Origin of the sequence: Streptomyces sp. NPDC006012, assembly GCF_042871185.1 — a bacterium.
In the GTDB taxonomy this organism is placed as follows: Bacteria; Actinomycetota; Actinomycetes; order Streptomycetales; family Streptomycetaceae; genus Streptomyces.
Window position 1 is genome coordinate 255,836 of sequence record NZ_JBIAIE010000002.1, and the last position, 228,789, is coordinate 484,624.

Sequence of the window (228,789 nt, forward strand, 5' to 3'; positions counted from 1 at the left end):
TGCTGGCGACCGCCCTGTTCCTGCTGATGGCCGTCGCCCTCTACTCGGGCCGCCTCTTCGACCCGGGCCACCGCTACTTCCCCGACTCCCTCCAGGACCAGAACCAGTGGGAGTGGTTCTTCGCGGTGACGGCCCACAACGTCGCCCATCTGCACAACCCGTTCTTCACCGACCTCCAGGGCTTCCCCGACGGCGTCAACCTGATGGCCAACACGGTCATGCTGGGCCTGTCGGTGCCCTTCACCCCGCTGACGCTGCTGGCCGGCCCGGCCCTCGCGCTGAGCGTCTGCATGGCGCTGGGCCTGGCCGCCACCGCGGCCGCCTGGTACTGGCTGATCGTGAAACGGGTGGTGCGGCACCGGGCCGCCGCCTTCCTCGGCGCGTCCCTGGCCGCCTTCGCCCCGCCGATGGTCAGCCACGCCAACGCACACCCCAACTTCGTGGTCCTGTTCATGATCCCGCTGATCATCGACCGGCTGCTGCGGCTGTGCGCGGGCGCCCGGGTGGTGCGGGACGGGATCGTGCTGGGCCTGATGGTGGCGTACCAGATCTTCCTCGGCGAGGAGCCGCTGCTGCTCGCCTCGCTCGGCCTGCTGCTGTTCGCCGCCGGCTACGCGGTCGTACGCCGGGACGTGGCACGGCGGGCCTGGCGACCCCTGGGCAAGGGCGTGCTGATCGGCGCCGCGGTCTGCCTGCCGCTGATCGCCTTCCCGCTGTACTGGCAGTTCGCCGGCCCGCAGAGCTACAAGAGCGTGCTGCACGGTGACAACGCGGGCAACAGCCCGCTGTCCCTGATCGCCTTCGCCGAGCGCTCGCTGATCGCCGGGAACGCGCAGACCGCGAACTCCCTCTCGCTCAATCCCACGGAACAGAACGCCTTCTACGGCTGGCCCCTGGTCGCCCTCGCCCTCGCGATCGTCGTACGGCTGTGGGAACGGGCTCTGGTCAAGGCGCTGGCGTTCACGGCGGTGGCCGCCGCGGTGCTGTCGCTCGGCCCGAAGATCCGCATCCCGCTCACCGGCACGGTCTTCTCCGGTCCGTGGTCATGGCTCGGCCGGCAGCCTCTGTTCGAGTCGGTCATCGAGGGCCGGGTGGCGATGATCTGCGCGCCCGCGCTGGGCGTGCTGCTCGCCGTCGCCGTGGCACGGCTGGCCATCGCGCTCCGCGCCCCCGAGACCCGGTACGCCGGGTACGCCGGAGTGCTCGGTGTCGCCCTCGCACTGCTGCCGCTGGTCCCGGCACCGCTGAAGTCCGTGGAGCGGGCACCGGTGCCGACGTTCATCGCGGACGGGATGTGGAAACCGTACGTCCGCCCGGGCGAATCACTGGTCCCGGTGCCGCTGCCGGACCCGGCAGCCGCGGAGCCGCTGCACTGGCAGACCGCGGCCGGCCTCGGCTTCAAGCTGCCCGGCGGCTATTTCAACGGCCCCTACGGCGCGGACCGCATCGGCATCTACGGCGCCGTCCCGCGCTACACCTCCGACATGCTGCGCGACGTGCGCTACACGGGTGTCGTCCCGCAGCTCGGCAAGGACTGGCAGGCGCAGGCCCGGCGGGACTTCGCGTACTGGAAGGCGGGCGCACTGGTGCTCGCCCCGCAGCCCAACGACGGTCCGCTGCGCGAGGCCCTGACGAAGCTGACCGGCGAACCGGGGAAGTGGGCCGGCGGCGTATGGGTATGGGACCTGCACGAGGGGAGCTGACTGCGCGCCGCAGCGACTACCCTTCCCTGACCACCTGCTGTGACCACCAGCTGTGCGGGCAAGCGTGCCGCGCAACGATGCGAGGAGCCCTCTTTGGCCTGTGACCTGTGGCTGGTACCGCTCGTCGACGTGTTGTGCCACACCCCCGACAACCCGTTCGCCGAGGAACTCGCGCTCTACAACACAGTGCTCGCCGAGGCCGGTCTGCCGCCGGTGCCGGTGTACCAGTACATGCCGGGCCTGTCCGGCGACGTGGCCCCGGTGGCCGGTTTCGACTACGACGCGCTGCATTTCCTGCGCCGGGCCCATCTGCTCCAGGTGTGCGGGCTGCCGGTGACCCCGGTGGACGATCTGGGGGGTGACTACGAGCAGCTGTTGGAGATGTTCGAGTCGACGGCCCAGCAGTCGCACCTGGTCTGGCACTACGACCACGCGGGCGCCTATGTCCCGGTCGACTTCCCTCAGCCGCTGTCCAACGACGAACTCCTCGCGGGCAACGGCCCGTTGGGCTCCTCGCACGGGCTGCTGCGGGAGCTGGAGCAGGTGGCTGGGGCGATCGGCATCGACCCGGCGAACCCGCCGGCCGCCCCCGCGGCGCCCAGCGCACCCACGACGCTGGAGGAACCGGCCTCGCCCGCGCCGTACGACCCGAGCCCGTTCGCCCGGGAACGGCACGTCTGGCTCGGCCTGCACGCCGCGGCCACCCGGAGCCTGGCCCAGGGCTCGATGATCGTCTTCAGCTGACGGATCGGCGGTGCCTTCGGCCGACGGTCCGGATCCCCTTCGGCCGACGGCCCGCGCTGTCCGCGGCCGGGCGTCCGCGCTGTCCTTCGCCGGGCGTTCGCATCCCCTTCGGCCGGGGGCCCGGATCACCCTCGGCCGGGGGTCCGCATCCCCTTCGGCCGACGTCGTGAGCGTGCACGGCTGCAAGGCCGACCAGGCGGGCGCCCCCGCGACCCGCCCCGAGGCGGTGGTGATCGGGGGCCGCAACACCGTCCTGCGTCAGTACCTCGACGAGGAGCTGAGCGCGGTGGGCGTCCAGACGATCGCCGTGGCCGCCGACGACGACATCGCCGGCGTCTCCCCGGACAACATCTGCAACCGGACCCAGCTCGGCATGGGCGCCCAGCTGGAACTGACGACGGAGCTGCGCGCGTCCATGTTGAGTTCACGGACGCGGTACGGGCGGCGGTGGCCCGCATGGAGGCGGATCCGTCCCAGGCCGTCCTCTGACGGAGCCCGGTGGGGGTGGCCCTCAGCCGACGGCCACTCCCACCGGCCCGGTCCGGGACGCCCCGCGCACGGCGCGAGGACGCCCGGACCCGGATGTCAGAGGAAGGAGTTGATCTCGATCGTCTCGTCCCGGCCCGGACCGACCCCGATCGCGGAGATCGGCGCCCCGGACATCTCCTCCAGCGCCTTCACGTAGTCCTGCGCGTTCTTGGGCAGGTCGGCGAAGGACTTGGCCTTGGTGATGTCCTCGGACCAGCCGGGCAGCGTCTCGTAGACGGGCTTGGCGTGGTGGAAGTCCGTCTGCGAGTACGGCAGCTCCTCGACCCGCCGGCCGTCGATCTCGTAGGCGACACAGACCGGGATCCGCTCCCAGCCGGTGAGCACGTCCAGCTTGGTGAGGAAGAAGTCGGTCAGGCCGTTGACCCGGGTCGCGTAGCGCGCGATCACCGCGTCGAACCAGCCGCAGCGCCGGTCGCGCCCCGTGGTGACGCCCCGCTCGCCGCCGATGCGGCGCAGCGCCTCGCCGTCCTCGTCGAACAGCTCGGTCGGGAACGGTCCGGCGCCCACCCGGGTCGTGTACGCCTTGAGGATGCCGATGACCCGGCTGATCTTCGTCGGCCCGACGCCGGAGCCGGTGCAGGCACCGCCCGCCGTGGGGTTGCTGGAGGTGACGAACGGATAGGTGCCGTGGTCGATGTCCAGCAGCGTGCCCTGCCCGCCCTCGAAGAGGACGACCTTGTCCTGCTCCAGCGCCTGGTTGAGGACCAGTACCGTGTCGGCGACGTACGGCTTGAGCTGCGCGGCGTAGCCCACCAGCTCCTCGACCACCTGCTCGGCGGCGATGGCGCGGCGGTTGTAGAGCTTGGTCAGCATCTGGTTCTTGACGTCGAGCGCCGCCTCGACCTTCTGCAGGAGGATCGACTCGTCGTACAGGTCCTGGACCCGGATGCCGACGCGGTTGATCTTGTCGGCGTAGGTGGGGCCGATACCGCGCCCGGTCGTACCGATCTTCCGCTTGCCGAGGAAGCGTTCCGTCACCTTGTCGACGGTGACGTTGTACGGAGTGATGATGTGCGCGTTGCCACTGATCAGGAGCTTGGAGGTGTCGACGCCGCGCTCGTTCAGACCGCTCAGCTCGGAGAGCAGGACCGACGGGTCGACGACGACCCCGTTGCCGATGACCGGAGTACAACCGGGCGAGAGGATTCCGGAAGGCAGGAGGTGGAGTGCATACTTCTGGTCACCGACGACGACCGTGTGGCCAGCGTTGTTGCCGCCCTGGTACCGGACGACGTAATCCACTGAGCCACCGAGCAGGTCGGTGGCCTTCCCCTTGCCCTCGTCACCCCACTGAGCACCGAGCAGCACAAGTGCGGGCACGCGCGTACACCCCTTCCGGGCGGGGCATGTCCAAGGTCAGGGGCGTACGCGCAGGGTTCACCGCCACGCACCACCGCGACCGCCGTCGGCCGCACACAACCGTCGGACCGGATGCCCCGGAATAGACGAAGCCCCTGGCGCAATATCGCAAGGGGCTCTTGCACAAAGATGCTACCCGAGGAAGCGAGGCAGGACCGAGGTGGCGACTTTCGCGACGTCCGATCAGCTGCTGGTGATCATCGACCCGATTGCCCGGCGGACGGACGGCGAATCCGTACGCATCGCGAAAGACGTGCTGAGTGCGGGTGCCACCGCGAAGCTGTGCCTGCCCGACGGTCCCGAGGAGTTCGCCCGGGCGCTGGCGCGCAGGGGCTCGCGGCGACCGGTGGTGGTGGGCGACGACCGGGCGCTGGTACGGGCCGTGTCCCTGCTGCACCGGCAGCGGGAACTGACCGGATGCGTGCTCTCCATGGTGCCGGTGGGGAGCGTGCTGACGCTCGCGGAGGCCCTCGGGCTGCCGACGGGGGCGGTGGCCGCCGCCCGGGCGGTGCTCGACGGGGTCGGCCGCCCCATGGATCTCCTGGTGGACGACAGCGACGGGGTGGTCCTGGGCGGCCTGCGGATACCGCCCGTCGTGCCGCGCGAGGACCGGCCGGCGGAGCCGGTGGGCGCCACCGCCGTCGTCGGCCGTCCGTGGTGGCTGCGCTCGACCTACCGGTCGCTGGTCCGGACCCTGGCGTCGTCCAAACCGTCCCGGCTCGCCCCGGCCCCGCCGGGCCCTGCCCGGCTGCGGGTGGAGGTCGACGGGGTGACGCTCGTCGACCTGGACCAGCCGGTGGAGGCGGTGTCGGTGGCACCGGGCGCCGGCGGGATCGTCGAGGTCGAGGCGCGGCCGGTGTCGGTGGGGGCGGAAGCCTCGCCCCTGCGGGCGGCCGGCCACGCGGTGACGGTGACCGGGTCGTCCTTCCGTTACCAGGCGGACGCGACGGTGACCCTGCCGGTACGGACCCGGACGTGGCGGATCGTGGAGGGAGCTTGGCGGCTCACGGTGCCGAGGGAAACGTGAGTCAGTCCTCGTGCGGGCCCTCGGGGTCGTCGTCGGGGGTCTGGAAGCCGTCGGTGTCGAGCACGCAGTCGAAGGGCTCGGGGATATGGAGCTTCTCGCCGAACGGCTGGGTGAGGCGTCCCTGGTATCCCTTTTCCGACGGTGACCAGTAGACCGTTGCCACCTCCTGCTGCATGTCCAGCAGGAGGTACACGGGTACACCCGCCCGGCCGTAGGTCTCGACCTTGTCGGTCAGGTCCGCGTCCCGGGTGGACGGGGAGGTCAGCTCAGCGACGAATGACAGGGCTTCCCCGTCGAGGCGATTGCTGTTACTCCGACGAACACGCTGGTGAGCCGCGTGGATGTCAGGGCCGTAGGCACATTCGATGCCCGGGAAGACATAGAGCAGCGGGCCCCAGGTGATGCGGTGGTCCTCGGGCAGATGAGGACGCAGTTGTTCGCAGACGAGGTCCATGACGTCCGCGTAATACCCCTTCGACCACGGCGACACGACGATGTTCCCCCTGACGATCTCGGCCTTGTAGCCGTCGGGCACGTTCAGCTCGTCGAGGAGGTCAAGAAGCTCCTCGAAGCTGCCACGGGGTTCGGCGTCGTTCATCACAGGTCGCTCTGCCATCAACGTCATGATGCTCCCTCCCTCGACGGCAGACCAGTCACCACCCAGAGTAATCGACCGCACACGCGCCTTCAGGGCGATCTCCGAAGTCCGCCGCCCCGCCGCCCTCGTCCGCACCTCCGGACGGGTCACCCGCCGAAGGTCTTCTCCCGATGCACGCGCCAGCGCTCCACCAGCATTTCGAACTCGCTCTCGATGAACTCGAAGAACGCGAGCGTCTCGGCGAGGCGGCGGCCGGCCGGTGTGTCGGCTCCCAGGGTGGCGACGCCCTCCCGCAGGGCTTCCTCCCAGTGCTTGATGACCGACTCGCGGTTCGCCAGCGCCTCGTACCACTGGTCGCTGCGCACCCGGTACAGCTCACGGCGCGAGCCGGGCTCACGCTGCCGGGAGACCATGTGCACGTGGGCCAGGTACCGCACCGCGCCGGAGACCCCGGCCGGTGAGACCTTCAAACGTTCGCCCAGCTCGGCCGAGGTGAGAGAGCCGGAGTCGGAGGCCAGCAGCGCCACGAAGACCCGGGCCGCCATCCGTGGCATCCCGGCCTCGACAAGCTGTGCCGCGAAGTGCTCCACGAACCGCGAGACGACTTCCGGATCCCGCGCGCCCCCGGCTGTTTCCGTCATGCGTCGATCATCTCCCCTACTAGGACCCGCCCCGCCATCCTACCGGTGGTTCATACGCTTCCTTAACTTCACAAATTTCTGAAAGAAGCGTACGTTCTGAAGCCATGACGAAGGCAATCACGGTCTCGGGACTGCACAAGTCCTTCGGCCGCACCCACGCGCTGGACGGCCTCGACCTGGAGGTCGAGGCCGGCGAGGTGCACGGCTTCCTCGGCCCCAACGGCGCCGGCAAGTCCAGCACCATCAGAGTCCTGCTCGGTCTGCTGCGGGCCGACTCCGGCGCCGCGCAGGTCCTGGGCCGCGACCCGTGGGCGGACGCGGTCGAGGTGCACCGGCGGATCGCCTACGTGCCCGGAGACGTGACCCTGTGGCGCAACCTCTCCGGCGGCGAGGTCATCGACCTCTACGGCCGGCTGCGCGGCGGCCTCGACCAGCGGCGCCGCGCCGACCTGATCGAGCGCTTCGAACTGGACCCCACCAAGAAGGGCCGCACCTACTCCAAGGGCAACCGGCAGAAGGTCGCCCTGGTCGCCGCCTTCGCCTCCGACATCGACCTGCTGATCCTGGACGAGCCGACGTCCGGCCTCGATCCGCTGATGGAAGAGGTCTTCCAGAAGTGCGTCGAGGAGGAACGCGACCGGGGCCGTACGGTGCTGCTCTCCTCGCACATCCTCAGCGAGGTGGAGGAGCTGTGCGACCGGGTGAGCATCATCCGCAAGGGCCGCACGGTCGAGAGCGGTTCGCTGGCCGACCTGCGCCACCTCACCCGGACCAGCGTGAGCGCGGAACTCGCGGCGCCGCCGAACGGCCTGACGCGCCTGTCCGGCGTCCACGACCTCGACGTCCGGGGCCGCCGCGTCCGCCTCCAGGTCGACACGGACAAACTGAACGATGTCCTGCGCTCACTGAGCGAGGCGGGCGTGCGCTCCCTGACGTCGACGCCGCCGACGCTGGAGGAGCTGTTCCTGCGGCACTATCAGGACGGCGAGACCGACCAGGCCGACGCCGGGGCCGCGCACGAGGCCGGCGAGGTGACGCGGTGACCGCCACGACCGCCCTCGCCCCCGAGGGCAAAAGCGCCCGGACCGCCCGCACCGGCGGCTCCCGCAACCTGGCCGGCACCGGCGTCCTGCTGCGCTTCGCGCTGCGCCGCGACCGGGTGATGATCCCGGTGTGGGTCGCGGTGAACGCGGTCATGGTCCTGTCCATGCCGAAGTCGCTGACCGGCCTGTACGGCACCCGGGCCGCGCGCGCCGACCTGCTCGGCCAGATGGACACCAACGCCTCGCTGCGCGCCCTCATCGGCCCGGTCTTCGACGACTCGCTGGGCGCCCTCACGGCCTGGCGCGTCGGCGTCTACGCGGGTGCGCTCGCCGCGGTGACCAGCCTGCTCGTCGTCGTCCGGCACACCCGGGACGAGGAGGAGAGCGGCCGGCAGGAACTCGTCTCGTCCGGCATGGTCGGCCGCCGGGCCCCGCTGACGGCGGGCCTGCTGGCCGCGGTGGTGGCCAACGCCGTACTGGCGTTGCTCGTCACCGCCGGACTGGCCGGGCAGGGCGGCCCGGGGGCGCTCGCCCTCGGCCTGGGCATCGCCGGTGTCGGCCTGGTCTTCGCCACGGCTGCGGCGATCGTGGCCCAGCTGACCGAGAGCGCGCGGCTGGCCCGCGGCCTGACCGCGGCCGTACTGGGCGCCGCCTTCGTGCTGCGCGCGGCCGGCGACTCGGCGTCCGCCGACGGCTCCTCGGTCCTGACCTGGCTGTCGCCGCTCGGCTGGCTGGAGAACCTGCGGGCGTTCGCCGGTGAACGCTGGTGGGTGCTGCTGCTCCTCGCCGCCGCCGTCGTCGCACAGGCGGCGGTCGCCTACGTGCTCGCCGGGCGGCGCGACACCGGCATGAGCTTCCTGCCCACCCTGCCGGGCCCGGCCCGGGGACGGCTGGGAACGGCGGGCGCGCTGGCCCGGCGGCTCCAGCGGGGCGGCGTCCTCGGCTGGGCGATCGGCTTCTTCCTGGCCGGGGTGGTCTACGGCGGGATGACCGACGGCGCGGCGAGGCTGGTCGGCGACAACCAGAAGGCCCGGGATCTCTTCGAGCGCCTGGGCGGCCAGTCCGGGATCACCGACGCGTTCCTCGCCTCGATGGTCGCGATCATGGGCCTGGTCGCCGCCCTGTACGTCGTCTCGTCCGTGCTGCGACTGCACGGTGAGGAGACCTCGGGCCGGGCGGAACCGGTCCTGGCCGGGGCGGTGGGACGGCTGCGCTGGGCCGCGGGCCATCTGACGGTCGCCTTCGGCGGCGTGGTGCTGCTCATGCTCCTGACCGGCCTCGGCTTCGCCGTCGGCTACGGCAAAGAGGTCGGCCCGATCCTCGGGGCGTGCCTGGTGCAGGTGCCCGCGGTGTGGGTCGTCGGCGGCCTCGCGGTCCTCCTGTACGGGGTGCTGCCGCGCGGTGCGACGGCGGCCTGGGGCGTCGCCGGGGCGGTACTGCTGATCGGCTGGGTCGGCCCCGCGCTGGACGTTCCGCAGGCGGTGCTGGACCTGTCCCCCTTCGGCCATCTGCCCAAGCTGCCGGGCGGCCCGATGGAGTGGGGCCCGGTGCTCGTCCTGCTGGCGCTGGCCGCGGCGCTGACCGGCGCGGGCCTCGCCGCCCTGCGCCGACGGGACCTGACCACCTGACGGGGTGGGAGCCGGGAACCTCCGGCGGCCCGTACGCGTCCCTCCCGGGCATGGGACAGCGTATGCAGGCCGCCGGAGGGTGCCTGATCGCGGCCGTCGGCGCGGGCGCCGGGCTCGGGCTGTGGACGGTGGACTTCCAGGGCCGGTTCTACCGTTTCGAGCAGAGCCCCGACTGGAGGGTCCTGTACGCCGAACTCCCGCTGGCGGTCCTCGGCGGCATCGCCGCCGCACTCGGCCTGTGGGCGCTGTGGACCGTCGTACGCCGTCGCAGGACGTGACGCTCGGCTCAGAGCGTGACGCTCAGCCGCTCCAGGCCGCGGATCACGAAGTTCGGCTTCCGCTCGGGCTCGGCCGCCAGGGCGAGCGTCGGGGCCTTCTCCAGCAGCGCGGTCATCGAGGCCGCCAGCTCGATCCGGGCCAGCGGGGCGCCGATGCAGTAGTGGACACCGGCGCTGAAGGAGATGTGCGGGTTGTCCTTGCGGCCGAGGTCCAGCCGGCCCGGGGCCTCGAAGACGGCCGGGTCGTGGTTGGCGGAACCGAACAGCAGGGCGATCTCCGCTCCCCGCGGGATCGTCGTGCCGTCGATCTCGATCTCGTCCAGCACCCAGCGCTCGAACAGCTGGAGCGGGGTGTCGTAGCGCATCAGCTCCTCCACGGCGGACGGGACGAGCGAGCGGTCGGCGCGCAGCGCGGCCAGCTGGTCCGGGTTGCGAAACAGCGCCCACCACCCGTTGACCGTGGCGTTGACCGTCGCCTCGTGGCCCGCGTTCAGCAGCAGGACCGCCGTCGAGACCATCTCCTGCTCGGTCAGCCGGTCGCCCTCGTCATGGGCCGCGATCAGCCCCGAGATCAGATCCTCGCCCGGCTCCCTGCGCCGGGCGGCGATCAGCCCCAGCAGATACTCGGAGAACTCGACCGACGCCCGGACCGCCCTCGCCGCGGCCTCCTCGGACGGGTTCAGCTCGTACATCCCGCAGATGTCCGCCGACCAGGGCCTGAGCTGCGCACGGTCCGCCTGAGGGATACCCAGCATCTCGGCGATCACCGCGACCGGCAGCGGCTCCGCCACCTCCGCCAGCAGATCGCCGCCGCCCGCCGCCACCAGCGCCGACACCAGTTCGTCCGCCAGCCCGTGGACGTACGGCTTCAGCCGCTGAACCGTCCGCGGCGTGAACGCCTTCGACACCAGGCGCCGGATCCGGGTGTGGTCCGGCGGCTCCAGATCGAGCATCCCGTGGTCGTTGAGCGTGTGGAACGGCTCGTGCTCCGGCGGCGGAGCCGTACGTCCGAAGTCCTCGTGGGTGAAGCGGTGCTGGTAGGTCCGGCCCAGCCGGCGGTCGCGCAGCAGCGCCGAGACGTCCGCGTGGTGCGGGACCAGCCACTGGTCGGTCGGTCCGTAGTGCAGCACCCGCCCCCGGGCCCGCAGCTCGGCATAGGCGGGGTACGGGTCGGCGAGGAATGCCGGGTCCCACGGGTCGAAATCAGCCATACCGGGGACGCTAACCCGGCGCCTACCTCTCTGACCAGGGGGGTTCCTTCAGGTGGTCGATGAGGGCGGTGAAAGAGGCGATGGGGAAGGAGAGGGTGGCGCGGGCAGGGGCCTTGGAATCGCGGACGGCTATGCGGGTGGGGAGGGGGGCGATCTCGACGCAGGTGTTGCCATTGCCGCCGTCGGAATAGGTGGACTTTCGCCAGTTCATCAGAATTCCTTGATCAAACGATGGATGAAGTGCTGGGAGCCCTGGTCCGCCTGGGCCAGGGAGAGCCGCGCACCAGGGACGCTAACCCGGCATCTGGCCCTCTGACCAAGGCTGTTCCTTCAGGTGGTCGACGAGGGCCGTGAAGGAGGCGGCGGGAAAGGACAGTATTGCCCGAGCGGGGGCTTTGGAGTCGCGGACGGCTATGCGAGTGGGGAGGGGGGCGATCTCGACGCAGGTGTCGCCTTGGCCTCCACCGGAGTAAGTCGACTTCCGCCAGTTCATTACGTCTCCTTCGCCAGTCGGTGTATGAAGTCCCGCGACGCAATGGGGTCCAGCGACGCTGCCTGCATCCTAAGGAACAGCGTTCGAAGCTGCTTCAACTGAGCTTCCGCATCGATGAATGCGACGCCGGTGGGAGCATCCCTCAGACCGGTGTCCAACTTCGGAACCGGACCGCACACGTACATCATCGAGATCCCGGCACCCCCGAAGTCGTCCTGCTCAAAGGGGATGACGCGCACCGTTACATGCTCCTGTTCGATCCGATCGAGGATCTGCCGGAGCTGAGCCCGCCAGACGCTGCGGTCCGACACTCGTACGCGCAGAGCGCACTCGTGGATGAGTGTCTCGTACGACGTAGGGCTGTCGCCCTCGATCACGGCTCGTCGCCTCATCCGGTGTTCTACCCAAGGGGTCAACTCGCTCTCGGGTAGTTCGGGCTGTGCGTAGGCATAGACCGCACGGGCGTAGTCAGCAGTCTGCAACAGCCCTGGAACGTAGGTGATCACGACCTCGCGGAGGGAAGTCGCATGATGCTCGGTCTCGGCAGTGTCCAGGAATACTGGGTGAAGGACTCCCCTGTACTCCTCCCACCAACCACGTGTGCGGTCGGTCGCCATCTCCACGAGCGCGTCGATCAACGCCTCGTCCGTACAGGCGTAATAGGCAGCCAGGCGACGAACGCGCTCCGCGCTGACAGCAGCGATGCCCAGCTCTACATGACTCATCTGCCCCGAAGTCGAGTTGAGGAACGCGGCCGCGTCCCGGGCCTTCAAGCCGGCCGCCTCGCGCAACCTGCGCAGTTCGGTTCCCAAGCGCACCTGACGCGCAGTGGGATTGCTTCTCGGCGGCATAGACCCTCCCGCTTCCAACGCCTCTGCCGAGGCACCACGTTCGGGTGTCAGGTTACGCCAGCCGATTGCGCTGGCACGAATTTGTGCCATACCGTCGGTGACGCGACGCACACGCTGCGAAACCCCGGGACACCGGAAGCGCACCGCTCCGTCCTGCCACGACGGCTGCGGCACTGCCACCGCCCGCCACCGCCGCGCAACTCCGCTTCCTCACCTCGACCTGGAGTTCACGCATGCCCGACCCCTGGGAATACTCCCTCCACATCCCCAACGACCCCCGCGCCGTCACCGTCTGCCGCCGCACCCTCCGGCTGATCCTCACCCTGCACGGCCTGATCACCCTGGTCGACACGGCCGAACTCCTCGCCGCGGAGCTGGTGTCCAACGCCGTACTGCATACGAAGGGCCCGGCCGCCCTACGGGTGCGCTGGTCGCCGCCGGGGACGCTGCGACTCGGCGCGTGGGACACGGACCCCGAGCCGCCGGAACCCCCGCGACCGTTGGACCACCTCACCGATGCCGAGAACGGCCGCGGCCTCACCCTGATCCGCGCCTGTGCAGACGCGTGGGGCTGGCAGCCGCAGTCAAGTAACGGCAACCGCGGCAAGTACGTCTGGTGCGAGTGCACCTTGGCGAGTCTGAACTGAGCTGCCTCCCGTTCCGGAGGCGAGGCACTTTCCGTCAGCCCGGAGTGACCAACCGCGCCTCATACGCGAACACCGCCGCCTGGGTGCGGTCGCGCAGGCCCAGTTTCACCAGGATGCGGCTCACATGGGTCTTGATCGTCGACTCGGCCAGCACCAGACGCTCGGCCATCTCCGAGTTGGACAGGCCGTGGGCGATGAGAACGAGCACTTCCGTCTCCCGCTCGGTCAGATCACCGTACGCGGCCTGTGCGGTCGGGGTCAGGCGCGGGGCGTCGGACAGCTTGGAGAACTCCGTGATCAGGCGCTTGGTGACGGAGGGCGCGAGCAGGGCCTCGCCCGCCGCCACCACCCGGACGCCCTCCGCCAGTTGCCGGGCGGAGGCGTCCTTGAGCAGGAAGCCGGAGGCCCCCGCGCGCAGCGCCTCGTACACGTACTCGTCCAGGTCGAACGTGGTCAGGACCAGCACCTTCGCCGTACCGTCCGCGGCGACGATCTCCCGTGTCGCCTCGATGCCGTTCAGCTCGGGCATCCGGATGTCCATCAGCACGATGTCGGGGGTGAGTTCCCGCACCCGCTCGACCGCCTCACGGCCGTTGACGGCCTCGCCTACGACCTCGATGTCCGGCATCGCGTTGAGCAGCACCGAGAAGCCCTCGCGCACCATCATCTGGTCGTCCGCGATCAGTACGCGGATCGTCATGCCTCACCCTCGCCCACCATGGCGACCGGAAGGAACACCGCCACCTCGTAGCCTCCGTCGACCGAGCCCGCCGTCATGTCGCCGCCCAGCATGGAGACGCGCTCCCGCATCCCGGTGATGCCGTGCCCGGCACCGGGCGAGGGCTTCACCGTACTGGTCACGGGCACCGGGCCGTTGACTATGCGCAGGCCCAGTCCGCCGAGGACGTAGCCGATCTCGACCCGCGCGCTCGCGCCCGGCGCGTGCCGCAGCGTGTTGCTCAGCGCCTCCTGGACGATCCGGTACGCGGACAGCTCCACACCTTGTGGGAGTTCGCGCACCGCGCCGGTCACCACCTTCTCCACGTCGAGCCCTGCCTCCCGGACGTTCGCCAGCAGCGCGTCCAGGTCGGCGAGCGCGGGCTGCGGGGCATCGGGCGCCTCGTAGTGCTCCGCGCGGACGACCCCGAGGACCCGGCGCAGCTCGGCCAGCGCCGCGACCGCGTTCTCCCGGATGGTGACGAATGCCTTCTCCAGCTCCGGCGGCGGGTTCTGCACCCGGAAGGGGGCGGCCTCCGCCTGGATGGCGACCACCGACATGTGGTGGGCGACCACGTCGTGCAGCTCGCGGGCGATGGTGGTGCGCTCCTCCAGCAGGGTGCGGCGGGAACGCTCGTGCGCGGTCACCGTCTGCTGCGCGGTCACCTCCTGCTCGGCGTCACGGCGTATGTGCCAGATGGTGACGGCGAGCAGGAGCAGCGCGGCGAAGATCAGCATGGGGCCGGTGTTCGGGCTGTAGTAGCCATCGCTGAGGACGGAGCCGGCCACGACGCCGTAGCCCGCCGTCACCAGCCACATCCAGGCCGCCGTGCGCGGGCGGGTGCGGATCGCGACCACCGTGAGCACCGTCAGGTGGGCGACGAAACTGCCCGGCAGCCACGGCCAGTCGCCCCCCTTCGAGCTCAGGAAGGCGACGACCGTCGCCGCCGGGAACGACAGCCAGAACGCGGCTATCGGACGGACCAGGGTCAGCAGGACCGGGCCCAGGGTGAACAGACCGCACAGCAGGCCCAGCACACCGAAACCGGTGTATCCCCAGGTGACCAGCGTCGCCACCCCGCCGATCGCGGCCACCGTGGCGTGCGGGGCCCAGGACGCGTACTCCCGCTTGCGGCTGGAGAGCCGACGGGTGAGGGGTCCTTCGGCGCCCGTGCGGGCCAGCGGGCGGTAGGCGAAGGCGCCGTCGAACAGCTCCTTCCGCAGCCCCCGAAGGGCCTCCATCGCCGCCCGGATCTCCGGGCTGCGCGGCGTGTACGCGTCGTACCGGCTGTCCGGTCGCGTGGTCTGCGTGTGCGTCGTCTCGGTCACGTACAAAACGTTAGGCCGGGGCAGGGGGAGCGGTCGTCACCTCTGAGAGGGGTCCTTACCGGTCCGTCTCAAGTACTACGGAGAGGAGCAGGGGCTGCCTGACGGAGCCCGCCGCACCCCGGCATTCCGTGCCCCGCACCCTGCGCCCCGTCCCCCCGTCACCACGCCAACTGCCCGATCTCCTCCGCCACCACCGCGCACGCGTCCGCCGCCGGATCGATGAGCGGGAAGTGACCCACGTCCTCCAGCAGGGTCAGACCCACCACCTCGCCCGCCTTCGCCGCGGCATCCGCGTACGACTCGGCGACCGCCTGCGGAACCACCACGTCCGCACGGCCCTGGACGATCGTGGTCGCGATGCCGGTCGGCAGCAGCAGGGCCGGGTCCACGTACGGCCGACGCGCGTTGAACTCGTCCTGTCCGCCGAGCAGTTGAAGCGCCGCGTTGCCGCAGACATTGAGCTTCTCCGCGACCGCGAAGTCCGCGATGGGGGCGAGGGCGACCACCCCGCGCAGCGGAGCGGGCCGGTCCGTGCGCCAGGGCGAATCCGCGGGCAGCACGTGCCGGGCCGCCGCCCACAGGGCCAGCTGACCGCCCGCCGAGTGGCCGGTGATCACCGTGCGGCGCGGGTCGGCCTGCGGAAGTGCCTCGCGGACCAGCTCGGGCAGCGCGTCCAGCGCGGCGGCGACGTCGTCGAAGGTGTCCGGCCAGCGGCCCGCGACCGGGGTTTCGCCGCTCCCGGCCGGTTCCGAACTGCCGCGCCGGTACTCGACGTTGGCCACGGCGAAGCCGCGCCGCGCCAGGAAATCCGCGAACGGGGTGAGGTGCCGACGGTCGTACCGCGCCCGCCAGGCACCCCCGTGCAAGGCGACGACCAGCGGGCTGGGGACGGCCGGTGACGAGGACGCCGTGTCGCGCGGGGCATAGAAGTCGATGACCTGGTCGGGGTGATCGCCGTACGCGGCCGTGACATCGGGATCGACGGGCGGGTGCGAGAAGGCCGACTCCTCTTCGGCGGCGGCACGGGCTGCGGCGTCGTCGTCCGGCATGCTCCAACCTCTCAGCGACAATGGAGTACCTCCCAGGCTTTCGGCGCTGGGGGAGGTGTGGCGGACCAGAGTTGATGGCAGCCGTTGGCGGGGACGCTATCAGGCCGGTGACGTGCGGGGACACGCGGATGTCACGCTCGGTGAGGGGCAAAACGGTGCTGTGTCACGTGAGCCGGGCAACCGGCACAGACCGGCACCACCGGGCGACCGCACGACGGCGATCCTCAGGCCCCCAAGCCCCCAAGCCCGCAGGCCCAGGGGCCGGGGGCCGGGGGGCCAGAGGTCCGGGGCCCACGGCACTAGCCCGCCGTCACCTCCACCAGCACCTCCCCGAGCACCCGCGCCGCCCGTTCCACATCCGCGAAGCCCACGTACAGCGGGGTGAAGCCGAAACGGAGGACGTCGGGTCGGCGGAAGTCACCCACCACTCCGCGCGCGATCAGCCGCTTCATCACGTCCCCGGCGGCGGGGCAGCGCAGGGCGACCTGGCTGCCCCGTTCCTCGTGGGCCACCGGCGTCAGGGACTCCACCAGACCCGCGGGGACGTACGCCGTCACGCACTCCAGGAAGAAGTCGCTCAGGGCGAGGGACTTGGCCCGCACCGCCGCCACCGACACCCCGTCCCAGACCTCCAGCGCGGCTTCCAGCGCCAGCATGGACAGGATGTCGGGGGTGCCCACGCGCCCGCGCACGGCCCCCGGCGCCGCCTCGTAGTCCGGGCGCATGCCGAAGGGCTCGGCGTGGGAGTTCCAGCCGGGCAGCGGGGAGTCGAAACGGTCCTGGTGACAGCGGCGCACATACAGGTACGCCGGTGCGCCCGGGCCGCCGTTCAGGTACTTGTACGTGCAGCCGACCGCCAGGTCCACGCCGTGCTCGTCCAGCCCCACCGGCAGCGCGCCCGCGCTGTGGCACAGGTCCCAGACCGCCAGCGCGCCCGCCGCGTGCACCGCCGCCGTGAGCGACGGCAGGTCGTGCAGGCGGCCGGTGCGGTAGTCGACGTGGTTCAGCAGTACCGCCGCCGTACGGTCGCTCAGGGCCGCCGGCAGCTCGGCGGGGTTCACCGGGCGAAGGGTGCAGCCGGTCAGCCGGGCCGCCGACTCGGCGATGTAACCGTCCGTGGGGAACGTCGTCGCGTCGACCAGGATCTCGTCCCGGCCCTCCCCCACCGGCCCCGCCGGCCCCACTGGCCCCGATCGCACCAGCCGCACGGCGCCCACCAGTGCCTTGAACACGTTGACGCTCGTCGAGTCGCCCACCACGATCTGCCCCGGCGCCGCGCCGACCAGCGGAGCGATCCGGTCGCCGATCCGCTCGGGCGCCGTCCACCAGCCGCTCTCGTCCCAGGAGCGGATGCGCAGTTCGCCCCACTGCCGGCGCACCACGTCGGAGATCCGGTCGGGTACGTGCGCGGGCAGCGCGCCCAGCGAGTTGCCGTCCAGGTACACGGCGTCGTCGGCGCCGTCGGCGGCATCGGGGTCGTCCAGGACGAAACGGGACCGCAGCGGAGCGAGCAAGTCTGCCGCGTCCAACTGCTGTGCGGTGACGGCCCGTTCACCGCTCGCCGGGATGCCGACCGGTTCGGTGGTGTCAGACATGGGACCTCGCCGTCCACAGCTCGGGGAACACGTTGTTCTGGGCGCGCTTCTCCAGCCAGGCGACCCCGGCCGAGCCACCCGTGCCGGTCTTGGCGCCCATCGCGCGCCGGGTGGCGACCAGGTGGTCGTTGCGCCACCGCCACACCAGCTCGGCCACGTCCGTCAACGCCTCGCCGAGGCGCGCGAGTTCGCCGTTCTGGTCGCCGGAGTAGACCGCCGTCCAGGCCGCCTCGACGGCCGCCGAGGGCTCGTGGCGCCGGGACACGTCCCGCTCCAGGACCTCGGCCGGGATCGCGTGGCCGCGGCGCGCGAGGAGCCGTACCACCTCGTCGTACAGGCTCGGCTCGTGCAGGGCCTTCTCCAGCTCGGCGTGGACGCGCGCCGCGCCCCGGTGCGGGACCAGCATCGACGCGGACTTCTCGCCGAGCAGGAACTCCATCCGCCGGTACATCGCCGACTGGAAGCCGGAGCCCTCGCCGAGTGCGGAGCGGTACGAGTTGAACTGGGCCGGGGTGAGTGCGGCGAGCGGCTTCCAGGAGGCGTTCAGCGCCTCCAGCTCGCGTACGGACCGCTTCAGCGCGTCGATCGCGCCCGGCACCCGGTCCTCGCGCAGCGCCTGCGCCGCCGTCTCCCACTCGTGGACGACGACCGTGAACCACAGCTCCATCACCTGGGTGGTGACCAGAAAAACCATCTCTCCGGGATCGTCGGAGAGGGTGTGCTGAAGATGGGTGAGCACGTCCGCCCTGACGTAGTCCTCGTACGGCGTCGTGCCCGCGAAGTCGAGATGCGGAGTCTCGGGCTCAGCGGCCTCGGGAGGGGTGTGAGCCGGTTGGGACATCGCTGTCTCCTGTTGTACTCCGGGTAGCGGTCCGCCCCTGCCGATGCCGGCACGGGGGCCCCGGTCCCCACCGGCATCCTCCGCAATCACCCCCGCCCCGGCAAGCCCGGACCGCCCGTGAGCGCCCTCACTCGCGTGCGCCCACCACCCACCGGCCTGCACCCACCGGCCCGGCGCCCCCCCCTGCCTCCGCCCACGGCTCAACGGCAGGGCAGCGCGTTCGCCCAGCGGCAGAGCGGCCCGTTCGCCCCGGCGCCCCGGTCGGCCTGCCGCCGGTGGCACACTGCATCCATGACGACCCACACGAACCTGCTCGGCGGCCCCGACCCGACGTTCCTTCCCGAGAACACGGAGGCCGCCCGGCTGCTGGACGAGGAATCCCTGCCGCCCGCCGAGGTCGCCGCGCAGCACCCGACGTTCTCGCGGGCGTGGGCGGCGCTCGCCGAGGAGGCGTTCTCGGCGGGCCGGGTGGTCGAGTCGTACGCCTACGCCCGTACCGGCTACCACCGCGGACTGGACGCCCTGCGGCGCAACGGCTGGAAGGGCCACGGCCCGGTGCCCTTCAGCCACGGCCCCAACCAGGGTTTCCTGCGCTGCCTGGCCGCGCTCGCGCGGGCGGCCGAGGCGATCGGTGAGAAGGACGAATCGGAACGCTGCCGCCAGTTCCTGCGCGACAGCGACCCCGCGGCCTACGCGGAACTCCTGGCCTGACCTCCACGACCCACCACCTCCACCCCTCGTTCCAGCCCCGGGCCTGCGTCGGGCCCGGGGTCGGGCGGGGCGCCGGTCTCAGCGCGGGTCCCGGCCGCGCTTCCCGGTGTCCAGGGGAGGTGACGTGATGTTCCCGTGGGTACGGCACTCCGGGACGTTGCAGTCCGGGGCCGGGCGGCGGACCCAGGCGAAGGCCAGCACCGCGCCCAGCACCAGGACGCCCGCGCACCACGGCATCGCCCGCCGGAACGCCGCGTCGAAGGCGTCCGCGGAGCGGTAGGCGTCCGGGCCCATCCCGGCCAGCAGCGGCAGCGCGGCCACCGCGATCAGCCCGGCGGCGCGGGCCGCGGCGTTGTTGATGCCGCTGGCCAGACCCGCCCGCTCGGTGTCCACCGAGGCGAGCACCGTGGCGGTGAGCGGGGCGACCAGGACGACCATGCCCGCGCCCATGACCAGGAGCGCGGGCAGTACGTCCGTGAGGTAGTCGGCCTTCTTGCCCACCCGCAGTATCAGCAGCATCGCCGCCGCACAGAGCAACGGCCCGACGGTGAGCGGGATGCGCGGCCCGATGCGGTCGGCCAGCGCGCCCGAGCGGGCCGAGAACAGCAGCATCAGGACGGTGGTCGGCAGCAGCGCCGTACCGGCCTTGAGGGGCGAGTAGCCCGAGACGACCTGCAGTTGCAGCGCGGTCAGGAAGAAGAAGCCGCCGAACGCCGCGTAGACGCACATCGTGACCAGGTTGACCACGGTGAACTGGCGGGACGCGAAGATGTCGAGCGGCATCATCGGGTCCGGCCGGTGCTTCTCGACGAGCACGAAGGCGACCGCCGCCGCGACCCCCGCGACGGCGGTGACGGCGACGACGGCCGAACCCTGCCGGGCCTCGATCAGGGCGTACGTCACGAGGGCGAGCGCGAGGGCCCCGAGGGCCGCGCCCAGCACGTCGAAACCGCCGCGGGCCCCCTCCTCCTCCTCCGCCTCCGTACCCGCGCCGCCGCCCCCGGCCCCGGTGCCGGCACCAGCCTCGGCCCCAGCCCCGTGCGGCCGGAACTCGCGCCCCCCGGACTCGGGTACGTGCCGTACGGCGATGGGGGCGCACAGCAGCGCCACCGGCACGTTGATCAGGAACACCCAGCGCCAGCCGGGGCCGTCCACCAGCCAGCCGCCCAGGAACGGCCCGACGGCCGCGCCGATGCCCCCGAACCCCGACCACAGGCCGACCGCCTTGGCCCGGTCGTCGGGGTGGAAAGATGCCTGGATGAGCGCGAGGGAGCCGGGGGTGAGCAGCGCGCCGCCGATGCCCTGGAGGGCGCGTGCGGCGACGAGGACGCCGGCGTTCGGGGCGACGCCGCACAGCAGGGAGGCGGACGCGAACCAGACGACCCCGATCACGAAGATCTTGCGACGGCCGTAGCGGTCGCCCAGCGCACCGCCGAGCAGGATCAGGCCGGCCAGCGTGACCAGGTAGGCGTTGACCGTCCACTGGAGGGCGGCCAGGTCCACGTTCAGGTCGCGGCCGATGCGCGGCAGGGCCACGTTGACGACGGTCGAGTCCAGCAGGGCCATGCTGGAGCCGAGCACGGTGGTGAGCAGGATCCACTTGCCCTGGGGCGAGGAGAGCCGGACGTCGGGCATGCCCCAGGTATACCCGGATATGCCGCGAGCCCGGCCCTGAGCGGGCCGGGCTCGCTGAAATCCCTCGTACGGTGCCGCGGGCGAGGCGGAGCTACTTGATCGAAGCTGCTCGACCGGTGCTACTTGAGCTTCGTGCCGGCCGACCGCAGGTTCTGGGTCGCCTCGACGACGCGGCGGGCCATCGACGCCTCGGCCAGCTTGCCCCAGGTGCGCGGGTCGTACGTCTTCTTGGAACCGACCTCGCCGTCGACCTTCAGGACGCCGTCGTAGTTCTTGAACATGTGGTCGGCGACCGGACGGGTGAAGGCGTACTGGGTGTCCGTGTCGATGTTCATCTTGACGACGCCGTTCTCCAGCGCGGTCGCGATCTCCTGCTCGGTGGAGCCGGAGCCGCCGTGGAAGACGAAGTCGAACGGGGACGGCTTGCTGTACTTGGCGGCGACGCCGTCGTTCAGCTCCTTCAGCAGTTCGGGGCGGAGCACCACGTTGCCCGGCTTGTACACGCCGTGCACGTTGCCGAAGGAGGCGGCCAGCAGGTAGCGGCCCTTCTCGCCGAGGCCGAGCGCCTCCGCGGTGCGGATCGCGTCGTCGACCGTGGTGTACAGGGAATCGTTGATCTCGTGCGAGACGCCGTCCTCCTCGCCGCCGGTCGGGGTGATCTCCACCTCAAGGATGATCTTGGCGGCGTGGGCGCGCGCCAGCAGTTCCTGCGCGATGGCCAGGTTGTCGGCGAGGGTCTCCGCGGAGCCGTCCCACATGTGGGACTGGAACAGCGGGTTCTGCCCGGCCTTCACGCGCTCCTCGGAGATCGCGATCAGGGGACGTACGTACCCGTCGAGCTTGTCCTTCGGGCAGTGGTCGGTGTGCAGGGCGACCGTCACCGGGTACTTCTCGGCGATGATGTGCGCGTACTCGGCCAGGGCGACCGCGCCGGTCACCATGTCCTTGCTGTACTGACCGCCCAGGAACTCGGCGCCACCCGTGGAGATCTGGATGATGCCGTCGCTCTCCGCCTCGGCGAAGCCGCGCAGAGCCGCGTTCAGGGTCTGGCTGGAGGTGACGTTGATGGCCGGGTAGGCGAACTTGCCTGCCTTCGCCCGGTCGAGCATCTCGTGGTAGACCTCGGGGGTTGCGATGGGCATCTGTCCGCTCCTTGAGTGTGCGGGTCGGCAATCTGCGTACTACGGCCCTGACCTAGACCTTGGGGGCGACCTCGTCGTCGTCCCCATCTTTCCAGACATGGGCCCGTGCTCGGCTCCCCCGGCGGCACGGCGGCCGGGGTGTGGTCGGCGCCGTGCGTCAGTCGAGCCCCAACTCGTCCTTCGAATAGGCGAAGAGGTACGGGACGCCCGCACCCTCCTGGATCTTCTCGGCGGCGCCGGTCGCCCGGTCCACGATCGTCGCGACGGCGACGACCTCGGCGCCCGCCTCGCGCACCGCGGCCACCGCGGTGAGCGGGGATTCGCCCGTGGTGGAGGTGTCCTCGACGACCAGCACCCGGCGGCCCTTGATCTCCGGGCCCTCGACGCGCCGCTGCATGCCGTGCGCCTTTGCGGCCTTCCGTACGACGAACGCGTCCAGCCGGCGGCCCCGCGCGGCGGCGGCGTGCAGCAGCGCGGTGGCGACCGGGTCGGCGCCCATGGTCAGCCCGCCCACGGCGTCGAAGTCGAGGTCCGCGGTCAGGTCCAGCAGCACCTGCCCGACCAGCGGCGCGGCCTCGCCGTCGAGGGTGACGCGGCGCAGGTCGATGTAGTAGTCCGCCTCCAGGCCCGAAGAGAGCGTCACCTTGCCGTGCACCACGGCCTTGTCCTTGATCTGCTGCAGCAGCGCGCCGCGTACGTCCGTCATGCCGCCCAGCTTAGAGGCGGCGTCCAGGCCGGTCAGAGGCGGCGCCAGCGCCAGACGGCGGTGGCCTCCAGCGGCTCCAGCGGCGTGACCAGGCGGGGCGCGGTGTTGAGGCCGTTGGGCGGCCCGGTCTGCGGCTCGACGCAGACGGCGGCCTCCTGTTCGTCGTACACGACCGCCCACGGCTCGCGGCTGGTCACCGCGAGTTCCAGTTGTCCGGGCCAGGTGAGGGTGACGTCGACGCCGTCGGGCATGCCGAAGCAGTCGTCCCAGGGGCCGGGCCGGGGGTCGATCCGGTTGCCGGTGGGCAGGTGGTCGGCGCCGCGCTCCTCCTGCCAGGCGGGCGTGAAGTCGAGTCGTACGTCCTCGCCGCCCAGGTTCCGGTTGAACCACGGGTGCCAGCCGACCTGCGCCGGGAAGGACGAACCGTACGTCTCGACGGACAGGGTGAGCGTCAGGCTGTCCTCGGTCAGGGCGACGACGTGGGTGACGCGCGCCGGATAGGGCCACGGCTCGACCAGGTCGTAGGTGATGACGGCCTCGTCGGGCAGGACGCGGGCGGTGCGCCAGGCGCCGTCGCGGGCGGTGCCGTGGATGGCGTGCGGCGGGGAGTTGAGCGGCATCTGGTGCGCGGTGGCGCCGTTCAGGAAACGGCCGTCCCTGATCCGGCCGCACCAGGGAACCATCGGGAAGCAGCCGAAGCGGTCGCCCTGCCGGAGCAGCTCGGTACCGGCGATCCGGAGCCCGGCGATCCGCCCGCCGTTGTCCGGCCGCAGGTTCACTTCCGCGTCACCCGCGGTCAGCGTGATGGGTTCGTTACTCACGGGACGACCCTACTGGGGCGGTACGGGAGAGCGGCAGCACCCCCGGGGCCCTTCTGCCGGACCTCAGCGGAGGAAGGGCCCTAGCGACGTCTGCGCAGCGCCCTGCCGACGACGATCGCCGAGGCGAGTGCGAGGGCCGCCGCGGGGGCGGCCCACCGCAGCGCGGAGTTCGCGGCGACGGTCTGCGGGGCCGGCACGGGGGCGTAGCGGCCACGCGGCGGGGCGTGGTCCACCTCCTCCGCGCTCCGGCCGATCATGGTCCGTCGTGCGTGCGCCGCCTCGGCGGGCAGCCCACCGACGGGCGCGACGCCCGCCGAACCACTGCGGGCACCGTCCTTGGCGCCGTCCGCGCCCCCTTCCCCGGCCTGGTCCTCAGCCCCTTCCCCGTCCTCCGCCTCGGGAGCCAGCGAGGACGGCGGCACCTCGGTCTCGAAGACGGACGCAGGCGCGTCGTCCTCGGAGCCCGCCCCGGAATCACCGGCGTCCGCCCCGGAAACGCCGGCGTCCGCCCCACGAACCCCGGAGTCGGCCGTGGGCCCGGCGGAGTCCTCCGGTGCGGCGCCGGGAGTGTCCTCCGGTGCCGTGGCCAGGGCCTGCACGCTGCGGTTCAGCAGGCGGATCACCGCCGAACCCACCGCGTCCGCGGGCAGTTCGGCGACGCGTCCGTCCGCGGCGGCCGTGCCCTCCACGGTGACGGCGGTGCCGCCGTCGGCGTCACGGAGGCGAAGGACGAGAGCGAACGTGACCTTGCCGGTGCCACGCGCCTCGGCCGCCTCACCCGCCACCTCGTAGGAACCGTCGTCCCGCGCCGAGACGCGCAACGATCCCCGGTAGGTGATGGAGTGGCCGCCGACGCGCACCTTCAGCCGCCCCGCGACGGGTTCGGCACCGGCGTCCTGCTGGAGCCCGGGAACCGCCCGGGCGATGCACGCGGGCTCGGCGAGCGCCTGCCGCAGCCGCTCGGCCGGAACCGGAACGAAGACCTCATGCTCCATGTCGGCTGAGCCTACCCACGAGCGGCCGGTACGTACCCCCCGGTGAGCCGCGCGGTCGCCATTACCCCCGGACCACCGGCCGTCAGTACCGCGGATGCACCAGCGTGGAGGCCGGCACGCCGGTGATCCGGGTGCCGGCCGCCGCCCGGGCGTCCACGGCGAGCGACTGCGGCGTCAGGGTGCGCGGCCGCGGCCCCACCGGGCCCAGCCGCAGCGGCGGCGCGGCGGAGCCCGGCGCGGCCAGCACGAATCCCCAGTCGTGCGGGGTGCGGGAGGCTCCCACGGAGCGGTCAGGACCCGCCTTGAACCCGGGGTCGTGGCCGAGCACCCGGTAGGGAGCGGTGCCGAACCCCGCCGCGCGCATCGTCGCCTCCACCGTCCAGAAGACCCGCGGCCGGGCGGCCACCGGGCCGGCGTGCACCACGAGCCGGCCGTGCTCGGCGAGCACCCGCCGGGTCAGGCCGTAGAACTCCTCGGAGTAGAGCTTCGTACTGACCGTGATACCGGGGTCCGGCAGATCGGCGATCACGACGTCGTACGTGCCGGTGGGCGCCCCGCGCAGCCAGCCGAAGGCGTCCTCGGTGGTGACGTGGACGCGGGCGTCGCCGTAGGCATGGCCGTTGAGGGCGGACAGTCCCGGGTCGCGGCGGGCCAGCCGGAGCAGGCCCGCGTCGAGTTCGACGACGTCGATCCGGCGCACGCCCGGGTAGCGCAGCGCCTCCCGGGCGGCCAGTCCGTCCCCGCCGCCGAGGATGAGGACGCGCGCGTGCGGGCCGGTCATCGCGGGGTGGACCAGGGCCTCGTGGTAGCGGCCCTCGTCCCGGCCGCCGACCCGCAGCCGGCCGTCCAGGTACAGGTCGAGGGGGTGGCCGCGGGTGCCGCCGGTGAGGACCACCTCCTGGACCTCGGTCTGGAGGGCCACGCGTACGTCGCCGTCGTACACCGCCTGCCGGGCGAGCCGTTCGAAGTCGTCGACGAGGACGGCGGCGGCGGCGAGCAGGGCGAGGACGGCGAGGTTGGCGAGCAGCAGCACCCAGCGGGGCCGGCGGCCGAGGTCGCGGCGGAACAGGCCGAGGACCAGGGCGCCGCCCGCGACGGCGTTGACCGCGCCGGTGAGCAGCGCGCCGGTCAACTGGCCGAGGAACGGCAGGAGCAGGAAGGGAAAGGCGAGGCCGCCGACGAGCGCGCCGACGTAGTCCGCCGCGAACAGGTCGGCGACCGCGCCGCCCGGGTCCTGCCGTCTGATGCGCTGGATCAGCTCCATCAGCAGCGGCACCTCGGCGCCGATCAGCAGGCCGATGGCGAGCGAGAAGGCGACCAGCAGGCAGCGGGGGCCGCTGGCCCACAGGCCGCCCCAGTCACCGGTCCAGGCGAACAGGGCGTACAGCGCCATCGCGCTGCATCCGCCGACCAGGGCGAGGCCCGCCTCGACGGCGCCGAAGGCGGCTGCCGCGTGCCCGCGCAGCCGCTTCGCGGCGAGCGAGCCGATGCCCATCGCGAAGACCATGACGGACAGCACGACGGAAGCCTGGGTGACCGAGTCACCGATCAAGTACGAGGCGAGGGCGACCAGTTCGAGTTCGTAGACGAGTCCGCAGGCGGCGCAGACGAAGACGCCCGCGAGGACCAGGAACCGTCCGGTCCCCGGCCGGACGGACAGCCGCGCGGGTCCGCTCCGCAGCGGCGGGGCACCGGGAGGGGCGGGAGCGTGCGGTTCGATCACTCTGCGACGTTACGTCACATGACGGGCACGCTTCGTCACCCACACGTGTGGAACTGCCCCCTGATGACGCGCGGGGCGTTTATCCCGCCACAACACGGTCGCCGCCGCCCGCCCACGCCACGGGCCGAGCCGGACGACAACGCGCGCCAGCGGACAGCATCACGTTCCGACGGACAACTCGCCGTCTATCTGGACTGCACGGCGGGCACCCGCACGCCCACCCTGGTCCGCGTGGCCACCAACTGGCCGTCCTGCGGGTACGCGTGCCAGGTACGCCAGTGCACCTGGCCCTCGTGGCGCTGGGCGAGCATCGCCGTGAAGGCGTGGGGGCTGCCGGGGAAGACGCCGGCGAGACCGTGGGGATGTTCGGAGACCAGGGCCAGCAACTCCTGGGCGCGGCCCGCGAAGGAGCCCGGCGGCAGGAACTCCACGCGGGCGGCGAACTCGTATTCCCAGTCGCCGACGCGCTTGGCGACGCCCAGCGGCAACGGCGTGCTGGACCCGGGGATGCACGCCACCGTCTCCGAGCAACCGCCCCGCTCCTCCTCCAGGAGGACCTGGTGGGATGCGCCGAGCAGTCTCAACTGGAGCTTCGCTCCGGTCAGTTCGAGATCGAGGGTGGCGAGGGCGGGGAGCGGCTCGCGTCCCAGCGCCCAGGCGAGGTCGGCCGCGCGCGTGTCGGTATAAGAGGTGTTCAGGGTCGTGAGCATGGATCGGCTCCGCTAAGCACGCAAAGATGAAGAGGGAGTGTGGTCCGGCACGCCACGGTCGACACCGGGAGATCGGCCACGTCAGCCCGGTCGGCGGCCCAGCCAGCCCAGCCAAGGAGCGGGGTGTCTGCCGGACGTCCGAGGGGCTGCTTTGGTGATTTAGAGGGAATCACGAACTGCCGTGTCGCCACAGCTTTTTTACCCAACTTCGCCGGGTTTCCATCCCTCAGAGGGCTCCAGCGCTCAACTGTTCAGCCACAACGTGCGCCAGGCGCACTCATTGCGCGGCTGGGCGCCCGCCGGAAGCCTTCGTCCGACGGGCGCCCCCTGCGCGGGCGGGAGTGAGGTGGATGGTGCCCGGTGAAGCTCAGCTGCCCCGTGTCAGCTGCCTCCGCCGCATCCGCCCCCGCCACCGCACGACGAACCCCCGCCGCAGGACGAGCCGCCGCCACAGGAGTGCCCGCCGTGCCCGCCGTGCCCGCCGTGCCCGCCATGCCCGCCATGCCCGCCGCCGGAGGACGAACCGCCCGCGTCACCCGCCCACCAGCTGCCGCCGGCGGACGAGGACGAGGACAACGACGAGGACGAGGCACGGGACGAACGGGATGCCCGCCCCCGGCCACCCATCACGTACGCGCCCTTCTTGCGCCTGCGTGCGCCCTTCGCCAGAGACCCGACGACCAGGATCACGATCACCGCCAGGATGATGCCGAAAACCATGGCGCCACCCTCCTTTCCTTCCCCCGAAGCGACCCCCCGTGGGCGCCTCACGTGGTGCGTGACTGCCGTGTGCACGGGGGATGCCCCACTCTCTGTCGGGCCAAAGCAGAGTTGAGGAACTTCTGAGGGTCAACGCATGGAAAAGGCCCCTGACCTGAACAGACGGGAAGATCGGGGGCCTTCGGGGTCACTGGGCCGACGGTGGGCCGTGATCTTCCCCCGAGGCACGCCGCAAGGCGGTGGGGTTCACTGACCGGCGCGGGTCTCGATATGGACCCTCGTCAGCATGAAAAGGATCAGGAGGTCGAGTGTCATCACGGGGATGGCCCACAACGGGTAGTACGGCACGAACATGAACTGGGTGATCAGGCTGACCGCTGCCACCGCTGCACCGGCTCCGCGACCCCAGCTCTGGTCCATCAGGACTCCCAGGCCGGCCATGACGAGCGCCACTCCGATCACCAGGTGGATCCAGCCCCAAGCCGTCAGGTCGAACCGGTAGGCGTACCGGGACGCGGCGAACAGGGAGTCGTGTGCGATTCCGGCTGCGCCCATCAGAATGCTGAGGGGGCCGCTGATCATCATCATGATCCCGGCGAACCGGGCGGCGTCGTTGATCGTTTCGCTGCCGTCCGGGCCGCCGTGTCCTCGCTGTGTCCTGTTCGGCACCGTAGCCATGGCAGCAGCCTTCCTCTGCAGCGCGGTCACCGAAGCACACGGCCCGCGCGAAGTCGGACACGCTCCTCTGACAGCATGGCCGCAATCCGTCAGCACCGCGACTCCCGGCCCGCGCCACCAGCAGGCATCCGCTACTTCCCGGGGCGGGCGAATTCACCGCGCAGTCTCGTCAGGTCTCGAAGTGGAAGTATTCATCAGACTTCCTGATGTCATCCAGCAGAGCCTTCTTCAGATACTTCTGGACCCTCTCCCGCTTATCCTTCAGATAGACGTACGCCGGGTCGAAGCTGAGAAAACTGGCGTAGACATGGCAGATGCCCTTACCGTTTTCTACGCGATAATTACGCTCCATGACCGCGTATCTCACCCAAGGCGGGTTCTGCTTGCTGTAGCGCTGGACGTTGAGGCCGTGCAGGAGCATCTGGTAGTTCCCCTTCAGGGCGCCATCCTTGACAAGCGCCCGGAAGGCGTCGTCAATCTGCTGGACCAGCTTGACGCCTTCCATGTGGTTCACCTTGAAGTACTCCAGCCCGAAGTCCTTGGACTCCTGCCCGACATCCCCAGAAACGGGATAGTCCTGATTCACGGTCGGACAGGCACCGGGAACCATCGGCTGGAAGTAACTGTTCTCATCGCTGAACCCGGGGAACATCGGGTCGGTCCACGTGTCGTGCTTGAACAGGTCATCGGTCGTGATGACCTTCCTGTTCAGCCTGTCACGCACGAGCATGCAGATGCCGTTCACGACGTCCTCGGCACCCTGACGGTAGTCCTTGTCGCTATTGGGGTCGTCACCCGGAAAGACGTTCGGGACGCCCGGTGCCGGCGCATCACCCTGGACGAGATGGTGCGCGGTGCCGGGAACGATCCCGGACAGGCAGGAGATCCGGCCCTGCTGCTTCCTGAAGAGCACTTCGGAAAGCCCCATGGTCAACCCTTCCTTGTCACGTCGGCTGCCAGGTCAGGCGGAGACCTGCTCGTAGTTGGCCGCCGAGTGCAGACGGGAGAGGTTCTCGTCCGTCACGTACTGCTTCTCGAAGTCGTCCCAGCCCGCGGTCCCGGGGATGAAGATGCCCGTTTGGGAAACGATCTCGCAGTTGAGCCTGTCCTTGCTCTCCTTCGAGTACGAGATGGTCGTGTTCTTGAGGACGACGTGTCCGCGCAGTTTCTGGTCCTCACCCTGGTCGACCAGGAGTGCCAGCGAGATCAGTGTGTACGGCTTGTCGAGGTGAGGCTTGGCCACGGCAGCCAGACTGCCGAGGATCCCCGAGGTGATCGCGGCGGCCTGACCGGCGTCCGGCGACCCGTCGGCATCCTTCAACAAGCCGGATTCCACGTACAGATAGGGGACGCTGTCCTTCTGCACCGACGAGTGGGCCTCACTCAGCGCAGGGAAATGCTTGAAGCACTCCGACCACAGCTCCGGAGAGTAGGGATGCTCGCTCTTGGCTGCCTTCAGGTCGGCTGCAATGGCGTACGCCGAAAGAGACTTCACCAGCTTCTGGTAGTCCTTGTCGCCGGAGTCGAGGCCGGACTTGTTCAGGACGAGGCACACGGCAGAGCCCGTCGGGGTGGTGGAGAAGACGGAGTCACTCATTTTCGTCGGTCCTTTCGTCGGATTGAAGCAAGGTGCGGAGAGGTCCTGGAATGACCCTCTGACCAGGGTCGGGCGGGCACTCGATTCACCCGTCAACGTCCCGTGCTGCGCGGAGTGGAGCCCCCCCCAAGTTCTGCCCACCCATCACTTCTTGTGCTTGGTCTCCCCGTCGTTGAACCAGTCGGAGTCCTTCTTGATCTGGTCGAGTTCCTGCTTGGCGATGAAATCGTCCAGCGCCTTCTTGATGTCCGGGTTCGACAGCTGGCTGTAGGCGAACTTGCTGCCGAACCGCGAGTACGTGAAGCTGACCTGCACCGACTCGTGGGAGGAGCAGTTGGTCTTGTAGACCTTGTGCGCGACGCTGGAGTTCAGCAGGTGAAGGTCGAGGTGTCCTTCGACATCGTCCTTCCCCGTAGTCATACGCACATAGCTGGCGGGGATGGTGAGGGTGAGATCCTTTTGTTCCTTGGTGCTCTCGATCCGGATGCCCTCTCCAAGGCTCTGCATGAATCCCGCGAACTCCATGGTGGCGACCAGGTCGGACCCTGCCGAGAACCCGAGAAGTGACTTGATCAGGTGGGTCGACAACTCCGTGGCGCTCGCCTCGTAGTTGAACGGTGCGTGCGCGTCGATGGTCATGCTCAGCAGCGGAAGGTGGTGGTACACCTCCGTCCACAGGGACTGGTCCTGGACCTTGGAGGTGTCCTTGGTGGCCTTCCCGCCGACAAAAGCCGTGCTGATGACACCGTACGCGTCGAGGTAGTACCGGATGTCCGCCGCCCTCGTTGCGAATTTCGGGTCGATTTCCTCGGACACCTGAAGGTTCACCATCGGGTCGTAGTCCCGCCCGGTAACGCTCTTGACGATGTCGTCCACCGGCTTCTTGTCCTCGCGCATCCGACGTCCGCGGGCCGCGAGGGCGGCTGCCTCTGCCGTGTGCTCCGGGAAGAAGAACTGCTGGGCCTTCTCGATCTCTTGGAGAGCAGTGATTTGTGTGGTCATGATCGATTCCTCCAGATTCTTTCCAGACCCGAGTGGGCAGGAAAACGGGTTCGCGCATTGCCGTTCAGGGGAGGTTGCCGCAGGAGACTGCGCTGTGGACATACCACCCAGTCGAGATTTCCCGATCCGCGGGTGGACAATGTGTTCGCAGGGACCGTTTCACCGATTCGGACCAGAGGTTTCCCTCAATCAGCCGAGCCCGGTAATTCCGAAGGAATCCTCAACCGAACGGGCTGGACGCCGCTGAAATTGCATGGGTTCGAATCCCTCCGTTTCGCGTCTTCCAGAGGTATCGGACAGGGGTGTCGGATCATCATGAGGAGCGGTGCCCGCCCTCGTGGAACGGATTCAAGTAATGGACACGTCCGCGCTGGATGACGGGATTTTCCCGCTCACCCTCTGTCCGAAGGAACGGGCACTGGTGGTCTGAACGCAGGGTCCAGGTTTCGTCCCCGGGGGCGACCCACAGCAACTTCCCCTCGTTCAGCCAGGGCGCCAGGTCGTAGTCGTTGTCACGGCTCTCGAAGGGGACGAACGCCCAGCCCTCCCAGGCGCCGTCCCGCCAGACGGGATAGTGGTCCTGGCCCCACAGGTTCTCCCGGTGGGTTTCGGCGGGGGCCGGCCCGAAGTAGGTCATGACCCAGGCGGTGTGCGGTCCGACCGGCAGTTGGGCGATCACCACCTGGACACCGGGACCGTTCAGCAGGCGGGGCACGACATAGGGCACCGCGGGGCCCGGCCGGCAGCGGAAGGGCGCGTCCGCCACCGCAGACCGGTCCAGTCCTACCGCGCCGGCCATCGCCAGCCACTGGTCGGGGACGGCCTGCGGCAGCCGTCGGACGGGTACGTCGAAATCCCAGAAGAGTCCGTCGAGATCGACCGTGTCGAGGGGCCAGCGCACCAGCTCGCCGGTCCCGGGACATCGGGAGACTGTCACCTCCGGCAGCCAGTCGCGGTACTCCGACCGCAGCCGCCGACGGCCGCCGGACTCTTCACCGGCACGGGCGTACCGGCTCAGTAGCTTCGCGCGGTCGCCCGGGGCGCCACGGGTCACTTCCCCTCCGTCTGCTGCGGCTGCGTCAGGCAGTTCGGTCCCTTCAGTTTCTCTCCAGCGAATACCAGACGCGGCGGCTGGTTGGGGATGAACCTGACCAGCTTCTCTCCCCCACCCTCGGGGGGTGCGCTGTGCTCCTTGATGATTCCTTCTTTCATGGCTTCTTCTTTTTTGTTCACCGGGACCCAGAACATGTGCGCACCATGCATTACCGCCATGTTCTTGGCTTTCATATCTTCAATCAGCTGGTCATGCTCCGGCACACTGACCCGCTTGTCATCGAGCTTGTGAATGTCGAAGACATCGTGGTCGCCCACCAACGGCTTTTCTTTGAGAAAGACAATACCGCCTTTCACCGTGTAGCCATCTTTTTCCAGATCCTTCATCTTTTCGCCGAGATCACTGTACTCGGCCCGCCTCTGTTCATAGCGCTTCTTGAGCTCACCTTCATAGCTTTTCTCGGGCGGGTTAAAGAATCCCACCTTCCCTTTGTCTCCTTCCTTCAGCTCCACATCAATCTGGAGATCCGCGTCTTTGATGGTTTTCGCTTTGACCTCCATCGGTTTCGGTTGGCCCTTTCCATTGATCAGAAATTCTACGGAATCCGGATTCGTGGGCCGCACGTCCACATATACGCGTTGCGTATGGTTGTCATGCTCAACGATGTCCTGGAACTTCGTCTGGTTCATCACCGGTATCCCCTGGTATTTCTGCAGGTTCTCCGCTGTTGTGGTATCGCCGCAGAACCCGGTCTTCGAGTCCTGAAGAGAGGTGCTTTCCGCAGTGAATACCTGCCCAGCCCCCAGAATTGCGAACGACGATGAGAGGCCAAGCGTGACGAGGAGTGCGTAATTCCGGCGGGTCGCAGTCCTGGAAGCCATGAGGAATTCCTCCGTGTTTCACCCGGCCGCGCCCGAAGAATGCTCACGGGGCATGCCGGACTTCGCCTGGGATGGGATTCTCGACAGGTCGCGCACAGGCATCGAATAGACCACATATCGCGGGTCAGCAGTGCGCCAATAACAGGTAAACAGAGTTACCCGTCACCCGCCTCCCGGGGTGAAGCAATTCACTGGAACGGACGCACGGTCCGAGGAATTCGAGCGGGATTCAACATTCTCCGCCGCGGGGGCTCCGGAGACTTCTTGACCGGTCACGGAGACACGCGTGCGTGCGACTTCAGGGGCCGAGGGCGATCGAGAAACTCGGTATGCTCTCCTGGGACGAACCGGAGCGGCGCATGTCCTCGCCGCGGCGGAGCCCGTTCCAGTTGCCGCAGACACACGAGTCTCCCTCCGGCCCGGCCGACCGGAGAAACGACGAAGTCCCGGCGCCTGCCTTGGCCAGGCGCCGGGACTCATGTGCCGGCCGGCGCCTCTGCGCCGGCCTCAGCCTCAGAACGCGCTGTTGCTGCAGCCCATGGTTGAGCCGATGTCGGTGGCCTGGGCGCCCGGGTTGCCCTCGCCGCCGAGGGCGTTGCCCAGCGCGCCGTTGAGCACGCCGACCTCGCCGAGAAGGTCGAGGTTCAGGTCGTGCGACTTACAGGTGGAGTTCTGCATGATGGCGAACCTGTCGCCCTCGTCGCCGCCCTTGCCTCCGGCGTGGGCCGTGCCACCGACGAGGCCGATGCTGCCGATTGCGGCAACCAGAACGGCGACGTTGCGAAGCTTGCGCATGTCATCTCCAGCGAAGTGAGGTGGGTGCGATCGGCAAGCGATCGACTACTCTTCGTTACGAGAGACTAGTATGAAAGGTCTCAAAACGGTCACATCCGCGCCGCTTTCGTGATCGTGTACCAGAAGCACCCGAACGCCGTATCGAATACGAACGGGCTACCAGCGGCAATTCCTCCCCGTGACGTTCGCGGACCGTCCGAGGGCGCCCGTAGGCGAAGGCCGGTTGAAGAACTCCAGGGCTTCGGCGCAGGATGGCCGACATGACCTCCACCGGACGCCCACTGCTCAACCGCCGCCTCGCCGGGTTCGGGACGACGATCTTCGCCGAGATGTCCGCCCTGGCGGTGCGGACCGGGTCGATCAACCTGGGGCAGGGCTTTCCGGACACGGACGGCCCCGAAGAGGTACGGGAGGCGGCCGTACGGGCGCTGCGCGAGGGGCGCGGCAACCAGTACCCGCCCGGCTCCGGCGTTCCCGAACTGCGCACCGCCATCGCCGGCCACCAGCGGCGTTTCCATGGCCTGAGCTTCGATCCGGACACCGAGGTCCTGGTCACCGCGGGCGCCACCGAGGCCATCGCCGCCGCGCTGCTCGCCCTGGTCGAGCCGGGCGACGAGGTCGTCGCGTTCGAGCCGTACTACGACTCGTACGCGGCGAGCATCGCGATGGCGGGCGGCACGCGGGTGCCGGTGACGCTGCGGCCGCACGAGGGCGGCTTCTGCCTGGACCTGGACGAACTGCGCGCCGCGGTGACGGACCGCACCCGGCTGCTGCTGGTCAACACCCCGCACAACCCGACAGGCACGGTGCTCACCCGCGAGGAGCTGGCCGCGATCGCCGCGCTGGCGGTGGAACGGGACCTGCTGGTGGTGACGGACGAGGTGTACGAGCACCTGGTCTTCGACGGCGCGGAGCATCTGCCGCTGGCCGCGTTCCCCGGCATGCGCGAGCGCACGGTCACCATCGGCTCCGCCGGGAAGACCTTCTCGTTCACGGGCTGGAAGGTCGGCTGGGTGACGGCCGCCCCGGATCTGGTGGCCGCGGTCCGCTCGGTCAAGCAGTTCCTGACGTACGTCGCCTCCGGGCCCTTCCAGTACGCCGTGGCCGATGCCCTGCGCCTGCCCGACGCGTACTTCGCCGAGTTCCGTGCCGGCATGCGGGCCAAGCGGGATCTGCTCGCGCACGGCCTGGAGCAGGCAGGCTTCAAGGTCTTCCGCCCGGCCGGCACGTATTTCATCACCACCGACATCCGCCCCCTCGGCGAAAGCGACGGCTTCGCCTTCTGCCGCACGCTGCCCGAGCGCTGCGGAGTGGTGGCGATTCCCAACGCGGTCTTCTACGACCACCGCGAGGCCGGCGCACCCTTCGTACGTTTCGCCTTCTGCAAGCGGAAGAATGTGTTGGAAGAGGCGGAAACCCGCCTCAAGCGGTTGGCGGTCTGACGCGGGGCGGAAGGAGCGCAGCGGAGTCGCGTGGGCGGGACCTGCTCATGAACCGCCGCCCCGAAGCGACCCACAGCTCACTCGGTGTCCTTGGGGTGCCGAGGAGAGGCGTACACGAGGATCACGGTGGAAGTCTCCGTGCTGACCAGATAGCGCACTCGACCACCGCTGGTGACCTCGTACTCCCACTGATCGAGGTCGGATCCCTTCCACGCTTTGGTTGCGTGCCTGCCCCGTAGCTGATGCTGGCGACTCCAGTTGGACCGGGACAGAGGATCGCTTCGCAGAGCGTCCAGGCAGCGATGGGCGCTCGACAGCGCAACGCGGCACAGTTCCTCCCAGCCGGTCACCGCCTCCGTGGTCCCGAAGACGACGTTCCACCCGATCATGGGCGGAACGCTGACCCGGTCCCTTTCTTCGGGCTCACCCACGCACCTCGACCGGGCCGAGGTCATCACCATCGAGCGGACGCGCCGACTCCCTGAGCTGATCGGGATCGGCATTGATGCGAGCCGTGGCACGCCAGGAGATGATCGCGCGATGCACCGCCTCTCCCGCCCCTAGTTCGGCGGCGTCCGACAGCGCTTCAAGGAGCTCGACGGTGAAGGCCCGAACCTCTTCCGCGTCCAGGTGGCGCACCCAGGGGAACACCTCAGGGAGCGCGAGAAGGAGCGACTTGGCGCCGTCGTCCTGCTTCATCAGCGCGAGGAAAAGCCGTGAGGCGGTGGTCAGGTTCTCCTCGGCATTCTCCGCCCGTACAGCCGTGGTCAACACCATGTCCGGCGCATCCCGATGTGTGACACGGAGACGGCCCAGGGCAGCCGCTCTGGCCGCGATGCCCTTGGGGTTGCGAGAGAGGTCGGTGAAGGAGACGGACTCCGTTTCTGCTTCCAGACGCACATGAGACATAATCAGAGCTTATTCAGATCCTGTTCTGATTTCTAGTGCTGCCGGGCTATCGGTATGCGTACCTTCACTTTCTGCAAGCGGGACGACGTTCTCCACGAGGCCGTCGGCCGACTGCGGAGCCTCACGCCCTGACCTCACGCCCGTGAGCCCCGGACGGGACCGCAGGGAGATCGTCACCGACGGAGGTATGCGCATTCGTCGGCAAGGCCGTCCGAGGCGACCCGGCAGGGACTGGCTGCCTCCGTCAAAAAGAGCCACACCCCTCAGAAACGGCAGTGTCCGGGTGCGACGGAAAATCCGACGGTTCCCTCACTCGTCCGGGTGAAGTCGTGTCCAGGAGATACCCAGGAGCAATCTGAACAAGTGACTCTTCCGTAAGAGCTACCGTTTTGTTTGGAGATTCCTGATATGAGCGTGTGGAATCCAGACAGCACCGGCATCAGCGACGAACCTCTGGACCTGACCGATCCGGCGCTGGTCACAGACCCCTTCAGGGCCTATGCGCCCATCCGCGAACGCGGGCAGATGGTGCGCGGGCGCGTGCCCGGCGTCGACCCGATGTGGGTGGCCACCTGCCACGACGACATCCGTACCCTCATGAGTGATTCCCGCTTCACCATCGACGCCACGGCCGTCCCCGGTGCACCGGTGGCCCACCGTACCGAGCAGACCTGGCGGGCCCGCGGCATGTACCGGGAGTACGAGAAGTACTTACGCGTCGGGATCTTCGACGCGGACGGTCCCGCCCACCGCCGCCTGCGCGGCCGGGTCAGCGCCGCCTTCTCCCCTCGCCGCGTGGCCGCGCTGCGCCCCAGGATCGAAGCCACCGCCACCCACCTGCTCGACCGTCTGCCGGACCACGCCGAAGACGGCGTGGTCGACCTCATCGAGCACTTCGCCAGGCCACTGCCCATCACCGTCATCTGCGAACTCATCGCCGTCCACGAGGCCGACCGGGACCGCTGGCGAGCCCGCAGCGCCACACTGGCCGCCGGTGTCTGCGGTGACGAACTCGGCGACGCGCTCGCGGGCATGGTCGACGACGCGATCGCCCTCGTCGGCCACCACACCGCGCACCCCGGAAACGATCTCATCTCCGACCTGCTCGCCGCCCAGCACCCCGACCGGCTGAGCACGGAGGAGCTTGTCTCCCTCATCGTCAACCTCGTCGTCGCCGGGCACATCACCACCGTCAACCTCATCGCCAACGGCACCGCAGCACTTCTCACCCACCCCGGCCAACTCGCCCTGCTGCGCGAGGACCCCACCCTCATGCCGCACGCCGTCGACGAACTCATGCGCTACTGCGGCCCCGTCGTGCGCGCGCTGCCCCGCTACGCCCTCTGCGACACCACCCTCGGCAGCACCCCGGTGAAGGCCGGGGAAGCCGTTCTCCCGATCGTGTCCGCAGCCAACCGCGACCCGGCCGCCTTCACCGACCCCGACCGCCTTGACATCAGCCGCACCCGCCACAGCCGGGAGCATCACCTCGGCTTCGGACACGGCGCCCACCGCTGCCTCGGCGCGCACCTCGCTCACGAGGAGACCGGCATCGCCCTGACCACACTGCTCAACCGTTTTCCCGGCCTGCGGCTCGCCACCGATCCCCGGCATCTCCAGCACGGCACCAACCCTGTCAACTGGCACCTGAAGGCCCTCCCCGTGCGCTGGTAGCGCCGGGAGGACGGCCCGGCCGGCTCCGGGACGGCGCGGCCGAACCTGATCCGGCCGGCCCTGAGTCATGCGCTTGGTGCGGCTGGTGCGGCCAAAGGCCGACCGGCCACCCGCCCCACCGCCCCTGTTCCTTCCCGTCGCCGACCTTCTGCGCGGGGCGTCCGGAGCCCCGGGACCCGGCTCCCGCGGCCGGGGCACCCGCCGCCCGCGGCCGTCACGTCACCACGCCGACGGCCCTCACGACGTACCCGCTCGGCCGCACACTGCTCGCGCCCCCGCGCTCGCCCCTGCAAGCTGCGAAAATGTGAGCCACGCAAGTCCCACCCTCATCCCTGCCGCTCCCGCCGTGTCCCACGAGCCCGGCCCCCAGGAGCGCGCCCGGGCCCGGCTGTCCCTGCTGACGGCGAGCGGGATCGCGCTCGGGGTGTTCGCCGTCACCCGGCTCGCCGGGTTCGCCGTGCTGGCCTTGGCCGCCTGGACCAGGGACAAGCAGCCGCTGGCCCTGCTCGGCCGGTCCTGGGACTCCGTGTGGTACCTGGGCATCGCCGCGCACGGCTACGGCCGCACCGTGGCCTTCCAGCCCGACGTCATCCACAGCGACCTGGCGTTCTTCCCGCTGTATCCGGCGCTCGTGCGGGTCGTGACCGCCGTGACGCCGTTCGGCGGGGGCGCGGCGGGGCTGCTGGTGTCCTGGGCCGCCGCCGGGGTCGCCGCCTGCGGGATCTACGCGGTGGGCGCCCGCCTGTACGGCCCCGGCGTGGGCACCGTGCTGGTGGTGCTGTGGGGGCTGCTGCCGCACTCCGTGGTGCTGTCGATGGCGTACACCGAGCCGGTGCTCACCGCGTTCGCGGCCTGGTCCCTGTACGCCGTGCTGGCCGGCAACTGGCTGTGGGCGGGCACCCTGGCCACCCTCGCCGGGCTGTCCCGGCCCAACGGCATCGCGGTCGCCGCCGCGCTGATCGCGGCGGCGGTCTGCGAGGCGTACCGGACCCGCCGGCGCGGCGACCGGTTTTCCCACAGGCTGTGGACGGGCGCCGCGCTCGCACCGCTGGGCTGGACGGCGTACGTGCTCTGGGTCGGCCGGCGCAAGGACGACCTGCTCGGCGGCTACTTCGAGGTGCAGCGGCTGTGGGGGTCACGGTTCGACCTCGGGCGCGGTTCGCTGCACTTCGTCCGCGGGCTGCTGGGACGGGGCGACCGGTTCGTCTTCTCCGTGGCGCTGCTGATCGTGGCGCTGGCCGTGCTGCTGTTCGCACTGCTGGTCGCCGACCGGGCCCCACTCCCCCTCCTCGTGTACAGCGGCGTGCTGCTGCTGATCACGCTCGGCGGCTCCGGTTTCTTCGAGTCCAAGCCGCGCTTCCTGCTGCCCGCGTTCCCGCTGCTGATCCCGCTGGCCCGGGCCCTGGTACGGACGGCGAGAGCCCGGCCCTGGCACGCGACCGTGGTGGTCTGCGCCCTGGCCGGGCTCTCCTTCGGATACGGCGCCTATCTCGTCGTGCTCGCCCGGACGCCGCTGTGACGACCGTGACCGCCGCCGTTGGGGCAGCCGCGACCGTCCGTCCGCCGCCCCAGGGCGCCCGGAACGCGCAGAACGCCCAGGGCGCCGGCGGCTCACCCGCCGCGCCGGACCGTCGTCGCGCCGCCGCGCACCGGGGTGCGGAGCGACGGTGTCACTCCTCGTCGTCGGGCTTGTCCGCCTCGTTGACCTCTTGTTCGAGGCCGAGCTGCTCCACCAGCCACTTGTCGAACTCGATCGCGGCCCGCACCCAGCTGACCGTGGAGGTGACGAAGTGGTTGAGGTCGACGCCGGTGCTGATCAGCATCTGCGCCTCACCGATGAGGCGGACGGTGCCGTCGTCGTGGGTGTGGGTGTACACCTTGGGCCACAGCGTCCTGCGGTTCCAGTCGTCGATCGTCTCCAGGAGCTGCGACTTCTCCTCGATCTGGTGCGGCCGGTCGAAGAAGGTCCGCACCGAGAAGACCGCCTGGTCGGGCTCCCCGCGGAACATGAAGTACGTACGGAACTGCTCCCACGGCGCCGCGAGGTCACCCTCTTCGTCGACGACGTACTTCAGCTCCATCTGTTCGAGGAGCTGCTTCACAAGATCCTGATCCGGGACGACGGGGCCCGCCGGTCCTTGGGGCTGCGGCTCGGGCTGGCCCCCGAAGTTCGGAATCGAGGACGGGTCGATGGTCACCGTGAATTTCCCTTCGTACGGATTCCGCCATCCTCCCTCATCCGGGGAGGGGGGTGGCAAGCCCCGACGGCGCTGTCCGCCACGGGCAGACACGATCCGGTCAAGCCTTTACCCGCGCGCCACGAAGCGCGTACCCGCACGCCACCCGGACACGACTGCCGCCCGTCTTCCCCGGCCGGTTCCGGCCGGGGAAGACGGGCAGACGGTCCGGGGAGGGGCGGTTCGACCACGCGACGCATTGGAGCCGACGACGGCCCGCCCCCAGGTCAGAGCGTCTTACCGGTGGACGGCCCGACCAGCAGCCCGTCACCGAAGGCGTCCACCCGGACCGTGTCGCCGTCCTTGACCTCCCCGGAGAGGATCTCCTTGGCGAGCCGGTCGCCGATGGCGGTCTGGACCAGACGGCGCAGCGGGCGGGCGCCGTACGCCGGGTCGTTGCCCTCGTCCGCCAGCCAGGCCAGCGCCTCGTCAGTGACGACCAGGGTGAGCCGGCGCTCGGCCAGCCGGCGGGCCAGCCGGTCGATCTGGAGCCGGGCGATCCGGGCCAGTTCGTCCTTGCTCAGGGCCGAGAAGACGACCAGGTCGTCGAGCCGGTTCAGGAACTCCGGCTTGAAGGAGACCCGGACCACTTCGAGCACCTGCTCCTTCTTCTCGTGCTCGCTGGTGGTCGGCTCGACCAGGAACTGGCTGCCCAGGTTCGAGGTGAGGACGAGGATCGCGTTGCGGAAGTCGACCGTACGGCCCTGCCCGTCGGTCAGCCGGCCGTCGTCCAGCACCTGCAGGAGGATGTCGAAGACCTCGGGGTGCGCCTTCTCCACCTCGTCCAGCAGGACCACGCTGTACGGGCGCCGCCGCACCGCCTCGGTCAACTGGCCGCCCTCCTCGTAGCCGACGTACCCGGGGGGAGCACCGACCAGCCGGGCGACGCTGTGCTTCTCGCTGTACTCCGACATGTCGATACGGACCATGGCCCGCTCGTCGTCGAAGAGGAAGTCGGCAAGGGCCTTCGCCAGTTCGGTCTTGCCGACGCCGGTCGGGCCGAGGAACAGGAAGGAACCGGTGGGCCGGTCGGGGTCGGCGATGCCGGCCCGGCTGCGGCGCACCGCGTCGGAGACCGCCCGCACGGCCTCGGTCTGGCCGATCAGCCGGCGGCCCAGCTCGTCCTCCATGCGCAGCAGCTTCTGCGTCTCGCCCTCCAGCAGCCGCCCGGCGGGGATGCCGGTCCAGGCGGCGACGACGTCGGCGATGTCGTCGGAGCCGACCTCGTCCTTGACCATGGTGTCCTTCGCGGCCTCCTCCTCGGCCTCGGAGGCGGCCTCCATCTCCTTCTCCAGCTCGGGGATCTCGCCGTACAGCAGCTTGGAGGCGGTGTCGAAGTCGCCGTCGCGCTGGGCGCGTTCGGCCTGGCCGCGCAGGTCGTCGAGGCGTTCCTTCAGCTCGCCGACCCGGTTCAGGGACTGCTTCTCCTTCTCCCAGCGCGCGTTGAGGCCGCGCAGCTCCTCCTCCTTGTCGGCGAGGTCGCGGCGCAGCTTCTCCAGGCGCTCCCGGGAGGCCGCGTCGGTCTCCTTGCCGATCGCCAGCTCCTCCATCTTCAACCGGTCGACGGCGCGCTGGAGTTCGTCGATCTCGACGGGCGAGGAGTCGATCTCCATACGCAGCCGGGAGGCGGCCTCGTCGACCAGGTCGATGGCCTTGTCGGGCAGGAAACGGGAGGTGATGTAGCGGTCGGAGAGGGTGGCGGCGGCCACCAGCGCGCTGTCCGCGATCTGCACCTTGTGGTGGGCCTCGTAGCGGCCCTTGAGACCGCGCAGGATCGCGATGGTGTCCTCCACGGTCGGCTCGGCGACCAGCACCTGCTGGAAGCGCCGCTCCAGCGCCGGGTCCTTCTCGATCCGCTCGCGGTACTCGTCGAGCGTGGTCGCGCCGACCATGCGCAGCTCGCCGCGGGCCAGCATCGGCTTGAGCATGTTGCCCGCGTCCATCGCCGAGTCGCCGCCTGCGCCGGTGCCCACCACGGTGTGCAGTTCGTCGATGAAGGTGATGATCTGCCCGTCGGAGTCCTTGATCTCGGCGAGGACGGTCTTCAGCCGCTCCTCGAACTCACCCCGGTACTTGGCGCCCGCGACCATCGCGCCGAGGTCCAGCGCCACCAGCCGCTTGTTCTTCAGCGACTCCGGTACGTCGCCCTTCACGATCCGCTGGGCGAGGCCCTCGACGACGGCGGTCTTGCCGACGCCGGGCTCGCCGATGAGCACGGGGTTGTTCTTGGTACGGCGGGACAGCACCTGGACGACCCGCCGGATCTCGTGGTCCCGCCCGATGACGGGGTCGAGCTTGCCGTCGCGGGCCGCCGCGGTGAAGTCGGTGCCGAACTTCTCCAGGGCCTTGTACTGGCCCTCCGGATCGGCGGTGGTCACGCGTCGCCCTCCCCTTGCCTTCTGGAAGGCCGTCTGCAGTTTCTTCGCGTCGGCGCCCTGCCGGGCCAGCACCTCGCCGGCCGCGCCGCCCTTCGCCGCGATGCCGATGAGCAGGTGTTCGGTGGAGAGGTAGTCGTCGCCGAGGTCCTTCGCGCGCGCGGCTGCGTCGGCGAGGACGGCGAGCAGCTCGCGGTTGGGCTGCGGGGGCGCGACGGTGGTGCCGGCCACGCTGGGCAGCCCGGCGAGCACCTGCTCGGTCCCGGACCGTACGGCGGCCTGGTCGGCGTCGACGGCCGCGAGCAGGTCGGTGATGTTCTCGTTCTCCTGCCCCTGGAGCAGGGCCAGCAGCAGGTGGGCAGGCGTAAGGTCCGGGTGTCCCTCGGTCACGGCCCGCGTGCTGGCCGCGTTGATCGCGTCCCGGCTCCTGTTGGTCAGCTCGGCGTCCACGTTCGCGTTCTCCTCCTCGGCGTCGGCTTGTCGGCCACGTCTCCCGATACTCCCAGTGCTGACTTAACCAACGTACACAAAGTTGAGTCTATTCCACTCAAGGCGGTACGGGGAGCCGGGGGAACTGGGGAAGCCGGGGGATCACCCGGCATCGACGGCCGGGGATCCCCGCCTCCGGACCTGGATCACCGGCATCGGCCGGCGAGAGGGCGGGTCCGGACCCGGGGAACCCGGGGATTCCCGGGCAGCCCCGCCTCCGCGCCGACGCGCCACCCGGCCCTGGAGTAGTTTCCGGAAGCATGACCCGACAGACCCTGGACTACGCCGTGGACCTGGACGCGCCGGACGCGTCGTACCTCGCCTTCTGGCGGGAGCGCCATCTCTGCACCCTGACGACCCTGCGCCCCGACGGCAGCCCGCACGTCGTACCCGTCTCCGTGACCTACGACCCCGAAGCCCGGCTGGCCCGGGTGATCACGAACGGGGCGAGCGCCAAGGCGGGCCATGTCGTCGCGGCCGGCGAGGCCGGTGCCCGGGTCGCCGTCTGCCAGGTGGCCGGGCGGCGCTGGGCCACGCTGGAGGGCCGGGCCTTCGTCCACACCGACCGGGAGCGCGTCGCGGAGGCGGAGCGGCGCCACGCGGAGCGGTACGAGCGGACGCCGTCGCCGAATCCTGCCCGTGTGGTGATCGAGATCCAGGTGGAGCGGGCGCTCGGGAAGGCGTGACCGCGGGGCGGCGGCCGGGGTCCGGGCCGCACCGGGGAGGGCGGCGCCGGATCCGCCCCGGGCCACCCGGAGCCGGCCGCGGGCCCGGCCGGGTCAAGGCCCGTTCCCGGTCCGGTGCACAGCCGACCACGGACAGCCACAAGCGGTTTTGAGCCAGCATGAGAACCGGGTGATGTCGCGAAATATCCCTGGAAACGACAGCGGCGTCACCGTGTTCAGGTCACGGTGACGCCGCTGCGGGGGGAAGCACCTGAGCGATCTATAACGACGGGGGAATCGCGTCAGGCACTGCGGGGGGTGGCCGAGATAGTCCTCACATCCGGGGCCTCCGGCTCTGCCAGCCGATGGTCCCGCTGATCCAGGTTCACAAAAATCATTCCGTACCGAATGGCACATCGCACGGGTTGCGGAGCCCCGCGGGGCTTCCGCAGACACCGGTACGCCCGTACGTCCTCGTCCTCGTCCCGCGTGACGACGACCGGCTCGCCGAACACGGTCACCATCAGCGAGTCACCGCTGTGGGGGATGGCGGTGACCAGGTCGATGAAGTGCCAGCCGGATCGATAGGCGGTCGCCATCTCACGGCGGAAGGATCGGTCGTCGGGTGGGGTGCTCACGTCAGCTCCCGGCTCCAATGACCGGCGGGAGCGGCCACGACGTGTTGTCCTCGCCTTGCGCGACACTCGGCCAGCTGGTGTTTGCCCGAACATCGCCCTTCGTGCCGGAGAAACCGCCCAACACACCGACGGCCACCAGGGCAGAGAAGGCGGCGACAAGCACCGAGCGAAGCATTTTCTTACCCATAGTCGGCTTCGTCCTCACTTGAAGGTCCCCTTTTCCCCCGTCAGGTACGACGATGGCTCATTCGGGCACGTCATGGCCACACAATCGGTGCATCATGTTCCTGCATGTTCAGGACCCTGGGGGGTGGAGATATGACAACGAGTCACACAAAAGCGACACATCCCCACGCTGTGACGGAGCTGTGTGAGGACGGTGGCCGCATCTATGCCACGGCTCTACGTACGGGACACGTCGCGCGCACAGCCGTGGAAGCCGCCCCTTGCCTGCTGGAGTTCGGCCTGCTCCACCCGGACCCCGACGACCCGGACCGGCTGCGCCCGGTACCGCCCTCGGTCGCCCTGGCCCAGCGGCTCGGACCGATCGAGCGCGAGATAACCGCGCGGCGGCGGCAGACGATCGAGCTGGCCGACGCCTTCGGGCCGTACATGACGCTCAGCACGCAGGACACGGCGAGCAGCGATTCGATGACCCTGCTGGAGGGCAGCGAGCGGATCAACGCCGCGCTCAACCTGGCCACCGAGCAGTGCCGCACGGAGGTGCTGACGGTCCAGCCGAGCGACCGCATCTCCGAACGCAGCGTCCTGAAGGGCCTGGAGCGCGACCGCCCGCTGATCGAACGCGGCGTGCGGATCCGCACCCTGTACCAGCACACCGCCCGCCACAACCCGGAGAAGCTCGCCTACGCCGCGCACCTTTCCGACGGCAAGGCGGAGTACCGCACCATCGACGAACTGGTGGAGCGCCTCATCATCTGCGACGAGACCGTCGCGTTCATCCCCATCCGCGACGACCAGCAGGTCGCGCTGGAACTGCGCCAGCCGGGCCTGGTCCGCTATCTGGTCAAGGTCTTCGAGTTCATGTGGAACCGCGCCGTCCCACTGGGCACGGACGGGCCCTACGAGGCCGCCCCCGACGGCATAACGGAGATCCAGCACTCCATCGCCAAGCTCCTCGTCGAGGGCCATGTCGACGAGGCCATCGCCCGCCGGCTCGGCATGAACGTCCGTACCTGCCGCGCCCACATCGCCAAGCTGGCCCAGTCCCTGGGCAGCGGCAGCCGCGCCCAGCTCGGCTATCTCATCGCACGCTCGGGGATCCTTGACCAGGAATACTGAGCGGGCCCTCGCCCGCCGCGCGCGGCGGGCCGTCCAGACCCACCTGGGCGATGCGGACGCCCAACTGGGTGCGGTTGGCGGCACCGAGAGTCTCCGACAGCCGCGCGATGTGCGCGCGGCAGGTGCGGACGCTGATCCCCAGGCGCTCGGCGATGACCGCGTCCTGGTGGCCCTCGGCCAGCAGCGCGGCGATGGACTGCTCGCGGTGCGAGATGCCCTCGATACCGGTGTCGGGCAGCGGGGCGGTCAGCGGGATCGCCAGTCGCCACAGCCGTTCGAAGACCGTCACCAGGTATTCGACCAGCGCCGGGTGCCGCAGTTCCAACGCCATCGTGCGGTCGGTGTTCGCCGGGATGAAGGCCACCGTACGGTCGAACAGGATCAGCCGGTCGATGACCTCGTCCAGCGTCCGGGCCTCGACCGCGTCGCCCATCAGCTCCAGGTAGTTGAGCAGCCCCTGCCCGTGCCGTGCCACGTGCGTGTACAGGTCGCGCATGCGCACGCCCCGGCCGCGCAGCGCCAGTGCCCGGTGCAGCCCCTCGGTCAGCTCGGCCTCCCGCCGGATGCCGCCGGGCTGCACCGTCAGCACCTCGGTGGTACAGGCCGCGGTCGCCTCGTCCATCGCCGCCTGGATCCGGGACAGCCCGTCCAGGACCCGGATCGCGGTGCCCTCGGCCGGCGCCGACGCCGGAGCCGGTAGCCGGCGGCCCAGACCCGCGTACCGCTCGAAGGCCGCCACCGCCGAACCCACCCGGCGCTGGCTCTCCTTGGCCTCGTCGTACATCACGCGCAGCAGCCGGGTCATGACCTCCTGCGGGGAGGTCGGCACCAGCCAGTCCATGTCATCCGGGTCCGGGTGCAGCAGGGCGAGTTCCAGCAGGCAGGGCACCGGCTCGGCATCCATGCGCGGCACCCGGCCGCTTCGTACGGCCCGGGAGTACACGCGGTCTCCGGCTTCGCACAGGCGGTCGGCACCGTGTGGATGCTGCCCCGTTCCACGCCCGGTCATCGCCCATTCCACCCCCGGTTGCTGCCACTTCCGCAGCGCAACTATGCGCGGCGCCGACCGGCTCCGCAACACGGCTGCCCTGGCCGCGCCGGGTGCGATCCGGCGGATTCTCCCGGTTCCTCCCCGCCGTCTTTCGGCCCTCCCGCGACCGGCCGGCGGGCCCGCCGACGCCCGCCGATGAACTCCCGCACCGCCGTGAGCAGGTGAAATCCCCTCAGCGACCGCCAGGTCACCCTGCGCGTCCGCGCCGCCCCGGACCGTACGCATACGATGCCCGCAGACCGGCCGACAAACGGATCAGGATGTTTGTGCGAGCGGGCCGGATCAGGGGGGTCTGCCGGGTCCCTGACAAGGGTGTACGGGGTCCGGGGTCGGACCCGCGGAGCAGCCGGGCCTGACCTCGCGTCACGTACGGCGGCCGCGGGCACGGGGGCGGAGTGACGGCCGGGACCCGGCGAACGGCCCTCAGGAGCCCCACAGCGGCCGACAGGCCCCACTGGGCACTCTTTCCCCACCCGCCCCTGCGCCGCCCGCACACGACCGCCTCGACGGGCACGACACGGGCACGGAACGGGCATGCGCAGGCACGACACAGGCATGCGCGGGCACGGAACGGACATACACGGGCACGGAACGGACATACGGCCGCAGCCGCCGGCACGACCGCAGCCGCCGGCCGCTGTCCGCTACCTCAGGCCGAGCGCGTCACAGTCCGCCTTGTACTGGGACGTGCAGATGTCGGAGACCTTGTAGATGCCGTCCGCGATGACCGTGCTCTTGATGTTGGACTTCGTCATCGCGCTCACCTGCACCAGCTGGGCCGGGATGCCCTTCGTGGTAGGGCTGTTCACCCGGTCCGGGGTGAGCGCGTCGAACTGGATGTCCTTGCCCTGGAGCTTGGCGAGCGCCATCTCGGCGGCCGTTTCGGCCTCGTCCGGGTAGGGCTTGTAGACGGTCATGTACTGATCGCCGGAGACGATCCGCTGCACCGCCTGCAGTTCGGCGTCCTGGCCGGTGATCGGCGGCATCTCGACGGCCCCGGCGGCATGGAGCGCCTTGACGATGCCGCCCGCCATGCCGTCGTTGGCGGAGTAGACGGCCGCGATGTCGTCCTTGCCGATGTCGCCGATCGCGCGGTCCATGTTGGCCTCGGCGTTCTCCGGCTTCCAGTCCTTGGTGTCGAAGGACGCGGCCACCGTCACCTTGCCGCTCAGCGCGGCGAGGGCGCCCTGCTTGACCTGCTTGGCGTTCGGGTCGGTCAGCGCGCCGTTCATCATGACGATCTTCGCGGACGATCCGGCGCCCGGGCCCAGCGCCTCCAGCAGCGAACGGCCCTGCAACTCGCCGACGAGTTCGTTGTCGAACGAGATGTACGCCTCGACCGGCCCCTCGGACGGCCGGTCGTAGGCGATGACCGGGATGCCCGCGTCCTTGGCCTTGCGCACCTCGCCCGCGATGCCGTGCGCGTCGACCGCGTCCAGCAGGATGACGTCGACCCTGTCGTCGATCATCTTCTGCATCTGCACGGCCTGCTTCGCCGCGTCCGCCCCGGCGTTGGCGTAGGCGACCTTGCCCTGCTGCCCGGTCAGCGAGTCGACCTTCGCCTTGATGATGGGGTAGTCGAACTTCTCGTAGCGCGTGTTGGCCGTCTCCGGCAGCAGCAGGCCCACGGTGACGTCGTTGCCCTTGGTGGGGCTGGCGCTGTCGCTCGAACCGCGCGTCGCGCTCAGAGCGCCGCAGCCGGCAAGCGGAAGGATCATCGTGGACGCAGCCACGACTATGGCCAAACGACGCATGCGAGTGCTCACCTTAGGTGCGTTCGAGACGTGAGGGCTGCATTCGGCCCACGTGACTGAAAAGCCAACGCGCCGACACCACCTGCGTCAAGCAGCAGGGCCTAACAAGTGCGCAACGCCGCGTCCAGTCTTTGCTGTGAAGGTCTGGCGGAACTCTCTTGGAGTACCAGGTACGGGGCCTCCACCCAGGGAAGTTCAGGAGAAGGCAAAGATCATTCCAACCTTGCATTCTTCACATGAGCCGACGTCAGGAACGGCCGCCGCGAACGCCCCGGCCTCCCCGGCGGTCCCATCCACCACGGCCCGCTCCGCCCCGGTCGTCCCGCTCTGCCCCGGTCATCCCGGTCATCCCGGTCCGCCCCGCTGCTCCCGGTCCCCCGCTCCTCCAGTGCCGGGTGCCCGCGGAGCCCGCGCGGACATGGCAGAGGCCCGGAGGATCACCTCCGGGCCTCTGCCGTACGTACTGCCGTGCCGCCGGTCAGCCTCGGCCTTCTTCAGGCCGTGGCCATAGTCTTTGGCCTTGGTCCTCGGCCTCAGTCCTTGGCCTTGGTGCTCGGCCTCAGTCCTTGGCCTTCTTCGGCCGCCACACCACCAGCGCGCTGGTCTGCTGGACCTCCTGGTACGGCACCAGGTCGCGGCGGTAGGAGGCGTGGACGGCGGCCTCGCGCTGCCGCATCGCCGCCGCCGCGCCGTCCAGGGCCGCCTGCAGCTCCGCGACGCGGGACTGCAGAGCGACGACCTGGTTCTCCAGTTCGATGATGCGCTTGATTCCGGCCAGGTTGATGCCCTCGTCCTGCGACAACTGCTGCACCTGGCGGAGCAGTTCGATGTCACGGGCCGAGTAGCGGCGGCCCCGGCCCGCGGTGCGGTCCGGGGAGACCAGGCCCAGCCGGTCGTACTGGCGCAGCGTCTGCGGGTGCAGGCCGGAGAGCTGGGCCGCCACCGAGATGACGTAGACCGGGGTCTCCTCGGTCAGTTCATACGGGTTACGCCGACGGCCGTCCATCTCCCTCAGGCTCCCTTCGCGGCCTCGAACAACTCCGCCCGCGGGTCCTCACCCACGGTCGCCTCGCGATACGCCTCCAGCGCGTCACGAGCCTTCCCCGTCAGGTCCTTGGGAACACTTACCTCGACGGTGACCAGCAGATCCCCATGGGTGCCGTCCTTGCGGACCGCGCCCTTGCCCCGCGCCCGCATGGTGCGGCCGTTGGACGTGCCCGGCGGCAGCTTCAGCGTGACCGGCGGGCCGCCGAGGGTCGGGACCCGGACCTCGCCGCCGAGCGCCGCCTCGGTGAACGTCACCGGGACGGTCACCGTGAGGTTGTCGCCCTTGCGGCCGAACACCGGGTGCTCGCCGACGTGGACGACGACGTACAGGTCGCCCGCCGGTCCGCCCCGCTCGCCCGGGGTGCCCTTGCCGCGCAGCCGGATCCGCTGCCCGTCCGTCACCCCCGCGGGGATGCGGACCTGCATGGTCCGGGACGACTTGGCCCGGCCGCTGCCCTTGCACTCCGGGCAGGGGTGCTCGGCGATCAGGCCACGGCCCTTGCAGTCGGGGCAGGGGTCGGTGAGCGAGAAGCCGCCGCCCGAACCCCGCGCCACCTGGCCGGTGCCGACACAGGTCGGGCACACGCGCGGCGTACCGTTCTTGTCGCCGGTGCCGGAACAGGCCTTGCAGGGCGCCTGCGAGGACATCCTGAGCGGCACCGTGGCACCCTCGATGGCCTCCGTGAAGCTCAGCGTGACCTCGGACTCGATGTCCTGGCCGCGCCGGGGCTGGGTGCGCGTGGTGCCCGCGCCGCCCCGGTTGAACAAGCCCCCGAAGACGTCACCGAGGCCACCGCCGAAGCCGCCCGCGCCCTGGCCCTGGCCCTGGGCGCCGCCTCCGAAGAGGTCGCCCAGGTCGAAGTTGAAGTTGCCGCCGCCCGCGCCCGGCCCCGGGCGGTACCCGCCGTTGCCGAAGAGGGCGCGCGCATCGTCGTACTCCTTGCGCTTCTTGGGGTCGCCGAGGATGTCGTTCGCCTCGGAGACCTCCTTGAACCGCTCCTCCGCCTTTGCGTTGCCCTTGTTGGCATCCGGGTGGAACTCGCGGGCGAGTTTCCGGTACGCCTTCTTGATCTCCGCCTCGGTGGCGTCCTTGGGGACGCCGAGGACCTTGTAGTAGTCCTTCTCGATGAAGTCCTTGGTGCTCATCCCCGACGTCCCTCCTCCCACTCGGTGCTTACGTCAGCCCTCCTCCGGGCCACCGTTCTCCTTGTCGTCGGCGCCGCCGGAACCACCCGTCCCGCTCTCGTCGCCGCCCTCGCCCTTGGCCGGCTGCGCGCCGGGCTGGGGTTCGGCGACGGCCACCCGCGCGGGGCGGATGGTGCGCTCACCGAAGCGGTACCCGGGCTGCAGAATCGCCACGCACGTCGTCTCGTCGATGTCGGGCGCGTACGAATGCATCAGGGCTTCGTGGATCGTCGGGTCGAAGGGCTCGCCCTCCTTGCCGAACTGCTGCAGCCCCATCTTCGCGGCGACGGTCTCCAGCGACTCGGCGACGGACTTGAAACCGCCGACGAGTTCGCCGTGTTCCCGGGCCCGGCCGATGTCGTCGAGCACGGGCAGGAGCTCGGTCAGGAGGTTCGCGATGGCGATCTCCTTGACCGAGACCCGGTCGCGTTCGACGCGGCGGCGGTAGTTCTGGTACTCGGCCTGCAGTCGCTGAAGGTCCAAGGTGCGCTCGTTGAGCGCGGTACGCACCTGGTCCAGCTGGGCGACCAGGCCGACGTTCTGCCTTGCGTCCCCGGCCGGGGCCGCCGCCTCCTCCGCGGAGGAGGCGGCGGCCTGCGGCTCGGCGTCTTCGGGGGTGGCGCCGGAGGGGACGTCGGGCTTCTCGTCGAAGCCCGGGGTCTCCTCCGTCACGCGGCACCGTCCTTGCGCTCGTCGTCGACGATCTCCGCGTCGACGACATCGTCGTCGGCCTTGGCCTCACCGGCACCGGCGGACGCACCGCCGGCCTCGGCCTGTCCGGCCTGGGCGTCGGCGTACATGGCCTGGCCCAGCTTCTGCGAGACGGCCGCGACCTTCTCGGTGGCGGTGCGGATCTCGGTGGTGTCCTCGCCCTTGAGCTTCTCCTTCAGCTCGGCGACGGAGGCCTCCACCTCGGTCTTGATCTCGCCGGGGACCTTGTCCTCGTTGTCCTTGAGGAACTTCTCCGTCTGGTAGACGAGCTGCTCGCCCTGGTTGCGGGTCTCGGCGGCCTCGCGGCGGCGGTGGTCCTCCTCCGCGTACTGCTCGGCCTCCTGGCGCATCCGGTCGACCTCGTCCTTCGGCAGCGAGGAGCCGCCGGTGACGGTCATCTTCTGCTCCTTGCCGGTGCCGAGGTCCTTCGCCGTGACGTGCATGATGCCGTTGGCGTCGATGTCGAAGGAGACCTCGATCTGCGGGACGCCGCGCGGCGCCGGGGGCAGACCGGTCAGCTCGAACATGCCGAGCTTCTTGTTGTACGCCGCGATCTCGCGCTCGCCCTGGTAGACCTGGATCTGGACGGACGGCTGGTTGTCCTCGGCCGTGGTGAAGATCTCCGAACGCTTCGTCGGGATCGTCGTGTTCCGCTCGATCAGCTTGGTCATGATGCCGCCCTTGGTCTCGATACCGAGGGACAGCGGGGTCACGTCGAGCAGCAGGACGTCCTTGACCTCGCCCTTGAGGACACCGGCCTGGAGCGAGGCGCCGATGGCGACGACCTCGTCCGGGTTCACACCCTTGTTGGCCTCCTTGCCGCCGGTCAGTTCCTTGACCAGTTCGGCGACGGCGGGCATACGGGTGGAGCCGCCGACGAGGACGACGTGGTCGATCTCGCCGAGCTGGATGCCGGCGTCCTTGATGACGTTGTGGAACGGCGTCTTGCAGCGGTCCAGCAGGTCCGCGGTCAGCTGCTGGAACTGAGCGCGGGTCAGCTTCTCGTCCAGGTGCAGCGGGCCCTCGGCGGACGCGGTGATGTAGGGCAGGTTGATCGAGGTCTCGGTGGACGAGGACAGCTCGATCTTGGCCTTCTCCGCGGCCTCACGCAGGCGCTGGAGGGCCATCTTGTCCTTGCCGAGGTCCACACCGTGACCCGACTGGAACTGCTTGACCAGGTAGTCGACGACGCGCTGGTCCCAGTCGTCACCGCCGAGGTGGTTGTCGCCGTTGGTGGCCTTCACCTCGACGACGCCGTCGCCGATCTCCAGCAGGGACACGTCGAACGTGCCGCCGCCGAGGTCGAAGACGAGGATGGTCTGGTCGTCCTTGTCGAGGCCGTAGGCGAGCGCCGCCGCGGTGGGCTCGTTGACGATGCGCAGGACGTTCAGACCGGCGATCTCGCCGGCCTCCTTCGTCGCCTGACGCTCGGAGTCGTTGAAGTACGCCGGGACGGTGATGACCGCGTCGGTGACCTTCTCGCCCAGGTACGCCTCGGCGTCCCGCTTCAGCTTCTGCAGGATGAAGGCGGAGATCTGCTGCGGGTTGAAGTCCTTCCCGTCCAGCTGGATCTTCCAGTCGGTGCCCATGTGGCGCTTCACGGAGCGGATGGTCCGGTCCACGTTGGTGACCGCCTGGCGCTTGGCCACCTCGCCGACGAGCACCTCGCCGTTCTTGGCGAAGGCGACGACGGACGGCGTGGTCCTGGCGCCCTCGGCGTTGGTGATGACGGTGGGCTCGCCGCCCTCCAGAACGCTGACGACGGAGTTAGTCGTGCCCAGGTCGATGCCGACCGCACGTGCCATGGTGATTTCCTCCAGCTGACTTGAGTGCAACGGACTCAAGTGTGCACGAGGTCGACCGCTGGGTCAACAGACCTGAGCCCATGACACTCAACTCTTATCCGCTCCTTACACGCAACTGAGCGCTGACCTGCGACGACGCTACGCGACGAGCGCCGTATACGGGCACACGCAAGAGCAGAAGGATGACGACCAGCGCACCGCCCGCCACCCACAGCACGCTCTCCTCGTCCGCCCAGCCGGTGTGCGCCAGCACCCCGGTGAACACTCCGGTGAACGCCGCGACGGCCGACAGCACGGTGGCCCCCTGCGGGGTGAGCCCGATCCGCCGCAGCCGGTGCCCCAGGTGGTCGGGGCTCGCCCGCAGCAGCGACCGCCGGGCCGCCAGCCGGGACACCGCCACCAGCAGCAGATCCACCGCGGCGACGGCGGTCAGCGCGAACAGCACCCCGGCGCTGGACCCGACCCCGTACCCGGCCCGGGTGAACACGCCCGCCGCGGCCAGCAGGAACCCGGTGAACAGGGAGCCGCAGGCGCCGAGCCCGATCCGCGCGGGATGCCAGTTGTGCATGAGGAAGCCGGTGAGCGCGGCGGCGAGCACACTGAGCAGCACGGCCAGCCCGTCCATCACCTCGGCGGCGGCACAGACGCCCACCCCGAAGGCGGTCACCACCCCCACGGTGCCCGCGAGCCCGTCGGCATGGTCGAGGGCCCGGAAGCCGAGCGCGACGAACACGATCCACACCACGGCCAGCGCCCCGGCGGCCACCCCGGTGTCCTCGTAGGGCACGACACCGGCCGCCGCCACCGCCGTACCCGCCACCAGCACCCGGGCGCGCAGCCGCCACACGTCGGCGACCAGCCCGAGCAGAGCGACCCCGGCGGCGGCGAGGAGCAGCCTGCCCACGCCGTCGCCGAGCGGCGCGACCCGGGTCCACTGCCCCGCGCCGGCGACCAGACAGGTGACGAGGACGACGGCCGCACCGCCGAACAGCGGCACGGGCCGCCGGCTGCGCCGGTCGACGAACCCGGCCCGCAGCGCGGGCATGCGGAGCAGCGCCGCGAGCAGGGCGGCGAGCAGGAGTGCGGCGGTGGCCGCGAGGATCCCGTAGAGCACGGCTCCAAACTAGGAGTGAAGCGGGCAATTCTGTATGAATAACACGAATAACACGATTGACTAATACGAACCCGTCACCTGACGGACGCAACGGACCCCGAAAACGGGTGGCACCGAGGGGCGGCGGGCGACGCGTCACGGCCCGTCCCGACCGCCCGCCCACGGGCCGCTGAGCGATTCAGATCACTGCACACCCCGCTACAGTGCGACAGAGGAAAGAGGTAACCTCATTCGGACTGCATAAGTTACCGCTCAGTAATTACGAGGCCGCCTCAGGAGCCCGCATGCAACTCGCCGCGATCATCGTGTCGCTGGTCCTGGCCGTGGTCGGCGTGGCGCTGTTCGCCCGAGCCATCGGCCAGATCTACCGCTTCGTCCGACTCGGACAGAACGTTCCCGCCGGCACCCGCACCAATGACCCCAAACAGCGCACCTTCACCGTGGCCAAGGAGTTCCTCGGCCACACGCGCATGAACCGCTGGGGCATCATCGGCGTCGCGCACTGGTTCGTGGCGGTGGGCTTCTTCACCCTGATCCTCACCCTGGTCAACGCCTTCGGCCAGCTGTTCCAGGCCGACTGGTCCATCCCCGTCCTCGGCGACTGGCCCCCCTACGAGGTCTTCACCGAACTCATCGGCCTGCTCACCACACTGGGCATCCTCACACTGATCGTCATCCGCCAGCTGTCCCGGCCGGACCGCCCGGGCCGCAAGTCCCGCTTCGCGGGCTCCAGCACCGGCCAGGCGTACTTCGTCGAGGCCGTCATCCTCATCATCGGCCTCGCGATCCTGACGCTGCGCGGCCTGGAGGGCGCGCTGCACCACGTCGGCGGCTACGAGGCCTCGTACCTGATCTCGTACCCGCTGGTCACGGCCTTCAAGGGGCTGAGCCTGAGCACGCTGCAGAACGTCGTCTACCTGGTCGCGATGATCAAGATCGCGACGTCCTTCATCTGGATGATCACCGTCGCGCTCAAGACGGACATGGGCATCGCCTGGCACCGCTTCCTCGCCTTCCCCAACATCTGGTTCAAGCGCGAGAGCGACGGCGGCACCGCCCTCGGCGCCCTCCAGCCGATGACCTCCGGCGGCAAGCCGATCGACTTCGCCGACCCCGGCGACGACGACGTCTTCGGTGTCTCGCAGATCGAGCAGTTCTCCTGGAAGGGCCTGCTGGACTTCTCCACCTGCACCGAGTGCGGCCGCTGCCAGAGCCAGTGCCCCGCCTGGAACACCGGCAAGCCCCTCTCCCCCAAACTCCTGATCATGTCCCTCCGGGACCACGCGCACGCCAAGGCGCCCTACCTGCTGGCCGGCGGCGGCAAGACGCCGGAGGGCGAGGAGAAGGCGTCCGCGGAGGCGCTGAAGGACGTCCCCGCCGCCGCGCTCGCCGAGGCCGAACGCCCGCTGATCGGCACCGCCGCGGCCGTCTCCGACGGCGGCTTGGCCCTAGGCGGCGTCATCGACCCGGACGTCCTGTGGTCCTGCACCACCTGCGGCGCCTGCGTCGAGCAGTGCCCCGTCGACATCGAGCACGTCGACCACATCGTCGACATGCGCCGCTACCAGGTGATGATCGAGTCCGCGTTCCCGTCCGAGGCGGGCACGATGCTCAAGAACCTGGAGAAGAAGGGCAACCCCTGGGGCCTGAACAAGAAGCAGCGCCTGGCGTGGACCAAGGAGGTCGACTTCGAGATCCCGGTCGTCGGCCAGGACATCGAGGACCTCACCGAGGTCGAGTACCTGTACTGGGTCGGCTGCGCCGGCGCCCTGGAGGACCGCGCCAAGAAGACCACCAAGGCGTTCGCGGAACTCCTGCACATCGCGGGCGTCAAGTTCGCCATCATGGGCGGCGACGAGAAGTGCACCGGCGACTCCGCCCGCCGCCTCGGCAACGAGCCCCTCTTCCAGGAGCTGGGCATGGAGAACGTCATGGCCCTGAACATGGCGTTCGGCGAGGAACTGGACGACGACGGCAAGGCGACGCCCGAGTCGCAGAAGCCGAGGACCGCGAAGAAGATCGTCGCCACCTGCCCGCACTGCCTCAACACCATCGGCAACGAGTACCCGCAGCTCGGCGGCGACTACGAGGTCGTCCACCACACCCAGCTGCTCCAGCACCTGGTGGACGAGGGCAAGCTGATCCCGGTCACCCCGGTCGAGGGCATCATCACCTACCACGACCCGTGCTACCTGGGCCGCCACAACAAGATCTACACGCCCCCGCGCGAGATCATCGGCAAGGTCCCGGGCCTGCGCAACGAGGAGATGCACCGCCACAAGGAACGCGGCTTCTGCTGCGGCGCGGGCGGCGCCCGGATGTGGATGGAGGAGCGGATCGGCAAGCGCATCAACAACGAGCGCGTCGACGAGGCCCTCTCCCTCAACCCCGACATCGTCTCGACGGCCTGCCCCTTCTGCCTGGTCATGCTCACCGACTCGGTCAACGGCAAGAAGAACGAGGGCAAGGCCAAGGAATCCATCCAGGTCGTGGACGTCGCCCAACTGCTGCTCGACTCCGTCAAGACCCCGGTCGACCCGACGGGCGCGGCGGAGCCGGAGAGCGAGCCGGAACCGGAGCCCGCGAAGTAGCCGACGGATGAGCCGGAGCCGGTAAAACAGCGCTACGGCCGACGCCCCTGTGTCCGACCGGACACAGGGGCGTCGCCATGTCCCCACCCGCCTGTCGCCGCCCCGGGGACAGGCGGCCGGCCGCACCCCCGCGAGCGCCCCTCGGCGCTGCCGCCTACTCCCCCTGCTTCGCCCCCGTGTGCTGGACCACCTCGAAGGACCACAGCGTGGAGTCGGTGGCCGCAGGCTTCGGCCGCTCCCCGCCCTCGCCGGTGCCCTGGTGGGCGGCCTTCATCGGCCCCTCCATCCACGCCTGGAACGACTCCTCGTCCCGCCAGCGCGTATAGACGAGATACGCGTCGGTGCCCGCCACCGGTCGAAGAAGCTCGAACCACTCGAACCCGTCGGAGTTCTCCACGGCGTGAGCCCGGTGGGCGAACCGCTTCTCCAGCGTCTCGCGCTGCTCGGCCGGCACGGTCAGTACGTTGATCTTGACTACGCTCATGCCACCATCCTGCCCGCACCCGCACCCGCACGCGCCCGGGGGCGCACCCCCGCGACCCGGCCCGCACCCCTAAGGGACAGCCGCCATCCCGAACGCCCTGCCCCTTAGGGGATGTCACAGGTCGGCCGCAAAGGCCCTCCCGAATGGCCGGGCCCGGCCCGTGACTCTCCGAGACCGGGTACGTTCGATGACGTGGCTGGATTCAGGATCGGACGCGGCGGCCGTAACGACCGCGCCCCGCAAGCGCGACCGCAACAACCTCCGTACGGGCAGCAGGCGCCGCAGGGCCGCCCGGCGCCCCAGGGACGGCCCGCGCCCCAGGGGCCGTCGTACGGCTATCCGCCTGCGCAGCCGCCGTACCCCGGCCGGCCGCAGCATCCGGAGTACGGCGGCGGCCAGTGGCCGCAGACGCACGGCGGCGGCCACGGCGGCCACGGCGGCCACGGCGAACCGGAGTACTTCGGCGACGGCGGCTACCCGCAGGGCGGCGGTCGCGACCCGTACGCGGCCGACAACCCGGGGCACACCCAGGCATTCTCGGTCGGCGAGGACCCCTACCAGCAGAGCGGGACCTACCAGGCGGGCGCGGCAGCCCCGGCCGGTCCGATCGGTCCGCGCCTGCACTGGAAGGACCTGCTGCGCGGCCTCGTCGTGGCACCCGACCAGACCTTCCTGCAGATGCGGGACTACACGATGTGGGGCCCGGCCCTCGTCGTGACCTTCCTGTACGGCCTCCTCGCCGTCTTCGGCTTCGACGCGGCCCGCGAGGACGCGATCAACGCGACGCTCGCCAACGCCGTCCCGATCGTCCTGACGACCGCCGTCTCGATGGTGCTGGCCGCCTTCATCCTGGGCGTGGTCACCCACACCCTCGCCCGTCAACTCGGCGGCGACGGCGCCTGGCAGCCCACGGTGGGCCTGTCCATGCTGATCATGTCGATCACGGACGCGCCCCGCCTGATCGTCGCCATGTTCTTCGGCGGCGACGCGGGCTTCGTCCAGGTCCTGGGCTGGGTGACGTGGATCGCCGGCGCCGTACTGCTGACCCGGATGGTCAGCCGCTCCCACGACCTGCCGTGGCCGCGGGCGCTGGGCGCGTCGGCGATCCAGCTGATCGCACTGCTGTCGATCGTGAAGCTGGGCACCCTCTGATCCGGACGCCCACCGCACATACGACACGGGCCCCTGACCGCCCCTCGCCGCACCGGCGACGGGGCCCGGGGGCCCTTGCCGCACTCTCTTTGTCTCGGCTCACCGGTCAGCCCGCCTCGGTGTCCTCCCGGGCACCTGCCCGGGCCGAACGACCGGAGGCCGACCCGCGCCGGTGTGACGCCGCACGACGGCCCGCGGGATCTCCCGGCAGCCGGCCGGGGACGGTCTCCGGACCGACCGGGACAGTCTCCGGGCCGGCCAGGGCAATCTCCAGGCCGGCCGGGGACGGCCGAGGGCGGCCGGCGGGGAGAGGACGATTCGCCGAAGAGACGACCGGACGAAGAACCGAGCTCGACCGCGAGGTCGCCACCCCTCGGTCCGAACCCCCGACCCGATCTAGAGCGCTTCTTTCGACGGGGTGACCGGCTCGCCCGACTTGCGTACGACGGGCAGCACGCTCCACGGGAAGTTGATCCAGTCGTCCGTGCGCTTCCAGACGTACTCGCACTTCACGAGGGACTGCGACTTCTCGTAGATCACGGCGGACCGCACCTCGGCGACCGTGTCCAGACAGAAGTCGCGCACCAGCTTGAGCGTCTTGCCGGTGTCGGCGACGTCGTCGGTGATCAGCACCTTCTTGTCGGAGAAGTCGATCAGATTGGGAACGGGCGCGAGCATCACGGGCATGTCGAGGGTGGTGCCCACACCGGTGTAGAACTCGACATTGACCAGGTGGAGGTTCTTGCAGTCGAGGGCGTAGGCGAGTCCGCCCGCGACGAAGACGCCGCCGCGCGCGATGGACAGCACGATGTCCGGCTCGTACCCGTCGTCGGCGATGCTCTGCGCCAGTTCGCGCACGGCGACGCCGAACTGCTCGTAGGTCAGGTTCTCGCGTATGTCAGGCACGCCGCTCACACCTGCGTCCGGTGGAAGTTGAGGTAGGAGCGGGAGGGGGTGGGCCCGCGCTGCCCCTGGTACCGGGATCCGTACCGCTCGCTGCCGTACGGGAACTCGGCCGGCGAGGTGAGCCGGAACATGCACAGCTGCCCGATCTTCATGCCCGGCCAGAGCTTGATCGGCAGGGTGGCGAGGTTGGACAGCTCCAGCGTGACGTGCCCGGAGAACCCGGGGTCGATGAACCCGGCGGTCGAGTGCGTGACCAGCCCGAGCCGCCCGAGGGAACTCTTGCCCTCCAGGCGCGAGGCGAGGTCGTCGGGCAACGAGATGACCTCGTACGTGCTGGCGAGCACGAACTCCCCGGGATGCAGGATGAAGGGCTCGTCGCCGTCCGGCTCGACGAGCCGGGTCAGATCGGCCTGCTCGACGGAGGGGTCGATGTGCGGGTACCGGTGATTCTCGAACACCCGGAAGAAGCGGTCCAGCCGCACGTCGATGCTCGACGGCTGCACCATGGATTCGTCATAGGGATCGATCCGCACCCGCCCGGCGTCGATCTCGGCCCGGATGTCCTTGTCTGAGAGAAGCACGTCCCGAGGATACGCACGGCGCGCGCAGCCGCGACAATCGCGACCACTCCGCGCGCCGACGAGATGACCGGGGAAGGCTCGCCGGAAACCCGGCGGCGACCACCGCCCCCGTCCCCGGCTCACCCAGGGGTGCTACGACCTCTCACTCCGGCTACGACTTCTCGCGCCCCGCACACCCACACCCCGCCCGGAACCAGCGGCCACCCGCACAACCCGGCACCCACCGCTTCCCAACGGCGTCCCGCTACTTCCCCACTGAACTGCCTACCTACTGCCTACCTACTGCTTCCCCGCTACTTCCCGGCTGCTCCCCGGCTGCTCCCCTACTGCTTCTCGACGAGCGCGACCGGCACCGCGCTGCGCAGCCGGGCGCACCGCGGACACCGGACGAGCCGGCCGGGGCCGAGCCGCTCGGCCTGCTGCATCGGGAACGAAGCGGTACTGAACACGTGCCCATCGGCACAGCGGACGACGGTGCGTTCCATCAAGTCCAAGAGTCCCTTCCCCAAGAGCTGCGTCTGGCCAACTGCCCTGACGACAAAAGCCACATTACGGGATCAAAGAGACGACTCTCCAGGCGGCACTCCGGCCCCACCCGGACCCTCTCCCAGCCCCACACCGTACGCCCCAACTCCGCCCGCCCGCACCCGGATCCCGCCCGCTGAAACGCACTCAGGCCCACGGCAACAGCGCCGGGGGCCTGCGATGAGGTAGAGTGAGCGAGCGTTCGGACACCGGATCGGATCACCCCGGTCGGCGTCTTACGCGGGTGTAGTTTAATGGTAGAACATCAGCTTCCCAAGCTGAGAGCGCGAGTTCGATTCTCGTCACCCGCTCCATGGAGAAGGCCCAGGTCAGAGACCCGGGCCTTTTTGTTGTCCATCGTGATCAGTTGTCGCGTGCCAGATTCGTGCCAGATGGTTGATCGTCGGGGGCGGCGGGGTCTTCTTCTGGCACGGGTACAGCTTCCTGCGCTTGCTCCCGCGCCTTGCGTACGGTCGCGTCGAGACCGGCTGCAACTTCCTGCTGTCGGTCGTCGTCGGAGTGCTGATAGATCAGCGCGGCCTTCTCCGAAGACTGGCCGGCGCGGACCATGGTGTCCTTGAGCGTGGCGCCGGAGCGCGTGGACAGCGTGTGCCCCGTGTGCCGGAGATCGTAGAACCGAAAGCCCTCAGGCATACCGACGATCTCCCGCGCCTTCCGCCACCTCCGCCCGAAGGTGCTACGCCGGAACGGAGCGCCTTTCTCTCCGACAAAGAGCAACCCATCCGGCCCCTGCTCGGCGTAGCTCTCCAGATGCCAGCGGACATCCCGGCGGAGGAACGCGGGAAGAATCACAGTCCGGGTTCCGGCCTCGGACTTGGTGTCGCCCTGTACGCGCCTCCCGTTCATCCGCTCCGGCTCGGCGAGGCGCACCCGGACGCGCAGGTTGTCGAGGTCGACATCCCGGCGGCGCAGGCCGGCCAGCTCTTCCGGCCGCATCGGACCGTACGCACCGAGGTAGACCATGAGCCGCCAGCGCATCCCCACGGCGTTGGCGAGTGCGTCAACCTGGGCGACGGTGGCGATGCGCCGCTCAGCAGCCTTCTCCTTACCGGCGCCCTTGATCCGGCACGGATTGCGAGTGATCAACTCGTCGTCCACGGCCGTCTCCATGATGGCCTTGAGGAGCCGGTACGCCTTGGCCGTCATCGTCTTGGCGTTGGCGGTCCGCAGCCGATCGGCCCGCCACTCACGCACGCGCGGAGCTGTGATCTCGTCCAAGTCCGACTCGGCGAAGGCGAACAGGTGCTTGTCGAGGAGGTAGCGATAGAGGTCGTGGGTCAGAGGCGCGAGCTCCCGTTCCTCGACCCACTTGTCGGCGTAGGCCCGGAAGCTCACCGCGCCCGCCTCGGGATCGCGCCACTCGCCCCGGCGGATCTCCGTCTGTTTCTCGGCAAGCCAGTCGTCCGCGTCCGCCGTCGTCTCGAAAGTAATCGGAGCCGGGCGCATCACGCCATCAGGACCCGGATAGCGGGCCTGGTACCGGCCGGAAGGAAGGCGTCTGATCGCGCCGAATCGGCGGCGCCTGCCCTTGTTGTTGGCCATCAGGCAGCCCTCCTGAAGCCGGTGCGGGGACGCCTCAGCGGCTCCACCGTGCGGGACTGGACGAACTCTTCGACGGCGCTCTCGGGGATGCGTACGTGTCGACCGACCTTCACGTACCGGATGCGCCGCTCTTCGATCAGCCGCCGGGGGAAGCGGGCGGTCGTACCGAGCAGCTCGGCAACCTGGTCGACGGACAGGTATCGGTCGGTCATGCGGTGGGCTCTCCTTCCGTTCCGGGGGCGGGTTCGAGGGATGCGGCAAGCCATGTCTCGGCGGCGCTGAGGCCGGTGCCGGCGAAGACCCAGTGGGCGAGGACGTACGTCGAGTCCGGCTGAGGGCTGGCGGATGCTGCCGCTTGGGCGCGGCGCCATTCGGCGCGGGCATCGCGGAGTGCGCCGAGGGTGGTGGAGTAGCGGCGGGACTTGGTGGAGAAGTGGCCACGGAAGCCGAGCATGTGGGCCCAGGCGCGCAGGCGGAGGTGTTCGAGGCTCTTGCGGGCGCCGAGGGTCCAGGCGGTTCGGATGAGGCGGCGGGCGTGGTCGCTCATGTCGAGTTGGGCGAGTTCGGCGGCGAACTTCAGCGGCCGGTCGAGAGCTCCCGTGGCGGTCTCGGCACCCTTGGTGGCGTACTTGGCGATGTAGGCGGCGACGGCGCGTTCGGTGAGTTCCTGGCCGTCGTTGAAGTCGGCGGATCGGATGGTGCGGACGTCGAGTTGCCGGCCGAAGGTGAAGGTGTGGGTGCGGCCGTCGAGGGTCGGACCGTCGACATGGACCTTGGCCGTGGCGGCTTGGATGGCGTCGGTGAGGAGTTCGGCGGTGGCCCACGGTGGGGGCGGAGTGTCTCCACCGTTCGGGCCGTCGAGGCGGATGACCGAGTGGAAGTGGACGGCGCCGCGCTTCTGGTACTCGGCGACCTTGGCGAAGGAGACGCGGGCATGGTCGCGTAGGCGTCGCTGCGAGAGGCCCGCGAGCTTGGCGACCTCCCGGCGGAGGTAGATCGAGAAGCGCCGCCAGAGGGCGCCTGCGTGGGCGTTCCAGAGCACGGCCGCTTCGTAGTCGTACGTGTCCGGGTCGAGCGGAGTGCCGAGGGTGTCGTCGTCCTGGTCGTGGTGGGTGCCGCAGCGGCAGGCACGGCCGTCGGTGCGGCGGTTGTGGACGGGGCCGAAGCCCGGGGCGGTGAAGGTTGCGAAGACGCGAGGATGCGCGGCGACCTGGTCCGGGGTGCCCTTGCCGCCCCGGAGTCCGGCGGTGATCAGGTGGAAGGTGTCGCGGCGGTAGACCTCGGCGCAGGCGGCGCAGCGGGTGGTGCGACGGTTGTTGCAGCGGACGAGGAGTTGGCCGGCGGGCAGGTCGGTCGAGTCGAGGTGCTGGAGAACACGGCCGATCTCGCCCGTCGTGGTGTCGACGTCGTACTCGGTGCGGTGGCCGTCGAGGCGGATCGGGTTGGTGCAGCCGCCGAGGCCGGAGAGCTGTCGGAGGACGCCCGGCAGGGTGCCGTGCTGGGCCAGCCTGGCGAGTTCCGGGAGCGGGGGCGGGGTGGTGCGGGTGAAGATGGCTGTCTCCTTCTGACTGGAACGGTCAGGAGCGATGGGCCCCGGGGCGGCCGGATGCTTGGCGGTGTCGTGGCCGCCCCAGGGGTTGGCACGGATCAGCGCCGGTTGTGTTCGCGCAGCAGGGAGCGCAGGACCACGGCGGCGATGGCCACGGAGATGGCCGACACGGCGACGGCGGCCAGGAGCGCGGTGAGGACCACGCCACCTGTGAGCACGGCGACGACGGCGCCGGTACTGACGGAGACGGCCGGGAGCGCGGAGCGCCGGACAGGGGCCGGGTCGGTCGGGGCGTGGGTGTGCGTGGGCGGCGGCGTGGGGCTGTCGGGGTATTTAGGCAGGAACACGGCCAGATTCTCCTTATCTACTCGTCTAGTCATGTGAGCCGTTTATGACGTCCACGCCGGAGCGCGTACCGGTCTCGATGGCGGGGGCCAGGAAGGTGTGGGAGAGCCAGAAGCCGAAGAGGGCGATCAGGACGACGATCCAGGTGCGGACGCCCAGGAACCTGACGGCGCCCCAGGCGAAGAAGCCGAGTACGACGACCAGCGGCAGACTGACGGTCACGGTTTTCGGGGTCCCTTCAGCGGACGGGGCAGCGGTGGGTACGGGCGGCGAGTTCGGCGGCGGCGCGGCTGTCGTAGTCGGCGGAGAAGCCGCAGCGAGGGGCGGTACAGGCGGCGGTGTGCTTCTCGCGGCCCCTGTCGTCGTAGGCGGTGCCGACCTGGACGGGGCCGATACGGATGACGCTGCGGAAACGGCGGTTGGCGGTCATGGTCAGTCCTCCTGCCGCAGGCTGGAGCCGGGGAATTCGGTCAGGATCCGGGCAGCTTCGGCAGCGTCCGACATGCGATCGGCGGCCTCTTCGGCGAGGCGCCGGGCCAACGTCGGGCGCCCGGCGTCGGCCATCTGGCGGGCCGCTTCGAGGTAGTCGGCGACCGTGTTGAAGCAGATCGGCATGGTTCCTCCTGTTCAGGTGAGTTGGGCGGCGATGGCTTCGGCCATGGGCGCCGGGACGCCGAGGCGGGCGCGGAGGGTCGGGGTGTCGATCGGAGTGCCGGTGCGGGTGTGGTGTTCGGCGGCGACCTTTCGGGCGTGGTCGACCAGGGCGGCCGGGACTGGGACGGGCGGGCGTTCCGGCAGCGCCTCGATGGTGGGTTGGACATGCGGTGCGGGGGTGGCTTCGGGCTCGTGCTCCTGGTCCTCGATAACGTCAGCGTCGATCTCGCCGGTATCCGCCTTCGGTGCCGAGTGGGCGAGAAGGGTGCCGCCGAGGAAGGCGACGGCGGGCCAACCGGCCACGAGGATCCGCAGCCATGCCGGGACGTCGTTCAGATCGAGGAGGCCGGCGGTGGCGATGTTCGCGCCGAGGGACGCGACGAGGGCGATGACGAACCAGCACCAGGCCGCCGCTTTGGCCGTCCCGGAGCGGAGTCGACGCCATGCGGCGACGAGCAGCAGGTCAACGCTGATCGGGTAGGCCCAGGCTTTCCACCCGTCCTGTCCGGCCGCCATGGCTACGTCATGGAGGTGGGCGAAGGACAGCGCGGCAGCAATGAGCGCTTGGACCAACACGGCGTCGACACGGCCGAGGTGGACGCGCACGGTCCGGCTCCTTTCGGTTTCGGGCATGGGAGGGGTAGGGACATGACGCGAGGTGGTCACGCCGACCGATGCGAGGAACGGACGACGGTCAGTCGGTCACCGGACGCGGCCGGACGACCGGGGCCGGAGTCTCGACCGGGTGTACAGGCACGTGAGGCCGGAAGGGCTTGAGCGAAGGCAGGTCGGGCACCAGGTGCGCCGCCTCCCGGCAGGTCTCGGCGGCATCGCCGAGGGAGAGGTACGGGGTGCGGATGCGGGACCAGCCGCCGGAGGTGTCGCCCGCGACGGCGAGACCGGGCATCTCAGGAGCGATGGCGCAGGCGGCGAAGACCGCTTCGGGGGCGATGTCGCCGAGCGCCATCTTGGCGGAGGCTTCGTCGTTGACGCGGTGGCATACGCGGCCGGTGAGCTGGGCCCGGAGCATGGTGGCGCCCTTGCCGAGTTCGGCGCCGAAGCGCTGCCCGCAGACCTCCAGGTAGATGCCGGCCGCGCGGCCGAGCTGGGCGAGGCGGATGAGCTGGGTGACCATCTCGTCTCGCCGTTCTTCGTCCTTGCGGGTCGCGGTGAGGAAGAGTTCGGCCACCTCGTCGACGAACAGGACAATGGGGGTGGGGCGTTCGCTCTCCGGCAGGCCCCAGATGTCGGAGGTGATCTCCTCGTCCGGGGTGCCGGGCGCGACGCCCTGCCGTTCCTTGATCAGGTCGTATCGGTTCTCCATTTCCTTGACCAGGGCAGGCAGGAGTTCGGCGGCTTCGTCCGGGTCGGTAGCGAGCGCCGAGAGCCTTGCTGCGAACGGCGCCAGTTCGACGCCCCGCTTGCAGTCGATTCCGACGAGGGCGACGGGCTGAGGTGCGAGTCCGGTGATGAGGTGCCGGAGGTACATGGACTTGCCGGACAGGGTTGCGCCGAGGGTGAGTTGGTGGGGAACGGTGCGGTAGTCGCGTACGAAGGGCATGGCATCCTCGCGCAGCGCCACCGGCACCTTGAGGAACCCACCGCCGATCTTGCGAGGCATGCGTACCCGCCGCAGGACGTCGTAGCCGACGAGCCGCAATTCCACGACACCCGGCTTCACCGTGGTGACGTAGACGGCGTGGACTCCCCAGGCGTGCCGCAACCGCTCGGCTGAGGCGGCGACGTCGGCGGGTTCCTGCCCCGGAGCGAGCCGGAGGCGAAACCGTAGCCCGGTCGAGGTGGGACGGAGGATGCCCCGGCGAGGCGGGACCGGCCGGACCTCCCGCCGCGTGGTGGCCTTTACAGCGAGGACCCGCAGCCGGGAGGGCGCGACGGTCAGGCCGCAGGCTTCCATGACGGAGCCGTACGAGCTGAGCAGGCGGACCGTGGATATCGGGCCGCCGACGGCGGACCAGTAGACCGCCGGGTGCTTGGCCCGGGCGTAGGCAGCCCCGCCGCCGAGCGCGGCGACAGGACTACCCACCTCCAGGAGCGTCGTCAGGTCGGTCATCAGGCAGTGGCCCCCATGGCGGCCGGGAACGCAGCCGGAGTGACGGCGGCGGCCCGGTAGGCGATGCCGTGACGCTGCTGCCCGTTGAACACGGACTCCCACGGCCGGGCGACGAGACCGGGGAGCGAGACCGGCGCACCGAGGTTCAGCCCCTCGGAAACGCCGCCCTCCGGCACGGTGACCTTGATCAGGGAAGACTCCCCGTCCTCGATGTAGACGACGCCGATGGTCATCAGCGCCTCACCGCTCACGGCGTCCTTGGCGATCTCGCCGGTCTGCCGGTCGCGGACCTTGGGCTCAGGAGCCTCGGTGAGGAGGATCGTGGCGGCGGAGGTCTCAACACGGATGGTGCGCACAGCACACTTCCTATCTACTCGTCTATACATGTAGCGATCTGCGAACCCGATCTCCCGGGCTCGCGACGATCACCTTGCCACACAACTTGCCCACTCGTCTATACGAGTATGCGTGTTGGGGTGTACGAGTTCGGAGAACTGTGCCCGCGCACCACCGCAAACCATGACGATCAGGTCGCCGGAAGCTGGTACGACAGGACGTAGGCGTCCGCCGCCATGACCGTGTCGCAGACTTCGACGGGCCGTCCCTCGGTGTCGAAGGCGGTACGGATCAGGTGAATGACCGGCACGCCGGAGGCCAGCCGGAGCGTTTTCACCTCGTCGGGCGAAGGCATCCGCGCACGGATCTCCTCTTCGAAGTGGTCGAGGTGGTGGCCCAGCTCTTCCAGCCGGGCGTAGATGCCACCAGGCCCGGGGTTGGGCTCGGCGATCTGCGTACCGCGGGCGATGTCGAGGGGGAGGTAGGAGGTGGCGAACTCGACTGGCCGGCCGTCGAGGAGGTACCGGCGCCGCCGGGCGAGCACGCGCCGCACAGACCCGAGCCGCGTGGAGATGTCCTGGCTGGCCTTCTCTTCCTTGACCTCAAGGCTGTCGACCTGGGGGTGACTGCCGGCCGCATCCGCCTCCACGATGAACGCGGACTTCCCCTGCTCCCGGTGCCGCCGGGCGAACCGGTCGGAGGCGAGTCGCCGTACGGGAGGCCGGGGCCGCACGAACACACCCTTCCCATGCTCGGCATGCACCAGCCCTTCCCCCTGGAGGATGGAGAAGGAGTTCCGGACCGTCATCCGGGAGACTCCGTAGTGCTCGACAAGCTCAGCCTCTGAGGGCAGTTTCTCGCCCTCGCTGAATCGCCCACGGTCGATGGCTTCGCGCAGCTGGTCGGCGATCTGCCGGAAGACCGCACGATCGCTCGTGGGGTCGAGATCTCCGAGGAGGCCCGAAGGAAGAGCAGGGCTCACTTGTACTCCTTTAGGTATCTAGACGAGTGGGCGAGTGTTGTTGCTACGGTGGAGAGCCTAGCCAGCCGAGAGGGCCGAGGAACGTGAGCACAGAACGCCCGCACTCCGTGAGCGTCGCCGGGGTCGTCATAGACGCCCGCGGCCGTGCCCTCCTGATCCAGCGCCGTGACAACGGCAAGTGGGAACCGCCGGGCGGTGTCCTCGAACGCGAGGAGACCATCCCTGAGGCCCTGCAACGCGAAGTCCTCGAAGAGACCGGCATCAAGATCGCCCTTCCGGCGACCCTGACCGGCGTCTACAAGAACATGACGGGCCTGATCGTCTCCCTGGTCTTCCGCTGCAAGGCCGCCGACGGCACGCCCACGACCGGCGACGAGACCCGCGCACTGCGCTGGGCCACCCGCGAAGAAGTCTCCGAACTCGCCGACGAGGCGTACGCCATCCGCGTCCTGGACGCGATGGACGCGGCGTCTCCACCTGCGATCCGCGCCCACGATGGCGTGAAACTCGTCTAGCCCGAACCCGCTGCACATGGCGGCCTACCAGCATGAAGGAACTTGTATGCACGAGTATACGAGTACAGCTCGGGTCTGGGGGCTCAGTTGCCCAGGTTTCCCGGAAGAGGTCAGCCGAGCCCGACGCTGGACCCGCGACATCCTGCGGGGCTCCCCTTTAGCCGACGACGCCGAGCTGATCGTGAGCGAGTTGAGCGCGAACGCGATCCTCCACACGGCCAGCGGTCAGGAGTCGGGCAGCTTCCATCTGGCCCTTGCGGTGTCAGCACAAGTGATCGCGTTGTCGGTCACGGACGACGGAGCCGCCGGCACAGCACCGAAGATCAAGCGCCAGAACCAGGAGGCCGAGCACGGCCGGGGCTTGGGCATGGTCAGCGCGATCGCTCATCGCGTCGTCGTCCACGAGAGCGACGGGGGTTACACGGTCACCGCCGAGTTGTTCGCGGGGCGACCGACCGGAGGCCAACCTTGCTGATGGACAAGCCGCAGCGCGGCTACTGGTGCGAATGCTGGACCGAGGACATCACCGACGGGGGGTGGCCGACCCTCCGGGCATCCTTCGACGCCTACTCCGCGCCCCAAGCAGACAGATGGGTCGCCATCGCACTGCGCACGATCTCACCGGCACTCGACCCCGACGCGTCTCAGGAAGCGTGGGAATGGCTGTACGACGGCCGCATAGCCACGAGGGAAGCCCTCCTGCGAGCCGAGCCCTGCACGGTGACAGTCACCCAGACCAGCACCCGCATCACATGGACGATCCGGCCTGTCGTCTTCCTGCCGCTGGCACACCGGCAAGGCAGCAAACTCCCATCCTGCACACAGGACTTCAAACCGCACACGGCACCTCAGGTGCCCCACACGCCCGACTGAGTTACAACCTTCCTTACTGGTTCAAGGCCCGCGCACGGCGCGGGCGCGCGCCGCCTCTGCGGCGCGGCCTGCCTCCTGTCTGCGCCCCGGCTGGCCGCGCCCGGCGGCGCGCTCGGCGGCTGCGGGCGTGAAGTGGGAGACACCCTCTGTGGCTGGGGCGGTCGGCTCCGCGGCTTTAGGCAGCCACTTTGGGGCGAGCCTCTAAGATCATGGCCCCAACGTCGTGCTTTAACGGGCAGGTCCACAGACTGCCCGACTCGCCGGAAGCTTACGGGGCCATGATCACTCGCCCCAAAGCAGCTCCAGCCCAAAGCCGCTCCGCCGACCTCGCGATGTTGCGCCACAGACCTACGGGGAATTTCTCCGATACCTCTGCTCTTGCGCGTGCAGCATGATCGTAGATCGAATATCGGTCAGCATCGACATTACTTCGTCGTGCAATGTGTCGAACTCGTCGGGATTAGGATAATAATCTCGACCATGAGCAATGGCATTTCGGCCATCGCAGAGTGTTCGGTCAATTAGATTATTCTTTGTGAGAAAGGTGGCTGGATCGAATCCGATGCACTCCAGGATATCCGCGAGCACTGTCGACCGCAGATTGGACTTCGTGTCGACAATGGTATCACGCGGTATGCGGGCGCGGGCATTATCCGGAGTGCGCACAGCCTCCATGAGGGCCAAGATCGCTGACTCATCACCGGAAGCGGATCGGCGATTTAGTTGGTCAAGCACGACTTTCAGGAGGCCGTCGTTCAATTCACCTACTTTCAAACGCCGCTTCGCTACGTAGTCCACATAGACTTGACAGGATTCCTTGACGTAGCCCTCCCAATGGGCGTACAGCAGAGCGATACCGCTACGCGCTAAGGCTCGGGTCAAGGGTGAGTGAGCTGAATTTCTGTAAGCGGCCCGGATTTGAGATTTCAGCGTCTGCAGTTCAATGCGACGCCAGGCCAGCGCATTGTCCAGTCGGTCCTCTAGCTCCCCGATTGTTCTGACTGCCACAGTCAGCCCGCAGAGGAGAAGTACTGACGGGCGTTGAGGATCAGCCTGGGGACCCGGCGACGTGGGCTAACGCCGGTGCCTGAATTCTCCCGAAACTCCGGCGCGACCCAAACAGAATGCACCCGCTCAGCCAGTCGGGCTGCATTATCTTCCCAGAATTCAATATTTGCTGAAACGCCCGAGGTCACGAACTCAAAGGAGGAGATAGAGAACGGTCCAAGGCTCTTCACGCCATTGAAGCGCCTGAAGGCGTCTTCGCCTAGCTGCTCGTTCAAGAGCTTGAATGTGCGCTGGAAGAGCTCAACATCAATGGGTGAATCGCCTGCACTGTACGACTGGGCAGCGTCGCGCATCCACCGCGTTAGGTACTCGCCGTACTCGAGCGGGAGTTCAGTATGCGATCCAGCGAAGGCCGCCTGGCAAAAGAATCGCAAGACGAGCTCTTGCCGGTAGGCTTGACCTTCCTTCTGGTCCGACAACGGGACGCATTCCTTGAAGTCGATGTTTTCGGAAAGCTCAGAAATCCTACTGAACATGTCCGAGTTGAGCATTACGAGGAGGCAGTTTCTTGCTTCCTGGGGAGAAAGTTGGGCTCCCGAGTTCAGGCGCTGGAAGAGGTCGTACTTTGCGTTTTCGTCTGACTCCTTGCGGATGATGCGGAACTCGAGCTTGGCGCGCTTGAAGTCCCTCCGCATGGCGTCAGTGAAGACGTTTCCGCTCTCGGTTGCGACCTCCCAGGTGTAACCCTCGAGGGCCGGAAGATATTCCGTGGGCTGGAGTACTAGAGGCTGTGCCAGTCGATCTTCATGGTCGCGATAAACGCCAACGAATTGAAAGATGGTAGACAGGCGCTGTACACCGTCGATGATGTCCCAGATGCCGTCTCCTCGTTGCGAGACGAAGATAGGCGGAATGGGGATTCCTAGGAGAATAGATTCGATGAGTCGTGACTTTTGATCGTCGTTCCACCTGAAAATCCGCTGGAATTCAGGATGGACGTCAATGTCCCCATCCTTGTAAAGAGACAGCACCTCGCCGATGGACATAGGGTACCCATCGGTGTGAATCTCTTTTGCCTTTGAGGCGATTTGCGCTTCCAGCGACATGCAACCCTCAACTCTCTGACTGTCGTTCCGACATGTTAGCGGGCTCAGTCTCTGAGCGGGCCGGAGCGGGATGCTCCGCCTCCCACCGCTTCTACCGCTACGACAGGACTGTGACGCGGTTCTGCCGCTGTCATGGTGACCGAGTTGCCCCCTCGTGAATCCTTCCTGTGGCTGTCACACAGTTGAGAAGCGGACGATCAAGGGAGGGGACGCTTCCTGTGTGAGTCGAGTGGGCGTCCGGTCGTGCCGTCGGACTGGGCGATCGAGCGATTCGGGCGGACGTCCCTGGGCCGTCCCCGGGCCGTCCGAGGCCGACCAGCGCTGACAGTCGGCACCCACAGGTGACCACCCCCACCCCGCTCCGGCCTGGGCTCCCGGTGATGATCTGCCACACTGGAAGGGTTATGCCTGCACCCGGAGATCTGGCATTTGTCAAGGCCACCGTTGGCGGTGACACCAACGCCTGACACCAACAGCAGCGAACAGCAGCGGTTAGCCAGGGACAGCAGCGAACTGCGGAACGAGGCAAGTAGCGCTTGGGCCGACCCCGAAGGCACCGCGTGATCGACCTGATGAAGCCCGACGCAACGTCTGCGACTTCGGCCCGCCGCATCGGAGGACTGGGCACCATAGCTCTATGCCACGGCGACGCTTGAACGACGACGAGTCCCCCCGCTTCTGTCGCTCGCATGAGGTGGGGGGCCACTCATTGGCCAAGGACCCGGGCTCTTGAGCGAAACCGTCGCGGTGTCTGCGGCGCAGAAGGGTGCTACTTCAAGATCGACAGACGAGGCAGAGTCCGCCAGATAAGCGGTTCGCGCGTTGAGGATGTCCTACGGGCCCACCGTGAGGTGTCGCAGCAGGCAGAGGGGCGACGAAGCGGCCCCTGGCTCAGCGGATCGTTCTACCTCGTCGCCATCTTGGCAACTACAGCCGCCACGATCAGCGCTAGTCGCCTAGCACCCCCGTGGACGGTGCCCGTCGTAATCGTCGGCTCTCTGCTCGGGGTTGGAACGGTTGGTGCACTCCAGCTTCGCCACGACGACAGGCTGAGCGAGCGACGTTTTGTGGATCTCATCAAATTGACCTTTCTGAATGTGCCTGCCCTGCTGCGGCGGTCTCCTCCCCCTGTCGATCCACCACCTAACAGCCAAGGGAACCCCACCAGCCAAGAGGCGCCGCCAGCGTAGGCGCGTGCCAGTCCCGTGCCAGGTGGGCCGGGGAACCACGGGGAACAACGGGGAACCAGTCGCCCACCCATCGGGCCCATAAGCTGTTCCACCGCAGGTCAGCCTCAGAACAAGCCCTGCATACCCTTAGCTTCCCAAGCTGAGAGCGCGAGTTCGATTCTCGTCACCCGCTCCAGCAGAAACCCCCAGGTCGTGGACCCGGGGGTTCTTTGTTGTCTAGACCAGTGGGCGGGTGCCGCACCACTAGCGCACCATTAGCCCGCTGATGACTCCTGCTGGTGGTGCGGGCCACCGTCCTTGTGGTGCTTCGCACGCTCGGAGCGCACCATGCCGTCCAGCCCGGCGGCGACTTCCCGTTGCCGCTCGTCGTCGGAGTGCTGGTAGATCATCGCGGCCTTCTGGGAGGACTGGCCGGCGCGGACCATGAGGTCCTTCAGCGGATTTCCCGTGACCTGCACCCCAGGACAAGCAAATGGTGGCGGTTCACCATGCGCGCCATGTCCACCAACTACGACCGTTCCCCGAGGAGCGGGGGCCTCGTCAGTGAGGTGTGCTCGCCGTCATCGTGGGCCGGGCCATCAGAACACGCCTTTGTACACCTGCCAACCCGAGGCGATCTTCGTGCGGGGCCCGAACGTGCCCGAGCCGTTCCCGGTGTTGCGCCACAGGTTGCCTGAGGTGTCGCGGGAGACGATGTCCGCTTTGCCGTCGCCGGTGATGTCGCCGACGCCCACGACGGCGTTGTACGACGAGCCCCAGCCGGAGGCAACTTTCACACGGGACTTGAATCCGCCGGAGCCGTTGCTGTCGTAGCGCCAGAGGGTGTTGGAACGGTCCTGGGCCAGGAGGTCACCGCGGCCATCGCCGTTGAAGTCGCCGACGCCCACGATTTTCTTGTAGCCGGACCAGTTCCCCGCGATCTTGACCCGCGCAGACAGCTTCCCCGTGCTCGTGCCCTTGTACAGGAACAGTTCTCCCGTGGACGCCTTGCGCGCGATCAGGTCAGGGCGGCCGTCGCCCGTGATGTCGCCGGGCGAGGTCAGCAGGTTGTACTGGTTCCAGCCCGTGCCCAGCGAGGTGTGCGAGGTACTCGTGAGGAAAGCCTGACCGCGCATGGTCCGGTACACCCGCAGCTCGCCGCTGCTGAATCGGACGAGGATGTCGTTGCGCCGGTCGCCGTTGAGGTCGCCGAACGGGACCAGCGTCACGGAGGAGGGCCAGCCCGAAGCGGACATGGCCTTGTCGAAGCCGCCCGTCCGGTTGCCCGGGCGGTAGCTGATGACGCCGGAGGAGCTGAGGGTCAGGGCGTCGCCGATACCGTCGGGCGCCCGGGTGGCACCGTTGGCGAAGTCGTGGCGTACGGCTGCTCCGTCGGACACGTTCACCGTCCGGGTCACCGTCAGCGTCGGCCCTGAACCGTCGGCGGGCGGGGCCGTGAGCTTGAAGGTGTACATGCCGTTGGGGACGAGTCCGCCTGCGGTGTTCCGCGTGTCCCACCGTGCGGTCAGTGTGCCGTCCACCTTCCCGCCGGTGAGCGTGCGGACCACGGCGCCAGTGGCCTTGCTGGTGAGCGTAGCCGTCCAGGAGGCGGCGGGCTTGGAGAGCAGTCCGCGCCACTGCCACCACGGGCTGGCGGCCGCGCTGCTCTCCGACGCGTTGTCGGTCGCCTCGGACTCGACGACGGAGAGTGGCTGGGTGGCGACACCGCTGGGCACCAGGTGGATCCGCTGGTCCGCGTCGACGTAGGCCGCAGGTCCGCCGAACTTGTCCACGGTCCAGGTCACCCCGCGCAGGCTGGAGTTGCCCGCCGCGAGGTCGCCGATCTTGCGGGTGGCCGCGGTGCCGTCGGCGAAGGAGGTGAGGAGGAGCGCGCCGGCCGAGGTGTCGTGCCGGACGAGGTAGCCGTCGCCCAGCACTGCTTGGCCGGACGGGACGGGAATGTTCTTCTTCGCCGTACGGTCCCAGACGCCCGCCGTCGCAGTCGGGCCGCAGGACCAGTAGACCCAGCGGCCGACCGCCTGCAGCTCCTTGGGGACGCACGGGGCGCCGGTGCTGACGGTGTCGGTGACCTTGCCGGTCTTCAGGTCCTTGGCGGTGACGACACCGGTGCCGGAACCCGGCGTCCACAGGCTGGTGCCCCAGACGGAGGCGGCCGTCACGGAGCGGGTGACGATGGGCTCCAGGCTGCTGTAGACGCCGAGGTCGCCCACGTACTGCTTGGCGGGAGAGGCGCCGTTGACGATGGCGTAGCGGCCGGTGATGTCGAGGACGGCCCCGGAGGCCGAGGGCAGGTAGAAGAAACCGGCCTGGTCGTTCTTGTCGAGGGACTGGACGAACGAGCCGACGGGGTCGGACTGCGCGGTGAACGTCACGGCACGGCCGTCGCCGGTGGTGTACGGGCCCACATCGCGGTGGTTCCACTTCCGCCAGGTCGGCGTGCCCGGCGTTCCGTCGGCGGCGATCGCCCGGGTGTAGTAGGCGCCCATGAAGCTGCTGTCGGGCTCATCGGTGGCCAGGGTGCCGTTCTGCAGCGACAACCGGCTGATCTCCGCGGCCACCGGCGGTACGGCGGTCAGCTCCGTCAGCGTCGGGGTGCCCGCCCCGGTGTCGATGACCCGGCGTACCGCCCAATGCCCGGCGTCGGTGCCGCCCACGGCCAGCAGAGTGCCGTCCGGCGCCGTGACGAGGGAACTGTTCGCGTGCCGGAGCAGGGTGACCGGGTCACCACCCGTGAGGGGTACGGCCATCAGCCGCTCGCCGGACGTGTCGGCCGCATCGTAGGAGCCCGTCGGCAGGGAACGGGCCACCACCAGCCAGCGTCCGGCGATGCCCGCGTACGGGGTGCCCTCCGTGCCGGGCAGAGTCACGGTGGTCTCGGCGGCGGAGAGGTCGGTTCGGTCCAGGACGTGTGCCACCGTGCTGTCGGACCGGTACCAGACCAGCCGGTCCGCGCTCAGCGCAACAGCCGTGGGAGCGAGGGACACGGTCACATCGCCGGTGACTCTCGCGGCGTCCAGGTCCACCAGGGCCAGGTGTCGCTCGCCGTTTCCCAGCGCGTAGCCGATGACGGCGGTGCCGCTGTCGCCGCCCAGCACGCTGAAGTTGGCCGTGATTCCGGTCGGCCATCCGGCAACGAGGGTGCCGTCGGTAGGCACGCCGTCGCCGTAGAGCCACAGCACGCGGTTGCCGTCGGCGTCCCGGGCCTGGGTGAGCACATGGGTGCCGAAGGTGGCGCCGTACGCGCCGTGCGTGATGGCGATATCCGTGGTGGCGCCGGCGGACAGGTCCCTGAGAACGACCTTCTGTGTGGGCGAGACGACATCGGTCACGACGTCGGACGACGACCCCAGGTATGCGGGGAGTTCGAGTCGGGCCAGGTCGCCCAGCTCGGTCGTCGTACCGGTGTCGTACGACGTCCACAGGTAGCCCGAACGACCCTCCTGGACGTGCAGATAGCCACTGGGGCCAGCGCTGTGGATCCGGTCCCTGCGCGGCATGTAGCGGTCCGCCTGGAAGACTTTCTCCGCCGGGAGGGCGGCGCCGACAACGTTGTCTGCGTCAGCCGTGACGGCGAACGGGCCGGGACCGGCGGTCACGGTGAGAACCGCCAACACGGCGACAACGCCACGGGCGGTGGTACGACGGGCCATCGTCGCCTCCTGGGCCTCGCAACAGAAAAGGCATGACGGGACGGCGACCGCCGATCAGGCGCGCGTCTACAGCGCTGCGGAAATGCCCAGCCCCCCGGCTGCCCCCCATGCAAAGCGGCACGAGAATAGCAGCAAGCAAGCCCAGACACCTCAGGGGTGTACCCGGGGAAAGAAAGCACGAAGTGGCTCACACGTCAGCCACCACGCGGGGGTCGGAGCTCAGTTTGCTTCCGCAGGATGGCGTGTTGGGCAACGGACGCCCACCGGCGTAATGCCGGACCCGCGGGCATCACGGAGTGGCCCACGGCGCTGCGGTGACCAAGTGCGGTGGGCGAGCGGGAGCAGAAGGAAGCCGAGCGTCGGGCAACGACCGCGGCTTCCGGACCGAACCACAAACTGGGTTTGGTGCGTCGCCCAAGCAGGCCCGGATTGCGCAAGCCCGTCCGACCCACCTCCGCCCCGAATCGTTCGTCCGCCGCTGAACCGCACTCCATGTGCTCCTGCAATCGCGGCCTTCCGGCCAGCTCTCGCTTCCAGAGGTTGCGTGCTCTTCGGCCACCCAGAAGACCGCCCCGCGCCTCCGAGTCGTCAGCGCGCCCATGGCGTGCCCATAAGGCCAGGCCATCGGGCCCCTTCTCGGCGAACCAGGCGAGATGCTGTTTCACCTCCTTGTGGAGGAACGCCGGGAGAACGACGGCACGGACGCCCGCGTCGGACTTGGTTTCGCCAGGAGCACGCTTGCCGTTGGTCCGCTCCGGCTCGGCGACGCGAACGCGGATCACAAGGTTGTCGACATCGACGTCCCGGCGGCGGAGGCCGGCCAGTTCCTCGGGCCGCATCGGACCGTACGCGCCGAGGTGGACCATGAGGCGCCGGGGAATAGGCGACGGTGGCGATACGGCGTTCGGCAGCCGACTCCTTGCCCGCGCCCTTGATCCGGCACGGATTGCGGCTGATCAAGTCGTCATCGACAGCCGTCTCAAGGATGCCCTTGAGGAGGCGGTACGCCTTGGCGACGGTCGCCTTGGCCTCGGTGGTACGAAGCCGCTCAGCGCGCCACTCACGGACGCGAGGAGCGGTGATCTCATCGAGGTCGAGCGCGCCGAAGGCGGGAAGGACGTAGAGCCGCAGGAGGTGCTTGTACAGGTCCTCAGTCCGAACGGCCAACTCCCGTTCTTCGACCATTTCTCTGCGTAGACGCGGAAGTTGACTGCCCCGGCGTCCGGAGCACGCCAGTCCCCGCGGCTGAGGTCTGCCTCCACCTGGGACAGCCAGACTCGGCACCGGGACGGAGGAGGCGCCGTTCGCGGCCGCGGGTGTGCAGTGGTGTGCGCGGGGAGCTTCCGTCCCGTCCGCCGTCGACCCAGACAGAGCCGAGCAGACATGGCCCCTGAGGTCAAAGACCCCGTACCTGGCTGGTTCGGGGCCTTTGGTGGGGTGCTCAGGGTGCTACTTGGTGATCGTCACCGTCGTCTGGGCGGTTGCGGGCGTGCGCTGGCCGTCGCCCTTGTACGTGGCGGTGTAGGTGATGTCACCCGTCTCGCGCGGGCGTTCCGTGAACGTGAACTCGCCCGTCGCCGTGGAGATGGGGAAGGTGCCGGCCGGCGTGCCGGTCGGGTGTTCCGCGTCCGTGCGGGTCACTTGCACCGTCGTGCCTGCCGGGTAGGGCTCCGCTGCTGACAGCCGGCCAGTGATGGTCAGGTCCTTGCCCTTGCGGGAGGTTTCGGGGGCCTGGAAGCTGAGGGTGGTGTCCAGCTTGCCGGCGTCCGGAAGGACGTGGAGTGTGGGGGCGCTGCCGTAGGACAGGCCCGTGATCGCGAAGAGGCGGTTCTCGTCCGGGGCCCAGGCGAGGCCGTCGCGCTGGAGGTCGTTCACGGCGTATTCGCGGAACGACGGCCAGGTGGAACCCGGGCGATAGGTTTTTACGAAGTCGCCGGTCGCGCCCGTCGCCACCGTTCCGTCTGCCGCCACGGCCACCGCGTTAGGGAACTGCCAGCTTGAGTAGGAGCCGTTCGACGACAGGTCCGACAGGCGGACGATCTGGTGGTCGTACGGGTTGTTCGCCGCTACGACGATGCTCTGGCCGTCCGCCGTCACCGCGAAGTCGTTGAGGTACGAGATCGATGGCGACGAGGTGAAGAGGCGCTCGGTGCGCTTCTGCAGGCCGCCGTTCGCCGTGTCGTAGACCGCCAGGGTGGCCGGGCTGGCGCCCTCCTCGCCCGCCACCAGGACGTTCGGGTCGGCGGGGGATGACGCCAGGGCCGGGGCGTAGTACCAGTAACGGCCGCTCGGGACGAGCGTCGCCGCCGGGGCCGGAGAGGCTACGTCGAGCGAGCCGATGCCGCCGCTGCTGCCGACCGTGTAGCCGAACCACAGCTTGCCGCCCGCCAGCGCCAGGGTCTGGGGCGAGGTGTCCGCGCCGGTCGGGTAGCGGTTGGTCTCGGTGAGGGTGGCGGTGTCGATCTCGGCGATCGCGTCGGCCGTCGACAGGGCCACGTACAGCTTGCTGGAATCCGCCGAGAGCACGAGGCCCGCGGCCCCTTCCTCGGTGGTGATCCGCTGGACAACCGCGCCCGCGTAGTCGGTGACGACGATGCTGCCGCCGGCCGGGTCGCTGACGAACACCCGGTCGTGCACTCCGTCGACGATGATGTCCCGGAACGAGGCGCTGGGCAGCGCCACGCTCGTCTCTTCGGCCGCGGCCGTCGCCGTCCCCGCCCCGATCAGGGTCAGTGAGCCGATCAGTGCCGCTGCCACCGCGACGGCCGTGCCTTTGTGGATGTGCAAGTTAACGAAACCTCCTCGGAGTTGGGGCGGCCGTTTTCGACTACCCGTTCGAAGAGCGCAGGGCGGTGGGTATGTGTCACTGGGAGGCGGTCGGGGTCCGGAGGCGGTGAGCATCGCCGCGTGCCCGACGACCAGGGCGCACCACAATCGCACCGGGTCAGGCGGGAAACAGCGGGGAATCACGGTGAAATCAGCCAAGCCCGTCCAGGCTGCGCCCCGCAGCATTCGCCCAGGTCAGCGCTCCAACCAGGCGCACATGGCCGCAGCTTCCCAAGCTGAGAGCGCGAGTTCGGTTCTCGTCACCCGGTCCAGGAGAAACCCCCAGGCCAGAGGCCCGGGGGTTCTTTTTTGTCTATCGTGATCAGTCGTCGCGTGCCAGATTCGCGCCAGAAGGCTCAGCGGTCGCCTTCCGGCCCGCGACTCGGGCCGTCCGGACGATCGCGTCGAGGCCGGCGGCGACCTCTTCCTGTCGATCGTCGTCGGAGTGCGGGCGCCCGGTTGTCCAGAGCGATGGCGTGATCGAACGCCGGCACGGGACGCTCGCCGGCATCGGCCGAGCCATGTACATGCCCCACGCATCGTTCGTGACCCGGGTGTGTGCTCTTCTCGGCGATGTCGGGCAGCACCTGCGCGGCTGTGGTCAAGTGTGTGCGGCAGGACAACGCGTGTCGGGCACAGGGGAGTTCAACGAAGCGTGCGCGAGCCGCCGTCAGCGCATTCCGGACTTTCGTCTCCGATCGAGACACGCAGGATGTGGGCCCGGATGCGCCCGGTCAGAGTGGTACTTAGGCTGGAACACGTTCACCCCCAACGACATCGATTGGGGGTACGGAGGTCCCGATGACGAAACAGTTGTCGGCGGCGGCCGGGGTGAAGCACTGAGTGCGGGTGCCCGGTGCCATGTGCGACCGACTGGCAGCCGGACGCTTCGCGGCGCAACATGGCGGTCGCGTAGTAGGCGGTGCGCTACGGACCGTGTCCGGGGTCGTTCAGGTGACGCCTCGCCCGGTGTCCGCAAAAGGGCGGGAACGCGGCGGCGGGCCGTCGGAATTCGCCGGGACTGCCGGCGCGGGCGACGCCGGCGGAAAGAGGCTGCCGGCCGGGGCCAGGACGCTCGCCAACGACGCCGGTCGGCACGGGTTCCTCGGTGCGGCACCTGCACCCGGGGAGGCCGCTCACCGTTACATGTTCGTCGTTCATGCGCTGGACACGCCCCGTCTCGACATCACCACGGAGGCGACCCCCGCATGGCCCGGATTCCGGCTCGTGACCCACGGCCTGGCACGAGCCAGGCTCACGCCGGTGTTCGGGATCCCGGCCTGATGCGGAGCAAGGCTGCGAGCGAGAAAGAAAGAAGCCGAGTTCCCCGGCGAGCCAGGTGGGGACAAGGAGGTGGAGATCGATGGCGAAAGTACTCTTCATCGTCAGTGGGGCTACCTACTGGGTACTCAAGGACGGCACCAGGTATGCGACCGGCTACTGGGCCGAGGAGTTCGCGATGCCGTACAAGGCGGTCACGGACGCCGGCCATGAGGTCGTGGTCGCGACGCCGGGCGGTGTGACTCCGAACGTCGACATGATGAGCCTGCGTCCCTCCATGGCCGGAGGAGAAAAGGGGGCTCTGGAGCTGGAGGAGATCATCCGTTCCGCGGAGGCGATGCGTCGGCCGCTCAAACTGTCGGATGTCCGCCTGGAGGACTACGACGCGGTGTACCTGCCCGGCGGTCATGGCCCGATGTCGGACCTTGCCTACGACGCCGACATCGGCCGGCTGCTGACGGCCCAGCTGGCCTCCGGTAAGCCGTTGGCGATCGTGTGCCATGCCCCCGCGTCGCTCCTGGCCACCAGGATTCACGGCGAGTCGCCCTTCAAGGGGTACCGCGTGACGGGCTTCACCAACGAGGAGGAGGAAGCTGTGGGCCTGGCGTCCAGGGCACCGTGGCTGCTGGAAGACGAGCTGAAGGACAAGGTGGGCGTCGAGTACAGCCGCGGTCCCGTCTGGGAGCCGTACCTGGTCGAGGACCGCAACCTCATCACCGGACAGAACCCTCACTCGGCGGGGGTTCTGGCGGATCGCCTACTGGACATCCTCAAGTGAGGAGACCCGGAGCCGTCGCCGCACTGGCAGCCGGCCGCCCATGAACACAGGTGAACGCCCTTGTACACGCACCCGCCTCCCACCCCCGCAGTTGGAAAGCGTGCACCTGTCATCAGCCCTGGCCAGAAGTGGTACGCGGTCGGCGCTGGCAGGTCACTGCTTGGCCATCGACGAAGCCCAGCCGTCGGTTAGGTCCCGGACGAGTCTCCGGGCCGCCCCCAGACAGGCCGGGGATGCAACCATTCCCTTCAGAGCTGGAACCCCCGGAAGCCGACCGCGCGCTGAGACGATAGCCGCAGGCACTGACAATGGGTCCTGAGGGCGATCGGCCGTCAGCGGTGCGAGTTCAGCAGGTGTCTGGTCGTGCGGGGCCCGGCAGGGTCTGCCGGACGCCGGTGCACGCCACCAGCGTGCTGCCGTCCTCGTCGAGAAACAGCATGAAAACCCATGAGCCGTCGGCAGTTCTTATCTGGCCCAGTCGAACCGGTCGGCCGTATAGGTCCAGGCGTTGCACGGCCCACGCCAAGCCGGAGGTCTCGATGTCCCTCCGGCGGGTGAGACGGAGTCGGCGACCGTAGACCTTCGCAAGCAACTCGGCCGACGACGTCCCGTCCCAGACGACGTGAGAAGCGCCGGCGCGGAGGGCAGCCAAGGCGGCCGACGACGTCTCGTCACCACCGCCCAGCAGGCGTTCCAGGTGCTCCCTCTCCATGACCTCACCCCCGGACCGGATCCTGCTGTACAGCAACGAGGTACAGCAACCCCAGCAACCGCCAGCAGCCAACACCGGCCGCCACACGCCTCCCCGTAGCCCGTATGACCTCCAATGACCGATCTCTGTAGAGCTACGGATCAGAGGGCTGCCGACTGGGCGTGCACCTGTGGGTTCTCTGGCCGGGTAGCTGCCTTTGGCCCGTGAACGGCAGAAACAGTTGGGTCGACGCAGCAGCTTCGTGTGCTTTGGGGTGGGGCCTGACGACTGTGGCGTTCCGCCTCATCGGCATGGTCATCAGCGACTCCAAGAGCTGGCCGACGTGCGCCGGGATTGCGGCCGTTGCCACCGCAACCGGGGAACTTTCGGAGCGCTGGCACCGGCGCCGCCGAAGACGGAAGTTGCAGGTGGCCAACGGCACCGAGTCCGAGGCAGGCCGCACCACAGACGCACCGGATTGATGGAGAAGGACCAGGTCAGAGACCTGGGCCTCGGTTATTGCCTAGATCAACTCGGCGCCGATATGCCCCACATGGCGGCTGTCACGCATCGGCCTCCGTGACAGGCGACGGACAGAACTTCAGGCGCCGGCCACGCATGGTCAGTGGCGTCCTGCGACATCGCCCCATCGGGGCTCGCGCCCTCGTCAGCTCACCGGACGACGGACAGGTGGGACCGGTTCGCCTTGCCGATGCGCTGTTGCCCTTCGCCCTTCTGCGTGGTGACGACGAGACCGAAGGCGAGGTCATCGGGCGCTGCGTACCGGGGCGGGACTTCACGCGAATTCAGGGGCAGGCGCCAGACGTTGGGGCGCGCGCTCCAGGCGGAAGTCGCCGGTCAGTCGGTTCGGTGTGGCGGCCCGTAAAGGTCGTCGAGGCGGAGCCGTGCGGGCGGAGGCAGGGACGGGACGCCGTCCGTGGCCCGGCAAGACTGGAGGAAGTAGGCGAGCAGGCGGCGAGAGGCGGCCAGGGACGCCTCCGGGGACTGTCGCACGACGCCGCTGTTCGCCAGGAGCAGGAGGGTGACGTCGCTGGGATCGAAGTCCTTGCGCAATCGCCCTGTGTTCTTCGCGCGTTGCACCAGCTGGGCGAGTCCTGCCTCGGCGCGGGCGCGCTCACGATGAAGGCCGGGATCGCCGGGAGACTCGCCGAGGAACGCGGCGCTGAACCCGCGGTCTTCGGCCTGCATCCTGCACACCTTGGCGAGGGCGGAGCAGAGACCGCGCCAGGGATCGTCGTCCCGTAGGGCCTCGTCCAGGGCTGCGACGCACTCGGTGAGCTGCTCGGAGAACGCCGCCGCGATCAGCGAGCCCCGGGTCGGGAAGTGCCGGTAGAGGGTGGCGGCGCCGACGCCGGCCCTGCGGGCGATGGTGCTGGAGGGTACGTCGGTGCCGTTGAGCGCGTACGCCTCGCGGGCGGCCTGGAGGAGCTGGGCACGGTTGTGCCGTGCGTCGGCTCGCTGCCCCCTGACGGGGGTCTCGGCGGTGGACGAGGACTGGTTTCGAGACGGCTGAACAGGCATGTCTCTCACTTAACCACAAATGGAAGAGGTCATCCGTTTATCGGGTTAGCGTGCTCTGGTGCCGCGGCATCGAGGTCACCGAGGACGTCTGAGCCTCGTTGTCCGGCAGCCTCTTTCCCTTTCATGCGCGACAGAACGCTACGAGGAGACATCATGCGTGCAGTAGAGATCACCGAATTCGGTGGCCCGGAGAACCTCAAGCTGGTCGAGCGGCCGGACCCGACCGCCGAGCCGGGCCATGCCGTAGTGGCGGTGGAAGCGGCCGGGGTCGGCTTTTTCGATGTTCTGCTGCGGCAGGGCGCCAAGCCCGACGTCGGCACCGGCGCCGTACCCGGTCTGGAGGTGGCGGGCACGGTGGTCGAGGTCGGTTCGCAGGACGACGCCAGGTGGGTGGGACGCCGGGTCTTCGCGACGACCGGACACGGCGGCGGCTACAGCGACCGTGCCATGGTGCCCGTCGAATCTCTCGTAGAACTGCCGGAGGACGTGTCGTCCCATGACGCGGTGGCGCTCGGGGTGAATTCCCTGGTCGCCGCGGCAAGCGTGGAAAGGGCCGGCGTCAAGGCGGGCGAGCGGGTGCTCGTTCGCGGCGCCGGTGGCGGGATCGGCGTGCTCACCACCCAGTTCGCGGCCGCTCGGGGTGCGACGGTGATCGCCTCCGTTCCCGACCGGTCCGTCGCGGAGCGACTGTACGACCTGGGGGCCGCCGAAGTCGTGGGCGTGGACGCGGTCGACCCGGGCCCGGACGGCCGCTATCACGCCGTCATCGACATCGTCGCCGGTGCTGACGTGGCCGACTTCATCCCCCTGCTCCGCCCGAACGGCAGGTACGTGATCAGTGGTGTCGTCGGGGGTGCCCCCACCCCCGATTTCGGGATGGCACTGTTCGCGAACTTCCAGCAGTCCTGGACCATCTCGGCTCTCAGTCTCTCCAGTGCACCGTCGAAGACCGCCGCCGAGACCTTCGCGCTCCTCTTCGCCGACTTGCGGGAAGGCCGGCTGAAGCCGGTGCTGCACAGCACCTTCCCGCTGGACGAAGCCGCGGTCGCGCACACTCTGCTGGAGTCCCGCGCCGTCTTCGGCAAGATCGTTCTGACCGTCTGATCCGGCCGTCGCCGTCCTTGTCGGGGTAGCAGACGACGGAGGGGAACCACGGTGAAAGCGACCGGCCCGACGGGGACGCATCGTGGCCGTTCACCCAGGTCAGCGGTTCCACCGGCCGCAAATGCCCACAGCTCCCCAATCCAGGACCGGGGTTTCCTGAGTTCGGGAAACCCCGCGCTGACGGCCGGTCAGTGTTCGTGGGGCTCGTCCCGGTGGACCGGGCCGTGCGGGTCCGCGCAGTGCCCGGTGTCGTCCAGAGGCAGCAGTCCGCGGACGCCGGGCAGGGCACCTTGCAGCACCGGGGCCTGGGCGTGGTCGACCTGGAGGGTGGTGTGGATGATGTCGTGGTCCTTGCGCAGGAGTTCCCCCAGGTCGCGGCGGACGGCGTGGCAGTCGCCGCCGGGCTCGACCAGGATGTGGGCGGAGAGAGCGGCCTGACCGGAGGTGATCTGCCAGACGTGCAGGTCGTGCACCTCGACGACGTTCGGCTCGGCTACCAGCTTGTCGCCGAGGGCGTCCGGATCGATGGTGGCCGGCGCCGCTTCCAGGAAGATGCGGCCGGACTCGCGCAGCAGCCCGTAGCCGGCCTTGAACATGAGGGCGACGACCACGAGGGTGGCGATCGCGTCGGCTCGGGTGAAGCCGGTCAGGACGACGATCAGCGCGGCGACCGCGGTGCCGACGAAGGCGAACAGGTCGTTGAGGATGTGCTGGTAGGCGCCCTCGACGTTCAGCGAGGAGCGGTTGGCCTTGGAGAGACACCAGGTCGCGGCCACGTTCACGGCGATCCCGGCGAGAGCGGTGACGAGCATCAGGCCGCCCTCGACCTCGGGCGGGTCGATCAGCCGGCGGACCGCCTCGTATGCCAACCAGGCACCGAGCAGGAGCAGGGTCAGTCCGTTGGCCTGGGCGGAGAGGATCTCGGCGCGCTTGAGGCCGTAGGTGAAACCGCCCTTGGCCGGGCGGGCCGCCAGCCGCATCGCGATCAGGGCGAGGACGATCGAGGCGGCGTCGGTGAGCATGTGTGCCGCGTCGGAGATCAGCGCCAGGGACTGGGCGACGACTCCGATGACGACCTCTACCGCCATGAACGCGGCGATGAGGGTGAGCGCGATGGCCAGCCAGCGGCGGTCGGCGTCCGCCGAGACGCCGTGGGAGTGTCCGGTGTGGCCGCCCCCGCCGTGGTCGTGTCCCGATCCGTGCCCGTGGTCGTGGTCGCTCATGCCGACGCCTTCCCCCTCGTGCCGGGTGTCCTGAAGGCAGTGAAACGCACGTCCGCACGAATCGCCAAAGGCTGCACCGGTGACCGTTGTCATGACCGTTAACACGGCGCTGACCTGCGGGAACTCGCCGCACCTGCCAGCCGCGCTCCCCGCAGCGGCGCAAGGGGAACCGGACGGGCCGCGCGAGATGCTGCTGAAGCCCCGCGACGGCGGACCGGCTGGCCGTCGCCCTGCCCGCCGCCCTCGGGCTCGCCCTGCTCGCCGGCTTCGCCTTCCATGTCACAAGGGCCCGGCGAGCACGGACCCGGCACCGCGAGGCCGTCGACCTGGTGGGCCGCCGTGCCACCCGGCTGGGTGCCACCGTCCTGCCGTACGACGTCCCCGTCGCGTACTGTCTTCCCGGCCGCCACCCACACGTCGTCGTCAGCGACGCGGCCGTACGCGAACTCACCGCCGAGCCGCTGGCCGCCGTACTGGAACACGAACGGCGCCACATCGCGGGGCGGCATCACCTGGCCCTGGCCGTCGCGGAGGCGTTCCACTCGGTGTTCCGCCGGCTGCCGCTCACCCGTCACGGCCGTCAGCAGACCGCGCTGCTGCTGGAGATGGCCGCCGACGCCACGTCCCGGCCCTGAGCCCCGCCGCTCCCCGTTATTACTAAGTTAATTAGCAAGCCAGGGCGGGCGTCCAGCCACTGCCCGCCGACCGGTTCTGCACGATGGGCACATCCACAGGAACCACTTAACATCTCCGTGATGGGAAGGCGGGCGCAGTCGGCGCGGCGCACGACCCGCGGCCAGTGGTGGACCACGCGTGCCGCGGCCCTCTGCCCTGTCCTGGCCGTCCTGCTCGCGGCGCTGGTGGTGTGCCTGGGCTCCACGGCACATGCCGGCAGCGGTGAGCATGTCTCTGCTGTGTCCGGAGTCTCCGGCACACAGATGCAGACCGGAGTCTCCGGCACACAGATGCCGACCGGCGACCCGACCGTCCACCACACCGTGTCGACCGACTGTCCTCCTGGTGGCGAGTGCTGCGCTCCCGCCGTCCACGAGGCCCGGCGGATCCTCGCCGCACCCTCGCATCCCCTGCCGGTGCTTCTCCCCCGGTCGCCGGACGTCCAGAAGCCCCCGGGCACAGCGACGTATCTCGCCCAGGCCCCGCCGACAGCGACGGCCCCCGACCTTCACGTCCTCCAGGTGCAGCGGAGCTGACCAGGCGCCTCGGCGCCGCGCGCTGACGCGAGCGCACGCACGGAACGCCATCTGCCGCCCCTGCATCCACCGCCGTACGACGGAGAGTGAGGACACCCACGTCATGAGCAAGACGAGCAAGAAGGCCACCGCCCTGTCCCGCAAGGCCCGCATCGAGGAGATGCGTCGCGCCGAACGGGCCCGCGAACGCCGCAACCGCATCATCACCATCACGCTCAGCGCGGTCGTCGTTGTCGGCCTGGCCGGCTGGGGCGCCTACGCCATCAACAGCGCCAACAAGAAGGAGGAGCAGAAGGCGTCCGGGCACGGCCGAAGATGCCGTTGGAAGGAACTGTGCCAACCATGCGCCTACTGCGGAGGAGGATGAGCAAGAACACGACCGTTGAGGTCGCCTCAACCTGACCTGCGTTCAGGCCAATTGTTCTTGTTCTGCACGGGCGGAGGAATCGTCGTCAGAGACTCCACGCTTTCTCCGCCCGCGCTGGATCGAGTGTGCCCGCAGCTCCAGTGACCGTTGATGTTCCTCCGGGCGGAGAGCAATTTCAGGCCGGTCCCGCCGGTCGCTTTTACTCCTTATGGCCCTTATGTTCAGCCGCATTCGGGAGTCTCGTGTTCAAGTGCAGCGCAGTTGCGCACGGCGACAGCGTTGACCACCGCGACTTCCTGTGCCACAGAGGCGACACAGAGACGCAGGTCATGACTCTCAAGAGACGCAGGCCAGACTCTCAAGACTGGACACTACGGGTGCGTCGTTCTGCACCGCGGAGACATTCCGCATTGAGACCCTATGAAGTGGCCGGAATCGATTCCATAGTTGTGGTCTACGCAGTAGAGGGCAGCCGGCCGATTGACCCTGGCGATTCGCTGAGATCTCCCCTGGAGACACAGCAGAAACAGGCGTGATGGTCGTTCGCAGCACCCAGAGGAGGAGCTTCCCGAAGGGTGGGCTGCACGCAGCCCCTGTTGGGACAGCTGGACCGGTGCCGAATTCCCCAGATCGAATTTGCTAATCGCCATTTCGAGTCCACAATGGGTCCCCAGAAAAACCCGCCCTCGCCGAACAGGTTCCTAGGCGTGCACGGCAGGGCGGGTCACGAACCTGCGAGAGGCTCAAGATGAGTGTGTCCCTTACCCCACGGTGCGTGTCAAACCCAGGTACCAGGCTGTGGCTCATCACGATCATCGTCGTGGTTGTACTCGTGTCGGCCCGCGTCGCTGAACTCGTCGGTGCGTACGCGGACGCAACAGCGGTGCTCACCCTGCTGATCGGGGGATGCGGTACAGCAACGAAGTACCGCAACCACGGCAACCACGGCAACCACGGCAACCGATCATGTCCGACAGTGCCCTTCCAGGACCATGACGCAACCGCCATGACCGTCAGCGACCGGTCCCTGTAGAGCTACGGATCAGAGGATGTCCTCGGCGTCAGTGATGGCGAGGACATCGCCGGCTCGGCCGCGAAGTCGGGTCAGTGGCCCGCCCATGGCGACGAGACGTGATCAGCTTGAGGCGCGGAGTCCATCGTCACCCGCTCCCTTATGAAACCCCAGGTCGGCGGCCTGGGGTTTGTTTGTTGTCGCGGGCCGCGAGGGCGGCTTGGACGCGGCTGGTGATCCTCGGCCGTCAGGAGTACTGCGGGTTACCCGTTGCGCCTGGGCAGGGTGGGCGGCCTGGGCGCCGGCGTGGCTACCAGGAGAGGGCGTCCTTGGCGTTGTCCTGCCAGTAGGTCACGGTGGCGGTGCTGTTGAAGAAGACACCGCCGTTCGGCAGGTTCAGGGTCTTCTCCTTGTTGGTCGCGTTGCCCTTCCTGTCGGTGAAGATCACGCCCAGGGTCTTCTCCTTGCCACCGCCTTCGCCGTCGGCGGTGGACGTCGTGATGCCCGCGTACGCGGACTTGCCGGGCTTGAGTGTCACCACGGCCTGCGGCGTGGTCTCCTCGGCCCACGCCACCGGGGCCTGGGCGTCGGCGCCGGCCCTCAGGAAGGGGGCGATGTAGGCGTAGCAGGGCTTGGTACCGGTGTTGGTGGCCTTGAGCAGCAGGTGGTTGATCGGGCGGGACACCTTGGTGACGGTCAGCTTGGTGTTCGCGGCGGTGCAGGTGACGATCGAGGGAGCCTTCTGAGTGGCGGCCGACGCGGTCTGCTCGGCGGCCTGGACGCCGACGAGCGCGAGGGCGGCGGCGACGACCATGGAGGAGGCGGCCGCGCGGGAGACGAAACGAGTGGCGATGCGCATGGCTGGGCTGCTTTCTCTGAATATCCGGAAGATGATCTTCTGGGTGGAGCTGGGCTGGTCGGTCGTGTCTTGGGTGGTGATGCGTGTGCTGCGTGTGCTGTGCGTGGGCGCGCGCCGGACGTGCGGGCCTTGAACGCGGAGTTGAGCGAGGACGATCGCCGGGGCCGGCGAGGCGCCTCTGCTTCGATGACCCAAGCCTGTGCCCTACGGCGTTCCATTCGCCATTCCCTTCGGGGGTTTCGGGATGCTGGAATGTTCGCACCAGCTCTGACCTGCCAAAACGCGCCCCCTCTGGGATGCCGTATGGAATGGAGGACTGCGCGGACGGCCGACGGAACCGCCGGCTCTGGCGGAGCGGGCACACACAGGGACACCACGCCTCCCGGCTCGCCGCCCGTCGGCCTCGGCGTCGACAGCGACAGCGACAGCGACAGCGACAGCCACAGCCACACGGCGACGGCTTCGGTATCGGCCTCAACTCCGATGTCAGGCCCGGCATCGACTTCGGCTTCAATTCCGACAACAACTTCGACTCAACTTCAACGTCGCCTTCGCCTTGGGCTTCGGCTTCGGGTCCGGCTTCAACTTCCGGCATCGGCATCGGCTTTGGTCTGGACGGCCAAGGGTTGGGCCCCCGTCCGGGCGGATGGCCCGTCGAGCGGCTCGGGGCACAGGAACACCGATGCGTGATATCCGCGACTCCGTTTCCGGGCGGCAGGCCCTACTCTGATCCCCGTTAGGCAGGCAGCCGCTGGGAAGGATGATCGGCGATGACGCCCCTGAGCACCGGGGACCCGGAGTCCATAGGCGGGTACACCCTTCTCGGTCGGCTCGGGGCGGGCGGCATGGGAGTCGTCTTTCTGGGAGTCTCCGCCTCGGGGCGGCAGGTCGCGGTCAAGCTCGTACACGGGCCGCATGCCCAGGAGGAGGAGTTCCGGACGCGCTTCCGGCAGGAGATCGCGGCGGCGCGCAAGGTGAGCGGTGCCTTCACCGCGCCTGTCGTGGACGCCGACCCGGACGCCGAACGACCGTGGATGGCGACGCTCTACGTGCCGGGGCTCAACCTCGCCGAAGTCGTCAAGAGGGACGGCCCGCTGAGCCAGCGGGAGCTGCGCGCGCTGGGGCTGGGGCTCACCGAGGCGCTGCGCGACATCCACCGGGCGGGCCTGGTGCACCGGGACCTCAAACCGGGCAACGTCCTGATGACCGAGGACGGTCCGCGCGTCATCGACTTCGGCATCTCGCGCGCTTCCGACAACCAGACGCTCACCACGACCGGGCGGATGATCGGCACTCCGCCCTTCATGTCGCCGGAACAACTGGCCTCTCCCCGGGACGTCACCCCGGCCTCGGACGTGTTCTCGCTGGGTTCGCTGCTGGTGTTCGCGGCCGTCGGCACGGGACCGTTCGACGCCGACAGCCCGTACATCACCGGCTACCAGGTGGCCTTCGGGACCCCGGACCTCGGCGGGGTGCCCGAAGCGCTCCTGGAGATTGTCGAACGCTGCCTGGACAAGGACCCGGCCGCACGGCCGGAACTGGCGGACGTACAACGCATGCTCCAGGCGCTGCCGGAAACCGATGCCACCGGGTCCCCGAGGACCGGGCAGTCCGCGCGGCCCCGGCGCCGCCCCGCCGGCCCCGCTTCCCGGAGCTCGGCCACCGGTTCCGCGGGTGCCGCGACCGGCACCGGCACCGGTCGTGGCCGTGGCAAGCGCCGCCGGGCCCGGATGCTGCTCACCGGCCTCGGCGCGGCGCTGGCCGTCACGGGGCTGGTTTTCGGGGTGACTGTCTTCGCGTCCCGTCCGGACACCACCACCGCCGAGAACGCCGCCTCCGCGGCCACCGCCCATGCCGCGTCACTGCCCGACGGCTGGCGGCCGTGGCAGCGGCAGATGCGGTACGCCGTGAAGGGCGTCCCCCTCGACTACAACACCACCGGATGTGTGACGGAGGGAACCGCCCTGTTCTGCGGCGGTACGGGATTCACGGCCGCCAGGATCGACGCGGCCTCCGGCCGCATCCTGTGGCGGACCGGCACCCGCCCTCAGGGGGTGCAGCCGATCGGCGTCCGTGACGGGGTGGTCTTCACGTACGAGGCACCGGACGACAGGACCAGGCGCGTCGTGGCCCTCGACGCCGGTACCGGGCACCGGCGGTGGCAGCGCGACATCAACACCGCCGAGCCGGCCATCCTGTACGACGGGGGGCTGCTGACCATGTCTCCCGACGCCTCGTCGTTCGTGGCCTACGGACCGTCCGGCAAGGAACTGTGGCGGGCGCCCTCGCTGGACGAGTACTGCACCACGGCGGTGCTGGGAGGCGCCCCTTACGCCCTGTGCTCGGTCGCCAGCGAGCCCGGCCAGGCCCCGGCCGACCTGATGAAGCTCGGCCCCGGCAGCCTGACCGAGACCGCCACCCTGCCCAAGAAGGCGGAGGCGCTCGGCGCTGTCGGCGGACAGCCCCTGTTCCTGGCCCCCCAGACCGCGAAGGACGTGTACGAAAGCGGGTACGAACGGCCGTACAACGCGCTGCTGCGGGTGTCCTCGGAAACCGGGCAGGTCAGACGGATCCCACTGGCGCATCCGCTGACCGGCGCGGCCACCCTCGTAGGCGGCGTCGTCTACTTCGTCCGGTCCGACGGGACGGTCACCGCGGTGTCGGCGGACAGCGGCAAGCAACTCTGGCAGAAGGTGACGGACATGGAGAGTCTGTCGGCGCCCGCGGTGTCAACGGCATACAAGCGGGTCTACTTCGCCAATCGCTTCGGCCGTCTGCTGGCACTGGACAGCCGCACCGGAGCGGAGGTCTGGCGCACTTCCGCACTGGACGACCCCGGGGACAAGACGGAGAGCTACCCGCCGCGGGTGCTGCTCGTCAAGGACGCGATCGTGGCGATGGCCGGCGACACGGCCTTCTCCCGGAGCCCGGACGGGACCAAATGACCGTCCGGGATGGTCTGGACGGGTCCGACTGACCCTCCGGGATGACGACAACAGGCACTCCGGGGAGTAGGTGCCATTCGCTTCCGCGTCCGCAGAACGACGCCCCCCGGGCCTCGCCATGGCGCCGGATCGGCCGGCCCCGTCGTGGGCGCCGGCGCCGGAGCGCGGTGGCCGAACCTCGCCCGTCGTGACCGGGGTGCCGAGCGCGCTGCACCGGCACCACCGCTGCCGGAAACCGTACAGCCATGCAGACTTCACCGCGTGTTTGGTATACGCAATGTTTGTCGGTCGCAAAGTGCATAGATGTTCCAATTTTGAAGATTAAAACGGTGGACAAGATTCGGAAAATGAGATTCCATCAAGCGGCCGAAGGGACGTTCGGGAAAGTCAGACAGACATCGTCAAGGCATGCACAACGCCCGAAGTTCCCGCGGCGCGGTTTTTGCCATGCCGGATGCCGAAGGCCGTCGGACGGGGGTTGGGGGGCTTATGCATGCCGTTTTTCTTCGTGCTCGAACTCGGATAATGAATTCGACCGCGGGCGTCAACAGCCGCAGAATTGCCCGGAATCCTCGAACCGCTTTTTCCCGCTGCCGTGGGCCACGGTCTCCGCATCCGTCGACCAATGATTCCGGCCGAGGGCCGGAACCGGCGATGAGGACTCAATGAAGGCAGAGAGAACCAGTCGGCCGACGCGTTCCGCGGCGTCGGGCGGTACATCGCGGAAGAAGCTCGCCGGCACCGCCGCGCTGGCCGCCGCCGCGGGCCTGCTGACCTGGAGCGTCACGAGCGGCGGGGCGCCCGCCGCCGACGGGGCGCCGGTCGGCACGCCGGTGGCCGACGAGGCCCCGGGATACGCGGTGGAGAACTTCGGCTACCCGCAGGCCGACAAGATCCTGGCCGAGCAGAACATCGTGCTCAAGCGCGGTGACGGCCACATCACCCTCGCCGAATGCACGAGCGGTACCGGGCTCCTGGAGGTCTGGGCGCGGGTCAACAAGAAGGTGTGCTTCCGGGCCACCGGCACCTCGGGCTGGCTGACCATGGAGATTCCCGCCGTGTACGCCGTCCGCGGCAACGACTACGCGACCCAGGTCGACATGACGGTCGGTGCGGAGAAGAAGTCCTTCGACATCGTCGAGAACACCTGGACCCCGGTCGGGGAATCGGTGGACGACCAGGCTCGTCAGTACATGCTCGTGGAGATCAGGACCTCCGCGTAGCCGCCAGTCGCCAGTCGGCAGCCATCAGCAGACGCCAGTCGCCGTCCGTCGACCGCCGACCGCCGTCCGCGCTCAGCTCGTCCACCCGCCAACAGGTCATGACCGGGCGTGGTGTTCGCGGTGCATCGCTGAACGCACTCCTCCGCATCGACATCGGAGCCCGCGCCAGCCAGCGCCAGCGCCAATGTCGGCTGCGGCTACGGCACACCGGCAGATACGGCTACCGCCACGACCTCACGACCTCAGGCCCATCACCTGAGCGATCGTCATGTCCCCCTGCCCATCACCCCCCCCCCAGCGCCACCCACGTCCGCTCTTGTTCTCCCTTTCTCTCCTCCCCCGGTCCCGCAGCAATCCGAGGAATGACATGTCTTCCAGATCTTCCCGATCTCCCAGATCTACCGGATCTACCGGATCTACCGGATCTACCGGATCTTCAGGTTCTTCAGGTTCTTCAGGATCCGGCCGCTCTCCCCGGTCCCGCGGAATTTCCCGCGCGGCCTTCAGTGCCGCGCTCATGACCACCGTGACGGCCGCCGGGATGCTCACCGCACCGGCCGCGGGCGCCGTCACCGGTGCCGCCGGCAACTCGTACGCGTTCACCGCGCGGTTGGACATCGGCGACGGCCAGCGCGCCTGTTCAGGCACGCTGGTGTACGCCGACTGGCTGCTGACGGCGGCCAGTTGCTTCGCCGCCGACCCGGCCGTGAGCCTGGACATCCCCGCGGGGGCCCCGGCGCTGGCGACGACCGCGACGATCGGCCGTGCCGACCTGACCGGCACGACCGGGCAGGTCCGCAACGTCGTCGAGCTGGTGCCGCACCCGGACCAGGACCTGGTGCTCGCCCGGCTCGCCACCCCCGTCACCGGTATCACCCCGGTCGCCCTCGCCACCACCGCGCCCACGAACGGCGAGGCCCTGACGGCGTCCGGCTACGGCAGGACCGCCGACGAATGGGCGCCGCTGCACCTGCACTCCGGCGCGTTCAAGGTCGACTCGGCGGACACCTCGCAGGTATCCGTAACCGGTCAGAACGGTGCGGCCATCTGCGCGGGGGACACCGGCGGCCCGCTGCTGCGCGAGGTGGGCGGAACACCTCAGCTCGTCGGCATCAACAGCCGTTCCTGGCAGGGTGGTTGCTTCGGCAGCGACAAGGCGGAGACCCGTACCGGCGCCGTCGCCACCCGGATCGACCGGCTGCGCATCTGGATCGGCGAGAACGCCGGACCGACCTGTGCGCCGCAGGGTGTCCTGTACTCGACGACCACGGCGGGCAGCCTGCTGCGGCGCAACGTCGACGATCCCACGGGCGGTTCGGCGACGGTGCCGGAGGCCAGCACGATCGACACCGGCTGGGACCAGTACGGGCGGGTCCTGGCCGGCCCCGGTGCCACCTTCTACGGCGTCAAGAGCGACGGTCTTTACCTCAGTCACCGGGTCTCCGCCACCGCGACCTGGGACATCCACCACCAGAAGATCAGCACCGATCTGGGCACGTACGCCCAGGCGGCGAACCACAACAAGATCACCGTCGACCGCAGCGAGCACATCTGGTACGTCGACTCGGGCGGTGACCTGCGTTTCCAGAAGTACAACCGGACCACGGCGACCTGGGACCCGCAGGGCAACAAGAAGATCGACTCGGGCTGGGGCGCCTACACGCACATCTTCGCCGGTGACGACGGCGTGGTGTTCGGCATCGACTCGGCCACCGGCCATCTGGTGCGCTCCCGCTACGACTTCGTCAGCCAGCGCTGGATCGAGCGCCAGGAGACGGTCAGCTGGTCCGACTGGCGGGACACCAAGGAGATCACGTCCTACGGCGGTGACACGATCATCCGGGTCAAGCCCAGCGGCGAGATCCGGTACTACCAGTACAACGAGGGCACCGGAGTGTTCGGCGCCAACTGGAACAAGCTGATCGGTTCGGGTACTCACTGGGCCGGTTACACCAGCATCAGCGGAGCGCCCGACTCCTGCCGGCTGCGCGGCGACCACACCCCCGACGCCCCGGCCGTGGACCCCGACCGCGGCAGCGGCCCGGCGGTCCTGCAGACCAGCACCGGTGAGATCGTGTACGCCACGACCGACGCCACCGGACGCCTGGTGACGGGCCGTCAGACCAACCCGGCGGACGCCTCCACCGTCCAGTGGACCACCGGCCCCGACACCGAACTCTTCGCGGGGCAGCCGCAGCTCTCCGAGCAGCCCGACGGCAGGATCGCGCTGAGTGCGCACACTTCGGGCGGTGACGCCCAGTGGCGGCGGCGCGGTGCGACCGACGGTGTCTGGGGAGGCTGGGTCGGCCTCGCGGGCGCCATGAAGGGCCACCCGGCCCTCGCGAAGACGGCGGCCGGTGTCCTGGTGGAGTTCGCCGTGGACGCCGAGGGCCACCCCTGGTACCGGGCCCAGCAGCGGGCCAACGTGGACTTCATGGGCTGGGTCCGGCTGTCCGGCGGCACCTTCGCCGGTCCGCTGACCGCGGTCGCCGTCCGGGACGGCATCCAGTTGTTCGGCACCGGCACGGACGGGCAGTTGCGCACCGCCGCGTTCAAGGACGGCCAGCTCAGTGGGTGGAGCACCGTCGGCGACCGGAAGGTGACCGGTGGCGTCTCGGCCGTCGTGTACCCCGACTACCGGGTCGGGGTGTTCGCGCGGGGCGGGGACGGCACGGTGCTGTCCGCCGTCCAGAGCGCGGAGAACGCCGCCTTCCCGGCGGCCTGGACGCCGGTGGCGGACCTCACGACGACCGGCACCCCCTCGGCCGTGATCGATGCACCGTCCGGCTACACGCAGGTGCTCGGACGTGCCGCGGACGGCACCGTCCACCGGTCCCGGGAGTCCGGTCTGAACGACTTCAGCTCCTGGCAGGCGTCGGTCCAGCTCGGCAACGAGGTCTCCGCGACCGACCCGACCGCCTTCTCCTACACGGCGGGCACCGCGTGGGGGTGGGCGTTCACGTTCCGTACCGAATCCGGCGCGATCAAGGTGACGCCCGGGTCCTGAGCGGCGGGCCGGCCCGGCGGGCCGGCTGACCAGCAGTGCCGTGGCGCGGTGGCCGACAGGCCCCGCCCCACGGCCGAGGTGACCGATTCCGAGCTCGAAGTGCGGCCGGCACGGACGGACGGCTCGTGCCGCCCGCACTGTCCATCCCCGACCTGAGGAGACAGACAGTGAGTTCCCGATGGAGAACCGGGCCCTGGTGGCGCGGTTTGACGGCCGCGCTGACCGCGCTGCTGCTGGTGCTGGGCGCCGAGTCGCGCCCGGCGACGGCGGCCTCCGAGGACGAACCGCCCTTCGACCGGGCGGACGTCGTGGAGGCGTGGAAGTACGGCGGCCCCGGCGTGAAGGAGGCCGCCGCGGTCGCCCTGCTGGGGTCCGACGACGACATCCAGAACTTCATGACCCAGGACCTGCCTGACATCTGGGAGGACGACCTGCGCGTGCAGGTCGCGCAGGTCATGTCGCTGGGCGGGCCCAGCGTGCGGGCGGCGGCCGGCACGGCGCTGAGCGGCGGCGCCACCGAACTCCAGGCGTTCCTGAACGAGAACTACGAGCCGGCCTACGAGGACGACCTGCGGGTCCAGGTCGCCACGGTGATGGCGACCGGCGGCCCGAGTGTGACGGCGGCCGGCAGTACGGCGCTGGACAGCACGTCGGACGACCAGGAGGCGTTCCTCCAGAGCGGCCAGTACGCGGCCCGCGAGGACGACAACCGGGTGCAGGTGGCCCGGCTGCTGGCCACCGGCGGTACGAACGTGAAGCTGCTGGCCGGGCAGGCGCTGGACGGCTCCGCCGACGACCTGGAGGAGTTCCTCGACGACGGCTGGCAGGTCGCGGCGGCCCGGGACCAAGAGACGCTGACGGTCTCTCAGCTGGCGGATCTGGCCGACACGGCGCGCAAGCGGGCCGCCGAGCTGACCGAGACGGCCAAGGAGGAGGCGGCCAAGGCCGAGGCGGCGACGAAGGCGGCCAAGGCGGCGGCCCTGGAGGCGGCGCAGGAGGCGCAGGCGGCGAAGGACTCCGCCGGGAAGGCCGCGGCGGCGGCGTCCCGCGCGGCGGCCGCCGCCGACCGGGCCGCGCAGTCCGCGCGTACGGCGGTGGCGGCGGCAGCGGCAGCGAACGAGACGGCACGGGTGGCGGCGACCGCCGCGGCGCAGGCGGCCTACGCCGCGAGCAAGGCCGGCGGAGCCGCCTCGACGGCCCGGTCGGCAGCCGCCGCGGCGGCGGGTGACGCGGCTCAGGCGGCGCAGGCACGGCAGGCCGCGCAGAAGGCGCGGGACGCCGCGAAGGGCGCCAAGAAGGCGGCGGACGCCGCTGACCAGGCGGGTGTCGCGGCCGACAACGCGGCGAAGGCGGCCGGGGCCGCGGCGAGCGCGGGGATGAACGCGGCGGCGGCAGCGGCAGCCGCGGCGGACGCCGACCGGTGGGCCGTGGAGGCGGGCGCGCAGGGCACGAAGGCCGCCGCGGCGGCGGCGCGGGCCAAGCGGCTGGCGGACCAGGCCTCGCGGGCGGCCAACAGCGCCCAGGCCAACGCCAACCAGGCCGCGGTCGCGGCCCGGCAGTCCCGGGACGCGGCCAACGCCGCGGCAGCCCACGCCGAGGCCGCCGCGACCGCTGCCGACAAGGCCGCCGACGAGGCGGGCCACGCGGTCGACGCCGCGGCGGCGGCCACCGCGGCGGCCAACGCGGCGACGGAGTCGGCGAACAACGCGACGACGGCGGCCGAGCAGGCGGCGGACGTGATCGACCTGGCCCGCAAGGCGGACGCGGAGCGGCTGGCCCAGCAGCAGCAGGAGGCCGTCCTCGCCGCCGAAGAGGCCAACGCGGTCTACGAGGCGAAGCAGGCCGAGAAGAAGTACGAGATCGGCAAGCTGGAGGAGTTGGACGCGCAGACCAGGACGCTGGTCACGGACGCGGCGGCGTCCTCGGACCCGGCGGTCACCGCGGCCAAGGGCCGGCAGGCGGCCCTGAACCTGATGGGCAGCGGCACCTGGGTGAGCGACGCAGCGGAGAACGCCCTGTCCGGCGACGACGCCGAGGTCGGCGAGTTCGTGCGGACCCGGCTCCCGGTGGCCGTGGAGCAGGACGACCGGGCCAGCGTCGCCCACATCGCCGCCACCACCGGGATTCCCGCGCAGCAGCAGGCCGCCCTCGCCGCGCTGGACCAGCCCGTCGAGCAGGTACGGGAGTTCCTGCACACCCGCGCCTACCCGGGCAAGGAGGACGACGACCGGGTCGCGGCGGCGAAGATCGCCTCCGAGGGCGGTCCCGGGGTGAAGGCGGCCGCGAGCAAGGCCCTCGACGGCACACCCGCGGACGTCGTCGAGTTCCTGGAGCGAGGCCAGTACGCGGCGCGGGAGGACGACGACCGGGTCACCGTCGCCCAGGCGCTGGCCACCGGCGGCCCCGAGGTGCAGGCCGCCGCGCAGGCGGCGCTGTCCGGCCCGCCGGACGGTCTGCGGACGTTCCTGGAGATCGGCCTGTACAAGGCGCGGCAGCGGGACGCCAACGCGGCCGCCCACATCGCCGAGGTCAACACGCTCCTGCAAGCGGCGTACAAGTCGGCGTCGCTGGCGCAGAAGGACGCAGCGCTGGCGCAGAAGCTGGCCGCCGAGGCCCGCAAGAACGCCCAGGAGGCCGTCTCCTGGGCGAACAAGGCGCAGCAGTCCGCCGACCAGGCGGCCGGCTACGCGCAGCAGGCCGACGCGTCGGCCGACAAGGCCGCCAAGTCCGCGGCCGAAGCGGCCGAGTCGGCCCGTACCGCCCGCGATGCGGCGGCCTCTGCGCAGAACGCCGCCCGGTCCGCGGCGCACTCCGCCGAGCGGGCCGAGCACTCCGCCGCGGTCGCCGGGGACTACGCCTACCAGGCGGGCATCTCCGCGTACCAGGCCGGGATCTCCGCGGAGGCCGCGGGCAAGGACGCCGTGGCCGCCGCGGCGGCGGCCACGGACGCCATGAAGATCGCGGCGGACAAACTGGTGGCGGAGCTGAAGGCGCAGCTCGAGGAGGAGGCCCAGCAGACCAGCAAGCCGCTGTCGGACGACGAGCTGCGCAGGTCCCTGGAGAAGCGGCTCGTGGAGTACCGCAGCCAGTACGTCATCGGCAACGAGGACTGGAAGTCCGGTGACGTCCTGCTGGTCTGCGGCGGTGACGGCGCCGGCGGCATGGGCTGCATCAGCAGCACCTACCTCGACCGTCTCATCGCCTGGTACGTGGGCGCCGACGAGATCGAGAAGTGCCTGACCGGCAAGTCCCTGACCTGCCTGGACGATCTCGCCCTCGCCGCCCTGAAGTTCAAGTTCCTCAAGCGCTCGCCCTGCGGCAAGAGCAGTTTCGTCCCGGGCACCCGGGTGCTGCTCGCCGGTGGCCGCACCAAGGCCATCGAGGACGTCCAGGTGGGCGACCGGGTGGTGGCCACCGATCCGGCGACCGGGCGTACCCGGGCCGAACCGGTCGTGAACACCATCACCAGTCGCGGGGCCAAGAACCTGGTGAAGGTGACGGTCCCCGGGGCCGGCGCGGGCAGGGGCGGCAGCGTCACCGCCACGGACAAGCACCAGTTCTGGGCGGCGGACTCCGGCGCCTGGACCGAGGCGGCGGATCTCGCCCCGGGCAAGCGGCTGCGGACGCCGCCGGGCGCGCAGGTGCCGGTCGGCGCGGTGAGCGAGCGGGCCGTCCCGGACCAGCGGGTGCACAACCTGACGGTCGCCGAACTCCACTCGTACTACGTGCTGGCGGGCCGCACGCCCGTCTTGGTGCACAACGACAGGTGCCCCAACGGCCGGCTGTCCGACAAGCTGCCGAAGGGCATGAGCAACGAGATCGCCGCGGCCTACGACCTCTACAAGGAAGGCAGGCTCGTCTCGCACGACACCTACCAGGGCATCGAGTGGCCGAAGTGGGCAGGGGCCCGGGAATACGCGGTTCCCGGCGCTGCGGACAACGAGCGGATCCTGGTGAAGACCCTGCCGAACGGGATCGAGATGATCGGCTGGACGTCGACCCACTACAAGAAGATCCAGCGGTTCACGGCCCCGCACTTCCCTGACTGGGGCTGGAAGAAGTGACTTGCACCTCGGGCTGAAGCCCGAGGATTCAGGCCTTCCGTAGCAACACGCCTCGGGCGGCGGCGAGTTGAATGCGCGTGGCGTATCGTCTGTGGTTCGGCGATACCGGTATCGTATTCGGCTCGCCCCGCCCGGGGCTTTCGCGCATGACCGGTGGCCCTTGCGGGGTTCGGAAAGGACGACGTGGAAGCCAAGGGTTCTGAGAGTTCCGGGGGTTCTGAAAACCTTCCCTTTCGACTGGTCGACCAGCAGTCGCAGACCGTTCTACTGAGGGCCGAGGACATTCTCGGTTTCTTCGTCGACCCCGATCAGACCCCTCCTGACCTGGTCACCTTCACCGGGGTGCAGCACCTGGGCACGGGCCGCGGAAAAACGGAGGAAGCCGAATTGCAGGTGGTCGACCGACACGGCGAGCGGATCGGCGCGTACTACCTCGGCCGGGTCAGGGCGGCCCGCTCCCGAACGCCCGACGTGAACGACGAGCGGAATCCGGAAGTGCCGTACGACTTCTTCGGATTCACCGAGGAGTTTCCCGAGGCCGGCCGGATCTGGAAGAGATGGGCGGGCGCGGGTCCGGTGGAGTCCGGCGAATGGGCGCGCGTTCCGGCCGGCTGGCAGGAGAGCTGGCTGCACGTCGTACAGACCTCGTGGTTCACCACCGGCCGGCGGGCGACCCGCTACCGGGGCGGCGGGACGGTGGAGCTGGACGGCTCGCTGATCACCGGCAGGGACGCCTTCTACTGCGCCCTGGGCGAGGCGGCCAACGGCCCCCGGGGGTACTTCGGCTCCAACCTGGACGCCCTCTTCGACTGCCTGCGAACGGCGCGGGCCGACGGGACGGCGCCGTTCGAGCTGGTGTGGCGGGAGCAGGCGGCGTCCCGTGCCGCGCTGGGGGCCGACTTCACCGGTCAGGTGCTCGGCCTGCTCGGCGAGTGCGGCGTGACGGTGCGCAGCGACTGAGCGCTCCGGGGTACGGGCATGGCGCTGCCGGGCCGGCACGGGCGAAGGGCGGGGGAGGGCGCGGGCGGCTCGGGCGGGCCCGGACTGCCGATGGCCGGGGCCCGGGCCGAGGACCAGGACCCCGTCGTCGTTCCGTGCGGACCGCTCGCCGCGCACCCCCTCTCCGCCGGCCGTGCCCGCACTTTGTGGAACGGGACTCCTGCGGCGTACGGGGTCAGCGGGGCGGGCAGCCGAACCAGTTCACCGTGCCCTTCTCGGACGTGTAGCCCATGCAGCTGAGGGTCTTCTTGCGCAGGGTCCCGGTCTTGCTGACCCCTCCGTTCAGGTAGTCCGTCTTGTAGTCGGGCTGTGCCAGGTTGTCGATCTCGACGACGTACCAGCGGCGCTTGTCCTTCGGCAGGTCGCAGCCGTGCGCGGTCAGGTTGCGGCTGGGTCCCTCGCTCCACAGGGGCCGCTCGGCGCGGTCGCAGTGCACGCGGACACGGCCGGCGGCGTCGGCGGTGCCGGCACCGGTGCCGAGCATGACGGTGGCGCCGGTGGCCACCGCCGCGGTCGCGCCGAGCAGGCGCTTCAGGGTGGGGTTCATCGATTGGTCCTCCTGCCAGCTGTGGTGACGGCCCGGAGTCGCCGAATCACCGGATGCATTTATCACACTTATCCGGAATATCCGGTAGCCGACAGCGCAGTCACCCGGCCCGGTGACGCAGGTGCCGCCAATGCAGCAGGCGCACCCACCCGCACGGCAGGACGAACCCGGACCGGGAGGACGGACCGGGACCGGGAACCGGGACCGATGACCGGTACGGGGCGCCGCGCAGGGGACGCGATCAGCGGGTGCGCGCAGGGGAGGCCCTCAGGGGGTGCTGCTGGGGATCACGCAGTTCTTCGGCTGGGCCCGGCCGGTGGGCCAGCCGAGGCCGACGAACTTCAGCGTGCCCTTGCCCTTCTGACTCGGATCCAGCTCGACCACCGCGACCGGTTTGTCGTACGGGTTCCCGCCGCTGGTCAGGCAGATCAGGCCGCTCGTGCCCTGCACCCGGTGCCGGGACTGGAGCTGCGACCACTCCCGGCCGACGTCCGCCAGAGCGGGCGCCGTCCCGGCGGCGCCGCTCGGCGCCTGGTGCAGTGCCGTGCCGATGGTGACCAGGCCGTCGTACACGAGCATGGTCCGGGAGTCCGTCAGGTCCGGGGCGGGGCCGAGGTCCGTGCCCGCGCGGCGGGTGGTCTCGATCAGCTTCTCCAGCCGGTCCAGGGCCGCCTTGGGCTCGGTGAGGTACTGGGGCAGCTCGCCCGCGGTGGGCTCGCGGTGGTGGGCCGCCTCCCACCGTGCCTTCCAGGCCGTCAGTTCGGTGGTCCAGGCGTCCGGGTGCGCGGGGGCGGCGTACTGCACCGTCACCTTCGCCTTGCCGTCCGCGCCGCGCAGCTGTGCCCAGTCCTTCTCCGTCATGGCCTGCTGGAGCGAGGCGGCGTCCGAACCGCTGATGATGGTGTAGTGCCGGTCGTCGCACCCCACCGCGGCGAGCTTGAGCGCGAAGATCCGCAGGTGCAGCGTGCGCCCGGCGAAGTAGACGGTGTCGGCCTGCGAGTCGCAGATGTTGTTGGCCGTCTGGGTGAACTGGTTGCCGGTCCAACCCGCCTTGTCGATCGCCGGGGACTCGAACGACATCGCGGCGGGACCGGGCGGGCCCGTCTCCTCGATCCCGCTGAACGCCTTCGTCAGCGATTCGACGTAGCTGTCCGGGCGGGTGTCGTGGACCAGCACCGTCCTGCGGTTCTCCCGGCCCCGTTCCCCGTTGAAGTTGGCCAGCGCCCGGGTCGCGTCGTAGTTGGTGGGGATGATCCGGGCCAGGCCGTTGAAGCGCCGCTTGACCATGCCGTCCGTCCCGTCCGCGTTCGCTATCCGGTCCCCGCTGATCCGGGAGGCGAGCACCGGAACCTTGTGTTCGGTCAGCCGCGCGACGGCCTCCTCCGTCGCGTCGAGGCTGAGGTTGAAGCCGGTGACGGCGCGCAGCCGGTCCTTGGGCGAGTCGGCCATGCGCAGCAAGGTGTCCACGACCGTGGACTGGTGGCTGTAGTCCTGGCCGGGGTTGGCCAGCACCAGCCGGATCTTCGGCGGTTCCCCCTCGCCCTCGTTGGCCGCCAGCTGCCCCAGGTACGCGCCCTGGAGGTCGCTGCGCATCTGCCGCCGCAGCGCGGCCTGGTCCGACTGGAGCGGCAGCATCACCGCCACCGTCACATGGGGCTGGCCCTCGACCTTCTTGTTCTGCTGAGCGATGGCCCGGGCCACGGCGGAGATCTCCGGGGTGCCGAAGTCGTAGCCTGCGCCGTCGACGCCTATGCACTCACCGCCGATCCGTTCGACCCCCTGGTGGCAGGTGTCCGGCCGGTGCAGGAAGGACCAGCCGAACCAGCCCACGGCCACGGCCACCACCGCGACCAGCATCGTGTAGAGGAACTTCTTCCACCTGGGCATCCCGTCATCTCCTTCGGCCGAGCTGATCGGTGCAGGTGCAGCGGAGCAAGGGCTGCTCGTTCTCCGCCAGTCCGCTCCACTCGGTGGCCGTCCTGCCGAGTTGACCGGCGCCGTCGAACTCCATGATCGAGAGGAGGTCCAGCAGCTTGGCCAGGGTGCGGGCCGTCTCCCGGCCGGTCGGCCTGGTCCGCTCCTCGCACAGCCAGACCGCGTGCAGCAACTGGTCGACCGTGCGGCGCAGCGCCGGTCCCTCCGCCGCCACCAGGCCCCGGGCGCGCTCCCGGCGGGTGTCCGCTCCGCCCGGATACGGCGCCTGGGCTATCTCCAGAAGCTCCGCGCACCATTCCTCGGGCCGGCCGGGCAGCGTGGCGGCCAGGTAGCGGACCACGTCGTCCACCCCGCCGGACACCAGGTGGTGGTTCATCCGGTGGGCGACGACCGAGCGGAAGGCCGCGCCGTCCGGCGCGTCCGCGTCCGCCCCGGATCCGGTGTGCGTCGCGGAACCGGCGTGCGTCGCGGAACCGGTGCCGGTCACAGGTCCGGTGCCCGCCGTGCGTCCCCCGTCCCCCGTACGTCCGCCGCCGTCCGCCGCGGGTCCCCCGCCCGTACGTCCCGCGGCCGCCACCCGTGCCGTGTAGTGGTCCCGCAGCAGGTGGTGGTCGGCGTACCAGGCGGCGCCGTCGGGGCGCAGCCCGTACAGCCGGTGCACCAGCAGCTGGCGCAGCCCGAAGTCCCCGATGAAGTGCCGCTCGCAGCTGGGCCATCCGGTGTCGGTGAGCAGCCGCGCGACATGGTGTGCGGTCAGGCGGTGCACGTGGCCGGACTGGTGGTGGCGGAGCAGGACGTCCGCGCACTCCTTGTCGTGCGCCACCGACAGATGGGTGAGCAGGTCCAGCCACTGGTCGTGGTGCTCGGCCGGCAGCCGCACCGGCAGCTGCTCCATTATCAGCTCCTGGAGCAGGACGTCCGCGACCGGCCGTTCGGGGACGCCGTCACCCGTCAGCCGCAGCGGGGCGTCCAGGATCTCCCGGTCGTTGGCGTCCGCCGGCATCCGGAAGGCGGCCGCCGCGGCGGCCAGCCGGATCACCGTGTGCGGCCGTCCGCCGCTCAGCCGGGCCACGGCGGCGTCCATACGGCGACGGTTCGCGCCGTGTTCCGGCTGAGCGGGCCGCTGGACGCGCTCGGTCTCCCGGCGGAGCTGGTCGCCGGTGAGAAAGGGCATCCGCAGCAGGAGCACCCCGCCGGCCAGCGGCGCCCGGTCCGCCTCCGCGCCGGTGCGCGGGGACCACTCGGGCGGTCCGCCGTCGGCGGGCCGGAACTCCGCCGGGGCCGGCACCTCACGCGGCGGCAGACCCCCGTACAGGAACGCGCCGCCGTCCGCCCGGCGTGCCGTGCCCACGACCACCACCCGGTCGCGCTGCCCGCCCCTGCGGTCGGTGAGCACGGCGCGCAGCAGTTGCTCCCCGAGCGGTGCCTCGGCGTGGTCCAGGAGCAGCCCCGGGCGGCCGACCCGGCGCAGCCAGCCGGACGCCGACGCGTACGCCGCCTCGATGTCCTGGCGCAGCGCCCGGAACAGGAAGCTCTCCGCCAGTTCCCGTTCGTCCCCGCCGGCCTGGAAGTCGGCGGCGAGGCCGCGCAGTCCGTGCTCCGGCTGGCCGGCGGCGCCGGGGTACGCGCCGTAGATCCGCGCCAGTTCCGCCCTGCCCCGGGGGGCCAGGCCGGCGAAGAGGGCGTCGAGCAGGGCGGTGCTCACCGAGGCCGAGTACGGGTCGAGGGTCTGCCCGGACAGGGTCGTCAGGAGGTTCCGGATGGCTCCGCGCAGCACGCCCCGCCAGAAGTCACCCGCCCCCAGGCCGCGGAAACGCTGCTTCTGCGGCAGTTCCTCGTAGCGTTCGACCTCCGCGGCGACCGCGTCCGGGGTACCCCCGGTGACACCGGTCGCGATCATCGCGAGGCCCGTGAAGAACCGCGGGAAGGCGAACGAACCGCCCGTCCCCTGCCAGGTGGACAGCCGCCGGGCGACCTCGACCAGCGCCTCGGTGGCGGCCGAACGGGCGCCCGGCTCCGGCTCCGCGCGGTCCGCGTACACCGGCGAGGCGCAGTCCAGGTGGATCACCGGCACCTTGGTGGCGAACGAGTCCCGGACCGCGCGCAGCAGCCGTCCCTTGCCCATGCCCGGCCCGCCGGTGAGGAGCACCACGGGAAGGTCGGCGCCGTACAGCGGCTCCCGGCCGCCGCCCGACGGCGACCTGCCGAGCAGACGCGCGAAGAAGCCCTCCTCACTGAGGAGTCTTTCGAACCCCAGGTCTTCACACACGGATCCCTCGTGGCTGCTCTCCCGCCCGGGAGCGGGGTGACCGATGTGGTGAAGGAGATTAGTGGACCATAAAGCCTTCTGTTCGGAAAACGACGCTTTACGGAAGGGAAGTTGGCGATAGTGGACGAGCCGGTGCGTCGCGGATCATGCGAACGGCCTGGTCGCCCCGTGTCCGCCGGCCCGCGGACGCGAGGCGGCCAGGCCGCCAGGTGGCGCTAGGAGTCAGGGCAGGTGCCCTGTCCCCCATAGCCATGGCCCTTGTCGCCGTTCTTCCCGTCCCCGTACGTGTCGTCGCCGTACGTGTCGTCGCCCGGCTTGTCGCTGCCGTACTTGTCGTCCCCGTACTTCCCGTCGCCGTGGCCCTTGTCGCCGTAGCCCTCGTCGCCGTAGTTCCCGTGCTCGCAGGGCTGTTCCTCACGGCTGTTGTCGAGCCGGGCGGTCACGGTCTCCTGGCCGGCGCTGACGACGTACGGGCCGCTGACCGGATCGGCGGGCAGGTCGTAGCCGTCCGGTACGGCGGTCTCGCGGAGGTAGTAGGTGCCGTGCTCCAGGCTGCCGAACGAGCACAGGCCCGCGGCGTTCGTGGTGCACGCGGCGCCGACCCGGGTGTCCGGGTCCGTGCCGCTCGTCTGGAGGCCCGGCACGCCGTTGGTCTCCTCCCACAGCTGGAAGGTCGCGCCGGAGAGCGTCGCACCGGTCTCGGAGTCCGTCTTCGCCACCCGCACCTGGCCGGTCGTCGGCGGCACGGTGCCGCCGCACTCCGGCAGGTCCCCGGTGAACGGATAGGCGTGGAACTCCTGGCCGCCGCCACCGGTGGCGGCGGAGGTGTGGGTGAGCGAACCGGTGGTGAAGAAGCGCCCGTTGATGCCCGGCAGGCTGACCGTCGTGCTCGACGCCTGGTTGCCGATGAGGAAGCTGCCCTGGAACTGTCCGGTGCCGATCAGGTCCACCGTGGCGGCGTCGGGGATGTTCCACAGCAGCCGCTCGCGGTAGGCGTTGAGCGGGTCGGTGGTGTCGTCGATGCCGCCGCTGTAGGTGTTGATGGTGCGGTTCGCGCCCAGGACGTTCACGAGGATCGTCGCGCCGTCCGGGATGTTCGCGAAGGCGACACCCTGCTGGCCGCCGGTCGGCCCCTGAAGGTCGAAGTCCACGTTGAAGACCTGGAGCGGCGAGGTGCCGTCGCCGGTGAACAGGGTCCGCTCGCCCTGGTTGACGGCCGTGCCGGTGGGGGTCCGCGACGCTCCGTCCACCCGCGCGTAGCAGTCGCTCGCGTCGGTGAGGTCGTCGCGCAGGTCCGCGTACGGGGCGGTGGCGTCCAGGACGACGACGCGGCCCTCGGCCTCGGCCGCGGCGCCCCGGACCCGGAAGTCGTCGCCGACGAAGATGTCGATCGTTCGTCCCGGCCGGCGATCGGGCCGTTGCCCACTCCGGGGAAGGGGTCGGGGCAGCTTCCGGGAACGCACGGGCCGAGCCCTCCCGGGAGCGGTGCGGCGAACGCCGGGACGGTGCCGGGGCCGAGGAGCAGGACCGGCACGGCCAGGACCGCCACGGCCCCGGCCAGCCGCACGGATCTCGCGCGGCGCCGAAGGCTCTCGACAGTACGGTTGGTGCGTTTTCTCATGCCCGCAGTCTCGATTTGCGGCGTACCGCCCACCCTCGCGCCATCCGGCATTGGGTCGGTCAGGGGCCTCCTGTCACCGGCAGGCGTGAACTGTGCCCGCCATCGGGAGCACCGGGCGCGCGCGGAGCAGGGGCAGCTATACGGCGCGGCCCCGCCCGGTCGGGTGCCGGGCGGGGCCGGGCCGCCCGGTTACGGGGCGGGTCGGTAGGTCACGGTGGTGCCGGGGCAGGCCTCCGCCTGCTGGGCGAGCGCGTCGGCCTCGACGGTGTCGACGGTCAGGCCCCAGCGGAGCTTGGTCGCGACCCACTCCGAGGTGTAGCGGCACGTGGCGTCGACGGACGGCGGCAGCCACTGGGCCGGGTCCTGGTCGGCCTTGCTGCGGTTCGAGGCCGCCGAGACGGCGACGAGGGAGGTCTGCACGCCGAGGTCGTTGGCGTACGCCTCGCGCCGCTGTGCCGTCCACTGCGAGGCCCCGGAGTCCCATGCCTCGGCGAGCGGCACCATGTGGTCGATGTCGAGGGCCGAGGCCGAGGTGATCCACTTGGCGTCGTAGTACGACCACCAGCGCCCGCCCGAGAGCTTGCAGCCGGGCAGCACCGTGGGCGCCTCGACCGCCTCGGCGATGAGCACCTCCGCCCGGGTGTTGCAGCCGTCGGTGGGGTTCGCGCCCGCGTTCCAGTGCTTGAAGCTCGTGCGCTGGTAGCCGTCGCGCGACTCCGCGGCCAGCGGGAGGATCTGCACCGCGGCCGCCATCGGGAGGGTCTGCGGCTCGGCGGACCGTTCGTGCGCCTGGGCGGTGGCGGGTACCGCGAGGGACAGGAGAAGGAGGACGGCCGTGAGGGCGGCACGCCTGAGAAGAGTGATCACGCATCGCAGAATTGACCGCGTATAACTCGTTCGAGCGCATCGACTCGAACGAGTGAGCCAGATGGATGCCTGAGTTCACCTGACGGGCGGGCCGGCTGCCGCCTTTCGGGGCCCCGGCCGCCGTCCGTGGCCGGGGTCCTGGCGGCGGGTCAGCGGACCGCGACGACGACGCAGCTGTCGCCGTACTGCCAGACGGCGCCCGCCCGCCGGAAGCCAGCCCCGCGCAGCAGGCGGACGTGGTCGGACAGGGAGAGGCGGGCCGCGCTGTCGGTGCCGGTGGCCGGCTGCCGGCCGTTGCGTTCGGCGAGCAGACCGACGAGTTCGGGCTCCTCGGCGGCGGCCGTCCACCAGGCCGCCCAGTCCTCGTGGGCGAAGGCCCGCTGCCGCTCGGCCCGGCGCCGCCCCACGCAGGCCGCCAGCTCGGCGAGCTGCGAGTCGTGCTGCGGGAGGTGGTCGCCGTTGACGAGGACGCCGCCGGGCCGCAGCAGCGCGGCGACGTCGCGGTAGACGCGGCGCAGGGCGCCCGGGCCCAGGTAGTGCAGGGCGGTCGTGGAGACGGCCGCGTCCAGCGGGCGGTCGAGGGCCAGCGCCCGCGTCCAGCCGTCCTCGCCGATCACCGTGTCGACGTAGCGGGCCGCGTCGGGGTGGTGGGTGCGGGCCAGTTCGAGCAGCAGGGGGTCGCGGTCCACGGCCACGATCTCCGCGTACGGCAGCCGGTCCGCCAGCCGGGCCGCCAGCGAGCCGGGGCCGCAGCCGAGGTCGACGACCACGGGCCGGTCCGTGCGGCCCACGGTGACGTGCTCGACGACGTCGGCGATCACCGTGAAGCGGTCCTCACGGTCGACGGCGTACCGCCGCTGCTGGAGCTCCCAGCGTTCCACCCATTTCCCGGCCGTCGTCAGGCTCAGTCCCATCGGCTCGTGCCACCTTGCCGTTCTGTGCTGCTCAGTGCCGCTTCACGCCGTTCTCGGGTGAGCGCTCCTGCCACTCCGGCATCCTACAGATGGAAACGGTTTCCATTACATGCATCGCTGACGTCCTGTCACCCGAGAGCGCCAAGGACCGACAGCAGCCGCTCGATCTCCTCGACGGTGTTGTGGACGTGCAGGCTCACCCGCACCGACTCGCTCCGCTCCCCCGCACTGCCCTGGCAGTGGTGGTCGCAGCGGACCATGAAGCCGTGGCTGAAGAGGATGAACCCCAGGTCGCCGGAGCGGATGTCGCGGTGCCGGAAGGTGACGATGCCCCGGCGCCGCTGGACCGGTGAGTCGGCGGCCAGGCTGGTCCGGCAGCCGACGACCTCGTACGCGTCGAGGTCGCGCAGCCCGTCCGTGAGCCGGGCCGCCAGCGCGACCGTCCACCGTTCGATCCGGTCCGTGCCCGCGGCCCGCAGCCAGTCCAGCGCGGCGGCCAGCGAGACGATGCCGACGGTGTTGGGCGTCCCGGACCAGCCGCCCGGGACGAACGCCGGGCCGCGCGCCTGCCGGGCCCAGACCGCTCCCGTGCCGGGCAGGGCCAGCGCCTTGTGCCCGGAGAAGGCGACGAAGTCGACGTCCAGGCCGGCCACGGACACCGGCAGGTGCCCGACGCTCTGGGCGGCGTCCAGGCAGATCACCGCGTCCGGGCCGACCGCCCCCCGGATGCGGTGCACGTTCATGTCGCCGCCGTAGACGTGGTGGACGTGGGTGACGGCGACGAACCGGGTCCGCGGCCCGGCCAGCCGGGCGAGCGCGGTGTGGTCGTAGTCGCCGGACGCCTGCTGGTAGGGCATCGCCACGACCCGGACGTGCACGCCCTGCCGGGCCAGCAGCCGCTGGGTCTCCGTCCAGGGGTCGATGTTGGCCCGGTGGTCGGCGACCGGTACGACGATCTCGTCGCCGTCGGCCAGGAAGTTGGGCAGCCAGTCGCGGGCGACGGTCCGCAGCCCCTCGGTGGTGCCGCTGGTGAAGTGCACGGCCGACCGTTCGGGCGCCGGATCGTCCAGGAACTCCCGCACGAGGTCGCGGGTCTGCTCGACCAGGGCCGTGGTGCGGTTGGCCCACGGATAGGTGCCGCGGCCCGCGTTGGCGTTGCTGGTGGTGAGGTAGGTCTGCACGGCGTCGAGGACCGGCCGGGGCTTCTGGGCGGTGGCCGCGCTGTCCAGGTACGCCAGGTCCGGGTGGGCGGTGACGATGGGAAACTGGGCGCGCAGGGCGCGCTGCCACTCGTCCAACTCTTTGACGTCCGAAGGGAGTTCGGGGCTGTTGGTCATCGGCGCTCAGTCCCGGACCAGGGGGGCGCCCGCGTCCCGCCAGGCGATGATGCCGCCCGCCAGGCTGCGCACGTCCGGGTGGCCCATCCGCGTCAGCAGCGCGGCGTAGCGGGCCGACTGCTCGCCGACCGGGCAGGCCAGCAGCACCGGCCGGCTGCGGCTGAAGGGCAGGCCACCGCGTACGAGTTCCGCGAAGACCTCGTCGACGATGTTGACCGAGCCGTCGATGTGCAGGGCGGCGAAGGCGTAGGGGCTGCGCAGGTCGACCACCAGGGGGGCGCCGGAGGCGATCCACGCCCGGGCGTCGGTGACGCCGACGGCGGGCGCCGCCTGTATCTCCGCCTCGGTGAGATCGGCTGGGGAGTTGGCCCGGCGGGGCCGTCCGAACAGGTCGGGGCGCCGCTGCCGTACGTAGCTCAGATAGCTCTCGACGCGGTCGCAGACGATGAAGACGGCGGTCCGCCGCTCGGCCGACTCGGTGTCGGCGGCCCGCAGCCGGCGTACGGCACCGAAGTAGGCGGCGCCCGAGGTGGGTCCGGCCAGGATGCCGCAGCGGCGGTTCAGGGTGAGCATCCCCTCGATCGCCTCGTCCGAGTTCACCGGCTCGATCGAGTCGTAGGTGCCGGGGTCGAACAGGCCCACCTGATGCGCCTCGTCGATGGTGCGGATGCCGGGGATGAAGTCGGACTTGGCCGCGACCAGGCCGACCACCCGTACGGCGGGATCGTGTTCGCGCAGGGCCCGGGCGACCCCGGTGGAGGAACCGGCGGTGCCGACGCAGGCGATGAAGAAGTCCGGGGCGCGGCCGTCCAGATCCTTGACGATCTCCGGGCCGGTGCCGGTGAGATGGGCCTCGACGTTGCGCGGGTTGAAGTACTGGTCGGTGTGCAGATAGGTGCTGCCGGGCTCCGTCAGGGTCCGGTGGAAGAGGGTCAGCGGGTCGTCGGTGGCGGTGGGGTCCAGGCACTCGCTCTGGCCGGGCAGTTCCTCGATCTCGGCGCCGAGCAGCAGGAGCAGGTCCTTGATCTCCGGGACCCGCATCCGGTTGGTGACGCTCTTGAAGGTCAGGCCGTGCATCCCGGCGAGGACGGCCAGCGCCTTGGCGGTGTTGCCGCTGGACAGCTCCACGACCTGGCTGCCGCGCTCCGCCGCCGCGGCCAGCCGCGGGCCCGCCATGTTCCAGGCGGCCCGGTCCTTGACCGACCCGAACGGGTTGAACAGCTCCAGCTTGGCGTACAGGTCGATGTGGTGCAGGCCGTGCACGGCCGGGTCGATGCGCACCAGCGGCGTGTTGCCGATGGCCTCGGTGATGCTGTCGTACCTCACTGCACTCCCCCCATGTCGTACCCGGCCGCGCCCAGGGATGTCGTCGGCCAGTACTGGTCGTCCAGGCACCAGCGCCATCCGCCGCCCTCCTGCCAGGCGGCGACCTTGCGCGCGACCGGCTGCCGCTGGGCGTGCGTGGCGTGGAAGTCCATGCAGTAACCGGCGGTGTTGGCGAAGGCCAGCAGGTCGCCCGGCGCGGGCCGGACCGGCAGGAAGACCGTCCGGCGGGTGATCAGGTCGGTCTCCAGGCACAGCGTGCCGAAGAGATGGACGGCGACCGGTTCGGCGGCCGGGGCGGCGAAATCACCGTCCAGGGCTTGGCGTGCCCCCGCCGGGTCCTCATGGGCGGCGGCCGGATCCATGGCCGCCCGTGCCCGGTCCAGGTTCCGGTTCCGGTTCCGGGGGACGACGACGGGATCCATCAGTACCCCGTGCTCCTCAAGCCCCACGTCGTCGGCCTTCGCCGCGAGCCGTACGAGGAGTTCGCCGCCGGGGCCCTCCGGCTCGCGTACCTCCAGGACCCGGGCCAGGGTCAGCCCGCACTGGTCCAGCAGGGCGCGGCCCGGCTCGACGTGCAGGTCGTAGAGGTGCTCAAGGAGGAGCGCGGCGAGGGGCCGGCCGCCGAAGGACGCGGCCGGCTGGGTGAGCAGTTCGTCGAGGTAGCGCGGCCCGGCGACCGGACGGTGGGCGGGGTAGAGGCCGAGCGACCCGCGGATCGTGCCGGCCTCGTTGCGCAGCCCGTAGCCGTGCCCGCCCCAGGTCAGCGGCGGGCGGGTGCCCAGGACGGCGTCGGTGAGCGCGGTCGTGTACCGCTCCCACTGCTCGCCGTCGGCGAGGTAGTCGGCGCCGAAGCCGCCGCCGATGTCCACGACCGACGGCCGCATGCCCCTGCCGCGGCACTCCTCCAGCACCCGCAGACAGCCTTCGAGGGCCGTCGCCTTCTCGGTGAGGCTCGTGGTGTCCAGGTGGTAGGCCACGCCCGTCAACTCCACGGCGTCGGCGTGCCGTTCGACGGCCGTCAGCAGCTCCTTCCGCTCCTGCACGGGTGTTCCGAACCGGCTGCGCCGGCTCAGCGTGCGCACGCCGGACGACTCGAATCCCGACAGCCGCAGCAGGACCCGCGTCCGCGGCAGCGCGTGCGCGCGTACCAGCGCGGCCAGTTGCTCCAGTTCGGCGCGGCCGTCGACGGCGACGGTGACCGAGGTGCGCGCGGCCAGCCACAGGAACTCCGGGTTCTTCGGGCCGGTGGCCGTGATCCGGTCCGGGGTGAAGCCGGCGCCGAGCGCGTGCTGCAACTCCCCCAGTGAGGCGACGTCCACACCGGCGCCGGTGGCCGCGAGCCGCCGCAGCAGGGCGCTGGACCGATTGGCCTTGTGGGCGAACAGCACCTGGCCGGACAGATGATGCCGACCGTACACCGACCGGAACTGTTCCAGATTGGCGGAGAGTTGATCGGGCACGACCACGTTCAGCGGGGAGCCGAGGGCGTCCACGAGGGTGTGCAGCAGTCCGGGCGAGTCCAGCAGCGAGGACAGCCGTTCGCCCAACCGCGGTGCGAGATACAAGGGCTGCCCGCCCATACCCGGCCCTCCCCCAGCATGTCGGGCCCGGCGTCCCCGGGCTCGGCCGCTCATTCCCCGCGGTGCGCCGTGTAGCCCCCTTCCCGCCGCTCGATCGGATTACTCCGGGAAACCCCGAAAGCGGGCGGAAAGTGAACGGTACTTGTCAGATCTGGGCGGGGTGTGGGGGATCCGACGCCTCGCAACCGGGCCGCCCTCTCGCCCCGCCCACCCCAGTCAAAAGCCCGCCCCCTGCCGCCTCCTACCGCCCGTTCCCACCCCCGCGCAGGCCCTGTTCGGCCAGTTCCAGCTGGCTGACGGCCTGGCGCAGGCCGTCGGTGTTGCCCACGTCCCGGCAGCGGGCGATGGCCCGCCGGTTGGCCGGTACGGCCTCCGGGTAGCGCCCGGCGTCCACCAGGGTGCCGGCCAGCAGGACCAGGCCCCAGCTCTCCCGCAGTCCGTCCCCGCTCTCCCGGAAGACCTCGTAGAGCCGCCGGAACACCGGGAGGGACTCCTCGGACCGGCCCATGGTGGCCAGTTCGCCGCCGAGTGCGGCGAGCGCCTGCTGTTCGCTGTCGGACCTGCCCGCCATCCGGTACGCGGCGGCGGACCGCAGCGCCGCGGTGGCGGCCTGCTCGTAACGGCCCGTCTGCACCAGCGCCTTGCCGAGGTGGAACAGTGCCTCGCCCTGGGCGTCGCGGCTGCCGGTGTCGCCGTATGCGGCGGCGGCCTGCGTGTAGGCCGTGGCGGCGTTCCCGGCCCGGCCCGCCTTCAGCAGCGTGTGGCCGAGGGCGAGACACGCCTTGGCCACGCCCGCCCGGTCGCCGAGGGCGTCGTAGAGCGTGGCCGCCCGGGCCAGGGCGGGGACGGCCTCCTGGAACCGGTCCAGACCCTGGTGGCAGCGGGCGAGATTGAGGAGCGCGGAGGCCTCGAAGACCGGGAGGTTCGCCCCGCGCAGGATGTCGGCGGTCCGTCGGCAGGCGGTGGCGGCCTCCTCGTAGCGCTCCTCTTCCAGCAGGATCTCGCCGAGGGCGTAGCGGGCGATGGCTTCGCCCCGCTCGTCGCCCGCCTCCTGGTAGCGGGCGACGGACTGCTGCCAGGCGGTGACGGACTCGCCGGTCCGTCCCAGTTCCTTCAGGGCTCCGCCCAGGGTCCGCAGGGCCTCGGCCTCGCCCTGCGGGTCGCCGATCTCCCGGTAGACCGCCGCGGCCCGCGAGGCCCAGGTGACGGCCGGCGCGGACTGCCCGTCGCTCTGCAACCCGAGGCCCACACTGCGCAGCGCCAGCGCCTCCTGGCCGCGGTCACCGAGCTGCCGGAACAGCTCGGCGGCCCGCTTGCTGGCCACGACGGATTCCGCGAACCGGTCCAGCACCCCCAGTGTCTGGCCGAGTTCGGCCGAGGTGTTGGCCTCCCCGCGGACGTCGCCCGCGGCCCGCAGCGCCGCGGCGGCCCGGCGGCGCACCCCGACGGCCTCCTCGAAGCGTTCCAGGCGCACCAGCGCGACCGCGAGGCACTCCCCGGCCGATCCCTCACCCTTGCGGTCACCGGCCTCCCGGCTGACCCCGACGGCCCGTTCGCAGACCGTCACGGCCTGCTCGTACCGCTCCAGGTACACCAGGGCGAGGCCCATGCTGAGCAGCGCAGTGCCCTCGTCCGCGCGATCCCCGGTCTCCCGGCAGACGGTGCTCGCCCGTTCGTACGCGGCAAGGGCCTCCTCGTAGCGCCGTGCCGAGAAGAGGTTGACACCGAGGCGTTGCAGCAGGGCGTGCTCCCGCGCCCGGTTGCCCACCGCGCGGTAGAGGCGGGCGGCCTGCTCGCAGACGGCGACGGCCTCCTCGTACCGTTGCGCCTCCGTCAGGGCCTCGCCGCGGTTGGCCAGCGCGTCCGCCTCCCGGCCCCGATCGCCCGTCTCCCGGTAGAGGGCGGCGGCCTTCCCGCACGCGGCGGCGGCCTCGGCGAACCGGCCCGTGTGCGCGCAGGAGCCGCCCAGGTTGATCAGTGCCGCGGCCTCCCCGGCCCGGTCGCCCGTCTCACGCAGCAGGGCGACGGCCCGCTGGGAGACGGTGACGGACTCCTCGAACCGCTCCACGCGGATCAGGACGCCGCCGAGCCGGCCGAGCACCTGGCCCTCCCGTTTCCGGGCGCCCAACTCGTGCAGGAGGGCAGCCGACCGCTCGCAGGCCGCGACCGATTCCTGCCACCGGTCCAGGTTGTACAGCACGTAGCCCAGGGTGCTCAGGGAGTCGGCCTCACCGCTGGGGTTGCCCTTCTCCCGGTAGACGGCCGCGGCCTGCTCCAGCGGCGCGACGGACTCCTCGAACCGCCCCAGGCTCTTCAGGGCGTTGCCGAGGTTGTACAGCGGCGGACCCTTCGAGCCGCCCGCGCTGTTCTCCGCGAAGACGGCGAGGGCACGCCGGCAGACGTCGACGACCTCCTCGTGCCGCTCCGCCGCCGTCAGCGCGTGCGCCTGATTGGTCAGCGCGGCGGCTTCGAGGTGCCGCTCGCCGGTCTCCCGGTAGACGGCCGCCGCCCGCCCGGAGGCGTCGGCGGCCTCGTCGGCCCGCTTCAGCTGGGCCAGCAGCCGGCTGAGGTTGGTGAGCGCCATGGCCTCCAGGTCGCGCCGGCCGATCCCGCGGAAGAGGCCGGCGGCCCGCTCGCTCGCCGTGGCCGCCTCCTCGCGCCGCCCCATCTCCTCCAGGGCGTTGCCGAAGTCGTTCAGCAGGCTCGCCGCGCCGTCCTGGTCGCCGGTGTCGAGGCGGACGGTGACGGCCCGCTCGTAGGCGGCGACGGCGTCGTCGAACCGGCCGAGCGCGGTGAGGGTCCCCGCGACGCCGGACAGTTCGGACGCCAGCGGGGCGAGGTCGGTGTCCGGGCCTGCCTCGGCCAGCCGGCGGTACAGGCCGGCCGCCTCCCGGGTGGCCGCCAAGACCTTCTCCGCGTGTCCGGGCGGGGCGAAGGACAGCCGGGTCAGCTCCTCCGCGCTCCGGGGAAGGTGGATGGCGGGGTGCGCCACGATCAGCTGCCGGTACAGGTCGGCGGCCTCCTGGAGGACGTCCTGCGCCCGCTCCTTACGGTCCAGGTTCCACAGCCGGATGCCGAGGCTCTCCAGCGACCTGGCCAGACCGAGGTGGTGGGCCGCGAAGTCGGTCTCGGTCAGCTGCCGCTGGATCGCCACGGCCTCCTCGACCGCGGCCAGCGCCTCCTTCGGGCGGTCCGCTGCGGCGAGGAACGCGCCGAGGTTGAGCAGCGCCGTCGCCAGGTCGGGCTGGTGCGCGGTGGGGTTGGCGGCGGTCAGGTCGCGGAAGAGGCCGACCGCCTCCCGGGTGACGGCCAGTCCCTCCCCGGTGCGGTCCGCGCCGAGCAGCGCGCGCCCGAGGTTGGTCAGGGCCACCGCCAGGTTGGGGGACTCGGCGGCCGGGTTGACGGCGGCCAGTTCCCGGTAGAGGGCGGTGGTCTCCTCCATGGCGGCCAGCGCCTCCTGCGCGCGGCCCGCTTCGAGCAGCCGCAGGCTGAGGTTGCCCAGTTGGCGCGCGAGATCGCCCCGGTGCTCGGCGGGGCCGTCCGCGGCCAGTTCCCGGTACAGGTCGGCCGCCTCCTGGGTGGCGGCCAGCGCCTCCTCCTGGCGGCCGAGGCCGGACAACTGGTTGCCGAGATGGGTCAGCGACGGCAGCAGGGCGGGCCGGTACGCGGAGTCGGCGGCGGCCAGGCGGCGGCGGATCGCCACCGACTCCTCGCACAGGAAGAGGGCTTCCTCCGGGCGGCCCACGTCGGACAGCCGGGTGGCGAGGCTCTCCAGCGACTGGGCCAGGTGGCTGAGCCGGCCGAGGCGTTCGGGGTCGTCGGGCCGTTCGGGGGCGGCCTCGACGAGTCGCCGGTGCAGCCGGACGGCCTCCTCGGCCGGGGGCAGCGCCTCCTCCCGGCGGCCGGCGTTGGCCCGGCGCCAGGCCAGGGTGGCGTGCAGGTACGCCTGCTCGGCGAGGTCGGTCGTGGCGGGCAGCCGGTGGGCGGTGAGCACTTCCGTCACCGCGAGGATGCCGATGTCCAGGTCGACGTCGCGGCCCTTGGGCAGCCGGGTCTCGACGGCCTCCAGTACGGCGAGCAGGGCGGCGTCCACGGTGTCGTCCGGACCGCTCGGGTCGGCGAGGGCGGCGAGCGTGGTCAGGGCGGAACTGCCGGCCGCGACCGCCAGCCCGGGGTCCCGGCGCAGCAGCGGATACAGGACGTCCGTGCCGACGTGCGCCCAGCGGGCCGCCGCCGACGCCAGGAAGGTCACCGCGCGCGGGGCGACGACCGGCCGGATGGCCTGCCCGTCCGGTTCCCCGGCGGACTCGGCGGTCAGCGTCGCGGGCGCGTCGCCCGCCCAGGGGTCGGGCTCGTAGGAGCTGATGTCGTGCCCGGGGACGAGCAGGCCGAGGAAGTCCTCCGCGAGCCGGTCGGGATACAGGGGTTCCAGGACCGTGCCGCGGTCGACGGGCGGGTAGCAGAACCGGTGGTCGTCCAGGAGGTGGTCGTGCGGCTCGGGCAGCTCAAGCCTGCGCAGCGACCGTTTCCCGGTCTGCTGGCCGACCGGCCCGGTGAGTACGGCGGTGAACACGGTCTTGGCCATGACCGACTGCCCGGTCCGGTAGTCCTGCCCGCGGATACCCGCGTCGACGAGCCGCTGCCAGGCCAGGCGTTCCCGGTCCAGCAGGTACGCCGACAGCTGGTGCGGCTCCGAGAGGGAGTGCGGCGTGCCCCGTTTGTGGGCGTCCACGGCGACCAGGGCGGCCATGTGCAGGGTGAGGGGCAGGCCGAAGTCACGGTGGTCGAGGACGGTGGGCGGCTCGATGCCGCCGCTGTCCGCGAGGCCGTACAGGTCGCCGGCCGCGTACCGGTCGCGGGCAGCGGTGAACATCCGCAGCCTGTCCTCGGCCAGCGCCGGAAGCGGCAGGTCCGCGGCGGCGGCACGGCGGTCGCCCAGTTCCGCGCGGAGCGCGGCGAACCAGCGGACGGTACGGCCGATCAGCAGGATGCGGGTGGGCAGTTGCCGGTGCAGAACGGAGTAGAGCAGCAGGCTCTCCAGCTCGCTGTGCGCCCAGCGGTCCGCGTAGTCGACGACGAGGAGCACGCCGGCCGCGTCGCCGGGCGGCACGATGCCGTGCAGCGGGCGGGACTGACCGGGGACGGCGCCTTGGAGTCCGGCGTGCAGGACGTGCCACCGGCCCGCGCCGCGCGCCGCCCGGGTCTGTTCGGCGAACTCCGCGGCGAGCCGGGTCTTGCCCTGCCCGCCGGGCGCGTGCAGCAGCAGCACCGACAGCCGGGGCCCGGCGGCGTCCCGCCACTGCCGCAGCCGCTCCAGCTCGGCTTCCCGGCCGACGAAGGGCACGACCTGGCTGCGCGCGTCCAGCAGCCGGCTGGGCTGCGCCATCAGCCAGTCGGCGTCCAGGGCGGCGGCCGGGGCGGGGAACTCCTCGATCGCCGGGAGGCGGGTGCCGTAGATGTTGTTGACGGTGGCCGTCGCGCCCGGGCCCTGCGAGACCGCGCTGCCGGGCGCCGTGTGGGCCTCGAAGTAGTAACGGGAGGTCTCGTCACCGGGGCTCTGGGGGCTTGCGGGGCCCTCGGTCATCGTCCGCCTCCGTAGGTGTTGTTGACGGTCGCGTTGGCACCCGGGCCCTGCGCGCCCGCACCACCGGACGCCACGTGCAGCGTGTAGACGTCGCCTCCTGGACGTCCTCGGGACGGAGTCTCGGCAGGGGGGCTCTCGGCGGGGATGCTGTCGCTCGGGGTGCTCTCAGCCGGAGTGCTGTCGCCGGGGCCGGTCGCCGCCGGGGCCGTCGGCTCCGCCGCGCCGGGCACCGGGCCCGGTGTCACCGCTTCCGATGTCACCGCTTCCGGTGTCGCCGGTTCCTGCGTCGTCGGTTCCGGTCGCCGTACCCCGGCCCCCGGAACCCAGATCCACGCCTCTCCCCGGTACTCCTTCTCCGCGACGGCCGCGCACCGGAACTCGTCCTCCCGGACGGTGGTGTGCGCCGCCTTCACCACGTCGCGGAAGACGACCGCCGAGAGCCCCACGGCGAGGCAGGCGTCCGGCGCCTCGTCCAGGGCGCGGCGCAGCGCCGCGCAGTCGAGGATGCGGCCGGCCTCGACCGGCGCGGCACCGACGAAACCGTTCGCGCCCGGGGCGGCCGGGCCGAAGTGGACGGCCGCCCGGAGCCGGAGCCGGGCCGACCGCTCGCGATGGCGGTTGAAGGCGCGCAGACCGGCGTCCAGGTTGCGCATGAAGGTGTCGACCAGGTCGGGTTCGTAGACGCCCTCGGGCAGGACCGCGAACAGCGAGTCCCCGCCCTCCTGGGTCAGCCACCGGTCGCGGTCCAGCCGGGCGGCGGCGGCTGCTTCGTCCAGCAGCCGCACGATCGCCTCCTGGAAATGGCGCTGCGTCACCGTGTCGACGCCGCCGTAGCCCTTCGCGTCGACCGCCAGCAGCGGCCTGCGCCCGAACGCCCGGCGGGCGCCCGGCCCGTCCACCCCGTTCTCCGCCATGACACCTCTCGGTACACGCACTGCCGGGGCACGAGTGTCGCTTCACTCGAATCCCCCGGAAATCAACGGAATTACCACACATACGACGGACCCGCGCCGCGCGGTGCAGCGCCTGCCCCGACCGTCGCGGTGCCGGCGCCCGCTCCCCCGCTGCGGGCGCCGACACAGCAGTCGTACACCCGCACGCCGGCGTGAACCCCGTGGAACTACGGATTGCGCAGATCCGTGACCGGGCACGGAACGCCTGCCGGCAAGAACCCGCAGAAATGACTGGTCCGGGTGCCGCCGTCCCTCCTTACTGGAGGGGAGCAGGCCCTCGTCCAGCGCAGGAGGCTCCCCCCATGGCACCGACCGGGCAGGCCGCCGACGGCCACGCCGCACAGGTCATGTTCACCGCACTGCAGACCACCCACCAGCACGCGGACGCGAAGGCCGGCATTCTGGCGGCGGTGCAGGCGGGGCTGGCCGGCACGGCGGGCGCGTGGACCCGCCAGGCCGTGCGGATCTGCGAACACGGCGGCGCCGCCGGGGTGTTCGCCGGGACGCTGCTGGCGCTGTTCGTCTGCGGTCTGCTCGGCGGCGCGGTGACCCTGGCCGCGACGCTGCTGCCCCGGCTGCTGCGGGGCCGGGCGGCCAACCGCTACAGCTTTCTGCATCTGGCGGACGGGCCGGACATCCTGCCCGCCGACGGCACCGTTCCCGACGAGGCCGCGGACCGCCGGGAGCTGTCGCAGACCGTACGGTTCCTCGCGCACGTCGCCGTGCGCAAGTACCGCTGGCTGGCGCGCGCGGTGGTGTGCACGGCCGTCATGGGGGTGAGCGCGGGGCTGGGCGTGACCCTGCTGCCGGCGCTGACGTGATGTGAGTGATGTGACGGGACTTAACTGACGTGCGGTGACCGGCACTCGCCCCTACGGTGGGCCCATGACGTCGGTCAAGAAGTTCCAGGTCACCTTCGACTGTGCAGAGCCTGAGCGTCTCGCTCGTTTCTGGTGCGAGGTGTTGGGGTACGTCGTACCGCCGCCGCCGGAGGGATTTGGCACTTGGGACGACTTCCAGCGCTCGCAGCCGGCTGTGCAGCGGGATTCGTGGTTCGCCTGCGTCGATCCCTCAGGTGAGGGCCCGCGGCTGTACTTCCAGCGCGTCCCCGAGGGGAAGGCGGCCAAGAACCGGGTGCATCTCGATGTGCGGGTCGGCACCGGACTCGTGGGGCCGGAGCGCCTCGCCGCGCTTGAGGCGGAATGCGCGCGGCTGGTCCCGCTCGGCGCGGTACACGTGCGAACGCTGTACGACGGCAATGACGCATGCATCCCGATGCTGGACATCGAGGGCAACGAGTTCTGCCTCGACTGAGGGACCGCGAGCCTGTCCTCCTCGTGTTCCCGTCGGGTCCTCGTACGGGAGGACGGGCGAGGCGCGCGGACAGCCCCGAGGTGCGTTGCGTCAGGGTGCCAGGTCCGCGAGGCGCTGGAGTTCCCGCAGGTCGCGGATGGTGGTGGCCCGGTAGCCGGTCTCCAGCAGCCCTTCCTCGCGCAGTTCCCGCAGCACCTTGTGGACGGTCGTCTCGGCGGCGCCGACCAGGGTGGCGAGTTCCGGCTGGGTGAGCCGGCTGCCGATCACCACTTTGCCGGCCCGGGGAACCCCGTAGGACTCGGCGAGTTCCACCAGCACCCGGGCCAGCCGCACCTTCGCCGGATAGCCACGGAAGTCCAGCCGTCTCCGGTTGGCCCAGCGCAGCCGGTCGGCGACGAGGGCGGTCAGCGCGACGGAGACCTCGGAGCGGCGTGCCATCAGTTCCCGCAGGGCGCCGTCCCGCACCGACCGGGCGGTCACCGGGCTGCAGGCGGTCACCGTCGCCGAACGCGCGGCGCCGTCCATGGCCGCCATCTCGCCCACCGTGTCACCGCCGGCCCGGACGGCGAGCAGCGAGGTCTCACCGTTCTCGACGGTCGCGGTGACCTTGACGAACCCGGACAGCAGGAGCAGTACGTGCCGGTCGTCCATGCCCTCGCGCAGCAGCACGTCACCGGCGTCGAACCGGACCTCGGTCCCGAGGCCCAGCAGGTCCCGCCGTGCCGGGGCCGTGAGCCGGCCCAGCAGGCTGCGCGCGGGCCACTCCTCGGACCCGTCCGGCACGTCCACGTGCGTCCCCCTGTCTGCCGCCCCGGCACCGGACATCCCACAGCAGGGGCATCTCGTTGCGCAGGAACTCCCGCCGCAGCCGGAACTCCCGCCGCGCAGGGACATCCCCCTGCACAGGACACCATCGTGCCGGTGTCCGCGGCGGCCGTTCCACTCAAGCGTGCCGCTTCTCACCCGTCCTTCGCATCCGGCCCGCGCGTCGCCGCTCACGCGCGGAGGTAGGTGAGGACGGCGAGGACCCGGCGGTGGCCCTCGCCGTCGATGTGGAGTTCGGGTTTCTGCAGGATGTTGCCGATGTGGCCCGGCAGGCCCGGACGTCGGTGGGTTCGCGGTCGCGGGGCGCCGGCATGAGCCGGGTGACCGCGGCCCTGGTGGCGCACGGCCCTGCGGCTGCTGCCGCAGGCCCTTCCGGTAGGTCGACGCGGACGCTCCCACCGCTACCAAGATCCCGCGCGACGGCCTTGAAGCCTGGCTGCGTGACCTGAGGACGGCCGCGCAGGCCGGTACCCACGACGGCCGGAACTGACGGGCCGACAGCACCCCACCGGGCAAACCGGCTCATCCGGCGGTTGTAGCGTGGCCGGATGAGGAGCGACGGATATCGGGACGTGGCCGAGGCCGCGTGGTCGTGGGTGCTGGACCACGTGCGCGAGGACGAGGGTCCGTGGCTCGTGGAGACGGTGGTGGAGGGCGCCCCGGAAGCCCCGTCACCGGCACAGGACCGCGACTCGCTGTACGCGGGAATCGCCGGCCTGGCCCCGGTGCTGGCCGAAATCGCGCAGTACCGGGCACTGAGCGCGACGGAAGTGGCACTGGCGACCGGCATCGTGACCAGGCTGTCGGCACAGGCCGGGCGGCGGACGGAGCCCTCGCTGTACGACGGCCTCGCAGGCGACGCGACGGCGCTCAGACTGCTCGCCCCGGGCGAGGAAGCCGTGGCGCTGCGGCGGCTGGCCGTCCTGGCCACCGGCGACGGATGGAAGACCACGCTCGATTTCGAGCCGGGCTCCGACGCGCCCCTGACCGACGTCATCATGGGGACCGCGGGCGTGGTGATGACGGCGGTCTGGGCGAAGAGCGAGTTCACCGAGGTGATCGCGACGACGGGAGGTGAGGCCCTGCTGCGGGCGGCGGACCGTACGGAAGCGGGCCTCGACTGGGGCATGACGCCGGGGAGACCGTCGAGGGCGCCGAACTACTCGCACGGAACGTCCGGGGTCGCGGCCGCACTGGCAGTCGCGGGCGCCGCCCTGGACCGCGAGGACTTCGTCGAGGCCGCGGTGGAAGGCGCCCGGCACGTCCTCTCGGTGGGGTCGTTGAAGGACGCGGGCTTCGTCGTCCCGCACACGATCCCGCCGTCGCGCCGGGAGGTGGAACCGGTGACGTACACGTGGTGCCACGGCCCGGCGGGTACCTCGCACCTGTTCACCGCGCTGGCGCACGCAGGGGTCAACGAGGTGGCGGGCCACCACGTCGACGAACTGCGGCAGCGCTGTCTGACCTCGATCCTCACCTCGGGTCTGCCGGAACGCCTCCGTCCCGGTTTCTGGGACAACGACGGCCGCTGCTGCGGAACGGCAGGCGTCGGAGACATCCTGCTGGACGCCGCCCAGGACTGCCGGGCGCCGGAGAGGAGGCAGACCCTGCTGCGGGCCGCGCACCGCATGGGCGATGCGCTGGTCGACCGGGTCGTCAGGGACGGCGCGGGCGCCCGTTGGCGCTTTCTGGAACACCGCGAGGACCCGCCGCTGCTGCCGCCCCGTACGACGTGGATGCAGGGCGCGGCAGGCATCGCGGCCTACCTGCTGCGCCTCGCCCGGTACGGCGAGACCGGCCCCGACGCCCCGGTCGTGGACCGCCCGGACCAGTGGTGGGCGGTACCGGCACACCTGCGCAGTACCCGGACGGAATCATGAGCGAGTGACCTCATTCGAGACAAGTAATCCATAACGATCTCAGCAAAGCTGACCACGACCACGCACGAGGGCCCGCGGCGACCCACTGGCGCTTCGCGATCTTTCATGCGAGATGATCTCGATATGCGTGGTGGGGATGGACTGTTCGAGGTCGAGCCGGTTGAGAACAAACGCCGTCATGGTCGGCTGATCAGCGGGGCCGGCCCCGTCACGGTCCGACCAGGCCGCACACCTGACGGGCAGAGCCCCCATCCCGGCCTCACAGACGGCGACCGGGCGACCGCGACTGATCCCACCGCTCACGGCCACTCGGCCAGCTGCCTGTTACTGACCCATGCTCCTAGTGCCCGGTCTTCTCGGGCAGGGCGGGCGTCCCCGGCACGACGGTGTCACAACCGTGACCACCGGCCGGAATCGTCGGCACGGTCGGAACCCCGCCATCCGGAATCGCGGGCACGGTCGGAACCCCCTCCACCGGAACAGCCGGCACGGTCGGAACCGAAGGCAGGGTCACGCCCACCGGAACGCCCGGCACGGACGGAATCGGAATGCCGGGCACGCACGTGTCGTCGTCCGCGGGCCTGCCGTGCTTGGCGGCACGCACCACCGAGCCGGCGTGCGTGGCGGAGTCCTTGGCGGTGGACGTCGTGGCGGCCGTGGCGGTGGCCACGCTCCCCAGTGACAACACACCGGCCGCGACAGCGAGTGCGACAACCCGACGCGTCCTGACGGTGGAACGGAAACCAGCCACAACCATCACCTTTTTCCTGGGAGTTCGAGTCCGGCAGACCGTCGCGGCCTGCTGATGCATTCACCGTGGCACACCGATGCTGAGGCCCCGCTGAAGCCGCTCGCCCCCGTACCGAAGGCCGCTGCAAAGGCTGGTCCTACGACCGCTCCCACCAGCCCCGTTCTGCACCAACACCCGTCCACAGAAGGCGACATGGGGATCTCGCCTGGCGGCCACCAAGCCCCGGAATAACTGCCTCCGATTTTCAGCTGGGACTCAGGTCGTGCGTGCCATACTCCCCGTGTGCGCATCCTCGTGGTGGAAGACGACGCCCGGCTCCGCGAACTCCTCCAAGAAGGTCTGGAGCAGGAGGGATTCACCGTCGAGACGGCGAGCGACGGACCGAGCGGCCTGGCCCTGGCCCAGCACTCCGCGTACGCGGCCGTCCTGCTGGACGTCATGCTCCCGGGACTGTCCGGCTACCGGGTCTGCACCCGGCTGCGAGAGGCCGGCGTCTGGACGCCGATCCTGATGCTGACCGCCAAGGACGGCGAGTACGACGAGGCCGACGGTCTCGACTGCGGCGCCGACGACTATCTGACCAAGCCGTTCTCCTACGTCGTACTGATCGCCCGGCTACGGGCCCTGGTACGGCGCGGTGGCCTGGAGCGGCCGGAGGTGCTCGAACTGGGTGACCTGCGGCTGGAGCCGGCGGCCCTGAGCTGCAGCCGGGGAGGCGAGAAGATCACGCTGACGGTCAAGGAATTCGCCGTACTGGAGTGCCTGGCACGCCGCGCCGGACAGGTGGTCTCCAAGACCGAGATCGTGCACACGGTGTGGGACACCGCCTACGACGGCGGCGCCAATCTCATCGAGGTCTACATCAGGGCCCTGCGCCGGAAGATCGACGTGCCCTACGGACGACAGGCGATCCGCACGATACGAGGCGCGGGATATCTGCTGGCCCGCAGCGGGGGGTGAACACGGCATGAGGATGCCGACCGGAACGAGGACGCTGACCGGAATGAGCGTCCGCGCCAAGGCCACGGCAGCCGCCACCGGGACCGTCGCCCTCGCGATCGCCCTGTGCATGCTGGCCCTGGTACTGGTCCTGCAGCAGAACCTGCGCGAGAGCGCGAGGGCGGACGCCGCGCAGGCCGCCGTCAGCATCGAGGGCCAACTGGCGCGGTACAGGCCGGCCGAGGGCAAATCGGTGATCATCGCACCGTCGTCGGTGCACATCACGGACTCGGTGGGGCAGCCGGTCCCCACGCTCCCGGCCGAACAGCCGGTCGACAGCACACGTGCCCTCCCCTCCGCGGAGGGGAGCACGCCGTACGACGTGGAGGTCGCCCCGTCGACCACCGCCCTCGACCGCGCCACCCGGCTCCTGTTGCACCAGGTCGCCCCCGGGGCCGCCGGACTCGTGCTGTTCGTGGCCGCTCTCACCTGGCTGCTGGTCGGGCGCGCGCTGCGCCCCGTGGCCGCCATCCGCAAGGAGTTCACCGAGATCACCGCGCGCGACCTGCACCGCCGCGTCCCCGTCCCCAAAGCGCGCGACGAGATCCACCGGCTGGCCCGGACGATGAACGCCACCCTGGACAAGCTGCACGGGGCCATGGCCCGGCAGCGCCAGTTCGTCGCGGACGCCTCCCATGAACTGCGCAGCCCCATCGCGGCCGTACGCGCCCAGCTCGAACTGACCCTGGCCCACCCCTCCCGGACCCACTGGGCGACCGGCGTGCGCAAAGCCCTCCAGGACACCGAACGCCTCCAGGCCATCGCCTCCGACCTGCTCCTGCTCGCCCGGCTCGACGCGCAGGAGGCACCTCCCCGCACGCCCGTGGACCTCGCGGCACTGGCCGCCGACGAGGTGCGACGCCACCCCGGCACGGTGGTGACGTCCGACGCCGACACCGGCTCGGCCGGGGACGGCCCGCCGGCCGTGGTCCACGGCAGCCGCGTACAACTCTCCCGGCTGCTCACCAACCTCACCGACAACGCCCGCAGACACACGCGCACCGACGTGTCGATCAGCCTTGGGGTGAGCGACGGCATGGTCGAACTGTCCGTGGACGACGACGGTCCCGGCATCCCGGAACCCGATCGTGAACGCGTCTTCGAACGCTTCACCCGGCTCGACGACGCCCGCACCCGGGACGGCGGCGGAACCGGCCTCGGCCTCGCCATCGCCAGGGACATCGCCCGCGCCCACGGCGGAACCCTCACCCTCCACACCAGCCCACGGGGCGGCGCCCGCGTGCTGCTGCGGCTGCCGGGGCAGGAACCGGGGCAGGGCGCGGGCGCACAACGGGAAGCCCCGTCCGTCCGCCGGGGAGGGGAGCGACGGACGGGACGGTCAGGATGCGGTCAGCCGTAGCGGGCCGACCACTGCCCGCGCGTGAAGTGACAGACGCCATCAGGTGTGATGTGCACGCGACTGCCGTAGATCGGCAGCCCGCCCTCGGTATTCAGCCGGTGCCGGATGCGTTCCAAAGCTGTCCACAACCGCCTGGGACCGCTCTGATGGACTGTGGGCGGATCGATCCAGGTCGCCGAGGCGCGTGCCCATGAGCCGTCGGTGTGGACCAGCCACGCCGTACGCTGCTCACCGCGTTCTTCGTAGTGCGTCTCGACACCGGGCACGGCGAGTTCGAGCATGGCGCGGACGTCCCACGCCTCTGCCACGTTCAGCACCGGATAGCGGCCCTCGGTCACCTGCTCGCCCTCGTGGTCGCGTACGGCCCCGAACAACTCGCCTTCCCCCGGCGGGTAGTCGACCCCGGTCCGGGTACTCATGAACCCGGCGCGGTCCCACTCGACGACCCCCCGCGCGCCGCCGTCCGCCTCCTTGTCGGCCGGCCCGTCCCGCAGCGCCCACACTCCACCGCCCGCCGGTTCCCACCATCGAGGCACGAAGACATGCCGCGGGGTGGTGGCGACCGCCGCCCGCCATCGTGAGACGGACGGGGTCACCTCGGCCGCGAGCCGTTGCGCGTAGGGCTTCCAGTCCATGAGCCGCCTCACTCGCTGTACTTCGGGTCGCACGCTTCCTGTTCCGCGGGCGAACAGTCGCCGCCGTCGGACGCGGGCTTGCAGTCAGGGTCACACGGGTTGCCGTCGGCCCGGGCCGGCCCGCAGTTTGCGCGGCTCATTCTGACGTCCCCGGCGCCAGAGGAAGCCCGTTCAAGAGCTTCACCGCTGAACCGACCGGAAGGGCCCCGATCTCCACGTATGCCCGTCCCTTGCCGGTGACCAGGGCGCGCACCCACACGGTCTCGTGCTCGGGGATTCCGGCGCGTCGCAGGGCCGCCCGCAGCAAGGCCGCTGTGTGCTCAGCCTCAGCACGCGCGCTCTTGTACTCGACCATGGGGATCACCGCCCCGCCTCCTTCAGGGCACAAACCATGTGCCAATAGGCCACGACCGGAGACGAATCCCGCCCGGCGAGCAGTCCCCGGCGGCAGCTCTCCAGGCTCTTGACCGGCTTCCCGCACGCCGGGCAGATCTCTCCAGCGGGGGCGTACGTCGTGTACTCCCACCGGCGCGCGTCGGTGTCGGCCGTACTCACCGCACCGCCCCTGATCCCGTATCCGCCCGCTGGCGCAGTCCGAGGAGTCCGTTTGCAGTTTTGGGCAATGTCCTCAACCCCTTGTCGGTTGGTGGCCGCGCCCCCGGACGTTCGCACCGTCGCGGGGTACTCGCTGCCCGGCACGGATGCGTACCGTCTCCAGAGCTTCGAGCAGGCACGTCACCGGGGGAAGTACGAACGGGGAACCCCACGACCCTCCTTGGGGATCCCCGTTGCCGCGAATTCGGGGAACCCCGCCGCGCGGCCCGGACTACTCTGAAGAGATCACTGCCGTCCCTGTTCAGGTGGCCCATGGACGAACACGAGACCCGGCGCAGCAGCTATCCGCTGACAATCCCCGACGCGCTTCTCCGAAGTGAGGCCATGCAACAGGCATGCGCCGCGCAGAACTTTCAGGAGATCTTCCGGCTTGTCAATCGCCGTACTGGATCAAGTCATGCTGTCATGGCGGCGGCCATCGGCAAGATGACCAGCTCTCGGGTCAGCGACATCATCCGGGGTGTCCGGGGCATCCGGGGACGGGAAGTCATCGAGCGCGTTGCAGACGGATTCGGCATCCCGGGCGAAATGCTCGGATTACCGGCGCGCTCATGGGAACGTCACAGCAACCCGGCACAGCCGGACGCTGAGATTGGCCGCGTCCCTGAAGAGTCGGCCCCACCACGGGTGGATTCAGTAGGCGTCGACCGACGCGTTTTCGTCCCCGCTTCTACCACCCTGTCCGTTGCTGCAACACAGATCAGCCGGGGGCAGCGTGTCATTCAAGCTCTCAAAGTAATGAGCAATGATAGTGCGAGCATGCTTCCGGTTGTTCTCGGTGAGCTCATCGATCACTACACCCTGACGATTTGCTCTATGCCACCAACAGAAGTTTATGACGAACTGCTCACCGTCAGGAACTGCGCAAGCAATTTTCTCGAAACCACCATGCCGGGTGGACGGAGAAATGAAATCACACTATCTGTCGGGTGGCTTTCGTGTCTCCTTGGAATTGCCGCATGTGATATGGGTGCGCACGCAGCAGCGCAAATCTGGTGCAATGACGCCGAACGGCGGAGCCGAGAGGTCGGCCACCCAGAATTGTCGGGATGGGCCGTTCTCACGAAGTCTCTGATTGCCTTCTATCAGGGGCGACCTCACCAGTCCGTGGCGCTGGCTTCCCAAGGACAGAGTGTCACCGCGTCGGGGACTCTGGTTCATGCGAAGTTAGCCACACAAGAAATGCGGGCCGCAGCGATGACGGGCGACGCAGACCGCACGGAGACAGCAAGGCGCTATGCATCCAAGGAGATGACGAAATTGCCTGACGGTGTGAAGGTTACGGGTGCCTTCTCCATTTCCCCTGGGGAAGATCCTCCGTACACCGCCACATCGTTGATGCTGCTGGGACGACACGAGGAGGCAGTGACCGCCACCAACCGCGTACTGCAAACGCTCTATCGACCCGAGGCGCGGCAGCGCGGTGAACACCCGTCCAGTTACGCCCGTGCTCTGCTCATCCTGGGGCTTGCCCAAGCAGGAGCCGGAAACCTAGATGAAGCCGTATCCGCTGGCCATGACGCGCTCGCAGGAAGCCGTCCGGCATGGCCGACCGTAACTCTTGCTGGAAAACTCGGCAGTATTCTTGAACGTGACTTCGCTAATTCCGGTCAGGTGGATGAGTACCAAGCTCGATACCTGGAAGTGACTAGCCTACTAACCGGAACCACCATCTAGTCATTCACTCACCCGGAGGGGCGTAATGATCGGTGCTGATCTCAGCGCAGAACAGATTCGTGGAATCACAAGTTTCGTAGACATTGAGGCGCCACCGCCACAGGATGAGCCAACCGCCCACTTCCTGTTCGGGACGAACCAAACTCAGCCGGTCGAGATCGCGGCACAGCGGTATCACAAAGGACTTGCGCCTCTGATCATCGCAACCGGAGGAATCAACCGGCACACAGGAATTGTGGAAGCCCACATGTTCCGTGAGCTACTTATTGAGCATGGAGTCCCTGACAGTGCCATTCGGTGCGAAGATCAGGCAGCCAATACATGGCAGAACGTAGAGCTGTCCCTCCCCTACCTTCGGGAAGCCCTGGAATCGGGATTGAAGGTCACCGCAGTTAGTAAGTGGTACCACCGTCGAGCCCTTCATTGCCTAGCAACACTAGTCCCTGATATTGGACCCTTCTACGGAATTTCTTGGGAACCAATTTACGCAGGCGAGAAAATCAGTCGCACCGATTGGCTTGGGATTCCCGACGGTAAGCGCCGAGTAATCCGCGAATGGAAAGAAGTCCCCCGACGTGTTTCGGAGGGAAGTTTCAGGGGCGTGACTATTATTAGTGGTGCCTGGCAAGGCTGACTTCACCTGACGCCCTATCAGAAACATGAAAAGCCCTGTACCGGCCACCGGGGAAGGCAGCAGGTACGGGACTTCGGTGTCGGCGGCGCTGATCGCTGCGCTTCGGGACAGGGCCCGGGATGATGTCACCTACCGTTGACCCGATGTGTCTCCCTCGGTGGTGGCCGCCGACTCGTCCGCCGGTCCGTCCCGCCAATCTCCCGCTGGCCTACATCCGGCAACGCAAGCTTGATGAAACTGTTGCTGCGATCTATGCCGCGATTGACATCGTGGAGCGTCACCGAGGCGGCGGCGGCTTGACCCTTGTTTTCCAGGCAGGGTGTGAGCTGAGTCCGTGGAGGGATGTTCCGGTCGTGCATGACGTACACGATCGGCTGATGAATCTCATGACAGCCTGATGCGGCAGCAAAGGAGCATCGCGTGAACAATGCAAGGATCCAGCAGGCCAAACAAGCACTCCGTGAAAGAGTGTGGAACCTCTTGGAACGAGAGCATGCAGCGCCACCAGGGGTAGCAGGCCATATCCCGGATTTTGTTGGTGCGGACCTCGCAGCTACCCGACTCACCCAACATCCGGCTTGGCAAGCTGCGCGCATCATCAAATCAGTTCCCGATCTGGCTCAGTTTCCCGTCCGTGTCCGGGCGCTTGAAGAAGGTAAACGGCTCTACATGGCCTCCCCGAAGCTTGCCACGGAGAATCCGTTCTACTATCTGAATCCTGCTGAGCTTACCGTTCCTCCGCGCGAGGCCGCCGCCCACCGTGCAGTGGCGAATTTTGCGCAGCCGGTGGACCTGGATGAAATGCTGCCCGTTGATCTGGTTGTGTGTGGGAGCGTTGCCGTCAACCGCGATGGGGCCCGCCTCGGAAAAGGTGCCGGATATTCCGATATCGAAGTAGCCTTGCTTCACGAGGCCGGCCTCTTGGGTCCGCGTACTCTTATTGCGACGACAGTTCATCCCTCGCAGGTTCTCAATGACAAAATACCGGAGACCGAGCACGATTTTCGCGTGGATCTGATCATCACGCCGGACGAGATCTTTGAATGTAGGCCGAGTCGACGTCGCCCAGGGATTATCTGGGGTTATCTGACACCGGAAGCGATTTCCGCCATCCCTGCCTTGGCGAGTCGCAGGCAAAATTCCAGAGACACGTAAAGGGGCTCGCTCCGCCCTTCACAGGCTCACGCGAGCACAGGTGTTCTCCAGGAGCTTCAAAGTAGGGGGAGCATGGGATCAGGGGTGGGCCGCCTGTACTTGGCGCGCTTGTTGGAGCGCCGGCGCGGTTCATGGGCGGCGCCCGGTGCCCGCCGTCCGTCCCGAGGCCCGCCCGTCGACCGCCGCCCCGGCATCACCACCGATCCGGGTGTGACCTCTGACGACAACGCCTCCTCGTTACCCTGCACAGGTGAGCACCGACCTGGCCCTGCTGTCCCGCGTCGCCCACCGCGGGCGGGAGATCACCGCGCCCCGGCTGCGCGGACTGCTCGCGCTGCTCGCACGGGATCTGCGGACCGGGTGCAGCACCGGCCGGCTGGTGGACGGGCTGTGGCCGGATGAGCTGCCGGAGCGGCCCGGCAAGGCGGTGCAGGTCCTGGTGTCGCGGCTGCGGGCGCAAGTGGGTGCCGAACTGATCGTGAGCACACCCACCGGCTACCGGCTCGCACTGGAGGAGGCACAGGTCGACGCCTGCGCGCTGCTGCTGTACGAAGCGGCGAGCGCCGAGCGGGCCCGGGCCGGCGACTACTCGGACGCCCTGGCGCAGGCCGAGGCGGGGCTCGCGCTGTGGGACGGGAACACCGGCGCCGGGGCGGGCGAGGACCTGCACGACCCGGTGACCGCGCTGCGCGTCGACCACGTCCCGGCGCTGCGGGCACTGGTCCGCTCCCGGGCGCTGGCGCTCGCCCGGCTGGGGCAGGCCGCCGAGGCGACGGCGCCGCTCGCCAAGCTGGCCGCGGAACTTCCACGGGACGAGGAAGTACTCGCGGAACTGCTGGGCTGCGAGGCCCGCACCGTGGGCCGGGCCGCGGCCCTGGCCCGGTACGACAACTACCGCCGCCGGCTGCGCGAAGACCTGGGCACCGATCCGGGCCCGGGACTGCGGTCGGTGCACCAGCGGCTGCTGCACGCGGACACCGCGCCGGTCCGGCACGGTGTGCCGCACGACCCCAACCCGCTGCTGGGCCGGGACGCCGACGTCACCGCCGTGGCCGGGCTGCTGCGCCGGGTCCGGGTGGTCACCGTCACCGGGCCCGGCGGACTCGGCAAGACCCGGCTGTCCCACGCGGTGAGCTGGGCGGCCGAGCAGCCCGTGGTGCACTTCGTCACGCTGGCCGGTGTCACCTCCGACGACGAGGTGACCGCCGAGGTCGCCTCGGCGGTCGGCGCCGGGGAGGGCCTGCAGTTCGGCGCCGGCAAGGACCGGGTGAGCGGCATCGCCGCCGCGCTGGGTCCCGGGCCCGCGCTGCTGGTGCTGGACAACTGCGAGCACGTGGTGCGCGGCGCCGCCGGCCTGGTGCAGGCGCTCGTGTCGCGCTCCCGTCAGCTGCGGATCCTGGCCACCAGCCGGGCCCCGCTGGGCCTGACCTCAGAGTCCGTGTACGCGCTGCCGGAACTGTCCCTGACGGACTCGGTGGACCTCTTCGGGCAGCGGGCGAGGGCGGCCAGGCCCGGTGTGGAGCTGCCCGCCGACCGGGTCACCGAGATCTGCCGTCATCTGGACGGGCTGCCGCTGGCCGTGGAACTCGCCGCGGCCCGGGTGAGGGTCCTGTCCGTGACCGACATCGCGCACCGGCTGAAGGACCGGTTCGCCCTGCTGCGCGGCGGAGCCCGCGACGCGCCCGAGCGGCACCGCACGCTGCACGCGGTGGTCGAGTGGAGCTGGAACCTGCTGGAGAGCGACAGCCGGGCGGCGCTGCGGGCGCTGTCCATGTTCCCCGGGGGGTTCACCGCGGACGCGGCGCAGAGCGTGCTCGACGGGACCGGTGACGCCGTCGCCCTGCTGGAGCAGCTGGCCGGCCAGTCCCTGATCGAAGTGGGCGACAGCGCCACCGGGGTGCGCTTTCGCATGCTGGAGACGCTGCGCGAGTTCGGGGCCGCGCGCCGCGCCGAGGCGGGCGAGGAGGAGGCGGTCACCGGGCGGTTCCTCGGCTGGGCCCGCGACTTCGGCCGGGCCCACCACGACGTGCTGTTCAGCAGCGATCCGCTGCCTTCCTGGCACCGTATCCGGGCCGAGCAGGACAACCTGGTCCTGGCGTTGCGGTACGCGCTGGCCCGGTCCGACGGGCCCGCCACCGCGGGTCTCACCGCCGTGCTGGCCTCGCTGTGGGTCACCGACTCCCACTTCGCCCGGCTCGCCGCGCTGGCCACCGAGACCGGCGAACCACTGTCCCGTTTCCGGCCCGGATCCGCGAACGCCCAGAACCCTGCCGACCCCGAGAGCCCCGGGGACGCCGTGGACGTCGAGGCGGCCCGCAGTGCGGCGGCCGTGTGCACGGCCGGCCTCTTCATGGGGCACGGTCCGCACGCCGTACGCCACCTGGCCACCCTGCGCCGGCTGCCGCCCGCCCCGCCCGACACGGTGCTGCGTGCACTGTCCACCGTCCTGTGCGCCCTGCCGGACGCGCACCCGACCCGGTACGAGCGGCTCCAGGAGCTCTGTGACGCCGACGAACTGCTGCTGGCGGGCGTCGCGGCAGGCGTCGCCAGCTATGTCTGGGAGTTCGAGTACGACACCGAGCGCGCACTCGACTGCGCCCGCCGGATGGTCGAGGCGCTTCAGCCGCTGGGCAATCCGGCGCTGAACCTGCTCGGTCACGGGCGGACCGGTGAGCTGTGCCTCCAGTCCGAGCGGGGCGAGGAGGCACACCGCCACCTGCGCGCCGCGCTGAAGTCGCTCGACCACTTCGGCGAGTGGCTGGACCCGGTCGGCGTCCGCTGGGGGCTGGTGCTGGCCTGTCTCCAACGCGGTGAGGTCGACGAGGCGGAGTACTGGCTGGGGCTCGCCGCCCTGGACGAGCAGTCGCAGCCCACGGCCGTCTTCACCCCCGACCTGCCGGCCCGGGCCGAGATCGCGCTGGCCCGGGGCCGTACCGAGACGGGGCTCGGGCTGTGGCGGCAGGCGATGGAGCGGACCGGGGAGGACGGCGTGCGGCAGGCCGACGACCCGTTCGTGGATCCGTGGTCGCTCCAGGTCAGGTCGGCGGCGCTGGCCGCGCACGCGCAGCACGGCCGGCTCGATCCGGTGGCCGGGCTGGCCGAGCAGCTTCGGCAGCGGCTGCTGACCATGCTGTCCGGCCCCGGGGACAGGTCGACCCCCCTGGAACTCCCGGTCTACGGCACGACCCTGCTGGCGCTCGGGTTCGCCGGGCTCGCGACGGGGCGTACGACGGCGGTCCGTCTGCTGGCCCTGGCGGACCGGATGCCGGCGGTACGGGAGTTCCCCACGCTGTCGGCGACGCGTTCCCGGCAGACCGCCGAGCGCGCCGACAGGGCGGCGTACACCGAGGCGAGATCGGCGTACGCCGCCCTGGGGCGGGACGAACTGCGGGCTGCGGCGCTGCGCGAACTCAACGACGTGGCTCCCGGGTGAACCGCGCCTTGGACCACAAGTAGCCGAGCAGCACCAGACCCAGGCTCCAGGCGACGGCCAGGACGGCGTTCCCGGTGCCGGTCCCGCCGCCCAGCAGCAGTCCGCGCAAGGTCTCGATGGCGGGCGAGAACGGCTGGTACTCGGCGAACCAGCGGAACCAGCCCGGCATGGCGTCGACCGGCACGAACGCGCTGGACAGCAGCGGCAGCATCATCAGCGGCAGCCCGATGTTGCTGGCGCCCTCCGGGTTGGGGGAGGACAGGCCGATGCCGACCGCGAGCCAGGTCAGCGCGAGCGAGACCAGCGCCAGCAGCCCGACCGCGGCGAGCCACTCCACCGGCCCCGCGCCGGGCCGGAAGCCGACGGCGATCCCGACGGCCAGCACCAGGGCCAGCGCCAGCAGCGTCTGGATCACACCGGCGACTACATGGCCGATCAGCACAGACGCGCGGGAGATCGCCATGGTGCGGAACCGGTCGATGATGCCCTCGGTCATGTCGGTGGCGACCGACACCGCGGTACCGAGCGCGGTACCGCCGACGGTCATCAGGAGGATGCCGGGCACGAGGTAGGCGACATAGTCGGAACGGTCCGCGTGGCCGCCGTTGATGCCGGCGCTCATCACGTCGCCGAAGACGTACACGAACAGCAGCAGCAGGACGACCGGGGTGAGGACGACGTTCAGGGTGAGGGCGGGGTAGCGGCGGGCGTGCAGCAGGTTGCGTCGCAGCATGGTCAGGTTGTCGCGGAACGGGTGGGCCCGCAGCGGTTGGGAAGCGGCGCTCATCGGACGGTCTCCTCTTCGGCGGACGTGCCGGGGGCGGCGGCGGACATGTGGGGGACGGTGGGGGCGGCGCCGCCGGTCAGGGCGAAGAACACGTCGTCCAGGTCCGGGGTGTGCACGGACAGTTCGTCGGCCTCGATGCCGGTGGCGTCCAGCCAGTCGAGGACGGCGCGCAGCTCGCGCTGACTGCCGTCGCTGGGGACTTGGAGGGTGAGCGCGGTGTCGTCCCGGGTGCTCCCGCGCAGTGCGGTCGCCGCCCGCTCGTACGCCCGCGGGTCGGAGAAGCGCAGCCGGACGTGGCCGCCGGGGACGAGCCGCTTGAGTTCCTCGGCGCTGCCCTGGGCGACCAGCCTGCCGCCGTCGAGCACCGCGATGCGGTCGGCGAGCTGGTCGGCCTCCTCCAGGTACTGGGTGGTGAGGAAGACGGTGGTGCCGCCGGAGACCAGCTCACGGATGATCTGCCACATGGTGTGCCGGGACCGCGGGTCGAGACCGGTGGTCGGCTCGTCGAGGAAGATGATCCGCGGGTCGCCGACCAGGGTCATGGCGATGTCGAGGCGGCGCTTCATACCGCCGGAGTACGTGGAGGCGGGCTTCCGCGCGGCCTCCACCAGGTCGAACCGCTCCAGCAGTCCGGCGACCACCCGGCGGCCCTCGGCGCGCGGCAGATGGTGCAGGTCGGCCATCAGGAGCATGTTCTCCTCGCCGGTGATCAGCCCGTCCACGGCGGAGAACTGACCGGTGACCCCGATGGCGGCCCGTACCGCCTGGGCCTCGGTGGTGAGGTCGTGTCCGGCGATCCGCGCCTCTCCCGCGTCGGCGGAGATCAGCGTGGAGAGGATGGTGACGGCGGTGGTCTTGCCCGCGCCGTTCGGTCCGAGCAGCGAGAAGACGGTGCCGGCGGGCACCTGGAAGTCGATGCCGTCGAGGACGGTCTTGTCCCCGTAGGACTTCCGCAGTCCGCTCGCGTGGATCGCGAGGTGGTCGTTGGTGGTGGTCATGCGGCAGAGCCTGCGGCCGGCCGGGTTCAGAACGGCTTCAACCCGGTTTCAGCCCGCCCGGCACCGGTGCACGGCGGACTCCGTCCGGTGAAACCGGATCACGGCCACGGACTCCGACTGTGACAGTGCTTCTGCCTGTGGTTGATGGCAGGACCTCACCAGCGGACGAACGGAAGCGATCTCGCGCGCCGCGTAGACCTGCGTCTGCGACTCGACGTAGGCGACCACGGACCGGTCGGTCAGCGTCGGCAGGTTGACTCGTCCGCCGGTCTGCGGAGTTCGCAGAGTTCGCTGAGTGCGCGGAGTTCGTCGGGCGGCAGGTCGGGGCGGGCTTGCAGCGCCGTGATGACGAGTGCGGCCTTCTCCGTCGCCCCGTGCTCGTCCAGCCAGGCGAAGGCGAGGGTGATGGCCCGCCGGGCGTCCGCGGTGGGCAGGTCGGCGCGGGAGAGCAGGGGGCCGAGCACGAACCGGGCGCGGGCCGCGGCGGCGTGTTCGCCGAGCCAGGTGAAGGCGGCCAGGACCGTGCGGGCGGCGTCCTCGGGGGTGAGGCCGTCGTCGGACAGGAGCGGTCTGAGGACGATCGGTGCGCCGGCCGCGGTGGGGTGGCCGTCCAGCCAGGCCAGGGCCAGCGGGCGGACCGACCGGGTGTGCTCGGTGGCGAGGTCGCGGCGGGCGAGCAGCGGGCCGAGCACGAACCGGGCCCGGGGGGCGGCCGCGTGGTGGCCGAGCCAGCGGAGTGCGAGGGCGGCCGACCGCTGGGCCTCGGGATGGGTGAGGTCGGTGCGTTCCAGCAGCGGTCGCAGGACATGCGCGACGCTCGCTGCGGCGCCGTAGCGGTCGAGCCAGGTCAGGGTGGTGGAGACGGTCTGCCGGACGGCGTCGGCGGGCAGGTCGCGGCGGGCCAGCAGCGGGTCGAGGACGTGTCCGGCGCCGAAGGAGGTGCCGTGCCCCGAAAGCCAGGCGAGGGCCATGCCGACCGACCGGCCGCGCGGTTCATCGCCGGGTTCACCGGTCGGTTCACTGCCCGGCTCACCGCCCGGTTCACCGGTCGGTTCACCGGTCGGCTCGGGGCGGGCGAGCAGCGCGGCGAGCACGAACCGGGCCTCCGCCATGGACGGGTTCGCGTCGAGCCAGGCGAAGGCGTGGGCCAGCGCGCGCCGGGCGTGCCCGTCGGTGAGGTCGGTGCGGGCGAGCAGCCGCCCGAGCACGTAGGCGGCATCAATGGTGCGGGCGTGGTGGTCGAGCCAGGTGAGCGCGGCGGCGGCGGACCGCTCGGCGTGCTCGGCGGTCAGGTCGGACCGGGCCAGCAGCGGTTTGAGGACGTATCCGGCGCCGAGGGCGCAGACCCGCTCATCGAGCCAGGCGAGGGCGGCGCGGGCCGACCGCCGGGCGTCCGCGGACCGCAGGTCGTTCCGGCTGAGCAGCGCCTTGAGGACGAACTGCCCCTTCGGTGCGGTGGCATGGTGATCGAGCCAGGTGAGGGCCGCCGCGACCGCCCGCGCCGCCGCCGTCGCCGACAGGTCGCCGCGGGCCAGCAGCGGATCGAGGACGTAGCCGGCGCCGGGTGTGACGAGATGGCCGTCCAGCCAGGCGAGGGCCGCCTCGGCGGTCTGCCGGGCGGTCTGGGGAGTGAGGTCGGTGCGGGCGAGCAGCGGGTCCAGGACGAAGCGGGCCTCCGCGGTGGCCGCGTGCGCGTCGAGCCAGACCGTGGTGTGGACGAGGGCCCGCCCGACGTCGGCGGCGGCGAGGTCGGTCCGGGCGAGCAGCGCGTTCAGGACGAACTGGGCGCTGGGGGCGGCGGCGTGCAGGTCGAGCCAGGCGAGGCCCGCCGCGACCGACCGCGCCGCCGCCCCGGCCGGCAGGTCGCCACGGGCCAGCAGCGGATCGAGGACGAAACCGGCGGCGGCCGTGGCGAGATGGTGGTCGAGCCAGGTCAGCGCCGCGGTGGCGGCCCGTTGTGCCTGGTCGGCGGTGAGGTCGCTCCGGGTGAGCAGGGTGTTGAGGACGTACTGCGCCTTCGCGGTGGTGGCATGGGATTCGAGCCAGGTCAGGAAGGTCGAGGCGAACCGCCGGGTGTCGTCGGCGCCCAGATCGGTGCGGGAGGCCAGGGCGTCGAGGACGAGCCGGGCCTCGGGTCCGGTGGCGTGCTCGCCGAGCCAGGCGAGGGCGGCGGGCAGCAGCCGCTGGGCGTCGGCGGGCGGACAGTCGGGGTGGGCGAGCAGCCGCCCGAAGACGTATCCGGCGTCGGCCGTGGCGGCGTGCCGGTCCAGCCAGGTGCGGGCCGCCGCGAGTGACCGCCGGGACTGGCCGGGGGTCAGGTCGTCGCGGCCGAGCAGGCCGTTGAGGACGTATCCGGCGCCGGACGTGGTCTCGTACCGGCCGAGCCAGGCCACCGCGGCGCGGATCGCCTGCTGGGCGTCGGCCGCCGTCAGGTCGGGGCGGGACAACAGCGGTTTGAGGACGTATCCGGCGTCGCTGTCGTCGTGGCGGCCGAGCCACACCAGGGCGGCCGAGACCGCCCGTTGTGCCTCGTCCGGGGTGAGGTCGGTGCGGGCGAGCAGGGGTCTGAGGACGTATCCGGCGTCGTCGGCGCCGTGCTGGGCGAGCCAGCCGAGGGCGGCGGCGGCCAGCCGCCGTACCTCGGTCTCGGCCGGTTCGGACAGCGCGAGCAGCCGGCCGAGGGCGAACTTGGCCCGTTCGGCGCCGGTGTGCCGGTCGAGCCAGATGAGGGCGGCGCGGCTGACCCGGCGGGCGTCGGCGGGGGCCAGGTCGGTCCGCAGGACCAGCCGGGAGAGGACGAACTCGGCGTCGACGTCGGTGGCGTGCAGGTCGAGCCAGCCGAGGGCCGCGCCGAGCACCCGCCGGGTGTCGTCGGGGGCCAGGCCGGGGTGCTGGAGCAGCCGGGAGAGGACCGTCTCGGCCTCCATGCCACCGGCGTGCAGGTCGAGCCAGCCGAGGGCCGCGCCGAGCACCCGCCGGGCGTCGTCGGCGCCGAGGTCGGTGCGGGCGAACAGCGGGCCGAGGACGAAGCGGGCCTCCGCGGTGGTGGCGTGCAGGTCGAGCCAGCCGAGGGCCGCGGCGAGCGCCCGCCGGTTGCCGTCGGGGTCCGGGTCGGTGCGGGCGAGCAGCGGGCCGAGGACGAACGGGGCCTTGACGGTGGCTCCGTGCAGGTCGAGGAAGGCGAGCGCGGCACCGACGGCGCGGCCGGCCTCGGCGGGTCCCAGGTCGGACCGGGACAGCAGGGGCCGGAGTATGTAGCCGGCGTCGAGGGCCGTCGCGTGGTGGTCGAGCCAGCCGACGGCGACGGACACCACCCGTACGGCGTCCGCGGCGGACAGGTCGGACCGGGGCAGCAGGGTGCTGAGGACGTATCCGGCGCTGTGCGTGGCGGCGTAGCGGTCGAGCCAGACGAGCGCGGCGGCCAGCACCCGCCGGGCGTCGTCGACGGGCAGGTCGGTGCGGGCGAGCAGCGGCCTGATGACGTAGCCGGCGCCGGGGTGCCTGGTGTGCTGGTCGAGCCAGGCCAGGGTGGAGGCGACGACCTGCCGCACGGCCTCGTCCGGTACGTCCGTGCGGGACAGCAGTGGGCCGGTGACGTAACCGGCCTCGCTGGTCAGCCCGTGGGTGTCGAGCCAGGCGAGCGCGGTGGGCACGAGCAGCAGGGCCCCGTCGCCGGGCAGGTGGCGCAGCCCGCGGTGGAGTACGTGCCGGGCGTCGCGGCCGGCGCCGTGGTCCCCGAGCCAGGGGCTGACGACCTGGTCCCAGTTGTGCACGGCGGAGGCGGACCAGGGTGGTCCTGAGCAGATCGCGCCGAGCGCGTAACCGCCGACGTCCGAGTCGTGCCGCATGAGCCGGCCGATGGCCGCGGCGTGCTCGGTGAACCAGCCGTCGAGCACCGCGGTGCTCTCGGCGGCCCGGTCCGCGAGGCCCAGGTCGCCCACGATCCGGCCGACGGTGGCGGCGTACCGGCCCACCGTGCGGGCGCTGGTGAGGCAGCCGGCGAGCAGGGCGTGGGTGCCGGTGACGTCCGGGCTGGCGGCGGTCTCCGGGATCAGCACCGACTCGACGAGCTGGTCGGCGACGATGTCGTGGGCGACGGACAGCACACCGTCGCGGGTCTCCAGCCAGCCCAGCGACACCAGGGTCGCCACGATGTCGTCGGCCGTGGGCGTCCCGTCCGGGGCCTCGGCGATCGCCGCCCGGGCGGCGGCCACCACCTCGGCGTGTTCCTGCGGGCAGGCCGCCGCGGCGGCGGCCGCGGCCACCAGGTCGTGCGAGGCGCGGGCGGGTGTGTACATGCCCGGGCGGCGGGCCACGGTGAGCCCGTCCTCGCGCAGCCGTCCCCGCAGCCAGACGGGGAGTTCACCGCCGGTCCGCAGGCCCGCCGTCTCGGGCATGGAGGTCAGGCCCGCCTTGACCCGGCGTTCGATCTCGCGGGCGATCAGCAGGGCGACGATGGGGCGGTGGCCGCTGACCGCGAGCATCCGGTCCCGGCCCAGTTGCCGTACGGCCGTGGGTGCCAGCACCTGGAGGACGTTGTCGGTGATCTGCCGCTGGAACGCCTCGTCCTGACGCAGCTGCACCTCGTCGAACAGTTCGTAGACCAGGGCGCGGTCGGCCTTCAGCAGCCAGCCGGGCCGCGCGGAGGCGAGCAGCGCCAGGGTGACGCCCCGGCGGCGGGCCTCGGGGAGCAGGTGGTGGCGCAGCGCCAGCAGGTCGAGGCTGGTCTCGTTGAGGTCGATCACCACCAGGACGTCGCCGACGTCGGCGAAGACCTGGTCGGCTATCTGCTCGGTGATCGTCTCGCTCTGGTTGTGGGGCAGGACGTGCAGCACCCGCCAGCCCTGTTCCAGCGCGAGCCGGCCGACCTCCAGGCCGGTGCGGCTCTTTCCGGTGCCCGCGGCGCCCAGGAGCAGCACCCCGCGGTCCTCGGACATCACCAGCCGGGTGAGCAGTTTGCGCGGGGAGGCGGCGTCGTCGCTGCCCGGTGAGACGAACGGCAGCCGTTCGGGGGTGAGGTTCTTCTCGAAGTCGCTGAAGCCCTCGACGCGTTCGGCCTGGGAGATGACGGCCCACAGCCGCGGGCGCACGGGTTCGCGGGCGGGCGGGTCCAGCGGCACGGCGCGGGCCGGTACGAAGTCCTCGGCGAGCACGGCGGCGAACTCCGGGTCGCGCAGCGCCTGGGCGAGGGGTTCGGCCTCCGCGCTGCCCGTGCCGGCGGCGGGCAGCCGGTGGGCCTGCACGCCGACCAGATAGCGGTCGTGGGCGAACAGGGCCGTGCCGGACACGCCCTGCCAGGCGTCCTGGCCGTCGGGTCCCCGCTCACGCGGCAGGTGCGTGGTGATGGTGAGGCCGAGCAGCCCCGACTTCAGGTTGGAGCCGAGCCGGATGTTCCCCTCGAAGTCGCAGCTCTCGCGCCGGTCGAGGCCCTCGAACCGGTCCGAGGCGGCGTGCTGCGCGAACGCCGGGAAGCCGATGCCGGTGAACGGCACGCTGCCCACCGCGTCCGGCAGGCTGCCGAAGTCGACGCGCGGTACGGAGCCGAGGCCCGCGGGCACCTCGTCGAGGCGCAGCAGGGCCAGGTCCTGCCGCTTGCTCCGCCACGCGACGGTGACGGGCAGCGGGTCCCTGTCCCGGCCGAGGAAGACCGTGCAGGCCGGGTCGGCTTCCTGGCCGAGCAGATGCTTCACCGTGAGGATCAGCCGGGTGCTGATCCGGTAGCCCGAGCCGTACTTGTGCCCGCCGTCCCGTGCGACGAGTACCTGCGCGACCCTGTGTTTGTCGATCGGGGCCATGCAGTGCTCAGCCCGCGGGGAAGAGGTTCGACACGTCGTCGTCCGTGAGGACGGGCCCGCCGTCGTGGGTCTCGGCGGCCAGGCTGAGCTTCACCGTGTGGGTCTGCGCGGTCCTGCCGCCGCCCCTGCCGCCCAGTGACACCACCCAGAACTTCACCCCGGCGTTCGCTTCGGCGGTCTTCTCCACCGCGACCTGGAGTTCCAGGTCGATGGAGTTGATCCTGAACCGCACGTCCTGGCCGGCCGCGGCCAGCCGGGCGCGGTCGATCTCCGCGCGAAGTGAGGTGAGCAGATCGGACAGTTCGATGTCCATGGGTCCCCCGAAACCGTACGGAATCCGTCAGCTGCCTGTGGCGTGCGTGAAGTCTCTCAGATACCGGGGTGTCGGGAGCCGGAACCGGTCATGTCCATTGCCGTGCGGGAACGGGAATCGGCCGGGGCCGGGGTCAGGACGGGGGCCTGGGCCACGGACCTGGAGCACCGCACGGTCGGCTGCGGGCACTTCCTGGCGGAGGAGGACCCGGCCGCGGTCTGCGCGGCGCTGCGCGCCCTGCTGGGGCGCTGACCGCGAACACGCGCGGGTCCCGCAGAGCGAAGAGAACTCGCTCCGCGGGACCTGCGTACCGCGATCTGACGTACCGCTACCGAGTAGCGCCACCAAGTACCGCTGACGGGCCGCTACTTGACGTAGACGAGGCCGTCGGTGGTGATGGTCGGACGGCCGCTGGTGCCGACCACGACGAGCTTGACGGTGTGCTTGGCGCTGCCGGCCCAGGACTTGGTCCAGATCGCGTTCCGGTACTGCGTGGTGGACGACTTCAGGTCGACGGTCGAGACCTTCGTCCCGTCGACGTACACGTACACCTGCCCGGAGGTGGCGGCGCGAGAGACCACCAGGGCGGCCGAGCGGCCGGTGAAGGTCCAGGTGAGGCTCGCGTTCTTGGCCGAGCTGGAGTACGACTTGCCGCCGAGGTAGCTGGAGCTGGAACGGGTGCTCCAGCTGCCGGACTTGACCGCAGAGGTCTCCTGGAGGATCACCGGGGTGTAGGCGGACGAGACCGTGCGGTAGTTGCCCGCCCAGTCGTACGCGCGCATCGACCAGGTGGTGGCGGCGCCGGGCTTGGCGGTGCGGCTGGAGCTGGTGGTGGTCGGGCCGTAGGTGGAGGTCGCCGGGGCCAGCAGGCTCACCTGACGCAGGGCGGTGGTGTCGGCGGCCTTCCAGCCCAGCGTGACCGGGACGGAGGTGGTGCTGACGGTGCCGGTGCGCAGGGCGAGGTTCGGGTTGGTGCTGAACGTGGGGGCGGTGGTGTCCCCGACGATCTTCACCGAGGCGCTGGTGGCCGTCTTGCCGGACTGGTGCGTGGCCCGCACGGCGACCGTGTGGCTGCCCACGGCCAGGGTGGTCGCGGCGGAGGTGGCCGAACCGGCGGCGGTGGCGACGGTCTTGCCGTCGACCACCAGCTCGTACTTGGAGACGAGCGAGGACGGCGTGGTGGCCGACCACTTCACGGTGACGGCGCCCTTGGTGTAGTACGTCGAGCCGTTCAGGGTGGCGCCGGTGACCGAGGCGACCTTCAGGCCCTGCACCGGACCGGCCGCGAGGGTGCGGATGGTCGACAGCTGCCCGTAGAGCGAGTCGCCCGGGCACTGGGTGTTGTAGCCGTCACGGTGTGCGGCGATCCGCGGGAAGGTGTACTTGGTGCCCGCGGTGAAATCCTTGCCGAAGAAGTTCGTCTGCGTGGCGCCCGCGTTGAGCTGGACGGTGCCGGCCGGGTCGGCGCCGTACTGCCCGAGCTTCCAGGCCGCGACCCGCGCGACCGAGGTCAGCGCGGCGCTCGACGCGCCGGCCGTGGTGTAGGTGCCGAGCACCGCGATGCCGGTGGACTCACGGTTGAAGCCGTAGGTGTGGGCGCCGAGCACCGGCCGGTCGACGCCTCCCTTGCGGCCCTCGAAGATGGTGCCGCACTTGTCGACGAGGAAGTTGTAGCCGATGTCGTTCCATGCCTTTTCGTCCGACTTGTCGGACGTGTGGTACACGTAAATGCCCCGGACGATCGCCGCCGACTGGTCACACGTGTAGTCGGCCCCGTCCGTGTGGTGCACGAACACGGACTTCACATCGGCGTTGTACTCCGACGGGTCGGGACTCCGCGATTCGTCGGCGCCCCAGCCGGCCCGGGAGACGATCGGCGGCCTCGGCACGGTGGACGGCGGCGCCGGGGGCATGGTGGGCGGCGGGCTCGTGGAGGGGGTCGTGGAGCCCGAGGGGGCTGCGGAGCCGGAGGCGGGCGCGCTGGTCGAGGGGGCCGCCGAGAGCGAGGACGACGCCGGGCCCGAAGGGGTGGCGGAGTCGGCCGGGGTGGCGCTCGCGGTGTCCGCCGCGGCGAAGGCGGCCGGATCGGCGTCGGCGCGCTTCACCTCGGCGTCGGTGACCACACCCGGGTCGACCAGGCTGACCCGGAGCCCCGCGGGCAGCGCGGCGGTCGAGCCGTTCTTGCGCAGGACCTGGGCCTCGACGCCGTCGGACGGACCGACCCACAGCGGCTCGGTCGCACCCCCCGCCGCGGCCTCGGGCCCCTCGTGCGGGTCCGCCATCTCCAGGTCGTGCCAGGCGCTCCACTCACCGGTGTCCAGGCTGCGGGTGCGCACCTGCGCCGTCCCGTTCAGCCGGTGGGCGGCGCCCGTCCAGGAGACGCCGAGCAGCGAGAACTGCTGGGTGCTCGTCCGCCCCAGCTCCCGCTTGCTGCTCGTGGCGGTCTTCAGGCCGAGGGCGAAGACCTTCGCCGGCCGCTCGGCGCGGGCTCCGGTCCCATGACCGTCGGCGGGACTGGCGACGGCGTAGGACACCACGCCCCCGCCGCCCAGTACGACCGCCCCTAGCGTCAGCCACACCCGCCGTTTCAGGGTCAACGGTCTGTACGCGTGCGACGTGCGAGGACTCACTATGTATCCCACCCCTAAGAAGGCCGCTGAGCTCCGCGCGGGACCGCGGCGGAAGTTTTCGGGAGGCACACCTGACACACAGATGCACTGTTGCCTTCAGCGCACAGCCTGCACCAAACCGTCACTCGAACCGCAACCAGAGTGACGGAGACCACACTTGCGACGCCTCCGGCACGACCCGATCGCCCCGCCCACCACGGCCCGCCCCGCGACGGCACATCCGGCTACGGTCAACTGCCTTGCACAGCACGCTAGTTGAGGCAATGCCCACCGTGCCGGCAATCGCCGGGACAGCCCTGGCAACCCGTACGCCGACAGCACTCGCACGTCCGCCCGCGGCCGGAGGGACCGCGGGCGGACAGAGGCGGACAGAAGTGATGGACAGAAGTCAGTGACTGAGGTTGTGGACAGAAGTCGGTGACCGAGGTCGTGGGTCGGCGTGCGGGCGGTGGTCCGGGGTAGCCGGTCAGCGCTGTCGGCCGCCGGTCGGTCGGCTCAGACGTTGACGCCGAAGTCCGCGGCGATGCCGCGCAGACCGGAGGCGTAGCCCTGGCCGACCGCGCGGAACTTCCACTCGGCGCCGTGCCGGTACAACTCACCGAAGACCATCGCCGTCTCGGTCGAGGCGTCCTCGGACAGGTCGTAGCGGGCGATCTCCTGGCCGTTCGCCTGGTTCACGACCCGGATGAACGCGTTACGGACCTGACCGAAGCTCTGCCCGCGCGGCTCCGCCTCGTGGATGGAGACGGGGAAGACGATCTTGTCGATGTCGGCGGGCACGGCGGCGAGGTTCACCTTGATGCTCTCGTCGTCGCCCTCGCCCTCACCGGTGAGGTTGTCCCCGGTGTGCTCCACGGAGCCGTCCGGGCTCCTGAGGTTGTTGTAGAAGACGAAGTGCGCATCGGAGGTGACCTTGCCGGACGTGTTCAGCAGCAGCGCGGAGGCGTCCAGGTCGTAGTCCGCGCCGGTGGTGGCGCGCACGTCCCAGCCGAGGCCGACGACGACGGCGCTCAGACCCGGTGCTTCCTTGCTCAGCGATACGTTGCCGCCCTTGGCGAGCGAGATTCCCACGGCTCGTCCTCCCGTTGTTCGTCCGTGTGACCGTGCAGGGTCCGTCGGTACCATCACTCGCTTCAACGCGGCACTCGCGCCCACGGTTCCGATGTTTGCGCAATAACTAAACCGTTACGGCGAACGGCAGGACGGGGCGGGGCCTGCGGGCGGTGGTGGCAGCCGTAGCGGTAGCGGTAGCGGTCGAGTGGCGCGGATCCGTGACCTCGGCGTCGCATGACGGGCGCACACCGTCGGCGCACGGTGCCCTCCGGAAGCGGTCATTGTGGTGCTTGCGGCGGATTGAACCGGTCCCGTCGCCGGGACGTTGTCTCCCGGACAAGGAGCCACACGGGGTCGGCAGGCCCGAGTTCGGGCCGCAGGCAGGACACCCACGGTCGCCGTCGGCGTCAACAAAAGGAGAGTCAGCGAAAAATGGATTCTTACAGCAGCGATTCCAGCAGTTCAGAAGAACCAGGCTACTACACCCGTGAACAGCAAAGGGGACTGGATGACCTCAACAGCCTTATGCGGAGCAACCAGGAACGCGGTATGCAACAATACTTCCGCGCCAATCCCCCGGATGAAGGAATGCAAGCAGCGATGGCCAATGCAGTGGCCACGTTGCAGTCTTACACAGAGACTTTGCGTACCCTCCAGGACGCCAGGAGGTCCTATGACCGTCACCCGAATTCAGAGAGGCGGTATAACGCCTACGCAAGCGCCTCGGAGGCGCATGACCTATCCACTAATCAGTGGATACAATACGGGACCCACTTTCATGAAGAAGTGGCGACCGCCTTGGACTTCCGGGACCAAGACGCGCGCCGCATGGCAGAACAGAGCCAAGCACCTGTGGCACAGATGTTGGCGCATTTAAATTCTGAGAATCCGCAGCAGCAGAACAACGGAAACAACAACAACCGGCACAACGGCAACCGCCACAACGACAACCGGCACAACAACGGACGCAACGGACGCAACGGGGGCTCACAGGGCGGATCGACGAGCCAGCGCCGTTCCGGTCGCAGCCGATAACGCCTCAGGACGGAGAAAAACAGCACGCTGCGTCGAGGTACGGGATTGCCGTAGCGGCACGGCCCGGAAGGCGCCGACGAAGACGAGATCCGCGAAACACCCGCCGCCCGATCGAACGGCGCACGAACAGGACGCCCGCCACGCGGGACGCCCCGTCCAGAGCCGGCAAAGGCTGCGGCGGGCGTTCCCGTACCTGATGACGGCGACCCGCAGTCCACCGCCTGCGGACGCCGTCTACTTCCGCTTCATCGTGCCAGGTGTCCCAGCCGGCCGGTAAGGCAGGCCGGCGGTGCTGCCGGCGAGTTGCGGCCTAACGCGCGTGCCCGCGGAGGAGACCGACGGCTGGTTGTCGCGGGCGGCCCGACCGACGGGGTTCTGCACGGCGGTCCCACCGACGGGGTTCTGCACGGTGGTCCCACCGAAGAGGTTTCGCATGTGTGCAGCGGTGCCTTCCACCGCCCACTTGAGCGCATCCTGCACGGGAGCGAAAGGGGCCGACTGGGTCTGGCTGCTCAGAGCGTCCAGCCTCTTCTCCATCAGATCGTGCTGGTCCTTCTTGATGACCGCCCACGCCAGGACGTAATTGATCATCAATTTACCGTCTTCCATGGATCCCGATGCCTGGTACTGGACTTTTGAGTCGGCACACAACTCGGACATTCTAGCGGACGCGCGTTCTTTTATTGCTTCGTCCGACGCCCTATCCTGCACCCTCTTCGGCTCGCGCAGGGAGATGGCTCGCCTGTCAAGGGAATTCTGGCGTTTCTTGGCTTCATCGATCAAGGAATTCACTTCACGCTCGGCGCTCCTGGCGGCGTTACCCCCCTCTTCGAACTCCGCGTGCAACCTCTCGGACAAAGACTTCAATCCCCCCTCTTCCACCTCAAAATAGGCTTTACTGCATACGAGATCATCCGCGGCCCAGCCTGAAGCCCGTTTTTTCAGCCGCTCGTCCCTCTCCTGCCGCATCTGCCGGAGATCTCCCGTTTCCGATGCTTCCGGTCGTGGCGCTGGCATCTCTGATGCCCTCCTTCTCCTCAGGTGCAGTGTTGAGAAGTGACAACGGACCGGCGGGCCCAGGGGTTCAGCCGGACGCCGGGGCTGTCCGCATCCGTGCGACACGGCCATGGCGACGGTCCCGGCAGACGGTCCGGTGGGCGTTCGCGAAGGCCCCGGCTCGCCCACAGCGCACAGCACCGCGTCCGCAGCGGCCCGCCGGCCTCCCGCACAGCCCCGCGAACCCGCATCCCGCCCACGAGCATCCCGCATACGAGACAGAACCTGCCATAACGCCCCTAATGGAGGACACTGAAAGGCGAAAGGTGGGCCTGTCGGTGCCGCAAAGGGGGTGTCGACCATGGCAGGGATACGGCTCGACCGGGCGCGGACGTGGCGCTGGCACCGCAGTCCGCTGCGGCGTCGCAGCGACGTCGTCGAAGCCTGGATCCTGCTCGCGGCCTGGGTGATCGCCATCGTGGGCAGCATCTTCGCCGGAGTGGCGGCGGCGTCCGCGGTGGACCGCAATCTGGCGCAGCAGCGGGCGCAGCGGCACTCGGTGCCGGCCGTCGTCACCGAGAACGCGCCGCACGGGCCGTCCGCGCAGACCCCGGACGGCGGCCACGTCTGGGCCACCGTCCGCTGGACGGCCCCGGACGGCTCGACGCACGTCGCCCGCACGGAGGTGCCGCCCGGCGCACCGAAGGGCACCCAGGTCACGATCTGGACGGACCAGCAGGGCCGGCTGACCTCGCGGCCGATGGCCGGCGGGGACGCGGCCTTCCAGTCGGTGTGGACGGGCGCACTGGTGGCGGTGTCCACCGCCGGTGCCGTGGCGGGCTGCGCGCAACTGGCCCGCGGCCGGCTGGAGCGGCGGCGCCTGAACCAGTGGGCCGAGGAGTGGGAGCGCGTCGACACCCGCTGGGGCGGCCGGACGGGCTGATCCTGTGGACGGCGGGTGCGGGGAATCTGCGCAGGAGAGTCACACGGGCTGCACACAGACGCTGAAAAGGATCGTTAGCGTTGCTGGCCGCTCGCTCTGTTGTGCGAGCACTACCAGGCCGTGCCCGGACGGGCCCACGGCGCCAGCGACCCAGGAAGACCGCGGATGGACTACTGCACCTCGTGCCGTCGGCATCTCAACGGCGCCCTGGTGTGTCCCGGGTGCGGCGCGTACGCCCCGGACATCGCCCCCGACGTCTCTTCGTCCGGCATCACGGCCGCGGCTCCGGCGCTCCCGGAGACCACCCGCGCCATCCCGGACGGCAGGCCGCCCGCGGCGTGGCTGCGCCGGTACGACACGCCTCCGGCCGACGAGCCGGAGTACGTGCCCGACGCCGCGGAGGTGCCGCCGCCCCCGGCGGACGACTTCGCGAGCCCGGCGCCCTCGGGCGAGGGGCGCGCGGCGCGGCGGCGGCAGCGGGCCCGGTGGAAGAAGAACCAGCGCCGGGCCGTGGTGGCGACGGCGGTCGCGCTCGTCGGAGGCGGCCTGACCGTCGCGGCGATGGACCGCCACTCGGCCGTCCGGCCGCAGGCCGCGACGGCACCGGACAACCACCGCATCACCCTCACGGGGGAGCTGCCGGAGCAGACGGCGAGCGTCCCCGCGACGCCGACCGACGACGCCACGTCGGCCTCGCCGTCCCGGACCGAGGACCGGGACACCGGCGCCTCGCGGCAGCGGATCGACGCAGCGCCGCGCACGGTCACCGCGGTCGTCCGGCCGGACGCCGCCGCCGCACCCCGCCCGGCCACCACGCCCGCCTCGCACGCGCCGAGCGGCACGGCACCGGTCCACGCGAACCCGGGCACCCAGCAGCCGAGCGGCACGCCCACGCCGACGCCGCCCGAGAGCACCCCTGCCCCGAGCACCCCGCCGGCCGGCACCCCGTCCCCCTCGACACCATCGACCAAGCCGACGCAGCTGTGCCTGCTGGTGCTGTGCCTGGGCTGACGCCGGGACGGTAACCAGGTCAGCCCGTACATAACTCAATTCGTACGTCAGTGGAGCGGCTCCGCGTTCCCCGGTGACCCCGCCGGGCGCGCGGAGCCGCTTTCGCATATCCCGCTGAAATCTGGCAAATTTCCACTAGACAGCACATAAGTAGCTATACATACCCTTGGCTGCCATAGTGCGCGCATGAAGATCACGAAGGTGTCGTCCCTCGTCGTCACCGGTGCCGTCGGGATCGCCGGAGCCGCGCTCCTCCTCGGCGCGCTCCGTCACGACAGCGGCCGTCCCGTCGCCCGTCCCGGCGCGCTCGCCCCCCATGCCGTGCCGTCGCCCGGCGCCCCCGGCATCGGTGACCCGCTCGCGCCGCTCGACGGGAACGGCGGCTACACGGTGCGCCGTTACACCCTCGACCTCGACTGGCGGGCCCCGCGGACACCGTTCCCCGCCGCGGCCACCATCAGCGCCACCGCCACCCAGGCGCTGTCCCGCTTCGACCTCGACTTCGCGGGCAACACCCTGCACACGGTCACCGTGGACGGCGCCCCGGCGCGGGCCGTGCGCGACGGCGACGAACTCGTCATCACCCCGGCCCGGCCGATCCCCGACGGCGCCGCCTTCACCGTGCGCGTCGCCTACACCGCCGACCCGACGCAGCAACGCCACCGCGACGACGCGATCGGGGACTACGGCTGGGTGCCGACCGCCGACGGCACCGTGCTGTGTCCGCAGCCCGACGGCGCCAAGCTGGTCTTCCCGGTCAACGACCACCCGAGCCTGCGCGCCCCCGTCACCTTCCGCATCACCACCCCGGCGGACCTGAGCGCGGTGGCGGGCGGCCGGCTCGTCGAGCGGGTCCGCAGGGCCGACGGGCGGATCCGCTGGACGTACGACTCCGAGCAGCCGGTCGCCGCGCAGCTGGTGCAGCTGGCGATCGGCAGGTTCACGGTCGTCGAGGGCCGCGGGCCGCACGGGCTGCCCGTGCGGGACGTGGTCCCGCCCGACCTCGTCGACGGCACCGCGGCGTACCGCGCGCTCACCCCGGAGCACCTGGCGTGGCTGGAGCAGCGGCTCGGCCCGTACCCCTTTGGCCGGTACGGCGTGCTGGTGGGCGACACCGACCTGCCGGTGGCGCTGGAGACGCAGTCGCTGTCCGTCGTACCGAGCGCCACCCTGCTGGGCGACCGGGTCGGCGCCGAACGGGACCTCGTGCACGAGCTGGCCCACCACTGGACGGGCGACAGCGTCGGCCTGCGGCGCTGGTCCGACCTGTGGCTGAGCGAGGGTCACGCCCGGTTCTACGAGCGGCTCTACACGGACACCCACGGCGGCCCCGATCTGACGGAGGCCATGCGGTGGACGTACGAGCAGCACGACCAGTGGCGGCACGACGACGGGGCGCCCGCCGAGCCCGCCGCGTCCTCGCTGTTCCGTCAGATCCGCTACGACGGCTCGGCGCTGGTGCTCTACGCCCTGCGGGAGGAGGTCGGCGAGCAGACCTTCGAACGGATCGAACGCGAGTGGGTGACGCGCTATCAGGGCCGGACCGCGGGCACCAGGGACTTCATCGCGCTCGCCTCCCGGGTCGCGGGCCGGGACCTGACGCCGTTTCTGACGCCGTGGCTGTACGGGGAACACACCCCGCCCATGCCCGGCCACCCCGACTGGCGGGTCAATCCGGTCGCGGACGGCGCAAACACCGAGGACGCCGGGAGCGGGGACACCGGGGGTGCCCAAGACGCCGGGATCACCGGGAACGGCGCGGGCTGAGCGGGCCCGCCGGCGGGGGCGGCGCGCTGCCGCCGACCGGGTGGCCTGTGCCGGGTGGCTGGTCCACGCCGGTGAAGCTCGGCGCGCGCCTGCGCGCCGGGCACGGAAACGTACGAGAGGTGGCGTTCAGGGCAACTCCTTTGTCCTGGTTGCGCTTGTCCGTGCTGCGACGAGCCCGTAGGAGTCACCCGCAATGAGAAAACGTGTCGCCTCCCGAGTCCTCATCGCCCTGCGCGGACACCGCCTGACGGTCTGTGTGGCCGCCTCGTCCGTCCTCGTGCTGCCGCTGCTCGCCGTCCCCTCCGGTGGCGGCGACGGACCGGACGACCGGAGCCTCCAGCAGGACTTCCGGACCGCCGCCAAGGAGTACCACGTACCGCAGAGCGTGCTCCTGGGCGTCTCCTACCTGCAGTCGCGCTGGGACGCGCACGTGGGCGCCCCGAGCGTCAGCGGCGGGTACGGGCCGATGCACCTGGTGGACGGTTCCCGGACGCCGCCGCCGGCCTCGGCCGCGCCGCCGCAGGACGGGGACCGCGCCCTGGCCGGTCCGCCGCAGGCGCCGCGGCCCGCGGGCCGCCCGTCCCTCCAGCCGGCCGAGCTGCGCCGCGCCGCCCGGCTGACCGGCGTGCCGGTGGAGCGGCTGCGCACGGACCCCGGCGCCAACGTGCGCGGCGGCGCGGCCGTGCTGGCGGCGACCCAGCGGCAGCTCGGCAAGCCGCTCAGCGCGCACCCGGCGGACTGGTGGGAGGCGGTGGCCCGGTTCCCGGGCACCACCGACGCGGCGACCGCGACGACCTACGCGAACGACGTGTTCGCGCTGATCCGCAAGGGCGCGGACCGCACCACCGCCGAGGGGCAGCACGTCATCCTGGTCCCCGATCCGAGCGTCCGCCCGCGCCCCCAGCCGGCCAAGGACCCGGACCGGCCGAAGCAGGTCGAGTGCCCGGTGGAGCTGACCTGCGCCTGGCTCAGCGCGCCGTACGTGCAGTTCGAGGACGAGTACGGCAACCACGACCTGGCCGACCGGCCCCGGGACGAGAAGATCGAGTACATCGTCATCCACGACACCGAGGCGACCCTGGCCTCCATGCTCAAGACCATCCAGGATCCGACGGAGGCGTCCTGGCACTACTCGGTGCGCTCCAGCGACGGCCACATCACCCAGCACATCAGGACCAAGGACGAGGCCTGGCACTCGGGCAGCCAGTTCGTGAACGCCCGTTCGATCGGCATCGAGCATGAAGGTTTCCTCACCCAGCCCGACGCCTGGTACACGGAGCAGATGTACCGGTCCTCAGCGCGGCTCGTGCGGTACCTGGCGAAGAAGTACCAGGTCCCGCTGGACCGGCAGCACATCTTCGGCCACGACAACGTGCCCGCGCCCACCAGCGACACGATCCCCGACATGCACGACGACCCGGGCCCGTTCTGGGACTGGCGGCACTACTTCGACCTGCTCGGCGCCCCGCTGAAGGCGACGGCCGGGCAGGACAGCGCCCTGGTGACGATCCTGCCGGACTACACCACGTACATGCCGACGTTCACGGGCTGCGCCGGGGCCGGCGTGCCGTGCGCACCGCACGGTTCCAGCGCCGTACGGCTGCACACCGCGCCGCGCGAGGACGCGCCGCTGATCCAGGACCAGGGCCGGCGACCGGGCGGCGAGAGCTCCACGACGGACGTCAACGACCTGGGCTCGCGGGTCTCCGCCGGCCAGTCGTACGCGGTCGCCGGGCAGCAGGGCGACTGGACGGCGATCTGGTACCTGGGCCGCAGGGCCTGGTTCAAGAACGCCCGCAACCACCCGACGGCCGTCGGGGCGGCGGGGAAGATGGTGACGCCGAAGCAGGGGCTGGCCGAGATCCCGGTGTACGGGCGGGCCCTGCCGGAGAGCGGCGCCTACCCGGCGGACATCGACGAGGCGACCGAGGAGCCGCTGCCCTACGCCATCGGGGCCGGCCAGCACTATGTCACCCAGGCCCGGCTCACCGGCTCGTACACCGACCGCTCCACCTTCGCCTACTCGCCGAGCCCGGTGGTGAAGGGCAGCGAGCAGTACTACGAGATCCAGTTCGGCCACCGGCTCGCCTACGTGCGGGCGAGCGACGTGGACCTGGTGAACGCGCCGACGGCAGTGGGCAAGTAACGGCCGGGTGATGGCCGGCATCACGTAGGTGGTGTGCGTCATGTGGTGTGCGTCATGTGGTGTGCGTCATGTGGTGTGCGTCATGTGGTGTCGCGCCGGAACACCCAGTCCATCCTGGGCTCCACCACGAACCGGAACACCCGCTGCACCGGCGGTGTGCACAGCAGGGTGATCCCTGCCACGGCGACGAGGGTCACCACGACGGCGCCGGCCGGCCGGTGGATCCAGCCGGGGTCGTACCAGCCCGCGGGCTTGGCCCCCTGGAGGAGGAAACCGTGCAGGAGATAGCCGTACAGGGTGCCCGCGCCCAGTGCGGTGCACCACAGGCGGCGCCCCGGGATCCAGGACAGGAAGCAGGCCACCAGGGTCAGCGAGACGCCGAAGACGACCAGCGTCAGCACCGGCCCGTACCAGCCGGGCACGCCCAGTCGCTCGGCGCTGTCCCGGTGGAAGAACCAGGCGTACGAGTAGCGCGGCACCGCCCAGTACGCCACGGCCACCGCGGACGCAAAGACCGGCACGGCCGCGATCCGCACGGCACGGCGGCGCACCAGCCGGAAGTGCTCCGGCCGCAGCGACAGGCCGAGCACGAAGTACGGCAGGAACTGCAGGACGCGTTGCAGGTCGAGGTCCTTGCCGATGGCCGGTGACAGGGTCGCGAGCATCGCGACGACGAGCGCGACGGGCAGCGGCCACCGCACGCGTTTCCACAGGGGGGTGGTCAGCCGCCAGATGAACAGGGCCACCAGGAACCAGGTGAGATACAGCGGGTCCAGCAGGCTGATCGGCCGGTCCGGCCGGTGGTCCGACCACCGGGTGAAGAGGGTGTACGCCACCTCGAACACCACGTAGGGCACGACCAGTCCGGTGATCAGCCGTTTGAGCCGGGCCGGGCTCGCGTCGAAGTTCCGTGAGAAGTAGCCGGAGATCACGATGAAGGCCGGCATGTGGAAGGCGTAGACGACCACGTACAGGGCGGTGACGGCCCGGCTGCCGGAGCGCAGCGGCTCCCAGGCGTGCGCCACGGCGACGAGCACGATCGCCGCGTACTTCGCATTGTCGAAGAACGCGTCCCGTCTCCCGCCCTGGTCCGGCGGGGCGGCCGGTTCCGGCCGGGGGCCGCCCGCGGGCGGTGAGTCGGTGACGATCTCTTCCCGACGGATCCCGGACAGACCGGACAGAGCGAAACACCCCTTGGCGTCGATTGCGAACGGGAACGGCGGTGTTCCCGACCGGAACCGTAGTCACCCGTCGTCGCACTCGTAAACCCGGCCGTGACAGGCATCACAACGCGCGGTAACTTGCGCAACCCATAATCTGTCGCCGTGGATTCGAGCGACGAGACGGGGTGGGAGAGTGCGGTACTCGACGGGGGACCCGCGGACGGACTGCGGATGACGGTCACCGGCCGGCCGCGGGTGATCCAGGTGACGTTCCCCTGCGAGGTGGACGCCGCCCCGTCCTGGCCGGGGGTGCGCGCGGAAGCGGTGTTCGTCTACCGTCGCGACTTCCGGGTCAAGAACGAGCCGCTGCGCTATGGCTACGACGTCGCCAGCCCCTGACCGGCGCCGGGTGCGCGCGGTTCAGCGCGCCGCGGGCTCCTCGGCGGCGGGGCGGGCGGTCGCCGGGTCGCCGGGGGCGGAGCGGACGACCCGCGGCGCGGAGTCGGCGGACGCGTCCTCGGCCGGCGTGGCGGCCGGGCCGGCGTCGTCGCCCTTCATGGCCGCGGCCTCGCTCTTGAGGATGCGCATCGACCTGCCCAGCGCACGGGCGGTGTCGGGCAGCTTCTTCGCGCCGAACAACAGGATGATCATGACCGCCACGATGAGCAGGTGCCACGGCTCCAGTCCGTTGCGCAACATCTGGCCACTTCCTCTCCTCGCCGGACAGCGGCACGGGCCGGGGCTGGACGTACCATCTGCCATCATTGCTACATTGCGCAACTGTACAACCATAGGACGGGGCGAGGCGTCCCCTCCGTGCACGAGCCGGACCGGATGAGGGCGCAGCGCATGACCAGCACCAGGGACCTTGACCAACCCTCGCGTCACCGGCGGCGGAACACCCCGCCCCGGCGCGGCGCACCCGACGGGCCGCAGACGTCCCACGGCCGGCGGGCCGCCCGGGGCCGCAAACGCAGCCCGTGGCGGACCGTGCTCCTCGTCACCCTCGCCCTCGTGGTGCTCGGCGCGGGGGGCCTCGGCTGGATCTACATCAAGCTGAACGGCGACATCACCACCTTCGACGCGGGCGGCCTGTCCAAGCACCGCCCGGCCGACGCCGCGTCCAAGGGCGTGAACGTGCTCGTCATAGGCTCCGACTCGCGCACCGACGGCAACAACTCGCTCGGGGGCGGCAACAAGGACGACATAGGCCGCTCGGACACCGCGTTCCTGCTGCACGTCTACGCCGACCACAAGAACGCGATAGCCGTCTCCATACCCCGCGACACCCTGGTCACCATCCCGCCGTGCAAGCTGCCCGACGGCACCTGGACCCAGACCCAGACCAAGACCATGTTCAACGGGGCGTTCTCGGTCGGGGAGACCGACAAGGGCAACCCGGCCTGCACCCAGAACACGGTGGAACAGCTCAGCGGGATGCGCGTCGACCACACCGTGGTCGTCGACTTCAAGGGCTTCGCCGCACTCACCGACGTGGTCGGCGGGGTGAAGGTGTGCCTGCCCGGCGACATCTACCAGAACGACCTCAGCCCGAGCCGCCCCACCCGCGGCGACCTGATCTTCAAGAAGGGCGTGCAGACGGTCTCGGGGCAGAAGGCCCTGGACTACGTCCGGCTGCGGCACGGCATCGGCGACGGCTCCGACATCGGCCGTATCAAGCGCCAGCAGGCCTTTGTCTCCAGCCTCCTCAAGAAGATCAAGAGCGACGGCCTGACGCCGACCAGGCTGCTGCCGCTGGCGACCGCCGCCACCAAGTCCATGACCGTCGACCCGGGCCTGGGCTCGGCGGACAAGCTCATCTCGTTCGCGATGTCGCTCAAGGACATCGACCTGCACAACACCAAGTTCGTGACCATCCCCTGGCGCTACGAGGGCTCGCGCGTCGCGATCGTCGAGCCGGACGCCGCCGCCCTGTGGGCCGCGCTCAAGGACGACCGCACACTCGACGGCAAGAACGCCGGCGGCAAGAAGCCGAAGGCCGCCGCGGCCGCCTCCCCCAGCCCCGCCGAGAGCGTCTCCGGCGCGGGCATCTCCGTCGCTGTCTACAACGGCACCCAAACCACCGGTCTGGCCGGCGACGCGGCGCGGAAGCTGACCCAGCACGGTTTCACCGTCACCGGCACCGGCGACGCGAACAGCCAGGACCACACCGCCACGGTCGTCCAGTACGGCCCCGGCCTCCAGTCGAAGGCCCGGACGGTCGCCGAACTCTTCCCCGGCGCCCAGCTGGAGGCCATCGGCGGCTCGGCCCTCAACGTGGTCGTGGGCACGTCGTACACCCCGTCCGGCTCCGCCGCGGCCTCACCGACCCCGTCCGCGGTCCCCAGCTCGGTCGCCGACAGCGCCCGCTCGGCGGACGACAACCTGTGCTCGAACCTGACGTACGGGGCGGGGGGCTGACCGGGCTCACAACTGCACCGGGGCGGGCCGCCCGCTGCGCGGCGCGGCAGCACCGGCCGGCGCGTCGGCGCCCCGTCCCCAGCGCGAGCGGGTACGGGACGCCGTGGTGCTGCGGGCAGGTCAAGCGACCGTCGGCGGATGCACGCCCGTGAGCTGGTGGGCACGGTCGGCCAGGAGGGGGGCGAGTTCGGGGTACCAGCCCCGGCCGACGGCTTGCAGCATCTCGGCGAGGGCGACGAGTTCCCCGGTCCGCCCGGCAGGGCTGTCGAGAATGTCGCCGAATTCCTTGCGGACGCGTTCGGCGACGGTGGGAACGCGGAGGCTGCTGACGTAGAGGACGGCCGGGTCGTAGCCCACGGGGACGGCGCCCCAGCGTTCCCAGTCGAGCAGGACGAGCGGGTGGCGGGTGAGGTTGGCCCACTGGATGTCTCCGTGCCCGGTGACGCGTTCAGTGAGGGCCGGGGCGGGGATGCCGAGGAATTCGGGGAACACGCGGTCGGCCCACTTCTGACGGATGGTGGTCCGGGGAGGCTCGGCGGTTGCGAGGGCGTCCAGGCCGGCGCGCAGGTCGGTCCACCAGGCGTCGGGAAGGCCGGGGTCCCCGGTGAGGTCAGGTGTCGCGGGTGAGATGACGGGCTGGGCGATGTAGTCGATCAGCTCCGCCTCGAATACGTACCGCTTGTTCTTGAAGCGATGCAGCCCGTGCAGGCGCGGGCGCGGGACCTTGTCGGATACGCGTTCCTCGGCGATGGCGATGCCCTCGGTCATCGCGGCGGCCTTCTTGCCGATGTGCCCACAGTGGACACGAAGCCACCGGTCGTCGGTGGTGCGGGAGCCGATGGTGCGCCCGAGCCAGCCCCAGGAGACGGGGCCGGTGGGGGTGACCTCGAAGTGATCGGCGACGAGGGCCATCGCGTGTTTCATGTACGTGGCGGTGGCCTCATCCTTGGGCGAGTACATCGATGACCTTTCTCAGCTGGTCGGGTGAGAGCGGACTGCCGGTGGCGTTGAGCGCGGTGTGCCAGCGGTCGGAGGTGCTGGCGGACAGCAGTACCACGTCCAGGCTCGGGCAGGAGGCGGCGGCGAGCAGACTGGCTTCTGCCGGGGAGGTGCCGGGCCGGATGAAGTCGGCGAGTGCCGGGGTGACGAGGTCGGGGAGTTCACCGCCGTGCAGAGGTGATGAGCCGAACGTCAGCAATCCGGCAGCATGGGCCTGGGCGAGGGGACCGCGGCCGTCCAGGGCGAGCGCGATGGGCCGGGCCATGACCAGTGAGACGGGGAGTTGGATGGCCCTGAGGTGGTGGCCCGGGCCTCCGGCATCGCGGGCCAGGGCGCCCAGTTCGGGCACGGTGAAGGCCCTGGTGTCGAACCCGTACCAGGTGGCGACGCCGTAGCCGCCGATGCGCCCGGCCTGCGCGAATTCCTCCAGAACAGTGAACGCCTCCCGCAGGGCTGCGTGGACGGTGTTCCGGTCGTCTCCGGCCCGTTCGGGGTTGTGGACGAATACGACATCGGCACGGCCGAGACAAGCCAGGGAGCGGGCGGTCTGCCAGCGCACGAACGGCGGTGCGAGGCTGTGGCCGGTGGCGGCGGCCTGGTCAGTGATGACACCCGATGCCACGGCCGCCTTCCGCTGGTCGCGGTGGATGAACCCGGTCTTCGTCGACACCCTCACCCTGGGGTGGAGATCGAGGACCGCCGCCAGGTCCCTGTGCCCCGGGCCGTCGAGGTAGTTGGGGGCGGTGTCAATCCAGGTCGCGCCCTGGGAGCAGGCGGTGCGCGCCGCTTGTGCGGCGACGCGCACCTTGTACGTGCCCAGCCCCAGTGAGGCGGTCACCCGTTGCTCCCGACGGCGGCGGCCTGCCCGGTCACCAGCACGGTCACGACCTCGGCGGTCTGCTGGAGGGTGAGGCCGGAGCGTTGCGCGAGGACTGCGAGCGGCACGGGGGCGCCCTCGGCCAGCAGGCGCACGAGGGGGGCGGCGACCAGGGCGAAGGCGAACTCATGGCTCGCGCCGGCCAGCGTGATCACCTCATCGTCCTGGTCGACGCGGGGCCGGGCAACGGTGAGCTGGACCGTGATATTCGGATCGGCGGGCACGGCGCCGATGTGCGGCAGGGACAGGCGAGGGCGGCCGGAGTGCGTGGCGTCGATGGAGCGGGCCCAGCGGTCGAGGACGCCCGGCTCGTCCAGCAGCGCCAGGAGTTCCTTGCGCAGCCCCTCCAGGTACGCGTCCTTCTCCCCGGGGCTGCTGTGCCGGGGCACGTCCTGGCGGACCGCCATACTCACGCGCAGCTCGTCACAGACCCATCCCAGGAACTCCGCGCCGCTCTGCGTGGCGAGTCCGAAAGTCAGGTGGAGGGAGGGGGTGCCCTGGTCAGCGGAGACGGCGTGCCACCAGCCGCGCGGAAGATACAGAACGTCCCCCGGCGTCAGGACGATGTCCGCCAGCGGCTTCCCCGTGGGGGCTTCGGGTTCTTCGACGTCGCGCCAGGCGGGGGCCTGGCGGGTCGGGCCGTAGACGCGCCAGCGCTTGGCGCCGTCAACTTGGAGCACCACCACCTCGTGATCGTCCCAGTGGGTGCCGAAACCCTCTTCAGCCGTCCACGAGGCGTAGGCGTTGACTTGGACCGGTGTACGGAAAAACCTCTCCAGCTCGACGGCGGACTCACGAATGGGGGCGTGGATCTGGTCGATCGCGTCGATCACGAGGGAGGCGCCTTCGGCGAGCCGGGCGTGGAACTCGGCGGGCTCCGCCTGGTACCAGGACACCCCCCGCCGATTGGTGCGCAGTGTGGCGTACGAGGTGACGGGTACGGCCTCGCCTGCGCGGGAGAGGCGCATGCGCGGCGGTTCGAGCCGGTGTGCGGCGATGATGTCGTTCAGGTCGTCCCAGGCCAGCGGGGACGGAGCCGGGCCGTCGGCCCGGATCACTTTGTGGGCGTGAAAACGCGTCTGGGCGAGGAACTCGTCCTCGCCCAGACGTGCCGCCCACGATGCGGTGTTCGTCATCGCGGTGCGTTCTCCTTCGTCAGCGTCAGCTGTCGTTCATGTCCGACTTGCCGCCGGTGTTGTCCGACGGGACATCGGTACGGGTCCGGGCCGCAGCGATACGCCGCACCCCCACCACCAGGCCGTCTTCCTGCGTGCTCGTGGTGTTCTCGTTCATGGGCACTTCCTTCCTGATTTCTCATGGATGTCCCCCGCCGCTCCGAGGTGGTCCGATGTCACACGGACCGGTCGTAAGAACGCCTTTTCGGTGTGGCCCCGCCCGGCCGGACTTGCCGAACTCAGCTACCGGGCGGGACCGTTGGCCCGGAGGCGACGGGGGGCGTCTCCGGGCCGTCCCGCCTTTCTGGCGGCGGGAGTCTTGGTTGTGTCCCGCGGCCACGCGTGACACGTGGCCGTCTCGGACAGGGCGGAGTGGTGCCCGGTGGCCGGGCGCGGCCTTTATCGGAGCAGGACGCCGGACAGCAGGCCCCAGACGGCAGCGATCCAGAACAGGACGTAGGAGACCCGTACCGCCACCTGCCGAAACCCGATCCGGGTCCGCTTGCGCCGGCGCTTGGGGCAGGCGGTTTCCTCTAGAGCCTCGTCCAAACCATCGAGGATCACCGCGATGCCTCCTGCTCCACTGGCGCCTGTGAGCGCACAGGATTGGTGACACCGCTCTGGGTGCTCCACTGAGCCCACACCTTCTTCCCCCACGGGCGGCGGCCGGGGCCCATGAACATGTAGCCCCACTGCTCGCACTCGTGGTCGATGAGGAGAAGTCCGCGCCCAAACTCCGTCGCAGGACCGTGGTCGTGCAGTTCGGGCAGCCGTGCCGGGTCACGGTCGATCACACCGACCCGTACACGGTCTTCCTGCGGCCGGTCGACCACCACGCGGACAACGGGACCGCGAGCGTGCCGTACCGCGTTCGTCACCAGCTCCGACACGACCAGCACGGCCGTCTTTTCGAGCCCTTCGAGGCCCCACGCGCAGAACGCGTCGCGGGCAAGAGCCCGCGCACGTGCGACGGATCTTCCCTCGGAAGGAAAGATCTGGCTGTAGGCGGGGTGCCCTGTAGGGGCCAGGTTCACTGCGATGGTGATCATGTCGCGGCCTCACGCTCGCGGACGGGTGGGGGAGCGTGCGGCCGTCCGCTGGGGGACATGAGGACGGCCGCAACCGGGTCGCTTCCCGGTGCCCCTGATGGGACCTCAACTACCGTGGCGTGCCACGACCAGAACGGCAATAGAATCCTTCAGTGAATCACCCACCGCGTGGAAAATGGCACATGCCGGCACGCGCACATGGCCTGGTTCACCGAATAGTTGGCGTGCCATCCTGGACAGAGCAGCGTGCAAGACGAGCACTTGAGGGGAGCAGGCAATCGCATGGCGGCACAGCACAGACCAACCGCGCGACGTATCGCACTCGGCCATGAGCTGCGCGAGATGCGCAAGCAAGCGGGGATGAGCCTCGAAGACGCCGTGCGGGGCCTGACGTTCTCCGACACGAAACTCCAGCGCGTCGAGACCGGGCTTCAGGACCTGCGCAGCGCGGGCGACTTGCGCAAGCTGCTGTCGCGCTTCGGAGTCGACGACGAGGAAGAGATCGAGCGCCTGGTCGCCATGCAGCGCACTGCGGCGAGCCAGGAATGGTGGATCAACCACACTGGCTACATGCCTTCCGGCATGCCGCGCTTCCTCGGCATCGAGTCCGCCGCCCAGGAGATAAGGGCCTTCCATCCCCTGATCGTCTTCGGCCTTCTCCAGACCGAGGGGTACGCCCGGACCCGCCACGAGAACGGAAAGCCCATCGACGAGACGACGACCGAGTTCGTGGAACACAACGTCAGGGTGCGGATGAAGCGAAAGGAGGCACTGCTACGAGACGAAGATCCCCTCAAGCTCTGGGTCATCCTCTACGAGCCCGCACTGCGCCATGTCATCGGCGGAGCAGATGTCATGCGCGAGCAGTACGAGGAGATCGCCACCTTGGCGGAGCGGGACAACGTAACCGTCCAGGTACTCCCGCAGGGAATGCGAGGGTACCTGCCCGTCCACGACTTCATGATCCTGAACCTGGGAGACGCCATGCCTCCCGCCGTTCAGGTGGACACGGCGTTCGGCGCTTCGCAAGTAGCCGACAAGCCCAAGGAGGTCGGACGGTTCTCCCGCCGTTTCGAGGCGCTGTCCCGGTCAGCACTGCCTCCCGAGGACACACCAAAGTTCCTGCACCAGCTCTCAAGAGAGATTGAAGAATGAACCGAGACACCCGCGCGCACGCCATAAAGGCCACCGACATCGACGGGGCCACGTGGTTCAAGTCGACCTACAGCGACAACGGAACGGCCTGCGTCGAGGTGGCAGATACCCGTCGCACGCACGGCCGCGTCGCGATCAAGGACTCGAAGCAGCGGAGCGGACCGGCACTGCTGATCTCCCCGGAGGCGTTCGCCGCACTCGTCTCCGACGCAGCCGCCGGACCGTACGGCCTCTGACAGCTCCAGCCCAGAATGAGCGCCCGCCCCAGAGCAGTTGGGGAGGGCGCTCGTGTGTTCACACTTGGGGGAACCTACCCACGGCCACCGTCGATCACCCAGGGTGCTGTTCACCGTTCCGCGATCTACATGGCGTCACTGTGGACCGGCCGGCCAAGGCACTGGTCTTGGTGGCCGCCAACTGCTCGCACACGCCCCAACCCGGCGGCTGCGGTCCCATCGATCGGGCAAGCAACTGCGCTTCGCACTGCTCGGGCGACGGCGGTGGCGACAGCTAGGCTGGCCGCAGGCGGACGGAAGGCGGAAATGTGGACGCTGAGCAGGCACGACAAGTAGACGCCGTACTACGGCAGTTGGGAATTCCCGGCGTGGTCGCGCCTGATGACCCGGAGAGCGCTGCCGGACAGTGGCGTGTGTACGACACCGCCGACCCGGTCACGCGCCGGGACGTGACTGCAGACGTGTTGGCATCCGTGGCCGCCCGGTTTCCCGGGAAAGCGGGTTCAAGTCCGACACGGGGATTCGTCATCCCGCCCGAAGACGCGTGACCGCCTGCTGGCCACAAGAAATGACCGGGCCGTTCAGGAGCCCGGTCCCAGCGGCCAGGCGTTGTCCGGTGAGTCCAGCCACGCATGGTGGCTGCCGTCCACCATCGCGGTGAGGCCGAAGCGCTCGAAGTCGGGCCGGCCGGTTTCGTGCCACCAGCCCAGCGCCTCACGGAGCCGTCGCGGAACATGACGCAGACCCAGGAACGGTCTTCGAGCCCGTAGAACCACACCGGCCGGGCGCCGTCGCGCTTCGCCGCGACCGAGTGGTGGCAGGCGCGAACACGCAGGCCGATCGCGAAAGTCCGTGGATCGAAGCGTCCCTCCCCGAGCAGTTCGGCCTCGGTCACCGTCGTGGTGGACCGCTCGGCACCGGCCATGCCCTCGCTCAGGTACCCGTCATGGCCGGCGAACGGAAGCCGCTGCGCGCGGAGTTTCATGAACTCCACGGGCCCGGTGAAGCAGCCGCCGGCCTCAGTGGCGGTCACCCGAAGACGAACGAGGGCATCGGCATTGCTGAAGTGTGTGCCCCAGGGAGCGACGATGAGGCCGCCCGGCCTGGTCTGCGTGATCCACTGCGCCGGCACGGCGCGGATGCCGGCCGTGGCGACGACCCGGTCGTACGGTGCTCCCGCCGGGTCGCCGAGTACGCCGTCCCGGGTGAGGACCGTGCCGAGCAGTTTCCGGGCGGCGAGACGGGCCCGGGCGGCGTCAGCCGTCTTCGGATCGATCTCGACGCTGGTGACGTTGCCCGGGCCCAGACGGTGGGTGAGCAGGCCGGCGTTCCATCCGGTGCCCGTGCCGATCTCCAGCACCCTGTGTCCCGGCTGCACGTCCAGGTCACGCAGCATCCGGAACACGACGGACGGCATGGACGCCGATGATGTCGGTACGCGTCCGGGCCCGTCGCCGGATGCTCCGTCGTCCCACTGCGTCACGACGGGCACGTCCGTGTCGGCGTAGGAGAACCACAGGCCCGGGTCCTCCCGGAGGTCCACGATGGTGTGCGTGCCTGAGTCCATGTCGAACGGCCACATCGTCTCCGGCAGGAACGCGGCACGCGGCACCGCTTCGAATGCCTCGTTCCAGTGCGGGGTCAGGGCGCCGCGCGCCCGGAGGGAACGGCCCAGTTCGGACCGCTCCTGAGACGGTTCAGTCGGTGCCATCAGCCGGTGATCCTCGGACCACCGTCGGGGGACGGGGGCTCCTTCGGACCCGGCCAGGGCTCGCCCGGCAGGCCGTCGCCGCCCTCTTCTTCGCCACCGCCGCCATGAGCGGTCAGGTGCTTCAGGGCCATCGGGTCGTTCATCTGGTTCTCCTTCGTCTACCGTTCATGGTGTCCGCCCGATCACAGCCGCGCAGTGGGCGAAGCCGGAGCGGTCGGGGTCCGAGGCCGCTTGCACAGCCTCGTGTGCAGGTGGATGGCCGTCCCCGGCCCAGTCGCTGCCACGATGCGGCACGTCTCGTAGGCTTCGCCGGGCGCGATGGGCCGGTCACAGCGTGCGCAGATCACCGGTAACCCCCTCTGATCAGGCGGTACAAGGTGCGGCCGAGCTCGCATTCGGCGGCGTGGTCGACGCACGGCTCACACGTCGGGGCGTGGTCGAAGAGGGCGCGGTGGGCGCGGTCGGCGACGCAGGCACGGCAGGCACGGGGAAACCAGGTCATCCCGGAGACGGACGAGGAGCCGGTGAGCGGGGAGCGTCGCCGACCGAGGTCGACGGCGCTCTCCCCGGTCAGCCGCTCGCCGCACCACAGGCAGGCGGCGCCGCGCACCCTGTCGTCGGCGAGAGCGTCCAGGGCGGGCAACTGAAGGACTTCAAGAACCTCGGCGGGCAATTCCAGGGCTGTTCTGCTCCTGCTGCAACCGAGTGCCGACCGGAGTGGTCCCACGGCGGTGAACGGGCCGACGCTCACGGCGTCGTGCGGATCGGGTTCTTGGGCCATGAACAGAAAGGTAGAGAGGATGAGTTGAAGGAAACCAAGCGATTTTCTTGATTTTTCTCTCACTCCCTCGTGTATCCCTCGATTTTTCTCAGAAAGGCGGCGGAAGCGCGTAGCCCCCTGCCCTTGGCATGGGGATGCTGGGGTGATCAGCCCTCCCCCGGACGAAAGGACCTGGCCCATGGCCCGACGGTTGCGCTTCAACGGCACGGGCAGCGGTGAAGGCAGTTGCCCCGCCGTACACGAAGACCTGGACAGCGGCGAAATCATTGTTCACGGGCCCCGGCTCACAGATCCCGAAGATCTCGCCCAGCTCCAGCACATCGACGAGGACGAGATCCCGATCGTGATGCCCCGCAACACGCTGATCGACTTCGGACCCCGGGAAAGGGATCCGGAGCCGCGCGTCCTCCGGCCTGAGCAGTTCGCCCGGCTCTTCGAGAACTTCCAGCACAGTGCCTGGCACCTTGAGACGCGCCGACGCTATGCCGTCGACGAGACCACGGACACCTACGCGCAATTCACGCGTGGTGAGACGCCTGAATGGGATCTTGCGACACCCTGGAGCCGGACGATCCGGGCGAAGACCCAGGACGGCGCACAAGTCGGCCGGGTCCGCATCGTCGACAGCCCTCCCACGACCGGTCAGCGCTACCTCTTGGCGCACGCCGAGAAGAACGCTGCGCTCGGCGAGGACGTACGGAACATGTGGCGGGCGGACGCCGAACGCGCGAACCTGCCGAACGAAGACTTCTGGATCTTCGACTCCCACATCGTCGCCCTGTGCCTCTTCGACGATGACGACAATCTCACGGGCGCAAAGCTGATCACCGAACCTGCACGTGTCAACCAGTACAACCGGCTGCGCGACGTGGCACAGCATCACGCCGTACCGCACGAGCAGTTCAGGGCCCTGGTTCACGCCGAGGAGTAAAGAAGCGAGTATGTATCGGTGAGCACGGACTACCAGCAGGCACGCGAAGCACTCGGGCTACGGCTCCGCGAGCTTCGGCTCACGGCACCTGACGGCCGGCTCACCGGTACCGCTCTCGCGCGCACCCTTGGCTGGCCCAACTCCCGGATTTCCAAGTTGGAGTTGGGCAGACAGACAGCAACGCCCGAGGATCTGCAGCAATGGGCAGCGGCATGCGGCCGGCCCGAGGCATACGACGAGCTACGGGCCCGGCTTGCCGGATTCGAGTCCCACATCCGCTCCTGGCGACGACAACTCGTCGCAGGCCACAGGCCGGTCCAGGACGCCCACAACGAGGCTCAAGCCAGTTCCACCCTGTTGTGGGCCTGGGAATCCTCGTGGGTCGTCGGTGTCCTTCAGACACCCGACTACGCCCGCGCGGTCCTCACGCGATCCGCCGAACTCCACCGGTCGCCCAGAGACGTCGAGGCGGCAGTGCGAGCCCGTATGGAGCGGCAGAAACTCCTCTACACGGGTGGCAGGCGGTACCACATCCTCCTCTGGGAGCCAGTACTCCGATCCCTGGTCTGTTCCCCCTCTGCGCTTGCCGCCCAGCTCGATCGCCTCGCCGGTGTCATCGGTATGGACACAGTGGAGCTGGGGATTGTGCCGCTCACTGCATCCATGAAGGTTCCGCCCGGCACTGGATTCTGGATCTATGACGATCGCCAGGTCGTCACCGAGGTGTGGCATGCCGAAATGTGGCTCGACGATGCTGACAGCATTGCTCTCTATCTGCGTACCTGGCAGACGCTGCGGGAATCCGCGGTCTACGGGGCCGATGCCCACAATGTCATCAACGCAGCGCGGCGTTCACTGAATCCACGCTGATCCGCCGGCCACGACCCCACCCGCCTCCGTCCGACACCCCCCTCACCTCAACGGCGAAGCCATGTCGACACGCGGCTCCGCCGGGCCCGGACAACAACGCCCCCGCTAACGAAGCGCCCCCCGCTCATACCGCCCCCGGGCCACGACCAGCGCCCCCGCGTACAACGCGAGAACAACCCCGAGCAGCAGGTAGTACGCCGTGGGCAGCACGGTCAGCCCGAGCATCGGCCCCAGCGGGGACAGCGGCAGCGCGACCCCGATGGCGGCCAGCCCGGTCGCGGCCCAGCCGACCGGGCCGAGCGAGCGCTCCGCGACCAGTCGGCGGCCGGTGCGCAGCAGCACCATCACCAGGCCCTGGGTGAGCAGGTTCTCGGTGAACCAGCCGGAGTGGAAGACCGCCTCGTCGTCGCCCGTGCCCGGCCCGTGCAGGGACAGCGCGAGGACGGCGAACGTGGCCAGGTCGGCGACGGCGTTGAGGATGCCGAATCCGGTGATGAAGCGCAGCACCTGGCGCGGACTGAGCACCGTGGGGCGGCGCAGCACCGACGGGTGCGGGCGGTCGTGGGCGAAGGCCAGCTGCACGGTGTCGAAGCACAGGTTCTGCACCAGCACCTGCGCCGGGAGCATCGGCAGGAACGGCATCAGCAGGCCCGCCGCGAGCATCGCGATGACGTTGCCGAGGTTCGACGACAGGGTGATGCGCAGATACCCGGCGACGTTGCCGCCGCTGTGCCGCCCGGCGCCGATGGCGTGCCCGATCGCGGTGAGGTCCTTCTCGGCGAGGACGACGTCGGCGATCTCCCGGGTCACGTCCGCCGCGTCGCGCGGGGCGATGCCGACGTCCGCGGCGCGCAGCGCGGGCAGGTCGTTGACGCCGTCGCCGAGGAAGCCCACGGTGTGCCCGCCGGCCCGCAGCGCGGCGGCGATGCGCGCCTTGTGCTCGGGGGTGCAGCGGGCGAACACGGTGGTACGGCGGGCGAGCGCGGTGAGTTCGGCGTCGGTGAGGGAGTCGGTCCGGTCGGCGGTCACCACCGCGTCCGGGCCGAGCTGGATGCCGAGGCCGCGGCAGGCACGGGCCGCGGTGCCGGGATGGTCGCCGGTCAGGATCTTGACGGCGACCCCCTGTCCGGCGAACGCGGCCAGTGCCTCGGCGGCGGTGGGCGCGAGGGCGTCGCGGAAGGTGACCAGGCCCTGGAAGGCCAGCCCGCGTTCGTCGGCCGGGGTGTAGTCGCGGCTGCGGGCGGGGCGTTCCGCGGTGGCGACGGCCAGCACCCGCAGCCCCTCGCGCGCGGTCCGGGCGGCGAGGTCCGCGAGCCGGTCGCGTTCGTCGTCCGGCAGCGCGCAGCGCTCCAGTACGGCTTCCACGGCGCCCTTGACGACCAGCGTGTGGGTGCCGAGGCGGTGCGGGGTGCGGACGACGGCGGTGGAGAGCCGGCGCACCGGGTCGAACGGCAGGGCGGCCACCCCCTCGTACGCCATGAGGCCGGCCTCGTCCGCCGCGTCCAGCAGCGCCTCGTCGAGGGCGTCCGGTGCGGGCAGGTCGGCGAGTTGCAGGGTCCACCAGGCGTTGACGGCCGCCCAGCGCCCGACGCCCGGGTCGGTCCGGCCGGCCGCGTCGAGGCCCCGTTCGACGACCGGCCGGTCCTGGGTGAGGGTGCCGGTCTTGTCCAGGCACAGCGTGTCGACGGCGCCCAGGTCGTGCAGCGCCGGGAGGTGTTTGACGATCACGCCGTGAGTACGGGCGAGCAGCGCCGCGCCCCTGGTCAGACAGGTGGTGACGACGACCGGCAGCATCTCCGGGGTCAGCCCGACCGCCACGGCGACGGCGAACGGCAGGGTCTCCAGGCCGCGCCCGCGCAGCGCGGCGCCCGCCATCAGCACCAGCGGCGGGGTGAGCAGCATGAAGCGGATCAGTATCCACGAGATGCCGTTCACGGACCGTTCGAAGGCGCTCGGCTCCCGGGGCCGGGCCGTCCGTCCCTCGGCGGCGGCGAGCCGGGTGTGCGCCCCGGTGGCGACGACCACGGCGGTGGCGCTGCCGGAGACCACGCTGCTGCCCTGGTGGCACAGTTGCGGCTGGTCGAACACCGCGGCGGCCTCGGTACCGGGGGCGTCCGCGACGCTCTTGGCGACGGGGGCCGACTCTCCGGTCAGTGCGGCCTGGTGCACGGTGAGCCCGGTCGCGCGCAGCAGCCGTACGTCGGCCGGGACCAGGTCTCCCGCGCCGAGTTTCAGGATGTCCCCGGGGACCAGTTCGGCCACCGGGACCTCCCGGGCGGCGGGCGCCGTCGCGGCGTCGGCGCGGCGCAGCACGGTGGAGGTGGTGGCGACCAGTTCGCGCAGCCCGGCCATGGACCGGTCGGCCCGGTGCTCCCCACTGGCGCGCAGCACGCAGCTGACCACGACCAGCAGCAGGATGACGCAGGCGGTGCCCCAGGCGAAGACGGCGGCGGAGACCACGCCGAGGCAGAGCAGCACCGCGGTGAACGGGTCCCGCAGGCCGCGTACGGCGAGCCGGAGCCAGGAGGCGTCCTGCCGGGCCGGCAGGGTGTTCTCCCCGGCGCGGGCCAGCCGGGCGGCGGCCTCGTCGTCCGTCAGGCCGCGCGGCCCGGTGTCCAGCCCTCGCAGGACCTGCAGGGTGGTGGCCGGGCCGGACGGCACGGGCACCGGGCCGACGACGGGGGCTCCTGCGATGGCGGCGACGGGGTTCACTCCGGCGTCGGCGGCAGGGTCCGCTCCGACGGGCGCGACCGGCGCTCCGGCCCCGCCCTGCCCGGCGGCGAGAGCGACCTCGGGCAGCCCCGAGCGCGGTTCGACGGCACCCCTCAGGGGGGTGGGGAACTGCGCGACGGACTGCGGCTGCGCCGAGGACGGACGACGACGCAGCACGGGCATTGCGGGAAAGCGCTTAGTCACCGGATCCAGACGCCCGGTGGGCCGCCGTGGACGGGAACTCGGCTCGGGCGGCCAGCTGTCCGACCATGAGCCGGACGACCGTGACGACGTCGGGGTCGTCGACGTAGTAGACCTGCCGGCGGCCCTCACGGCGGGAGCGGACCAGGCCGGCCAGTTTCAGTTTGGACAGGTGCTGGCTGACCGCGGGCAGCGCCCCGCCCACCCGGTCGGCGAGGTGGGTGACGTCGCTCTCGCCCTGGGACAGCGCCCACACGATGTGCAGCCGGGCGGTGGAGGCGAGCAGGCCGAAAGCGGCGGCTGCCTCCGCGAGCACCTCGGCGGAGGGGTCCTGCAAGCCACCGACGAATCGCCCCACGGCTCTCTCTCCCAACCACCCAGGTCACGGCCATCGCCCACGCGCCGCCCAGTGTAGGTGGAGGCGCGATGTTCTGAACACGTGACGAAATCCCCACAACCCTTTTCCAAGGGTGCACGCCCTCTCGTCAACGCCCCCTTGATCACCCATAGGCTTGCGCAAGCAAGCAACTCATTCCCTCGGTTGGAGGACAACGACGTGGGCATCATCGGCTGGATCATCCTCGGACTGTTCGCCGGAGGCATCGCCAAGATCCTGCTGCCCGGCCGCGACCCCGGAGGTCTGATCGGCACCACCCTGATCGGCATCGTCGGCGCCTTCATCGGCGGCTGGCTCTCCTCGCACTTCCTCGACCGTCCGGTCGAGAAGCAGTTCTTCGACCTCTACACCTGGGGCGCGGCCATCGCCGGTTCACTGGTCCTGCTCGTGGGCTACCGCATACTGTTCGGCAATTCACGCGACTGACCCGGCGGACGTCGTATCCCCGTGACCGGGGGCGTCGTACCTCTGCGACCGGGGACGACGCGCCCCTGCGACACCGCTCCGGCGGCCACCCGCCGCCGGAGCCGCCGGCCACCACGCACCGCCGCCCACCGCCGGCCCCCTGCGTGTCCTCAGCCACGGATCACGCCCGGGTGCGGCCCGGCTCGGGGGGTGCCTCCTCCCGGGTACGGATGTGCAGTACGTCACCGACGAACAGGTCGTAGACCAGCACGCCGACGACCCCGCCGATCAGCGGTCCGACGATGGGGATCCACCAGTAGTCGCTGAACGAACCGGCCAGCGAGCCCGGCAACGCCAGCTCGTTCCATCCGGCCAGCCAGGCGAGCAGGCGCGGCCCGAAGTCGCGGGCCGGGTTGATGGCGTACCCCGCGTTCGCCCCGTAGGACATGCCGATGGCCGCGACGGCGAAGCCGATCAGCAGCGGTCCGAGGTTCGCCTTGACCGCCGTGTTGCGCAGGTCGATGAGGGCGGCGACGAACATGACCAGGAACGCGGTGCCGACGATCTGGTCGAACAGCGGCCCCCAGACCGCGCCGTGGAAGTACGGGCCCGGGAACGTGCCGAAGATCGAGAACGTGGTGAGCGTGTGCCCGTTCACCTTCGGCGTCTTCAACAGGCTGTCGAAGGCGTCGATCGCGTCGTGGTAGACGCCGTACACCAGCGCCGCCCCGGCGAAGGCGCCGACCAGCTGGGACAGCCAGTACGCCGGGACCTTGACCCAGGGGAACCTGCGGCGCACCGCGAAGGCCAGGGTCACCGCCGGATTGAGGTGCGCGCCGCTGACACCGCCGGCCACGTAGATGCCGAAGACGACGGCCATGGCCCAGCCCCAGGTGATGAGCAGCCAGTCCCCTGCGCTGATGAAGAAGATCGTGGGGCCCTGCGTGCGGCCCGTACCCGGAAGACCCGCGACCGCCACCGCGACCGAACCGCAGCCGAAGGCGACGATGATCAGCGTCCCCAGGAACTCCGCCATGCATTCGCCGAGAAGGCCGCCACGCCGCCTGAGCACGGAGGGTTTGAGCAGGGGAGCGATTTCCACAGCCATGCGACCTCCTCGCAGGGACATTCCGGTCTTTACCACTATGGGTAACGACGCGATCACCCACAATTCACGATCCACCACATGCCCCCGCGGAGAGGAAGGAGGAAACGGAGAGGAAGGAGGAAGGAGGCTGTGGGGGGGCGAAGGTGACGGAAGGACGGAGGCTATGGGGGCGGCGGAGGTAACCAGGGGTACGAGCGTGGCGGGGCTACCGGGGTGACGTGCGTGTCGGGGCTACCGAGCTACCGGGCTACCGGGCTACCGGGCTACCGGGGTGACGGTTCAGCCGTCGAGGTCGTCGGCGAAGTGCCGGAAGCCGTGCCGGTCCCGGTGCAGCTCCCACAGGGTGTCCGCGAGGACGTCCGGGTCCTTGCGCGCGTGCCCCGGGACGATCGCTCCGGGGATGACGAGCTGGGCGACATGGATGCCCTCGTCCACGAGCGCGTCGTGCAGCAGATGCCCGTACGCGCTCTCGGCGGCGAAGGCGATCGAGGTGCCCGCCCGGTCCGGATGCGGGACCACCGCGGTGCCCCCGTTCACGAACAGGATCGTGCCGCGGCCCAGTTCCCGCATGCCGGGCAGCACCTGCCGCACCGCGGCGACGGGCCCGTACACGGAGAACTCGACGGGGGCGACCAGGTCCTGATACGTCGTCTCCAGGACCGGCCGCATGAAGTCCCGCCGCGGCAGCGGGCTGTACTGGAGCACCTCGACGGGACCGAGGCTCGTCGCGGCCCGGTCCAGGGCGGTCCGCAGCTGCTCGGGATCGTGCACGTCGGCGGCGAAGCCCCGCGCGTTCACTCCTTCGGCGCCGAGGGCATCGGCCAGCGCGTCCAGCCGGGCCGCGTCCCGCGCGACGAGCGCGACGTCGAAGCCCTCGCGGCCGAACCGGCGCGCGACGGCGGACCCCAGGCCGGGGCCCGCCCCGATGATGGCGATCGTGGTCATGGTGCGACCGTACTCGGCGTGCCGGACGGTCACATTCCGCCGATGGCCGCCGCGCCGTCGGCGGGCCCGGCCGCGGCCCGTTCCTGCTGGCGGGCCGTGACAGCGCGCACGACGAAGATCCCTGCCACGGCGGCACCGACTATGGCCGCGTCGGACACCAGCAGCTGCCAGACATCCGAGTAGGCGAGCTTGATCATTCCGTCGGTGGATTTCTCGCTGAACAGGCCGACACCGCTGAACAGGCCGATCAGCCACAGCACCCACCACACGTTCAGCACGGCCGGCAGCCGCTTGTCCGGCGCGCTCGCCCGGTGGACGTCGGCGACCAGCCCGCGCGGCACCCACAGGTTCATGATGGGCACGATCCAGCCCAGTACGAGCCACACCCCGTGGTACTTGGGCCGCTGCCCCGACAGCGTCCGTGCGTTGTCCCGCACCCGGTCCAGCCACAGGAGGAAGGCGAACGCACAGAGCAGCACGACGATGCCGTCCGCGCCGCTGACGAGGTGGTACGAGTTCTCCAGCGAGGTCAGCGGCCGGTGGACGCCCTCGCCCTGGTCCGGCGGACCCGAGGCGGGCTGGCCGGCCGCCGCGAGTCTGATCTCCCAGACGGCCCGGGCCAGCCAGGCGGCACCGGCGAGAAGAAGAGTCGCCATCGCCCACCGGGCCTCGGACCGGACAGGGCGCAGAGCGAGGGGCTGAGTTTTGTCATCGGTCACGGCGGCATCGTGTCCCACGGCCCGCTCCCCGCGCCAGGAAAGTAGCCCGGGTCAGGCTGTTCTGGGACCGGGCTGATACACAGCAACAGCCCAGTTCACGAAGACGCCGATGCCGTTGCCGTTGTGGATGCCGTTGCCGATGCCGTTGCTGTTGCTGTTGTGGATGCCGTTGCCCTCGCCGATGTGCCGCGCCCGCTCGGCGCCGCCGCACATGAACGGCCGTGGCCCGGGCCCCTGAAGGCGTCAGGCCATCCAGAAGAAGACCGCGGTCATCCGCTTCTGCTCCAGCGTGCCGCCCCAGTAACCGGTGGCGCCGTGCACGAGGTTGGCGCGGTACAGGAGCAGCCGGTTGTACCGGTGCGGGACCCGTACGTCCTCCGCGAAGGCGTCCGGCGCCACGAACCGCGTGCCGAGGGCTTCGACGAGGTTGTTGTGGGGCGCCTGGACGACGTTGCCGCCGAGCCGCCCGCCGGGCAGGTACTGCCGGAAGAAACTCGTCCCGCAGTTCCTGGGGACGGCGGGGTTGAGGTAGAGCACGGCGGCGTACCGGCACAGGGCGCGCGAGTCGGTGTGCGGGCGCGGGTCGCTCTCGCCCTCGCCGACGACCTGTACGCAGTTGTGGTCGAGCGTGCCGCCGCCGGGCGTCCGCTGCACCCACAGCTCCCTGGCCCCCGTCACCCGCTTCACCAGCCGCTCGACGCGGGCGAGTTCGGCGGGCTCAAGACCCGGCATGCTCCGCAGCCCGGGCCAGGTCTGCGCCGTGTACGGATATCCCTTGGCCCAGTCGTCCCGCCCCAGACAGCGCTGCCGCACGGCGTCGATCCCGGGCAGGACGTCGTCCAGCACCCAGTAGTCCCGCCCCTGGGCGGGCTTGCGGTAGGGCAGGACCGGAAGCGCCCCGGGCACCCGGGACGGAGGCTGTGGGGGCATACGGCGAATCTAGAGGCGCCCCGAGTCCCGGCTCCCCCGCGAACAAGTCAACTCTTCTTTGCCAACTCCTGAGGCACTGACGGGACTTGCCCGCGTACATGACCTCAGTCGCCCCGGGCCCCGGTGCCTTCGACCGTCTCCAGGTACAGCGACACGTACCGCTCCACGTCCACGTCCAACGCCACGTCCACCAGGGCCTGTTCACGCATGTCGCCGTGGATCTCCGCCTCGCCCGGGCGCAGCCGGCGGTCGACGATCGTCTGGCCGCGGGCGGGACCGGGAGCGAGGGAGACCTCCACCGGCAGCCGGCGGGTGCCGAGGCCGGCCGGGTCCGCGACCGCGCACACCGCGCCCGCGTCGCCGAGCCCACCGGACGGCTCGTCGCCGTCGGGGGCGCCCGGGACGGCCCCGGCCGGGCGGTGGGCCAGCAGTTCGCCGGCCAGCCGGGCACCCGGCTCGGTGCTCGCCCGCAGCCGCCGGATGTCCGCGCCGGGGACCAGCACCCGGGTGAACACGTCGAGGCCGTACATGGTGATCGGCACCCCGGCGGTGAGCAGGATCGCCGCCGCCTCCGGGTCGTGCCAGACGTTGAACTCCGCGACGGCCGTGGCGTTCCCGGTGTTCACCGCGCCGCCCATGAACACGATCCGCTCGATGTTGCCGGTGACCTCCGGATGCGTACGCAGCAGCAGCGCGATGTTGGTCAGCGGCGCGGTCGGGATCAGGGTGACCGGGCGGGGCGAGCCCAGGATCTCGCGGCGCAGCAGGGTCACCGCGTCGACGTCGACGGGCCCGCGGGCCGGGGCGGGCAGCCCGAGGTCGCCCATGCCGTCCTGCCCGTGCACGTGCCGGGCCGAGCGGGCGGGTTCGATCAGCGGGCGTTCGGCGCCGCGCGCCACCGGGACGTCCGGGGCGCCCGCCCGCTCCAGCACGGTGAGGGTGTTGCGGACCACGCCGTCCACGTCCGTGTTCCCGGCGACACAGGTCACCGCCCGCAGGTCGAGGCCCGGGTGGCGGACGGCGAACAGCAGGGCCAGGGCGTCGTCGACCCCGGTGTCGCAGTCGATGATCACGGGGGTGGGGGTGTTCTGATCGGTCACGGGGGGCTCCTCCGCTCCTGTTTCGCCTCCCGACCCTACGCGCCCGCCCCTACCGCGCCGCCCCGGCCGCCATTCCCCCCTTACCCCCATCCGTCATTCCCACAGCACGGTCCCCCGCGCCCCGATCCGGGCGGCGATCCGGTGCAGCAGGTCGTCGACGGGCAGCGGCCCCGGTCGGCGCCCGTCCCGCAGCCGCAGTGCCGCCAGCCCGCCGTCGGCCTCCCGCGCACCGATCACCGCCTGGTACGGGACGAGGCGGGCCGCCCGGACGCGGGCGCCGAGACTGCCGTGCTCGGGGCCCGCGTGCTCGGCGCGCAGCCCACGCGCCCGCGCCTCGTGCACCACCGCCCGGGCCTGCTCCTGCTGGTCCTCGGCGACCGGCAGCACGACGAGTTGCACCGGCGCCAGCCACGCCGGGAGTGCGCCGCCGTGCTCCTCGACGAGGTGGGCCACGGCCCGTTCCACGCTGCCGATGATGCTGCGGTGCACCATCACGGGCCGGTGCCTGGCCCCGTCGGCGCCGATGTAGTGCAGGTCGAAACGGGCGGGCTGGTGGAAGTCGATCTGAACGGTGGAGAGGGTGGCCTCACGGCCCGCGCCGTCCACGACCTGGACGTCGATCTTCGGGCCGTAGAAGGCGGCCTCGCCCGCCGCCTCCTCGTAGTCGAGGCCGGACGCGGCGAGCACGTCCCTCAGCAGGGCGGTGGCCCGGCCCCACAGCTGCGGGTCGGCCACGTACTTGCCGCCCTCGCCGGGCAGCGAGAGCCGGTACCGGGCGGCGCCGATGCCGAGGTCGGCGTAGGCGCGGGCGATCAGTTCGAGGGCGCCGCGGGCCTCCTCGGCGGCCTGCTCCAGGGTGCAGAAGATATGGGCGTCGTTGAGATGGATGGCCCGTACGCGGGTGAGTCCGCCGAGTACGCCGGACAGCTCCGCCCGGTACATGGCGCCCAACTCGGCGATGCGCAGCGGCAGTTCCCGGTAGCTGTGGGAACGGGAACGGTAGACGAGGGCATGGTGCGGGCAGAGGCTGGGGCGCAGTACGACCTCCTCGGCGCCGAGCCGCATGGGCGGGTACATGTCGTCGCGGTAGTGGTCCCAGTGGCCGGAGATCTCGTACAGCTCGCGCTTGCCGAGCACGGGCGAGTACACGTGCCGGTATCCGGCCCGGCACTCGGCCTCGCGGACGTACTCCTCCAGGGTGTGCCGGACGACGGCACCGGCGGGCAGCCAGTACGGCAGCCCCGCGCCCATCAGCGGATCGGTGTCGAACAGCTCCAGCTCACGGCCGAGCCTGCGGTGATCGTGCATGGTCGTCTCCTCTTGGCCTTGGGCCTTTGGCTTCTTGGCCTCATGGCGGGCTGGCCTCTTGGCGGAGGGCGAGTGACCACGCGACGAAGCCCCGGGGCACTCGCCCCGGGGCTTCGGACAGTCAGGTGTCAGCGCGCCGGGACGGACTCCGGCGTCGTCGTGGTCGACGGCTGCGGCTGGGCGCGCTTCATGGCGGGGACGGTAGCAAGGGGGGCGGAGGGTGGGCGAGCGGTTTTCCGGCACGTGCGCTTCGGCGGCTCGGGGGTCCCGTCCTGACCCCGTCCCACCTGGGGTGGAGCCCCTCGCGGTTCCTGTGACAGTGGCGCCCGCTTGACGAACGAGGGCATGTGTCGAACTGGTTTGAACCGTGCGGGCAGCAGGGTCGTAGTAGTGGTGGCCGGTTTGGGGTTCCGTTACCCGAAATACTCCATGCATCTTGAATGAGGTGGTTTTTTATGGCTCCACCAACGCCCGAACCTTCGGACTCCGGGAAGCAGCCGGAGAAACGGCAGCGACTTCCTGACGACCGCCCTGCTTTGCCGCCCCCTGATGGGCAGCCAAAGACCGCCGATGATCGGGGGACGGGGCTGACGGGGAAGAAAAAGAAGAAGAAGGACGCCAAAGACAAGTCCGAAGCGGCGCGTGCTGGGTGGGACGCGATGTCGCGGGAAAGGCAGACGGAACAAATCGAGCGTCTGCAGAGGGCGCGCGAGGCTTATCAGCAAGCTCGCCCGAACGTAGCGGAGGTGAATCAAGCGACGAGTGCCGGCCTGGTTCAGAGATACAAATGGATGAGTCCGTTGCCCGCTGCTTCCAGTTCTGCACAGTCGCCCGCCTCCGATGGTGGCCAGGCGGCCTCAAGCGGGTCTGCCGTCCCGAGTCCCGCGTCCAAGGACAGCAAAAAGCGGCGCCGATGAGGCAGGAGCCCTGCGTCCAGGCCGTCTCAAGCCGACCTTGCATCTCCTCGCCTGCCGGACAGAGACAGGCTTCGGGGTGACCGGAGGACAGCAGAAACCGGCTCCGGCCCGCCATGCAAACCAGGTGTCCTGCGGTCGGTGCGGGGCACGCGCAGCCCGCGCCGCCCGGCGGTGAGCACCGCGAGCCGCATCCCGCTCATGTCTCGACGTGAACGGGATGCGGCTCGCTGCACGAAGGCAACCGGACCGGGATGTGCTTCGACGACGACGCCACGGAAAGCTTCCGGATCACCGGGAGACCTCAGCTCATGCCCGGACACGGCACACCGGAGACCGCTCACCCGGACGGCCCGCCGGGCTGGTGGCCCGGCCCGGCAGGTGATCCCTTGGGGAAAACGATCAAAGGATTCGGACGAGGTCGAGCGATGTCGGAAGACGGACCTCGGACTCGTACCCGAACCCGGCAGCCCCAGGAGCCCGCGATGTCCCTGCCCCCGGCCCGCCTCCGCGCCGCATCCGGTCTCGCCTGCGCCGTCGCCGTGCTGCTCACCGCCTCCGGGTGTCTCGCCAAGGACCCCGGCCGGGCGGCGGCCCCCGCGTCCGCCCGGCCCCCGGCAAAGCCGCCCGCCCCGGCCGGGACCTCCGCCCTCACCGCCGCGCAGGCGCAGGCCGCGCTGATCACCGTGGACGATCTGGGCGTGCCGTGGGAGCAGACGCAGGGCGCCGCGACCTGGCGGGACGGGCTGCTGAAGGCGGTCACCGACGAGCCCGACTGCCAGCGCCTGCTGGAAGCGCTGTACACCGACGAACTGCTGGGCGACGCCACCGGAATGCACGCGGTGACCGCACTCGACGACGGGGACGAGGGGGCGCAACTGCGCTACCAGGTCGCCACCCGCGGCCCGGCCGACGTGGACCGCACCCTGTCCTGGCTGAACGGGCTGCCGGAGAAGTGCAGCGAGTTCACCGCCGCCACCACGGCCGCGGGGACGCAGGACGTCCAGGTCTCGGAGATCGACCTGCCGCAGGTCGGCGACGCCCGGCAGGGCCTGCGGATCACCCTGACCGGCGAGGCCGCGACCGACTCCGAGTCCGAGAGCGAGTCGGAGGAGGCCGAGTCCAGCGTCCTCACCCTGGACGTGGCCGCCGTACGGGTCGGCAAGGACACGATCGTCCTCTCCAACGGCTCCCTCGGCGACGTGTCGGCGGACGCCACCAGCCAGGCCCTGGAACTCGGCGCCCAGCGGCTCACCCAGGTCCGGCAGGACGGCCGGGTGCAGGCGTGACGCAGGGCCGCGGCGCGCCGCTCACAGCGGCGGCTGCGCCGGTGCGGGTCCGAGGGTGGTGGTGCCGGGGGCCGTACGGTGGCCGAGTCCGGTGCGGTAGGCGTCCAACGCGGCCTCGACCCGTCCGGTGCGGCGCAGCAGGTCGCCGAGGAGGCGGCACAGGTCGGCGAGGTCACCGGCGGCGCCCGCCCGTTCCAGCAGGCTCAGCGCGCGTACGTAGTGCTCCTCGGCGGCCTCCGTGTCCCGGGCGTCCTCGGCGATGATGCCGAGCAGCCGGTGCGCGGCGGCCGAGTGGACGGCGCCGCGCTCGGAGGAGAGGTCGCCCAGCACCTCGTGCAGCAGCTCGGCCGCCTCCTCCGACTTGTCGCGCCGGTGCAGCACGTCGGCGAGTTCGACGGCGGCCTGGCTGCTGTAGAGAGCGGCTCGCTGGGCGGACAGCATCGCCAGCGCCGTGCGCAACTCTTCCTCGGCACGCTCCAGTTCGCCGTCCTGGGCGTACACGTAGCCGCGCATCCAGTGGCAGTTGGCGAGTTCGGTACGGATCTGGAGCTGGCGGTACAGCTCGGCGGCCTTGGCCAGCGAGGCGTCGGCCTCGGCCACCCGGCCCTCGGCGAGCAGGGTACGGGCCACCGAACGGTGCATCCGGGCGACCAGCGCGGGATCGGCGACCTGCGGCGCGAGAGCGAGCGCGAACTCGGCGGCCTGGGCGGCGCGGGCATGGGCGCCCATGTCCATGTAGGGCCCGATGACGCTGGCGTACAGCAGCAGCAGCGCGTCGGGATCGTGCAGCCCGCACCGGTTCAGCTCGTCCAGGGCGGATTCCATCAGGTAGACGGCGTACCGGAGTTCACCGGCCAGGTAGTGCGCGACGGCGCGTCCGCGTACGGCGGGCACCCGCACCGGCAGCGGCTCCCCGGCCTGGCAGCTCTCGGCCCGCTCGAAGTACTCGCGCGCCTCGGTCAGGTCACCGGTGTCCAGGCCGCACTCGCCGAGCCCGAGCAGCGCGGTGGCCTGCTCGTCGACCAGCCCGTACGTCTCGGCCTCGGCGAGCAGCGCGCCGTACCGGCCGGCGGCTTCCTCGGCCGCCCCGGCGGCCAGGGTGCGCTGCGCCCCGGTGAGCCGTAGCCGCAGGTCGGTCGCGAGGTGCGCGGGCCGCCCGGCGGCCAGTTCCTCGAAGGCGACGCCGAGCCGCCCGGCGATGTGCCGCAGCGCCTCGTCGGAGGCGCGCACCCGCCCGGCCTCCAGCGTGGAGATGTAGGCGGGTGTGTAGGCGGGTTCGGCCAGTTGCCGCTGGGTCAGTCCGCGCGCGGTGCGCAGCCGCTGCACGCGTCGTCCCACGGTCTCCGGGTCGTCTCGTTCCAGCATTCCGCCGTTCCCCCAACCACCCTGGCACCCTTGCCGTCAGGCTCCGAGAGCCCCTAGGTTAAACGGCGGATTAAGCATGCTTAATAGGCCGCTGTTGTTGCGAGGTAGCCGTGCTCGGACGATCATCCGCGCGTTACGGACGCCCCACCGCATTCCCCCACCTCCAGCTCCGTTCCCTCTGGAGAACCGCCACCGCCCGGGGGCTGGCCGCCGCCCTGCTGGCGGCGGGCGTTCTGATCACGGTGGCGAACGTCGGCCCGGCCCGGGCCGCCTCGGACGCCCCGTCCCCTACGGCCGTCCAGGGCACGGCGCGTTAGGCGCTCGGCCTGCACGGTACGCCGGGCGGGTTGGTCATCACACGTCGACGGACCCGGTGTACCACCGGGTCCGTGTCGGCATGGAGCGGGGGCCGCCCGCGTGCGGTCCGCCTCAGTTGGTGAAGATGGCGGAGGCTTCTTCGGGGGACGTGTGCCAGCTGCTGACGACCGGCTTGTCCTCGACGAACGAGCCGACATTCAGGGACTCCGGGTTCGGGTCGTCGCTCGCGACGCTGACGATGAGGTCCTGGTACTCCACGCCGTCGTTGTTGTTGGTGGTCTTCGGGTTCACGGCGGCGTAGACGGCGACGCCTTGCTTCAGCGTGATCGGCTGGCCCGCGGACTGCTCGGCGTTCTCGGCCTCCGTGCCGCCCGAGCCGAAGGCCACGACCGGCAGGTCGGCGGGGACGACGCAGGTGATACCGGGCTTGGCCTCACCCTTGATCATGAAGAAGCCGCCGGCCTGGGTCTCCGTGGTCACGCTCCAGGAGATGTCATTGGTACCGCAAGCCTGCCCGTACCCGTCCTTGTCCTTGGAGGTGTCGGTGCCGTCCGCGGCCCCGCCGCCGGAGGAAGAGGAACCCGAAGCGTCGGAACCGCTGTTTCCGCCGCCGTTGTTCCCACCCTTGGTCGTGCCGGAGGTGTCCGTCGAGCCCGTCGGGGTGGACGTCGCCGAGGAGCCCGCGGAGGCGTTCACACTGGCCGCGCCGGTCGCGGACGAGGTGGCGGTGCCCTGGCACGCTGTCATCAGCAGGCTCGCGCCGAGCACGGCGGAAGCGGCAAGGGCGGTGCGCAGGCGAACGTTCATGATCGGTTTCCTCCACGGTGACGGTTGCGGGATGCCGGTTGCGGGTGCCGGTTACCCGGTGCCGCTTGCTTACGACCGGTGTGATGTCGGCCCCCGGCTGCGAGTTCGGGCCGTCCCACGTCCATGACACCGCTGTCACGCTCCCGTGACACAACTCCCCGAAACCACGGGACGAAGCGGGGCTCATATGTCAAAAAGGGGCACGGCCTGATGGCCATGCCCCTTCCCGTTCACCGTGTTCAGACGGTGTCGCGCAAGATCACTTGAGGTCGCGCAGAAACGCGGTCCAGATGTCCGCCGCGACGGCGAACGACCCCGCCTCGGGGTTCTTCGAGTCCCGAACGGCAACCCGGGCGGCGAGGTCGGCCACCTCGACGCATTCACCGCCGTTGCTGCCGCTGTACGAGGACTTACGCCACGCGGCGGCGCCGAGTGCGGCGCATTCGACGCATTCACCGCCGTTGCTGCCGCTGTACGAGGACTTACGCCACTGAGCGCGGTTCGGATCCAACTTGCTCCCCATAGCGTTCCTCCATCACGCGGGCGATCAGGACTGCCGACTCCCTCGGAGAAAGAGCCTCGGCCTGAAGGCGAGCGTAACCGACCGAACGCTCTCTGATGACGTCAGGATTCGCCGTCATATGGCCCGAGTCGTAGCTCTCGCTGTAGTGCAAGTCGGGATGGTCGTCGAACCGCAGGACGGTGAACGATCCCATCATCCCGGTGTGCTGACCCGTCACGAACGGCAGCACCTGGAGTTCCATCCACGGCTTCCCGAAGCTCTTGAGCAGATGGGCGAGTTGTTCCCGCATGACCTCATGGCCGCCGATCTCGCGGTACAGCACGGCCTCGTCCAGCACCGTCCAGACCACCGGTGGCTGCTCTCGCCGAAGGACCCGCTGGCGTTCCACTCGTGCCGCCACCATGTCGTCGAGTTGGTCCCCCTGCTCGACGCTGAGGACAGCCCGCGCGTACGCCTCCGTCTGAAGCAACCCGTAAACCAACTGACACTGATACGTCGAGATGTAGGCGGCCTTCGCCTCCATCTCCGCGTACGGCTGGAACCAGTGCGGCAACTGGCTGCGCAACACCAGCCCCACCAACCGCGAAAAACACCCGTCCGTCATCAGGGCCGCGTCCACCCGTTCGGCGAACTCCCGCGTCGGCACCTTCAGTGTGGTCTCGATCTGGCCGACCAGTGAGCCCGTGCAGAAGATGGCCCCGCCCAGCTCCTTCTGTGTGAGCCCCGCTTCCTCGCGTTTTCTGCGCAGCTCGTAGCCGAAGTAGTCCAACGGCGAGGCGCCGGGGTCGAGTTGACGGATATGCACCATGCTGGAGACACCTCCGAGCCGACGCCGCGCGTCGTTACGTCTTCTTTGTGTCCGATCAGTAGCCCAGAGTAGTCATTCGGCTGTGCTCCAGTGGTGCGAACGGGGAAAGTGCAAACGCTGCCGCGGTGCGCGCCCGGCCTGTTCACGGTCGCGCCGGGGTGCGGGCCCCGACGCCAAGGGCGCCGGAGTTTTTGTCAGTGGCGTGACTTATGCTTCGCCTCCTAGTCTTCTCACATTCGCCACACATGGCTCTCAGGGGAGCTTCACAACTGCCGTGCCGTGGCGCCCACATACGTTCAGTCAGCTTCAGTTTCGTTCCGGGGGGTTCGATTCAACGTGCGTATCCGCACTACTCTCACGGCCGCCACCACCCTTGCGGTCCTCTTCAGCTCGGCGGCGCTCGCCGCCGCTCCGGCGTATGCCAACACCAGCAAGATCCTGCCGGTCAAGTCGACCGGTGACATCGTGGTGGACGGCGTCCACCAGCAGGTCTTCATCAGCGACCCGAGCAACGGCAAGATCGTCGTCACCGACTACGCGGGCACCGTCGTCAAGCAGCTCACCACCGACCTGTCCGGTGTCCACGGCCTTGAACTGTCCGCCGACTCCGGCACGCTCTACGCGGCCGTGGAGGACCTGGACGCCATCGCCGTCATCGACACCGCGACCGACACCGAGACCACCCGCTACGCGGTCGGCGACAAGCCGCTGAGCGTCGCCCTCGCGGGCGGGAAGCTGTGGTTCGGCTACGGCGACTCCGCGGCGGGCAACATCGGCTCCGTCGACCTGGCCGGCGAGCAGCATGAGGTCACCCTCGGCCAGGGCAGCGCGTACTCGGCGCCCCTCCTGGACGCGGCACCCGGCTCCGACATCCTGGTCGCGGGCCAGCCCGGCATGAGCCCGTCCGGCATCACCTCGTACGACGTCTCCTCGGGCACCGCCACCAGGCTGGCCGGAACCGATGCCGGCAGCAACCTCCGGGACCTCAAGGTGACCCCGGACGGCAAGGACGTCGTGGTGGCCAGCGGATCGCCTTACTACCACCAGGTGTTCAAGACCGCCGACCTCACCGAGGACGGCAAGTACTCCAGCGCCGCCTACCCGAACGCGGTGGCCATCGCGCCCAACGGTACGGTCGCGGTCGGCACCGACCATAACGAGCCGGACGTCTACGTCTTCCGTCCGGGCAGCAGCCAGGCCATACGCACGTACGCCTTCCCCAACACCGGCAACACCAGCGGCGCCGACAACCTCGCCGCCGCAGGCCTGGCGTTCTCCCCGGACAGCAGCCGCCTGTTCGCGGTGACCCAAAACAGCAACGACGTGTACTCCCTGCGCGAGTACGACTCCCCGGCCAAGGCGGCCACCATCATCACGGTGAACGCCCCGACGTCGGCGCCGCGCGCCAAGAGTCTGACCGTCACCGGCAAGGTCACCTCGACGATCGCGCTCCCGGCCGGTGCCAAGCTCGCCGTCACCCGGACCGATCTGGACTCCCCGAAGGGCAAGACCCTGCCCTCGGTGACGGTCAAGGCCGACGGCGCCTTCTCCTTCGCCGACACCCCGCCGGCCGGCGGCAAGGTGACGTACCGGGTTGCCTACGCGGGCGACGCCGACCACACGGCCGGCGCCGTCTCCGACTCCGTCAACGTCTCGCGCGCCACGCCGACGCTGACCCTGAACAACAACCACAAGGTGTTCTCGTACGGCGCCGACGTGAAGTTCACGGCGCACCTCGGGCCGACGTACAAGAACCGCAAGGTGGAGATCTGGGCGGACCCGTACGGCGGGGACAGGCCCAACAAGCTGGTGAAGTCCGGCACGGTCAACTCCAGCGGGAACCTCTACGTCACCCTGGACCTGACCCGGGACGCCAAGGTCACCGCGAAGTTCGCGGGCGACTCCCGCTACGGGTCGCGGACGGTGACGAGCACGGTCGGCGCCAGGGTGAGCGTGTCCAGTTCGCTCAGCGGCCAGTACAAGGCCAAGAGCGCGTGGGGCCACACCTACTACTTCTTCCACAAGACCAAGAACCCGCTGTTCACGACGAAGATGTCGTACTATCCGGGCCGCGACGAGCGCATGGACTACCAGGTGTACTACCAGGGCCGGTGGTACTCGGGCGACTCGCAGTACTTCGGGCTCGGCACCTCCGGCGTCGCCAAGATCACCCTGACCGGCAACCACGCGTCGGACGTCGGCTGGCGCTTCCGGGTGCGGGCTGCCTACGTCAAGGGCGGCTCGGGCGACTCGGTGAACTCCACGACGTACGGCGCCTGGAAGTACTTCACCTTCACCAGCTAGCACCGCTGAGCACGTCAGATCTGGGTGGGCGGCCCCGTCACCGTGAGGGTGACGGGACCGCCCACCCGCTGTTCGGAACGACTCCGGCAGGGCTCACCACTTGCCCGACGGCACCGGCGGCCGGCTCAGCCCTGCGTCTGAAGCTGCTGCAACTGCTGCTGCACATGGTCCAGCGCGCCCTGCCTGCGCCCAGGCACCCGTAGGCGCAACTCCGCGAGCGCGGGTCCGAGTTCGCGGGCGCGGGCCGGGTCGTCGATGCGGCCCCACTGGTGGTGGGCCCGGTCCACGGCCGCCTCCACGGCGGGCGCGTCGGCACTCTGACCAGCCGTCAGCCGGGCGCTCGCCACCGCCAGCCAGGTGCGGCAGCTGCGCACCGGGTCCCCGGCGAACATCGCGAGGTCCGCGCGGACCTCGGTCCAGTGCAGCGCGTCCTCGGAGCCCGGCCCGTACGCCCGTACCGCGGTCTGCTCCCACTCCGCGGCCAGCGCGTCGGCCTCGGCGTGCCGTCCGGCCTGCACGGCGGCGGAGATCGCGGCGTGCGGATCGCCGCCCGTCGCGGCCGGCGCCGTCAGCAGGATGTCGCCCGCCACCTCGTCCCCCAGCCGGGCCACCACCTGCTGGTGCAACTGGTCCAGCGGCGGCCGGTGCCCGCTGCGCAACACCGTCGCCACCGCCTTCATGTACGACGGCGCGGCCACCGTGCGCCGCGCCGGGGGCGGCGCGATCCGGCCGTGCACCGGGTTGCTGTGGCCCGAGTCGAGCGGCGTGGACCGCAGGTGCTGCCAGGTCTCGGCGTCCGCGTGCAGATCGACGACGAGGGTGGTCGCGCCGGACGGGCGCAGCCGCAACTCCTCGCGGATCCAGTGCCAGGGGAAGGCCGTGTAGCGGACGGTCGCCGGGGTGGTGCGGGCCAGCGCCAGATGCGGCAGGTGCTGGCGCCGGTCGAGCTGGAGCTGACCGGTGACGAACACGGTCAGCGGGCCGGGGGCCGCCGCGGCGGCGCGCAGCCTGGTCAGCACGGCCTGCGGCTCCAGCGGATCGGCGAGTTCGACCACGTTGGCGGTGTCCGTACCGGCGAGCACGTCGGGCGCGACGGCCGCGAGAACGGGGAGCACGGAGGCAGCGTCCACCAGGCGCCCCCGGCCCATCGGCGAGGCCGCGAGCAGCAGCACGGTTCCGGGCATCGTCCCTCCCCTGTCGATCACCTACGGCAGCACGATATGCGCTGCCGGTGCAAAGAAGGGTCTCAGGGACGCAATCGTCCCCCTACGGGGAGCCCTTCCGGGTGCCCGTCCGGCAACCGCCGGACCGCGAAGACCGTGGTGTCGTCGCCGAGCCGCGCACCGGTGTGCCGCAGCGTGCCGTCCCGCACCATCGCCGCCAGCCGGGCCGGATCGGCGGTGCGCGGATCCTCGGCCACCGCCCGGGCCACCTCCGCCGACAGCGGATAGAACGTCCCGGTCCCGTCCCTGGCCTCGGTCACCCCGTCGGTGACCAGCAGCAGCGTCTCGTCGGCGGCCAGCGGTACCCGGCACTCCCGCGGCGGTGCGTCCGCGAACTCGCTCATGCCGAGCGGCAGCCCCGCACCGAGCGACAGCCGCCGGACCCCGTCGGCGCGGACGGCCAGCGGGGGTTCATGACCGCAGTTGACGATCCCCACGTAGCCCGAGTCGTGGACCGGGAAGCCGATCAGCAGCGCGGTGGCGAACCGCTCACCGTCGCCCCGGCCCAGCGCGGCGACATGCCGGCGGTGGCGCTGCATCCGGGTCTCCAGGCGGGCGGCGACGTCCGCAAGGCCCGGCTCGTGGTAGGCCGCCTCCCGGAAGGAGCCGAGCAGCGCGGCGGCCGTGGCCACCGCGCTCAGGCCCTTGCCCTGCACATCGCCGACCAGGACGCGGGAGCCGTAGGGGCCGGGCTGGATGTCGTAGAAGTCGCCGCCGACGCGGGCGTCGGTGTCCGCGGTCAGATAGACGGCCGCGTTCTCCAGGCCGGCCCAGGAGTCCGGCAGCTCGCGCTGCACGGTACGGCGGGTGATCTCGACGACGTCCCGCATGTGCAGCATCCGCCGCTCGACGCTCAGCCGGAACCCGGACGCCAGCGTGGCCAGGCAGCCACCGAGGGCGACCAGCACGAAATCGGCGAGGCCCGCCCGGTACTGGAGCGGCCAGGCGATGTCCACGAGGGCGTAGGCGAGCACCGAGACGGCGGCGAACCCGGCCGTGGTCCACACCCCGCAGATCGCGGCGGCCGTCCCGGGCACGAGCACGATCCAGGCGATGATCCGCAGCCGCTGGTGGGTGTCGACGTCGACCAGGACGATCAGGACCAGCAGCAGGAGCGGCAGCAGCCACGCGAGGCTGTGACCGCGGATCCGCAGCGTCTGCCGCGGCGGTAGCTCCTCGTCGGTCACGCGCCCGGCCCGCCTTTCATCGGATTCAGCGAAACATGAGCGGGCACCGGCCGCATCCGGGCACCCGGTCCGCACGACTTGCCGGGCCGTCGGCCCAGGTGTGCCCTGGACAACAGGGGGCGAAGGAGAGAAAGGGGAGAAAGGAGAGAAACGAGGGCGGGGAGAGACACGGGGGGTGGAGAGAGAGGAGTGGTCTCATGGCTCACGCGGCTTCCGCGCCCGGGGACGGGCCCCGGGCGGCGGCCCACGGATCCCAGGGCTACGGATCCCAGGCCCCCGGGCTCCAGATCCACCGGACGCCCGACATCTTCAGCGGGCGTGCCCACGCGCTGGCCCGGCTGGCCTTCCCTGTCCTGCTCGGACTCGTCTACGGCTACTGGGCCGCGGCCAACCGGCGCTTCGGCGGCCCCATCACCGGCTGGAACATCCTGTTCGGCTTCGTGACCGCGGTCGCCTTCATCCTGGTCTACCTGGGCGTTCAGGCCCTCGCCCCGCGCCTGCGACGGGAACTGCACGCCCTGCTGTGGGCCGCCTTCACGGGCATCGCCTTCGGCTTCCTGTTCAGCCAGGCCGCGTCCGCGCCGTCCGTACTGCGCAGCGCCGGTCTGTCACTGATCATCGCGGCGGTCACGTTCATCATCATCTTCTACCGGTATTACACACACGAGGACGCGCAGGGGCACCGCATCCGCTGACCGGCATCCGCGCGCGGCATGCGTACAGCGGCGGCACCGAAAAGACCCCCCATACGCCCCGAAGACCACCCGAATGGCGGCTTACCGCTCGCGACCCGCGCCCGAAGGCCGTTGGCTGGCAGAGTGCCCCCACGTCTCAGGAACGCCCTGTCGGCGGCGCTGATCGCACTGGCCTGCCTGCTCGTGCCGTTCGGCGCGCTGGCGGCCTGGGCGGCGTACGGACTCGCCGACACCGGCCGGTACGTCACGACGATGGCGCCGCTCGCCACCGACCCCGACGTGCGCAACGCGGTCGCGGACACCGTCGGCGCCGGCATCATGCGGGAGGTCGACCAGAAGCTCGACGTCCGCCCGGTGCGGGGCGCCGTCGGACCCTTCGTGCACGACGCGGTGCACTCCTTCACCCAGACCCGCGCCTTCCGTCTCGCCTGGGACGAGGGGAACCGGGCCACCCATGACGCGGTGCTGCGCGCCCTGCGCGACGAGGACACCGAGGACGACTACCTCGACGAGCCGGTCACCGTCGATCTCGCTCCCGTCACCGCCCAGGTCAAACGGCAGCTCGCCGAGGACCACATGCCGCTCGCGGGCCGGATCCCGGTCGAGCACACCACCTTCGCCGTACTCCCCGCACAGGAACTGGCCCCCCTCCGGAAGGGATTCCACGTGCTCGAAGTCGCCGGGTTCTGGCTCCCCGTCGCGGCCGTCGTCTTCGCCGTCGCCGGGATCGCCCTCGCCGTCCACCGCCGTCGCGCGATCACCGCGACCGCGCTCGGCACGGCCCTGGGCGGCGCGCTGCTCGCCCTCGCCGTCGCCATCGGCCGCCGCCTCACCCTCGCCGACCTGCCCGCCGACCTCTCGCAGCCGGCCGTCGGCGCCGTCTACGACGCCCTCACGGCCACCCTGCGCACGGTCTCCTGGCTGCTGGTGGGCCTCGGCCTCACGGTGGCCGTGGCCACCTGGCTGACCCGGAACGTACGGATTCCGTCCGCCCGGACCCGTGCCCTGCCGGACCGCCGGACCGCCCGCTACCCGGAGCCCCTGACCCCGTTCGAGGACGAGAGCGCGCAGGCCGAAGCGGGGGTCGGCGGACGCTGGCCGCCGGGCGGACCCACCGCCACACCGGGGGCGTGAGCCCCCGCCGTGCGCGGGGCTCACAGGACGACGTCACGCACCGTACGTACCGGAGGGCGTGCGCCGGGGCCCCGGGCACGCCCTCCGGTGTGTGCGTCAGACGCCGATGTCGCCGCCGTCCGCGCGCCACACCGCGACCACCGCAGGCCGCGTGATCTTCCCGGGTCCGTCCGGCCAGGCGCTCGCCGGCTTCTCCACCGACGCCCCGTCGATCTCGCCCGGGTGCTGCACGGCGACCAGGACGCGCCGGTCCTGCACGATCGGACCGCAGGTCTCGGCGCCGTTCGGCATGGTCAGGAACTGCTTCAGCTCACCGCGCCGGTCGCCCCTGGTGGCGACGCCGAACAGGCCGTCGTGGGTGCCGAGCGCGTTGCCGTCGGTGGAGATCCACAGGTTGCCGTGCGGGTCGAAGGCCACGTTGTCCGGGCAGGAGATCGGGCTGACCTTGTCCTTCGGGAAGCCCGCGAAGTAGGTCGCCGGGTCGGCGGGGTCACCGGCGACCAGGAACACCGACCAGGCGAAGGAGGTGGCGTCGGCGCGGTTGTGCCGCTCGGTGAGTTCGAGGATGTGCCCGTGCTTGTTGGTGGTGCGCGGGTTGGCCTCGTCGGGGGCGGCGTAACCGGCCTTGCCACGGTTGGTGTTGTTGGTGAGCGCGACGTACACCTTGCCGGACTGCGGCGACGGCTCGATGTCCTCCGGGCGGTCCATCTTCGTGGCGCCCACCTTGTCACCGGCCAGCCGCGTGAAGACCAGGACCTCTTGAACGGTCATGCCCTCGACGTGCGAGACGGCTCCGTGCTCGGTGGCGGTGACCAGCGGGATCCAGGTCCCGCTGCCGTCGAACTCGCCGTCGGCGGGCAGCTTGCCGGTGCCGTCGATGTCGCTCGCGGGCGAGTCACCGGTCAGCTTGGCGACGTACAGGGTGCCCTCGTCCAGCAGCGAGAGGTTGTGCTCGCGCGCGGAACGGCTGTCGCCGTGCCTCATCCGCTTGCTGCCGACGAACTTGTAGAAGTAGTCGAAGCGCTCGTCATCGCCCGTGTACACGACGGGACGGCCGTCCGCCGTCATCCGCACGGTCGCCGCCTCGTGCTTGAACCGGCCGAGCGCGGTGTGCTTGCGGGGCGTGGAGGTGGGGTCGTACGGGTCGAACTCGACGACGTATCCGAACCGGTGGGCCTCGTTGGGCTCCTGCGCGATGTCGAACCGCTTGTCGAACCGCTCCCACTTGCGCTCGGTGGCGCCGGTGCCGATGCCGTACCGCGCGTCCGTGGGCCGGTTGGCGTTCGCGAAGTACTGGTTGAAGTTCTCCTCGCCGTGCAGCGTGGTGCCCCACGGGGTGGTGCCGCCCGAGCAGTTGTTGAGAGTGCCGAGCACCTTGCGGCCGGTCGGGTCGGCGGAGGTCTTCAGCAGGCTCGACCCGGCGGCGGGGCCGGTGAGCCTGAACTCGCTGGTCGCGGTGATCCGCCGGTTGAGGTGGTGCCGGCTCACGACAGTGAGCTTCCCGCTCCTGCGGTCCTCCGCCACGACGACGGCCGACAGACCGTGCGCCGCCCAGGCGACCTCGACCTGCTGCCGGGTGGGGTTGGCGGCGTCGTAGCCGCGGAACATCAGTACCTCGTCCGTGTACTCGTGGTTGGCCACGAGCAGCTGCCGGCCGTGCTCGCCGGGTACCGGCAGCAGGGCGAGGAAGTCGTTGTTGTACCCGAACTGCCCGGCCTGCGCGGCGGCCGTCTGGTGCTCCGGGTCGAAGGCGGGCGCACCGCGCAGAATCGGTTCTCCCCAACGGATGACCACGTTCTGCTGGTAGCCGTCGGGCACGGTGACGGCGTCGGCGGTGTTCGGGGCCACCGGGCTGAACCGCAGCCCGCGCGCACCCTGCTGGGGCTTGCCCGGCTTGCCGGTTGCGCTGGGTGTGCCGGGCTTCGCCTCCGCGGCAGCCGCCTGCGGGGCACCGGCGACGACGGCGGAACCGGCCGCGGCAGCCACGGTCACCGCGGCTGCGGCCCGCAGCGCCCCGCGACGGCTCAGGGCACCCGCGATGACATCGCCGACGTACTCGTTGGAACTGGTGTTGGGCACCTCGTGGAAACAGGCGTCACCACACCGGAAACGGCAGGTCATGGCGGAACGCCCACCCGAATGCGAGCCGATGACGGGCAGCAGATTGCGCACTTTACTCTCCCCTTGCAAGCCTTTGGTGTGAGCGTGACGGTATGGGGACGCGTGTGCGGATGGACTGCCGCTGGATGAATGATCGGTGAACCCCGGGGGCATGAAGGGGCATTGCGCGGGCGGGTGCGGAAGCGTTGACACGAACGTCGGCGTCCCCCCTCGCCCCTTCCCAAGATCACCACCCCGGCCCGCTAACCTTACGTGTCCGTCCTGGCCAGGGATTGACGGACATAATTCATGCGAAGGGTTGCGCACATGGGCATTCTCACTCTCCTGCGGAACGCATTCGGCCGATCGCGCAAGGGGAACACGGCCGAGGCAGAGGGTGCGGAGCAACTGCCTTCACGAGATGAGGACCGGGCCGCCGGACAGGCGGAGGCGGAGCGGATCCCCGCACAGGAACCGAAGCCCGAACAGCCGTCCCCCGCTGCTTCCTCTCCTTCCTCTGCTTCCGCCGATCTTCCTGATACTTCTTCCGACTCTTCTCCCGACTCCGCTCCTTCCTCTTCCGCTGACTCCGCTCCTGCCTCTTCCGCTGACTCCGCTCCTTCCTCTTCCGCTGACTCCGCTCCTGCCCCGGTCACGGCCCAGGTCCCGGAACCCCGTCAGTCGGAACCGTCGGAACACGACCTGGTGGCAGCGGCCTTCGACAACGTCTCGGTCCCCCGCCCGGCCCGTTCGGCAGAAGAAACGGACCCGGCCCCTGAGGCGCCGACGGCCGCGGAAACAGCGGTTGCGGAGCCCACCGCCGCACCCGAGCCGGATTCGGAGCCGGATTCCGAGCCGCAGGCAGAACAGGCGACCGCTCCCGAGCCGGAGGCAGCGCCCGAGCCCGAGGCAGAACAGGCAACGGGTCCGGAGTCGGAGGCGACGCCCGAGCGCGATTCCGAGCCGCAGGCAGAACAGGCGACCGCTCCCGAGCCGGAGCCGACGCCCGAGCCCGAGGCAACGCCCGAGCCGACACCGGAGCCGACCGCCGACGCGGAGATCGTCCCGGCCGCGGACGATGCAGACGACGCGGACGACGTCCCGGCCACGGCCGACGTGCAGGTCGAGCCCGTCAAGCAGGACGAGCGTGTCGAGCAAGTCGAACAGGTCGAGCGCGTCGAGCAGGACGAGCAGGACGCGGAATCGGAAGCCGCGCAGGCCACGGCCGACGCGGACGACGCTCCGGCGGAGCCGACAGCAGAGCCGACGGTCGAGCCCGCGCCGGTCGCCGCGGAGACCGCCGAGCCCGCCGAGCCCGCCGAGCCGGCAGCGGAGACCGCCCCGGAGCAGGCGCCCGCCCCAGAGCCCCAGACCGAGGCCGAGCAGGCACCCGAGCCCCAGGCCGAGCAGGCACCCGAGCCCCAGGCCGAGGCAGAGCAGACACCGGAACCGGCGCAGGACCCGGAAGCGGAAGCAACGCAGACACCGGAACCGGAAGCAACGCAGGACCCGGAACCGGAGCCGGCGACCGAGCCCACGCCGGAGCCCGAACCGGTGGCCGTGGCGGAGCCCGAACCCGAACCCGTAGCAGCGGAGACGACCCCCGCCCCTGCGGCCGAGGCGCTCCCCGCCCCCCAAGCCGACGCACCCACCGACACCGACACGGACGCAGCCACCGTCCCCGACACGGACGCAGCCACCGACACCGTCACCGTCGCCCCCAGCCTGGCCACCGCCTACAGGTCCGCCGCGGAAGCCCTCGCCGCAACCGGCCTCACCGGCACCCGGGCGAAGCTCTACCTCGTGCTCGACCGTTCCGCCTCCATGCGTCCGTACTACAAGGACGGCTCCGCCCAGGCCCTCGCCGAGCAGGCCCTCGCGCTCGCCGCCCACCTCGACCCCGAGGCCGCGGTCCACGTCGTCTTCTTCTCCACCGAGCTGGACGGCACCACCGATCTCACCCTCACCGAGTTCGAGAACCGGATCGACGACGTCCACGCCTCCCTCGGCCGGATGGGCCGCACCAGCTACCACGCGGCCGTGGAAGCCGTGCTCGCCCACCACGAGAAGGCCACGCAGGCGTCCGCGGCCACCGCCACCGGCACGGACGCTCCCCTCCCCGCGCTGGTCGTGTTCCAGACGGACGGCGCCCCCGACGCCAAGACCCCCGCCACCCAGTCGCTCACGGCGGCGGCGAAGGACCACCCCTCCGTCTTCTTCTCCTTCGTCGCCTTCGGTGAGCACGACAACAAGGCGTTCGACTACCTCCGCAAGCTGAAGACCGGCAACACGTCCTTCTTCCACGCGGGCCCCACCCCCCGCGAGCTGACGGACTCGGAGCTGTACGAAGGCGTACTGGCCACCTGGCGGCCATAGCCCCGGACCGGACCGGACCGCCCCGGAGCCACCCCGTCGCGATCACCCGAGGCGATCACCTGACGCCGCCCGCCTCCCACCCGTAGAAACGGGAGGCGGGCGGCGTACCCGTGTCGGCTACGATTTCAAGGTTCGTAGACAGACGGAGACGCCCGGAAAAACGGCCATCCGTCACCCCGCGTAGCGACTTGGGAGCAGCCCGCGATGGCTCGACACCTCATCACCAGCGCCCTTCCGTACATCAACGGGATCAAGCACCTGGGCAACATGGTGGGGTCCATGCTCCCGGCGGACGTGTACTCCCGCTACCTCCGTCAGCGCGGCCACGACGTCCTCTACATCTGTGCGACCGACGAGCACGGCACCCCCGCGGAGCTGGCCGCCAAGGAGCAGGGCGTCCCGGTGGCCGAGTTCTGCGCGCAGGCGCATGACGCCCAGAAGGCGGTCTACGACGGTTTCGGGCTGTCCTTCGACTATTTCGGCCGCAGCTCCAGCGCCCAGAACCGGGAGATCACCCAGCACTTCGCCCGCCGCCTCAACGAGAACGGGTTCATCGAGGAGCGGTCGATCCGCCAGGTCTACTCGCCCGCCGACGGCCGCTTCCTCCCCGACCGCTACGTCGAGGGCACCTGCCCCCACTGCGGCTACGACAAGGCCCGCGGCGACCAGTGCGAGAACTGCACCCGGGTGCTCGACCCGACCGACCTGATCAACCCCCGCTCGGCGATCTCGGGCTCCACGGACCTGGAGGTCCGTGAGACCAAGCACCTCTTCCTCCTCCAGTCGAAGCTGGAGAACGAGGTCCGCGAGTGGGTCGCCCGGCACGACAAGGACTGGCCGCAGCTGGCGTCCTCCATCGCCCACAAGTGGCTGACCGAGGGCCTGCACGACCGCGCGATCACCCGTGACCTGGACTGGGGCGTCCCGGTGCCGGCCGACACCTGGCCGGAGCTGGCGGCGGAGGGCAAGGTCTTCTACGTCTGGTTCGACGCCCCGATCGAGTACCTCGGCGCGACGAAGGAGTGGGCAGACGCCGCGCGAGACACCGACCCCGAGAACCGCGACTGGAAGGCGTGGTGGTACGACGTCGACACCGACGTCCGCTACACGGAGTTCATGGCGAAGGACAACGTCCCCTTCCACACGGTGATGTTCCCGGCCACCGAACTCGGCGTCCGCGAGCCGTGGAAGAAGGTCGACTACGTCAAGGCGTTCAACTGGCTGACGTACTACGGCGGCAAGTTCTCCACCTCGCAGAAGCGGGGCGTCTTCACCGACCAGGCCCTGGAGATCCTCCCGGCCGACTACTGGCGCTACTTCCTGATCGCCAACGCCCCCGAGTCGGACGACTCGTCCTTCACCTGGGAGCACTTCACGGCCACGGTGAACAAGGACCTGGCCGACACCCTCGGCAACTTCGTCAACCGTGTGCTGTCCTTCTCGAAGAAGCGCTTCGGCGAAGAGGTCCCGGCGGGCGGCGAGCCCGGCGAGCCGGAGGCGAAGCTGGGTGAGGAGATCGCCCGGCTGCTCGCGGAGTACGAGCAGCAGATGGAATCCCTCCAGTTCCGCAAGGCGGCGGCAGCCCTGCGTGCCCTGTGGTCGGCAGGCAACTCCTACCTGGAGGAGAAGGCTCCCTGGCTGGAGATCAAGACCGACAAGGACGGCGCGGCCCTGACGCTGCGCACGGCGATGAACCTGATCCACCTGTACGCGGTGGTCTCGGAGCCGATCATCCCGTCGGCGTCGGCCGCCATGCGCTCGGCCTTCTCACTGGCGGACGACACGGCGGCCTGGGTCACCGCGGACGAGGCCCGTGCCCTCACCTCGGTTCCCGTGGGCACCCCCTTCACGGTCCCGCCGGTCCTGTTCGCCAAGCTGACGGACGACGACCTGGAGACCTACAAGGAGCGCTTCGGCGGCGAGCCCGCCTGACCTCCAGACATGCGAAAAGGGCCGGAAACCGGTATCGGTTTCCGGCCCTCACGCCGTGCTGCTTCTGTGCCTACTTCGGCTGCGGCTTGTGCACCGACAGGTGCAGCTCCTTCAGCCGGACGTCCTCCAGCTCCGTCGGCGCACCCATCATCAGGTCCAGCGCGTTGCCGTTGAGCGGGAAGGAGATCGTCTCGCGGATGTTGGGCTCGTCCGCGAGCAGCATCACGATGCGGTCGACGCCCGGGGCGATCCCGCCGTGCGGCGGGGCGCCGAAGCGGAAGGCGCGGAGCATGCCCGCGAACTTCTCCTCCACCGTCTCCCGGGCATAGCCGGCGATCTCGAACGCCTTGAGCATGATGTCCGGCTCGTGGTTCCGGATGGCACCGGAGGACAGCTCGACGCCGTTGCAGACGATGTCGTACTGCCAGCCCAGGATGGACAGCGGGTCCTGCGTCTCCAGGGCCTCCAGGCCGCCCTGCGGCATGGAGAACGGGTTGTGCGAGAAGTCGATCGCGCCGGTCTCCTCGTCCTTCTCGTACATCGGGAAGTCGACGATCCAGCAGAAGCGGAAGACGTTCTCCTCGAACTGCCCGGCGCGCTTGGCGGCCTCGACGCGCACCGCGCCCATGATCTTCGAGACCTCGTCGAACTCGCCGGCGCCGAAGAACACGGCGTGACCGGCGGCCAGCGAGAGCCGCTTGGTCAGCTCGGTGACGTTCTCCTCGGTGAGGAACTTCGCGATCGGGCCGGACAGCGATCCGTCCTCGGCGACCCGCACCCAGGCCAGGCCCTTGGCGCCCTGCGCGACGGCGAAGTCGCCGAGCTGGTCGAAGAACTTGCGGGGCTGCGCGGCCACGTCCGGCACCGGCAGGGCACGCACGTGCTTGCCCGCGAACGCCTTGAACTCCGAGCCCTCGAAGACATCGGTGATGTCGACCAGTTCCAGCTTGGCGCGCAGGTCCGGCTTGTCCGAGCCGTACTTGAGCATCGCCTCGCGGAACGGGATGCGCGGGAAGGGGGAGGTGACATGACGGCCGCCGCCGAACTCCTCGAACAGCTCCGTCATCAGCTTCTCGACCGGCTGGAAGACGTCCTCCTGCTCGACGAAGCTCATCTCGACGTCGAGCTGGTAGAACTCACCCGGCGAGCGGTCGGCGCGGGCGTCCTCGTCGCGGAAGCAGGGCGCGATCTGGAAGTAGCGGTCGAAGCCGGAGATCATCAGCAACTGCTTGAACTGCTGCGGCGCCTGCGGCAGGGCGTAGAACCTGCCCGGGTGCAGACGGGAGGGGACGACGAAGTCGCGGGCGCCCTCGGGGGAGGTGGCGGACAGGATCGGCGTCGCCATCTCGTTGAAGCCCAACGCGACCATCTTCTGCCGGATCGCCGCGATGACCGACGTACGCAGCATGATGTTGCGGTGCATGCGCTCGCGGCGCAGGTCCAGGAAGCGGTACTCCAGCCGCCGCTCCTCGTTGACCCCGTCCTCGGCGTTGATGGTGAAGGGGAGGGGGGCCGCCGCGCCCAGCACCTCGACCGCGCCGACCTCGATCTCGACCTCGCCGGTCGGCAGCTCCGGGTTCACGTTCTCGGTGCCGCGCGAGACGACCTTGCCGTCGACCCGGACCACCGTCTCCTTGGAGAGCCGGTCGAGCGCGTCGTACGACTCCGTGCCGGGGCGGGCGACGAGCTGGGTGATGCCGTAGTGATCGCGCAGATCGATGAAGAGGATGCCGCCCAGGTCGCGCCGATTGTGCAGCCAGCCACTCAGCCGGACGTCGGTGCCGACGTCAGAGGCGCGGAGCTCGCCGCAGGTGTGGGACCTGTACCGATGCATCGTCGTTCATCCAGCCTTCGCGGATCGGGGGAGGGTTTCACGTGAAACCTTCCCCAAGCCTACCGGGCACCCCAAGACCGGCCGCTCCCTATTTCGACCCCGCCGATCAGTGGCATCTTTCTCTCAAATATTCCTAAAGTGGGGCAATGCGTACTGGCGAGCCCCTACCCGCGGTGGACGACGTCCTCGCCGCCGTGGCGACGGGACTGTGGCACTGGAATACCGCGAGCGGACTGGTCACCGCGGACGCGGAGGCCGCCCGCCTGCTCGGATTCCCCTCCGAGCCGTCGGCCTTCACCGTGGCACAGACACGGGATCGAATACATCCGGTCGACTGGAACGAGGTCGCCGGGATCGTCCGGCTCGCCGCGGCCGAAGGCACGATCGCCGAGGCGCGGATCAGGATCGTGGACGAGCAGGGCCACATCCTGCGGACCGTACGCAGCAGGTCCAAGCCCTCTTTCGACCACGAGCGCAGGACGTACGACATCATCGGCACCCTCCAGGAGGTCACCGAACCGGTGCCGGGCACCCCGGCGGGGCGAAGCGCGGTACACGGCGACTGGCGACGCTCCCGGGAGGCGTTCCTGCTGGACGCGGGCCGGGCGCTGGCCGAGGCGCGGTCCACGGCGGAGGTGCTGCGGGTCGCGGCCGGCCTGTCCATGCCGGGTTTCTCACTGGACGGGCTCGCGGTGTTCGCCGTGGTGGGCGACCGCTTGACGGTCATCGGCCACCACGGGCAGCAGCTTTCCGAAGGGGCCCCCTTCTTCAACATGCCGCTGAACACCGATTACCCGGCCGTGGACGTGGTGCGGACCGGCCGTGCCGTCTATCTGTCCTCGCCCAAGCAGTACAGCTCCCGCTACCCGCTGACCTGGCCGATCGCCAAGCCGTTCGGCCGTCGCTCCTGGGCGTTTCTGCCGCTGACGGCGGGCGGTCGCACGATGGGTGCCTGGATGGCGGCCTTCGCCTACCCGGTCGCCTTCACGCCCGATGAGCGGGCCGTGCTGACGACGGTGGCCCGGATGCTCGCCCAGGCGCTCTCCCGGGCCGAGGCCGCCGATTCGGAACGGGAGCTGACCGATGGCCTGCAACGGTCCATGCTGCCCCGCCTGGGCCCGGAGGTGCCCGGCATGACCATGGCCGCCCGCTACATCCCGACCGGCGGCGGGCTCCAGGTCGGCGGCGACTGGTACGACCTCATCCCGCTGCCCTGCTCCGGCTCCCGGACCCAGCCCGCGGGCGGCAGATACGCGCTGGTCATCGGCGATGTCCAGGGCCATGACGTGACGGCCGCCGGACTCATGGGACAGCTGCGGATCGCGCTGCGCGCCTACGCCGCCGAGGGACACCGCCCCGACGCGGTCCTCACCCGTGCCTCCCGCTTCCTGCACGGCATCACCGCCGGCCCCGACCCGCGCTTCGCGACCTGCCTGTATGTGGAGGCGGAACCGGAGTCCGGGAGGCTGGAGATCGCCCGCGCCGGACATCCGAACGCGACGATCCGTATGCCGGACGGAACGGTGCTGGAGCGGCCGACCGCGGGCGGGCTGCCCCTGGGCATCGACCCGGACGCCACCTATCCGACGACCCGGTTCGTGCTGGAGCGGGACGAGATCTTGATGCTCTGCACGGACGGCCTGATCGAGACCGGCGGCCACGACCTGGAGAGCGGCTGCAAACGTATCCGTACGATCCTGGAGCAGCACGGCCACGATCTGGAGGAACTGGCCGACGCCCTGGTGCAGGGCGTGCACGGCCCCTCCTCGCACCACCTGACCGGCCCGCTGACCGACCGGCGCGAGGACGACATCGCCGTGCTGCTCATGCGCCGGACGGTGCAGGACACCGGGGACGGCACCCTGGCCATGCGGCGTCCGGCCCGCCGCACCGCCCTGAACGTGGCGCAGACAGAGCCGGAGCGGATCGCCGAGGCCCGGCAGCTGCTGCGCGCGCTGCTGCACGACTGGGCCTCGGCCGACCAGGTCGACTCCGCGGTGCTGCTGATCTCCGAGACGGTCACCAACGTCCTGCTGCACACCGACACGGACGCGCTGCTGCTCGCCGAGATCAGCGGTGCCCCCGGCCGGCGCCGGCTGCGGGTGGAGGTCACCGACTCCGGCGACGCCCTCCCGCGCCGGCGCTGCCCCGGCGAACTGGCCTGCGGCGGCCGCGGCCTGGTCCTGATCGAGGGGCTCGCCGACGCGTGGGGCGTGGACCCGCGGGGCAAGGGCAAGTGCGTCTGGTTCGAACTGCACGAACAGCCACATGAGCAACTGCAGGAGCAGCTGCTCCAACAGAACTGACGGCGAAGGTCCCGCGTGACCACAGAGGTCCCGCGTGACCACGAAGCTTCCGCGCGGCGGGGTGAGGCGCAAGCCAGAGGCCGACGGGCACGGGTAGGCGTCACGGCGGCGGGCCGGGGTTACGGTGCTGCCGCGTACCGGTGCCGGAGTTCGTGGGCGACGCCGAAGGCGGCGGCGGTCAGCGGCACGGCCAGCAGCATCCCCACGATCCCCGCGACGGACGCCCCCGCGGCGATCGCCAGCAGCACCAGCGCCGGGTGCATCTGCACCGTCCGGCTCTGGATGACCGGCTGGAGCACATGCCCCTCCAGGACCTGCACGGCGAGCACCACCGCCAACGCCCACAGCGCGATCACGAAACCCCGGTCGGCGAGCGCGACCAGGATCGCCACCGCGCCGGACAGGAACGCGCCGAGGTAGGGGATGTAGGCGCCGACGAACACGAGCGCGCCCAGTCCCAGCGCGCCCGGCACCCGCAGGACGAGCAGTCCGACGGTGATGCAGACGGCGTCGATCAGCGCGATCACCGTGGTCCCGCGCATGAACCCCTCGACGGCGCCGAAGGCCCGCCGTGCCATGGACTCCAGGGTGTCCGCGGTGCCGTGCGGCGCGACGGACCGGATGGTCGCGGCGACGCGGTGCGAGTCACGCAGGAAGAAGAAGACGAGCAGCAGCGCGAGGACGGCGATGGCGATGGACTCGCCGACCACGCTGACCCCGCTGATGACGTTGGAGGCGGCCGTCCCGCCGAACTTGGCCAGCAGTTTCCTCGCGCTGGTGGCGAGATCGTCGACCGAGGTGTCGGCCGCTCCGAGGTGCCGGGCGAGGGACTTGGCGGCCTCCCGCAGCGAGCTGGCGATCTGGTCGCCGTTGTCGATGAGCGCGGCGACCACGACGTACACGGCGCCGCCGACCACGGCGACGACCCCGACGCAGGTGAGCCCGGCGGCCAGCGACCGGTGCACCCCGGCCGCCACGAGCCGCCGGTACAGCGGCCGCAGCAGGGCGGTGCCCAGCAGCGCGAGCAGCACCGGTGTGACGGCCGTGCGGAAGGCCACGCACAGCCGGATCACGACGTAGACCACACCGGAGACGAGCAGGATCACCACGCACCACGCGGCGAGTCGGCGGACGGCCTCCGGAAGCAAGTGCACCGCTCCAGCGGATCACGGCGACGCCGGACTGTCCTGCCGCGCCGACCCGGCTGGGTGACTCCCGCCCGTACGGCACCCGTCCGGCACCGTCGGACGGGCGGGGCCCGCGCTTCCGTCGCGGCTCCAGCGCGGCTCTACCGCGGCAGGCGCAGCCCGGCGATGAGGATCTCGGCCAGGCGGCGTGCGTCGTAGCCGGGATCGCCGTCCGCGCCGATGCAGAGGTTGCCCACTCCGCGCATCAGTCCGTAGGCACTGATGTCGGAGCGGATCTCGCCGGCGGCTGCCGCGGCTTCGAGCAGTTGGGCGCAGACGGGCACGAGGCGGTCGAGGAAGTAGGCGTGCAGCGTGTCGAAGGCGGCGTTGCCGGACTGGAGCACCACGGCGAGCCCGTGCTTGGTGGCCAGGAAGTCGACGAAGAGGCTGATCCAGCGCTCCAGTGCGGCATGCGGAGTCGGGCCGGCCGCCAGGAGCGTGGGACCGGCCTCGGCACAGGCGTCGACCTGGTGCCGGTAGACGGCGATGATGAGGTCCGCCCGCGTCGGGAAGTGGCGGTAGATCGTGCCCAGCCCGACGCCCGCCCTGGTCGCGATGTCACGTACGGGCGCTTCCACGCCCGACGTGACGAAGACCGCGGCAGCCGCGTCGAGCAGGGCCTCCTTGTTACGCCGCGCGTCCTTCCGCCTGGGCTCGGCCGCCTGTCCGGGCTCGGCCGCGCGCCCTGCGCCCCCGTCGCTGTCGTCCACCGCGCTCCTCCGCCCTCATGACCCTTGGCAAAACGGATCCGTGTTCCGTATCGTCGTACCGGAGCGACGTTCCGTTTTGCTCATGATGCCAGAGCGGGAGTCCGGCGTCCAAGCCGCCCGTCACCACCACGCTCCCCCCGCAACGAGGAGACATACGATCATGCAGTACCGCACTTTGGGCCGCACCGGTGTGCAGGTCAGCACCCTCGCGCTCGGCGCGATGAACTTCGGCAGGATCGGGCGCACCACCCAGGACGAGGTCACCGCCATCGTCGACGCCGCCCTTGAGGCCGGGATCAACCTGATCGACACCGCCGACGTGTACAGCGGCGGCGCGTCGGAAGAGATGGTCGGCAAGGCCATCGCCGGCCGCCGCGAGGACATCGTGCTGGCCACCAAGGCGAGCCTGCCGATGGGCGACGAGCGCAACCATCGGGGCGGTTCGCGCCGCTGGCTGGTCACCGCGCTGGACGACAGCCTGCGCCGCCTCGGTGTCGACCACGTCGACCTCTTCCAGATCCACCGGTGGGACCCCCGTACCGGCGACGAGGAGACGCTGTCGGCGCTGACCGACCTTCAGCGCGCGGGAAAGATCCGCTCCTTCGGCTCCTCGACCTTCCCCGCCTACCGCATCGTGCAGGCGCAGTGGGCCGCCCGCGAGCACCACCTGAGCCGCTACGTCACCGAACAGCCCAGCTACTCGATCCTGCAACGCGGCATCGAGGCCCATGTCCTGCCCGTGGCCGAGGAGTACGGGCTCGGCGTGCTGGTGTGGAGCCCGTTGGCCTCGGGCTGGCTGTCGGGCGCGATCCGCGCGGGCCGGGAGATCACCAGCAACCGCTCGGCGTTCATGCCGCAGCGGTTCGACACCGCCCTCCCCGCCAACCGGGCCAGGCTCGAAGCCGTCGAGCAGTTGGCCCAGGTCGCCGACGAGGCCGGCCTGACCCTGATCCAGCTCGCGCTCGGATTCGTGACCGCGCACCCCGGCGTGACCGGCGCGCTCATCGGCCCCCGCACGCTGGACCACCTGCACGCGCAACTCGCCGCCGCGGACACCGTGCTCCCCGCCGGCGTACTCGACGCGATCGACGCGATCGTGGCCCCCGGCACCGACCTGGCCGCGCACGAGAAGAACGACACCCCGCCCGCGCTGCTCGACCCGTCCCTGCGCCGCCGCTGACCGGCCGGGGGACGACCTCGGTCTCCCCCGACGGCCGGCGCCGAGCGCTTGTGCGCGGTGATCCGGCCTCGGCGCAACAGCCGGCTGTTGCGCCGAGAGCTCCGGACCGGACCCGTCCGCCGGACGGGCCCGATGGGCCCTACAGCCCGCCCTCGGACATCCCGTGCACGGCCGGGACCGTCCCCAGCCGCCCCTTCTGGAAGTCCTCGAACGCCTGCTGGAGTTCTTCGCGGGTGTTCATGACGAACGGGCCGTAGTGCGCCATCGGCTCCCGGATCGGCTCACCGCCGAGCAGGATGACGTCCAGGTCAGGGGTGTGCGAGTCCTGCTTCTCGTCCGCGCGGACGGTCAGCGAGGAACCGGCACCGAAGACGGCGGTCTGCCCCAGCCGGACCGGACGGCGCTCGGCGCCGACCGTGCCGCGGCCCGCCAGGACGTACGCGAGGCCGTTGAAGTCCTCCCGCCAGGGCAGGGTGAGTTCGGCGCCCGGAGCGAGGGTCGCGTGGATCATGGTGATCGGGGTGTGCGTGACGCCGGGCCCCGCGTGGCCGTCCAGCTCACCGGCGATGACCCGCAGCAGCGCGCCGCCGTCGGGGGTGGTGAGCAGCTGGACGCTGCCGCCGCGGATGTCCTGGTAGCGCGGCGCCATCATCTTGTCCTTGGCCGGCAGGTTCACCCACAGCTGGAGGCCGTGGAAGATCCCGCCCGACGCGACGAGGTGCTCCGGCGGCGCCTCGATGTGCAGGAGACCCGAACCCGCGGTCATCCACTGGGTGTCACCGTTGGTGATGGTGCCGCCACCGCCGTTGGAATCCTGGTGGTCGAAGATCCCGTCGATGATGTACGTGACGGTCTCGAAGCCACGGTGCGGGTGCCAGGGGGTCCCCTTCGGCTCACCGGGCTGATACTCCACCTCGCCCATCTGGTCCATCATGATGAACGGGTCGAGGTGACGGTAGTTGATCCCGGCGAAGGCCCGGCGCACCGGGAAACCCTCACCCTCGAAACCGCTCGGAGCGGTCGTCACGGTGAGCACCGGGCGGGCCACCGCATCGGCGGGCGCGGCCACACGGGGCAGCGTCAACGGGTTCTCGACGGTCACTGCAGGCATGTCGGTACCTCCTTCTGCACTCAGAATAGTTGACTGTTGAACTTCTTGCCACTCCAAACAGAGAAGGCCCGGAGGGAAATTCCCTCCGGGCCTTCTCCGGGAGCGGTTGTGGCACGACAGCGACCACGGGCTGCGGCACGACAGCGACCGTGCGACGGCGACGCGGGACGGCAGCGTGACCACGCGATGCGGCACGCAACCGTGACCACGGGATACGAGGTCCCGGTCAGCCGTACATCCTGCGCATGGCGAATTCGACCATCTGCTCGACCGCCTTCGCGTCGAAGACCATCCGGTGCTCGCCTTCCATGTCCAGGACGAAGCCGTAGCCGCTCGGCAGCAGGTCGATCACCTCGGCGCCGGTGATCACGAAGTACTTGGATTCCTTGCCCGCGTAGCGGCGCAACTCCTTCAGCGAGGTGAACATCGGGATCACCGGCTGCTGGGTGTTGTGCAGAGCGAGGAAGCCGGGGTTGTCGCCGCGCGGGCAGTAGACCTTGGACGTGGCGAACACCTGCTGGAAGTCCTCGGCGGACATCTGGCCGGTGGTGAACGCGCGCACCGCGTCCGCCAGCGAGGGCGGGGACGGCTCCGGGTAGAGCGGCGGCTGCTGGCCGTACCCGCCGGGCATCTGCTGCTGCGACTGGGCGTACTGCTGCTGCCCGGCGCTCCCGTCCATCGGCTGGCCGTATCCGTACATGGGCGTAAGCGTACCGAGGCCGCGCGGCCCGGCGAAGGTCCGCAGCAGGTTCTCCGGCCCTTCCCGGCCGCCTCGTCGCGGGCCCGCGACGAGGGCGCGCGGGCACCGGCGGGCGCACCCGCGGACCTAGGTGCACAACCGTGCGCGCCCCCGCCGAATTGAGCCTTCTCACACTTGGCCCAACCGGGGTTGCTTCTTATTACTGGCGGGTAGCATCATCGTAGCTACTTGTTGGTATGTGAACCAGTTGCGAGGAGCCAGTGCCTCGCCCAGTCCGATACGGAGCCGTCACCATGGGGCACTACAAGTCGAACCTCCGCGACATCGAGTTCAACCTGTTCGAAGTGCTCGGGCGCGACAAGCTGTACGGAACCGGCCCGTTCGCCGAGCTGGACACGGACACCGCCAAGAGCATCCTGGCGGAGCTGACCCGCCTCGCCGAGAACGAGCTGGCCGAGTCCTTCGCGGACACCGACCGCAACCCGCCGGTCTTCGACCCGGAGACCGGCACCGCACCGGTCCCGGCCTCCTTCAAAAAGAGCTACAAGGCCCTCATGGACGCGGAGTACTGGCGCCTGGGCCTGCCCGCGGAGATCGGCGGCACCCCGGCGCCCCCGTCACTGATCTGGTCGTACGCCGAGCTGGTCCTCGGCGCGAACCCGGCGCTGTGGATGTACGCCTCCGGACCCGCGTTCGCCCGCATCCTCTTCGAGGAGGGCACCGAGGAGCAGCAGAAGCTCGCCGCGCTCGCGGTCGAGAGGACCTGGGGCTCCACCATGGTGCTCACCGAGCCCGACGCGGGCTCCGACGTCGGCGCCGGCCGCACCAAGGCGGTCCGGCAGGAGGACGGCACCTGGCACATCGAGGGCGTCAAGCGCTTCATCACCTCCGGCGAGCACGACATGGAGGAGAACATCCTCCACTACGTGCTCGCCCGGCCGGAGGGCGCCGGTCCGGGCACCAAGGGCCTGTCCCTCTTCCTCGTCCCGAAGTACCTCTTCGACTTCGAGACCGGGGAACTGGGCGAGCGCAACGGCGTCTACGCGACGAACGTCGAGCACAAGATGGGCCTCAAGGCGTCCAACACCTGCGAGCTGACCTTCGGCGACCGCCACCCGGCCAAGGGCTGGCTGATCGGCGACAAGCACGACGGCATCCGGCAGATGTTCCGCATCATCGAGTTCGCCCGCATGATGGTCGGCACGAAGGCGATCTCGACCCTGTCCACCGGCTACCTCAACGCCCTCGCCTACGCCAAGGAGCGCGTCCAGGGCCCCGACCTGGCCGACTTCATGGACAAGTCCGCGCCCAAGGTCACCATCGCCCACCACCCCGACGTGCGCCGCTCGCTGATGACGCAGAAGGCGTACGCGGAGGGCATGCGTGCCCTGGTCCTGCACACCGCCTCCGTGCAGGACGCCATCGCCGTCAAGGAGGCCCGCGGGGAGGACGCCTCCGTCGAGCACGCGCTCAACGACCTGCTGCTGCCGATCGTCAAGGGCTACGGCTCCGAGAAGGGCTACGAGCAGCTGGCCCAGTCGCTGCAGACCTTCGGCGGCTCCGGCTTCCTCCAGGAGTACCCGATCGAGCAGTACATCCGGGATTCCAAGATCGACACCCTGTACGAGGGCACCACGGCGATCCAGGGCCAGGACTTCTTCTTCCGGAAGATCGTCCGCAACCAGGGCACCGCGCTGAACTCGCTCGCCGAGGACATCAAGAAGTTCCTGGCCCTCGGCACCGGCGGCGAGGAACTGGCCGGCGCCCGCGAGCACCTGGCCAAGGCCGCCGTCGAGCTGGAGGCCATCGTCGGTCTGATGCTGACCGACCTCGCGGCCACCGAGCAGGACGTCAGGAACATCTACAAGGTGGGCCTGAACACCACCCGGCTGCTGCTCGCCTCCGGCGACGTGATCGTCGGCTATCTGCTGCTGCGCGGTGCCGCGGTGGCCGCCGAGAAACTCCGGACGGCGGCCGGCAAGGACAAGGCGTTCTACACGGGCAAGATCGCGGCGGCGAAGTTCTTCGCGGCCGACGTCCTGCCCGGTGTCACCCTGGCCCGCAAGGTCGCGGAGAACACCGACCTGGACCTGATGGAGCTGGACGAGGCCGCGTTCTAGCGCGACGGGGCGGCGTCGCCCGCCGGGGCACCGGCCGCGTCCCGGCACCGGTGTGGGCCTGATCTCCCGACCAGGGGGGCAGGCCCATGCACGTAGTTAAGGTGAAGTCATGACCGAACCGTCCCGCCCGTCTGCCGCCGCTCCACGGAGCGCTTCGGCCCCCTCCGCCACCTTCGGCCGCGGCCACACCGACGACCTGATGTCCTTCCTCACGGCGAGCCCGTCGCCGTACCACGCCGTGGCGAACGCCGCCGGGCGGCTGGAGAAGGCCGGATTCCGCCAGGTCGCCGAGACGGACGCCTGGGACGGGACCAGCGGCGGCAAGTACGTGGTGCGCGGCGGGGCGATCGTGGCCTGGTACGTCCCCGAGAGCGCCGCGCCGCACACACCGTTCCGGATCGTCGGCGCGCACACCGACTCGCCCAACCTGCGGGTCAAGCCGCTGCCGGACAGCGGCGCGCACGGCTGGCGCCAGGTCGCGGTGGAGATCTACGGCGGGCCGCTGCTGAACTCCTGGCTCGACCGCGATCTCGGCCTCGCGGGCCGGCTGACGCTACGGGACGGCTCGACCCGGCTCGTCGACGTCGACCGCCCCCTGCTGCGGGTGCCGCAACTGGCCATCCACCTCGACCGCACCGTGACCTCGGAAGGGCTCAAGCTCGACAAGCAGCGCCACCTCCAGCCGGTCTGGGGCCTGAGCGACACCGTGCGCGACGGCGATCTGATCGCCTTCCTTGAACAGGAGTGCGGACTTGCGCCCGGTACGGTGACCGGCTGGGACCTGATGACACACTCCGTGGAACCCGCGGCCTACCTGGGCCGGGACCGCGAACTGGTCGCGGGTCCACGGATGGACAACCTGCTGTCCGTGCACGCGGGCACGGCGGCCCTCGCCGCCGCCACCGCCTCCGGGAACGCCCTGCCCCACATCCCGGTCCTCGCCGCCTTCGACCACGAGGAGAACGGCTCCCAGTCGGACACCGGCGCGGACGGGCCGCTGCTCGGTTCCGTACTGGAACGTTCCGTGTTCGCCCGCGGCGGCAGCTACGAGGACCGCGCCCGGTCCTTCGCCGGCACCGTCTGCCTGTCCTCCGACACGGGCCACGCCGTCCACCCCAACTACGCGGAGCGCCACGACCCGACGCACCACCCGCGCGTCAACGGCGGCCCGATCCTCAAGGTCAACGTCAACAACCGCTACGCCACGGACGGTTCGGGCCGCGCGATCTTCGCCGCCGCCTGCGACAAGGCCGGCGTACCCTTCCAGTCCTTCGTCTCCAACAACTCGATGCCCTGCGGCACCACGATCGGGCCCATCACGGCAGCCCGGCACGGCATCAGGACCGTGGACATCGGCGTCGCGATCCTGTCGATGCACAGCGCCCGGGAACTGTGCGGCGCGGACGACCCGTATCTGCTGGCCAACGCGCTGGGGGCGTTCCTGGAGGGGTGACCTCGACCAAGGGATCCCGACCGGGGTGGCCTGGGCTCGGGGTGGGCTCGGGGTGGGGAGCCGCACTCTCCGCGATCGGTTGAACGCCGAGCACCGAGCACCGAGCACCGAGCACCGAGCACCGACCGTAGAGCAGCGAGCAGCGAGGTGGATCACCGGCTGCCGCCCGCCCGCCGACCAGCGCTCACCGGCCACCGGCCACCGGCCACCGGCCACCGGCCAGGGGGCACCAGGGCTACGGGGTCGGCGCCTCGTCCATTCCCGTCTCGTCCATTCCCCTCTCGTCCGTCTCCGCTTCGTCCATTCCCGCCAGGACCAGCGGCAGCCGGTCCGTGCCGGTCGCGGTGAGGTGGACCGGAACGCCCCAGTCCTGCTGGTGCACATGGCAGGCCGGATACGGGTTCGCGGGATCGTCGTCGCAGGACGCGGCCATCGCGGAGACGTGCAGAACGCCCTGCGGAACGGCCGGGTTCAGCTCCAGCGTGCGGGACAGCTCCGGGTCCGCGCCCGCGCCCTTGAGCAGCAGTTCGGGCGGGGTGGCGGAGACCAGGAGGCGGGTCGAGGGACCGTACCGGGTGTCCAGTTTCTGGCCCGCGGGGGCCTGGAAGACGACGTCCAGGCGGAGTTCGCCGGGTACGACATCGGTGGCGGCCCGCTGGGTGCGGTGCGCGACGCCCGCCACCCGCACCGCCTCCTCCGGCAGCCGCAGCCGGGTCAGCCGGTGCCGGGCCGACTCCACGACCAGGATGTCCGCGCCGTCCTCGCCGGCCAGGACCGCGTCGCTCGGCTCCCGCAGGTCGGTGGCGAGGGTGGTCACCTCGCCGGTCGCCGGGTCGTAGCGGCGCAGGGCGTGGTTGTAGGTGTCGGCGACCGCCACCGAACCGTCCGGGAGCGCCGTGACACCCAACGGGTGCTGGAGCAACGCCTGCTCGGCGGCCCCGTCGCGGTGGCCGAAGTCGAACAGACCGGTGCCGACCGCGGTGTGCACCTGCCCGTCGAGGTCCACCCAGCGCAGCGCCGAGGTCTCGGAGTCGGCGACCCACAGCCGGTCCGCGGTCGCGGCCAGCCCGGACGGCTGGGCGAACCATGCCTGGTCGCCCGGCCCGTCGACCAGACCCTCGTTGGTCGTGCCGGCCGCGACGGCGACGGTGTCCGCGGCCGGGTCGTACACCCACAGCTGGTGCACGCCGGCCATGGCGATCCACACCTTGCCGCCGAACAGCGCCACGTCCCAGGGAGAGGACAGATCGACTTCGCGTGCCGGGCCGGTGGCCGCCGAGCCCTGCCACCACTGCTTCCCGGTGCCCGCGAGGGTGGTGACCGCGCCGGAGGCCAGGTCGACGCGGCGCAGCGCGTGGTTCACGGTGTCCGCGACGACCACGGAGGACTCGTCGAGCAGGGCGAGGCCCTGCGGCTCGTTGAAGGTGGCGGCCCCGGCGGCGCCGTCGGCGAAGCCGCGCGTGCCGGAGCCGATCCGGCGTACGACGGTCTCGGCGTCCTCGGCCAGCTCCACCAGCTGGTGCCGGGTGGTGTCGCTGACCAGGAACGTCCCGCCGGGCAGCGGCAGCGCCTTGCCGGGAAAACGGAGCACCGTCGGCTCGGGCTCGGGCGGCACGTACGGTCCGTCGCCGCGGCGCAGCGTCCCCTTGGCCGCGTGCTCGGCCTCCAGTTCCGCCACGAGCCGTTCGATGGCGTGCGCGTGCCCCTCACCGGCGTGCTGCGCGACGACGTACCCCTCGGGGTCGATGACGACCAGGGTCGGCCACGCGCGCACGGCGTACTGCTTCCAGGTGGTGAGTTCCGGGTCGTCGAGGACCGGGTGCTCGACGCCGTACCGCTCGACGGCGTCGACGACGGCCTGGTGCTCGGCCTCGTGCACGAACTTCGGCGAGTGCATGCCGATGATCACCACCGTGTCCCGGTGCTTCTCCTCCAGCTCGCGCAGCTCGTCGAGGACGTGCAGACAGTTCACGCAGCAAAATGTCCAGAAATCAACAATAACGCACTTACCTCGCAGGTCGGCGAGGGTAAGTTCTTTGCCTCCGGTGTTCAGCCAGCCGCCCTTGCCGACCAGCTCGGGGGCGCGGACACGTGCACGCTTGGCCATGCTCAAACCCAACCACACCGCCATCCGTCCTGTTCCCGGAGGACCGGCTCGGCCCATCGGCCTACCGGCGGCGTCGGGACGCCGCCGCCGGGGAAGCCGTAGGGACATGAGATTCCTCGTACGCGACCGGCTCCTCGGCATCGGCGACGACTACTGGATCGAGGACGAGCACGGCTCCAAGGTGTTCCTCGTCGACGGCAAGGCGATGCGCCTGAGAGACACCTTCGAGCTGAAGGACAGGCAGGGGCGCGTCCTCATCGACATCCGGCAGAAGATGCTCGCGATCAGGGACACGATGCTGATCGAGCGGGACGGCGGGCCGTTGGCCACCATCAGGCGCAAACGGCTGTCCCTGCTGCGCAACCACTACCGGGTGGCCCTGGTGGACGGCACGGAACTCGACGTCAGCGGCAAGATCCTGGACCGGGAGTTCGTCGTCGAGTACGACGGCGAACTGCTCGCGGTGATCTCCCGGCGGTGGCTGCACCTGCGGGAGACCTACGGCGTCGACGTGGTGCGCGAGGACGCGGACCCGGCCCTGCTGATCGCGGTGACGGTGTGCGTGATCCACCTCGCGGAGAAGGAGCGGGAGAACGGTTAGGCGGGAGGGGGAGCACGGTTGGGCATGGGCAGCGGGGCGCGGACCGGAAGTCCGGCGGGAGCGGGCCGGCGGGAGCGGGCCGGTCAGGACAGCGGAGGGCGCCCGGGCGGTTCGAGGCCGAGGACGCGGTCCTTCAGGGCCGGGAACTGTTCGCGGGTCGTGCCCACCTTCGCCGGGTCGAAGTCCACGGTGAGGACCTGCTCACCGGCGCCCGCCTCGGCCAGCACCTCGCCCCAGGGGTCCACCACGATCGAGTGACCGGCCTGGGGAACTCCCGCGTGTGTCCCGGCCGTTCCACACGCGAGTACGAACGCCTGGTTCTCGACCGCCCGCGCCTGAGCCAGCAGCGTCCAGTGCGCGCGGCGGCGCTCGGGCCAGCCCGCCGGGATCACCAGGGTCTCGGCGCCGGCGTCCACCAGTGCGCGGAAGAGTTCGGGGAAGCGGAGGTCGTAGCAGGTGGCGAGGCCGAGGACCGTCTGCGGCAGCCGGACCGTCACCGGCTCCCGGCCGGCGCCCATCAGCACGGCCTCGCCCTTGTCGAAGCCGAAGCGGTGGATCTTGCGATAGGCCGCGGCCAGGTCACCGGAGGGGGAGAAGACGAGAGACGTGTTGTAGAGGGGGCCCTCGGGGTCCCGTTCCGGGACGGAACCCGCGTGCAGCCAGACGCCCGCGTCGCTCGCGGCCTTCGCCATCGCCTCGAAGGTCGGTCCGTCGAGCGGTTCGGCCTCGGCCGCGAAGTCCTCGTAAGCGAAGGCACCCGTCGTCCACAGCTCGGGAAGCACGACGAGGTCCGACGCCGACTGGTCGCGTACCAGCGCGGCCACGCGCCGTCGACGGGATTCGACCGGTTCGCCCTCTTCTACGGCGATCTGGATCAGCGAGGCGCGCACACTACCACCGTTCTGGCATTCGAGCCGTCCACACGGGCCTACGATCGTCACACGAAAGCACTGCCGGGGTGCCTCACAGCAGCGTAACTTGGGGGTCCCCCCTGTTCGAGCGAAGCCGATAGCTTGGGGGAGTTCCGAGACACCCGCCGTCCGCCGCCTCCCACAGGCAACCCCGCCATCCACCACCCGTGTACCGACCGCCGAGGGGTCCCGTTTCCCGTGAGTCTGCATCCCACCCTCCAGCCCTACGCCGACGCCTGGACCCACTCCATCGAAGCGATATCCGAGCTGGTGCAGCCCCTTGTCGAGGGCGAGTGGAATCGGCGGACCCCCTGCCCCGGCTGGTCGGTCCGTGACGTCGTGTCGCACGTGATCGGCCTGGACTGCGAGATGCTCGGGGACCCGCGCCCCATCCACTCACTGCCCCGCGACCTCTTCCACGTCACCAACGAGCACCAGCGTTACATGGAGATGCAGGTCGACGTCCGGCGGCACCACACGGCGCCGGAGATGACCTCCGAGCTGGAGTACACGATCATCCGCCGCAACCGGCAGTTGCGCAACGAGTCCCGGAAGCCGGGCGCCGTGGTGCGCGGCCCGCTCGGCGCGGAGATCACGCTCGAAGAGGCCATGCGGAACCGGGCGTTCGACGTGTGGGTGCACGAGCAGGATCTGCGCACCGCCCTCGGCCTGCCCGGCAACCTCGACTCGCCGGGCGCGCAGGTCGTCCGGGACGTGCTGCTCGCCGCCCTGCCGAAGATCGTCGCCCACGACGCGGGCGCCCCGCGCAGCTCGGCGATCGTCTTCGACGTGCACGGTCCCATCGAGTTCCTGCGCACCATCCGCGTCGACATCCAGGGCCGCGGCACCCTGGAGACCGCCCCCGCCCTCGGCCCCGCCGCCACCCTCGCCCTGGACTGGGAGACCTACTTCCGCCTGGCCTGCGGCCGGGTCGCCTCCGAGGCGGTCGCCGACCGGGTGAAGACGGAGGGCGACCCCGAGCTGACGACGGCCATCCTGCGCCACTTCGCGGTGACGCCGTAACCCCCTGACGCGTGGCGCACGATGCCGGGCACGACTCAGCGCACCCGGTGCCCGTCCGCGCCGCCGACCGCCCGCCCGGTGCCCGTCCAGGCCACCGCCCGATATTCGGTGTCCCCGCGTGGACCAGGCGAATTAGCGTGCCCGGCATGACCGACACCCAGCGCAACTCCGATGACGCCCGGGACGACGGCCGCGGGCACGGCGACGGAAACGGCGACGGCCGGCGAGCCGGCGGCGGTGCTGCCGATGGCCACCCACCCCTCCCGCCCCGGCTGTCCCGGCTCACCTTCCACGGTCCCCTCTCCGAGGCGCGGGCCGGCGGGATGGTGGCGCGGCTCGCCCGGACGGCGCCCGCCACCGTGCTCGACATCGGCTGCGGGTGGGGCGAGTTGCTGCTGAGGGTGCTGGCCGCCGTACCGGACGCCCGCGGCATCGGGCTCGACCTCCGCGGCGAGGACCTGGCACGCGGGCGGCGCAACGCCGCGGCCCGGGGGCTCGCGCACCGTGTCGAGTTCGTCGAGGAGTCGGCCACCGGGACCGGGCGCGGGCCCGCCGACCTGGTGCTGTGTCTGGGCGCCGGCCAGGCGCTGAGCACGGCCGAACCGCCCGGGCACACCGCCGAGTCGCTGCGCGAACTGCGCCGGCTGGTCGCGGACGACGGCCGGGTGCTGCTCGGCGAGGGCTTCTGGGAGCGGCCCCCGACGTCCGCGGAGCTGTCGGGCATGTGGCCGGACGCCTCGGCCGACGACCACCACAGCCTCGGGCGGCTCCTCGACCTCGCCGTGGCGGCGGGGTTCCGCCCGGAGTGGACGGAGGTCGCGAACACCGATGAATGGGACGCGTTCGAGTCGGCCTACCAGGCGGACGCCGAGGTGTGGCTCGCCGGACACCCGGGCCATCCGCTGGCGGCCGGGACCCGGGACCGGCTCGACCGGCACCGCGCCCAGTGGATGAACTACCGCGGCATCCTCGGAATCGCCTACCTCACCCTCGTACCGGCCCGCTGACCCGAGAGGACACGGGGGCGGGCACGGACCCGCAGGAAGAAGGGGGCGTATCGGCGCCGCTCCCGCCCACTAGGAAATCTTGATCGTGTCGAGCTGACCGCCGGACGGGGACGAGCAGGAGACCGGAGCGTCCTCGGTGGTCTGGCACCGCCAGATGATGTCCTGCGGATTCCGCACATCGAACGTGAGGGATACGTTCCCCTGGAATTTGTTCGAACTGTCGGCGATGGAATAGATGGCCCCGGTCACGCCGAGGGTGGGCCAGAACAATTGGCCATTGCCGTTCAAAACCGTTTGGGTGTCCGGTGCCGGGTCGAAGTCACCGATCTTTTCGGCGAGTGTCAGCGTGTAAGCAGTGGTCGTTACGCCTACGCGAAAGAACGGCAATGCGGGATCGGGCAGGCCGACCCTGTTGCTCGCGGAATTGATGCTGTGCTGAGTTCCGGCTACGTGTCCGCTTCCGTTCAGCACGTCGCGGCAGGCGTTGATGCTGTTGTGGCCCGCGTTCTGGATGATGCAGGGGCGGGGGCCGTCCGCCGTACCCTCCGCGTGCGCGGACGCCGCTCCGGCAGTTGCCGCGGCCATTGTCGCGAGAGCCGTCACGCCGGCGCCGATCATTTTCTTCATCGCCCTGCCTCCACCGTTGCTCGAACCTGGAAATACCCTAGGTCGCCCGTTGTCCGGAATGGCATGAATAGGCTGACAGAGGGCATGTCCGACCGTTGGAAGTACGGACATACCGGCGCCGGTGAATTTCATAGGGTCATGAGTTACAGATTATGGAATTATGGGTTGTGGATTACAGGCTGCCGGTCATGAATTACCGGGCATGACGTTGCGTGCGATGACATCCACGTAACGCTGTGCGCGGTCGGCGAGCCGTCTCAGGCGGGGACGTGCACCGTCTCCACCCGGCTGGCGACCAGCCGTTCCCGCTCCCGGCGCGCGGCCCGTCTGCGCAGCCGCAGTATCTGACTCAGGCCGACCGCTTGCAGGACGAACACGACCGAGAAGGCGGCGGCGAAGTTGTCGTCGGTGGCGTCGAGCAGGACACCGATCGCGAACAGGGTGGTCATCGAGGCCACGAAGCCGCCCATGTTGGTGATCCCGGACGCCGTGCCCTGCCGCTCCGGCGGGTTGGCGGGCCGGGCGAAGTCGAAACCGATCATCGAGGCGGGGCCGCAGGCGCCCAGCACCGTGCACAGCACCACCAGCAGCCACATCGGCGCCCGTTCGGCCGGGTAGAGGAGGGTCGCCGCCCAGATGAAGGCGGTCGCGGCGGCCGTGCCGAGGGCCAGCGGCAGCCGTGCCGCGTGGTGCCGGGCGACGATCTGGCCGTAGACCAGCCCGACCATCATGTTGGACAGGACGACGAGGGTCAGCAGTTCACCGGCCGTGGCGCGGCTGAGCCCCTGCGCCTCGACCAGGAAGGGCAGCCCCCACAGCAGCAGGAACACCATCGCCGGGAACTGGGTGGTGAAGTGCACCCACAGGCCCAGCCGGGTCCCGGGCTCCTGCCAGGACGCGGCGATCTGCCGGCGTACGTAGGCGGAGCCCCGGTGCGGGAAGGGTTCCGGCTCGTGGCCCTCCGGGTGGTCCTTCAGGAACAGCAGCACCAGGACGAAGGAGACGGCGCCGGCCACGGAGCTGCCCGCGAACGCCGCGGTCCAGCCGACACTGTGCAGCAGCCGGGCGAGCACCAGGGTGGAGACCAGGTTGCCCGCCATCCCGACCAGCCCGGCGAGCTGGGCGACCATGGGACCGCGGCGGGCCGGGAACCAGCGGCTGCCCAGCCGCAGCACGCTGATGAAGGTCATCGCGTCACCGCAGCCGAGCAGCGCGCGCGAGGCGAGCGCGGTGCCGTACGACGGTGACAGGGCGAAGCCCAGCTGGCCCGCCGTGAACAGCACGGCGCCCATGCCCAGCACCTTCTTGGTGCCGAGCCGGTCGACCAGCAGGCCCACGGGTATCTGCATGCCCGCGTAGACGAGGAGTTGGAGGATCGAGAACGTCGACAGGGCGGAGGCGTTCACGTGGAAGCGGTCGGCCGCGTCCAGACCCGCGACGCCCAGCGACGTACGGAAGATCACGGCGACGAAGTAGACCGAGACGCCTATGCACCAGACCGCTATCGCGCGGCGACCGCCGGGCGGGTCGCCCGGGAGGGTGGCGTTGCTCACCGCACCTCACCCCGGGCGAGGTGCGAGAACCAGCTCACATGCCGGTGCACGACCTCGACGGCCGCCTCCGCGTCTCCCGAACGCAGCGCGTGAAGGATCTCCCCGTGCTCGGCCAGGGTCTTGGCGATCCGGTCCGGGTGGGAGTGCAGCACCGCGACGCCCATCCGCAACTGGCGGTCGCGGAGCTGGTCGTAGAGGCGGGAGAGGATCTCGTTGCCGCCGCTGCGCACGATCTCGGCGTGGAAGCTGCGGTCGGTGACCGCGGCGGCGGCCAGGTCACCGGCGGCCGCCTGCTCCTTCTGCTGCGTGAGCAGTTCGGACAGCCGCTCGACCAGCCCGGGCGGAGCGGGTACGGCCTTGCGCGCCGCGTGCTCCTCGACCAGCAGCCGGGTCTCCACGACATCGGCGATCTCCTGCGCGGAGACGGGCAGCACCAGGGCGCCCTTCTTCGGATAGAGCCGGATGAGACCTTCCACTTCGAGCCGCAGCAGCGCCTCGCGCACCGGGGTGCGGGAGACCCCGGTGGCCTCGGCCAGTTCGCCCTCGGTGAGCAGAGTGCCGCCCTCGTAGCGGCGGTCGAGGACGCCCTGTTTGACGTGGGCGTAGACGCGGTCGGCGGCGGGGGGCTGTTTCACGGGAGCGGACGGGGCGGGCGGCGCTGAAGGCATGCGCACAGCATAGATACATCACGTACGCATGACATGTTCCGTCCACCATCCGGACCAGCGCACCGACCGCCTCCCGCGCCCCACCTCGCACGCCCGTCCGGAACACCCGCCTCGGGCGCCTCACCCCGGACGCACTCTGCGGAACCCGGCCGGCACCACCCGACCCGCGCCACCTCGAACCGGACCTCTCGCCCCGCACCCGCACGACCCCACGACCACTCCCCACGCAACCCCACGGTCCCACCCCGTACGACCTCGCAGTCACACCCCGCACGACCCCGCAGTCACGCCCCCGGACGCCCCACAGCCGCACCCCGGAACGCCCTGCGGTCACACACCCCAGCTGCCCGCCACACGCCCTCCCTTCACAGAAAGCTCTCAAAAATATCGGCGTCAGGGCACAACCTTCTGCGGCCTTGAGGTGTCATACACATGCGGCCTTGGCTTTTCGCCACTCAAATCAGGCCGCATATCAGGCGTATTCACTACAAGTCGGGGTACCTAACTTGATAAACGGCATCAAGGGCGTCCGCATGCGCAAGGCCGTCGCCGTCGCCGTCACGTCCGGCGCCATGCTTGCCACCGGAGCCCTCACCGCGGCACCCGCACAGGCCGTCACCGCGCCCTCGATCGTGGCCAAGGGCGGCTACATCATGGACAACGCGAACGGGAAGACGCTGCTCAGCAAGACGGCGGACACCCGGCGTTCGACGGGTTCCACCACGAAGATAATGACCGCCAAGGTCGTGCTCGCGCAGTCAAACCTGAACCTGGACGCGAAGGTCACGATCCAGAAGGCGTACAGCGACTACATCGTGTCGAAGAACGCCTCCTCGGCGCACCTGATCGTCGGTGACAAGGTCACCGTGCGCCAGCTGCTGTACGGCCTCATGCTGCCGTCCGGCTGCGACGCCGCCTACGCGCTCGCCGACAAGTTCGGTTCGGGCACGACGCGGGCCGCGCGCGTGAAGTCGTTCATCGGCAAGATGAACTCGTCCGCCAAGAGCCTCGGTCTGACGAACACGCACTTCGACTCGTTCGACGGCATCGGCAGCGGCGCCAACTACTCGACGCCGCGCGACCTGACGAAGCTCGCCAGCAGCGCGCTGAAGAACTCCATGTTCCGCACCGTCGTCAAGACGAAGAAGTACACGGCGAAGACGGTCACCAAGACCGGCGGGACCCGCACGATGGGGGCGTGGACCAACACGAACACGCTCCTCAACAGCTACAGCGGCACGATCGGTGTGAAGACCGGCTCGGGTCCCGAGGCCAAGTACTGCCTGGTCTTCGCGGCCACCCGGAACGGCAAGACGGTCATCGGCACCGTCCTCGCCTCCTCCAGCGCCACCCAGCGCAGCACGGACGCCACCAAGCTCCTCAACTACGGTTTCGCCCGGCTGGGCTAGGACGCGACCACCGGTCACCGGACGTGGGCTGACGCCCGAGGGCCGACAGCGCCAGACGAAGGGGCCCGCCGCCACCAGCGGCGGGCCTTCGTCGTTCCGGAACCGGCCGGGCGCGTCACGCCCAGGTGGCCGGCCGGGTCACGCCCAGGTGATCAGGCGCTTCGGCTGTTCCAGGACGGCCGCCACGTCGGCCAGCACCTTGGAGCCCAGTTCGCCGTCGACCAGTCGGTGGTCGAAGCTCAGGGCCAGGGTCGTGACCTGCCGCGGCTTCACCTTGCCCTTGTGGACCCACGGCTGGAGCTTGATCGCACCGACCGCGAGGATCGCGGACTCACCGGAGTTGAGGATCGGCGTGCCGGAGTCGATACCGAAGACACCGACGTTGGTGATGGTCACCGTGCCGCCCTGCATCGCGGCCGGACCCGTCCGTCCCTCGCGGGCCGTCGACACCAGCTCGCCCAGCGCCGCCGCCAGCTGCGGAAGGGTCTTGAGGTGCGCGTCCTTGATGTTCGGGACGATCAGACCGCGCGGGGTGGCCGCCGCGATGCCCAGGTTCACATAGTGCTTGAGGACGATCTCCTGCGCCGCCTCGTCCCAGGTGGCGTTGATGTCGGGGTTGCGCTTGACGGCGACCAGGAGGGCCTTGACGACGAGCAGCAGCGGATTGACCCGCAGCCCCTCGAACTCCTTGTCCTGCCGCAGCTCCTCCACCAGCTTCATCGTGCGGGTCACGTCCACCGTCACGAACTCCGTGACGTGCGGCGCCGTGAACGCCGAGCCGACCATGGCCTGCGCGGTCGCCTTGCGCACCCCCTTGACCGGGATACGGGTCTCCCGCGCGCCGTCGTGGCTCACCACCGGGGCGGCCAGGGCGGGGACGGGCGCCGTGGGCAGGGCCGGGGCGGCGGGGACGGGTGCCGTGACGGCCACCGCCGCGTGCACGTCCTCGCGGGTGACGACGCCGTCCGGGCCGGTCGGGGTCACCGTCGCGAGGTCGACACCGAGGTCCTTCGCGAGCTTGCGCACCGGGGGCTTGGCCAGCGGGCGCGGCGACACGACCGGCGCGGCGCCGCCCTGGCCGTTCAGTTCGTTCTGGATCGCCCGGGCGGCCGCCTCCTGGGCGACGGTCTCGGTGCTCTTGCGCGGGCGGCGCCTGGTGGCGGACGCCGCGACGCCGTAGCCGACGAGGACCGGTTTGCGGACCGGTGCCTCCGGCTCCGCCTCGGGTACCGCCGCCTCGGGTGCCGCGGGCCGCTCCGCCTCCTGCGGGGCGGCGGGAGCCGGCACGACCGCGCCGCCCGACACGTCCACCGTGATGATCGCGGTGCCCACGTCGACCGTGCTGCCCTCGGGGAAGCGCAGTTCGCGGACCACACCGTCGTAGGGGATGGGGAGTTCGACGGCCGCCTTGGCGGTCTCGACCTCGCACACCACCTGGCCGTCGGTCACCGTGTCGCCCGGCTGGACGTACCACTTGAGGATCTCGGCCTCGGTGAGTCCCTCGCCCACGTCGGGCATCTTGAACTCGCGTACGGACGCGTCCGTCATCGTCGTCACGACCCTCTCCTCAGTACGCCAGGGCACGGTCGACGGCGTCGAGCACCCGGTCCAGGTCCGGAAGGTACGCCTCTTCCAGGCGGGCCGGCGGATACGGGGAGTGGTAGCCGCCCACCCGCAGGACCGGGGCCTCCAGGTGGTAAAAGCAGCGCTCCGTGATCCGGGCGGCGATCTCCGCGCCCGAACCGAAGAACACCGGTGCCTCGTGCACCACGACCAGACGGCGGGTCTTCTCGACCGACGCCTGGATCGCGTCGAAGTCCAGGGGGGAGACCGAGCGCAGGTCGAGGACCTCCAGGGACTTGCCCTCCTCGGCGGCCGCCGCGGCGGCCTCGTGGCAGAGCTTCACCATCGGCCCGTACGCGGCGAGGGTCAGGTCGGTGCCCTCGCGCGCCACCCGCGCCTTGTGCAGCGGGTCCGGGATCGCCTCGGTGTTGACCTCGGCCTTCTCCCAGTAGCGGCGCTTGGGCTCGAAGTAGATCACCGGGTCGTCGCTCTGGATGGCCTGCTGGAGCATCCAGTAGGCGTCCGAGGCGTTCGACGGGGAGACGATCTTCAGGCCCGCCACGTGCGCGAACAGGGCCTCGGGGGACTCGGAGTGGTGCTCGACCGCGCCGATGCCGCCGCCGTAGGGGATGCGGACCACGACGGGCAGCTTGACCTTGCCCAGCGAGCGCGCGTGCATCTTCGCGAGCTGCGTGACGATCTGGTCGTAGGCCGGGAAGACGAAACCGTCGAACTGGATCTCCACCACCGGGCGGTAGCCTCGCAGGGCCAGGCCGATCGCGGTGCCGACGATGCCCGACTCGGCGAGCGGGGTGTCGATGACGCGGCTCTCACCGAAGTCCTTCTGCAGGCCGTCGGTGACCCGGAAGACACCGCCGAGCTTGCCGACGTCCTCGCCCATGACGATGACCTTGGGGTCCGCCTCCAGGGCGCGGCGCAGCGACTCGTTGATCGCCTTGGCCAGCGGCAAGTTCCTGGTGGCCGTGGTCTCCACTGCCATGATCAGACCCCCTCTGAGTCCGCGAACGACGCCTGGTAGGCGGCGAACTGGGCTCGTTCCTCGTCGACGAGCGCATGCCCGTCCGCGTACACGTTCTCGAAGATGGCGAAGGTGTCCGGGTCCGGCATGGCACGGACCGCTTCGCGTACTCGTTTGCCCAACGCTTCACTCTCCGCGTCGAGTTCCGTGAAGAATCCCTCGTCCGCGTGGTTTGACGACTCCAGATAGCGGCGAAGGCGCAGGATCGGGTCCTTCGCCTCCCAGGCGGCGCGCTCGTCGTCGTGCCGGTAGCGGGTGGGATCGTCGGAGGTGGTGTGGGCGCCCATCCGGTAGGTGTACGCCTCGACCAGCGTCGGGCCCTCGCCATTGCGGGCGCGCTCCAGCGCCCACCGGGTGACCGCGAGGCAGGCCAGCACGTCGTTGCCGTCCACCCGGATGCCCGGGAAGCCGTAGCCCTGGGCGCGCTGGTAGAGCGGGACGCGGGTCTGCCTCTCGGTCGGCTCGGAGATCGCCCACTGGTTGTTCTGGCAGAAGAACACCACCGGGGCGTTGTAGACCGCGGCGAAGGTGAACGATTCGGCCACGTCGCCCTGGCTGGAGGCGCCGTCGCCGAAGTAGGCGATCACCGCGCTGTCCGCGCCGTCCTTGGCGACGCCCATCGCGTAGCCGGTGGCGTGCAGGGTCTGGGAGCCGATGACGATGGTGTAGAGGTGAAAGTTGTTGCTGTTCGGGTCCCAGCCGCCGTTGTTGACGCCGCGGAACATGCCGAGCAGGTTGGTCGGGTCGACGCCGCGGCACCAGGCCACGCCGTGCTCGCGGTAGGTCGGGAAGACATAGTCCGCCGGCCGGGTGGCCCGGCCGGAGCCGATCTGGGCGGCCTCCTGGCCCAGCAGCGAGGCCCACAGTCCCAGTTCGCCCTGGCGCTGGAGGGCGGTGGCCTCGGCGTCGAAGCGGCGGGTGAGCACCATGTCGCGGTAGAGGCCGCGCAGCTCCTCGGGGGAGATGTCGGCGACATACCCGGCGAGTTCCGCGTTCCTGGCGTTCTTCGCGTTCTTCGCGAACTTGACGCGTTTGCCCTCGGGGGTCAGCAGCTGAACCAGCTCGGGTTCGGCGCTCTGCGGTGCAGTGGTGCTGGCGGTTCGGGTGGTGCCGGTGGTGCCGGCCTTGCGTGCGGCGCTGCGTCGCGGCTTGCGCGCGGCACTGCTGTCCACGGTCACGTGTTGCTCCTCCGTCGGTCCGGCTCCCGGGGTTGCCGGGTAACCAGTGCGGCTCACCGATTCCAGACCACCGGGCACGGGGTGGGTGCCGCTCGGCCGGGAACAGGCGGGACAGGTGCCCCGGCGAGCGCCCTGCAGAAGTCACGTTACCCAGTGCGCCACATATCTGTGAAACCCCCCCTGACCTGCGTTTTTGCTTGGATATCCAAGTAAATCGACGCGGACTGGAAGGACGCTGGTCACAGCCTTGCAGGAGGCCGGAGCAACGGCACGTTATCCCGGCCACCCGGCCCACGGGAAGACTTCGTATGTGACACTTATCCCGTGCGCGAAGAGGGAAAAGTCCGGGTATTTCTCTTGGATGATCATGAAGTCGTCCGTCGCGGGGTGCACGAACTGCTCTCGGTCGAGGACGACATCGAGGTGGTCGGCGAGGCCGGCACGGCGGCCGACGCGCTGTCCCGGATCGCGGTCACCCGGCCCGACGTGGCGGTGCTCGACGTGCGGCTCCCGGACGGCAGCGGCGTCGAGGTGTGCCGTGAGATCCGGTCCCGGGACGATTCCGTCGCCTGCCTGATGCTGACCTCGTTCGCCGACGACGAGGCCCTGTTCGACGCGATCATGGCGGGCGCCTCCGGATACGTCCTGAAGGCGATCCGCGGCCATGAACTGCCGGCCGCCGTGCGGGACGTCGCCGCGGGGAAGTCCCTGCTCGACCCGGTGGCCACCGCACGGGTCCTGGAGCGGCTGCGCGGCGGCGGCACGGCCCGCGCCGACGACCGGCTCGCCCGCCTGACCGACCAGGAGCGCCGGATCCTCGACCTGATCGGCGAGGGCCTCACCAACCGCCAGATCGGCGAGCGGCTGCACCTCGCCGAGAAGACGATCAAGAACTATGTGTCGAGCCTGCTCGCCAAGCTCGGCATGCGCCGGCGCTCCCAAGCCGCCGCGTACGTGGCCCGGATGCAGGCACAGGGGCACTGACACCAGCGCGCCGGCCACCGCGCGGGACACCCACGCGCGCGGAGCACGTCCTCCACAACAGGGCCGTGCGGTGAACGTGCCGGGGACCCCACGCGCGCGGAGCACGTCACTTCGAGCACGTACTGTGAACGAATGCGACTGCGTGTGACAAGGCCCAGCTCACCGGCCCTTTCTGTGCCCTAGCATCTGCCGCGTGCCGCGCTCATGTGTACCATCCCACGCGCCCCCGCTGGGCGCCCTGCTGCGCCTGTACTCCGCCGGTTCGCCCCTCACCTGCGAGCCCGTCGACCAGGGCCTCCTCAACCGCGGCTACCGCCTGTGCACCACCCGCGGCCGCTACTTCCTCAAGCACCACTTCGACCCCGACACCGCCGACCCCGCCGCCATCGAGCGCCGCCACCGGGCCACCCAGCGCCTGGCCGACCTCGGCGTCCCGGTCGCCCCGCCGCTCGCCCACCGCGACGGCCGCACGGTCGCCGTGGTCGGCGGCCACGCCTACGCCCTGCACCCCTGGATCGACGGCAGGCACCGGCACGGCGGCCAGCTCACCCGCGGCCAGTGCACCCGGCTCGGGGCGCTCCTCGGAGCCGTGCACGCCTGCCTGGAGCGCGTGATGCCGCCCAAGGCGGGCACCCGGCCCGCCACCAGCCCGCATCCGGTGGAGAGCGCCGACCCCGCCGCCACCTTCAGCCTCATCGACGACCTGCTCGCCCAGGTGCGCCGCCACCGTCCGTCCGACGCCTTCGACGAGCTGGCCAGACACCGCCTCCTGGAGCGGCGCGCGCTGCTCGAACAGCACGCCGACCGGCGGCCGCCGCGCGGCGGCTCGGTGGGCTGGGTGCACGGCGACTTCCATCCGTTCAACCTGCTCTACAAGGGGGACGCGCCCGCCGCGATCGTCGACTGGGACCGGCTCGGCGTGCAGCCCCGCGCCGAGGAGGCCGTCCGCGCAGCGGCGATCTTCTTCGTCCGGCCCGCGGGCACCCTCGACCTGCCGAAGGTGCGGGCGTACGCGCGCGCGTACCGGCGCGCGGCCGGGGCCACGCCTTCACAGCTCGCCGCGGCCGTGCACCGCGTGTGGTGGGAAAGGCTCAACGACTTCTGGATGCTGCGCTGGCACTACGAGCGCGGCGACACCCGCGCCGACCCCCAGTTCCCGGCCGCCTCGGCACTGGCGGTGTGGTGGACACGGGAGTACGACGCCGTGTGCGACGCCTTCGTGGCATGAGTGGCATGGGCGGGATCCGACGCCACGCGGACGCCGTGGACCCGGCGGGCCCGGCGAGCAGTACGCGCGCGTGGAGCGTCGTTGCGCTCCCACGCGCGCGGGGAGGCCGCCCGGAACGGCGCGGCCTACGCGGGCGACGTCCTTCAGAGACCTTCGCCGGGCAGGCCGGTGGCTCCCTCGGCCGTGCCGCCCGGGTCGGTCGCCGTCTGCGACGGCTCCGGCTCCGTCGGGGTCCCCGGGTTCGTCGGCTCCTGGCTGGGCTGCGGATTCGAGGGCGTCGGGCTCGTCTCGCCGCTCGCGCTCTCGGACGGGCTGAACGACGGTGTGGGCGACGGGGAGTAGCCGGAACCGCTGTCCGAGTGGGTGGAGTCGTCCGTAGGAGTGTCGTCCGTCTGGTCGCTCGCCTCGTCGCTCGGCCCCTTGCTGGCCGACTCGTGCTCGGCGGACGGCGAGGTGGTCGGCGACTGCGAGGTGTCGTTGCCGCCCTGACCGCCACCGCCACCCGTGTGGTTCAGCGCCAGCGCCACGCCCGCCGCGACGGCGATCACGGCGAGCACGGCCAGGATCCACAGCTTGCCCCGCCCGCTGCCCTTGTTGCCGCGCCCCTCGAAACCGCCCTCGTCGCCGTCTCCGTACCCGGAGGGCAGGATCGGCTGCGGGATCTGCGCGGTGCCTGCGCCGTACTGGCCGGGGTGCTGCATCGCGGTCGTGCCCGCGAAGCCGCCCGCCGGGGTGTGCCGGCCCTCGTGCAGCTCCACCGGGCCGGTGTTCCAGGTGCCCGTGTGGCTGCCCTGCTCGTACAGCATCTGCAGGCCGTACTGAACGAGTCCGCGCATCTCCTCGGCCGTCTGGAAACGGTCGTCAGGCTCCTTGGCCAGCGAGCGCACCACCAGGCCGTCCAGCTCCGGCGGCGAGCCGGCGGTGATCTGTGACGGGGGCGTCGGGAGGTCCTGGACGTGCTGGTAGACCACCGAGAGCGGGGTCTCGCCGATGAACGGGGGCCGCAGCGCGAGGAGTTCGTACAGCAGGCAGCCGGTCGCATACAGGTCGGAGCGGTGGTCGACCGCCTTGCCGAGCGCCTGCTCCGGCGACAGGTACTGCGGGGTGCCCATGACCATGCCGGTCTGCGTCATCGTCGTCGACGCACCGTGCAGGGCGCGGGCAATGCCGAAGTCCATCACCTTGACGGCGCCGTTGTCGGTGATGATGACGTTGGCCGGCTTGATGTCGCGGTGGACGATGCCGTGCTGGTGCGAGTAGGCCAGCGCCTCCAGGACCCCGGAGACGATGATCAGAGCCTGTTCGGGGCCGGGCGCCTCGGCGCTGATCAGAAGTTCGCGGATGGTGCGGCCCTCGACCAGCTCCATCACGATGTACGGCACGGACTGGCCGCCCACGACGTCCTCGCCGGAGTCGTACACGGCGACGATGGCATGGTGGTTGAGCCCGGCCACCGACTGCGCCTCGCGCGTGAAACGGGCCTTGGAGACCGGGTCCTCGGCCAGGTCGGAGCGGAGCAGCTTGACCGCGACGGTGCGTCCGAGGCGCACGTCCTCGGCGGCGAACACCTCGGCCATGCCGCCCCGCCCGAGTCTGTGGGTCAAGCGGTACCGGCCGTCGCCGACGAGCCCTCCGTTGCCCCACATCTCCGGCGCGTCTGACATTCCGCCGCCAGTCGCCTCGGGGTCGGACGGGCCCTGGGCGCTGTGCGTCTGTGCCATCGGTCCTCGCCGTCGTTTCTGCCCGCGGTGCGCGCGGTGTTGTCCCGGTCTCCGTCGGCCACGCTACAGCCTCCGCGCAAGCCTCCGGCCCCGGACCACTGCCCCTGCCGACCCGAAGACGGACCGGCCATGAAACCCGTTGACCATACCGTCGTGCAAATTACGTGCACCGGTCGTACAACTGCGGTAACGCTTCCGCGACGCTTCTTTCGCGTACGGTCACGGAACGGGCACCGACCTTGACGTGTCAGTGCCCTTCGGCAGACTTGGCCGCGAATGGCACATTCGATCAACGGGGCGCCGACGGCGCGGTGGGGGACGCGGAAAGATGAGCCAGGACGGCCCGCAGGGCCGGTATGCGGGGCGGGCGCTGGCCGGCGGCCGCTACCAGCTGCGCGACTTGCTCGGCCAGGGCGGCATGGCCTCCGTGCACCTGGCGTACGACGCCGTGCTGGACCGTCAGGTCGCGATCAAGACGCTGCACACCGAACTGGGCCGGGAACAGGCGTTCCGCGAGCGCTTCCGCCGCGAGGCGCAGGCCGTGGCGAAGCTCACGCACACCAACATCGTCTCCGTCTTCGACACCGGCGAGGACGACGTGGACGGCATGACCATGCCGTACATCGTCATGGAGTACGTCGAGGGCCGCCCGCTGGGCTCGGTGCTGCTGGAGGACGTACGGCAGCAGGGCGCGATGCCCGCCGACAAGGCGCTGAAGATCACCGCGGATGTGCTGGCGGCGCTGGAGATCAGCCACGAGATGGGCCTCGTCCACCGCGACATCAAGCCCGGCAACGTGATGATGACCAAGCGCGGCGTCGTCAAGGTGATGGACTTCGGGATCGCCCGCGCCATGCAGTCCGGCGTCACCTCCATGACGCAGACCGGCATGGTCGTCGGCACCCCGCAGTACCTCTCCCCCGAGCAGGCGCTCGGCCGCGCCGTGGACGCCCGCTCCGATCTGTACTCGGTCGGCATCATGCTGTTCCAACTGGTCACCGGGCGGCTGCCGTTCGACGCGGACTCGCCGCTGGCCATCGCGTACGCGCACGTGGAGGAGGCGCCGCCCGTCCCCTCCGCGGTCAACCGCGCGCTGCCGCCCGCGGTGGACGCGCTGGTCTCCCGGGCGCTGAAGAAGAACCCCAACGAACGCTTCCCGACCGCCGAGTCGATGCGCGACGAGTGCCTGCGGGTCGCCGCGTCCTGTCAGGCGGCCCCGCCGAGCATCGTCCCGGGGACCCCGCCGCAGAGCGGCGCCGGGGTCGGCTCCGCGGTGTTCCCGCCGGTCGACCGGACGGGACCGGCGCCGGCCGGCCCGGTGCAGACGCCCTACCAGCCCGCCCCGGCCCCGAACCCGTACGGCGGCGCACCGGCCCCCTCCCCGGCGTACGGCCACCCGCAGCAGGGCGGCTACCAGGCGCCTGTTCCGCCCGGGTACGGCCCGGCTGCCCCGAACCCGGCGCCGTACGACCTGCCGACCGCGTCCGCGCACCCGTCACCGGGTCCGGACGGCGGCAAGGGGAGCAGACCGGTGGTCATCGGCTCGATCGCGGTGTCCCTCGTCGCGGTCGTCGCCCTGGTCGTCGCCCTGGTGCTGAACGACAGAGGCGGTGACGACGCCGCCAAGGGCGG

The 228,789-nt window shown here is 70.5% G+C and carries 198 protein-coding genes, 1 tRNA gene and 1 pseudogene (2 of these 200 only partly in view); 73 read left to right on the plus strand and 127 right to left on the minus strand.

Annotated features, from left to right (window positions below; genetic code table 11):
• From ACFYPJ_RS05285 to ACFYPJ_RS05295, 3 genes are all read left to right on the plus strand, one after another.
• On the plus strand, positions 1-1,703 hold the 3' portion of the coding sequence (locus ACFYPJ_RS05285) for a dolichyl-phosphate beta-glucosyltransferase (protein ID WP_389010755.1). Its footprint begins 736 nt before the window's first position; 1,703 of the gene's 2,439 nt are visible here — the last part of the coding sequence; its start codon lies off the left edge, out of view; it ends in the stop codon at positions 1,701-1,703.
• 93 nt (positions 1,704-1,796) lie between these two features.
• Complete coding sequence (locus tag ACFYPJ_RS05290; protein ID WP_389010757.1) at positions 1,797-2,447, plus strand: hypothetical protein; 651 nt, start codon at positions 1,797-1,799, stop codon at positions 2,445-2,447.
• Positions 2,448-2,457: 10 nt separating this feature from the next.
• On the plus strand, positions 2,458-3,132 hold the full coding sequence (locus tag ACFYPJ_RS05295) for a poly-gamma-glutamate hydrolase family protein (protein ID WP_389010760.1): 675 nt from the start codon (positions 2,458-2,460) through the stop codon (positions 3,130-3,132).
• Here ACFYPJ_RS05295 and ACFYPJ_RS05300 read toward each other — a convergent pair.
• Complete coding sequence (locus ACFYPJ_RS05300; protein ID WP_389010763.1) at positions 3,033-4,316, minus strand: adenylosuccinate synthase; 1,284 nt, start codon at positions 4,314-4,316, stop codon at positions 3,033-3,035. The two genes, ACFYPJ_RS05295 and ACFYPJ_RS05300, sit on opposite strands and share 100 nt — an antisense overlap.
• A 199-nt stretch (positions 4,317-4,515) precedes the next feature.
• On the opposite strand from ACFYPJ_RS05300, the gene ACFYPJ_RS05305 reads away from it, so the two are divergent.
• Positions 4,516-5,382: a diacylglycerol kinase family protein gene (locus ACFYPJ_RS05305; protein ID WP_389010766.1), complete on the plus strand. Its 867-nt coding sequence runs from the start codon at positions 4,516-4,518 to the stop codon at positions 5,380-5,382.
• A gap of 1 nt (position 5,383) precedes the next feature.
• Here ACFYPJ_RS05305 and ACFYPJ_RS05310 read toward each other — a convergent pair whose 3' ends face one another.
• Both ACFYPJ_RS05310 and ACFYPJ_RS05315 read right to left on the minus strand, forming a co-directional pair.
• Positions 5,384-6,007 carry a Uma2 family endonuclease gene (locus tag ACFYPJ_RS05310; protein ID WP_389010769.1) on the minus strand — a complete coding sequence of 208 codons (624 nt, stop codon included), beginning with the start codon at positions 6,005-6,007 and terminating at the stop codon, positions 5,384-5,386.
• A 119-nt stretch (positions 6,008-6,126) separates the two neighbouring features.
• Positions 6,127-6,621, minus strand: coding sequence for a GbsR/MarR family transcriptional regulator (locus ACFYPJ_RS05315; protein WP_389010772.1), 495 nt, complete (start codon positions 6,619-6,621; stop codon positions 6,127-6,129).
• A gap of 104 nt (positions 6,622-6,725) precedes the next feature.
• Here ACFYPJ_RS05315 and ACFYPJ_RS05320 point away from each other — a divergent pair, with 104 nt between their 5' ends.
• From ACFYPJ_RS05320 to ACFYPJ_RS05330, 3 genes are read left to right on the plus strand one after another with little or no spacing between them, the layout of a single operon-like run.
• Positions 6,726-7,664, plus strand: a complete 939-nt coding sequence (locus ACFYPJ_RS05320; RefSeq protein ID WP_389010775.1) for an ATP-binding cassette domain-containing protein — start codon at positions 6,726-6,728, stop codon at positions 7,662-7,664.
• The gene (locus tag ACFYPJ_RS05325; RefSeq protein WP_389010778.1) at positions 7,661-9,292 is read left to right on the plus strand and encodes an ABC transporter permease; all 1,632 of its coding nucleotides are present in this window, start codon (positions 7,661-7,663) and stop codon (positions 9,290-9,292) included. Before ACFYPJ_RS05320 ends, ACFYPJ_RS05325 begins: the two co-directional genes overlap by 4 nt.
• 50 nt (positions 9,293-9,342) lie before the next feature.
• The gene (locus ACFYPJ_RS05330; protein WP_389010781.1) at positions 9,343-9,570 is read left to right on the plus strand and encodes a hypothetical protein; all 228 of its coding nucleotides are present in this window, start codon (positions 9,343-9,345) and stop codon (positions 9,568-9,570) included.
• 8 nt (positions 9,571-9,578) lie between these two features.
• Here ACFYPJ_RS05330 and ACFYPJ_RS05335 read toward each other — a convergent pair whose 3' ends face one another.
• The 4 genes from ACFYPJ_RS05335 to ACFYPJ_RS05350 all read right to left on the minus strand — a co-directional run bounded on the left by ACFYPJ_RS05335 (position 9,579) and on the right by ACFYPJ_RS05350 (position 12,125).
• The gene (locus ACFYPJ_RS05335; protein ID WP_389010784.1) at positions 9,579-10,781 is read right to left on the minus strand and encodes a cytochrome P450; all 1,203 of its coding nucleotides are present in this window, start codon (positions 10,779-10,781) and stop codon (positions 9,579-9,581) included.
• Between the two features lie 22 nt (positions 10,782-10,803).
• Positions 10,804-10,992, minus strand: a complete 189-nt coding sequence (locus ACFYPJ_RS05340) for a DUF397 domain-containing protein (protein ID WP_389010787.1) — start codon at positions 10,990-10,992, stop codon at positions 10,804-10,806.
• Between the two features lie 81 nt (positions 10,993-11,073).
• A complete protein-coding gene (locus ACFYPJ_RS05345; protein ID WP_389010790.1) occupies positions 11,074-11,274 on the minus strand; it encodes a DUF397 domain-containing protein in 201 nt (66 codons plus the stop codon).
• Positions 11,274-12,125 (minus strand): helix-turn-helix domain-containing protein, encoded by an 852-nt coding sequence (locus ACFYPJ_RS05350; protein ID WP_389010793.1) that lies wholly within the window; start codon positions 12,123-12,125, stop codon positions 11,274-11,276. Before ACFYPJ_RS05350 ends, ACFYPJ_RS05345 begins: the two co-directional genes overlap by 1 nt.
• Before the next feature lie 233 nt (positions 12,126-12,358).
• Here ACFYPJ_RS05350 and ACFYPJ_RS05355 point away from each other — a divergent pair, with 233 nt between their 5' ends.
• Positions 12,359-12,772: an ATP-binding protein gene (locus ACFYPJ_RS05355; RefSeq protein ID WP_389010796.1), complete on the plus strand. Its 414-nt coding sequence runs from the start codon at positions 12,359-12,361 to the stop codon at positions 12,770-12,772.
• Between the two features lie 34 nt (positions 12,773-12,806).
• Here the strand turns inward: ACFYPJ_RS05355 and ACFYPJ_RS05360 are convergent, their stop codons facing one another.
• The 5 genes from ACFYPJ_RS05360 to ACFYPJ_RS05380 form a co-directional block, all read right to left on the minus strand.
• Complete coding sequence (locus tag ACFYPJ_RS05360) at positions 12,807-13,472, minus strand: response regulator (protein WP_389010798.1); 666 nt, start codon at positions 13,470-13,472, stop codon at positions 12,807-12,809.
• Positions 13,469-14,818, minus strand: coding sequence for a sensor histidine kinase (locus tag ACFYPJ_RS05365; protein WP_389010801.1), 1,350 nt, complete (start codon positions 14,816-14,818; stop codon positions 13,469-13,471). Before ACFYPJ_RS05365 ends, ACFYPJ_RS05360 begins: the two co-directional genes overlap by 4 nt.
• A 158-nt stretch (positions 14,819-14,976) precedes the next feature.
• Complete coding sequence (locus tag ACFYPJ_RS05370; protein WP_389010804.1) at positions 14,977-15,867, minus strand: alpha/beta hydrolase family protein; 891 nt, start codon at positions 15,865-15,867, stop codon at positions 14,977-14,979.
• 299 nt (positions 15,868-16,166) lie between these two features.
• Positions 16,167-17,462 (minus strand): kynureninase, encoded by a 1,296-nt coding sequence (gene kynU, locus ACFYPJ_RS05375; protein ID WP_389010807.1) that lies wholly within the window; start codon positions 17,460-17,462, stop codon positions 16,167-16,169.
• Positions 17,455-18,303 carry a tryptophan 2,3-dioxygenase family protein gene (locus ACFYPJ_RS05380; protein ID WP_389010810.1) on the minus strand — a complete coding sequence of 283 codons (849 nt, stop codon included), beginning with the start codon at positions 18,301-18,303 and terminating at the stop codon, positions 17,455-17,457. Before ACFYPJ_RS05380 ends, kynU begins: the two co-directional genes overlap by 8 nt.
• 291 nt (positions 18,304-18,594) lie before the next feature.
• Between ACFYPJ_RS05380 and ACFYPJ_RS05385 the strand changes: the two genes are divergently transcribed.
• Positions 18,595-19,014 carry a DUF3151 domain-containing protein gene (locus ACFYPJ_RS05385; RefSeq protein WP_389010813.1) on the plus strand — a complete coding sequence of 140 codons (420 nt, stop codon included), beginning with the start codon at positions 18,595-18,597 and terminating at the stop codon, positions 19,012-19,014.
• 78 nt (positions 19,015-19,092) lie between these two features.
• On the opposite strand, the gene ACFYPJ_RS05390 is transcribed toward ACFYPJ_RS05385, so the two are convergent.
• The 15 genes from ACFYPJ_RS05390 to ACFYPJ_RS05460 form a co-directional block, all read right to left on the minus strand.
• Positions 19,093-20,649 carry an MFS transporter gene (locus ACFYPJ_RS05390; protein WP_389010816.1) on the minus strand — a complete coding sequence of 519 codons (1,557 nt, stop codon included), beginning with the start codon at positions 20,647-20,649 and terminating at the stop codon, positions 19,093-19,095.
• A 119-nt stretch (positions 20,650-20,768) separates the two neighbouring features.
• Positions 20,769-21,791 (minus strand): class II fructose-bisphosphate aldolase, encoded by a 1,023-nt coding sequence (fbaA, locus tag ACFYPJ_RS05395; RefSeq protein ID WP_389010819.1) that lies wholly within the window; start codon positions 21,789-21,791, stop codon positions 20,769-20,771.
• A 157-nt stretch (positions 21,792-21,948) separates the two neighbouring features.
• Positions 21,949-22,497 carry an orotate phosphoribosyltransferase gene (gene pyrE, locus ACFYPJ_RS05400; protein ID WP_389010822.1) on the minus strand — a complete coding sequence of 183 codons (549 nt, stop codon included), beginning with the start codon at positions 22,495-22,497 and terminating at the stop codon, positions 21,949-21,951.
• 32 nt (positions 22,498-22,529) lie between these two features.
• The gene (locus ACFYPJ_RS05405; RefSeq protein WP_389010825.1) at positions 22,530-23,318 is read right to left on the minus strand and encodes an aldose 1-epimerase; all 789 of its coding nucleotides are present in this window, start codon (positions 23,316-23,318) and stop codon (positions 22,530-22,532) included.
• A gap of 80 nt (positions 23,319-23,398) precedes the next feature.
• Complete coding sequence (locus ACFYPJ_RS05410) at positions 23,399-24,313, minus strand: SRPBCC domain-containing protein (protein ID WP_389010828.1); 915 nt, start codon at positions 24,311-24,313, stop codon at positions 23,399-23,401.
• 82 nt (positions 24,314-24,395) lie between these two features.
• On the minus strand, positions 24,396-26,036 hold the full coding sequence (locus tag ACFYPJ_RS05415; protein ID WP_389010831.1) for a polyamine aminopropyltransferase: 1,641 nt from the start codon (positions 26,034-26,036) through the stop codon (positions 24,396-24,398).
• 185 nt (positions 26,037-26,221) lie between these two features.
• The gene (locus ACFYPJ_RS05420; protein ID WP_389010834.1) at positions 26,222-26,746 is read right to left on the minus strand and encodes a DUF2617 family protein; all 525 of its coding nucleotides are present in this window, start codon (positions 26,744-26,746) and stop codon (positions 26,222-26,224) included.
• A 381-nt stretch (positions 26,747-27,127) separates the two neighbouring features.
• Positions 27,128-27,466 carry a hypothetical protein gene (locus ACFYPJ_RS05425; protein ID WP_389010837.1) on the minus strand — a complete coding sequence of 113 codons (339 nt, stop codon included), beginning with the start codon at positions 27,464-27,466 and terminating at the stop codon, positions 27,128-27,130.
• 246 nt (positions 27,467-27,712) lie between these two features.
• On the minus strand, positions 27,713-28,144 hold the full coding sequence (locus tag ACFYPJ_RS05430; RefSeq protein WP_389010840.1) for a hypothetical protein: 432 nt from the start codon (positions 28,142-28,144) through the stop codon (positions 27,713-27,715).
• A gap of 169 nt (positions 28,145-28,313) precedes the next feature.
• Entirely contained in the window at positions 28,314-29,072 is a 759-nt protein-coding gene (locus ACFYPJ_RS05435) for a hypothetical protein (RefSeq protein WP_389010843.1), read from the minus strand.
• Between the two features lie 33 nt (positions 29,073-29,105).
• A complete protein-coding gene (locus ACFYPJ_RS05440) occupies positions 29,106-29,741 on the minus strand; it encodes a hypothetical protein (RefSeq protein ID WP_389010846.1) in 636 nt (211 codons plus the stop codon).
• A gap of 144 nt (positions 29,742-29,885) precedes the next feature.
• Positions 29,886-30,743 (minus strand): hypothetical protein, encoded by an 858-nt coding sequence (locus ACFYPJ_RS05445; RefSeq protein WP_389010849.1) that lies wholly within the window; start codon positions 30,741-30,743, stop codon positions 29,886-29,888.
• 313 nt (positions 30,744-31,056) lie between these two features.
• Positions 31,057-31,797 (minus strand): hypothetical protein, encoded by a 741-nt coding sequence (locus ACFYPJ_RS05450; protein ID WP_389010852.1) that lies wholly within the window; start codon positions 31,795-31,797, stop codon positions 31,057-31,059.
• Complete coding sequence (locus ACFYPJ_RS05455; RefSeq protein ID WP_389010855.1) at positions 31,794-32,678, minus strand: hypothetical protein; 885 nt, start codon at positions 32,676-32,678, stop codon at positions 31,794-31,796. Before ACFYPJ_RS05455 ends, ACFYPJ_RS05450 begins: the two co-directional genes overlap by 4 nt.
• 513 nt (positions 32,679-33,191) lie before the next feature.
• Positions 33,192-33,473 carry a hypothetical protein gene (locus ACFYPJ_RS05460; RefSeq protein WP_389010858.1) on the minus strand — a complete coding sequence of 94 codons (282 nt, stop codon included), beginning with the start codon at positions 33,471-33,473 and terminating at the stop codon, positions 33,192-33,194.
• A gap of 251 nt (positions 33,474-33,724) precedes the next feature.
• Here ACFYPJ_RS05460 and ACFYPJ_RS05465 point away from each other — a divergent pair, with 251 nt between their 5' ends.
• Complete coding sequence (locus ACFYPJ_RS05465) at positions 33,725-34,915, plus strand: pyridoxal phosphate-dependent aminotransferase (protein WP_389010861.1); 1,191 nt, start codon at positions 33,725-33,727, stop codon at positions 34,913-34,915.
• Positions 34,916-34,992: 77 nt separating this feature from the next.
• Here ACFYPJ_RS05465 and ACFYPJ_RS05470 read toward each other — a convergent pair whose 3' ends face one another.
• Both ACFYPJ_RS05470 and ACFYPJ_RS05475 read right to left on the minus strand, forming a co-directional pair.
• Positions 34,993-35,304 carry a hypothetical protein gene (locus tag ACFYPJ_RS05470; protein ID WP_389010864.1) on the minus strand — a complete coding sequence of 104 codons (312 nt, stop codon included), beginning with the start codon at positions 35,302-35,304 and terminating at the stop codon, positions 34,993-34,995.
• A 34-nt stretch (positions 35,305-35,338) separates the two neighbouring features.
• A complete protein-coding gene (locus tag ACFYPJ_RS05475; protein WP_389010867.1) occupies positions 35,339-35,815 on the minus strand; it encodes a prevent-host-death family protein in 477 nt (158 codons plus the stop codon).
• Between the two features lie 417 nt (positions 35,816-36,232).
• Here ACFYPJ_RS05475 and ACFYPJ_RS05480 point away from each other — a divergent pair, with 417 nt between their 5' ends.
• Together ACFYPJ_RS05480 and ACFYPJ_RS05485 are read left to right on the plus strand one after the other, a co-directional pair.
• A complete protein-coding gene (locus tag ACFYPJ_RS05480; RefSeq protein WP_389010870.1) occupies positions 36,233-37,498 on the plus strand; it encodes a cytochrome P450 in 1,266 nt (421 codons plus the stop codon).
• Positions 37,499-37,802: 304 nt separating this feature from the next.
• A complete protein-coding gene (locus ACFYPJ_RS05485) occupies positions 37,803-39,017 on the plus strand; it encodes a hypothetical protein (protein WP_389010873.1) in 1,215 nt (404 codons plus the stop codon).
• Positions 39,018-39,168: 151 nt separating this feature from the next.
• Here the strand turns inward: ACFYPJ_RS05485 and ACFYPJ_RS05490 are convergent, their stop codons facing one another.
• Together ACFYPJ_RS05490 and clpB are read right to left on the minus strand one after the other, a co-directional pair.
• Positions 39,169-39,696 (minus strand): YbjN domain-containing protein, encoded by a 528-nt coding sequence (locus tag ACFYPJ_RS05490; RefSeq protein WP_389010876.1) that lies wholly within the window; start codon positions 39,694-39,696, stop codon positions 39,169-39,171.
• A gap of 266 nt (positions 39,697-39,962) precedes the next feature.
• Positions 39,963-42,560, minus strand: a complete 2,598-nt coding sequence (clpB, locus tag ACFYPJ_RS05495) for an ATP-dependent chaperone ClpB (protein WP_389010878.1) — start codon at positions 42,558-42,560, stop codon at positions 39,963-39,965.
• A gap of 299 nt (positions 42,561-42,859) precedes the next feature.
• Between clpB and ACFYPJ_RS05500 the strand changes: the two genes are divergently transcribed.
• Positions 42,860-43,285, plus strand: coding sequence for a pyridoxamine 5'-phosphate oxidase family protein (locus tag ACFYPJ_RS05500; RefSeq protein WP_389010881.1), 426 nt, complete (start codon positions 42,860-42,862; stop codon positions 43,283-43,285).
• Positions 43,286-43,566: 281 nt separating this feature from the next.
• Here the strand turns inward: ACFYPJ_RS05500 and ACFYPJ_RS05505 are convergent, their stop codons facing one another.
• Positions 43,567-43,863 carry a (2Fe-2S)-binding protein gene (locus ACFYPJ_RS05505; RefSeq protein ID WP_389011593.1) on the minus strand — a complete coding sequence of 99 codons (297 nt, stop codon included), beginning with the start codon at positions 43,861-43,863 and terminating at the stop codon, positions 43,567-43,569.
• A 357-nt stretch (positions 43,864-44,220) separates the two neighbouring features.
• On the opposite strand from ACFYPJ_RS05505, the gene ACFYPJ_RS05510 reads away from it, so the two are divergent.
• Positions 44,221-45,204, plus strand: a complete 984-nt coding sequence (locus ACFYPJ_RS05510) for a helix-turn-helix transcriptional regulator (RefSeq protein WP_389010883.1) — start codon at positions 44,221-44,223, stop codon at positions 45,202-45,204.
• Here ACFYPJ_RS05510 and ACFYPJ_RS05515 read toward each other — a convergent pair.
• From ACFYPJ_RS05515 to ACFYPJ_RS05545, 7 genes are all read right to left on the minus strand, one after another.
• On the minus strand, positions 45,167-46,213 hold the full coding sequence (locus ACFYPJ_RS05515; protein ID WP_389010886.1) for a LuxR C-terminal-related transcriptional regulator: 1,047 nt from the start codon (positions 46,211-46,213) through the stop codon (positions 45,167-45,169). The two genes, ACFYPJ_RS05510 and ACFYPJ_RS05515, sit on opposite strands and share 38 nt — an antisense overlap.
• 686 nt (positions 46,214-46,899) lie before the next feature.
• Positions 46,900-48,009: a sugar ABC transporter substrate-binding protein gene (locus ACFYPJ_RS05520; RefSeq protein WP_389010889.1), complete on the minus strand. Its 1,110-nt coding sequence runs from the start codon at positions 48,007-48,009 to the stop codon at positions 46,900-46,902.
• A 559-nt stretch (positions 48,010-48,568) separates the two neighbouring features.
• Entirely contained in the window at positions 48,569-49,015 is a 447-nt protein-coding gene (locus ACFYPJ_RS05525; RefSeq protein ID WP_389010892.1) for a heat shock protein transcriptional repressor HspR, read from the minus strand.
• A gap of 5 nt (positions 49,016-49,020) precedes the next feature.
• Positions 49,021-50,202: a molecular chaperone DnaJ gene (gene dnaJ, locus ACFYPJ_RS05530; protein WP_389010895.1), complete on the minus strand. Its 1,182-nt coding sequence runs from the start codon at positions 50,200-50,202 to the stop codon at positions 49,021-49,023.
• Between the two features lie 33 nt (positions 50,203-50,235).
• Positions 50,236-50,913, minus strand: a complete 678-nt coding sequence (grpE, locus tag ACFYPJ_RS05535; RefSeq protein ID WP_389010898.1) for a nucleotide exchange factor GrpE — start codon at positions 50,911-50,913, stop codon at positions 50,236-50,238.
• Positions 50,910-52,757 carry a molecular chaperone DnaK gene (gene dnaK / locus ACFYPJ_RS05540; RefSeq protein ID WP_389010901.1) on the minus strand — a complete coding sequence of 616 codons (1,848 nt, stop codon included), beginning with the start codon at positions 52,755-52,757 and terminating at the stop codon, positions 50,910-50,912. The genes grpE and dnaK overlap by 4 nt, the downstream gene beginning before the upstream one ends.
• 94 nt (positions 52,758-52,851) lie before the next feature.
• Positions 52,852-53,871: an MraY family glycosyltransferase gene (locus tag ACFYPJ_RS05545; protein WP_389010904.1), complete on the minus strand. Its 1,020-nt coding sequence runs from the start codon at positions 53,869-53,871 to the stop codon at positions 52,852-52,854.
• A 284-nt stretch (positions 53,872-54,155) separates the two neighbouring features.
• Here ACFYPJ_RS05545 and ACFYPJ_RS05550 point away from each other — a divergent pair, with 284 nt between their 5' ends.
• A complete protein-coding gene (locus tag ACFYPJ_RS05550; RefSeq protein WP_389010907.1) occupies positions 54,156-56,462 on the plus strand; it encodes a (Fe-S)-binding protein in 2,307 nt (768 codons plus the stop codon).
• Between the two features lie 154 nt (positions 56,463-56,616).
• Here ACFYPJ_RS05550 and ACFYPJ_RS05555 read toward each other — a convergent pair whose 3' ends face one another.
• Complete coding sequence (locus ACFYPJ_RS05555) at positions 56,617-56,946, minus strand: antibiotic biosynthesis monooxygenase family protein (protein ID WP_389010910.1); 330 nt, start codon at positions 56,944-56,946, stop codon at positions 56,617-56,619.
• A gap of 111 nt (positions 56,947-57,057) precedes the next feature.
• On the opposite strand from ACFYPJ_RS05555, the gene ACFYPJ_RS05560 reads away from it, so the two are divergent.
• Complete coding sequence (locus ACFYPJ_RS05560; protein ID WP_389010913.1) at positions 57,058-58,098, plus strand: YIP1 family protein; 1,041 nt, start codon at positions 57,058-57,060, stop codon at positions 58,096-58,098.
• Between the two features lie 396 nt (positions 58,099-58,494).
• Here ACFYPJ_RS05560 and ACFYPJ_RS05565 read toward each other — a convergent pair whose 3' ends face one another.
• From ACFYPJ_RS05565 to ACFYPJ_RS05575, 3 genes are all read right to left on the minus strand, one after another.
• Positions 58,495-59,004, minus strand: coding sequence for a phosphoribosyltransferase (locus ACFYPJ_RS05565; RefSeq protein WP_389010916.1), 510 nt, complete (start codon positions 59,002-59,004; stop codon positions 58,495-58,497).
• Between the two features lie 5 nt (positions 59,005-59,009).
• Positions 59,010-59,585 carry a dCTP deaminase gene (dcd, locus tag ACFYPJ_RS05570; RefSeq protein ID WP_376524999.1) on the minus strand — a complete coding sequence of 192 codons (576 nt, stop codon included), beginning with the start codon at positions 59,583-59,585 and terminating at the stop codon, positions 59,010-59,012.
• 323 nt (positions 59,586-59,908) lie between these two features.
• Complete coding sequence (locus tag ACFYPJ_RS05575) at positions 59,909-60,070, minus strand: hypothetical protein (protein ID WP_389010918.1); 162 nt, start codon at positions 60,068-60,070, stop codon at positions 59,909-59,911.
• Positions 60,071-60,350: 280 nt separating this feature from the next.
• On the opposite strand from ACFYPJ_RS05575, the gene ACFYPJ_RS05580 reads away from it, so the two are divergent.
• Positions 60,351-60,424, plus strand: a tRNA-Gly gene (locus ACFYPJ_RS05580).
• Positions 60,425-60,473: 49 nt separating this feature from the next.
• Here the strand turns inward: ACFYPJ_RS05580 and ACFYPJ_RS05585 are convergent.
• The 11 genes from ACFYPJ_RS05585 to ACFYPJ_RS05635 all read right to left on the minus strand — a co-directional run bounded on the left by ACFYPJ_RS05585 (position 60,474) and on the right by ACFYPJ_RS05635 (position 67,610).
• Positions 60,474-61,673 (minus strand): tyrosine-type recombinase/integrase, encoded by a 1,200-nt coding sequence (locus ACFYPJ_RS05585; RefSeq protein WP_389010921.1) that lies wholly within the window; start codon positions 61,671-61,673, stop codon positions 60,474-60,476.
• Complete coding sequence (locus ACFYPJ_RS05590) at positions 61,673-61,885, minus strand: excisionase family DNA-binding protein (RefSeq protein ID WP_121891540.1); 213 nt, start codon at positions 61,883-61,885, stop codon at positions 61,673-61,675. Before ACFYPJ_RS05590 ends, ACFYPJ_RS05585 begins: the two co-directional genes overlap by 1 nt.
• Entirely contained in the window at positions 61,882-63,180 is a 1,299-nt protein-coding gene (locus ACFYPJ_RS05595; RefSeq protein ID WP_389011596.1) for a replication initiator, read from the minus strand. The genes ACFYPJ_RS05590 and ACFYPJ_RS05595 overlap by 4 nt, the downstream gene beginning before the upstream one ends.
• Before the next feature lie 140 nt (positions 63,181-63,320).
• The gene (locus tag ACFYPJ_RS05600) at positions 63,321-63,569 is read right to left on the minus strand and encodes a SpdD protein (RefSeq protein ID WP_389011599.1); all 249 of its coding nucleotides are present in this window, start codon (positions 63,567-63,569) and stop codon (positions 63,321-63,323) included.
• 25 nt (positions 63,570-63,594) lie between these two features.
• Entirely contained in the window at positions 63,595-63,789 is a 195-nt protein-coding gene (locus tag ACFYPJ_RS05605) for a hypothetical protein (RefSeq protein WP_389010924.1), read from the minus strand.
• A 16-nt stretch (positions 63,790-63,805) separates the two neighbouring features.
• On the minus strand, positions 63,806-63,997 hold the full coding sequence (locus ACFYPJ_RS05610) for a mobile element transfer protein (protein WP_046726952.1): 192 nt from the start codon (positions 63,995-63,997) through the stop codon (positions 63,806-63,808).
• A gap of 2 nt (positions 63,998-63,999) precedes the next feature.
• Positions 64,000-64,182, minus strand: coding sequence for a hypothetical protein (locus ACFYPJ_RS05615; RefSeq protein WP_389010927.1), 183 nt, complete (start codon positions 64,180-64,182; stop codon positions 64,000-64,002).
• A gap of 12 nt (positions 64,183-64,194) precedes the next feature.
• Complete coding sequence (locus ACFYPJ_RS05620; protein WP_389010929.1) at positions 64,195-64,827, minus strand: DUF2637 domain-containing protein; 633 nt, start codon at positions 64,825-64,827, stop codon at positions 64,195-64,197.
• An 88-nt stretch (positions 64,828-64,915) separates the two neighbouring features.
• Complete coding sequence (locus ACFYPJ_RS05625; RefSeq protein ID WP_389010932.1) at positions 64,916-66,292, minus strand: FtsK/SpoIIIE domain-containing protein; 1,377 nt, start codon at positions 66,290-66,292, stop codon at positions 64,916-64,918.
• Entirely contained in the window at positions 66,292-66,648 is a 357-nt protein-coding gene (locus tag ACFYPJ_RS05630; RefSeq protein WP_031059703.1) for a hypothetical protein, read from the minus strand. The genes ACFYPJ_RS05625 and ACFYPJ_RS05630 overlap by 1 nt, the downstream gene beginning before the upstream one ends.
• 170 nt (positions 66,649-66,818) lie before the next feature.
• A complete protein-coding gene (locus tag ACFYPJ_RS05635) occupies positions 66,819-67,610 on the minus strand; it encodes a GntR family transcriptional regulator (protein ID WP_389010935.1) in 792 nt (263 codons plus the stop codon).
• A 107-nt stretch (positions 67,611-67,717) separates the two neighbouring features.
• On the opposite strand from ACFYPJ_RS05635, the gene ACFYPJ_RS05640 reads away from it, so the two are divergent.
• Genes ACFYPJ_RS05640 through ACFYPJ_RS05650 form a run of 3 tightly spaced genes read left to right on the plus strand, consistent with a single transcriptional unit; the run spans position 67,718 to position 68,998 of the window.
• Positions 67,718-68,125: an NUDIX hydrolase gene (locus tag ACFYPJ_RS05640; RefSeq protein ID WP_389011602.1), complete on the plus strand. Its 408-nt coding sequence runs from the start codon at positions 67,718-67,720 to the stop codon at positions 68,123-68,125.
• A gap of 46 nt (positions 68,126-68,171) precedes the next feature.
• A complete protein-coding gene (locus ACFYPJ_RS05645; protein ID WP_389010938.1) occupies positions 68,172-68,600 on the plus strand; it encodes an ATP-binding protein in 429 nt (142 codons plus the stop codon).
• The gene (locus tag ACFYPJ_RS05650) at positions 68,600-68,998 is read left to right on the plus strand and encodes a hypothetical protein (protein ID WP_389010940.1); all 399 of its coding nucleotides are present in this window, start codon (positions 68,600-68,602) and stop codon (positions 68,996-68,998) included. The genes ACFYPJ_RS05645 and ACFYPJ_RS05650 overlap by 1 nt, the downstream gene beginning before the upstream one ends.
• Before the next feature lie 348 nt (positions 68,999-69,346).
• Here the strand turns inward: ACFYPJ_RS05650 and ACFYPJ_RS05655 are convergent, their stop codons facing one another.
• The 4 genes from ACFYPJ_RS05655 to ACFYPJ_RS05670 form a co-directional block, all read right to left on the minus strand.
• Entirely contained in the window at positions 69,347-70,006 is a 660-nt protein-coding gene (locus ACFYPJ_RS05655) for an MAE_28990/MAE_18760 family HEPN-like nuclease (protein WP_389010943.1), read from the minus strand.
• A 2-nt stretch (positions 70,007-70,008) separates the two neighbouring features.
• Positions 70,009-71,112 (minus strand): DUF262 domain-containing protein, encoded by a 1,104-nt coding sequence (locus ACFYPJ_RS05660; protein ID WP_389010946.1) that lies wholly within the window; start codon positions 71,110-71,112, stop codon positions 70,009-70,011.
• Between the two features lie 1,444 nt (positions 71,113-72,556).
• On the minus strand, positions 72,557-72,760 hold the full coding sequence (locus tag ACFYPJ_RS05665) for a hypothetical protein (RefSeq protein WP_389010949.1): 204 nt from the start codon (positions 72,758-72,760) through the stop codon (positions 72,557-72,559).
• Positions 72,761-72,880: 120 nt separating this feature from the next.
• Positions 72,881-75,952 (minus strand): FG-GAP-like repeat-containing protein, encoded by a 3,072-nt coding sequence (locus ACFYPJ_RS05670; protein ID WP_389010952.1) that lies wholly within the window; start codon positions 75,950-75,952, stop codon positions 72,881-72,883.
• An 864-nt stretch (positions 75,953-76,816) separates the two neighbouring features.
• On the opposite strand from ACFYPJ_RS05670, the gene ACFYPJ_RS05675 reads away from it, so the two are divergent.
• Positions 76,817-77,149, plus strand: a complete 333-nt coding sequence (locus ACFYPJ_RS05675; RefSeq protein ID WP_389010955.1) for a hypothetical protein — start codon at positions 76,817-76,819, stop codon at positions 77,147-77,149.
• Between the two features lie 252 nt (positions 77,150-77,401).
• On the opposite strand, the gene ACFYPJ_RS05680 is transcribed toward ACFYPJ_RS05675, so the two are convergent.
• Entirely contained in the window at positions 77,402-78,739 is a 1,338-nt protein-coding gene (locus ACFYPJ_RS05680; RefSeq protein WP_389010958.1) for a YncE family protein, read from the minus strand.
• A gap of 1,008 nt (positions 78,740-79,747) precedes the next feature.
• On the opposite strand from ACFYPJ_RS05680, the gene ACFYPJ_RS05685 reads away from it, so the two are divergent.
• Together ACFYPJ_RS05685 and ACFYPJ_RS05690 are read left to right on the plus strand one after the other, a co-directional pair.
• Positions 79,748-80,062 (plus strand): hypothetical protein, encoded by a 315-nt coding sequence (locus ACFYPJ_RS05685; protein WP_389010961.1) that lies wholly within the window; start codon positions 79,748-79,750, stop codon positions 80,060-80,062.
• A 79-nt stretch (positions 80,063-80,141) separates the two neighbouring features.
• Positions 80,142-80,837, plus strand: a complete 696-nt coding sequence (locus ACFYPJ_RS05690) for a type 1 glutamine amidotransferase domain-containing protein (RefSeq protein ID WP_389010963.1) — start codon at positions 80,142-80,144, stop codon at positions 80,835-80,837.
• Positions 80,838-81,183: 346 nt separating this feature from the next.
• On the opposite strand, the gene ACFYPJ_RS05695 is transcribed toward ACFYPJ_RS05690, so the two are convergent.
• Together ACFYPJ_RS05695 and ACFYPJ_RS05700 are read right to left on the minus strand one after the other, a co-directional pair.
• A complete protein-coding gene (locus tag ACFYPJ_RS05695; protein WP_389010966.1) occupies positions 81,184-81,549 on the minus strand; it encodes a hypothetical protein in 366 nt (121 codons plus the stop codon).
• An 837-nt stretch (positions 81,550-82,386) separates the two neighbouring features.
• The gene (locus ACFYPJ_RS05700) at positions 82,387-83,070 is read right to left on the minus strand and encodes a TetR/AcrR family transcriptional regulator (RefSeq protein WP_389010969.1); all 684 of its coding nucleotides are present in this window, start codon (positions 83,068-83,070) and stop codon (positions 82,387-82,389) included.
• Between the two features lie 153 nt (positions 83,071-83,223).
• Between ACFYPJ_RS05700 and ACFYPJ_RS05705 the strand changes: the two genes are divergently transcribed.
• A complete protein-coding gene (locus ACFYPJ_RS05705; RefSeq protein ID WP_389010972.1) occupies positions 83,224-84,174 on the plus strand; it encodes a zinc-binding alcohol dehydrogenase family protein in 951 nt (316 codons plus the stop codon).
• 188 nt (positions 84,175-84,362) lie between these two features.
• On the opposite strand, the gene ACFYPJ_RS05710 is transcribed toward ACFYPJ_RS05705, so the two are convergent.
• Positions 84,363-85,397, minus strand: coding sequence for a cation diffusion facilitator family transporter (locus ACFYPJ_RS05710; RefSeq protein WP_389010975.1), 1,035 nt, complete (start codon positions 85,395-85,397; stop codon positions 84,363-84,365).
• 254 nt (positions 85,398-85,651) lie between these two features.
• On the opposite strand from ACFYPJ_RS05710, the gene ACFYPJ_RS05715 reads away from it, so the two are divergent.
• The 4 genes from ACFYPJ_RS05715 to ACFYPJ_RS05730 all read left to right on the plus strand — a co-directional run bounded on the left by ACFYPJ_RS05715 (position 85,652) and on the right by ACFYPJ_RS05730 (position 88,008).
• Positions 85,652-86,032, plus strand: a complete 381-nt coding sequence (locus ACFYPJ_RS05715) for a M56 family metallopeptidase (protein WP_389011605.1) — start codon at positions 85,652-85,654, stop codon at positions 86,030-86,032.
• A 120-nt stretch (positions 86,033-86,152) separates the two neighbouring features.
• Positions 86,153-86,608 carry a hypothetical protein gene (locus ACFYPJ_RS05720; protein WP_389010978.1) on the plus strand — a complete coding sequence of 152 codons (456 nt, stop codon included), beginning with the start codon at positions 86,153-86,155 and terminating at the stop codon, positions 86,606-86,608.
• A 103-nt stretch (positions 86,609-86,711) separates the two neighbouring features.
• Positions 86,712-86,975: a hypothetical protein gene (locus ACFYPJ_RS05725; RefSeq protein WP_389010981.1), complete on the plus strand. Its 264-nt coding sequence runs from the start codon at positions 86,712-86,714 to the stop codon at positions 86,973-86,975.
• An 820-nt stretch (positions 86,976-87,795) separates the two neighbouring features.
• Positions 87,796-88,008: a hypothetical protein gene (locus ACFYPJ_RS05730; protein ID WP_389010984.1), complete on the plus strand. Its 213-nt coding sequence runs from the start codon at positions 87,796-87,798 to the stop codon at positions 88,006-88,008.
• 289 nt (positions 88,009-88,297) lie between these two features.
• On the opposite strand, the gene ACFYPJ_RS05735 is transcribed toward ACFYPJ_RS05730, so the two are convergent.
• A complete protein-coding gene (locus ACFYPJ_RS05735; protein WP_389010987.1) occupies positions 88,298-88,846 on the minus strand; it encodes a DUF4232 domain-containing protein in 549 nt (182 codons plus the stop codon).
• 770 nt (positions 88,847-89,616) lie between these two features.
• On the opposite strand from ACFYPJ_RS05735, the gene ACFYPJ_RS05740 reads away from it, so the two are divergent.
• The 5 genes from ACFYPJ_RS05740 (at position 89,617) to ACFYPJ_RS05760 (ending at position 101,045) form a co-directional block, all read left to right on the plus strand.
• Positions 89,617-91,791 carry a PQQ-binding-like beta-propeller repeat protein gene (locus tag ACFYPJ_RS05740; protein ID WP_389010990.1) on the plus strand — a complete coding sequence of 725 codons (2,175 nt, stop codon included), beginning with the start codon at positions 89,617-89,619 and terminating at the stop codon, positions 91,789-91,791.
• Between the two features lie 665 nt (positions 91,792-92,456).
• Positions 92,457-93,014: a hypothetical protein gene (locus ACFYPJ_RS05745; RefSeq protein ID WP_389010993.1), complete on the plus strand. Its 558-nt coding sequence runs from the start codon at positions 92,457-92,459 to the stop codon at positions 93,012-93,014.
• A gap of 517 nt (positions 93,015-93,531) precedes the next feature.
• Positions 93,532-96,021 (plus strand): trypsin-like serine protease, encoded by a 2,490-nt coding sequence (locus tag ACFYPJ_RS05750; protein ID WP_389010996.1) that lies wholly within the window; start codon positions 93,532-93,534, stop codon positions 96,019-96,021.
• Positions 96,022-96,227: 206 nt separating this feature from the next.
• Positions 96,228-100,085 carry a polymorphic toxin-type HINT domain-containing protein gene (locus ACFYPJ_RS05755; RefSeq protein WP_389010999.1) on the plus strand — a complete coding sequence of 1,286 codons (3,858 nt, stop codon included), beginning with the start codon at positions 96,228-96,230 and terminating at the stop codon, positions 100,083-100,085.
• 183 nt (positions 100,086-100,268) lie between these two features.
• Positions 100,269-101,045: a barstar family protein gene (locus tag ACFYPJ_RS05760; RefSeq protein WP_389011003.1), complete on the plus strand. Its 777-nt coding sequence runs from the start codon at positions 100,269-100,271 to the stop codon at positions 101,043-101,045.
• A 214-nt stretch (positions 101,046-101,259) separates the two neighbouring features.
• Here the strand turns inward: ACFYPJ_RS05760 and ACFYPJ_RS05765 are convergent, their stop codons facing one another.
• The 11 genes from ACFYPJ_RS05765 to ACFYPJ_RS05815 all read right to left on the minus strand — a co-directional run bounded on the left by ACFYPJ_RS05765 (position 101,260) and on the right by ACFYPJ_RS05815 (position 119,978).
• Positions 101,260-101,631, minus strand: coding sequence for a hypothetical protein (locus tag ACFYPJ_RS05765; protein WP_389011006.1), 372 nt, complete (start codon positions 101,629-101,631; stop codon positions 101,260-101,262).
• A gap of 267 nt (positions 101,632-101,898) precedes the next feature.
• Positions 101,899-103,518, minus strand: a complete 1,620-nt coding sequence (locus tag ACFYPJ_RS05770) for an amino acid ABC transporter substrate-binding protein (protein WP_389011009.1) — start codon at positions 103,516-103,518, stop codon at positions 101,899-101,901.
• A 4-nt stretch (positions 103,519-103,522) separates the two neighbouring features.
• A complete protein-coding gene (locus tag ACFYPJ_RS05775) occupies positions 103,523-105,835 on the minus strand; it encodes a hypothetical protein (RefSeq protein WP_389011012.1) in 2,313 nt (770 codons plus the stop codon).
• 215 nt (positions 105,836-106,050) lie between these two features.
• The gene (locus tag ACFYPJ_RS05780) at positions 106,051-107,298 is read right to left on the minus strand and encodes a choice-of-anchor A family protein (RefSeq protein WP_389011015.1); all 1,248 of its coding nucleotides are present in this window, start codon (positions 107,296-107,298) and stop codon (positions 106,051-106,053) included.
• 347 nt (positions 107,299-107,645) lie between these two features.
• On the minus strand, positions 107,646-108,323 hold the full coding sequence (locus tag ACFYPJ_RS05785; RefSeq protein WP_389011018.1) for an HNH endonuclease family protein: 678 nt from the start codon (positions 108,321-108,323) through the stop codon (positions 107,646-107,648).
• A 149-nt stretch (positions 108,324-108,472) separates the two neighbouring features.
• Positions 108,473-109,237 (minus strand): class I SAM-dependent methyltransferase, encoded by a 765-nt coding sequence (locus ACFYPJ_RS05790; RefSeq protein ID WP_389011021.1) that lies wholly within the window; start codon positions 109,235-109,237, stop codon positions 108,473-108,475.
• A 128-nt stretch (positions 109,238-109,365) separates the two neighbouring features.
• On the minus strand, positions 109,366-110,574 hold the full coding sequence (locus tag ACFYPJ_RS05795) for an aminotransferase class V-fold PLP-dependent enzyme (protein ID WP_389011024.1): 1,209 nt from the start codon (positions 110,572-110,574) through the stop codon (positions 109,366-109,368).
• A gap of 6 nt (positions 110,575-110,580) precedes the next feature.
• Positions 110,581-111,900, minus strand: coding sequence for a pyridoxal-phosphate dependent enzyme (locus ACFYPJ_RS05800; RefSeq protein ID WP_389011027.1), 1,320 nt, complete (start codon positions 111,898-111,900; stop codon positions 110,581-110,583).
• Positions 111,897-113,480, minus strand: coding sequence for an alanine racemase (locus ACFYPJ_RS05805; protein WP_389011030.1), 1,584 nt, complete (start codon positions 113,478-113,480; stop codon positions 111,897-111,899). Before ACFYPJ_RS05805 ends, ACFYPJ_RS05800 begins: the two co-directional genes overlap by 4 nt.
• Before the next feature lie 241 nt (positions 113,481-113,721).
• Entirely contained in the window at positions 113,722-119,064 is a 5,343-nt protein-coding gene (locus ACFYPJ_RS05810) for a tetratricopeptide repeat protein (protein WP_389011033.1), read from the minus strand.
• Complete coding sequence (locus ACFYPJ_RS05815) at positions 119,061-119,978, minus strand: hypothetical protein (RefSeq protein WP_389011036.1); 918 nt, start codon at positions 119,976-119,978, stop codon at positions 119,061-119,063. The genes ACFYPJ_RS05810 and ACFYPJ_RS05815 overlap by 4 nt, the downstream gene beginning before the upstream one ends.
• A 341-nt stretch (positions 119,979-120,319) precedes the next feature.
• On the opposite strand from ACFYPJ_RS05815, the gene ACFYPJ_RS05820 reads away from it, so the two are divergent.
• Entirely contained in the window at positions 120,320-120,838 is a 519-nt protein-coding gene (locus tag ACFYPJ_RS05820; RefSeq protein ID WP_389011039.1) for a Pycsar system effector family protein, read from the plus strand.
• 64 nt (positions 120,839-120,902) lie between these two features.
• On the plus strand, positions 120,903-121,331 hold the full coding sequence (locus ACFYPJ_RS05825) for a VOC family protein (protein ID WP_389011042.1): 429 nt from the start codon (positions 120,903-120,905) through the stop codon (positions 121,329-121,331).
• Positions 121,332-121,421: 90 nt separating this feature from the next.
• Here ACFYPJ_RS05825 and ACFYPJ_RS05830 read toward each other — a convergent pair whose 3' ends face one another.
• Together ACFYPJ_RS05830 and ACFYPJ_RS05835 are read right to left on the minus strand one after the other, a co-directional pair.
• Entirely contained in the window at positions 121,422-122,120 is a 699-nt protein-coding gene (locus ACFYPJ_RS05830) for a Crp/Fnr family transcriptional regulator (protein WP_389011045.1), read from the minus strand.
• 206 nt (positions 122,121-122,326) lie between these two features.
• Positions 122,327-122,500: a hypothetical protein gene (locus tag ACFYPJ_RS05835; protein WP_389011048.1), complete on the minus strand. Its 174-nt coding sequence runs from the start codon at positions 122,498-122,500 to the stop codon at positions 122,327-122,329.
• Between the two features lie 204 nt (positions 122,501-122,704).
• On the opposite strand from ACFYPJ_RS05835, the gene ACFYPJ_RS05840 reads away from it, so the two are divergent.
• A complete protein-coding gene (locus tag ACFYPJ_RS05840) occupies positions 122,705-124,036 on the plus strand; it encodes a lanthionine synthetase LanC family protein (RefSeq protein WP_389011051.1) in 1,332 nt (443 codons plus the stop codon).
• Positions 124,037-124,376: 340 nt separating this feature from the next.
• Here ACFYPJ_RS05840 and ACFYPJ_RS05845 read toward each other — a convergent pair whose 3' ends face one another.
• The gene (locus tag ACFYPJ_RS05845) at positions 124,377-124,847 is read right to left on the minus strand and encodes a hypothetical protein (protein WP_389011054.1); all 471 of its coding nucleotides are present in this window, start codon (positions 124,845-124,847) and stop codon (positions 124,377-124,379) included.
• A gap of 222 nt (positions 124,848-125,069) precedes the next feature.
• Between ACFYPJ_RS05845 and ACFYPJ_RS05850 the strand changes: the two genes are divergently transcribed.
• Together ACFYPJ_RS05850 and ACFYPJ_RS05855 are read left to right on the plus strand one after the other, a co-directional pair.
• Positions 125,070-125,747 (plus strand): response regulator transcription factor, encoded by a 678-nt coding sequence (locus ACFYPJ_RS05850; RefSeq protein ID WP_389011057.1) that lies wholly within the window; start codon positions 125,070-125,072, stop codon positions 125,745-125,747.
• A gap of 43 nt (positions 125,748-125,790) precedes the next feature.
• Complete coding sequence (locus ACFYPJ_RS05855; protein WP_389011060.1) at positions 125,791-127,146, plus strand: sensor histidine kinase; 1,356 nt, start codon at positions 125,791-125,793, stop codon at positions 127,144-127,146.
• On the opposite strand, the gene ACFYPJ_RS05860 is transcribed toward ACFYPJ_RS05855, so the two are convergent.
• Together ACFYPJ_RS05860 and ACFYPJ_RS05865 are read right to left on the minus strand one after the other, a co-directional pair.
• Positions 127,137-127,781 (minus strand): hypothetical protein, encoded by a 645-nt coding sequence (locus tag ACFYPJ_RS05860; RefSeq protein ID WP_389011063.1) that lies wholly within the window; start codon positions 127,779-127,781, stop codon positions 127,137-127,139. The two genes, ACFYPJ_RS05855 and ACFYPJ_RS05860, sit on opposite strands and share 10 nt — an antisense overlap.
• A gap of 136 nt (positions 127,782-127,917) precedes the next feature.
• Positions 127,918-128,136, minus strand: a complete 219-nt coding sequence (locus ACFYPJ_RS05865) for a hypothetical protein (RefSeq protein WP_389011066.1) — start codon at positions 128,134-128,136, stop codon at positions 127,918-127,920.
• Between the two features lie 512 nt (positions 128,137-128,648).
• Between ACFYPJ_RS05865 and ACFYPJ_RS05870 the strand changes: the two genes are divergently transcribed.
• From ACFYPJ_RS05870 to ACFYPJ_RS05885, 4 genes are all read left to right on the plus strand, one after another.
• Entirely contained in the window at positions 128,649-130,073 is a 1,425-nt protein-coding gene (locus tag ACFYPJ_RS05870) for a hypothetical protein (protein ID WP_389011069.1), read from the plus strand.
• 25 nt (positions 130,074-130,098) lie between these two features.
• Complete coding sequence (locus ACFYPJ_RS05875) at positions 130,099-130,707, plus strand: YdcF family protein (RefSeq protein ID WP_389011072.1); 609 nt, start codon at positions 130,099-130,101, stop codon at positions 130,705-130,707.
• Between the two features lie 420 nt (positions 130,708-131,127).
• Positions 131,128-131,862, plus strand: a complete 735-nt coding sequence (locus ACFYPJ_RS05880) for a 5-formyltetrahydrofolate cyclo-ligase (RefSeq protein ID WP_389011075.1) — start codon at positions 131,128-131,130, stop codon at positions 131,860-131,862.
• Between the two features lie 250 nt (positions 131,863-132,112).
• Positions 132,113-135,295 (plus strand): ATP-binding protein, encoded by a 3,183-nt coding sequence (locus ACFYPJ_RS05885; RefSeq protein ID WP_389011078.1) that lies wholly within the window; start codon positions 132,113-132,115, stop codon positions 135,293-135,295.
• Here ACFYPJ_RS05885 and ACFYPJ_RS05890 read toward each other — a convergent pair.
• From ACFYPJ_RS05890 to ACFYPJ_RS05905, 4 genes are all read right to left on the minus strand, one after another.
• A complete protein-coding gene (locus ACFYPJ_RS05890) occupies positions 135,273-136,082 on the minus strand; it encodes an ABC transporter permease (RefSeq protein WP_389011081.1) in 810 nt (269 codons plus the stop codon). The genes ACFYPJ_RS05885 and ACFYPJ_RS05890 overlap by 23 nt on opposite strands.
• The gene (locus ACFYPJ_RS05895; protein ID WP_389011084.1) at positions 136,079-137,080 is read right to left on the minus strand and encodes an ATP-binding cassette domain-containing protein; all 1,002 of its coding nucleotides are present in this window, start codon (positions 137,078-137,080) and stop codon (positions 136,079-136,081) included. Before ACFYPJ_RS05895 ends, ACFYPJ_RS05890 begins: the two co-directional genes overlap by 4 nt.
• Positions 137,081-137,319: 239 nt before the next feature.
• Entirely contained in the window at positions 137,320-142,875 is a 5,556-nt protein-coding gene (locus ACFYPJ_RS05900) for a hypothetical protein (protein WP_389011087.1), read from the minus strand.
• A gap of 7 nt (positions 142,876-142,882) precedes the next feature.
• Complete coding sequence (locus ACFYPJ_RS05905; protein WP_389011090.1) at positions 142,883-143,188, minus strand: trypco2 family protein; 306 nt, start codon at positions 143,186-143,188, stop codon at positions 142,883-142,885.
• 90 nt (positions 143,189-143,278) lie between these two features.
• On the opposite strand from ACFYPJ_RS05905, the gene ACFYPJ_RS05910 reads away from it, so the two are divergent.
• Entirely contained in the window at positions 143,279-143,440 is a 162-nt protein-coding gene (locus ACFYPJ_RS05910; RefSeq protein WP_389011093.1) for a hypothetical protein, read from the plus strand.
• Between the two features lie 113 nt (positions 143,441-143,553).
• On the opposite strand, the gene ACFYPJ_RS05915 is transcribed toward ACFYPJ_RS05910, so the two are convergent.
• The gene (locus ACFYPJ_RS05915; RefSeq protein ID WP_389011608.1) at positions 143,554-145,779 is read right to left on the minus strand and encodes a peptidoglycan recognition protein; all 2,226 of its coding nucleotides are present in this window, start codon (positions 145,777-145,779) and stop codon (positions 143,554-143,556) included.
• A 534-nt stretch (positions 145,780-146,313) separates the two neighbouring features.
• Positions 146,314-146,889 carry a TerD family protein gene (locus ACFYPJ_RS05920; protein WP_389011096.1) on the minus strand — a complete coding sequence of 192 codons (576 nt, stop codon included), beginning with the start codon at positions 146,887-146,889 and terminating at the stop codon, positions 146,314-146,316.
• A 414-nt stretch (positions 146,890-147,303) separates the two neighbouring features.
• On the opposite strand from ACFYPJ_RS05920, the gene ACFYPJ_RS05925 reads away from it, so the two are divergent.
• Entirely contained in the window at positions 147,304-147,906 is a 603-nt protein-coding gene (locus ACFYPJ_RS05925) for a hypothetical protein (protein WP_389011099.1), read from the plus strand.
• Positions 147,907-148,140: 234 nt separating this feature from the next.
• Here the strand turns inward: ACFYPJ_RS05925 and ACFYPJ_RS05930 are convergent, their stop codons facing one another.
• On the minus strand, positions 148,141-148,923 hold the full coding sequence (locus ACFYPJ_RS05930) for a hypothetical protein (RefSeq protein WP_389011101.1): 783 nt from the start codon (positions 148,921-148,923) through the stop codon (positions 148,141-148,143).
• Positions 148,924-149,263: 340 nt separating this feature from the next.
• On the opposite strand from ACFYPJ_RS05930, the gene ACFYPJ_RS05935 reads away from it, so the two are divergent.
• From ACFYPJ_RS05935 to ACFYPJ_RS05950, 4 genes are all read left to right on the plus strand, one after another.
• The gene (locus ACFYPJ_RS05935; protein WP_389011104.1) at positions 149,264-149,845 is read left to right on the plus strand and encodes a hypothetical protein; all 582 of its coding nucleotides are present in this window, start codon (positions 149,264-149,266) and stop codon (positions 149,843-149,845) included.
• 165 nt (positions 149,846-150,010) lie between these two features.
• Entirely contained in the window at positions 150,011-150,856 is an 846-nt protein-coding gene (locus ACFYPJ_RS05940; RefSeq protein ID WP_389011107.1) for a hypothetical protein, read from the plus strand.
• A gap of 186 nt (positions 150,857-151,042) precedes the next feature.
• Positions 151,043-152,623 carry a M1 family metallopeptidase gene (locus ACFYPJ_RS05945; RefSeq protein WP_389011110.1) on the plus strand — a complete coding sequence of 527 codons (1,581 nt, stop codon included), beginning with the start codon at positions 151,043-151,045 and terminating at the stop codon, positions 152,621-152,623.
• Between the two features lie 193 nt (positions 152,624-152,816).
• A complete protein-coding gene (locus ACFYPJ_RS05950) occupies positions 152,817-154,769 on the plus strand; it encodes an N-acetylmuramoyl-L-alanine amidase (RefSeq protein WP_389011113.1) in 1,953 nt (650 codons plus the stop codon).
• An 80-nt stretch (positions 154,770-154,849) separates the two neighbouring features.
• Here the strand turns inward: ACFYPJ_RS05950 and ACFYPJ_RS05955 are convergent, their stop codons facing one another.
• Positions 154,850-155,932: an acyltransferase family protein gene (locus tag ACFYPJ_RS05955; protein ID WP_389011611.1), complete on the minus strand. Its 1,083-nt coding sequence runs from the start codon at positions 155,930-155,932 to the stop codon at positions 154,850-154,852.
• Positions 155,933-156,094: 162 nt separating this feature from the next.
• Between ACFYPJ_RS05955 and ACFYPJ_RS05960 the strand changes: the two genes are divergently transcribed.
• Complete coding sequence (locus tag ACFYPJ_RS05960; protein ID WP_389011116.1) at positions 156,095-156,331, plus strand: hypothetical protein; 237 nt, start codon at positions 156,095-156,097, stop codon at positions 156,329-156,331.
• Positions 156,332-156,352: 21 nt separating this feature from the next.
• Here ACFYPJ_RS05960 and tatA read toward each other — a convergent pair whose 3' ends face one another.
• A complete protein-coding gene (gene tatA / locus ACFYPJ_RS05965; RefSeq protein ID WP_389011119.1) occupies positions 156,353-156,631 on the minus strand; it encodes a Sec-independent protein translocase subunit TatA in 279 nt (92 codons plus the stop codon).
• Positions 156,632-156,781: 150 nt separating this feature from the next.
• On the opposite strand from tatA, the gene ACFYPJ_RS05970 reads away from it, so the two are divergent.
• Positions 156,782-158,353: an LCP family protein gene (locus tag ACFYPJ_RS05970; protein ID WP_389011121.1), complete on the plus strand. Its 1,572-nt coding sequence runs from the start codon at positions 156,782-156,784 to the stop codon at positions 158,351-158,353.
• A 120-nt stretch (positions 158,354-158,473) separates the two neighbouring features.
• Here the strand turns inward: ACFYPJ_RS05970 and ACFYPJ_RS05975 are convergent, their stop codons facing one another.
• From ACFYPJ_RS05975 to ACFYPJ_RS06000, 6 genes are all read right to left on the minus strand, one after another.
• Positions 158,474-159,313 (minus strand): hypothetical protein, encoded by an 840-nt coding sequence (locus ACFYPJ_RS05975; RefSeq protein ID WP_389011124.1) that lies wholly within the window; start codon positions 159,311-159,313, stop codon positions 158,474-158,476.
• Entirely contained in the window at positions 159,294-160,190 is an 897-nt protein-coding gene (locus ACFYPJ_RS05980; RefSeq protein ID WP_389011127.1) for an aldo/keto reductase, read from the minus strand. The genes ACFYPJ_RS05975 and ACFYPJ_RS05980 overlap by 20 nt, the downstream gene beginning before the upstream one ends.
• Entirely contained in the window at positions 160,187-161,365 is a 1,179-nt protein-coding gene (locus tag ACFYPJ_RS05985) for a JmjC domain-containing protein (protein WP_389011130.1), read from the minus strand. Before ACFYPJ_RS05985 ends, ACFYPJ_RS05980 begins: the two co-directional genes overlap by 4 nt.
• Before the next feature lie 25 nt (positions 161,366-161,390).
• Positions 161,391-161,522, minus strand: coding sequence for a hypothetical protein (locus ACFYPJ_RS05990; RefSeq protein WP_389011133.1), 132 nt, complete (start codon positions 161,520-161,522; stop codon positions 161,391-161,393).
• A gap of 281 nt (positions 161,523-161,803) precedes the next feature.
• Positions 161,804-161,953 (minus strand): hypothetical protein, encoded by a 150-nt coding sequence (locus ACFYPJ_RS05995; protein ID WP_389011136.1) that lies wholly within the window; start codon positions 161,951-161,953, stop codon positions 161,804-161,806.
• An 11-nt stretch (positions 161,954-161,964) separates the two neighbouring features.
• Positions 161,965-162,453, minus strand: coding sequence for an ATP-binding protein (locus ACFYPJ_RS06000; RefSeq protein ID WP_389011139.1), 489 nt, complete (start codon positions 162,451-162,453; stop codon positions 161,965-161,967).
• 282 nt (positions 162,454-162,735) lie between these two features.
• Between ACFYPJ_RS06000 and ACFYPJ_RS06005 the strand changes: the two genes are divergently transcribed.
• The gene (locus tag ACFYPJ_RS06005; protein ID WP_389011142.1) at positions 162,736-163,608 is read left to right on the plus strand and encodes a helix-turn-helix domain-containing protein; all 873 of its coding nucleotides are present in this window, start codon (positions 162,736-162,738) and stop codon (positions 163,606-163,608) included.
• Positions 163,605-163,844 carry a DUF397 domain-containing protein gene (locus tag ACFYPJ_RS06010; protein ID WP_389011145.1) on the plus strand — a complete coding sequence of 80 codons (240 nt, stop codon included), beginning with the start codon at positions 163,605-163,607 and terminating at the stop codon, positions 163,842-163,844. Before ACFYPJ_RS06005 ends, ACFYPJ_RS06010 begins: the two co-directional genes overlap by 4 nt.
• A gap of 581 nt (positions 163,845-164,425) precedes the next feature.
• Here the strand turns inward: ACFYPJ_RS06010 and ACFYPJ_RS06015 are convergent.
• From ACFYPJ_RS06015 to ACFYPJ_RS06025, 3 genes and pseudogenes are all read right to left on the minus strand, one after another.
• Positions 164,426-165,555, minus strand: a pseudogene (locus ACFYPJ_RS06015) (methyltransferase domain-containing protein).
• Positions 165,555-165,698: a hypothetical protein gene (locus ACFYPJ_RS06020; protein ID WP_389011148.1), complete on the minus strand. Its 144-nt coding sequence runs from the start codon at positions 165,696-165,698 to the stop codon at positions 165,555-165,557. Before ACFYPJ_RS06020 ends, ACFYPJ_RS06015 begins: the two are co-directional and overlap by 1 nt.
• Positions 165,699-165,898: 200 nt before the next feature.
• Entirely contained in the window at positions 165,899-166,336 is a 438-nt protein-coding gene (locus ACFYPJ_RS06025) for a hypothetical protein (RefSeq protein WP_389011151.1), read from the minus strand.
• Between the two features lie 178 nt (positions 166,337-166,514).
• Between ACFYPJ_RS06025 and ACFYPJ_RS06030 the strand changes: the two genes are divergently transcribed.
• Both ACFYPJ_RS06030 and ACFYPJ_RS06035 read left to right on the plus strand, forming a co-directional pair.
• On the plus strand, positions 166,515-167,267 hold the full coding sequence (locus ACFYPJ_RS06030) for a DUF6879 family protein (protein ID WP_389011154.1): 753 nt from the start codon (positions 166,515-166,517) through the stop codon (positions 167,265-167,267).
• A gap of 18 nt (positions 167,268-167,285) precedes the next feature.
• Positions 167,286-168,137, plus strand: a complete 852-nt coding sequence (locus ACFYPJ_RS06035) for a helix-turn-helix domain-containing protein (protein WP_389011157.1) — start codon at positions 167,286-167,288, stop codon at positions 168,135-168,137.
• Positions 168,138-168,242: 105 nt separating this feature from the next.
• Here the strand turns inward: ACFYPJ_RS06035 and mgtA are convergent, their stop codons facing one another.
• Positions 168,243-170,831, minus strand: a complete 2,589-nt coding sequence (mgtA, locus tag ACFYPJ_RS06040) for a magnesium-translocating P-type ATPase (RefSeq protein ID WP_389011614.1) — start codon at positions 170,829-170,831, stop codon at positions 168,243-168,245.
• A gap of 214 nt (positions 170,832-171,045) precedes the next feature.
• Complete coding sequence (locus tag ACFYPJ_RS06045; RefSeq protein ID WP_389011160.1) at positions 171,046-171,408, minus strand: ArsR/SmtB family transcription factor; 363 nt, start codon at positions 171,406-171,408, stop codon at positions 171,046-171,048.
• Between the two features lie 198 nt (positions 171,409-171,606).
• Here ACFYPJ_RS06045 and ACFYPJ_RS06050 point away from each other — a divergent pair, with 198 nt between their 5' ends.
• A complete protein-coding gene (locus tag ACFYPJ_RS06050; protein WP_389011617.1) occupies positions 171,607-171,873 on the plus strand; it encodes a GlsB/YeaQ/YmgE family stress response membrane protein in 267 nt (88 codons plus the stop codon).
• Positions 171,874-172,033: 160 nt separating this feature from the next.
• On the opposite strand, the gene ACFYPJ_RS06055 is transcribed toward ACFYPJ_RS06050, so the two are convergent.
• From ACFYPJ_RS06055 to thrS, 7 genes are all read right to left on the minus strand, one after another.
• Positions 172,034-172,960 carry an MIP/aquaporin family protein gene (locus tag ACFYPJ_RS06055; protein WP_389011163.1) on the minus strand — a complete coding sequence of 309 codons (927 nt, stop codon included), beginning with the start codon at positions 172,958-172,960 and terminating at the stop codon, positions 172,034-172,036.
• A gap of 279 nt (positions 172,961-173,239) precedes the next feature.
• Positions 173,240-173,905 (minus strand): SDR family NAD(P)-dependent oxidoreductase, encoded by a 666-nt coding sequence (locus ACFYPJ_RS06060; RefSeq protein WP_389011166.1) that lies wholly within the window; start codon positions 173,903-173,905, stop codon positions 173,240-173,242.
• 29 nt (positions 173,906-173,934) lie between these two features.
• A complete protein-coding gene (locus tag ACFYPJ_RS06065; RefSeq protein WP_389011169.1) occupies positions 173,935-174,561 on the minus strand; it encodes a DUF4328 domain-containing protein in 627 nt (208 codons plus the stop codon).
• Between the two features lie 114 nt (positions 174,562-174,675).
• Positions 174,676-174,837 (minus strand): hypothetical protein, encoded by a 162-nt coding sequence (locus ACFYPJ_RS06070; protein ID WP_389011172.1) that lies wholly within the window; start codon positions 174,835-174,837, stop codon positions 174,676-174,678.
• Between the two features lie 30 nt (positions 174,838-174,867).
• Positions 174,868-175,554 (minus strand): DUF6445 family protein, encoded by a 687-nt coding sequence (locus ACFYPJ_RS06075; protein WP_389011175.1) that lies wholly within the window; start codon positions 175,552-175,554, stop codon positions 174,868-174,870.
• Between the two features lie 104 nt (positions 175,555-175,658).
• Positions 175,659-176,654 carry a nucleoside hydrolase gene (locus ACFYPJ_RS06080; protein WP_389011178.1) on the minus strand — a complete coding sequence of 332 codons (996 nt, stop codon included), beginning with the start codon at positions 176,652-176,654 and terminating at the stop codon, positions 175,659-175,661.
• Positions 176,655-176,747: 93 nt separating this feature from the next.
• Complete coding sequence (gene thrS, locus ACFYPJ_RS06085) at positions 176,748-178,397, minus strand: threonine--tRNA ligase (RefSeq protein WP_389011180.1); 1,650 nt, start codon at positions 178,395-178,397, stop codon at positions 176,748-176,750.
• Positions 178,398-179,361: 964 nt separating this feature from the next.
• Here thrS and ACFYPJ_RS06090 point away from each other — a divergent pair.
• Positions 179,362-180,165, plus strand: a complete 804-nt coding sequence (locus ACFYPJ_RS06090; protein ID WP_389011183.1) for a hypothetical protein — start codon at positions 179,362-179,364, stop codon at positions 180,163-180,165.
• A gap of 21 nt (positions 180,166-180,186) precedes the next feature.
• On the opposite strand, the gene ACFYPJ_RS06095 is transcribed toward ACFYPJ_RS06090, so the two are convergent.
• The gene (locus ACFYPJ_RS06095) at positions 180,187-181,530 is read right to left on the minus strand and encodes a tetratricopeptide repeat protein (protein WP_389011186.1); all 1,344 of its coding nucleotides are present in this window, start codon (positions 181,528-181,530) and stop codon (positions 180,187-180,189) included.
• A gap of 110 nt (positions 181,531-181,640) precedes the next feature.
• Here ACFYPJ_RS06095 and ACFYPJ_RS06100 point away from each other — a divergent pair, with 110 nt between their 5' ends.
• Positions 181,641-181,847: a hypothetical protein gene (locus tag ACFYPJ_RS06100; RefSeq protein WP_389011188.1), complete on the plus strand. Its 207-nt coding sequence runs from the start codon at positions 181,641-181,643 to the stop codon at positions 181,845-181,847.
• A gap of 112 nt (positions 181,848-181,959) precedes the next feature.
• Here ACFYPJ_RS06100 and ACFYPJ_RS06105 read toward each other — a convergent pair whose 3' ends face one another.
• The 3 genes from ACFYPJ_RS06105 to ACFYPJ_RS06115 form a co-directional block, all read right to left on the minus strand.
• The gene (locus ACFYPJ_RS06105) at positions 181,960-182,655 is read right to left on the minus strand and encodes a DUF4232 domain-containing protein (protein ID WP_389011191.1); all 696 of its coding nucleotides are present in this window, start codon (positions 182,653-182,655) and stop codon (positions 181,960-181,962) included.
• Between the two features lie 259 nt (positions 182,656-182,914).
• On the minus strand, positions 182,915-183,178 hold the full coding sequence (locus tag ACFYPJ_RS06110; RefSeq protein WP_389011194.1) for a DUF397 domain-containing protein: 264 nt from the start codon (positions 183,176-183,178) through the stop codon (positions 182,915-182,917).
• Positions 183,138-183,986, minus strand: coding sequence for a Scr1 family TA system antitoxin-like transcriptional regulator (locus ACFYPJ_RS06115; protein ID WP_389011197.1), 849 nt, complete (start codon positions 183,984-183,986; stop codon positions 183,138-183,140). Before ACFYPJ_RS06115 ends, ACFYPJ_RS06110 begins: the two co-directional genes overlap by 41 nt.
• A gap of 342 nt (positions 183,987-184,328) precedes the next feature.
• On the opposite strand from ACFYPJ_RS06115, the gene ACFYPJ_RS06120 reads away from it, so the two are divergent.
• The gene (locus ACFYPJ_RS06120; protein WP_389011619.1) at positions 184,329-186,290 is read left to right on the plus strand and encodes an Ig-like domain repeat protein; all 1,962 of its coding nucleotides are present in this window, start codon (positions 184,329-184,331) and stop codon (positions 186,288-186,290) included.
• A 125-nt stretch (positions 186,291-186,415) separates the two neighbouring features.
• Here ACFYPJ_RS06120 and ACFYPJ_RS06125 read toward each other — a convergent pair whose 3' ends face one another.
• Entirely contained in the window at positions 186,416-187,474 is a 1,059-nt protein-coding gene (locus ACFYPJ_RS06125) for a hypothetical protein (RefSeq protein WP_389011200.1), read from the minus strand.
• 62 nt (positions 187,475-187,536) lie between these two features.
• Complete coding sequence (locus ACFYPJ_RS06130; RefSeq protein ID WP_389011203.1) at positions 187,537-188,700, minus strand: PP2C family protein-serine/threonine phosphatase; 1,164 nt, start codon at positions 188,698-188,700, stop codon at positions 187,537-187,539.
• A gap of 197 nt (positions 188,701-188,897) precedes the next feature.
• On the opposite strand from ACFYPJ_RS06130, the gene ACFYPJ_RS06135 reads away from it, so the two are divergent.
• The gene (locus ACFYPJ_RS06135) at positions 188,898-189,395 is read left to right on the plus strand and encodes a hypothetical protein (RefSeq protein WP_389011206.1); all 498 of its coding nucleotides are present in this window, start codon (positions 188,898-188,900) and stop codon (positions 189,393-189,395) included.
• Positions 189,396-189,518: 123 nt separating this feature from the next.
• The gene (locus ACFYPJ_RS06140) at positions 189,519-190,529 is read left to right on the plus strand and encodes a hypothetical protein (protein ID WP_389011209.1); all 1,011 of its coding nucleotides are present in this window, start codon (positions 189,519-189,521) and stop codon (positions 190,527-190,529) included.
• A 96-nt stretch (positions 190,530-190,625) separates the two neighbouring features.
• Here the strand turns inward: ACFYPJ_RS06140 and ACFYPJ_RS06145 are convergent, their stop codons facing one another.
• On the minus strand, positions 190,626-192,701 hold the full coding sequence (locus ACFYPJ_RS06145) for a PhoX family protein (protein ID WP_389011211.1): 2,076 nt from the start codon (positions 192,699-192,701) through the stop codon (positions 190,626-190,628).
• 255 nt (positions 192,702-192,956) lie between these two features.
• Here ACFYPJ_RS06145 and ACFYPJ_RS06150 point away from each other — a divergent pair, with 255 nt between their 5' ends.
• Together ACFYPJ_RS06150 and metG are read left to right on the plus strand one after the other, a co-directional pair.
• Positions 192,957-195,005: a VWA domain-containing protein gene (locus tag ACFYPJ_RS06150; RefSeq protein WP_389011214.1), complete on the plus strand. Its 2,049-nt coding sequence runs from the start codon at positions 192,957-192,959 to the stop codon at positions 195,003-195,005.
• Positions 195,006-195,209: 204 nt separating this feature from the next.
• Positions 195,210-196,937, plus strand: a complete 1,728-nt coding sequence (gene metG / locus ACFYPJ_RS06155; protein ID WP_389011217.1) for a methionine--tRNA ligase — start codon at positions 195,210-195,212, stop codon at positions 196,935-196,937.
• A 70-nt stretch (positions 196,938-197,007) separates the two neighbouring features.
• On the opposite strand, the gene aspS is transcribed toward metG, so the two are convergent.
• On the minus strand, positions 197,008-198,771 hold the full coding sequence (gene aspS, locus ACFYPJ_RS06160) for an aspartate--tRNA ligase (RefSeq protein WP_389011220.1): 1,764 nt from the start codon (positions 198,769-198,771) through the stop codon (positions 197,008-197,010).
• A gap of 146 nt (positions 198,772-198,917) precedes the next feature.
• Between aspS and ACFYPJ_RS06165 the strand changes: the two genes are divergently transcribed.
• A complete protein-coding gene (locus tag ACFYPJ_RS06165) occupies positions 198,918-201,077 on the plus strand; it encodes a SpoIIE family protein phosphatase (protein ID WP_389011223.1) in 2,160 nt (719 codons plus the stop codon).
• 119 nt (positions 201,078-201,196) lie between these two features.
• Here the strand turns inward: ACFYPJ_RS06165 and ACFYPJ_RS06170 are convergent, their stop codons facing one another.
• Positions 201,197-202,231: an AI-2E family transporter gene (locus ACFYPJ_RS06170; protein WP_389011226.1), complete on the minus strand. Its 1,035-nt coding sequence runs from the start codon at positions 202,229-202,231 to the stop codon at positions 201,197-201,199.
• 134 nt (positions 202,232-202,365) lie between these two features.
• A complete protein-coding gene (locus ACFYPJ_RS06175) occupies positions 202,366-202,974 on the minus strand; it encodes a TetR/AcrR family transcriptional regulator (RefSeq protein ID WP_389011228.1) in 609 nt (202 codons plus the stop codon).
• A 160-nt stretch (positions 202,975-203,134) separates the two neighbouring features.
• Between ACFYPJ_RS06175 and ACFYPJ_RS06180 the strand changes: the two genes are divergently transcribed.
• Positions 203,135-204,154: an aldo/keto reductase gene (locus ACFYPJ_RS06180; protein ID WP_389011231.1), complete on the plus strand. Its 1,020-nt coding sequence runs from the start codon at positions 203,135-203,137 to the stop codon at positions 204,152-204,154.
• Positions 204,155-204,293: 139 nt separating this feature from the next.
• Here the strand turns inward: ACFYPJ_RS06180 and ACFYPJ_RS06185 are convergent, their stop codons facing one another.
• Positions 204,294-205,265 carry a pirin family protein gene (locus ACFYPJ_RS06185; protein WP_389011234.1) on the minus strand — a complete coding sequence of 324 codons (972 nt, stop codon included), beginning with the start codon at positions 205,263-205,265 and terminating at the stop codon, positions 204,294-204,296.
• 226 nt (positions 205,266-205,491) lie between these two features.
• Entirely contained in the window at positions 205,492-205,965 is a 474-nt protein-coding gene (locus ACFYPJ_RS06190) for an SseB family protein (protein WP_389011237.1), read from the minus strand.
• 293 nt (positions 205,966-206,258) lie between these two features.
• Here ACFYPJ_RS06190 and ACFYPJ_RS06195 point away from each other — a divergent pair, with 293 nt between their 5' ends.
• Positions 206,259-208,085 (plus strand): acyl-CoA dehydrogenase, encoded by a 1,827-nt coding sequence (locus ACFYPJ_RS06195; RefSeq protein WP_389011240.1) that lies wholly within the window; start codon positions 206,259-206,261, stop codon positions 208,083-208,085.
• 109 nt (positions 208,086-208,194) lie between these two features.
• The gene (locus ACFYPJ_RS06200; RefSeq protein ID WP_389011243.1) at positions 208,195-209,538 is read left to right on the plus strand and encodes a M18 family aminopeptidase; all 1,344 of its coding nucleotides are present in this window, start codon (positions 208,195-208,197) and stop codon (positions 209,536-209,538) included.
• A 235-nt stretch (positions 209,539-209,773) separates the two neighbouring features.
• Here ACFYPJ_RS06200 and ACFYPJ_RS06205 read toward each other — a convergent pair whose 3' ends face one another.
• Positions 209,774-211,645 (minus strand): NHL domain-containing thioredoxin family protein, encoded by a 1,872-nt coding sequence (locus ACFYPJ_RS06205; protein WP_389011246.1) that lies wholly within the window; start codon positions 211,643-211,645, stop codon positions 209,774-209,776.
• A 106-nt stretch (positions 211,646-211,751) separates the two neighbouring features.
• Between ACFYPJ_RS06205 and ACFYPJ_RS06210 the strand changes: the two genes are divergently transcribed.
• Complete coding sequence (locus ACFYPJ_RS06210) at positions 211,752-212,246, plus strand: LURP-one-related/scramblase family protein (RefSeq protein WP_389011249.1); 495 nt, start codon at positions 211,752-211,754, stop codon at positions 212,244-212,246.
• A gap of 83 nt (positions 212,247-212,329) precedes the next feature.
• Here the strand turns inward: ACFYPJ_RS06210 and ACFYPJ_RS06215 are convergent, their stop codons facing one another.
• Positions 212,330-213,136: a carbon-nitrogen family hydrolase gene (locus tag ACFYPJ_RS06215; protein WP_389011251.1), complete on the minus strand. Its 807-nt coding sequence runs from the start codon at positions 213,134-213,136 to the stop codon at positions 212,330-212,332.
• 219 nt (positions 213,137-213,355) lie between these two features.
• On the opposite strand from ACFYPJ_RS06215, the gene ACFYPJ_RS06220 reads away from it, so the two are divergent.
• Both ACFYPJ_RS06220 and ACFYPJ_RS06225 read left to right on the plus strand, forming a co-directional pair.
• On the plus strand, positions 213,356-214,180 hold the full coding sequence (locus ACFYPJ_RS06220; protein WP_389011254.1) for a maleylpyruvate isomerase family mycothiol-dependent enzyme: 825 nt from the start codon (positions 213,356-213,358) through the stop codon (positions 214,178-214,180).
• Between the two features lie 146 nt (positions 214,181-214,326).
• Positions 214,327-215,187 (plus strand): SAM-dependent methyltransferase, encoded by an 861-nt coding sequence (locus ACFYPJ_RS06225; RefSeq protein WP_389011257.1) that lies wholly within the window; start codon positions 214,327-214,329, stop codon positions 215,185-215,187.
• 69 nt (positions 215,188-215,256) lie between these two features.
• Here ACFYPJ_RS06225 and ACFYPJ_RS06230 read toward each other — a convergent pair whose 3' ends face one another.
• From ACFYPJ_RS06230 to ACFYPJ_RS06240, 3 genes are all read right to left on the minus strand, one after another.
• Complete coding sequence (locus ACFYPJ_RS06230) at positions 215,257-215,814, minus strand: hypothetical protein (protein ID WP_389011260.1); 558 nt, start codon at positions 215,812-215,814, stop codon at positions 215,257-215,259.
• 257 nt (positions 215,815-216,071) lie between these two features.
• Positions 216,072-217,367, minus strand: coding sequence for a nitrate/nitrite transporter (locus ACFYPJ_RS06235; protein ID WP_389011262.1), 1,296 nt, complete (start codon positions 217,365-217,367; stop codon positions 216,072-216,074).
• The gene (locus tag ACFYPJ_RS06240) at positions 217,364-218,035 is read right to left on the minus strand and encodes a GntR family transcriptional regulator (protein ID WP_389011265.1); all 672 of its coding nucleotides are present in this window, start codon (positions 218,033-218,035) and stop codon (positions 217,364-217,366) included. The genes ACFYPJ_RS06235 and ACFYPJ_RS06240 overlap by 4 nt, the downstream gene beginning before the upstream one ends.
• A gap of 506 nt (positions 218,036-218,541) precedes the next feature.
• Between ACFYPJ_RS06240 and ACFYPJ_RS06245 the strand changes: the two genes are divergently transcribed.
• On the plus strand, positions 218,542-219,444 hold the full coding sequence (locus tag ACFYPJ_RS06245; protein ID WP_389011267.1) for a D-alanyl-D-alanine carboxypeptidase family protein: 903 nt from the start codon (positions 218,542-218,544) through the stop codon (positions 219,442-219,444).
• A 138-nt stretch (positions 219,445-219,582) separates the two neighbouring features.
• Here the strand turns inward: ACFYPJ_RS06245 and ACFYPJ_RS06250 are convergent, their stop codons facing one another.
• From ACFYPJ_RS06250 to pdhA, 3 genes are read right to left on the minus strand one after another with little or no spacing between them, the layout of a single operon-like run.
• The gene (locus ACFYPJ_RS06250; protein ID WP_389011270.1) at positions 219,583-221,001 is read right to left on the minus strand and encodes a dihydrolipoamide acetyltransferase family protein; all 1,419 of its coding nucleotides are present in this window, start codon (positions 220,999-221,001) and stop codon (positions 219,583-219,585) included.
• A 10-nt stretch (positions 221,002-221,011) separates the two neighbouring features.
• On the minus strand, positions 221,012-222,007 hold the full coding sequence (locus ACFYPJ_RS06255) for an alpha-ketoacid dehydrogenase subunit beta (RefSeq protein WP_389011272.1): 996 nt from the start codon (positions 222,005-222,007) through the stop codon (positions 221,012-221,014).
• 2 nt (positions 222,008-222,009) lie between these two features.
• On the minus strand, positions 222,010-223,224 hold the full coding sequence (gene pdhA, locus ACFYPJ_RS06260; RefSeq protein WP_389011275.1) for a pyruvate dehydrogenase (acetyl-transferring) E1 component subunit alpha: 1,215 nt from the start codon (positions 223,222-223,224) through the stop codon (positions 222,010-222,012).
• A gap of 324 nt (positions 223,225-223,548) precedes the next feature.
• Between pdhA and ACFYPJ_RS06265 the strand changes: the two genes are divergently transcribed.
• Positions 223,549-224,208, plus strand: a complete 660-nt coding sequence (locus ACFYPJ_RS06265) for a response regulator (protein ID WP_389011278.1) — start codon at positions 223,549-223,551, stop codon at positions 224,206-224,208.
• 193 nt (positions 224,209-224,401) lie between these two features.
• On the plus strand, positions 224,402-225,436 hold the full coding sequence (locus ACFYPJ_RS06270; RefSeq protein WP_389011281.1) for a phosphotransferase: 1,035 nt from the start codon (positions 224,402-224,404) through the stop codon (positions 225,434-225,436).
• A gap of 143 nt (positions 225,437-225,579) precedes the next feature.
• Here ACFYPJ_RS06270 and ACFYPJ_RS06275 read toward each other — a convergent pair whose 3' ends face one another.
• A complete protein-coding gene (locus ACFYPJ_RS06275) occupies positions 225,580-227,157 on the minus strand; it encodes a protein kinase (protein WP_389011284.1) in 1,578 nt (525 codons plus the stop codon).
• Positions 227,158-227,485: 328 nt separating this feature from the next.
• Between ACFYPJ_RS06275 and ACFYPJ_RS06280 the strand changes: the two genes are divergently transcribed.
• Positions 227,486-228,789, plus strand: the 5' portion of a protein-coding gene (locus tag ACFYPJ_RS06280) for a protein kinase (RefSeq protein WP_389011287.1). 337 nt of this gene lie beyond the right edge of the window; the window shows 1,304 of its 1,641 coding nt (coding positions 1-1,304); the start codon lies at positions 227,486-227,488; the stop codon falls past the right edge of the window.

What these genes read in the sequence shown, in the direction of transcription:
- ACFYPJ_RS05795 (WP_389011024.1), bottom strand. Translation starts at nt 110,574, where the DNA reads ATGACCAACAGCCCCGAACTCCCTTCGGACGTCAAAGAGTTGGACGAG.
- ACFYPJ_RS05690 (WP_389010963.1), top strand. Translation starts at nt 80,142, where the DNA reads ATGGCGAAAGTACTCTTCATCGTCAGTGGGGCTACCTACTGGGTACTC.
- ACFYPJ_RS05905 (WP_389011090.1), bottom strand. Translation starts at nt 143,188, where the DNA reads ATGGACATCGAACTGTCCGATCTGCTCACCTCACTTCGCGCGGAGATC.
- ACFYPJ_RS06060 (WP_389011166.1), bottom strand. Translation starts at nt 173,905, where the DNA reads ATGACCACGATCGCCATCATCGGGGCGGGCCCCGGCCTGGGGTCCGCC.
- ACFYPJ_RS05770 (WP_389011009.1), bottom strand. Translation starts at nt 103,518, where the DNA reads ATGCCCAGGTGGAAGAAGTTCCTCTACACGATGCTGGTCGCGGTGGTG.
- ACFYPJ_RS05480 (WP_389010870.1), top strand. Translation starts at nt 36,233, where the DNA reads ATGAGCGTGTGGAATCCAGACAGCACCGGCATCAGCGACGAACCTCTG.
- ACFYPJ_RS05500 (WP_389010881.1), top strand. Translation starts at nt 42,860, where the DNA reads ATGACCCGACAGACCCTGGACTACGCCGTGGACCTGGACGCGCCGGAC.
- ACFYPJ_RS05425 (WP_389010837.1), bottom strand. Translation starts at nt 27,466, where the DNA reads ATGGTTTTCGGCATCATCCTGGCGGTGATCGTGATCCTGGTCGTCGGG.
- ACFYPJ_RS06205 (WP_389011246.1), bottom strand. Translation starts at nt 211,645, where the DNA reads ATGGCCAAGCGTGCACGTGTCCGCGCCCCCGAGCTGGTCGGCAAGGGC.
- ACFYPJ_RS05555 (WP_389010910.1), bottom strand. Translation starts at nt 56,946, where the DNA reads ATGAGCGTAGTCAAGATCAACGTACTGACCGTGCCGGCCGAGCAGCGC.
- ACFYPJ_RS05970 (WP_389011121.1), top strand. Translation starts at nt 156,782, where the DNA reads ATGACCAGCACCAGGGACCTTGACCAACCCTCGCGTCACCGGCGGCGG.
- ACFYPJ_RS05975 (WP_389011124.1), bottom strand. Translation starts at nt 159,313, where the DNA reads ATGTACTCGCCCAAGGATGAGGCCACCGCCACGTACATGAAACACGCG.
- ACFYPJ_RS05935 (WP_389011104.1), top strand. Translation starts at nt 149,264, where the DNA reads ATGGCAGGGATACGGCTCGACCGGGCGCGGACGTGGCGCTGGCACCGC.
- ACFYPJ_RS05865 (WP_389011066.1), bottom strand. Translation starts at nt 128,136, where the DNA reads ATGGTCGAGTACAAGAGCGCGCGTGCTGAGGCTGAGCACACAGCGGCC.
- ACFYPJ_RS06165 (WP_389011223.1), top strand. Translation starts at nt 198,918, where the DNA reads ATGCGTACTGGCGAGCCCCTACCCGCGGTGGACGACGTCCTCGCCGCC.
- ACFYPJ_RS05370 (WP_389010804.1), bottom strand. Translation starts at nt 15,867, where the DNA reads ATGCCGGACGACGACGCCGCAGCCCGTGCCGCCGCCGAAGAGGAGTCG.
- ACFYPJ_RS05870 (WP_389011069.1), top strand. Translation starts at nt 128,649, where the DNA reads ATGGACGAACACGAGACCCGGCGCAGCAGCTATCCGCTGACAATCCCC.
- ACFYPJ_RS05430 (WP_389010840.1), bottom strand. Translation starts at nt 28,144, where the DNA reads ATGGCTACGGTGCCGAACAGGACACAGCGAGGACACGGCGGCCCGGAC.
- ACFYPJ_RS06010 (WP_389011145.1), top strand. Translation starts at nt 163,605, where the DNA reads ATGAACCGAGACACCCGCGCGCACGCCATAAAGGCCACCGACATCGAC.
- ACFYPJ_RS05460 (WP_389010858.1), bottom strand. Translation starts at nt 33,473, where the DNA reads ATGCGCAAGCTTCGCAACGTCGCCGTTCTGGTTGCCGCAATCGGCAGC.
- ACFYPJ_RS05815 (WP_389011036.1), bottom strand. Translation starts at nt 119,978, where the DNA reads ATGGCGGAGAACGGGGTGGACGGGCCGGGCGCCCGCCGGGCGTTCGGG.
- ACFYPJ_RS06095 (WP_389011186.1), bottom strand. Translation starts at nt 181,530, where the DNA reads ATGCTGGAACGAGACGACCCGGAGACCGTGGGACGACGCGTGCAGCGG.
- ACFYPJ_RS05930 (WP_389011101.1), bottom strand. Translation starts at nt 148,923, where the DNA reads ATGCCAGCGCCACGACCGGAAGCATCGGAAACGGGAGATCTCCGGCAG.
- ACFYPJ_RS05550 (WP_389010907.1), top strand. Translation starts at nt 54,156, where the DNA reads ATGCAACTCGCCGCGATCATCGTGTCGCTGGTCCTGGCCGTGGTCGGC.
- ACFYPJ_RS05720 (WP_389010978.1), top strand. Translation starts at nt 86,153, where the DNA reads ATGGGAAGGCGGGCGCAGTCGGCGCGGCGCACGACCCGCGGCCAGTGG.
- ACFYPJ_RS05675 (WP_389010955.1), top strand. Translation starts at nt 76,817, where the DNA reads ATGAGGCGCCGGGGAATAGGCGACGGTGGCGATACGGCGTTCGGCAGC.
- ACFYPJ_RS05910 (WP_389011093.1), top strand. Translation starts at nt 143,279, where the DNA reads ATGTCCATTGCCGTGCGGGAACGGGAATCGGCCGGGGCCGGGGTCAGG.
- ACFYPJ_RS05625 (WP_389010932.1), bottom strand. Translation starts at nt 66,292, where the DNA reads ATGACCGACCTGACGACGCTCCTGGAGGTGGGTAGTCCTGTCGCCGCG.
- ACFYPJ_RS06055 (WP_389011163.1), bottom strand. Translation starts at nt 172,960, where the DNA reads ATGGCTGTGGAAATCGCTCCCCTGCTCAAACCCTCCGTGCTCAGGCGG.
- ACFYPJ_RS05515 (WP_389010886.1), bottom strand. Translation starts at nt 46,213, where the DNA reads ATGACCGGGCGTGGAACGGGGCAGCATCCACACGGTGCCGACCGCCTG.
- ACFYPJ_RS05875 (WP_389011072.1), top strand. Translation starts at nt 130,099, where the DNA reads ATGATCGGTGCTGATCTCAGCGCAGAACAGATTCGTGGAATCACAAGT.
- pyrE (WP_389010822.1), bottom strand. Translation starts at nt 22,497, where the DNA reads ATGACGGACGTACGCGGCGCGCTGCTGCAGCAGATCAAGGACAAGGCC.
- ACFYPJ_RS06070 (WP_389011172.1), bottom strand. Translation starts at nt 174,837, where the DNA reads ATGTGCGGCGGCGCCGAGCGGGCGCGGCACATCGGCGAGGGCAACGGC.
- ACFYPJ_RS05455 (WP_389010855.1), bottom strand. Translation starts at nt 32,678, where the DNA reads ATGGCTTCCAGGACTGCGACCCGCCGGAATTACGCACTCCTCGTCACG.
- ACFYPJ_RS06020 (WP_389011148.1), bottom strand. Translation starts at nt 165,698, where the DNA reads ATGAACGACCCGATGGCCCTGAAGCACCTGACCGCTCATGGCGGCGGT.
- tatA (WP_389011119.1), bottom strand. Translation starts at nt 156,631, where the DNA reads ATGTTGCGCAACGGACTGGAGCCGTGGCACCTGCTCATCGTGGCGGTC.
- ACFYPJ_RS05610 (WP_046726952.1), bottom strand. Translation starts at nt 63,997, where the DNA reads ATGACCGCCAACCGCCGTTTCCGCAGCGTCATCCGTATCGGCCCCGTC.
- ACFYPJ_RS05385 (WP_389010813.1), top strand. Translation starts at nt 18,595, where the DNA reads ATGACGACCCACACGAACCTGCTCGGCGGCCCCGACCCGACGTTCCTT.
- ACFYPJ_RS06275 (WP_389011284.1), bottom strand. Translation starts at nt 227,157, where the DNA reads ATGGCACAGACGCACAGCGCCCAGGGCCCGTCCGACCCCGAGGCGACT.
- ACFYPJ_RS06185 (WP_389011234.1), bottom strand. Translation starts at nt 205,265, where the DNA reads ATGCCTGCAGTGACCGTCGAGAACCCGTTGACGCTGCCCCGTGTGGCC.
- kynU (WP_389010807.1), bottom strand. Translation starts at nt 17,462, where the DNA reads ATGTCTGACACCACCGAACCGGTCGGCATCCCGGCGAGCGGTGAACGG.
- ACFYPJ_RS06090 (WP_389011183.1), top strand. Translation starts at nt 179,362, where the DNA reads ATGTCCCTGCCCCCGGCCCGCCTCCGCGCCGCATCCGGTCTCGCCTGC.
- fbaA (WP_389010819.1), bottom strand. Translation starts at nt 21,791, where the DNA reads ATGCCCATCGCAACCCCCGAGGTCTACCACGAGATGCTCGACCGGGCG.
- ACFYPJ_RS06135 (WP_389011206.1), top strand. Translation starts at nt 188,898, where the DNA reads ATGGCTCACGCGGCTTCCGCGCCCGGGGACGGGCCCCGGGCGGCGGCC.
- ACFYPJ_RS06190 (WP_389011237.1), bottom strand. Translation starts at nt 205,965, where the DNA reads ATGTACGGATACGGCCAGCCGATGGACGGGAGCGCCGGGCAGCAGCAG.
- ACFYPJ_RS05900 (WP_389011087.1), bottom strand. Translation starts at nt 142,875, where the DNA reads ATGGCCCCGATCGACAAACACAGGGTCGCGCAGGTACTCGTCGCACGG.
- ACFYPJ_RS05575 (WP_389010918.1), bottom strand. Translation starts at nt 60,070, where the DNA reads ATGGAACGCACCGTCGTCCGCTGTGCCGATGGGCACGTGTTCAGTACC.
- ACFYPJ_RS05615 (WP_389010927.1), bottom strand. Translation starts at nt 64,182, where the DNA reads ATGCCGATCTGCTTCAACACGGTCGCCGACTACCTCGAAGCGGCCCGC.
- ACFYPJ_RS05695 (WP_389010966.1), bottom strand. Translation starts at nt 81,549, where the DNA reads ATGGAGAGGGAGCACCTGGAACGCCTGCTGGGCGGTGGTGACGAGACG.
- ACFYPJ_RS06105 (WP_389011191.1), bottom strand. Translation starts at nt 182,655, where the DNA reads ATGAACGTTCGCCTGCGCACCGCCCTTGCCGCTTCCGCCGTGCTCGGC.
- ACFYPJ_RS05840 (WP_389011051.1), top strand. Translation starts at nt 122,705, where the DNA reads ATGAGGAGCGACGGATATCGGGACGTGGCCGAGGCCGCGTGGTCGTGG.
- ACFYPJ_RS05735 (WP_389010987.1), bottom strand. Translation starts at nt 88,846, where the DNA reads ATGCGCATCGCCACTCGTTTCGTCTCCCGCGCGGCCGCCTCCTCCATG.
- ACFYPJ_RS05825 (WP_389011042.1), top strand. Translation starts at nt 120,903, where the DNA reads ATGACGTCGGTCAAGAAGTTCCAGGTCACCTTCGACTGTGCAGAGCCT.
- ACFYPJ_RS05710 (WP_389010975.1), bottom strand. Translation starts at nt 85,397, where the DNA reads ATGAGCGACCACGACCACGGGCACGGATCGGGACACGACCACGGCGGG.
- ACFYPJ_RS05750 (WP_389010996.1), top strand. Translation starts at nt 93,532, where the DNA reads ATGACCACCGTGACGGCCGCCGGGATGCTCACCGCACCGGCCGCGGGC.
- ACFYPJ_RS06065 (WP_389011169.1), bottom strand. Translation starts at nt 174,561, where the DNA reads ATGGCGACTCTTCTTCTCGCCGGTGCCGCCTGGCTGGCCCGGGCCGTC.
- ACFYPJ_RS05765 (WP_389011006.1), bottom strand. Translation starts at nt 101,631, where the DNA reads ATGAACCCCACCCTGAAGCGCCTGCTCGGCGCGACCGCGGCGGTGGCC.
- ACFYPJ_RS06005 (WP_389011142.1), top strand. Translation starts at nt 162,736, where the DNA reads ATGGCGGCACAGCACAGACCAACCGCGCGACGTATCGCACTCGGCCAT.
- ACFYPJ_RS05585 (WP_389010921.1), bottom strand. Translation starts at nt 61,673, where the DNA reads ATGGCCAACAACAAGGGCAGGCGCCGCCGATTCGGCGCGATCAGACGC.
- ACFYPJ_RS05820 (WP_389011039.1), top strand. Translation starts at nt 120,320, where the DNA reads ATGGCACCGACCGGGCAGGCCGCCGACGGCCACGCCGCACAGGTCATG.
- ACFYPJ_RS06255 (WP_389011272.1), bottom strand. Translation starts at nt 222,007, where the DNA reads ATGGCAGTGGAGACCACGGCCACCAGGAACTTGCCGCTGGCCAAGGCG.
- ACFYPJ_RS06225 (WP_389011257.1), top strand. Translation starts at nt 214,327, where the DNA reads ATGACCGACACCCAGCGCAACTCCGATGACGCCCGGGACGACGGCCGC.
- ACFYPJ_RS05940 (WP_389011107.1), top strand. Translation starts at nt 150,011, where the DNA reads ATGGACTACTGCACCTCGTGCCGTCGGCATCTCAACGGCGCCCTGGTG.
- ACFYPJ_RS05440 (WP_389010846.1), bottom strand. Translation starts at nt 29,741, where the DNA reads ATGAGTGACTCCGTCTTCTCCACCACCCCGACGGGCTCTGCCGTGTGC.
- ACFYPJ_RS05670 (WP_389010952.1), bottom strand. Translation starts at nt 75,952, where the DNA reads ATGGCCCGTCGTACCACCGCCCGTGGCGTTGTCGCCGTGTTGGCGGTT.
- ACFYPJ_RS06195 (WP_389011240.1), top strand. Translation starts at nt 206,259, where the DNA reads ATGGGGCACTACAAGTCGAACCTCCGCGACATCGAGTTCAACCTGTTC.
- ACFYPJ_RS05360 (WP_389010798.1), bottom strand. Translation starts at nt 13,472, where the DNA reads ATGACGATCCGCGTACTGATCGCGGACGACCAGATGATGGTGCGCGAG.
- metG (WP_389011217.1), top strand. Translation starts at nt 195,210, where the DNA reads ATGGCTCGACACCTCATCACCAGCGCCCTTCCGTACATCAACGGGATC.
- ACFYPJ_RS05335 (WP_389010784.1), bottom strand. Translation starts at nt 10,781, where the DNA reads ATGGCTGATTTCGACCCGTGGGACCCGGCATTCCTCGCCGACCCGTAC.
- ACFYPJ_RS05990 (WP_389011133.1), bottom strand. Translation starts at nt 161,522, where the DNA reads ATGAACGAGAACACCACGAGCACGCAGGAAGACGGCCTGGTGGTGGGG.
- ACFYPJ_RS05380 (WP_389010810.1), bottom strand. Translation starts at nt 18,303, where the DNA reads ATGTCCCAACCGGCTCACACCCCTCCCGAGGCCGCTGAGCCCGAGACT.
- ACFYPJ_RS05950 (WP_389011113.1), top strand. Translation starts at nt 152,817, where the DNA reads ATGAGAAAACGTGTCGCCTCCCGAGTCCTCATCGCCCTGCGCGGACAC.
- ACFYPJ_RS06025 (WP_389011151.1), bottom strand. Translation starts at nt 166,336, where the DNA reads ATGGCCCAAGAACCCGATCCGCACGACGCCGTGAGCGTCGGCCCGTTC.
- ACFYPJ_RS05310 (WP_389010769.1), bottom strand. Translation starts at nt 6,007, where the DNA reads ATGACGTTGATGGCAGAGCGACCTGTGATGAACGACGCCGAACCCCGT.
- ACFYPJ_RS05945 (WP_389011110.1), top strand. Translation starts at nt 151,043, where the DNA reads ATGAAGATCACGAAGGTGTCGTCCCTCGTCGTCACCGGTGCCGTCGGG.
- ACFYPJ_RS05650 (WP_389010940.1), top strand. Translation starts at nt 68,600, where the DNA reads ATGGACAAGCCGCAGCGCGGCTACTGGTGCGAATGCTGGACCGAGGAC.
- ACFYPJ_RS05790 (WP_389011021.1), bottom strand. Translation starts at nt 109,237, where the DNA reads ATGGGACTGAGCCTGACGACGGCCGGGAAATGGGTGGAACGCTGGGAG.
- ACFYPJ_RS05470 (WP_389010864.1), bottom strand. Translation starts at nt 35,304, where the DNA reads ATGATCGGGTGGAACGTCGTCTTCGGGACCACGGAGGCGGTGACCGGC.
- ACFYPJ_RS05560 (WP_389010913.1), top strand. Translation starts at nt 57,058, where the DNA reads ATGTCACAGGTCGGCCGCAAAGGCCCTCCCGAATGGCCGGGCCCGGCC.
- dnaK (WP_389010901.1), bottom strand. Translation starts at nt 52,757, where the DNA reads ATGGCACGTGCGGTCGGCATCGACCTGGGCACGACTAACTCCGTCGTC.
- ACFYPJ_RS05705 (WP_389010972.1), top strand. Translation starts at nt 83,224, where the DNA reads ATGCGTGCAGTAGAGATCACCGAATTCGGTGGCCCGGAGAACCTCAAG.
- ACFYPJ_RS05895 (WP_389011084.1), bottom strand. Translation starts at nt 137,080, where the DNA reads ATGACCACCACCAACGACCACCTCGCGATCCACGCGAGCGGACTGCGG.
- ACFYPJ_RS05890 (WP_389011081.1), bottom strand. Translation starts at nt 136,082, where the DNA reads ATGAGCGCCGCTTCCCAACCGCTGCGGGCCCACCCGTTCCGCGACAAC.
- ACFYPJ_RS06150 (WP_389011214.1), top strand. Translation starts at nt 192,957, where the DNA reads ATGGGCATTCTCACTCTCCTGCGGAACGCATTCGGCCGATCGCGCAAG.
- ACFYPJ_RS05420 (WP_389010834.1), bottom strand. Translation starts at nt 26,746, where the DNA reads ATGCTCACGACCCTGAACACCTCTTATACCGACACGCGCGCGGCCGAC.
- ACFYPJ_RS06000 (WP_389011139.1), bottom strand. Translation starts at nt 162,453, where the DNA reads ATGATCACCATCGCAGTGAACCTGGCCCCTACAGGGCACCCCGCCTAC.
- ACFYPJ_RS05445 (WP_389010849.1), bottom strand. Translation starts at nt 30,743, where the DNA reads ATGACCACACAAATCACTGCTCTCCAAGAGATCGAGAAGGCCCAGCAG.
- ACFYPJ_RS05660 (WP_389010946.1), bottom strand. Translation starts at nt 71,112, where the DNA reads ATGTCGCTGGAAGCGCAAATCGCCTCAAAGGCAAAAGAGATTCACACC.
- ACFYPJ_RS05855 (WP_389011060.1), top strand. Translation starts at nt 125,791, where the DNA reads ATGAGCGTCCGCGCCAAGGCCACGGCAGCCGCCACCGGGACCGTCGCC.
- ACFYPJ_RS05330 (WP_389010781.1), top strand. Translation starts at nt 9,343, where the DNA reads ATGGGACAGCGTATGCAGGCCGCCGGAGGGTGCCTGATCGCGGCCGTC.
- ACFYPJ_RS05505 (WP_389011593.1), bottom strand. Translation starts at nt 43,863, where the DNA reads ATGGCGACCGCCTATCGATCCGGCTGGCACTTCATCGACCTGGTCACC.
- ACFYPJ_RS05340 (WP_389010787.1), bottom strand. Translation starts at nt 10,992, where the DNA reads ATGAACTGGCGAAAGTCCACCTATTCCGACGGCGGCAATGGCAACACC.
- ACFYPJ_RS06110 (WP_389011194.1), bottom strand. Translation starts at nt 183,178, where the DNA reads ATGGGGAGCAAGTTGGATCCGAACCGCGCTCAGTGGCGTAAGTCCTCG.
- ACFYPJ_RS05590 (WP_121891540.1), bottom strand. Translation starts at nt 61,885, where the DNA reads ATGACCGACCGATACCTGTCCGTCGACCAGGTTGCCGAGCTGCTCGGT.
- ACFYPJ_RS05725 (WP_389010981.1), top strand. Translation starts at nt 86,712, where the DNA reads ATGAGCAAGACGAGCAAGAAGGCCACCGCCCTGTCCCGCAAGGCCCGC.
- ACFYPJ_RS05700 (WP_389010969.1), bottom strand. Translation starts at nt 83,070, where the DNA reads ATGCCTGTTCAGCCGTCTCGAAACCAGTCCTCGTCCACCGCCGAGACC.
- ACFYPJ_RS06240 (WP_389011265.1), bottom strand. Translation starts at nt 218,035, where the DNA reads ATGCCTTCAGCGCCGCCCGCCCCGTCCGCTCCCGTGAAACAGCCCCCC.
- ACFYPJ_RS05985 (WP_389011130.1), bottom strand. Translation starts at nt 161,365, where the DNA reads ATGACGAACACCGCATCGTGGGCGGCACGTCTGGGCGAGGACGAGTTC.
- aspS (WP_389011220.1), bottom strand. Translation starts at nt 198,771, where the DNA reads ATGCATCGGTACAGGTCCCACACCTGCGGCGAGCTCCGCGCCTCTGAC.
- ACFYPJ_RS06210 (WP_389011249.1), top strand. Translation starts at nt 211,752, where the DNA reads ATGAGATTCCTCGTACGCGACCGGCTCCTCGGCATCGGCGACGACTAC.
- ACFYPJ_RS05435 (WP_389010843.1), bottom strand. Translation starts at nt 29,072, where the DNA reads ATGGGGCTTTCCGAAGTGCTCTTCAGGAAGCAGCAGGGCCGGATCTCC.
- ACFYPJ_RS05315 (WP_389010772.1), bottom strand. Translation starts at nt 6,621, where the DNA reads ATGACGGAAACAGCCGGGGGCGCGCGGGATCCGGAAGTCGTCTCGCGG.
- ACFYPJ_RS06200 (WP_389011243.1), top strand. Translation starts at nt 208,195, where the DNA reads ATGACCGAACCGTCCCGCCCGTCTGCCGCCGCTCCACGGAGCGCTTCG.
- ACFYPJ_RS05860 (WP_389011063.1), bottom strand. Translation starts at nt 127,781, where the DNA reads ATGGACTGGAAGCCCTACGCGCAACGGCTCGCGGCCGAGGTGACCCCG.
- ACFYPJ_RS05390 (WP_389010816.1), bottom strand. Translation starts at nt 20,649, where the DNA reads ATGCCCGACGTCCGGCTCTCCTCGCCCCAGGGCAAGTGGATCCTGCTC.
- ACFYPJ_RS05350 (WP_389010793.1), bottom strand. Translation starts at nt 12,125, where the DNA reads ATGCCGCCGAGAAGCAATCCCACTGCGCGTCAGGTGCGCTTGGGAACC.
- ACFYPJ_RS05520 (WP_389010889.1), bottom strand. Translation starts at nt 48,009, where the DNA reads ATGCGTCGTTTGGCCATAGTCGTGGCTGCGTCCACGATGATCCTTCCG.
- ACFYPJ_RS05320 (WP_389010775.1), top strand. Translation starts at nt 6,726, where the DNA reads ATGACGAAGGCAATCACGGTCTCGGGACTGCACAAGTCCTTCGGCCGC.
- ACFYPJ_RS05745 (WP_389010993.1), top strand. Translation starts at nt 92,457, where the DNA reads ATGAAGGCAGAGAGAACCAGTCGGCCGACGCGTTCCGCGGCGTCGGGC.
- ACFYPJ_RS05355 (WP_389010796.1), top strand. Translation starts at nt 12,359, where the DNA reads ATGCCCGACCCCTGGGAATACTCCCTCCACATCCCCAACGACCCCCGC.
- ACFYPJ_RS05510 (WP_389010883.1), top strand. Translation starts at nt 44,221, where the DNA reads ATGACAACGAGTCACACAAAAGCGACACATCCCCACGCTGTGACGGAG.
- ACFYPJ_RS05465 (WP_389010861.1), top strand. Translation starts at nt 33,725, where the DNA reads ATGGCCGACATGACCTCCACCGGACGCCCACTGCTCAACCGCCGCCTC.
- ACFYPJ_RS05740 (WP_389010990.1), top strand. Translation starts at nt 89,617, where the DNA reads ATGACGCCCCTGAGCACCGGGGACCCGGAGTCCATAGGCGGGTACACC.
- ACFYPJ_RS05810 (WP_389011033.1), bottom strand. Translation starts at nt 119,064, where the DNA reads ATGACCGAGGGCCCCGCAAGCCCCCAGAGCCCCGGTGACGAGACCTCC.
- thrS (WP_389011180.1), bottom strand. Translation starts at nt 178,397, where the DNA reads ATGCATGGAGTATTTCGGGTAACGGAACCCCAAACCGGCCACCACTAC.
- dnaJ (WP_389010895.1), bottom strand. Translation starts at nt 50,202, where the DNA reads ATGAGCACCAAGGACTTCATCGAGAAGGACTACTACAAGGTCCTCGGC.
- ACFYPJ_RS05845 (WP_389011054.1), bottom strand. Translation starts at nt 124,847, where the DNA reads ATGCATCAGCAGGCCGCGACGGTCTGCCGGACTCGAACTCCCAGGAAA.
- ACFYPJ_RS06075 (WP_389011175.1), bottom strand. Translation starts at nt 175,554, where the DNA reads ATGCCCCCACAGCCTCCGTCCCGGGTGCCCGGGGCGCTTCCGGTCCTG.
- ACFYPJ_RS05345 (WP_389010790.1), bottom strand. Translation starts at nt 11,274, where the DNA reads ATGAACTGGCGGAAGTCGACTTACTCCGGTGGAGGCCAAGGCGACACC.
- ACFYPJ_RS06125 (WP_389011200.1), bottom strand. Translation starts at nt 187,474, where the DNA reads ATGCCCGGAACCGTGCTGCTGCTCGCGGCCTCGCCGATGGGCCGGGGG.
- ACFYPJ_RS05925 (WP_389011099.1), top strand. Translation starts at nt 147,304, where the DNA reads ATGGATTCTTACAGCAGCGATTCCAGCAGTTCAGAAGAACCAGGCTAC.
- ACFYPJ_RS05410 (WP_389010828.1), bottom strand. Translation starts at nt 24,313, where the DNA reads ATGGAGCATGAGGTCTTCGTTCCGGTTCCGGCCGAGCGGCTGCGGCAG.
- ACFYPJ_RS06230 (WP_389011260.1), bottom strand. Translation starts at nt 215,814, where the DNA reads ATGAAGAAAATGATCGGCGCCGGCGTGACGGCTCTCGCGACAATGGCC.
- ACFYPJ_RS05645 (WP_389010938.1), top strand. Translation starts at nt 68,172, where the DNA reads ATGCACGAGTATACGAGTACAGCTCGGGTCTGGGGGCTCAGTTGCCCA.
- ACFYPJ_RS06180 (WP_389011231.1), top strand. Translation starts at nt 203,135, where the DNA reads ATGCAGTACCGCACTTTGGGCCGCACCGGTGTGCAGGTCAGCACCCTC.
- ACFYPJ_RS05525 (WP_389010892.1), bottom strand. Translation starts at nt 49,015, where the DNA reads ATGGACGGCCGTCGGCGTAACCCGTATGAACTGACCGAGGAGACCCCG.
- ACFYPJ_RS06115 (WP_389011197.1), bottom strand. Translation starts at nt 183,986, where the DNA reads ATGGTGCATATCCGTCAACTCGACCCCGGCGCCTCGCCGTTGGACTAC.
- ACFYPJ_RS06030 (WP_389011154.1), top strand. Translation starts at nt 166,515, where the DNA reads ATGGCCCGACGGTTGCGCTTCAACGGCACGGGCAGCGGTGAAGGCAGT.
- ACFYPJ_RS05805 (WP_389011030.1), bottom strand. Translation starts at nt 113,480, where the DNA reads ATGGGCGGGCAGCCCTTGTATCTCGCACCGCGGTTGGGCGAACGGCTG.